Origin of the sequence: Pseudomonas sp. LRP2-20 (assembly GCF_024349685.1) — a bacterium.
GTDB lineage: Bacteria > Pseudomonadota > Gammaproteobacteria > Pseudomonadales > Pseudomonadaceae > Aquipseudomonas.
The window spans coordinates 5,450,712-5,679,652 of sequence record NZ_AP025944.1 but is presented as its reverse complement, the minus strand read 5'-3'; the positions used below and the strand labels follow the sequence as shown (position 1 = coordinate 5,679,652).

Genomic DNA, 228,941 nt, shown 5'->3' with positions numbered 1-228,941 from the left:
CGAGGACATGAAGCAGATCGCCGCCTACTACGACGCCACCGGCATGATCGACTTCATCGGCGTGGTCGGCTCGGGTTGCGACACCCACAACACCCTGGCCAACGTCATCCCCAACATGAGCTACCCGCCGGAGCCGTTCCTGCACCTGGCGGCCGGCATCAAGGAAGTGGTCAAGGTTCCGGTGCTGCACGCGCAGAACATCAAGGACCCGAACCAGGCTACGCGCATTCTGGAAGGCGGTTACGTGGACATGGTCGGCATGACCCGCGCGCACATCGCCGACCCGCACCTGATCGCCAAGATCAAGATGGGCCAGGTCGACCAGATCAAGCAGTGCGTTGGCGCCAACTACTGCATCGACCGCCAGTACCAGGGCCTGGATGTGCTGTGCATCCAGAACGCTGCGACCTCCCGTGAATACATGGGGGTGCCGCACATCATCGAGAAGACCACCGGGCCCAAGCGCAAGGTCGTCATCGTCGGTGCCGGCCCTGCCGGCATGGAAGCAGCCCGCGTGGCGGCCGAGCGCGGCCACGACGTGACCGTGTTCGAGAAGAAGGAGCAGATCGGCGGGCAGATCACCATCGCCGCCAAGGCGCCGCAGCGCGACCAGATCGCCGGTATCACCCGCTGGTACCAGCTGGAGTTCGCCCGCCTGAAGATCGACCTGCGCCTGGGCACCGCCGCTGACGTGGCGACCATCCAGGACCTGCGCCCGGACATCATCGTGCTGGCCGTGGGTGGGCATTCGTTCCTGGAGCAGAACGAGCACTGGGGCGCCGCCGAAGGGCTGGTGGTCAGCAGCTGGGATGTGCTCGACGGCAAGGTCGCGCCGGGCAAGAACGTGCTGGTGTACGACACCATCTGCGAATTCACCGGCATGTCGGTGGCCGACTTCATCGCCGACAAGGGCAGCCAGGTCGAGATCGTCACTGACGACATCAAGCCGGGCGTGGCCATGGGCGGTACCACCTTCCCGACCTACTACCGCAGCATGTACCCGAAAGAAGTGATCATGACCGGCGACATGATGCTGGAAAAGGTCTACCGCGAGGGCGACAAGCTGGTGGCGGTGCTCGAGAACGAGTACACCGGCGCCAAGGAAGAACGCGTGGTCGACCAGGTGGTGGTGGAAAACGGCGTGCGTCCTGACGAGCAGCTGTACTACGCGCTGAAGGAAGGTTCGCGCAACAAGGGCCAGATCGATGTGGAGGCGCTGTTCGCCATCAAGCCACAGCCGATCCTCAGCCAGCCGGGCGAGGGCTACCTGCTGTACCGCATCGGTGACTGCGTGGCCCAGCGCAACGTGCATGCGGCGATCTACGACGCCTTGCGCCTGTGCAAGGACTTCTGATCGGTCTGTCGGCACACACCGGCCCCTGTGGGAGCGGGCTTGCCCGCGAAAGCTTCAGCACGAACAACTTGGTTGTCTGACCTGACGCATTCGCGGGCGAGCCCGCTCCCACAGGGCCGGTGCAGGATTCCAGGGGCCTGAACCCCTAGCAACCGCTGTTGTGGGAGCCTCCCATGTTGAACACCCTTCTACCCATCCTGCTGTTCGCTGCCCTTGGCCTGGCAGTGCTCGGCGCCCTGCGCCGGGTGCGCATGTGGCGGCGTGGCCGGCCGTCCAAGGTCAACCTGATCGGCGGCCTGCTGGCCATGCCGCGGCGCTACCTGGTCGACCTGCACCACGTGGTCGAGCGCGACAAGTACATGTCCAAGACCCACGTGGCCACCGCTGGCGGCTTCGTGCTGTCGGCCGCGCTGGCGATCCTGGTGCACGGTTTCGGCTTGCAGAGCAAGATTCTCGGCTACGCACTGCTGGTCGCCACGGTGATCATGTTCACCGGGGCCATCTTTGTCTTCAAACGCCGCCTGAACCCGCCTTCGCGCCTGTCCAAGGGCCCTTGGATGCGCCTGCCGAAGAGCCTGCTGGTGTTCGCCGCCAGTTTCTTCATCGCCACTTTGCCGGTCGCTGGCATCCTGCCGGCCAACACGGGCGGCTGGGTGATGGTCGGCATTCTCGGCCTGGGTGTGCTGTGGGGCGTGTCGGAGCTGTTCTTCGGCATGACCTGGGGCGGCCCGATGAAACACGCCTTCGCCGGCGCCCTGCACCTGGCCTGGCACCGCCGCGCCGAACGCTTTGGCGGCGGCCGCTCCACCGGCCTCAAGCCGCTGGACCTGGAAGACCGTAACGCGCCATTGGGCGTGGAAAAACCGGTGGACTTCACCTGGAACCAGCTGCTCGGCTTTGACGCCTGCGTGCAGTGCGGTAAATGTGAAGCCATGTGCCCGGCATTCGCCGCGGGCCAGCCGCTGAACCCGAAAAAACTCATCCAGGACATGGTCATCGGCCTGGCCGGTGGCACCGATGCACAATTCGCTGGCAGCCCGTACCCGGGCAAACCGATCGGTGAACACGGCGGCAACCCGCACCAGCCGATCGTCAACGGCCTGGTCGATGCCGAGACGCTGTGGTCATGCACCACCTGCCGTGCCTGCGTCGAGGAGTGCCCGATGATGATCGAGCATGTCGATGCCATCGTCGACATGCGCCGCCACCTCACGCTGGAGAAGGGTGCGACCCCGAACAAGGGCGCCGAAGTACTGGAAAACCTGATCGCCACCGACAACCCGGGCGGCTTCGCCCCGGGCGGGCGGATGAACTGGGCGGCCGACCTCAGCCTCAAACTGCTGTCGGAGGTGAAAACCACCGAAGTGCTGTTCTGGGTCGGTGACGGTGCCTTCGACATGCGCAACCAGCGCACCCTGCGTTCGTTCGTCAAAGTGCTCAAGGCCTCCGGCGTGGACTTCGCCGTGCTCGGCCTCGAAGAGCGTGACAGCGGTGACGTGGCGCGCCGCCTGGGCGATGAAGCGACCTTCCAGCAACTGGCCAAGCGCAACATCCAGACCCTGGCCAAGTACAAGTTCCAGCGCATCGTCACCTGCGACCCGCACAGCTTCCATGTACTGAAGAACGAGTACGGAGCGCTGGGCGGCGACTATGAAGTGCTGCACCACAGCACCTACATTGCCGAACTGATCGAAGCGAAAAAGCTCAATCTTGGCCAGCACAAGGGCGGCAGCGTCACCTACCACGACCCGTGCTACCTGGGCCGCTACAACGGTGAGTACGAAGCCCCGCGTGCGGTGCTCAAGGCGCTGGGTATCGAAGTGCGCGAAATGGAGCGCTCGGGCTTCCGCTCCCGTTGCTGCGGTGGTGGTGGCGGTGCGCCGATCACCGACATCCCCGGCAAGCAGCGGATCCCGGACATGCGCATGGACGATATCCGCGAAACCAAGGCCGAGCTGGTGGCCGTGGGTTGCCCGCAGTGCACCGCGATGCTCGAAGGCGTGGTCGAACCGCGCCCACAGATCAAGGACCTCGCCGAGCTGGTGGCTGATGTGCTGATCGAAGAGGAAACTCCCGCGGCCCCAAAGTCGCCAACGGTTAAACGCGAACCTGCGGAGGTCCATTGATGAGCGATATTATCCGCCGCGATCCACGCGCCGAGTGGATCGCCCGTAACCGTCTGCATCCGCTGCACGCGGCGATGCAGACGCAACAGACCCGCTGGATGGGGCCCAACGGCCTGGTCCGCAAGAACCCCCATGCCATCGCCGCAGGCTTCATCGGCCCGGCCGGACTCAAGCGCATCGACCGCAGCGGCGCCCAGCAGGGCACCGGTGTCGGCGGGCGGCGTACGGCGGCGGCCGAAGTGCAGCTGCCGCTGCACCAGGTGCCAGCACCGGCGTTCTACATCGCTGTGGTACCGGACATGGTCGGCGGCCGCCTGAGCAGCCACGACCGCGACCTGCTGGGCCTGGCCCACGGCCTGGCCGGCAGCGACGGTGCAGTGCTGGCGGTGGTGTTCGGCGAACACAAGGAAAGCAACTTTTCCACTGCCGGTGTCGATCGCTTGCTGATCCTCGAAGGCGAGGAATTCGAAGGTTATGCACCGGAGCAACTGGTGCAGGGCCTGCGCGCTGTGGATAACCAGTTCACCCCACGCCACTGGCTGCTGCCAGACAGCCGAACCGGTGGCGGCGAACTGGGCCGTCGCCTCGGTGCGTCCCTCGGCGAACGCCCGGCGACACGGGTCTGGCAGGTCAAGGACGGCCAGTGCATCGGCCGCGCCGGTGCCGGCCAGCAAGACCTGCAACGCGCCGTGCCACGCCTGATCCTGGGTGCGGCGGAGTGTGCCGAGCCGGTCAGCGAAACCCGTCACGAAGCGCTGCCGGTGGAGTTGTCCACAAGCGTGGTGCGCAGCTTGTCGCGCATCGAGGACCTCGGTTCGGTGGCCGTCGACCCGGCAACCATCGCCATGGCCGAAGCCGAGTTCATCGTCTCTGGCGGTAACGGCGTCAAGGACTGGGACCTTTATCACCAGGCTACTGCTGCCCTCGGCGCCACCGAAGGCGCCTCGCGGGTGGCGGTGGACGACGGCTTCATGCCGCGCAACCGCCAGGTCGGTGCTACCGGTACCTGGGTCACGGCACGGGTCTACGTGGCTGTCGGTATCTCCGGCGCGATCCAGCACCTGCAGGGCATCGGCGCCTGCGACAAGGTGGTGGCGATCAACATGGACCCGGGCTGCGACATGATCAAACGGGCCGACCTGTCGGTGATTGGCGACAGTTCGGCGATTCTGAAGGCACTGATCGAGGCTGTGGACAACTTCCGCAGCGGCGGCCAGCGCGACGCGGCATAAGGGCACGAGCATGAGTACGAAAGTGATCAGCCTGGTTTCCATCGGTGCCCACCCCAGCTCTGGCCGCGCCCGCCGCGCCGAGCAGGATGCCCGCGCGGTGGAGTTGGGTTTGCAGCTGGCTGGGGATAACTTGCAGGTGGTGCATGCCGGCGACCCTCGGGAAGAAGCCTTGCGCGCCTACCTGGGCATGGGCCTGGACCATCTGGATGTACTTGAGCAGCCAGCTGGGGCCGATGTACTGGGTGTGCTGGGTGATTACCTGCGCGATGCTGGCGCCCAGTTGGTGCTGACTGGCAGCCAGGCTGAAACCGGTGAAGGGTCGGGCATGCTGCCATTCCTGCTGGCCGAGAAGCTCGGCTGGCCGTTGGTGGTGGGGCTGGCCGAAGTGGAGTCGATCGACAACGGTACTGCCCAGGTACTGCAAGCGCTGCCACGTGGTCAGCGGCGCCGGCTGAAGGTACGCCTGCCGCTGCTGGCGACTGTGGATAACGCCGCGCCAAAGCCGCGCCAGAGCGCATTTGGCCCGGCTCGCCGGGGTGTGCTGGCGGCGCGCAATGTGGCGATCGTCGAGGATGAACTGCTGGCGGATGCCGAGCTGCAGCCGGCACGGCCACGGCCCAAGCGGCTCAAGGTGATCAAGGCCAAAAGCGGTGCGGACCGGATGAAGGCGGCCACGGCCAAGGCCAGTGGCGGTGGTGGCAAGGTGCTGAAGGATGTTTCTCCACAGGAAGGCGCCGAAGCCATCCTGAAGCTGCTGGTGGAAGAGGGCGTACTGCGCTGAACCTTGTGCTCTTTGTGGAAGTGGCTTTGGGTCGCGAGAGGGCTGCACTGCAGCCCTGGGACTTTTGCCGATACGAGGGTGTCAGAAATTTTGTGTTCGGGCATAACATGAGTAAGAGGTGCATGTATGCCAACCAAAAAGAAACCCCTGCGTGACCTGCCCAAAATCCCCAAGGAGCTGCTGGAGCAGTTCGGTGAGGGCCTGATGACCGCAGAAGCTATCGAGGATGCCTCTGCGGCGTTCAAGAAGGCCTTGATCGAACGCGCTCTGCATGCCGAGCTTGGCCACCACCTGGGTTATCCGCCGGGCGCGCAGCGCCCGGAGGATGAAACCAACCAGCGCAACGGCAAAAGCGGCAAGACAGTGCTAACCGGCGATGGGCCTCTGCGCTTGGATATCCCTCGCGACCGTGACGGCAGCTTCTCGCCCATCCTGATCCCCAAACATGAGCGCCGTTACACTGGCTTCGACGACAAGATCATCGCCATGTACGCCCGTGGAATGACAGTCAGAGAGATCCGGGCCTTCCTGTCCGAGCAGTATGGAACCGACGTTTCACCCGACTTCATCAGCTCTGTGACAGACGAGGTCATGGACGAAATTGGCGCGTGGCAACAGCGGCCATTGGAGCCGATGTACCCGGTCATTTTCTTTGATGCGCTGCGGGTGAAGATTCGCGAAGAAGGCCTGGTGCGCAACAAGGCCATTTACTTGGCTTTGGGCGTTCTACCCGACGGGACGCGCGACATCCTGGGCATCTGGATCGAGAACACTGAGGGTGCGAAGTTCTGGATGAAGGTGTTCAACGATCTCAAGACACGTGGCGTCGAGGACGTGCTGATTGCCGTGACCGATGGCCTTAAAGGCATGCCAGAAGCCCTCAGCGCCGTGTTTCCAGAGACGACATTGCAGACGTGCATCGTGCATCTGATCCGCAACAGCCTGGACTACGCGGCCTGGGACAAACGGCGCGCACTGGCCAAGGAACTGAAACCGATTTACCAAGCCATCAATGCCGAAGCGGCTGAGCAAGCACTCGATGAGTTTGAGAGCGGGCCGTGGGGTGAGAAATATCCAACGGTGGTGGCTGCCTGGAGACGCGCCTGGGATCGCGTGATTCCATTCTTTGTCTTTCCGCCCGCCATCCGGAAGGTGATCTATACCACCAACGCGATCGAGAGCATCAACGCCCAGCTACGCAAGGTCATCAAGACCCGAGGGCATTTCCCGAATGATGACGCAGCGACCAAACTGATTTGGCTGGGATTGCGCAACATAACAGCCAATTGGGGAAAACCGGCCCATGATTGGAAAAGCGCGATGAATCAATTTGCGATTCTGTACGGAGATCGGTTCATCAGGCCAACCTGGTGAAGATCAGGGCCTGCCTGACGGCAGGCCGTTACCGGCCCGCACACAAAAAATCTGACACTTCCGCCGATACGCCCGATAACGCGATCACTGCGCGGGCTTATCGCGACGCAAGTCCGCTTCCACAAAAAAGCGCTATTGCCTGACCACGTTGAACGCCCAGTTTGCCAATCCTTTGGTGATCGGCTCGAACCACACCCGCTGCCCGGTCAAAAGTTCCCCATTCTGCGTGGCACAGCGCAATACCAGATAGTTCCAAGCCCGCCCCTCGGCCTTGATTACTCCCATCCCATGGCGATTATCAAACCACTTCACAGTCCCTGCGAGGCGGCTGTGCATAAGTCACTCCCGAATAATGGCCAAGTAGTAGCCCACACTGAATCACACGGGGCAATCGGGCGAAACTGGCAAAAATGATAGGTACTCCACTTTTTGCCCACGGAATCTGTTCGCGACTGTGTGGATAAAGTGTTTGCGCTTCGCTACAGGCCTTGTATTCCAAAGGCTGTGTCGGAATGCTCAATAAATGATCAGTGACATGAAGGTTGAAAGCGGGCTGCCGTCGGATGGGGGCGGCCACGTTTCCCACAATCACTGTTGGCGGCTCTGTGGATAAACTGTTTGGTAACCGCTGAAGGCCCCGAAATCATTGGGCTGCAATACATTGGTCAGTAAATGATCAAAGTCGTTTATTTACACCGGAAGCCAGCTTTTTCAGGCACTTGCGCTGCTTATCCACAGTAATTTTCGCGGCTGATGGGATCTGCACACAAAATCTGTTGGCGCTTCTGTGGACAAGGTGTTCGGGAGGGGCTGCAAGCCTTTAGATCAGAGGCTTTGAACATTTTGATCAATTATTGATCAGCAGCGGTCGGCGTGCTGGCTGCACGCTTTGCTGTCGGTATTCTCTAGAGGTTCAGGTAAACCTGTGGATAACATGTGATGAAGCTCTGGATCGTCATGTAAAACGCCACGGCGAGGGTAACCCGGCCGTGGCGTTCATTACTGCAGCGCCGTTACTGCGCCTTTACTTCCTTCAGGTAGGGCGCCGGCTCTGCGCCCAGGTTCTCCAGCACACGCTGGCTGTACCAGTCGATGAAGTTCACCACCCCGAACTCGTAGGTCTTGGAGTAAGGGCCTGGTTGATAGGCAGTGGAGTTGATCCCGCGCTGGTTCTCTTCGGCCAGGCGACGGTCCTGGTCGTTGGTGGCATCCCACACCTTGCGCATGTGCTCAGGGTTGTAGTCCACACCTTCCACGGCATCCTTGTGCACCAGCCATTTGGTGGTGACCATGGTCTCCTGGGCGCTGATCGGCCACACGGTGAACACGATCATGTGGTCGCCCATGCAGTGGTTCCACGAGTGCGGCAGGTGCAGGATGCGCATCGAGCCGAGGTCCGGGTTCTTGATGCGGCCCATCAGCTTCTGGCAGGCCTGCTTGCCGTCCATGGTCATCGACACGGTGCCCTTGAGCAGCGGCATGCGCACGATGCGGTTACGCAGGCCGTGGCTCTTGTGCAGGTACGGGATCTTCTCGGCTTCCCAGGCGGCAGCGGAGGCAGCCACGTGGTCCTTGAAGGCCTGGTCGGCGCGCGGGTCGTTGGTGTCGTCCCACTCCAGCAGGGTTTGCAGCAGTTCTGGGTGCGAACCGGAGCAGTGGTAGCACTCGCGGTTGTTTTCCAGTACCAGCTTCCAGTTGGCCTTTTCCATCAAGGTGGTCTGCACCGCCACCTTGGTGTTCTCCATGTCGTACGGTTCCATGTAGTGTTCCAGGGTGGCCAGGAACTCGTCGATGGCAGGTGGGTTTTCCGCCAGGCTGATGAAGATGTAGCCGCCGGCGACTTTCACGTTCACAGGCTTGAGGCCGTACTCCTTCATGTCGAAGTCGTCGCCCATTTCGGTGCCCGCGAACAGCAGGCGGCCGTCCAGCTCGTAGGTCCACTGGTGGTAGTGGCAGACCAGCTTGGCCACCTTGCCTTTATCGCTGACACACAGGCGCGAACCGCGGTGGCGGCAGACGTTGTGGAAGGCGTGCACCTTGCCTTCAGCGCCACGCACCACCAGGATCGGGTTCTTGCCGATCTGCAGGGTGATGTAGTTGCCCTTGGCCGGGATCTCGCAGGTCATGCCGGCGATCAGCCATTCCTTCTGGAAGATCTCCTCCATGTCGATCTGGAACAGACGCTCGTCGGTGTAGAACGGCTGGGGCAGCGAGTAGGTGCGCTCGCGGGTCTGCAGCATCTCGGCGGTGGCCTTGCGTGCAGGTTCCAGTGGATCGCCCAGGCTCAGGGTTGCGGTGACGTCCATCGTGTATTCCTCGGGGCCGTGTGCGGCCGGCAAAAGGTGGCTAATCGTTGTTGTGGTGCCGCAAGGCTGTCTGTCGCAAAACAGCAGGTTCTTTTGCCGTGGAGTGTGCGTCCGAAGACGCCATGAACCGTATCCATGGGCGACATGGCCGATTTGAATTACGACGCGCCAGCCCTTGTGGCGCGGGGCTGGTCGCGATAAGCACGCCGATGTCGCTGGCAGGAATGTACGTCGTCTTCAGCTTGCGCATTATCCAAGCCATAAAAAGGGCCATAGTCGGCCGCTGGAGATGAACATGTCCGATACCTTCCTCAATCCGGTCACCACCCAGACCTGGGCCAACGGCCGCCACATCGTGCGCTGCGTCAAGGTCATCCAGGAGACCTGGGACGTGCGCACCTTCTGCTTCATGGCTGACCAGCCGATCATGTTCTTCTTCAAGCCCGGGCAGTTCGTCACCCTGGAGCTGGAAATCGAAGGCAAGCCGGTGATGCGCTCTTACACCATCTCCAGTTCGCCGTCGGTGCCCTACAGCTTCTCGATCACGGTCAAGCGCGTTCCGGGCGGGCTGGTGTCCAACTTCCTCCACGACACCATGCACGAAGGCGCCGAGCTGCCGGTGCACGGGCCGGTGGGGCTGTTCAACGCCATCGATTTCCCGGCGCCGAAGGTGCTGTACCTTTCGGGCGGCGTAGGCATCACCCCAGTGATGTCGATGGCGCGCTGGTTCTACGACACCAACGCCAACGTCGACATGGTGTTCGTGCACAGTGCCCGCTCGCCGAAGGACATCATCTATCACCGCGAGCTGGAACAGATGGCCTCGCGCATTCCCAACTTCAGCCTGCACATCATCTGCGAGAAGCATGGGCTGGGTGAGCCTTGGGCGGGTTATCGCGGTTACCTGAACCAGCGCCTGATGGAGCTGATCGCGCCGGACTACATGGAACGCGTGGTGTTCTGCTGTGGCCCGACGCCGTACATGAGCGCGGTGAAGCGCATGCTCGAAGCGGTCGGCTTCGACATGAAGAACTACCACGAGGAATCGTTCGGCGCGACGCCGGCAGAGGCCAAGGCCGATGCGGTGGAGCATGCCGAGCAGGCGGCCGATGCACCGGAAGTGGATGCTTCGGACCTCAACCTGGTGGAATTCATCGGCAGCGAGCGGAGCATCCGCGTCGCTCCGGGCGAGACGGTGCATGCGGCGGCGGCGAAAGTTGGGCTGATGATCCCGAAAGCCTGCGGCATGGGTATCTGCGGGACCTGCAAGGTGCTCAAGCTGGGTGGCGAAGTGGAGATGGAGCACAACGGCGGGATTACCGAGGAAGACGAAGCCGAGGGCTACATCCTGTCGTGCTGCAGTGTGCCGAAAGGGGACGTGCGGATCGATTACTGATCCAGCGGCCAGTCTGGGTTTTTCGCGGGCAGGCCCGCTCCCACAGGTTCACCGCAGTCTTGAACAGAGCGGTGATCCTGTGGGAGCGGGCTTGCCTGCGAATGCTTTCAGGTGCGGAAGCGGGCGACCAGACTGTTAAGGTCCACCGCCAGGCGCGACAGCTCGGCACTCGCCGCGCTGGTCTGATGCGCCCCGGTAGCACTCTGCACCGACAGGTCATTGATGTTCACCAGGTTGCGGTCCACCTCCCGCGCCACCTGGGCCTGTTCTTCGGCCGCACTGGCAATCACCAGGTTACGCTCGTTGATCTGCGCCACGGCGGCAGCAATGGTGTCCAGCGCCATGCCGGCTCCCTTGGCGATGTTCAGCGTCGACTCGGCGCGCTCGGTGCTGGTGCGCATCGATTCCACCGCCTCTTCGGTACCGCCCTGGATGCTGCCGATCATGCGTTCGATCTCGCTGGTCGACTGCTGGGTGCGATGGGCCAGTGCCCGCACTTCATCCGCCACCACGGCAAAACCACGCCCGGCCTCACCGGCGCGTGCCGCTTCGATCGCAGCATTCAGCGCCAGCAGGTTGGTCTGGTCGGCCAGGCCGCGGATCACATCGAGCACCTTGCCGATGTCGCGCGATTGTTCGGCCAGGTGAGTGACCAGCTTGGCGGTGCCCTGCACGTCCGTGCTCATGCGCTCGATGGCGCCGACGGTTTCCATCACCAGGTCACGGCCGTCGCCGGCCGAGCGGCTGGCTTCGCTGGAGGCCTCCGAGGTGCTGACCGCATTGCGCGCGACTTCTTCCACGGCGCTGGTCATCTCGGTGACGGCGGTCGCCGCCTGTTCGATTTCATTGTTCTGCTGTTGCAGGCCGCGGGCGCTTTCGTCGGTGACGCAGTTCAGCTCCTCGGCCGCCGAGGCCAGCTGGGTGGCGGAACCGGCGATCAGTTGCAAGGTGTCGCGCAGCTTGTCCTGCATGCGGGCCATGGCGCGTTGCAGCCGGGCTGCTTCGTCGGTGCCTTCGGCGCGGATGACCTTGGTCAGGTCACCGTCGGCCACCTGTTCGGCGGCCTGCAGTGCTTCTTCGATCGGTTTGACGATGCTGCGGGTCAGCAGGAATGCGCAAAGGAAGGTCAGGGCAGTGGCGGCAACCAACAAGCCGATTACCAGGGCGAACGCGCTGTCGTACTGGTTGGCGGCGGTTTCATTGGTGGTGCGGGTCTGCTCGGTGTTGATCTGGACCAGGGTCTCCATGACCTTGTTGATCTGTTCGGAGTTGGCCAGCAGGTCGCGATTGAGCAGGTCACGCAGTTCGTCCAGGCGGTCGGCCTGGCTCAGGCTGCGCATGCGTGACTCGAGCTGGCGATACTGGTTGAGCAGTTGGGTGTACTGCTCGAAGGCAGCCCGCTCGTCGGCTGCCGTGATCATTGGCAGGTAGGCCTGGCGGGCACGTTCGATCTGGGCGTTGCGCTGGTCCAGCAGATTGAGGGTGTCGCGCTGGGTTTCCGGTTCGCGGTTGAGCAGCAGCCGGTAGGACAGTGTGCGCATGCGCAGGTTGAGCGCAGCCAGTTCATCGAGCGTCTTGATGCTGGGCACGCTGTTTACTTCGATGGTCACGCCGGCCTGTCGGATGTTGCCCATCTGCATGAGCGAGAAGATACCAAGGCCGAGCATGAGGGCGCCGATCAGAGCGAACCCGAGCAACGCGCGCGGGGCGATGTTCATGTTGCGTAGTGACATGGAGAGAGTCCAGGGAGGATGTGAGGAGGCGCGGTCCGTGCGACGGAATATGACCTACCTGTCTATCGGTCGTGACTGATCAGTCTTGAGGATGAACAGATGAAAGTTTTCAGCTCACTGTCCGGTTACCTGACCGGCGGTTGACCCAGGTCGGAACAAGGGGCCCGATACCCTGTCAATCTGCGGGGTAGAAACCTTAAGAATCCGATATTTAATGGCGGGGGCTCACGCTTTTCTTTATCGTGTGCGCCCTTTGCAACAACCCGAGATAGACCCATGCTGGAAGCCTCCCTGAATCAACTCGAGCAACTGGTCAGCGACCTGATGCAGAAAAACGCTCAACTCACCGAGCAGAACACCACCCTCGGCCAGGCACTGGCCCAGGCCAAGGAAGAGAACGAAACCCTGCAGCTGTCGCTGATGGAGCAGGAAGAGAAGCACGGCGCCACCGCTGCGCGTATCCAGGCGCTGGTCGAGCGCGCCAGTGCAGGCGTCGTCGGCGCATGAGACTGCAAGCGCAGCCGATCAATGTCGTATCGATCCTCGGCAGCGACTATTCGATCAAGGCGCCCGAAGGCCAGGAGGAAACCCTGGCGCAGGCGGTGCGGATGCTCAACACCGCCCTGGCCGAGACCAAGCGTTCGTACCCGACCCTGATCGGCGACAAGCTGCTGGTGCTGGCCGCGCTGAACCTGTGTTCCAAGCAGGTCGAACTGCAGAAGGAACACCAGCAGACCCTCGAGCGTACCCAGGCGCAGATCGACGCTACGGTGGACGCCATCGTCCGGACCATCGCCGAACAGTAAGTACGTGCTGGCCCTCTGTGGGAGCGGGCTTGCCCGCGAATACGATGGTGAATACGCCGTCGCATTCGCGGGCAAGCCCGCTCCCACATGAACGGCGTTGTTGTTCCAGATCACTGGATTAACTGAATACGCAAGTGTATACACTTCCCGCAAAACAATAATTGGCGGGGAGCATGGGCATGCGTATCTGGCGTAAGAGCATCCAGTGGCAATTGATCGCGAGCATGGGCGCCGCCCTGTTGGCGAGCATCCTGGTGGTGGTGGTCATCTTCACGGTGGCGCTCAACCGCCTGACCGAACGTTACCTGGTCGATACGGCCTTGCCGGCCAGCATCGAAGCGATCCGCAACGATATCGAGCGCATGCTCGGCCAGCCCCTGGTGGCCGCAGCCGACATCGCTGGCAACACCCTGCTGCGCGACTGGCTAGCGGCGGGTGAAAACCCCGCCGAGGCGGCTCGCTTCGTCGAATACCTGGAAGCCTCCCGGCAACGCAACCAGGCCTTCACCACCATGTTCGCCGCCACCAGTACCGGTCACTACTACAACGAAAAGGGGCTCGACCGCACCCTGAGCCGTACCAACCCCAAGGACGCCTGGTTCTACGGCTACATCGACAGCGGCGCCGAGCGCCTGGTCAATATCGATATCGACGGCTCCACCGGCGAGCTGGCGCTGTTCATCGACTATCGCGTGGAAAAGGCCGGCCAGCTGGTGGGTGTGGCCGGCATGGGCTTGCGCATGAGCGAGTTGTCGAAGCTGATCCACGACTTCAGCTTCGGCGAGCACGGCAAGGTGTTCCTGGTGCGCAACGACGGGCTGATTCAAGTGCACCCGGATAACGCCTTCAGCGGCAAGCGTCAGCTGGCCGAGCAGATTGGCGCCGAGGCGGCGAAAGCGGTTATGGCACAGGCAGGCACGTTGCAGAGCAGCCGCTTCAGCCGCGATGGCGAAACCTATGTTGCCCTTGGCCTGCCGCTGCGTGACCTCAACTGGACCTTGGTGGCCGAGGTGCCTGAATCGGACATCTACGCACCGATGCGCCACGCGGTGTGGCTGACCAGCCTGATCGGTGGCGCGGTGGCGTTGATCTCCTTGTTGCTGGTGGTGTGGCTGGCGCGCGGTCTGGTGCGCCCGATCCGCCGCGTCACCGCCGCGCTGGTACAGATCGGCAGTGGCGGTGGCGACCTCAGTCACCGTCTGGATGATGCCCGCCAGGATGAACTGGGCGATCTGGCCCGTGGTTTCAACCGCTTCCTCGACAGCCAGCGCAGCCTGATCGGCGAGGTGCTGCGCACCAGTGAGCGCCTGCATCAGGCCGTGGGGCAGGTGGCCCAGGTGGTGGATAACACCGCCGAACGCTCCGGGCGCCAGCAGGAAATGACCGAGATGGTCGCCACCGCTGTGCATGAGATGGGGCTGACCGTTCAGGACATCGCCCGCAATGCGGGTGACGCGGCCGAGGCTTCGCAGTCGGCCCGCGACGAAGCGTTGCAGGCCCGAGAGGTGGTGCGGCGCTCGATCCAGGGCATCGAAGGTATGTCGGGTGATATCGGCAAGGCAGCTGATGCGGTGAGCCAGCTGGCTGAAGAAGTTGCCTCGATCGATGAAGTACTGGCGGTGATACGCAGCATTTCCGAACAGACCAACCTGCTGGCGCTGAATGCCGCCATCGAAGCGGCGAGGGCGGGGGAGATGGGCCGTGGCTTTGCAGTGGTGGCCGATGAAGTACGAACCCTGGCACGGCGCACGCAGCTGTCCACCGATGAAGTGCAGCAAATGATCCAGCGCCTCAAGCAGGGCGCGGGCTCGGCGGTGAGTTCGATGCAGGCAGGGCAGCAGGCGACCGGCAGTGGTGTGGAGTCGAGCCAGCGCACCGGGGCCTCGTTGGGCGCGATTACCGATCAGGTCGAGCACATCAGCGACATGAACCATCAGGTGGCCACGGCAACTGAAGAACAATCGGCGGTGACCGAGGAAATCAACCGGACGGTGCAGGGCATTTCTGATCTGGCGCGGGAAACAGCGGCCGAGGTGCAGGGCTGCCGGGAGGAGTGCCAGGCGTTGCGCGGGCTGGCCGATGACCTGGCGCGGCAGATGGGTGGTTTCAAACTCTAGATAGGTGCTGGATGCTTCGCGGGCAAGCCCGCTCCCACAGGTACCGCGCCTACCTTGAAGTTGGCGCCTCAGCTGTGGGGCTTGCCCGCGAATGCGGCCGATCAGGCGCTGATGATGCTGCGGATATCCGCCGCCAGGTCCCGCACCCGCGCTTCTTCGGTATCCCACGAGCACATGAACCGCGCCCCGCCACTGCCGATGAAGGTATAAAACCGCCACCCCTTGCCGCGCAGTGCTTCTATCGCATGCTCCGGCATTTGCAGGAACACGCCGTTGGCCTCCACCGGGAACATCAGTTCCACCCCTGGCAGGTCACTCACCAACGAGGCCAGCAACTGCGCGCAACGGTTGGCATGATTGCCATGGCGCAACCAGGCGCCATCCTCCAGCAGCCCGACCCACGGCGCCGACAGGAAGCGCATTTTCGACGCCAGTTGCCCGGCCTGCTTGCAGCGGTAGTCGAAATCTTCGGCCAGCTGGCGGTTGAAGAACAGGATTGCCTCGCCCACCGCCATGCCGTTCTTGGTACCGCCAAAGCACAGTACATCGACGCCGGCCTTCCAGGTCAGCTCAGCCGGGCTGCAGCCGAGGAACGCGCAGGCATTGGTAAAGCGCGCGCCGTCCATGTGCAGGTTCAGGCCCAGCTCCTTGCAGGTGGCGCTGATCGCCTTGAGCTCGTCGGGGCGATAGACGGTACCGACCTCGGTGGCCTGGGTAATGGTGACCACCCGCGGCTTGGGGTAGTGGATGTCCTGGCGTTTGAGTGCCACTTCGCGGATCGATTGTGGTGTCAGCTTGCCGTTGACGCTGGGTGCAGTGAGTAGCTTGGAGCCGTTGGAGAAGAACTCCGGCGCGCCGCATTCGTCGGTTTCGACGTGGGCGGTCTCGGAGCAGATCACGCTGTGGTAGCTCTGGCACAGCGAGGCCAGGGCCAGGGAGTTGGCGGCGGTGCCGTTGAAGGCGAAGAACACCTCGCAGTCGGTTTCGAACAGGTTGCGGAAGTATTGCGAGGCGCGCTCGGTCCACTGGTCGTCGCCGTAGGCGCGGTCATGGCCGTGGTTGGCCTTCTCCATTGCCGCCCAGGCTTCGGGGCAGATACCGGAATAGTTGTCGCTGGCGAATTGTTGGCTCTTATCTGTCATGACACTGTCCTGTGAACGACGCAGAACAGCACTCTAAACCATCGTTTCAGCAGTTGCCTATACAAGCTGTGCATGGGCTTGTTTCCGTGTTCTCAGGACCGGCCTCTTCGCGGGCCAGCCCGCTCCCATAAGTATTGTGGCAGGCCCTTGCACAGGTGTTGGCCCAGACCTGCGCGGTCCTTGTGGGAGCGGGCTTGCCCGCGAAGGGGCCAACGCCGCAACGAATGTCGTAAACGCGCCATTGCAAGGCGTGCGCAGGCATCTGACCCGCCCCGGCCAGTCATAACATCGCCACAAAGGGCCACAGTGCCCCACGACAAAAAACGATCGCTGCCGGGAGATACACGATGTTCAGCAAGCAAGACCAGATCCAGGGTTATGACGATGCACTGCTGGCGGCGATGAATGCCGAAGAACAGCGTCAGGAAGATCACATCGAGCTGATCGCTTCCGAGAACTACACCAGCAAGCGCGTCATGCAGGCCCAGGGCAGCGGCCTGACCAACAAGTACGCCGAAGGCTACCCGGGCAAGCGCTACTACGGTGGCTGCGAGCACGTCGACAAGGTCGAGGCACTGGCTATTGAGCGCGCCAAGCAGCTGTTCGGTGCCGACTACGCCAACGTCCAGCCGCACTCCGGCTCTTCGGCCAACGGCGCCGTTTACCTGGCCCTGCTGCAGGCCGGTGACACCATTCTCGGCATGAGCCTGGCACACGGCGGCCACCTGACCCACGGCGCCAAGGTGTCGTCCTCGGGCAAGCTGTACAACGCGGTGCAATATGGCATCGACACCAACACCGGCCTGATCGACTACGACGAAGTCGAGCGCCTGGCCGTCGAGCACAAGCCAAAGATGATCGTTGCCGGTTTCTCGGCCTACTCCAAGACCCTCGACTTCCCACGCTTCCGCGCCATCGCCGACAAGGTCGGTGCGCTGCTGTTCGTCGACATGGCCCACGTGGCCGGCCTGGTTGCCGCTGGCCTGTACCCGAACCCGATCCCGTTCGCTGACGTGGTGACCACCACCACCCACAAGACCCTGCGCGGCCCACGTGGCGGCCTGATCCTGGCCAAGTCGAACGAAGAGATCGAGAAGAAGCTCAACGCCGCCGTATTCCCGGGCGCCCAGGGCGGCCCGCTGATGCACGTGATCGCCGCCAAGGCCGTGTGCTTCAAAGAGGCACTGGAGCCAGGCTTCAAGGCCTACCAGAAGCAGGTCATCGAAAACGCCCAGGCCATGGCCCAGGTGTTCATCGACCGCGGCTACGACGTGGTCTCCGGCGGCACCGACAACCACCTGTTCCTGGTCAGCCTGATCCGCCAGGGACTGACCGGCAAAGATGCCGACGCCGCCCTGGGCCGCGCGCACATCACCGTCAACAAGAACGCCGTACCGAACGACCCGCAGTCGCCGTTCGTCACATCGGGCCTGCGTATCGGCACCCCGGCCGTCACCACCCGCGGCTTCAAGGTCGCGCAGTGTGTAGCCCTGGCCGGCTGGATCTGCGACATCCTCGACAACCTCGGTGACGCAGACGTCGAAGCCGATGTGGCGAAGAACGTCGCGGCCCTGTGCGCTGACTTCCCTGTTTACCGCTGAGTGGAGTAAACGACCATGCAACGCTACTCGGGCTTCGGCCTTTTCAAGCACTCCCTCAGCCACCACGAGAACTGGCAGCGCATGTGGCGCACGCCGACCCCTAAAAAGGTCTATGACGTGGTCATCGTCGGCGGTGGCGGCCATGGCCTGGCCACGGCCTATTACCTGGCCAAAGAGCACGGCATCACCAACGTTGCCGTGATCGAGAAGGGCTACCTGGGCGGCGGCAACACCGCCCGTAACACCACCATCGTGCGTTCCAACTACCTGTGGGACGAGTCGGCGCACCTGTACGAGCACGCCATGAAGCTGTGGGAGGGCCTGTCCCAGGACCTCAACTACAACGTCATGTTCTCCCAGCGCGGCGTCTACAACCTGTGCCACACCCTGCAGGACATGCGTGACTCCGAGCGCCGTGTCAGTGCCAACCGCCTCAACGGCGTCGACGGCGAACTGCTGAACACTGCCCAGGTCGCGGCCGAAATCCCGTACCTGGATTGCTCCAAGAACACCCGCTACCCGATCCTCGGCGCGACCGTTCAGCGCCGTGGTGGCGTGGCCCGTCACGACGCCGTGGCCTGGGGCTTCGCCCGTGCCGCCGACGCCCTGGGCGTGGACCTGATCCAGCAGACCGAAGTGATCGGCTTCCGCAAGGAAAACGGCGCGGTCATCGGCGTGGAGACCAACAAAGGCTTCATCGGCGCCAAGCGCGTCGGCGTGGTCACCGCCGGTAACTCCGGGCACATGGCCAAGCTGGCCGGCTTCCGCCTGCCGCTGGAATCGCACCCGCTGCAAGCACTGGTATCCGAGCCGATCAAACCGATCATCGACTCGGTGATCATGTCCAACGCCGTGCACGGCTACATCAGCCAGTCCGACAAGGGCGACCTGGTGATCGGTGCCGGTATCGACGGCTGGGTCGGCTATGGCCAGCGCGGTTCGTACCCGGTGATCGAGCACACCCTGCAGGCCATCGTCGAAATGTTCCCGAACCTCTCGCGCGTGCGCATGAACCGCCAGTGGGGCGGCATCGTCGACACCTCGCCGGACGCTTGCCCGATCATCACCAAGACCCCGGTCAAGAACATGTTCTTCAACTGCGGTTGGGGTACTGGCGGCTTCAAGGCGACCCCGGGTTCGGGCAACGTCTTCGCCGCGAGCCTGGCCAAGGGCGAAATGCACCCACTGGCCGCGCCGTTCTCCATGGACCGTTTCTACAACGGCGCACTGATCGACGAACACGGCGCCGCCGCCGTCGCCCACTAACCGGAGACACCGTCATGTTGCATATTTTCTGTCCCCACTGCGGCGAGCTGCGCTCCGAAGAAGAGTTCCACGCCTCTGGCCAGGCGCACATCGCCCGCCCGCTGGACCCTAACGCCTGCTCCGACGAGGAGTGGGGTACCTACATGTTCTACCGTGACAACCCGCGCGGGATTCACCATGAACTGTGGGACCACGTTGCCGGCTGCCGCCAGTACTTCAACGTCACCCGCGACACCGTGACCTACGAAATTCTGGAAACCTACAAGATTGGCGAGAAGCCGCAAGTGACCGCCAACGGCAAAGCCGCCAGCGCAGCGTCGACCGTCAAAGGCCAAGGGGAAAAAGTATGAGCCAGACCTATCGCCTCGCCAGCGGCGGCCGTATCGACCGCAGCAAGGTCCTGAACTTCACCTTCAACGGCAAGACCTACCAGGGTTATGCCGGTGACAGCCTGGCCGCCGCGTTGCTGGCCAACGGCGTCGACATCGTCGGCCGCAGCTTCAAGTACTCGCGCCCACGCGGCATCATCGCTGCTGGTACCGAAGAGCCGAACGCCATCCTGCAGATCGGCTCCAGCGAAGCCACCCAGATCCCCAACGTGCGTGCCACCCAGCAGGCGCTGTACGCAGGCCTGGTCGCCACCAGCACCAACGGCTGGCCTAACGTCAACAACGACGTCATGGGCATCCTCGGCAAGGTCGGCGGCAGCATGATGCCGCCGGGCTTCTACTACAAAACCTTCATGTACCCGAAATCGTTCTGGATGACGTACGAGAAGTACATCCGCAAGGCTGCCGGCCTGGGCCGTGCGCCGCTGCAGAACGACCCGGACACCTATGACTACATGAACCAGCACTGTGACGTGCTGATCGTCGGCGCCGGCCCTGCTGGCCTGGCTGCCGCGCTGGCCGCTGCCCGCAGCGGTGCCCGCGTGATCCTGGCTGACGAACAGGAAGAGTTCGGCGGCAGCCTGCTCGACACCCGCGAAACCCTCGACGGCAAGCCTGCCGCCGACTGGGTCAACGCCGTGGTCAAAGAGCTGGAAAGCCTGCCGGAAGTGACCCTGCTGCCACGTGCCACGGTCAACGGCTACCACGACCATAACTTCCTGACCATCCACGAGCGCCTCACCGACCACCTCGGCGACCGCGCCCCGATCGGCCAGGTTCGCCACCGCGTGCATCGCGTGCGCGCCAAGCGCGTGGTCCTGGCTGCCGGCGCCCACGAGCGCCCGCTGGTGTACAGCAACAACGACCTGCCGGGCAACATGCTGGCCGGTGCCGTGTCCACCTACGTACGCCGTTACGGCGTGGCCCCGGGCCGCAAGCTGGTGCTGTCGACCAACAACGACCACGCCTACCGCGCCGCGCTCGACTGGCACGACGCTGGCCTGCAGGTGGTCGCGATTGCCGATGCCCGCCACAACCCACGGGGTTCGCTGGTTGAAGAAGCACGTGCCAAGGGCATCCGCATCCTCACCTCCAGCGCCGTGATCGAGGCCAAAGGCACCAAGCATGTCAGCGGCGCCCGTGTGGCCGCCATCGATGTGCAGGCGCACAAGGTCACCAGCCCGGGTGAAACCCTCGAATGCGACCTGATCGCCACCTCCGGCGGTTACAGCCCGATCGTACACCTGGCTTCGCACCTGGGCGGTCGCCCGGTCTGGCGTGAAGACATCCTCGGCTTCGTGCCGGGCGATGCCCCACAGAAACGCGAATGCGTGGGCGGCATCAACGGCGTCTACGCCCTGGGCGATGTGATTGCCGATGGCTTCGAAGGCGGCGTTCGCGCAGCCACTGAAGCGGGCTTCAAAGCCACCGTTGGCAGCCTGCCGAAAACCGTGGCGCGCAAGGAAGAGGCCACTGTGGCGCTGTTCCAGGTGCCGCACGACAAAGGCACTGCCCGCGCACCGAAGCAGTTCGTCGACCAGCAGAACGACGTCACCGCCGCGGCCATCGAACTGGCCACCCGCGAAGGCTTCGAGTCGGTCGAGCACGTGAAACGCTACACCGCACTGGGCTTCGGTACCGACCAGGGCAAACTGGGCAACATCAACGGCCTGGCCATCGCCGCCCGTTCGATCGGCATCACAATCCCGGAAATGGGCACCACCATGTTCCGCCCGAACTACACGCCGGTGACCTTCGGCGCGGTAGCCGGCCGTCACTGTGGCCACTTGTTCGAGCCTGTGCGCTTCACCGCCCTGCATGCCTGGCATGTGAAGAACGGCGCCGAGTTCGAAGACGTCGGCCAGTGGAAGCGCCCGTGGTACTTCCCGAAAGCCGGTGAAGACATCCATGCTGCCGTGGCCCGTGAATGCAAGGCCGTGCGCGACAGCGTGGGCCTGCTGGACGCTTCGACCCTGGGCAAGATCGACATCCAGGGCCCGGATGCCCGCGAGTTCCTCAACCGCATCTACACCAACGCCTGGACCAAGCTCGATGTGGGCAAGGCCCGCTACGGCCTGATGTGCAAGGAAGACGGCATGGTCTTCGACGACGGCGTGACCGCCTGCGTCGGCGACAACCACTTCATCATGACCACCACCACTGGTGGCGCTGCCCGCGTGCTGCAGTGGATGGAGCTGTACCACCAGACCGAATGGCCGGAGCTGAAGGTGTACTTCACCTCGGTCACCGACCACTGGGCGACCATGACCCTGTCCGGCCCCAACAGCCGCAAGCTGCTGAGCGAGCTGACCGACATCGACATGGACAAGGACGCGTTCCCGTTCATGACCTGGAAGGAAGGCAACGTCGGCGGCGTACCGGCCCGCGTGTTCCGTATCTCGTTCACCGGTGAGCTGTCGTACGAAGTCAACGTGCAGGCCAACTACGCCATGGGCGTGCTGGAACAGATCATCGAGGCGGGCAAGAAGTACAACCTGACCCCGTACGGCACCGAGACCATGCACGTACTGCGTGCCGAGAAGGGCTTCATCATCGTCGGCCAGGACACCGATGGCTCGATGACCCCGGACGACCTCAACATGAGCTGGTGCGTGGGCCGCAACAAGCCGTTCTCGTGGATCGGCCTGCGTGGCATGAACCGCGAAGACTGTGTGCGCGAGAACCGCAAGCAGCTGGTGGGCCTGAAGCCGATCGACCCGACCAAGTGGCTGCCGGAAGGCGCCCAGCTGGTGTTCGATCCGAAGCAGCCGATCCCGATGGACATGGTCGGCCACGTCACCTCCAGCTACGCCTCCAACTCCCTGGGTTATTCGTTCGCCATGGGTGTGGTCAAGGGCGGCCTCAAACGCATGGGCGAGCGTGTTTACTCACCACAGGCCGATGGCAGCGTGATCGAGGCGGAAATCGTGTCTTCGGTGTTCTTCGATCCGAAGGGTGAGCGGCAGAACGTTTGAGGCTTCACCGGTAGTACTGACTGGAATGCGGTCTCTGTGGGAGCGGGTTCACCCGCGAATGCGATGGTGGACTCACCGCCCTCTTCGCGGGTAAACCCGCTCCCACAGGATCTCCACAGCCAGTGCCAGCAGGTTCTACCTCAGGTCTTCGCGATCAACAGAATTCAAGGCAGGTAAGAAATGAGCGCTATCAACGTCTTCCAGCAAAACCCCGGTGCCGAGGCCAAGGCCCAGTCGCCACTGCACCATGCCGACCTGGCCAGTCTGGTTGGCAAAGGCCGCAAGAACGCAGGCGTGACCCTGCGTGAAAAGAAATTCCTCGGTCACCTCACTATCCGTGGCGATGGCCACAACCCGGAATTCGCAGCCGGCGTGCACAAGGCCCTGGGCCTGGAGCTGCCAGTGGCGCTGACCGTGGTCGCCAACAGCGAGATGTCGCTGCAGTGGATGGGCCCCGACGAGTGGCTGCTGATCGTCCCAGGTGGCCAGGAGGTCGCGGTCGAGCAAAAGCTGCGTGCCGCTCTTGAAGGCCAGCACATTCAGGTGGTCAACGTCAGCGGCGGGCAGAGCCTGCTGGAACTGCGCGGCCCGAACGTGCGCGAAGTGCTGATGAAATCCACCAGCTATGATGTTCACCCGAACAACTTCCCGGTCGGCAAGGCTGTCGGCACCGTGTTCGCCAAGTCGCAACTGGTGATCCGCCGTACCGCCGAAGACACTTGGGAACTGGTGATCCGCCGCAGCTTCGCCGATTACTGGTGGCTGTGGCTGCAGGACGCTTCGGCCGAATACGGCCTGAGTATCGAGGCATAAGGAGCAGAACATGAGTCGGGCACCGGATACCTGGATTCTCACCGCCGACTGCCCGAGCATGCTCGGCACCGTCGACGTGGTGACGCGTTACCTCTACGAGCAGCGCTGCTACGTGACGGAGCACCACTCCTTCGACGACCGGCTGTCGGGGCGTTTCTTCATTCGCGTGGAGTTCCGCCAGCCGGACGATTTCGACGAGGCGGGCTTCCGGGCCGGCCTCGCCGAGCGCAGCGAAGCGTTCGGCATGGCCTTCGAGCTGACCGCACCCAATCACCGCCCCAAGGTGGTGATCATGGTGTCCAAGGCCGACCATTGCCTGAACGACCTGCTGTATCGCCAGCGCATCGGCCAGCTGGCCATGGACGTGGTCGCGGTGGTGTCCAACCACCCGGACCTCGAGCCCCTGGCGCACTGGCACAAGATTCCTTACTACCACTTCGCCCTCGACCCCAAGGACAAGCCGGCGCAAGAGCGCAAGGTGATCCAGGTGATCGAAGAAACCGGTGCGGAGCTGGTGGTGCTTGCCCGCTACATGCAGGTGCTGTCGCCGGAACTGTGCCGGCGCCTGGACGGCTGGGCGATCAACATTCACCACTCGTTGCTGCCGGGCTTCAAGGGCGCCAAGCCTTATCACCAGGCGTACAACAAGGGCGTGAAGATGGTCGGTGCCACGGCGCACTACATCAACAACGACCTCGACGAAGGGCCGATCATCGCCCAGGGCGTCGAGGTGGTGGACCACAGCCATTACCCGGAAGACCTGATTGCCAAAGGGCGCGACATCGAGTGCCTGACCCTGGCGCGGGCGGTGGGCTACCACATCGAGCGGCGGGTGTTCCTCAACGCCAACCGGACTGTCGTTCTCTAACAGCCCGCACCGGCCATTCGCGGGCAAGCCCGCTCCCACAGGTTATTTGCAGCCTTCACGGCTGGCATTTTTCCTGTGGGAGCGGGCTTGCCCGCGAATGGGCCAACACAATTTCCACTGCCGTTAAAAGGCATCTCCCTGTCGTTTCCAGTCAGTGCAAAGCGCCGTATCAGGCCCACAATTCCCTGCATTCCAGTAACACATGCCGCCCATGGACGGCGGCGCTTTCCACCACCGCTGCATAAATAAAAATCAAGCGAGGTAAGAGCATGTCTGGCAATCGTGGAGTGGTGTATCTCGGCGCGGGCAAGGTCGAGGTGCAGAAGATCGACTACCCGAAAATGCAAGACCCACGCGGCAAGAAGATCGAGCACGGCGTGATCCTCAAGGTGGTTTCCACCAACATCTGCGGCTCCGACCAGCACATGGTCCGCGGCCGCACCACTGCCCAGGTCGGCCTGGTCCTGGGCCACGAAATCACCGGTGAAATCGTCGAGATGGGGCGTGACGTCGAACGCCTGAAGATCGGTGACCTGGTGTCGGTACCGTTCAACGTCGCCTGCGGCCGCTGCCGTTCCTGCAAAGAAATGCACACCGGTGTCTGCCTCACCGTCAACCCGGCGCGTGCCGGTGGTGCCTACGGCTATGTCGACATGGGCGACTGGACCGGTGGCCAGGCCGAGTATGTGCTGGTGCCGTACGCCGACTTCAACCTGCTGAAACTGCCGGATCGCGACAAGGCCATGGAGAAGATCCGTGACCTGACCTGCCTGTCCGACATCCTGCCGACCGGCTACCACGGCGCCGTCACCGCCGGCGTAGGCCCAGGCAGCACCGTCTACGTCGCCGGTGCCGGCCCGGTCGGCCTGGCCGCCGCTGCCTCGGCGCGCCTGCTCGGTGCGGCCTGCGTGATCGTCGGCGACCTCAACCCGGCCCGCCTGGCCCACGCCAAATCCCAGGGCTTCGAAGTGGTCGACCTGTCCAAGGACACCCCGCTGCACGAGCAGATCGTCGACATTCTTGGCGAGCCGGAAGTGGACTGCGCCGTCGATGCCGTTGGCTTCGAGGCCCGTGGCCATGGCCACGAGGGTGCCAAGCACGAAGCGCCGGCCACCGTGCTGAACTCGCTGATGCAGGTGACCCGCGTTGCCGGCAACATCGGTATCCCCGGCCTGTACGTGACCGAAGACCCGGGCGCGGTGGATGCCGCTGCCAAGATCGGCGCGCTGAGCATCCGCTTCGGCCTGGGCTGGGCCAAGTCGCACAGCTTCCACACCGGCCAGACCCCGACCATGAAGTACAACCGCCAGCTGATGCAGGCGATCATGTGGGACCGCATCAACATTGCCGAAGTGGTGGGCGTGCAGGTCATCAACCTCGACCAGGCGCCGGAAGGCTATGGCGAGTTCGATGCAGGCGTGCCGAAGAAGTTCGTGATCGACCCGCACAAGATGTGGGGCGCGGCCTAAGTGACAGACTCAACGCCCCCGCAAGGGGGCGTTGTACTTTCAGCAGGACGATGATCGGCCAGGAACAAAGTTCCGCGGCGCCAGTCCAATGCCTCGTTTCCCTGGCCATCCTGGCCGACGAGGTCCCTCCCGATGAAAGCATTCACCCTGGCAACCTTGATGACCCTGGCCGCAAGCCCGGTGTTCGCCTTCAACCTCAGCGACGCCGCCAACGCTGTCTCCGCCATGCAGAACCAGCAGCAACAAGGCCAGGTGCAGGCGCCTGCAGCCCAGGCCAATCTGCTCAACACCCTGGGCAGCCAGTTGAACATCACCCCCGAACAAGCCGTGGGTGGGGCCGGGGCCATGCTGGGGCTGGCGCGCAACAACCTGAGCAGTGACGACTATGGCCAGTTGACCAAGGCCGTGCCGGGACTGGACCTGCTGTCGGGGGCCAATGTCCTGGGCGGGCTGAGCGGGCTGGGTGAGTTGCTGGGCAGCGACAAGGGCAGCCAGTCGGCCCTGGACAAGGCGCTAGGCAACGATGTGGAGAACCGCGGCGACCTCGACAATGCATTCAAGGCACTGGGGATGGATACCGGCATGATCGGGCAGTTTGCGCCGTTGATTCTGCAGTACCTGGGGCAGCAGGGGATTGCCGGGTCGTTGTTGCAGAATCTGGGTAGCTTGTGGACCACCCCGGCGCCGTTGGCACAGCCCTCGGTCTGAAGGCCGGAGGAGGGCATTGTGGGAGCGGGCTTGCCCGCGAACACGGGCGAAGCCCGTGCCATACAACGCGGTGCTTGCTTCGCGGGCAAGTCGGATCGCCGCACCGCCGCTCCCACAGGTTCAGGCCGATTCCGAAAACGCCACTAACTGTACCGGGCGGCGGAAACCGGCGGTCAGTACCGCCAGGTATGCCAGGCCAAACGCAAACCAGCAGAGCCCAATCACCAACGTCAGCGCTGACAGGCTGGTCCACAGCCACAGGGTCAGCGCCAACCCCACCAGCGGCACCAGGCCGTAGCACAGCAGCCCCTTGAGGTTACGCTGGGCCCCGCCATCCATCAGGTGGGTCTTCACCACCGCCAGGTTTACCGCCGAGAACGCCACCAGCGCACCAAAGCTGATCAGCGAGGCGAGCGTGGCCAGGTCGATTACCAATGCCAGCAACGAGAACGCCGATACCAAGGCAATGGCGAACACCGGCGTACCAAAACGCGGCGACAGGTAACCGAAGCTACGCCGCGGCAGCACGTTGTCCCGCCCCATGGTGAACAGGATGCGCGACACCGCCGCCTGCGAGGCCAGCGCCGAGCCGAGGCTGCCGGCAACGTACGCGGCGGTGAAGAAGTTGGCCAGGAACTGCCCGCCCGCCTTGAGCATCACCTCGTTGGCCGCCGCATCGGCATTGGCGAAGGTGGTGCCCGGCATGACCAGCTGGCTGACGTAGGCCAGCACGGTGAACAGCACGCCGGCGAACAGGGTGGTGAGGATGATCGCCCGTGGCACGTCGCGGCGGGCATCGCGGCATTCTTCGGCCAGGGTCGAGACGGCGTCGAAGCCGAGGAACGACAGGCACAGCACGGCCGCACCGGCCATGATCGCGCCGAAACCAGGCTTGGAGCCATCGCCCAGCAACGGCGACAAGAGGTCGATCGGTTGGCCGGCCAGCGACTGGCACGACAGCGCGACGAACACCCCGATGAAGACGATCTGCGCACCGACGATCAGGTTGCTGGTCTTGGCTACCGAGTGGATGCCGATCACGTTCAGCACCGTCACCAGCACGATCGAGGCCAGCGCAATGGACCACGCCGGGATGGCCGGGAAGGCGATGTTGAGGAACAGGCCGATCAGCAGGTAGTTGATCATCGGCAGGAACAGGTAATCCAGCAGCAGCGACCAGCCGGCGAGGAAACCGACGTTGGGGCCGAAGGCCATGTTGGTGTAGGAGTACGCCGAGCCCGCGACCGGGAAGCGCTTGACCATGAAGCTATAGGACGCGGCGGTGAACAGCATGGCCACCAGGGTGACCATGTAGGCGCCGGCCGTGCGGCCACCGGTGAGTTCGGTGACGATGCCGTAGGTGGTGAAGATGGTCAGCGGGACCATGTACACCAGGCCGAAGAACACCAGGGCGGGGAGGCCGAGGACACGGCGCAGTTGGGCGGAGTTGGAGCTGGGTGGGTTGGCCATCGATCGATCCAGGCGTTTTTGTAGTTGTGCTTTGGTCGATTTTTATCCACTTGGGTGGGTGATGACAAAAAAGTATTACTTATTCTAATTATTAGCCTGGGTTTTAATCGGGGTTATGCGCAATCCTGTGCCGGCCTCTTCGCGGGTAAACCCGCTCCCACAGGTACAGCGCACAACTCAAGGCTTGTGCGATCCCTGTGGGAGCGGGTTTACCCGCGAAGAGGCCAGTACAGGCAATAAACTCAATTCATCTCAACGCGCAATTGCTCGATCCGCTGATCCTTCTCCAGCCACAGCTGATTAACCCAGGCCTGTACGGTCTGGCGGAAGGCGGGATCATTCTCGTAATCCCCATCCCACAATGCCGGGTCCAGTTCACGCACCTGAATGTCGATAATCACCCGACTGATGCTGCCATTGAGCAAGTCCCAGAACCCAGGCGCCTGCTTGCCGGGATAGACGATGGTCACGTCCAGCAGCGCGTCCAGCTGCTCGCCCAGCGCCGCCAGCACGAATGCCACGCCGCCAGCCTTGGGCTTGAGCAGGTAGCGATAGGGCGATTGCTGTTCGCGGTGCTTGGCCTCGGTGAAGCGGGTGCCTTCGAGGTAGTTGACCACCGTCACCGGCTGGCGCTTGAACAGCTCGCAGGCGGCCTTGGTGATTTCCAGGTCCTTGCCCTTGAGCTCTGGGTGCTTCTCGAGAAAGGCCTTGCTGTAGCGCTTCATGAACGGGTAATCCAGGCCCCACCAGGCCAGGCCCAGCAGCGGTACCCAGATCAGCTCCTTCTTGAGGAAGAACTTGAAGAACGGCGTACGGCGGTTGAGGCTTTCGATCAGTGCCGGGATGTCGACCCAGGTCTGGTGGTTGCTGACAGCCAGGTAGGAGGTGTCCTTGCGCAGGTTCTCGACGCCACGGATGTCCCATTGGGTGGGGATGCACAGTGCAAAGATGGCTTTGTCGATTTCCGACCAGGTTTCGGCGACCCACATCACTGCCCACGAGGCATAGTCACGGCCACGGCCTGGCAGCACCAGCTTGAGCAGGGCGAAGACCAGCAGCGGGCAGATCAACACCACAGTGTTGAGCAGCAGCAGGGTGGTCGTAAGAATGCCGGTAAACAGGCGACGCATAAGGAAACTCTTGTTGTGGGAAATTAGCAGGGCGCAATGATAAGCAGCGCCGTGGTCTACGCCAAATGTCCAATGCCCGACGGTGGGGACAAATGTTTCACAACATGTTGTTTAGGCTTGTGACAGCGAACCTATCCTGCCAGTGCAGTCTAAGCACTGACCCTTCTCAAGGAAGCCTGCCTGTGAAATCTCTGCTTGCCCTGTTGTCGCTGATGGCGTTGCCGGTGATGGCCGCCGAACCCACGCTCTACGGCCGTTACGAGAACATCAAGTTGCCGGAACTGGGTGGTGAAACCCTGAAGGCCAAGATGGACACCGGTGCCTTCACCGCGTCGCTGTCGGCCAAGGACATCGAGCTGTTCAACCGCGATGGCGAGGAATGGGTGCGCTTCCGCCTGGCGACCAAGGACGCCGACGGCAAGGTATACGAGCATAAGGTCTCGCGCATCAGCAAGATCAAGGGCCGTGCCGATGAAGAGGACGAGGGTGATGCACCGGAGGTTTCCAAGCGGCCGGTGGTCGACCTGGAGCTGTGCCTGGGTGATGTGAAGCGGACCGTGGAGGTTAACCTGGTGGACCGCAGCAACTTCAATTACCCGTTGCTGGTGGGCTCCAAGGCGCTGCGCGAGTTCAAGGCGGCGGTCAACCCGGCCAAGAAGTTTACCGCTGGCAAGCCTGACTGCTGATTTCGGCTGGCTTTACTGGCCCTTTCGCGGGCAAGCCCGCTCCCACAGGTATGGCGCAAGTCTAAGGCTGTGCGCCGTACCTGTGGGAGCGGGCTTGCCCGCGAAGAGGGCCTTCAGGCCACCGGAGCAGTGGCGACCATCGACGGTCGCTGGCTCACCTCGGCATACCAGGCCGCCAAGCCAGGCTGGCGCTCCCGCCAGCCAAATTCCGGCTGACGCAGGTCCAGATACCCTAGCGCACAAGCCACGCCAATCGCCGCCAGATCGAACCCGGACGCCAGCTCGGCCAGATGCTCCTGCTCAAGGTTGGCCAGGCTGCGGCGAATCTTCTCGGCTTGCGCTTCGAGCCAGCCCTCCCAGCGCTTCTCCTCGGGCCGCAAGAAACTCTCGTAACGGCTCGATACCGCCGCATCCAAGATCGCATCGGCCTGCGAAGCCAAGGTCATGCGCCGCCAGCGCGCAGAGCCCTCGCGTGGCAGTAGCGGCAGGCCGACATGCTGCAGGTCGAGGTACTCACAGATCACCCTGCTGTCGTGCAACACGGTGCCGTCCTCCAGTCGCAGGGCCGGGATCTTGCCGATCGGGTTGTCCTGATTGAGCTGCTCGTCGCCGCTTACCGGGCTGATGTTCACCGGTTGCAGGCTCACACGCTGCAGTTGGCCGGTCTCGTGCAGCACCACCATGACCTTGCGCACGAAGGGCGACAATGGCGAGTGGAACAGGGTCATCGTGCTCATGGTTCAGTTGCCCTGCAGGCTGGGTGGCAGGCACACGCCGGTACCGCCGATGCCGCAGTAGCCGTCCGGGTTCTTGGCCAGGTACTGCTGGTGGTAGGCCTCGGCGAAGTACACGGTCGGTGCCTGGTCGATTTCGGTGGTGATTTCGCCGAAGCCTGCCTTGCTCAGCTCGGCCTGGAAGGCGTCGCGACTGGCCTTTGCCTGTTCAAGCTGTTCAGGGCTGGTGCAGTAGATGGCCGAGCGGTACTGGGTGCCGACATCGTTGCCCTGGCGCATGCCCTGGGTCGGGTTGTGCAGTTCCCAGAACATCGCCAGCAGCTCGCGGTAGCTGACCTTGTCCTTGTCGAATACCACTAGCACCACTTCGGTGTGGCCGGTCAGGCCCGAGCAGACTTCTTCGTAGGTCGGGTGCGGGGTGAAGCCGCCGGCGTAGCCGACCACGGTGCTGACCACGCCTTCGCGCTGCCAGAAGCGGCGCTCGGCACCCCAGAAGCAGCCCAGGCCGAAGATGGCGAAGTCGATGGCGCCTTCGAAGAACGGGCCGAGCAGGGGGGTTTCTTTGAATACGTAATGAAACTCGGGCAGCTGCATGGGCGTTTCGCGGCCAGGCAGGGCTTGCTCCGCAGTGGGCATGACGTTTTTGTTCACCAGGATTTCCGAGCGCAGGACCATGGCTGTTCCTCTGTGTCTATTCAGTTGGATAGGTGTTGGGGCCTTCGCGGGCAAGCCCGCTCCCACGGGGATCGCCACAGGGCTGAGGGGGGAAGTACCTGTGGGAGCGGGCTTGCCCGCGAAAGGGCCCGAATGGGTTCTATAGTGCCCGAGCTTGGCGCCGCTGTCAGGCCATTGGGCCGCGCGGGTAGCGCTTGAGTTTTTCCTCGAGCTCGCGGCCCGGGATCGGCCGGTCGAACAGGTAACCCTGGCCGACGTCGCAGCGGTGCCGACGCAGGAACGCCAGCTGCTCTGGGGTCTCGATGCCCTCGGCCACCACCTTGAGCTTGAGGTTGTGGGCCATGGCCACCACCGCCGAGGTGATTTCCATGTCGTCCTGGTTGTCGGGGATCTCGTTGATGAAGCTGCGGTCGATCTTGATGATGTCGATCGGGAATTTCTTCAGGTAGCTCAACGACGAGTAGCCCGTGCCGAAGTCGTCCATGGCCAGGGTCAGGCCCAGGGCCTTGAGCTCGTCGAGCTGGCGGTGGGTATCTTCGGTGGCTTCCAGCAGCAGGCCTTCGGTCAGCTCCAGCTCCAGCAGGTGCGGGGGCAGGCCCTCTTCCTTGAGGATCGAGCCGATCGAGGCCACCAGGTCGGGGTCGGAGAACTGCTTGGGCGACAGGTTGATGGCCACGTGCAGGCAGCCCATGCCGGCTTGCTGCAGCTGTTGGCTCATGCGGCACGACTGGCGCACCACCCACTTGCCGATGGGGATGATCAGGCCGGTTTCTTCGGCCACGCTGATGAACTGGTCCGGGCGGATCATGCCGCGCTCGGGGTGGTTCCAGCGCAGCAACGCCTCAAGGCCGAGCAGGCGGCCGCTGCGCAGGCACAGCTTGGGCTGGTAGAACACCTCCAGCTCATTCTGGGTCAAGGCGCGGCGCAGGTTGTTCTCGACGAACAGCTTGTAGCTGGCCTCGGCGTTGAGCACTTCGGTAAACACCTGAACCTGGTGTTTGCCGTTGGCCTTGGCCTTGTGCAGGGCGAGGCCGGCGTTCTTCATCAGGGTGGTCGGGTCGCTACCGTGCAGCGGCGCGCAGGCCAGGCCCACCGAGGCGGTGACGTTGATCAGCTGGTTGTCGACGAACATTGGCTTGTCGAGGGTGCGCAGCAGCTGCAGGGCAACCCCCTGGCCGTCTTCCAGGCTGGTGTCGTCGAGCAGTACGGCAAATTCGTTGCTGGCAAAACGGGCCAGCACGCCATTGACGCTCAGGCTGTTGCGCAGGCGCCGGGCCAGGCTGATCAGCAGCTTGTCGCCGGTCTGGTGGCCGAGGCTGTCGTTGATCCGCTTGAAGTTGTCGATGTCCACCAGCAGCAGGCAGATCGGGTTCTCGCTGTCCCGGGCGAAGCGCTCGTCGAGCTTGCGGATGAACGCCGGGCGGTTGCCGAGGTTGGTCAGGTTGTCGGTGTAGGCCAGGCGCTCGATGCGCTGCTGGGCCAGCTTGGTCTGGGTGACGTCTTCGTAGATGCCGATGTAGTGGGTCAGCTCACGGTTGTCGCCGTACACCTTGGAAATCGACAGCTGGCCCCAGTAGGGTTCGAGGTTCTTGCGCCGGCTCTTGAATTCGCCTTGCCAGCTGTTGCCCATGGCCAGGCTCGACGGCGAGTCGAACAGCAGCTCGCTGAGGTTTTCCAAGGCTGGCAGCTCGGCCAGGTGGTGGCCCTGGACTTCCTCGGTGCTGTACTGGGTGATGGCCGTGAAGCTTGGGTTGACGTACTCCACCACACCGTCGCGGTTGACCAGCAGGAAGGCGCTGGCGCTCTGCTCCACGGCCCGCTGGAACAGGTGCAGGGCGCTGGCGGCGGTACGCCGGTTGTGGTTGGTGATGACCTGGGCGAACTGGTCGGCCAGCTCACCGGCAAAGGCGATTTCATCCGACTGCCAGGCGCGCGGCTGGCCGGTCTGCTCCAGGCACAGCACGCCCACCACTTGGCCATCGACGCGGATGCTGGCGTCGAGCATGGCGTTGTTGTCGGCGTACAGGCTCTCGGCCAGCTCACGGGTGCGCGGGTCGTGGTTTGCGTTGTGCGCGTCGATGGCGCGGCTGGCGTGCAGGGCTTCCAGGTAGTCGGGGAAGCGGCTGGCATCGATTGGCTCGGGCAGGCGGTGAACCTGGTCGTCGCGCAGCCAGGCACTGATCGGCTCCAGGCGCTGGTCTTCCAGGTGCCAGATGCTGGCGCTGTCGACCTTGTAGATTTCGCAGGCGCTGCGGGTGATCAGCTGGGCGGCTTCGAGCAGCGAGTTTTCCCCACTGTAGCGCTGGCGGGCGAGGCGCAGGATCAGGTCCTGCTGGGCACGCACGCGCTCCAGGTGCTCAAGCTGTTCCTGCTGGGCACGCTGATTGATCTGCAGGGCCAGTTGCAGGCGGTTGTTACGCGATTCCAGGTCGTTGGTGTCGAGCTCGCTGTCGTCTTCGTCATCGAGCACCGTCAGGAACCCGCGCAGCAACTGGCGGTTGTGCTGCTTGAACGCCTCGCCGGCTTCCAGCAGGCGCAGCGCGCGCAACTGGGTATGCAGGGTGTAGCGCACACGGTAATAGCCACGGTTGCTCAGTTGCAGCTGGATTTCATCGTGCAGCCGGTAGCGTGCCTCGGGCTCCATCAGGCTGGCATAGGGCGAGTCGATCAGCGCGCACAGCTCGGAAGCGGGCAGGCCGAACTGGCGATCGCAGGCTGGGTCCAGGTAGAGCATCGCCCAGTTGGCTTCGTTCAGCCTTTCGAAACGCAGCATGCCGAGCCGCGAGGGCACGGGAAGCTGCGTGACGACCTCGGCCGCCACACGGCTGGCGGCATCGGGTTGGCTTTTCATCGAAGACTCGCTTGAAGGGGGACGCGGCCTGGGCGGCGGCGCATCTGGCAAGGTTGCATCATGTCCCTGAGGCTGGCAAGCGGCCATGAGGGCTGTCATGTATATGTTTTCGGCCGCCGGGCTGAAATCCTTAGGCGCCTGTCGGTTTTTTGGGGGCAGGCGGGGGTTCGCCTTGATGGTTTTGCCGCCTGTGAGATCGAGCGCCGCCCGCGCGGCGCATCGCGAGCTGCGCTCGCTCCTACGTTTGTTTCTGGCCAGTAACGCCTGTGACAGGCGCGCGCGACCGCCTGGTTTGTACGACTCGATATCGAGTCAGGCGCCAAGGCGTTCGCGCGCATATCCCGCAGGAATAATTGGCCCGAAACAAACGTAGGAGCGAGCGCAGCTCGCGATGCGCCGCGCGGGCGGCGCTCGATCTCTCAGGCGCCAAAACGCTTAAAGGCGGACAAAAAAAAGCCCCGCCAACTGGCGGGGTTGAGGTACGAGCGTGGCAGCTCGAAAAGTGTACTGCCCCTCGCAAGGAGGGGCAGTGTGCCGCCTTACAGCAGCATGGTGCGGATATCGCCCAGCACGTCGCCCAGGCGCTTGGTGAAGCGCGCGGCGGCAGCGCCGTTGATCACACGGTGATCGTAGGACAGCGACAGTGGCAGCATCAGCTTCGGCTGGAAGGCCTTGCCATCCCAGACGGGCTGCATGGTCGCCTTGGAGACGCCCAGGATTGCCACTTCCGGTGCGTTGACGATCGGCGTGAAGCCGGTGCCGCCAATGTGACCGAGGCTGGAGATGGTGAAGCAGGCACCTTGCATCTCGTCGGCCGAGAGCTTCTTGGTGCGCGCCTTCTCGGCCAGCGCAGCGGCTTCGGCAGCCAGTTGCAGCAGGCTCTTCTGGTCGACGTTCTTGATCACAGGGACCAGCAGGCCGTCCGGGGTGTCCACGGCGAAGCCGATGTGCACGTACTTCTTGCGGATGATGGCCTTGCCGCTTGGCGCCAGCGAGCTGTTGAAGTCCGGCAGTTCCTTGAGCAGGAAGGCGCAGGCCTTGAGCAGCAGTGGCAGCACGGTCAGCTTGACGCCAGCCTTCTCGGCCACGGCCTTCTGCGCAACGCGGAAGGCTTCCAGCTCGGTGATGTCGGCGGAGTCGAACTGGGTCACGTGCGGCACGTTCAGCCAGCTGCGGTGCAGGTTGGCGGCACCGACCTGCATCAGGCGGGTCAGGGCCACTTCTTCCACTTCACCGAACTTGCTGAAGTCCACGGCAGGGATCGGCGGGATGCCAGCGCCACCGGTTGCGCCAGCGGCGGCTGGTGCGCCCGATGCTTTCTGCATCATCGCCTTGACGTAGACCTGCACGTCTTCTTTCAGGATGCGGCCGTGCGGACCGGTGGCGGCAACTGCGCCCAGGTCGACGCCGAATTCACGGGCCAGCTGGCGAACTGCCGGGCCGGCGTGAACCTTGGCGTTGCTGCCGGCAGCCGGTGCGGTAGCGACCGGAGCTGGAGCTGGAGCTGCAGCCGGGGCGGCAGCGGCAGGTGCGGCGGCCGGAGCAGCCTCAGCCTTGGCCGGGGCAGCAGCGGCAGGTGCCGGAGCGGCAGCAGGCGCAGCGCCAGCAACTTTCAGCTTGAAGATCAGGTCGCCAGTGCCGACTTCGTCTTCCAGCTTGCACAGGACTTCTTCGACCACGCCGGCAGCCGGCGACGGGATTTCCATGGAAGCCTTGTCGGACTCCAGGGTAATCAGCGACTGGTCGGCTTCGACGGTGTCGCCGACCTTGACCAGCACTTCGATGATCTTGGCCTTGCCCGACGAACCGATGTCCGGTACGTGGATGTCCTGCACGCTGGCGGCAGCCGGCGCTGCTGCCGGCGCAGGGGCTGCTTCGGCGGCAGGCGCTGGCGCAGCAGCTGGAGCCGGAGCGGCAGCCGGAGCCGGAGCCTCAGGGGCCGCAGCTGCGGCGCCCTCGGCTTCCAGGACCAGCAGCTCGTCGCCTTCTTTCAGGCGGTCGCCCAGCTTGACCTTCAGTTCCTTGATCACGCCGGCCTTGGGGGCCGGGATTTCCATGGAGGCCTTGTCGGACTCCAGGGTCAGCAGGCTCTGGTCAGCCTCGATACGATCACCGACCTTGACGAACAGCTCGATGATTTCACCTTCACCGCTGCCGATGTCAGGTACGCGAATGAGTTCGCTCACTTAAAAATACTCCTCAGCAGTCCAGTGGGTTGCGCTTGTCCGGGTCGATGCCGAACTTGACGATGGCGTCAGCCACAACCTTGGGTTCGATCTCGCCGCGGTCAGCCAGGGCTTCCAGGGCAGCCAGCACCACGAAGTGGCGGTCGACTTCGAAGAAGTGACGCAGCTTCTTGCGGCTGTCGCTGCGACCGTAACCGTCGGTACCCAGGACCTTGAACTCTTTGCTCGGTACCCACTGGCGAATCTGCTCTGCGAACAGCTTCATGTAGTCGGTAGAGGCGATGACCGGACCTTTGCGACCGTTCAGGCACTGCTCGACGTAAGTCTGCTGTGGCTTCTGGCCAGGCTTCAGGCGGTTGGCGCGCTCCACGGCCAGGCCGTCGCGACGCAGTTCGTTGAAGCTGGTGACGCTCCACACGTCGGCGCCGACGTTGAACTCTTCACGCAGGATCTTCGCCGCTTCGCGGACTTCACGCAGGATGGTGCCGGAGCCCATCAGCTGTACGTGGTGCGCGGCTTCGCGGGTGTCTTCTTCCAGCAGGTACATGCCCTTGATGATGCCTTCCTCGACACCGGCCGGCATGGCTGGCTGCTGGTAGGATTCGTTCATCACGGTGATGTAGTAGAAGATGTCCTGTTGCTCTTCGGTCATCTTCTTCATGCCGTCCTGGATGATCACCGCCAGCTCGTAGCCGTAGGTCGGATCGTAGGTGCGGCAGTTCGGGATGGTGCCCGCCATCATGTGGCTGTGACCGTCTTCGTGCTGCAGGCCTTCACCGTTGAGGGTGGTACGGCCGGCGGTACCGCCGATCAGGAAGCCACGGGTACGGCTGTCGCCGGCGGCCCAGGCCAGGTCGCCAATGCGCTGGAAGCCGAACATCGAGTAGAAGATGTAGAACGGCAGCATCGGCTGGTTGTGGCAGCTGTACGAGGTACCGGCAGCGATGAACGACGACATGGCGCCGGCTTCGTTGATGCCTTCCTCGAGGATCTGGCCCTTCTTGTCTTCGCGGTAGAACATCACCTGGTCTTTATCGACTGGCTCGTAGAGCTGGCCGACCGACGAGTAGATGCCCAGCTGACGGAACATGCCTTCCATACCGAAGGTACGGGCTTCGTCCGGAATGATCGGGACGATGCGCTGGCCGATGTCCTTGTCCTTGACCAGCTGCGCCAGGATGCGCACGAAGGCCATGGTGGTGGAGATTTCGCGGTCGCCCGAACCGTCCAGGATCGCTTTCAGCGTTTCCAGTGGCGGGGTCGGCACGCTGAAGCTCTTGGCACGGCGCTGAGGCACGAAGCCGCCCAGGGCAGCACGGCGCTCGGCCAGGTACTTGGCTTCGGCAGAACCTTCTTCCGGCTTGAAGAACGGCAGGTTCTCCAGGTCGGCATCCTTGACCGGGATGTCGAAGCGGTCACGGAAGTGGCGCAGGCTGTCGACGTCGACCTTCTTGGTGTTGTGCGCGGTGTTCTTGGCTTCGCCGGCACCGGTACCGTAACCCTTGATGGTCTTGGCCAGGATGACGGTCGGCTGGTCCTTGTGGTTCACAGCCTGGTGGTACGCCGCGTAGACCTTGTACGGGTCGTGGCCGCCACGGTTGAGCTTCCAGATCTCGTCGTCGGACAGGTCTTCGACCATGGCCTTGAGCTCTGGGGTGTTGAAGAAGTTCTCACGAACGTACGCGCCGTCTTTGGCTTTGTAGTTCTGGTACTCGCCGTCGATGACTTCGTCCATGCGGCGCTGCAGGGCACCGTTGGTGTCCTTGGCGAACAGTGGGTCCCAGAAGCGGCCCCAGACTACCTTGTTGACGTTCCAGCCACCGCCACGGAACACGCCTTCGAGTTCCTGGATGATCTTGCCGTTGCCGCGAACCGGGCCGTCGAGGCGCTGCAGGTTGCAGTTGATGACGAAGATCAGGTTGTCCAGCTTCTCGCGGCCAGCCAGGGCGATTGCACCCAGGGATTCCGGCTCGTCACACTCGCCGTCGCCCATGAAGCACCAGACCTTCTGCTTGCCGGCCGGGATGAAGCCACGGGCTTCCAGGTACTTCATGAAGCGTGCCTGGTAGATGGCCTGGATCGGGCCCAGACCCATCGAAACGGTCGGGAACTGCCAGAAGTCAGGCATCAGCCATGGGTGCGGGTACGAAGACAGGCCGTTGCCGTCCACTTCCTGGCGGAAGTTGTTCATCTGGTCTTCGTTGATGCGCCCTTCCATGAAGGCACGGGCGTAGACGCCTGGCGATGCGTGGCCCTGGAAGAAGATCAGGTCGCCACCATGTTCTTCGGTCGGTGCCTGGAAGAAGTAGTTGAAACCGATGTCGTACAGGGTGGCACTGGAAGCGAAGCTGGAGATGTGGCCGCCCAGGTCCGAGTCCTTCAGGTTGGTGCGCATCACCATGGCCAGCGCGTTCCAACGCACCATCGAGCGAATGCGGCGTTCCATGAACAGGTCGCCAGGCATGCGTGCTTCGTGGGTGACAGGGATGGTGTTGCGGTATGGCGTGGTGATTGCGTACGGCAGCTGAGAGCCACTGCGGGTGGCCAGCTCGCCCATGCGGGTCATCAGGTAATGAGCGCGGTCTTCGCCTTCTTTGTCGAGGACCGACTCCAGGGCATCCAGCCATTCCTGGGTTTCGATTGGATCGAGGTCTTGCATGGCTTGCTCCAGGGCGGAAAGGCCACCAGAATCGGGGGCCTGAGTTTGCGACTGGCCTTATGGGCAGACGTCGTGAATTCTTGGATTACCGGGGTGTCTCCCGGCGCCGTGTAGTTTTACTACATTTGCTTCGGCATTTCATGCTTTTGCACGTCATGGGTAGTAGTAAAACTACACAAATGCGACGTTTGGTCGCACCTTGGCTTGTGAGGAAAAACGTTCATGTTGGTTGGCGGTGTGCAGCGAACGGGTGGATCTTGATGTTTCTTGCCAATGATTCGTTTTTTTCAGCTATTTCCAACTTTTGTATGACAGTCCAACCGTGGTCCGGCTACCTCTTGGCCGCTTTTTCCCCTCCATTTCACGCCGATCAAGGATAGACCATGCGCCTACCTTTGCCGCTCGAACTGCCTGCTTCCCTGCAACCGCTGGTCGTTCGCAACCAGCAGTTTCTCAACGATGCCGTGGCAGGCCGCGCTGAGCTCGACCTGCAAACCTGGACCCCGCTGCACCGGCAACAGTTCGATCAGGTAGCCGCTGCCAGTGACTTCGTGCTTGGCCTGGCCCAGCGTGAGCCGGCCATGCTGTTTGCCCTGATCGCCAGTGGTGAACTGGACCGCCGTTACGCCCCGGGCGAGCTGCGCGGGCAAATCGCCGCCGCAGCCCAGGCCGCGCAGAGCGAGGACGAGCTGGCGCGCAACCTGCGCCGCGAGCGCAACCGCCAGCAACTGCGCATCATCTGGCGCGACATCACCCGTCAGGCCGAGCTGGGCGAGACCTGCCGCGACCTGTCCGACCTCGCTGATGCCGCCATCGATGAAGCCTACCAGTGGCTGTACCCGCGCCACTGCCAGCAGTTCGGCACGCCGATCGGCAACCGCAGCGGCCAGCCGCAGCACATGGTGGTGCTGGGCATGGGCAAGCTGGGCGCGGTGGAACTGAACCTGTCGTCGGACATCGACCTGATCTTTGCCTTTCCCGAAGGTGGCGAAACCGAAGGGGTCAAGCGCTCGCTGGAAAACCAGGAGTTCTTCACCCGCCTGGGCCAGCGCCTGATCAAGGCGCTGGACCCGGTCACCGTCGACGGCTTCGTGTTCCGCGTCGACATGCGCCTGCGCCCCTACGGCTCGGCCGGCGCCCTGGTGCTCAGCTTCAATGCGCTGGAGCAGTACTACCAGGACCAGGGCCGCGACTGGGAACGCTACGCGATGATCAAGGCGCGGGTAGTGGCCGGTGACCAGGCGGCGGGCGCGCAACTGCAGGAAATGCTGCGGCCGTTCGTATACCGGCGCTACCTGGACTTCTCGGCGATCGAAGCGCTGCGCACCATGAAGCAGCTGATCCAGCAGGAAGTGCGGCGCAAGGGCATGGCCGACAACATCAAGCTGGGTGCGGGGGGTATCCGTGAGGTCGAGTTCATCGCCCAGGCTTTCCAGCTGATCCACGGCGGGCGTGACCTGAGCCTGCAGCAGCGGCCGCTGCTCAAGGTGCTGGCGACCCTGGAAGGCCAGGGCTACCTGCCGCCGGCAGTGGTGGCAGAGTTGCGCGAAGGGTATGAGTTCCTGCGTTACACCGAGCACGCCATCCAGGCTATCGCCGACCGCCAGACGCAGATGCTGCCAGACAGCGAGCTCGACCGTGAGCGTGTCGCCTATATCCTCGGCTTTGCCGACTGGCAGAGCTTCCACGATCAACTGATGTACTGGCGCGGTCGGGTCGACTGGCACTTCCGCCAGGTTATCGCCGACCCGGATGAAGACGAAGGCGAAGGCGAGCTGGTGGTGGGCGGCGAGTGGTCGCCGCTGTGGGAACAGGCCCAGGATGAAGATGCAGCGGGTCGCCAGCTGCAAGAGGCCGGCTTCAAGCAGCCGGCCGAAGCCCTGCGCCGCCTGGCCGGGCTGCGCGCCAGCCCGCAGCTGCGCTCGATGCAGCGCATTGGCCGCGAGCGCCTTGACGCCTTTATTCCACGCTTGCTGGCCCAGGCCGTGGAGCACGACAACCCGGACCTGGTGCTGGAGCGCGTGCTACCGCTGGTCGAAGCCGTGGCGCGGCGTTCGGCCTATCTGGTGCTGCTCACCGAAAACCCAGGTGCCCTGCGGCGTTTGCTGACCCTGTGCGCGGCCAGCCCGTGGATCGCCGAGCAGATCGCCCGCTACCCGTTGCTGCTCGATGAGCTGCTCAACGAAGGGCGCCTGTTCAGCCCGCCGCTGGCGCCGGAGCTGGCCGCCGAATTGCGCGAGCGGCTGACGCGCATCCCCGAGGACGACCTGGAACAGCAGATGGAAGCGCTGCGCCACTTCAAGCTGGCCCACAGCCTGCGTGTGGCGGCGTCGGAAATCAGCGGCAACCTGCCGTTGATGAAAGTCAGCGACTACCTGACCTGGCTGGCCGAAGCCATTCTCGATCAGGTGCTGGCCCTGGCCTGGCGCCAGACCGTGGCCCGCCATGGCCAGCCCAAGCGCAGCGACGGCAGCCTGTGCGACCCGGGCTTCATCATCATCGGCTATGGCAAGGTCGGTGGTCTGGAGCTGGGCCATGGTTCGGACCTGGACCTGGTGTTCATTCATGATGGCGACCCGCAAGCGGAAACCGACGGCGCCAAGCCGATCGACAGTGCACAGTTCTTCACCCGCCTGGGCCAGCGCATCATCCACCTGCTGACCACCCAGACCAACTCCGGCCAGCTGTACGATGTCGACATGCGCCTGCGCCCGTCCGGCGCGGCGGGGCTGCTGGTCAGCTCGCTGGGGGCGTTCGAACGCTACCAGCAGAGCGAGGCCTGGACCTGGGAGCATCAGGCCCTGGTACGCGCCCGTGTGCTGGTGGGCTGCAAACAGGTGGCGAAGGCGTTCGAGGGCGTGCGGGCCAAGGTCCTGGGCCAGGCCCGCGACCTGGGCAAGTTGCGCAGCGAAGTGAGCGAGATGCGCGCCAAGATGCGCGACAACCTCGGCACCAAGGCCACGGCCGCCGGTACCGCAGCCAATGCCTTCGATGCCGGTGTGGCGTTCGATATCAAGCAGGATGCCGGCGGTATCGTCGATATCGAATTTATGGTGCAATACGCCGCTTTGGCCTGGTCTCACGAGCACCCGGCCATACTCCGATGGACCGATAACATCCGCATTCTGGAAGAGCTGGAGCAGGCAGGATTGATGCCGGCCAGTGACGCGGTGCTGTTGCGTGAAGTGTACAAGGCGTTCCGCTCGGCGTCGCACCGCCAGGCCCTGCAGAAGCAGGCCGGGGTGATCGATGCGGCGCAGTTTGCCGATGAGCGCCGCGAAGTGCGGCGGATCTGGGGTGAATTGGGCCTTACCTGAAGGCCCCGCCAACCCTGTGGGAGCGGGTTCACCCGCGAAGAAGGCCGCGCGGTGCTTGGCACCGGCTTCGCCGGTGTTCGCGGGTAAACCCGCTCCCACAGGGGCTGCAATCAGCGACGGATATGCCTGAGTGGTACACTGTCCGCCACATAGCCTGAATATAAAGAGGGGAGGCCAGGCTGTATGCAGCCTGTAGCCTCCCTGAGCGTTTCTGGACTAAGCATGAGAATACTGATCATTGGCCCCAGCTGGGTCGGCGACATGGTGATGGCGCAGACCCTGTTCCAGTGCCTGAAACAGCAGCACCCCGACTGCGTGATCGACGTGCTGGCGCCCGAGTGGAGCCGGCCGATCCTCGAACGCATGCCCGAAGTGCGCCAGGCCTTGAGCTTCCCGCTCGGCCACGGCGCGCTGGAGCTGGCCACGCGGCGGCGCATCGGCAAGTCCCTGGCCGGTCAGTACGACCAGGCCATTCTGCTGCCCAACTCGCTGAAGTCGGCGCTGGTGCCGTTCTTTGCCGGCATCCCCAAGCGCACCGGTTGGCGCGGCGAAATGCGTTTCGGCCTGCTCAACGACGTGCGCAAGCTGGACAAAGCCCGTTACCCGCTGATGATCGAGCGCTTCATGGCCCTGGCCTACGCGCCCGGTGCCGAGCTGCCGCAGCCGTATCCGCGGCCGAGCCTGCAGATCGAAGCGCACAGCCGTGAAGCCGCAATGGCCAAGTTTGGGCTGGCGCTGGACCGCCCGGTGCTGGCGTTGTGCCCAGGCGCCGAATTCGGCGAGGCCAAGCGCTGGCCGAGCGAGCACTATGCCGCCGTGGCCGATGCGATGATCCGCCAAGGCTGGCAGGTGTGGCTGTTCGGCTCGAAGAACGATCACCCGGTTGGCGAGCAGATCCGCGATCGCCTGATCCCGGGCTTGCGTGAAGAGTCGTACAACCTGGCGGGCGAAACCTCGCTGGCCGAGGCCATCGACCTGATGTCCTGCGCCGATGCCGTGGTCTCCAACGATTCCGGCCTGATGCACGTGGCTGCCGCGCTGAACCGCCCGCTGGTCGCGGTGTACGGCTCCACCTCGCCAGGCTTCACGCCGCCACTGGCCGAACAGGTGGAAGTGGTGCGCACCGGCATCGAGTGCAGCCCGTGTTTCGACCGCACCTGCCGCTTCGGCCATTACAACTGCCTGCGCCTGCTCGAGCCCGGCAAAGTCATCGCCGCCCTGCACAGCCTGGGTGGTCCGAACCTGATCGATACCGTGGCCGAGGTCGACTAAGTGCGGGTACTGATCATCAAGACCTCGTCGCTGGGTGACGTGATCCACACCCTGCCGGCGCTTACCGACGCCGCCCACGCCATCCCGGGCATCCGCTTCGACTGGGTGGTGGAAGAAGGCTTCGCCGAGATCCCCAGCTGGCACCCGGCGGTCGACCAGGTCATCCCGGTGGCGATCCGCCGCTGGCGCAAGAATATCTGGCAGACCATCAAGAGTGGCGAGTGGAAGGCGTTCAAGCAGCGCGTTCGCGAGCGCAAGTATGACCTGGTGATCGATGCCCAGGGCCTGGTCAAGTCGGCCTGGCTGACCCGCTATGTCAAGGCGCCGGTCGCCGGCCTGGACCGATACTCGGCCCGTGAAGGCTGGGCCAGCCGCTTCTATGACCGGCCGCTGTCGGTTGCCGTCGGCCAGCACGCCGTTGAACGTGTGCGCCAGCTGTTCGCCATGGCCCTGGCCTACGACCTGCCGGAAGGCATCGGCCACTACGGCCTCGACCTCGACCGCCTGCAACTGCCGCCGGCTGCGCCTTACGTGGTGTTCCTGCACGGCACGACCTGGGCGACCAAGCACTGGCCCGAAGCCTACTGGCGCGAACTGGCCGAGCGCCTGGGCCGGCGCAAGCTGCAGGTACGCCTGCCGTGGGGCAACCCGGCCGAGAAGGCTCGCGCCGAGCGCATCGCCCAGGGCTTGAACAACTGCCAGGTGCTCCCCAAATTGAACCTTGCCGGCGTCGCCCGTGTGCTGGCGGCGGCCAAGGCCTGTGTGGCGGTGGATACCGGCCTCGGCCACCTGGCTGCAGCGCTGGATGTGCCGACCATTTCGCTGTTCGGCCCGACCAACCCGGGCCTGACCGGTGCCTACGGCCGCGTGCAGGTCCATCAGGCCAGCGATTTCCCATGTGCACCGTGCCTGCAGAAGAAGTGCACCTACAAACCGAGCGCTGACGACCAGCGCCGGTTCGATCTGAAACGCGAGTGGCCGCTGTGCTTCACTCGCCTGAATCCCGAGCATGTAGCGAGCCGCCTGAGCGCGCTGCTGCTGGCTGAGGATGTTCGTTGATGCAACTGGCTTTCGTGCTTTACAAATACTTCCCCTTCGGCGGGCTGCAGCGCGATTTCATGCGCATTGCCCTGGAGTGCCAGAAGCGGGGCCACCAGATCCGCGTGTACACGCTGATCTGGGAGGGTGACATTCCGCCGGGCTTCGAGGTGCTGGTGGCGCCGGTCAAGGCGATCTTCAACCACCGGCGCAACGAGAAACTCAGCGCCTGGATGGAAGCGGACCTGGCCAAGCGCCCGGTCGACCGCCTGATCGGCTTCAACAAGATGCCGGGGCTGGACGTGTACTACGCCGCCGACGGCTGCTTCGAAGACAAGGCACAGACCCTGCGTGGCGGCCTGTACCGCCGCTGGGGCCGTTACCGGCACTTCGCCGAGTACGAGCGGGCCGTGTTCGCCAAGGACGCGCGCACCGAAGTACTGATGATTTCCGAAGTGCAGCAGCCGCTGTTCATCAAGCACTACGGCACCCCCGTGGAACGCTTCCACCTGCTGCCGCCAGGCATCTCCCAGGACCGCCGCGCGCCGGCCAATGCCGCCGAAATCCGCGCCGAGTTCCGCAAGGAATTCAACCTGGGCGATGACGACCTGCTGCTGGTGCAGATCGGTTCGGGCTTCAAGACCAAGGGCGTCGACCGCAGCCTCAAGGCGCTGGCCGCACTGCCTTCGGCGCTGCGCAAGCGCACGAAATTGATGGTCATCGGCCAGGACGACCCCAAGGTCTTCCAGCTGCAGAGCGCCACACTGGGCCTGGGCGAGCAGGTGCAGTTCCTCAAGGGCCGCAGCGACATCCCGCGGTTCCTGCTGGGCGCCGACCTGCTGATCCATCCGGCCTACAACGAGAACACTGGCACGGTGCTGCTCGAGGCATTGGTAGCCGGCCTGCCGGTGCTGGTGTCCAAGGTCTGTGGTTATGCCCATTACATCGCCGAGGCCGACAGCGGCCTGGTACTGGACGAGCCGTTCGAACAAGAACAGCTCAATGGCTACCTGCAGCGCATGCTCGAAGACCCGCAGGCCCGCGCCGACTGGTCGCGCAATGGCCTGGCCTTTGCCGACAGCGCCGACCTGTACAGCATGCCGCAGCGTGCTGCCGATGTGATCCTGGGGCAGGAGAACCCATGAAGCTGATATTGGCCGAGCCCTTCAAGCGCCTGTGGGCCGGGCGTGATGCCTTCGATGCCGTGGAAGCGCTGCAAGGCGAGGTCTATCGCGAGCTCGAAGGCCGCCGCACGCTGCGTACCGAGGTCGACGGCGAAGGCTTTTTCGTCAAGATCCACCGCGGCATCGGCTGGGGCGAGATCTTCAAGAACCTGCTCACCGCCAAACTGCCGGTACTCGGTGCCGGCCAGGAATGGCAGGCCATCCAGCGCCTGCATGAAGTGGGCGTGCCGACCATGACCGCCGTCGCCTATGGCGAGCGTGGCAGCAACCCGGCCAGCCAGCACTCGTTCATCATCACCGAAGAGCTGGCGCCGACCATCAGCCTGGAAGACTTCAGCATCGACTGGGTCAAGCATCCGCCCGAGCCACGCCTGAAGCACGCGCTGATCGCTGAAGTGGCGAAGATGACCGGCGGTATGCACCGCGCCGGGGTCAACCACCGCGACTGCTACATTTGCCATTTCCTGCTGCACACTGACCGGCCGGTGACGCCGGAAGACTTCAAACTGTCGGTGATTGACCTGCATCGCGCGCAGACCCGGGCGAAAATCAGCCGGCGCTGGCGCGACAAGGACCTGGCCGCGCTGTACTTCTCGGCGCTGGATATCGGCCTGACCCAACGCGACAAGCTGCGCTTCCTGCGCGGTTATTTCCAGCGCCCGTTGCGCCAGGTTCTGGTCGAGGAGGCCGCGCTGCTCGCCTGGCTCGAACGCAAGGCGCAGAAACTCTACGATCGCAAGCAACGCTATGGGGATGCACTCTGATGGCGGGTTGGACACTGGCGCCTGGCTACGAACATCTGGCGTCGGACTTCGGCAGCCTTGATGCGGTCTTTGCCCTCAAGGGCGAACGCCTCACGCGTGACCCGCTCAGCGAGGTCATCCGCATCGAGCGTGACGGAGTCAACTACTACGTCAAGCGCTACACCGGCGCCGGCAAGCACATGCGCCGCTACCTGGGCCGGCCACGCATCAAGGCCGAATGGCAGAACCTCAAGCAGTTCGCCAAGTGGGAAATTCCCACTGCCGAAGTGGTGGCCTGGGGCCTTGAGCGCAAAGGCCTGGCCTTTGGCCGAGGCGCGATGATCACCCGCGAACTGCCACGCACCGAAGACCTCTCGGCCTTGGCCGAGCGCAATGACCCGCGCCTGGCCGACCGCGCCTGGGTCGACAAGCTGAGCCGCCAGCTGGCGCGCCACACCCGGGTGATGCATGAACACCGTTTCGCTCACAACGACCTGAAGTGGCGCAACCTGCTGGTCGATGACATGGGCACGCTATTCTTCATCGACTGCCCGACCGGCGACTTCTGGCGCGGCTTCATGTGGCGCCACCGCATGATCAAAGACCTGGCATGCCTGGACAAGGTGGCCAAATATCACCTGTCGGCGACCCAGCGCCTGCGCTTCTACCTGCAGTACCGTGGGCGTCAGCGCCTGAATGTGCGCGACAAACGGCGCATTCGTCAGGTGCTGAGCTTCTTCGAGGGAAGGGAATGACCGATTACCTGGCCAGCGCGGACGTCGCGCTGCTCAAACGCCATGGCCTGAACGACTTCGAGGCGCTGTGGGCGCTGCAGCTCGACGCCGTGGACGAACCCAACACTGGCCGCGGCGGCTGGAGTAGCGTTTACCGCCTGGAACTTGAAGGCAAGGGCTATTACCTCAAGCGCCAGAGCGATTACCTGACCCGCACCTTGCACCGGCCGTTTGGCGAACCGACCTTCGCCCGCGAATTTCGCAATATCAGCCGCTACCAGAAGCTGCGCATCCCGGCCTTGCAGGCCGTGTTCTACGGCGAGCGCAAGCAGAACGGCCAGCACCGGGCGATCCTGATGACCCGTGCGCTGGACGAATGGAGCGACCTGGAGGGTCTGCTGGCCCAGTGGCCGCAGCTCGCCGATGACGCCCGGGCGGGCATCCTCAAGGCGTGCGGCCAGCTGGCGCGCACCCTGCACGCTGCCGGCCAGGTGCACGGCTGCTTCTATCCCAAACACATCTTCCTGCGCCAACGCCGCGAAGGCTGGGAAGCGCAGCTGATCGACCTGGAAAAGACCCGGCCGCTGCTGTTTGGCATGCGTGACCGCCTGCGCGATCTGGAGCCGCTGCTGCGCCGTGCCCGTGCCTGGAGCGAGGCGCAGGTGCGCCAGCTGCTGGCCGCCTACCTGCAGCAGCCTGCCAACAGCGCCCTGGTCGATACCTGGCTGCAACGCCTGACGCAACGCCGTCGTGAAAAAGAGGCCCGCTGATGCGTTTGTCCGAACTCAAAGACGCCGGGCGCAGCCCGTCTCTGCCATTGAGCATTACCTTGGCCGACGCCGCCGGCACGGCTGACCTGCAACTGCTCAGCCTGTTGCGGGTGCTGCCCGGCCAGCGTTATGTCGGCGCCGGCATCTGGCGCGGCACCCCGGTGCTGGCCAAGCTGCTCGTCGGCGCCAGCGCGGCACGGCATTTCCAGCGCGAACTGGATGGCGTGAAGCTGCTGGCCAAAGAAGGCCTGACCACGCCACAACTGCTCGCCGACGGCCTCAAGGAAGGCGAGGGCGGCTGGCTGCTGTTCGAATTCCTCGATGGCGCCGAAAGCCTGGCCGATGCCTGGGCTTCGGTAGAAAGCCTGCCGGTGCTGGCTGACGAGCAGCACCTGGTACTGGGTGAAGCACTCACCGCCGTGGCACAGATGCATGCGCATGGCCTGTGGCAGGAAGACCTGCACCTGGACAACCTGCTGCGCCATGGCGGCAAGCTGTACCTGATCGACGGTGCCGGCATCAAGGCCGAGACGCCCGGCCAGCAGTTGTCGCGGCCACGTGTGCTGGAAAACCTCGGGGTGTTCTTCGCCCAGTTGCCCAAGCGCCTGGAGCCGTTCATCGAAGAGCTGCTGGTGCACTACCTGCTGGCCAACGCCGAGCATGCGCTGCCGATGGAAGCGCTGCAGAAGCAGGTGGACAAGGTGCGCAGCTGGCGGCAGAAGGACTACCTGGAAAAGGCCGGTCGCGAGTGCAGCCTGTTCAGCGTCGAGCGCAGCCTGTCAGGCCTGCGCGCGATTCGCCGCAGTGAGGTGGGCGCCATGCTGCCGGTCCTGGAGCAAGCCGATACGCTGATCGACAAGGGCCACCTGTACAAGACCGGTGGCGCGGCCAGCGTGGCGCGCATCGAGGTGAACGGTCGCCAACTCGTGCTCAAGCGCTACAACATCAAGAACACTGCGCACTGGTTCAAGCGCTTCTGGCGCCCGAGCCGGGCCTGGCACTCCTGGATCGAAGGGCTGCGCCTGGAGTTTCTCGACATCGCCACGCCACGCCCGTTGGCGGTGCTGGAACAGCGAGTGATGGGCTTGCGCAGCCGTGCCTACCTGGTCACCGAGTTTGTCGATGGCCCGGACCTGACCGCCTGCTTCGCGCCCTACGTGGAGAACGGCGACGCACCGGAAGAACAGGTCGATGCCCTGGTCCACGTGATGCAGCAATTGATTCGCGAGCGCATCAGCCATGGCGACTTCAAGGGGCACAACCTGTTCTGGCACAACGGCCAGTGGTCGCTGATCGACCTCGATGCCATGTGCCAGCACGCCACCCAGCTCAGCTTCGCGCCGGCCTACGCGCGTGACCGGGCGCGGTTGCTGCGCAACTGGCCGAGTGGCAGCGCCCTGCATCAGCGCTTGGACAGGCTGTTGCCGCGGCTCGGCGAGTAATCCTCTGGCAGCGCCAGCCAGTCGCTGCCGCGACCGGGCTGGCGCACGCGGATCTGCCATGCGTCGTGTGCGCGGCGCAGCACTGCCCAGGCGGGTACCGTGCCGCTGAGCCCGGCGGGCAAGACCAGGTGGTAGTGCCCAGGCAGCAAGTGGCGGCGTACCGGCAACTGGTGGCTCAGCAGCTGCAGGTACAACGTGCTGCCATGGCTGAACAGATGGTTTTCGTGCTCATCGGCAACGCCATCCAGGCGCGGCTCCAGCCGGCATTGGCCAAGCAGCTGCGCAATATCGGGCAACCCCTCATGCCAATGCACAGCTGAATCGACGATCCAGCTGCCGTTCTGGCTGCGCGTGATCGGCAGCTTCAGATACGCATAAGGCTGGTCCGGATCGGTGGCGCGCCAGCGGCTGCCGTCAAAGCTCACATTGAAATAATGGCCCTGATTGTCGCGCACGAAGTACTGGCTCAGGCCCGGGTTGACCGACAACTGTTCATAGACTGCTTCGCCATGTACCGAGTCAATCCGGTAGCGTAGCCTGCCGACGTCGGGTACCACTTGGTAGCGCTGCGGCAGCGGTACCGGTGGTGGCTTCGGCAGCCCGCGCATTGCGCGGCGCATGAGGCTGGAACCCGCCATTTCGTTGAGGCCGGCGGAGGCATGGCCGAGGGCGGCCACGGCATGGTGCAGGGCACCGGCATGGTCGTCCTGATCGAACGCCTCGAAGCCATCCCAGATCGAGATCGCCATGCGGCCGAACGCCAGTGCGAGCAGTGCCCGCTGTGGCAGGACGAAGGTGACGAGGTCCAGCACCAGCCTGAGCACGTTGACCGAGAACTCACCCAGCAGTTCTTCATTGCTGCGGGTTGCGGTGTCGGTTTGCGCGATCAGGCTTTTGACTTCTGCCCGGTACAGCGCCTCGAACAGGTTGCCGGTGATGGTCTGACGCGTGACGATTGCGCCGATCCGGCCTTTTTTCAGGCGTGCGCCGAGCAGCTTGCCGCTGGCCTGAGGCAGCCGCCCGGTCAGGTAGTCCTGAAAGCTCGAGTCATTGCGGGCAGCGAGGATCAGCGCTTTGGTGTCGTGGTACTCGCGCCAGAAGCGGCGGTCCGGTACATCCGGGCAGTACAGCACGATGCGTTTCGAATTTTCGGGTGAAACCAGCAGCAACACGCCCAGCAGCGTATCCCCCTGTACCAGCAGCTGCTGCGCAATGACTTGCTGCTCGTTGTAGTGCGGGCGGTTATTGCTGTCGGGCGCGCTGATCACCGTGCTGGCCCAGCCATACCCTTGCTCGAACGTGTCAGGCAGGAAGTGCCTGGCATAGCGCGCCTTGACGGCTTCGGCATTCATGCGCGTGCGGGTGATCTGCCCATGCGCCGCTCGGCGCCAGCGGCCCTCAGGCGTATCCAGCAGTTGGGTGCGCAGGTAGGCCTGATAGCCACTGCCAGCATTCAGCCGCCGTACGATGTCCTTGACCCGTTGCGGTGTCAGGGCAGGTAGCGGTTGGTCACCGTGAAGGTAGACGCGGGCAGTCAGCCAGTAATCCACATCGAACCAGGCAATGTTCAGCAAGGCCAGCTCATCGAGCCTGTAGGTGTGGCGGATCACTTCGATAGTGTCACCGACCTGTGGCCTGCTGGCGACCGGCACGTAGCCGCTGGTACCGCTGATTGGCAGCGGGTTCACGATTGGACCTGTCTGGCGGGCAAGCGTGACGCTGATGGAGATGTCCCGTGGGTCGTAATCCAGGCCAGGGTCTCGTTGCAAGTATTCGCGCAGGCGCTCGTTGACCCAGTTCAGCAAGCTGTGCTGCTGGCGGAACTGCTCCAAGGTGAGAATGCCGGGTGCACTGGCCGCCTGAATGGCGACCACTTGTTCCTGCATGGCCTGCATGATGTGCGTGACGCCTTGGCGCGAGGTTGTGCGCAGCCAGTTTGGCAGGTGTTTTTCGAGTAGCAGCCCATAGCGATTGGCCATTGGGCCGCGGCTGCCAACGGTTTGCCTGATGTCCAGGGCTTTGGCCAGGGCCGAATCCAGCTGTTCGATACTGCGCTGTTGTCCATGTTCCCAGGCCTGTTGCCAGGCATGAGTCAGGTGGCTGGTTTGCGCATCGCGTATGGCGAAGGCCAGAAACTCGGCAGGGTCCTCGGTGTACCAGTCATAGCGCAGGCGTTCGGCCTGACGGGCCTGCTGCTGGTTGCCAGGCTCGACCATCATGGCCAGCAGATGCCCGCTTTGCAGCGGGTCCTCCAGGCGCTCGCAGACCTCTGCATGGAGTGCGGCAAGGCTGTCGAAGGCTTCTATGCCATGGGCGACACTGCACAGTAGCGCCAGGCCGACGGGCTCGTCGTGTTCCAGCAGTCGCCCTTCGGGCCCTTGTTCGGTGAGCACCAGAAAACCTGGCACATGGCAGCGCCAGTTGGGGGCGGTGCTGGCAAGCAGCAGGCGATAGGTTTGCGGCCGTGATGTGACGGGCAGATGCCGGCGCTGCCAGGGCCGCGGCAGCATCAGGCAGGTCCTGAGCAGCTGTGCATGCCCTGGCGACAGGGTCTGGTCGGTGCTGCGCAGGCGAATCTCCGCATCCAGCTGGTCCCGGTAATGGGAGGCCAGTCGAATCAGACGGGTCAGTCCTTTGCTGTCGCGCTCCAGCCAGTAGCTGGCCAGGCGGGCATGCAGGTCTTGGCGAATGGTCTTGCAGAAGCGGTCGATATGGCTGGCGAAATCTACGGGCAAATTGAGCACCGGATAGCTGGCATGGCGCGGCTGGCTACCGGTGGGCACGCGGAACGTGCCGCCGTCGAAGAGGTGGAAACCCACGAGCTGCAGCAGGTGATGCGTGCCGAAATACAGTGTGCGTGCAGTGATCGAGAGGTTCGGCCAAAGCTGTTCGACGACGATATCCAGGCTAGGTTCGACGCCGTCGATGGGGGGCAGAAGAGCTTCCAGTCTGCTGTCCAGGGTCTGGAAGCGGGTCTGTGCGGTCATGGTCCGTCTCCGGGTGTGAAGGCGGACGATGGTGCGGGTGCGAGCCCTTGTGGCTGTGTTAGCCGGTTACCTCAGCGTTGGCAAAGACCGCGTATCGACAGCCAGGCCGGGATACCCAGGCCCAGCCAGGAAAGCGCGTCCCACCCGCCATCGCCGAGCAACGCGGCGAACAGCCCCAGCGCGCCGAGCACGGCGATCAGCAGCGGCCAGGCAAAGACCCGCGCGGTGGCTTGCGACTTGTGGGTCATGGGCGTGCCTCCCGGTGCTTGCGCTGCTTGCCCCACCACAGGTAAAGGCCGCTGCCGAGCACGATGAGGGTCAGCACATCGAGTGCTGCCCAGAGGATCTGCATCGGCCGGCCGCCATAGTCACCGAAGTGCAGCGGTTGCGACAGGCCCATGGCGTCCATGTACCAGGGGCGTTCGCCCACGGCAGTCACCTCCAGTGTGCGGGCATCGACCAGCACGGGGGTCAACAGGTGCGAAGTCAGGTGCGTGGCGCCCTTCATGAACACGGCATAGTGGTGCTCACTGGAGAAGCGCGTGCCAGGGAAGGCAATGAAGTCCGGGCGCATGCCGGGCACTGCGCGTTCGGCGATCGTCAGCAGGTGGGTGGCGCTGGCGCGTTCGGTGAGAGGCGGGGCGTCGCGATAGGGGGCGACCATCGCCGCCAGGCTATCGTTGCGCCAGGCGGCGATGACCAGGTCGGAGAGCGCACTGATCACCCCGGTGACACCCACCGTCAGCGCCCAGGCCAGGGTGACCACGCCAATCAGGTTGTGCAGGTCGAGCCAGCGCAGGCGGCGGGACTTGTCGTGGCGCACGGTGGCGAAGCCCAGGCGGCGCATGAACGGTGCGTAGAGCACGGTACCGGAGACGATCGCGACGATGAACAGAACCCCCATGAACGCCAGCAGCAGCTTGCCGGGCAGGCCGGCGAACAGGTCCACGTGCAGGCGCAGCATGAGCATCATGAAGCCGCCGTTGGCGGCAGGCATGGCCACGGCTTCGCCGGTGCGAGCGTCGAGCATGAAGGTGTGTGACGAATTGGGCTCGGTGCCGGCAGTGGCGGCGGTGATTGCCAGCACGCCGTTGGGCTCGTCCTCGTCGAAGCCGAAGTACTGCACGACCTCGCCGGGGCGGTGTTGCTCGGCCTTGATGACCAGCTGCTGCAGGTCCAGTTGCGGGGTGCCGGCGGGCATCTCGCGCAGTTGCGGGGCATCGCCGAGCAGGTATTCGAGTTCGTGGTGGAAGATCAGCGGCAGGCCGGTCAGCGCCAGCAACAGCATGAACACCGTGCAGACCAGGCTGCTCCAGGTGTGGATCACCGACCAGCGGCGGATGGTTGGGCTTTTCATCACGGTACCGATTTTTGTCTGTTGGACCGTGGGGCCGCGACGCGGCCCCCGCTCACTCAGAACTTGTAGGAAGCGCTGGCAACGACGCTGCGCTCGTCGCCGTAGTAGCAGTAGTAACTGTCGCAGGTGGAGATGTAGTCCTTGTTGAACAGGTTGGTGGCATTGACCGCCACCGACGCGCCCTTGAGGCTGGTGCTCAGGCGACCGAGGTCGTAGTGCACCGAGGCATCGAATACGGTGTAGGCGTTGGCCTTGCCCAGGTAGGTGTTGGCCTGGTCGCCGTAAGTGTTGCCGGTATAGCGCGCGCCACCGCCGATGCCGAAGCCGTCGAGCACACCGCTGTGCCAGGTGTAGTCGGCCCACAGCGAGGCTTGCTGGTTGGGCATCAGCTGCAGCCGGTTGCCCTTGTACAGGCCGTCCTGCACTTCCGATTTGGCCAAGGTATAGGCGGCGGTCAGCTTGAGGTTGTCGGTGACGTCGGAGACTGCTTCCAGCTCAAGGCCATGGACTTTCACTTCGCCGGTCTGGCTGGTGACGGTCACACCGCCCACGTTGTTGGTGACCGAAACGTTTTTCTGCGTCAGGTCATACACGGCTGCCGACAGCAGGGTGTTGGAGCCCGGTGGCTGGTACTTGACGCCCAACTCCCACTGCTTGCCTTCGGTCGGCTTGAACGACTCCGTTGCAGACACGGCAGCATTGCTGGACGGTTGGAACGACTCGGCATACGACAAGTAAGGAACGAAGCCGGAGTCGAATACATAGCTGATGGCCGCGTTGCCGCTGAACTTCTTATCTCTTTCGGTATTGGTGGCATCGCCCTGGTTGAAGAACTTGGTGCCGGTGTGCACCCAGTCTTCGCGGCCACCCAGGGTCAGGCGCCAGTTGCCGAGGGCCATCTGGTCTTGAATGTAGACGCCGGTCTGACGGGTTTTCTGGTCGTAGTCGTAGAAGGCAGTGGAACGATCTGGGCGAGTGATCGGCAAGCCATACACCGGGTTGTTGACGTTGATGCTCGGCGCGGTTCCGAAGATCGCCAGGTAGTTGGTGTTGCTGCGCTGGTGATCAAGGCCGAGCAGCAGGGTGTGGCTGATGGCGCCGGTGTTGAAGTCACCCTGGAAGTTGTTGTCTACCGCGAACTGGCTGATGTCTTCATCGACGTTGGTGGTGCCACGCCCGATGTTACCGTCGGCATCCAGCTCGTAGCCTGGCAGGCCAGGGATGTAGCTGTTGACGGTGACTGCCTGGAAGGCCAGGTCCGACTTGGTGTAGCGCAGGTTCTGACGGAACTGCCAAACATCATTGATGCGGTGCTCGAAGGCATAGCCCAGCGCGTAGTAAGTACGGTCGTAGAACTCGTAGTTCGGATCGCCCAGGTTCTTGTGATGGGAGACTTTGCCTAACGGCGAGTCGAGCTTGGTGCCCTGAATCGGCCGGAACTGGCTGGTGATGCCGGTATCGTCGCGAGTGAACTGGGTCAGCAGGGTCAGCGAGGTATCTTCGTCGATGTTCCAGGTAAGGCTCGGGGCGATGTTGTAGCGCTTGTTGTCGACATGGTCGATCTGCGTCCCGCTGTCACGAATCACACCACTCACGCCGTACAGGAACCGGCCATCGTCATCGATCTTGCCGGTGCTGGCGAAGTTGATCTGGCGGTGGTTGTCGCTGCCGTACTGCACTTCGATCTCGTTAGCGCTTTCGGCCTGAGGGCGGCGGCTGACCATGTCCAGCAAACCGCCGGGCGGCGTCTGGCCATAGACTGAGGAAGCCGGGCCACGCAGCAGGGCCAGGCGGTCGAGGTTCCAGGTTTCGGCTTTGGGGTTGGCATACACGCCACGGGGCAGCGGCAGGCCGTCGAGGAACTGGGTCGGCTCGAAACCGCGTACGCGCATCCAGTCGTAGCGGGTGTCGCTGCCGAAACTGGCGGAGACGATGCCCGGCATATATTTCACGGCGTCGTCGAGGCTGTGCACGCCACGGTCGCTCATCTGCTGGCGGGTGGCCACGGAGATCGAGCGCGGGACTTCGACCAGCGCGGTGTCGGTCTTGGTGCCGGCAGCGGTGCGTTTGGCCAGGTAGCCATCGACCGGGCCCCAGGCGCTTTCGGCAGCGCTGGCGGCGTTCACGGTGGTTTCCGGCAGTGCCAGGGCGCCATCCGGCACGGCGACCAGGCTATAGCTGCCGACGCTGCTCTGTTGCAGTTGCAACCCGGTGCCCAGCAAGGCCGCCTGCAGGGCGCCGAGGCCGTTGTACTGGCCATTGACCGGGGCCGAGGTACGGCCGCTGACCAGCGCCGGATCGATGGCCAGGGCGATGCCCGACTGGCTGGCGATCTGGTTCAGGGTGGTGGCCAGAGGCGCGGCGGGCAGGTTGTAGGCGCGCGGTGCGGACTGTTCGGCAGCGAACAGGGCGGTGCTGGACAAGGGCATAGCCATGGCGATGGCCAGGGTCATCAGGCTGGGACGCAGGATACGATCAACGGCACGGGACATGCAGCGGTTCCTCGACGGATAAGTGCTAACTGCTTCCTTGCCGAGCGAGATGCCAGAAGTGACAGGGGGAATCGGAAAAAAGTGAGAATTATCTGGATCTGGCTTTTGCCTGCACCGGCCCTTTCGCGGGCAAGCCCGCTCCCACAGGTGCGCCGCAGATTTAAGGGCTGCGGAAATTCAGTGGGAGCGGGCTTGCCCGCGAAGAGGCCGGTACAGGTTTACTTGGGAACGACAGTCACCCACCACGGTGTATGCCGCTCGATCTTCACCGGCAGGGCCGGCACCAGCGAGGCCAGGGCCAGGTCGGTGTCGGTCAGCGGGAAGCTGCCGGTCACGCGCAGGTCGGCCACTTCATCGGCTACACCCAGGTGGCCGCTGCGGTAATGGCCCAGTTGCTTGAGCAGGTCAGCCAGGCGCACGTTGTCGACCACCAGCATGCCGCGAGTCCAGGCGTCGGCCCCGGCTTGCACCGGGCCTATGTGGCCCAGGCCATTGCTGTTCATCAGCACTTGCTGGCCTTCGCGCAGGACCTGTTCGTCACCGCTGTTGTGTGGCATGGCAGCGACCGACGATTGCAGCACTTCCAGGCGCGTGCCCTTGTCTTCGCGGCGTACCAGGAAGCGCGTGCCCAGTGGCCGCAGGCGGCCATCGTCGGTACGTACCAGCAGCGGGCGAGGGTCGTCATGGCCGGTCTCGACCGAGATTTCGCCCTGATGCAGCACGATCAGGCGCTGCTCGCCCTGGTAGTCGATGTCGACGGCAGTGTGGGTGTTCAGGCTCAGCAGCGTGCCGTCTTCCAGGCGCAGGGTGCGCAGTTCGCCCGTGGCGGTACGCTGATCGGCCAGCCAGTAGCTGGGCGCCAGTGACGGAGCACCGACCCAGGCCAGCAGCGAACCGAGCAGGAACATCCCGGCCAGCCCGCCACCCACTTTGCCGATGCGCCGTCGCAAACCTGCGCGCGATTGCAGCAGGGCCTGGCGAGCCGGGCCGGCCGCAGCGCTGACGCGTTGGTCGAGGGCGCCAAGCTGGCGCCAGGCGCGGGCATGTTCTTCGCTGGCGGCGTGCCAGCGCATGAATTCGGTGCGTTCGTCAGGCGTGCCACTGCCATCGTCCAGGCTCATTTTCCAGGCAATGGCGGCTTCCAGTACCTGCGACGAAACCGGTGTGTTGTTCACGTCGGCTCCCCGTACAGGGCCACGTAGCACTGGCGCATGCCCTGGGCGATGTACTGGCGCACGCGCGATACCGATACGCCCAGGCGTTCGGCGATTTCGGCGTGGCCCATGCCATCCAGGCGGTTGTGCAGGAATGCCGCGCGAGCCTTGCTCGACAGCTTGCCGAGCAGGCGGTCGATGGCCTTGAGGTCTTCGAGGATCAGGTGCTGGGTTTCCGGGGAGGGGTGTTCGGCTTCGGGGACCAACGCCAGCTCGGCCAGGTAGGCCTGTTCCAGCGCCGTGCGGCGGAAGTGGTCGAACATCAGGCCCTTGGCCACGGCGGCGAGGAAGGCGCGCGGTTCGCGTGGGGTGTCCAGCTGCTCGCGGCCGAGCAGGCGCACGAAGGTGTCCTGGCTCAGGTCTTCGGCACGCTGACGGCAGGCCATGCTGCGTTGCAGCCAGGCGAGCAGCCAGCCGCGATGGTCGCGGTACAGCGAACCGACCAATTCGGCGTGTGGGCTGTTGGCAGAAGACACGCAGCGTCCCCCCGGAACGAATGCATTAACTAACGATAATTATTCGCGATTGTTACAGAGGCTGAGGGTGAGGTGCAATGGACGCTTATCGGATGGCCATTATCTTGGGGTGGGGGCAGGGGTTTGGTCTTGCGGCGCCTGTGAGATCGAGCGCCGCCCGCGCGGCGCATCGCGAGCTGCGCTCGCTCCTACGTTTGTTTCCGGCCAGTCACGCCTGTTACAGGCGCGCGCGACCGCCTTGTTGGTACGACACGATATCGCGTCATGCGCCAAGGCGTCCGCGCGAAAATCCCACAGGAATAATTGGCCCGAAACAAACGTAGGAGCGAGCGCAGCTCGCGATGCGCCGCGCGGGCGGCGCTCGATTTCACAGGCGCAAAAACACTCAAGCCTTGAACCTCTAAAGCCCGTGGTGGTGCACTGCGCGCCTGCGCCACCCCCGCAGTCGTTGCTCCAACTGCAACGGGCTGTCGAGCTGCTGGCGCCGGGCCTGGCTGAACAGGATCAGCGCCAGCTCTGCCGTGACCTGTGCATCGGCGCTGGCATGGTGACGCTCATCCACCTGCAGGCCGAAGCGTGCCACCCAGTCGTCCAGCCCGGCCTCGCGCAACACGGTGTCGGGGTTGAGCATCGGCGCCAGTTCCGCCACGTCGAGGAAGGGCAGCTGCAAGCGATGGCCCAGGCTCTCCTTCAAGGCACGGGCAAGCATGCGCTGGTCGAACGGCGCATGGAACGCCAGCACCGGGCTGTCGCCGATGAATTCGAGCAGGTCGAGCAAGGCTTCGGCCGGGTCGCAGCCAGCAGCCAGGGCACTCGGCCCGAGGCCGTGGATCAGCACGCTGGCGTTGGTTTTCTGTTCAGGGCGGTGCAGGGTGCGCTCGAACTGCTGGGCAAAATCGATGGCACCGTCCTCGATGGCCACCGCGCCGATCGACAGCACCTGATCGCGATTGGGGTTCAGGCCGCTGGTTTCCAGGTCGAGCACCACCCAGCGTTGCTCGCGCAAGGGGCACACGGCCAATGGCTTGGCCTTGGGCAACCGCGCCAGGCGTTGGCGCAAGGCATCGTCCAGCAGCGGCGCAGCAGGGCGCAGCCAGGCGAACAGGCTCATAACTGATACCGCAGGGCCAGGCTGCTCTGCAGGCGCTGGGCCTGGCGCAGGGATTCGCGCAGGATGCGCCGGTCCAGATGGTTGAGGCTGTCCGGATCGAGGCGGTTGGAGTACGGCAGGTTGTCGCGGGTCTGGCGCTGGTGCTGCTGCATGCGGGTTTGCTGGATGAAGTGGTAGGCCTCTTCATAAGCGGCGCCGTCGAGCGCCTCGATGACCCCCTTGTCGACCAGCTGGCGCAGGCGCTCCAGGGTGTTGCAGGCGCCAATGCCATTGGCCAGTGCCAGCAGCCGGGCGCCATCGACGAAGGGCGTCAGGCCCTGGACCTTGAGGTCGAGGGTGGCGGCCTTGTCGTTGCCCTGGCGGGTCAGCACGAACTCGCGCAGGCGGCCCACCGGCGGGCGCTGGCGCAAGGCGTTGTCGGCCAGCATGCGCTGGAAGATGCGGTTGTCCGCCACCTGCTCCAGCAGCTGCCGGCGCAGTTGTTCACAGCCCTGTTCATCGCCCCAGACCACGCGCAGGTCGAAGTAGATGCTCGAACCCAGCAGGTTCTCCGGGCTGGCCTCGCGCACGAAACCGGCAAAGCGCCGTGCCCACTGTGCGCGTGACAGGCACAGCTCGGGGTTGCCGGCCATGACGTTGCCCTTGCACAGGGTGAAACCGCACTGGGCCAGGCACTGGTTGATGTACTGCGCCAAGGGCAGCAGGCGTGCGCGAATGGCCTCGGCTTCGGTGTCGTCGGCGGCTTCGAAGAGGATGCCGTTGTCCTGGTCGGTGTGCAGGGTCTGCTCGCGGCGCCCTTCGCTGCCGAAGCACAGCCAGCTGAAGGGCACGCCGGGGTCGCCACGTTCGGCAATCGCCAGCTCGATCACCCGGCACACCGTGTGGTCGTTGAGCAGGGTGATGATCTGGGTGATCTGCGTCGAGGAGGCGCCATGGGCGAGCATGCGCTCGACCAGTTGGCCGATCTCGCCACGCAGCTGCACCAGCGAATCGAGGCGTGGCGCATGGCGGATGGTACGCGCCAGGTGCACCAGGTCGACCCGCTGCAGGGAGAACAGGTCACGCTCGGACACCACGCCACACAGGCGCTGGTTGTCCACCAGGCAGACGTGGGCGATATGCCGTTCGGTCATCGCCATGGCCGCATCGAAGGCGCTGGCCTGTGGGCTGAGGTAGAACGGCCTGGCGGTCATGTGCAGTTCGATCGGTGCACCGAGGTCGGCATCGGCGGCGGCCACCACCTGGCGCAGGTCGCGCAGGGTGAAGATGCCCACCGGGTAGCGCTGCGGGTCGACCACGACGATGCTGCCGACCTGCTGTTCATGCATCAGCCGCACCGCCTCGCGCAAGGGTGTATCCGGCGCGCAGACCACCGGGTGACGCATGGCCAGTTCGCCCAGCGGGGTATTCAGCGAGTATTGGGTGCCGAGGGTTTCCACTGCACGTTGACGTACCTGCTGGTTGACTTGGTCGAGCAGGCTGCTGACCCCGCGCAGTGCAAAATCTCGAAACACTTCCGACATCGAGAACACGCGGATGAACGCAGTTTTGTTCAATTGCAGGCAAAAGGTGTCTTCACCGGCCAGATGTTCGGTGCGTGTCGCCCGCTCGCCGAGCAGCGCCGCCAGCGGGAAGCATTCGCCACCGGTGATTTCGAAGGTGGTTTCCACCCCAGGCTTGACCAGGTGCTGGCGCTCGCCGACCACACGGCCTTGCTTGACGATGTAGAAATGCTCGACCGGCCCGTCTGCGGGTTTGATGATGCTTTCGCCGCTGGCATAGAAGCGCAGCTGGCATTGTTCCACCAGGAAGGCCAGGTGGCTCTGCTCCATCTGGTTGAACGGCGGGAAACGCTGCAGGAACTGCAAGGTGCCCTGGATGTTCTGCAGTACTGCCGTTCTGCCCGCCTGACTGTAGGCGTCCTTTTTGCTCATGACACTGACCGTATCGCTACGCCGAACTATATATATCTATATATAGGATCGGCCTTGTTGTTCTCGGTCCCCATGGTCGGCTGGCAGCGGGGTGGTGCCCATTGGACGTAAGTCTAGTGAGCCCCCGCTGTCAAAGAGCCGACGAAAGGCGAGCCGGGTTACAGGGCTTTTGCGGTCCTAACCACTGAGCGGGATTTTTTTGACGAGAAGACCATGGCTGAGCATGACGACATCCTGAGTGACGCCGAACGCGAGGCATTGGCCGTGTTGAGTGCGCCCGTTGCGCCTAGTCCGGTGGTGTTGATCGTCGATGACAACCCGGTGAACAGTGAGGCACTCAAGCTGTACCTGAAGAGCAGGGGCATCGAGTGCATGACTGCTGATGGTGCGCAGGAGGCAATGTTCAAGCTGCATTACGAACCGCGCATCGCCCTGATGATTACTGACCTGCGCATGGAGCCCAAGGATGGCCTTGAACTGATCCGGCAGATTCGTGAGACGGAGCGGGCGGCGTTGTCGATCATCGTGGTGTCGGGCGACACCGATGTGAAGGAGGCGGTGGACGTGATGCACCTGGGGGTGGTGGATTTTCTGCTGAAACCGGTGGATCTGGGGAAACTGCTGGGGTTGGTGAAAAGAGAGTTACGGATCGAATAGCGGAGTAGGGCATTCGCGGGCAAGCCCGCTGCCACAGGTAATGCGCTGCCTTTGAGAGCTGCGGTGTACCTGTGGCAGCGGGCTTGCCCGCGAATCGGCCTTACAGCCCGTTACGCGCCTTGAACTCGCGGCGACGGCGGTGCAGCACTGGCTCGGTGTAGCCGTTCGGCTGCTTGGCACCTTCGATCACCAGTTCGATGGCCGCCTGGAACGCGACGTTGTCGTCGAAGTTCGGCGCCATCGGGCGGTACAGGGCGTCACCGGCGTTCTGCTGGTCGACCACCGCAGCCATGCGCTTGAGGCTTTCCAGCACCTGCTCCTGGGTAACCACGCCATGGCGCAGCCAATTGGCCAGCAGCTGGGCCGAGATGCGCAGGGTGGCGCGGTCTTCCATCAGGCCGACATTGTTGATGTCCGGCACCTTCGAGCAACCCACACCCTGGTCGATCCAGCGCACGACGTAGCCGAGGATGCCCTGGGCGTTGTTGTCCAGTTCGTTGCGGATCTCTTCGGCCGACCAGTTGGTGTCGGCCGCCAGCGGGATGGTCAGGATGTCATCGACCGAAGCCGGCGTGCGCGCAGCCAGCTCGCGCTGACGCGCCTGCACGTCGACCTTGTGGTAGTGCAGGGCGTGCAGCGTGGCGGCGGTCGGCGACGGTACCCAGGCGGTGTTGGCGCCGGCCAGCGGGTGAGCGATCTTCTGCTCGAGCATGGCGGCCATCAGGTCAGGCATGGCCCACATGCCCTTGCCGATCTGCGCGCGGCCTTGCAGGCCGGTGGCCAGGCCGACGTCGACGTTGTTGTTCTCGTAGGCGCCGATCCACTTTTCGTTCTTCATGGCGCCCTTGCGCACCACGGCGCCGGCTTCCATCGAAGTGTGGATTTCGTCACCGGTGCGGTCGAGGAAGCCGGTGTTGATGAACACCACGCGTTCGGCGGCCGCCTTGATGCAGGACTTCAGGTTGACCGTGGTACGCCGCTCCTCGTCCATGATGCCGACCTTGACGGTGTTGCGCGGCATGCCCAGCAGGTCTTCGACGCGGCTGAAGATCTCGGCGGCGAAGGCGACTTCTTCCGGGCCGTGCATCTTCGGCTTGACGATGTACACGCTGCCGCTGCGGGTGTTCTTGCGGCTGGTGTTGCCGTTGAGGTTGTGCAGGGCGATCAGGTTGGTGAACAGGCCGTCCTGGATGCCCTCAGGGATTTCATTGCCCTGGCCATCGAGAATCGCCGGGTTGGTCATCAGGTGACCCACGTTGCGCACGAACAGCAGCGAACGGCCGTGCAGGGTTACGCTGCCGCCGTTGGGCGCGGCGTATTCGCGGTCCGGGTTCATGGTGCGGGTGAAGGTCTTGCCGCCTTTGCTCACGCTTTCGGCCAGGTCGCCTTTCATCAGGCCCAGCCAGTTGCGGTAGACGATGACTTTGTCATCGGCATCGACCGCGGCGACCGAGTCCTCGCAGTCCATGATGGTGGTCAGTGCCGATTCCATCAGGATGTCTTTGACACCGGCGGCATCGGTGCTGCCGACCGGGGTGCTGGCGTCGACCTGGATTTCGAAGTGCAGGCCGTTGTGCTTGAGCAGTACGGCGGTCGGCGCCTTGGCGTCGCCATGGAAGCCGATCAGCTGGGCGTCATCACGCAGGCCGCTGTTGCTGCCGCCTTTCAGGGCGACGACCAGCTTGCCGCCTTCGATGCGGTAGCCGGTGGAGTCGACGTGGGAGCCGGCTGCCAGTGGTGCGGCTTCGTCGAGGAAGGCGCGGGCGAAGGCGATGACCTTGTCGCCACGGCGCTTGTTGTAACCCTGGCCTTTCTCGGCGCCGCCTTCATCGCTGATGGCGTCGGTGCCGTACAGTGCGTCGTACAGCGAACCCCAGCGGGCGTTGGCGGCGTTCAGGGCAAAGCGGGCGTTCATCACCGGGACGACCAGTTGCGGGCCGGCCATGTGGGCGATTTCTTCGTCCACGTTCTGGGTGGTGGCCTGGAAATCGTCGGCTTGTGGCAGCAGGTAGCCGATTTCCTGGAGGAATGCTTTGTAGGCTACGGCGTCGTGTGCCTGGCCTTTGCGTGCCTGGTGCCAGGCGTCGATCTTGGCTTGCAGCTCGTCGCGCTTGGCGAGCAGGGCTTTGTTCTTTGGAGCGAGGTCATTGATGATCTTCTCTGCACCGGCCCAGAACTGCTCGGCGACGATGCCGGTCCCTGGCATGGCTTCGTTGTTGACGAAGTCGTACAGGACCTTGGCGACCTGAAGGCCACCGACTTGAACGTATCCAGTCATTGCTTGCCTCACTCTGCTCAGCTATTTCGCTCTTCTGTATTAAGCCTGTAGCGCTTCTCTAAACACGTTCCAGTGCTTGCCCTCGTCGGATGCACGAGCGCGGCTGGGTGCGGCCTGCCAGACAGGCTGGCAGACAGTGTGCGTATTTTCACAGGCGCCTTGGCAGACATCCAAACGACGTTTTGTAGTCCGCGCCACGGGATACTACATGAAGCAGTAGGCGAGGCAAAATCAGACTAAAAGCGCCGTTATGCGACCGGTTGGTCGCGTATGGTCACGCTGGGAGAACGTATGTTCGCAAAAAACGGGTGGATTGTTCCAGATAAATCTTGAAACAGTACACGATTGTTTGTGCGGACTGCCCTGCGGCAGGTTGCCGCGCCTTGCCTATACTGAGTCGATCCCCCGTATTTACGCCGCCTCGGGCGGCCCGACGCAGAGGAAGGGCCTGTGGATCATCTTGTATTGACCGTGATTGCTCCGGACAAAGCCGGGCAGGTCGAGCGCATTGCCCAATGCATCGCCGATCATAACGGCAACTGGCTGGAGAGCCGCATGTCGCGGATGGCCGGGCAGTTCGCCGGGATCCTGCGGGTGGCGGTGCCGGCGGAAAACTACGACGAACTGGTGAAGTCGCTGCAGGCGCTGGGGAAGTACGATATTCGCGTGCTGATCGCCGAGAGCGGCATAGAACCGTCATGCACCTGGAAACCTATTGCCATGGAGCTGGTGGGTAACGACCGCCCAGGCATCGTGCGCGATATCACCCGCTTGCTGGCGGACCAGGGGGTGAACCTGGAGCGCTTCACTACCGAAGTGCGGCCGGCGCCGATGAGCAGTGAGCCACTGTTCCATGCCGATGCCTTACTGGCGTTGCCTTTGACGTTGTCGCTGGACCAATTGCAGAAGAAGCTGGAAAGCCTGGCGGACGATTTGATGGTGGAGTTGAAGTTGCGGCCGGAGGAATGATCTGGAAATGCCGGGACGCGAAGCGGCCCCTAGCGGTTATCCCGATTTCACGGGGACGGCCCTGTGGATAAGCTGGGGGTTCACCTCGCTAGCCCAGGTACGGCAAGCCCTCCCGAGGTTTGAGCAAAAAACGTACAGAAATCAGTTGCTTGTGCACAAAGCACGGGGACGAGGGTGTGGATAACCTTTGGAGATGTTGCTGCAGGCCACGAACTACGTGGCCTGCAAGGTTTTGATCGTTTTTTGATCAGGCGCGCTTGCGCAAATTCAGCCAGGCGTCGACGCTATAGACCGCCAACCCCGCCCAGATGAACAGGAACGCCATCAAGCTGCTCGACGACAGGTGCTCATCGAACAGCAGCACCGCCTGCAGCAGCACCAGGGTCGGCGCCAGGTACTGCAGGAAGCCCAGGGTGGTGTAGGGCAGGTGGCGTGCTGCCGCGTTGAAGCACACCAGCGGCACCAGTGTCACCGGCCCCGCCGCGATCAGCCATAGCGCTTCGCTGCTGCTGTAGAAGTCAGCTTGTGCGCTGATCGCCGCCGGATGCAGCAGCATCCAGCCCAACGCCAGCGGCACCAGCATCCAGGTTTCCACCACCAGGCCGGGCAGCGCCGCTACCGGTGCCTGTTTGCGGATAAGGCCATAGAAACCGAAGCTCAGGGCCAGTGCCAGCGACACCCACGGCAGGCTGCCCACCTGCCATACCTGCTGGGCGACGCCTATCGCCGCCATGGCCACAGCCAGCCACTGCAGGCGGCGCAGGCGCTCGCCAAGCAGCAGCATGCCCAGCAGCACATTGATCAATGGGTTGATGTAGTAGCCCAGGCTGGCTTCGAGCATGCGCCCGTTGTTCACCGCCCAGACATAGGTCAGCCAGTTGCCGGCGATCAGCGTACCGCTCAGGGCCAGGATCGCCAGCCGACGCGGGTTTTCACGCAGCTCGCGCCACCAGCCGGGGTGTTTCCACACCAGCAGCAACAGTGAACCGAACAACGCCGACCAGAGCACCCGGTGGACGATGATCTCCACCGCCGGAACGCTCTGGATAGCTTTGAAGTAGAGCGGGAACAAGCCCCAGATGATGTAGGCACCAAGGCCCAGAAGGTACCCGCGGCGCGGGTTTGCAGCGTGCATGGAGAGTCCTTGCTCAGTAAAGCGAGGCCTATTGTAGACAGAGGCGCGCTTGCTTCTAGAACAATTTCAGTGGTTGTTCATCCAGCGCTGCCAGTTGTTCGCGCAAGGCGAGGATCTGGTCACCCCAGTAACGCGGCTGACCGAACCACGGGAAGCTCGGCGGGAATGCCGGGTCGTCCCAGCGCCGCGCCAGCCAGGCGCTGTAATGCAGCTGGCGCAGGGCGCGCAACGGCTCGATGAGGGCCAGCTCGCGGGGGTCGAAGTCGTGGAACTCGTTGTAGCCGTCGACCAGTTCGGCCAGTTGCCCCAGGCGTTCCTCGCGGCTGCCAGCGAGCATCATCCACAGGTCCTGCACGGCCGGGCCCATGCGGCAGTCATCGAGGTCGACCACGTGATACACCTCGTCGCGGTGCATCAGGTTGCCCGGGTGTAGGTCGCCATGCAGGCGGATAACCTGATGCGGGGTGCGGGCGAAGGCATCCTCGACCCGCTCAAGCAGGTGGCGGGCCACGGACTCGAAGGCGGGCAGCAGGTCCTTGGGGACGAAGCCACCGTCGAGCAGGGTGTTCAGCGAGGCGTGGCCGAAGTTGTCCACAGCCAGTGCTTCACGATGTTCGAACGGCCGCGCGGCCCCCACGGCATGCAGGCGGCCGAGCAGCTGGCCGAGGCGGTAGAGTTGATCAAGGTTGCCGGGCTCCGGCGCGTGGCCGCCACGGCGCGGGAACAGGGTGAAGCGGAAGCCCTTGTGTTCGAACAGGGTCTGGCCGCCATGTTGCAACGGCGCGACCACGGGCACTTCGCAATCGGCGAGTTCGGCGGTGAACTGGTGCTCTTCGAGAATCGCCGCATCGCTCCAGCGGCCAGGGCGATAAAACTTGGCGATCACCGGTTGCGAATCTTCGATGCCCACCTGATAGACGCGGTTCTCGTAGCTGTTCAGCGCCAGGACCCGGGCATCGCTGAGAAAGCCCAGGCTTTCCACGGCGTCCAGGACCAGGTCTGGGGTGAGGGAGTCGAAGGGGTGGGACATGGGGGCTCCGGGGATGGGCGACATGTCGGCATGGTAACCCATTCCATGGCCGGCACAGGTTAAACGGGTACTCCGAGCAGCACATAGGAAGGATGAAACTGCACACGGACCTTGCTTGCTTGCTTGACCGACCGTTCATCCAACCAACCCGCCTCGGCAATCGCACACAATGTCTGCCCGTTGCCCAGCGCCAAGCGTACCTCGCTGTCGCCCTGTGGATCTGCCAGCACCTCTTCGACGGTGGCGTTCAGCACATTGCTGCCTGCCTCGGCCTCATCATCCGCCGCCAGCAACTGCACCCACCCGGCTTTGAGCAGCGCCATCACCGTGCTCCCCAGTGTCAGCTCCAGTCGCGCCGTGCTGTCATGGGTGATCAATGCGTCGATCTCCAGCCCGCCACCCAAGGCCAGGCTGACCCGATCATGTCGGCCCTCCCGGCGCAGCCCGCTGACCTGCCCCTGCAACTGATTGCGCGCACTGGTGCGCAACATCAGGCGGCCCAGCAGGTCGAGGTCGCTGGACTCTTCCGCCGCTTCGAGAATCTGCGCCTGCAGTACCTGCAGTTTCTGGTACAGGCGCAGCACGCGCTCACCCTCTACCGAAAGCCTTGCGCCACCACCGCCACGCCCGCCCGTGCTGCGTTCGACCAAGGGCTGGCTGGCCAGGTTGTTGAGTTCATCGATTGCATCCCAGGCCGCCTTGTAGCTGATGCCGGCAGCCTTGGCCGCGCGGGTGATCGAACCCTGTTCGGCAATGTGCTGGAGCAGGGCGATACGCTGCGGGCGACGGGCGATGTGCTGGGTGAGGAGAGCGGGCAGGGACATGGTGGCGCCTATCTGAAACTGACTCGTCAAGCTTGCCCCGGTTTTGCCGTGCGTGCCAGGCAATACACATCGATCCTGCGTGCACCGGCGTGACGCAGCAATTGCGCGATAGCCTGCGCGGTGGCCCCGGTGGTCAGCACGTCATCGATCACGGCGACGTGCCTGCCCTTGAGCGATGCCTCGCTGGCAAGCGCGAACGCCTGGCGCAGATTGCGCTGGCGTCCCCGGGCATCCAGGCGTTGTTGGGCCGGTGTTTCGCGTGTTCGCAGCAACAACCGCTCATCGCATTCGATAGCCAGTGCTTTCGACAACCAGCGCCCGAGCATGCCGGCCTGGTTGAAGCCCCGCTGGCGCAGTCGACGCCGCGCCAGCGGTACAGGCAACAGCAGGTCTGGTGTGGGCAGGCCTTCCTGAAAGCGGTGGCGCAGGTTCAGGCACAGCATTTCGGCCATCAGCCGACCCAACGGCCATTGGCTATTGTGCTTGAAGCGACTGATCAGCGTGTCCAGCGGAAACCCATAGTGCCAAGGCGCAATCACCTGATCGAACGCTGGCGGGCGGCGGCTGCACTGGGCGCAGATCAGGCCGGCCATCGGCAAAGGCAGCGCGCAGCGCAGGCAATACTCATCGAGCCAGGGCAGTTCCTGCTCGCAGGCGGCACACAACGGGTAGCGTTGTTCGGCGGCGTCGCTGCATAGCAAACAGGCGTGGTTAATATTTATACACTTGTAAACCAGTGCTTTTAACCAAGGTTGACAGTTCATAGGCCTTCCATGACTATGCGAGCTATCCGTGATGCGCTGGCGGGCAGTTCTGCCTCGGCGCCAGTAACAGCCTAAACAAGGAAACGCCGATGAGCGCCAGCACAACTGCAACAACACGTCACGACTGGTCCCTGCCTGAGGTCAAGGCACTGTTCCAGCAGCCTTTCAATGACCTGCTGTTCCAGGCGCAGACTGTGCACCGCGCGCACTTCGACCCAAACCGCGTACAGGTTTCGACGCTGCTGTCGATCAAGACCGGCGCCTGCCCCGAAGATTGCAAATATTGTCCGCAGTCCGGTCACTACAACACCGGGCTGGAAAAACAGAAACTGATGGAAGTGCAGAAGGTGCTGGAAGAGGCCGCGCGCGCCAAAGCCATCGGCTCCACCCGCTTTTGCATGGGTGCGGCCTGGAAGCACCCTTCGGCCAAGGACATGCCCTACGTGCTGGAGATGGTCAAAGGTGTGAAGGCCATGGGCCTGGAAACCTGCATGACCCTCGGCAAGCTCGACCAGGAGCAGACCGTGGCCCTGGCCCAGGCTGGCCTGGACTACTACAACCACAACCTCGACACCTCGCCGGAGTTCTACGGCAGCATCATCACCACCCGTACCTACAGCGAGCGCCTGCAGACCCTGGCCTACGTGCGTGATGCCGGGATGAAGATCTGCTCCGGCGGTATCCTTGGCATGGGCGAGTCGCTGGACGACCGCGCTGGCCTGTTGATCCAGCTGGCCAACCTGCCCGAGCACCCGGAGTCGGTACCGATCAACATGCTGGTCAAGGTTGCCGGCACCCCGTTGGCCGAGGAAGAAGACGTCGACCCGTTCGACTTCATCCGCATGCTGGCGGTCGCCCGTATCCTCATGCCCAAGTCGCACGTACGCCTGTCCGCCGGCCGCGAGCAGATGAACGAGCAGATGCAGGCATTGGCCTTCATGGCCGGCGCCAACTCGATCTTCTACGGCGAGAAACTGCTGACCACCGCCAACCCGCAGGCCGACAAGGACATGCAGCTGTTCGCCCGCTTGGGCATCAAGCCTGAAGTGCGCGAAGAGCATGCCGACGAAGTGCATCAGGCGGCCATCGAGCAGGCCCTGGTCGAGCAACGCAGCAGCGAGCTGTTCTACGACGCCGCGTCGGCCTGAGATGGCCTTCGACCTGGCGGCGCGCCTGGCCGAACGGCGAGCCGCAGACCTGTATCGGCAGCGGCCATTGCTGGAAAGCCCGCAGGGGCCTGAGGTAGTGGTCGATGGCCAGCGCTTGCTGGCCTTCTGCAGCAACGACTACCTGGGGCTGGCCAACCACCCTGAAGTGATCGCCGCCTGGCAGGCTGGCGCCGAACGCTGGGGGGTCGGTGGCGGTGCCTCGCACCTGGTGATCGGCCACAGCGCGCCGCATCATGCCGTCGAAGAGGCACTGGCCGAACTGACCGGCCGCCCGCGCGCGCTGCTGTTTTCCACAGGCTACATGGCCAACCTTGGCGCCATCACCGCACTGGTGGGGCAGGGCGACACCGTGTTGCAGGACCGCCTCAACCACGCGTCGCTGCTCGATGGCGGGTTGCTCAGCGGTGCCCGTTTCAGCCGCTACCTGCACAACGACGCTGCCAGCCTGGCCAATCGCCTGGGCAAGGCCACCGGCAACACGCTGGTGGTGACTGACGGCGTGTTCAGCATGGATGGCGACCTCGCCGATCTGCCCGCGCTGGCCAGCGTCGCCCGCGCACGGGGTGCCTGGCTGATGGTCGACGACGCCCATGGTCTGGGCACCTTGGGCAATCAAGGTGGCGGCATCGTCGAGCACTTCGGTCTGGGTATCGACGATGTGCCGGTGCTGATCGGCACCTTGGGCAAGGCCTGTGGCACCGCCGGTGCATTCGTCGCCGGCAGTGAAGAGCTGATAGACGCACTGGTGCAGTTCGCCCGGCCATACATCTACACCACCAGCCAGCCCCCGGCGCTGGCCTGCGCCACGCTCAAGAGCCTGGAGCTGCTGCGCCGCGAAACCTGGCGCCGCGAGCACCTGGCCGCGCTGGTTCGCCAGTTCCGTGAGGGGGCCGAGCAAATCGGCTTGCAGCTGATGGACAGCCCGACGCCGATCCAGCCGATCCTGATCGGCGACAGTGCCCAGGCCCTCAAGCTGTCACGCATGCTGCGCGACCGTGGCCTGCTGGTGACCGCCATCCGCCCGCCCACCGTGCCTGCCGGCAGTGCCCGCCTGCGGGTCACCCTGAGCGCGGCGCACAGCGAGGCGCAGGTGCAGCTATTGTTGAATGCATTGGCCGAGTGTTATCCACAGCTGGAGGCCGCCGATGCGTAACCGTTTGATTCTTCTTCCTGGCTGGGGGTTGGGGACCGCCGCCCTCGAGCCCCTCGCCGCCAGCCTGCGGGCCCAGGATGCGCGCCTGCAGGTCGAACTGGCGCCGCTGCCGGAACTGGCCGATGCCGATGTGCAGGCCTGGGTGGACTACCTTGACCGCAAATTGCCCAGCGATACCTGGCTGGGCGGCTGGTCGTTTGGCGGCATGCTCGCCAGCGAGCTGGCGCGCAAGCGCGGCGATCATTGCTGCGGCTTGCTGACCCTGGCCAGCAACCCCAGTTTCGTGGCCCGCGCCGACTGGCCACACGGCATGGCTAACGACACCTTCGGCACCTTCCTTGACGGTTGCCGCAGCCACACCTCGGTGACCCTCAAGCGTTTCCGCACACTGTGTAGCGATGGCGCCCTGCAACCGCGCACGTTGCTGCGTCAGCTGGGTGTCGGTGTGCCCGACACCGATCCGCTGTACCTGGCCAGCGGCCTTGAAGTGCTGGCGCGGCTCGATACCCGTGAGGCCCTGCAGGCCTATGGCGGCCCGCAGTTGCACCTGTTCGCCGGCAGCGATGCGCTGGTGCCGGCGGAGGCGGCCAAGGCGCTGAGCGAGCTGCTGCCCGATGTGGAAGTCGGCCTGGTCGAAGACAGTTCCCACGCCTTCCTGCTGGAATATCCGCAGGAGCTGGCGGCGGGCATCAAGAGTTTCCTGCATGAGAGTGGCGATGACTGACCTTTCCCGTCCAACCCTGCCCGGCGCGTTGCCGGACAAGCGCCAGGTAGCCGCCTCGTTCTCCCGTGCGGCGGCCAGCTACGACAGCGTCGCGGCACTGCAGCGCGCAGTAGGCGTGAGCTTGCTGGAGCAGTTGCCGGATGACCTGGCGCCGACACGCTGGCTGGACCTTGGCAGTGGCACCGGGCATTTCAGCCGGGTACTCGGCGAACGCTTCGAACAGGCTACCGGTGTGGCCGTGGATATTGCCGAAGGCATGTTGCGCCATGCCCGTGGCGAGCGCGGCGGGGCGCACTACCATGTGGCCGGTGATGCCGAGCGTCTGCCGCTGGGCGATGCCTGTGTCGACCTGGTGTTCACCAGCCTGGCGGTGCAGTGGTGTGGTCAGTTCGCCAGTGTGCTGTCCGAAGCCCGGCGCGTACTGCGCCCGGGTGGCGTGCTGGCCTTCAGCAGCCTGTGCGTCGGTACCCTCGATGAGTTGCGCGCCAGCTGGCAGGCGGTGGATGGCATGGTGCATGTCAATCGCTTCCGCAGGTTCGAAGACTACCAGCGCCTGTGTGCTGCCAGTGGGCTCGAACAGCTCAGCCTGCAGCGCCAGCCCCATGTGCTGCACTACCCCGATGTGCGTAGCCTGACCCATGAACTCAAGGCCCTGGGTGCCCACAACCTCAACCCCGGGCGGCCCTCTGGCCTGACCGGTCGGGCACGCATGCAAGGCTTGTTGCAGGCCTACGAAGCGTTTCGCCAGCCCCAGGGGCTGCCTGCCACCTATCAGGTGGTCTATGGTGTGTTGCGCAAGCCACAGGCATGAGAGGAGCGAGATGAGCCAGGCCTATTTCATCGCCGGTACCGACACTGATGTCGGCAAGACCACCATCGCCGCCGGGCTGCTGCATGCGGCGCGCTTGCAAGGGCTGAGTACCCTTGGCGCGAAGCCGGTGGCTTCGGGTTGCACCCTGACGCCCAAGGGCCTGCGCAACAGCGATGCCCAGGCGCTGATCGACGAAAGCTCGGTCAAACTCGCTTACGAAGAGGTCAACCCGTTTGCCTTCGAACCGGCCATTGCGCCGCACGTGGCGGCCCGGGAGGCGGGCGTTGCGCTGGAAGTTGCCGTGTTGGCCAAGGCCATGCGCCATGTGCTGGACCAGGGGGCAGACTTCACCCTGGTCGAAGGTGCGGGTGGTTGGCGAGTGCCACTGTCCAACCACGCCAACCTGTCGGACCTGGCTATCGCCCTCAAGCTGCCGGTGATCCTGGTGGTCGGGGTGCGCCTGGGCTGCATCAACCATGCCTTGCTCAGTGCCGAGGCGATTGCCCGGGACGGGCTGCAGCTGGCCGGCTGGGTGGCGAATATCATCGAACCGCGGACTTCGCGCCTGGAAGAAAACCTGGCCAGCCTGGCAGAGCGCTTGCCAGCGCCTTGCCTGGGGCGGGTGCCGAAGCTCAAGCTGGCTACCGCGGATGCAGTGGCGGAGCACCTGCAGCTCGACCTGCTGGATTGAGCCTTTGCAGGTATGCCCGTGGCCTATCAGGTAGCACGGGGCCATTAGGGATTTAAACGGGCCTTTTCGTGCCGGGCCTGCTTTAATTGGCCCTGTTCATATCCAGCGTCATTGGAGTTCTGACATGGAAATCACCGGCAGCACCGCGTACTACGCGGGCCTCAACGCCATCTACAACGGCCAGAACCGTGTCGATCAGGCCGCTGGCCAGATCGCCAACGCCTCGGTCGAGCGCGCCGCCACCAGCCAGTCCAGCGACTTCCAGGCCGAGCGCCTGCGTGGGGTCGATCGCAGCCAGCAGATGGACCTGGCAACCAGCACCGTGCAATTGGCCCTGGGCAAGACCGAGGTCGAACTCGGTGCAAAGGTAGCCAAGGCGTCCGACGAAATGCTCGGGCGGTTCATCGACACCTACGCCTGATTCTTGCCCCCTCGGCGATCCCTGTGGGAGCGGGTTTACCCGCGAATGCGTCCGCGCAGACACCTCTCTTGTCTGTGCTGGCCCTTTCGCGGGTAAACCCGCTCCCACACTCGTTTTGCCTGCGATTTCATGCAATGGCATAAACGCCATCTTTCGCGGCGCAAATGGCACTATAGTCCCTTCTTGACATCAGGCGGTCCTAAACGTAAGTTTCAAACAACTGTTTGATCGAAAGCCGACAAGAGCTGGTCGGTATCAGCGGTCCCCTACCGAACTCATCACAGAGGTTCATCGCAATGCCTGATTACAAAGCCCCCTTGCGTGATATTCGTTTCGTCCGCGACGAGCTGCTCGGCTACGAGGCGCACTATCAGAGCCTGCCGGGTTGCCAGGACGCCACCCCTGACATGGTCGACGCGATCCTGGAAGAAGGCGCGAAGTTCTGTGAGCAGGTGCTGTCGCCGCTGAACCGTGTCGGTGACCAGGAAGGCTGCACCTGGAGCGAGTCGGGGGTGAAGACCCCGACCGGTTTCAAGGAGGCCTACCAGCAGTTCGTGGAAGGCGGCTGGCCGAGCCTGGCGCATGACGTCGAGCACGGTGGCCAGGGCCTGCCTGAGTCGCTGGGCCTGGCCCTGAGCGAAATGGTCGGTGGTTCGAACTGGTCGTGGGGCATGTACCCGGGCCTGTCCCATGGCGCGATGAACACCATCTCCGCACACGGTACTGCCGAGCAGCAACACACCTACCTGACCAAGCTGGTGTCCGGCGAGTGGACTGGCACCATGTGCCTGACCGAGCCACATTGCGGCACCGACCTGGGCATGCTGCGCACCAAGGCCGAACCACAGGCCGACGGTAGCTACAAGGTCTCCGGCACCAAGATCTTCATCTCGGCCGGCGAACACGACATGGCCGACAACATCGTCCACATCGTGCTGGCCCGTCTGCCGGACGCTCCGGCGGGCACCAAAGGTATCTCGCTGTTCATCGTGCCGAAGTTCCTGCCAAATGCAGAAGGCGGCGTGGGTGAGCGCAACGGCGTGAGCTGTGGCTCGATCGAGCACAAGATGGGCATCCACGGCAACGCCACCTGCGTGATGAACTTCGACGGTGCCACCGGTTACCTGATCGGCCCGGCCAACAAAGGCCTGAACTGCATGTTCACCTTCATGAACACCGCACGCCTGGGTACCGCGCTGCAAGGCCTGGCCCACGCCGAAGTGGCGTTCCAGGGCGGCCTGAAGTACGCCCGCGAGCGCCTGCAGATGCGTTCCCTGACCGGCCCGAAAGCACCGGACAAAGCGGCTGACCCGATCATCGTCCACCCGGACGTGCGTCGCATGCTGCTGACCATGAAGGCCTTCGCCGAAGGCAACCGCGCGATGGTCTACTTCACTGCCAAGCAGGTGGACATCGTCAAGTACAGCCAGGATGAGGAAGAGCGCAAGAAGGCCGACGCCCTGCTGGCCTTCCTGACTCCGATCGCCAAGGCATTCATGACCGAAGTCGGCTTCGAAGCCGCCAACCACGGTGTGCAGATCTACGGCGGCCACGGTTTCATCGCCGAGTGGGGCATGGAGCAGAACGTGCGCGACAGCCGTATCTCCATGCTGTACGAAGGCACCACCGGCATCCAGGCACTCGACCTGCTCGGCCGCAAGGTACTGATGACCCAGGGCGAAGCGCTCAAGGGCTTCACCAAGATCGTGCACAAGTTCTGCCAGGCGCAGGAAGGCAACGAAGCGGTCAAGGAGTTCGTCGCGCCATTGGCTGCGCTGAACAAGGAGTGGGGCGAGCTGACCATGAAAGTGGGCATGGCCGCGATGAAGGACCGCGAGGAAGTCGGCGCTGCTTCGGTGGATTACCTGATGTACTCCGGTTACGCGTGCCTGGCCTACTTCTGGGCTGACATTGCCCGCCTGGCTGCGGAAAAACTGGCTGCCGGCACCAGCGAAGAAGCCTTCTACACCGCCAAGCTGCAGACTGCGCGCTTCTACTTCCAGCGCATCCTGCCGCGTACCCGCACGCACGTGGCCACCATGCTGTCGGGCGCCAACAACCTGATGGACATGAAGGAAGAAGACTTCTCTCTGGGTTATTAAGCCTTAGTGAGCCACTGAAAAAACGCCGCTCCTCGTGAGCGGCTTTTTTTTGGGGGGGCTCTAAGTTTATTTAGCCTGCTTGCTCCGATATTTTTAATTAGGCATAGCTGACGCAGCACAACTTTCGTGCGCGCGCAGCTTTCATTTTTTTTAGGGATTCGTTGGTTTTTATTTCAGGCTTCTCCAACTATTGGTTGCCCGTTCAGTATGAGGTAGCAAATACATTGCCAGGTTTGCCTGTTCGCATTCACGGCTCGGCTAGCCCATGGGCTATGGCTTGCGTGGGTTTTGTGAATGTTTCGTAAAGTAACTTTGGGGGATGCCACCCACTAGTGGGGCGCGCTTTCACCAGAACTGAGGAAGTTTTGGGTTAAGTATTTATCGGTATGAATGCCTAAATAAACCGGTATAAAAAATCTTTGAATGTTTCAAGCTGAAATACTTTGTTACAGCTATGTTGGCATTAAGCGCACTTGTTGCGTGAACGATCAGCCTGATAAATCTGCGCCGTCGGGAAGTCCATCATGGTCGACTATCTGAGTAATGTGCGAATCCCCCGCCTGGCCTGTGCGATAGCGATGACGTTCGCCGCCGGCCTTTCTTTTACCAGTGCCCGGGCTGCGGACCCGGCCGGAACCGCTCCGGTCGTGCCGGACGTGCCCAGCCTGCAATCACTGCGTGGCATGACGCCGCCGGACCCTTCCGGTACCGAGGGTGGCCGCAAGGTCGACCTGATGTCCGACTATGTGATCAATCGCGGAGCGGTGGTGCTGTTGGGCAAGGCCCTGTTCTGGGACATGGCCGTTGGCAGTGACGGCGCCACCGCCTGCGCTTCCTGCCATTACCACGCCGGTGTCGATCACCGGGTCACCAACCAGATCAACCCCGGCCAGGCCAATACCAACGCCAACGTCGCGTCGATCTTCAACAAACCGTTCACGGCCGCTGATATTCCCGGCGACGTGCCGAGCTACACCACGCGCTCCGGTGGCAAGGGCGGCCCGAACTACACGTTGAAAAAAGGCGACTTCCCGACCCACGTGCTGGCCAACCCCCTGGATCGCAACTCGGCAATTGTCTATTCGAGCGATGACGTGATCGGTTCGCAAGGGGTGTTCGACGCCAACTTCGTCAAACCCCGTCAATCGCGCTTCGACAAATGCACCCAGCAACCGGACGGCATTTTCCAGGTGGGCGGCATCAACGTGCGCCGCAGTACCGGGCGCAATGCACCGTCGGTGATCAACGCGGCCTTCAACGTGCGCAACTTCTGGGATGGTCGGGCCAACAATGTGTTCAACGGCTTCTCGCCGTTCGGTAACCGCGACCCTGACGCGGGGATCTTCGTGACCAAGGATGCCAGTGGTGTGGCGGTCAAGGTGCGCCTGGCCCTCAAGGATGCCTCCGCCGCCTCGCAAGCCGTCGGCCCACCCGGCAGCGCGGTGGAAATGTCGTGTGGCGGGCGTACCTTCGCCGACATTGGCCGGCGCATGCTCGACACCATGATGCTCAAGGGGCAGAAGATCGCGCCCACCGACTCGGTACTTGGGCCTGTCTCCAGTGCCCGCCGGCCGACCTATCGCGAGCTGATCAAGAATGCCTTCCAGCCGCGCCTGTGGAATGCCACGCAACAGGTCTTGCTGGGCGGTGAGCCCTACACCCAGATGGAGGCGAACTTCCCGCTGTTCTTCGGGCTGGCGATCCAGATGTACGAGTCCACGCTGATCTCCGACCAGGCGCCACTGGATGCCTATCTGCAGGGCGATCACACCGCCATGAATGCTCAGCAGGTGCAAGGCATGAATCTGTTCCTGGGCAAGGGCAAGTGCGTTGCCTGCCACGGTGGCGCGGAGTTGACCAACGCCGGCAGCCGCCTGCTGTTCCAGCCGCGTGAGCGCATCGAGCGCATGGTCATGGCGGACGGCCTGACCACGCTCTATGACAACGGCTTCTACAACACTGGTGTCCGTCCGACCTCCGAGGACCTGGCGCTGGGCGGCTCGGACGCCTGGGGCAACCCTCTGTCCTTCACCCGGCAGTACAACACCCAACTGCAAGGCGGGAATATTCCTGACCCACTGGATGTCGATGTGTGCACCTTCGAGGTGCCGCTGAGCGCAGCGATCCCTTGCGATCCGACACTCAAGCCCAATGTCGGTTTCCGTGACTCGGTCGATGGCGCCTTCAAGACCCCGACCCTGCGCAACATCGCCTTGACCGGGCCGTACTTCCACAATGGCAGCCGGGCAACGCTGCAACAGGTGATGGAGTTCTACAACCGCGGCGGCGACCGGCGTGGTGAAGACGCCAGCAACACCAGTGGCTTCGAGCACCCTGCCGTCAATCAGCACAACGGCTCCAACCTCGATCCGGACATGACCGCGCTGAACCTGACCCCGGATGAAGTGGATGCACTGGTGAAGTTCATGGAAGTTGGCTTGACCGACCCGCGCGTCGCCTGGGAACGGGCGCCGTTCGATCACCCTTCACTGGTGCTGCCACAGGGTGAGAAGGGCGATGAAAACTCGGTCGGACAAAAACCGGCCAGCGCGCAGATCACGTCTCGGCAAGCCCAGGACGCCGACTTCCAGCTCAATGCCGTCGGTGCTTCAGGTCGCTCCACCGCGCAGGGTCCACTGCTGCCATTCAACAACGACTTGTAACGCTCTCTAGGCGTGCGCTGTACTTGTGGGAGCCGCGCTTGCCGGCGAAGGGCCGCAAAGCGGCCCCACGATTTCAAAGTTGTTGCATGAATTGCCGGGGCCGCTTCGCGGCCCATCGCCGGCAAGCGCGGCTCCCACAGGGGCCGCGCCAGCTTACAGTCCAGTTACAAGAAAAACTCAAGCCCTCGGCCCACGCTGCCGTTAACCCACCGGTGTACTCATCTATTCACGTGTGCTGCCGATGAAGTAAAGGCACAATGCTATTATTGATCTGCCGGGTCGGAGATTGCCCTTGTTTCGTCTAAACGCTGTTCGCGCGAGCCATTTCCTGCCTTCGCTGTTTCTGTTGCTGGCTGGGCTTGCGGCGGCTTATGTAAGAGACCTCAGCGTCTTCTTCACCTCACTGTTCAACGTCCTTCCCACCCTGGTCCTGCTGCTGGGCGGCGCCTACTGCGCCGTGTATCGCCGCCAGCGTGAGCTGTTCCTGATGGTCACGGTGTACATCGCCTATTTCCTGCTCGACACGCAGACCGACTACTACCGCGACAATGGCCGCGTGCGCGAGGATGCAGCGGTGATCTTCCACCTGGTGTGCCTGTTGCTGCCGGCCCTGTACGGCTTGTTCGGTGCATGGCAGGAGCGCACTCACCTGGCCCAGGACCTGCTGGCCCGCTTCGCTGTGCTGTTCGCCGTCGGCAGCGTGGCGGTGGCACTCGAGCAAAGTTTCCCGCAAGCGCTGCTGAGCTGGCTGGCGGAGATCCGCTGGCCGTCGCTGCATGGCCAGTGGATGAGCCTAATCCAGATGGTCTACCCGGTATTCCTGGTGGTTTTCGCCCTGCTGGTGGTGCAGTACCTGCGCGAGCCGCGGCCTTTGCATGCGGCGCAGCTGATTGGCCTGATCGGTATCTTCTGGATGCTGCCCAAGACCTTCATCCTGCCCTTCACCCTGAACATCATGTGCAGCCAGGTGATGCTGATGATTGCCGCTGCGGTATCGCACGAGGCCTACCAGATGGCCTTCCGTGACGAACTTACCGGGTTGCCTGGGCGCCGCGCGTTGAACGAGCGCATGCAGCGCCTGGGTCGCAACTACGTGATCGCCATGACCGACGTCGACCACTTCAAGAAATTCAACGACACCCACGGCCACGATGTCGGTGACCAGGTGCTGCGCCTGGTCGCCAGCCGCTTGTCCAAGGTCACCGGCGGTGGCCGCGCCTATCGCTACGGAGGCGAGGAATTCGCCCTGGTGTTCGCCGGCAAGACCGCCGAAGAGTGCGTGCCGCACGTGGAGGCGGTGCGCGAGATGATCGCCAACTACACCATGCACCTGCGTGACCAGAACAGCCGCCCGCAGGACGATTCGACCGGGCGTCAGCGCCGCAGTGGCAGCGCTGGCGGCACGGTCTCGGTGACCATCAGCATCGGCGTGGCCGAGCGGCTGGTCGACCATCGCAACCCGGAAGAAGTGCTCAAGTCCGCCGACCAGGCGCTTTACAGCGCCAAGGGGGCCGGGCGCAACTGTGTCATGGTCTATGGTCAACAATCCCAGCGCGGGGCCGTGCGGATGGCGTGACCAAAATAGACTGCATGGTCGCATGATGACCCTATGTCTCGCAAAAGTTGTTCGGTTACACTGGATTCAACCCCAGGTTGCTTTTATTTACGAACCCCGTGCCGCGGTCCGTGTGACCGCCCCGACCCGACCAGCGAGAGGTTGTCATGGCTGACTATAAAGCGCCCCTGCGCGACATGCGCTTCGTATTGAATGAAGTCTTCAACGTGGCCGAGTTGTGGTCGCAACTGCCCGAACTGGCCGAGGCGGTCGACGCGGACACCGCCATGGCTGTGCTGGAAGAAGCCGGCAAGGTCACCAGCAAGAGCATCGCCCCGCTCAGTCGTGCCGCCGATGAAGAAGGCTGCCACTGGGACAACGGTGCCGTGCGTACACCCGCCGGCTTCATCGAGGCCTACAACACCTACGCCGAGGGCGGTTGGGTGGGCGTGGGCGGTGACCCGCAGTTCGGTGGCATGGGCATGCCCAAGGCGGTCTCGGCCCAGGTCGAGGAAATGGTCAATGCTTCGAGCCTGGCCTTCGGCCTGTACCCGATGCTGACCGCTGGCGCCTGCCTGTCGATCAACGCCCATGCCAGCGATGCGCTGAAAGAAACGTACCTGCCGAACATGTACGCCGGTGTCTGGGCCGGCTCCATGTGCCTGACCGAGCCGCATGCCGGTACCGACCTGGGCATCATCCGCACCAAGGCCGAGCCCCAGGCCGATGGCAGCTACAAGATCAGCGGCACCAAGATCTTCATTACCGGCGGCGAGCATGACCTGACCGAGAACATCATCCACCTGGTGCTGGCCAAGCTGCCGGACGCGCCGGCGGGCCCCAAGGGCATCTCGCTGTTCCTGGTGCCGAAATTCCTGGTCAATGCCGACGGCAGCCTCGGTGCGCGCAACCCGGCCACCTGCGGCTCGATCGAACACAAGATGGGCATCCAGGCTTCGGCTACCTGCGTGATGAACTTCGACGAGGCGGTCGGCTACATCGTCGGCGAGCCGAACAAGGGCCTGGCGGCCATGTTCACCATGATGAACTACGAACGCCTGGGCGTAGGTATCCAGGGCCTGGCGTCGGCCGAGCGTTCCTACCAGAACGCTGTGGAATACGCCCGTGATCGCCTGCAGAGCCGCGCGCCGACTGGGCCGCAGGCCAAGGACAAGGCCGCTGACCCGATCATCGTTCACCCTGATGTTCGGCGCATGCTGCTGACCATGAAGGCGCTGATCGAGGGCGGTCGTGCCTTCTCCACCTACGTGGCGATGCAACTCGACAGCGCCAAGTACAGCGAAGACCCGGCTACGCGCAAACGCAGCGAAGAGCTGGTGGCGCTGCTGACCCCGGTGGCCAAGGCGTTCCTCACCGACCTTGGCCTCGAGTGCACGGTGCATGGCCAGCAGGTATTCGGTGGTCATGGCTACATTCGCGAGTGGGGCCAGGAGCAACTGGTGCGCGATGTGCGTATCACCCAGATCTACGAAGGCACCAATGGCATCCAGGCGCTGGATCTCATGGGGCGCAAGGTGGTGGCCAGTGGTGGGGCGTACTACAAACTGTTCTCTGCCGAGATTCGCCAGTTCATTGCCAGCGCGGGCAGCGAGCTGGAGGAGTTTGCCAAGCCGCTTGGCGCCTGTCTCGATCAGCTCGATGGGCTGACCGAGTGGGTGCTGGAGCAGGCCAAGGGTAACCCGAATGAAATCGGTGCCGCGTCGGTCGAGTACCTGCATGCCTTTGGCTATGTGGCCTATGCCTACATGTGGGCATTGATGGCGCGTGCAGCCCAGGCGGCTGAAGGCGACGAGGCGTTCTATTCGGCCAAGCTGGGCACCGCACGGTTCTACTTCGCCCGGTTGCTGCCGCGGGTGAATTCGCTGGTGGCCTCGGTGAAGGCGGGCAGCGAGTCGTTGTACCTGCTGGATGCCGAGCAGTTCTGAACGATCGCGTAAGGCTCTTCGCGGGTAAACCCGCTCCCACAGGGATATCACCGCTATGAGGGCGGCGCAATACCTGTGGGAGCGGGTTTACCCGCGAATGGGCCCAAGCCGATCTATCTGGGAATGACTACTTCTTGTAAGCCTTTTCCTACATTACGCGGTGACTTTTCGCCACTGGCATCAGATTGGATCCACGGTTAATCTTTCCACATGGACGTTGCGCAGGAAGCGCAAAGGACAGAACAGGGACAACGAAGGATTACCTGCCAGGATGGCGGGGCGATAGGGATGTCACAGGGAAACAGTCTAGAGAACCCCGCTTCGGCGGGGTTTTCTTCGTCTGGGTGTTTTTCAGCCAAGCACATCCAGCGGCGGGGCGCCCAGTTGCCGCGAATCGGTCTCTTCCTCCAGCAACGTGCGCAGCAGCTCCACCGACGCCTGCTGGCGTTGGGCATCACGGAACACCAGGCCAACCTTGAGCGGCACGCGCGGCTCACTCAGCGGCTTCCACAGCAACCCCTGGTCATCCTCTGCGGCATCCTTGGCCCGCCCCGGCAGTATGGTCGCCAGCGCCGTGTGCGCCAGGCTGTCGAGAATCCCCGCCATGTTGTTCATCTCTGCTTGTACCTGTGGCCTGCGGCCCTGGGCAGCGAGCTGTTCCTTCCAGATCTGGCGGATCTGGAATTCCTCACCGAGCATCAGCATCGGTAATTCGGCGGCCTGCTTGATGGAGACTTTCTTGAAGTCCTTCAGAGGGTGGGTGGCCGGGATCACCACCTGCAACTCGTCTTCGTACAGCAGCGAGCCGTGTAGCCCAGGCTGGCGCGGTGGCAGGTAGCTGATGCCGATGTCCAGGTTGCCATTGAGCAGCCGCCGTTCGATCTCCAGCCCCGACAGTTCGTAGATCTGCACCACCAGGTGCGGCTGGGCCTTGCGCACACGCTCCAGCAACTGCGGCACCAGGCTTGGCCGCACGGTCTGCAGCACGCCGATGGCCAGCGTGCGCAGCGACTGGCCCTTGAAGTTGCGCATGGCTTCATGGGCCCGTTGCAGGCCATCCAGCAGCGGCACGGCATGGTTGTACAGGGTGTGCGCAGCCAGGGTCGGCAGCAGGCGCTTGTTGCTGCGCTCGAACAGGCTCAGGTCGAGGCTGTGCTCAAGCTGGCGAATCTGCTGTGACAGTGCCGGTTGCGACAGCGACAGGCGTTCGGCGGCGCGGCCGACATGGCCTTCTTCATACACCGCGACGAAATAACGCAGTTGGCGAAAATCCATAAGTAACACTTATCGAAAAAGCTGGGAAAACGAAATGGCCGCAAACGCTGCCGAAGCCTAGTCTATCGCCGTATTCCAACGGGTTACAGCGATCCAGCAGCTCATTGTTACCGCAGTTGAAAAACACTTTTGATAGGCAAGGCAAAATTATTCTGTGCCGGCAGCAAGACCGGACCCTGGCCGCCCTTTACCGTGATTGGTTGGAGCCCCGATGAACCTGTTCAACCTGCGCCGTTCGGCCCCTGCCGCGGTTGCCGAGCCCAAGCGTGCGCCGGTGATCGTGGCGGATGCGCCGCAGTTGTCCCGCGAGCGCCTGATGCCGAGTACCGAGCGTGCGGCGCAAGTGTTCGTGCGTGGTCAGGGCTCCTGGCTGTGGGACAACGAAGGGCATGCCTACCTGGACTTCACCCAAGGCGGCGCGGTCAACAGCCTCGGGCACAGCCCGACGGCGCTGGTCAAGGCGCTGGGCAACCAGGCCCAGGCGCTGATCAACCCAGGGGCGGGTTACCACAGCCGTGGCCTGCTGGCGCTGGTCAACCGCCTGTGCCAGAGCACCGGCAGCGACCAGGCCTATCTACTCAACAGCGGTGCCGAGGCCTGTGAAGGGGCGATCAAGCTGGCGCGCAAGTGGGGCCAGCTGCACCGCAACGGCGCCTACCACATCATCACTGCCAGCCAGGCCTGCCATGGCCGCAGCCTGGGCGCGCTGTCGGCCTCCGACCCGCTGCCGTGCAACCGTTGCGAGCCGGGCCTGCCGGGGTTCAGCAAGGTGCCGTTCAACGACCTGGCGGCGCTGCATGCCGAGGTCGATTCGCGCACCGTGGCGATCATGCTCGAACCGGTACAGGGCGAGGCGGGGGTGATCCCGGCTACACGCGAGTATCTGCAAGGCGTGGAAAAGCTCTGCCGGGAACTGGGCATCCTGCTGATTCTCGACGAAGTGCAGACCGGCATTGGTCGCTGTGGGGCATTGCTGGCGGAACAGACCTACGGCGTGCGCGCCGACATCATCACCCTCGGCAAGGGCCTGGGCGGTGGTGTGCCTCTGGCCGCCCTGCTGGCTCGCGGGACCGCATGCTGTGCCGAACCGGGCGAACTGGAGGGCAGCCATCACGGCAATGCGCTGATGAGCGCCGCTGGCCTGGCCGTGCTGGATACCGTGCTGGAGCCGGGCTTTTTCGAGCAGGTGCAGGACAGTGGTCGTCATCTGCGCGATGGCCTGAGCCGCCTGGCAGGCCGTTATGGCCAGGGCGAAGTGCGTGGCCAGGGGCTGTTGTGGGCCTTGCAGTTGCAGGAAAACCTGGCAAAGGGCTTGGTCGACGCCGCCCTGCACGAAGGCTTGCTGCTGAATGCCCCGCAGCCCGATGTGGTGCGCTTCTCGCCGGCACTGACCGTGAGCAAGGGCAACATCGATGAAATGCTGCTGCGCCTGGCCCGGGCCTTTGCCCGCCTGCATGCGCAACAACAGGCCCGCCGCGAGATGCCGGCCTGATCACGAATTCAACGAACCGTCTAGCGTTTCTGCGCATCGCCCCGTGCCTGTTTCATTTGGCCCGGGGCGTTTTTTTTGCCTGTGGAACCTCTGCGATGCGCGGCTAGTCTCTGATGTAACCCCTTCAGGAGAGACCCGCATGGACTTCATTCGCATCATCATCGCCATCATCCTGCCGCCGCTGGGCGTGTTTCTGCAGGTCGGGTTTGGCGGGGCGTTCTGGCTCAACATTCTGCTGACCCTGCTGGGCTACATCCCGGGGATCGTGCACGCGGTGTACATCATCGCCAAGCGCTGAGGATGCCGGGGCCGCAGAGCGGCCCCAGGGTGTTATCCGGCCAGCACCCGGCAATAGAACTTCCATTCTTCTTCGAGTGCATGGGCCTGGTTCTCGGCCTTACGCAAACCATGCCGTTCCCCGGCATAGAAATGGCCTTCGGCGGCGATGCCGTTGGCCTGCAACGCCGCCAACATCGAGCGCGTCTGTTCCGGAACCACCACCGCATCCAGCTCGCCCTGGAAGAAGATCACCGGCACCTTGATCCGTGAGGCATTCAGCAGCGGGGTGCGCTGGCGGTAGCGCTCGGCATCCTGTTGCGGGTCGCCGATCAGCCAGTCCAGGTAATCGCCTTCGAACTTGTGCGTGGCCCGGCCCAGGGCGACCGGGTCACTGACCCCGTAAAGGCTGGCACCGGCGCGGAACACGTTGTGGAAAGCCAGGGCGCACAGCGTGGTGTAGCCACCGGCACTGCCACCGCGAACAAAGGCCTTGCCGGGGTCGATCAACCCTAGCCCGGCCAGATGTTCGACGGCGGCGCAGGCATCCTGCACATCGCTTTCGCCCCAGCGCAGGTGCAGCGCCTGTCGGTACGCCCGGCCATAGCCGGTGCTGCCCCGGTAGTTCAGGTCGGCCACGGCGAACCCGCGCTGGGTCCAGTACTGGATGCGTGGGTCGAGCACCGGGTAGCAGGCCGAAGTCGGGCCGCCGTGGATAAATACCAGCAGGGGCGCGGGGCCACTGGTGCCGGTTGCCGGATAGAAAAAGCCATGGGCAGACGTGCCGCCGCTGCCGTAATGGATCGACTGCGGCAGGCTGATTTGCGCTGCAGGCAACACTTCGGCGCCGCCGGCCAGTACGCTGACCTCATGGCTGGCGCGGGCAATGGCGATCACCGCCGGCGGGCTGATCGGCGAGGCTGCGACGGCATAGAGGTGTTCGGCGTCCATGGCCAGGTTGCGGAACCGGGTGTAGGCGCTGGCAAAGCGTTCCATACGGCCATTCTCATCGCGCAGGCCCAGTTGCCCGATACCGCCTTCGAACCAGGTGGCCAGATAGTGCTGCGGACTTATTGGCAGCCACGTGCTGCTGCCCAGTTGCCAGGGGGCGGCGGCATGGTCGGCCGGCTCAGCCGGTAGCGCTTGCCAATGGCCGTCGACCTCGCCCCACGGCTGCCAGAAGCCATTACGGTCAGAAAGGCAGTACAAGCGGCCTTCGGCATCGAAGCGCGGCTGTTGCAGCGACTCGTCCTCGGCGGCGATGCAGCGCGCAGGCCCCCAGTCACCGTTGGCAGCGCGGGTTCGGCAGATCAGCCGGGTAACGGTCCAGGGTTGTGCCGGCCGGTCCCACTCGACCCAGGCCAGGCGTTGGCCGTCAGCGCTGACCGTTGGCGAGGCATAGAAGTCGGCACCCTCGGCGAGCACTTCGCGGGTGGTTTCATCCAGGGCCACCAGGCGATGCTCGACGCTTTCGCCATGGCGCTCTTCGACGGCCAGCACCTTGCCGGCATGCCACTGCACATCGCCGTAGCGGCACTCGGTTTCGGCGGTCAGGGCTCGTGGTGCAGCGCCTGTGAGGCTCTGGGTGTAGACCTGCTGGTCCGTTTCGTTGACGAACAGCAGCCCGTCACCACCCAGGCAAAAGCTGCCGCCACCATACTCGTATACCCGGCTGCGCACGCTGAAACCATCGGGCGTGAGGCAACGCGCCTGGTGGTCACGCCAATGCCAGATGCGGCAGGCGCCATCGGCCGGGCGGAACTCGTTCCAGAACAGCCCCTCGGCACTGACCTTGAGTTCGGCGAAGTCGGTGCCGGCGGCGACGGCCTGGGCGGCGCTGAAGTCAGCCGCGGACGATGACACGGGAGTTGCGCTCATTGCGGAAGGTCAGCTCTTCGATGGCGAGTTGGGCGGTTTCTGCCTCCTCGCGGGCCTTGAGGATGATGCCGTGGTCGGCCGACTTGGCGCACACCGGGTCGGCCTTGCTGGCATCGCCGGTCAGCATGAAGGCCTGGCAACGGCAGCCGCCGAAGTCTTTCTCCTTCTCGTCGCACGAACGGCATGGCTCGGGCATCCAGTCGTAGCCACGGAAGCGGTTGAAGCCGAACGAGTCGTACCAGATGTGGTGCAGGTCATGGTCGCGTACGTTGGGGAACTGCACCGGCAGTTGCCGTGCGCCGTGGCAGGGCAGGGCGGTGCCGTCCGGGGTGATGGTCAGGAACAGGCTGCCCCAGCCGTTCATGCAAGCCTTGGGGCGCTCCTCGTAGTAGTCCGGGGTGACGAAGATCAGCTTGCATGGGCTGCCCTGGGCCTTGAGCTTTTCCCGGTACTCGTTGGTGATGCGCTCGGCGCGTTCGAGTTGTGCGCGGGTCGGCAGCAGGCCCAGGCGGTTGAGGTGCGCCCAGCCGTAGAACTGGCAGGTGGCAAGCTCGACGAAGTCCGCCTCGAGGGCAATGCACAGCTCGATGATGCGGTCGATCTTGTCGATGTTGTGCCGATGGGTGACGAAGTTGAGCACCATCGGGTAGCCGTGGGCCTTCACCGCGCGGGCCATCTCCAGCTTCTGCGCGAAGGCCTTCTTGGAGCCGGCCAGCAGGTTGTTGACCTGCTCGTCACTGGCCTGGAAGCTGATCTGGATGTGGTCCAGCCCGGCCTCCTTGAAGGCGGCGATGCGTGCTTCGGTCAGGCCGATGCCGGAGGTGATCAGGTTGGTGTAGTAGCCCAGCCGGCGGGCCTCGCCGATCAGCTCGGCAAGGTCCTGGCGCACCAGCGGCTCACCACCGGAAAAGCCGATCTGTGCGGCGCCCATCTCGCGGGCTTCGGCCATCACCTTGAACCACTGCGCAGTGCTCAGTTCCTGGCCCTGGGCGGCAAAGTCCAGCGGGTTGGAGCAGTACGGGCACTGCAGCGGGCAGCGGTAGGTCAGCTCGGCCAGCAGCCACAGCGGCAGGCCGACCGGCACCTCAGGCGAGGGTGATCCAGTGTTCGGCACGGGCCACCTCCATGAATTGCTCGATGTCATCGGCGACTTCAGGCACACCAGGGAATTGCTGTTCAAGTTCGGCGATGATCGCCGCCACATCGCGCTTGCCATCGATCAGCCCGCCGATCAGGCCGGCGCTGTCGTTGAGCTTGATCATGCCCTCAGGGTACAGCAGCACATGGCCCTTCTGCGCTGGCTCGTACTGGAAGCGGTAGCCGGGGCGCCAGTTCGGCGTTTGCTTGCGGTCGAAACTCATAGGGCGATCCCCTTGTGCCATACCCGTTGCTGGGTGACGGTGTGGTAAGGCGGGCGGTTCAGCTCGTAGGCCATGCTCATGGCGTCGAGCATGCTCCAGAGGATATCCAGCTTGAATTGCAGGATTTCCAGCATACGCTCCTGGCCCGCGCGGGTGGTGTAGTGCTGCAAGGTGATCGCCAGGCCATGCTCGACGTCGCGCCGGGCCTGGCCCAGGCGGGTGCGGAAGTATTCGTAGCCGGCAGGGTCGATCCACGGGTAGTGCTGCGGCCAGCTGTCCAGGCGCGACTGGTGGATCTGCGGGGCGAACAGCTCGGTCAGCGAGCTGCTGGCCGCTTCCTGCCAGCTGGCACGGCGGGCGAAGTTGACGTAGGCGTCCACGGCAAAGCGCACGCCGGGCAGTACCAGCTCCTGGGAGCGCAGCTGGTCGGGGTCGAGGCCGACCGCCTGGCCCAGGCGCAACCAGGCCTCGATGCCGCCGTCCTCGCCGGGCGCGCCGTCATGGTCGAGCAGGCGCTGGATCCACTCACGGCGCACTTCGCGGTCCGGGCAGTTGGCCAAGATCGCGGCATCCTTCATCGGGATGTTGACCTGGTAGTAGAAACGGTTGGCCACCCAGCCCTGGATCTGTTCGCGGCTGGCGCGGCCTTCGTACATCGCCACGTGATAAGGGTGGTGGATGTGGTAGTAGGCGCCCTTGGCGCGCAAGGCCTGCTCGAATTCGGCAGGGGTCATTGGCAGTGCGTCGCTCACGGGGCCTCCTTACAACTCGATGCTCATGCCGTCGAAGGCGACTTCGACGCCACGGCGCTGGACTTCGGCGCGCTCGGGGGAGTCTTCATCGAGGATCGGGTTGGTGTTGTTGATGTGGATGAGCACCTTGCGCTGGCGCGGGAAACCGTCGAGCACTTCGAGCATGCCGCCGGGGCCGTTCTGTGCCAGGTGGCCCATCTCGCGGCCGGTACGGGTGCCGACACCACGGCGCTGCATTTCATCATCCTCCCACAGCGTGCCGTCGACCAGCAGGCAGTCAGCGCCGTGCATCATCTGCAGCAACTGGTCGTCGACCTGGCCGAGGCCAGGGGCGTAGAACAGCTTGCCGCCGGTGCGGGTGTCCTCGACCAGCAGGCCGAGGTTGTCGCCGGGGTGCGGGTCGAAGCGGTGCGGTGAGTAGGGCGGCGCGGCGCTGCGCAGCGGGAAAGGCGTGAACCTGAGGTCAGGGCAGGCTTCGATGACGAAACTGCCTTCGAGTTCGATGCGGTTCCACTGCAGGCCACCGTTCCAGTGGCTGAGCATGTTGAACAGCGGGAAGCCGGTGGTCAGGTCCTGGTGGACCATGTCGGTGCACCAGACCTGGTGCGGGCAGCCCTCGCGCAGGCTGAGCAGGCCGGTGGTGTGGTCGATCTGGCTGTCGAGCAGGACGATGGCGTTGATGCCGGTGTCGCGCAGGGCACGCGCCGGCTGCATTGGCGCGAAGGCCTGGAGCTGGGCGCGGATGTCGGGCGAGGCATTGCACAGGATCCAGTGCTCACCGTCGTCGGACAGGGCGATCGACGACTGGGTGCGTGCCGTGGCGCGCAGGCTGCCGTCGCGATAGCCCTTGCAGTTGACGCAGTTGCAGTTCCACTGCGGGAAACCACCACCGGCGGCGGAACCGAGAATCTGGATGTACATGGCCACTCCTTCTGCGAAAAGCCGTATCGGAAAAACGACGACGCCCCGGCAGGCCGAGGCGTCATGCCGCAAAGCAGGGCTTAGCGGTTGGCGAAGTACATGGTCACTTCGAAGCCGATACGCAGGTCAGTGTATGCAGGTTTGGTCCACATGGGCGTTCTCCTTCCGGATGGGGTTGGGGTACTTCAGCTACTAGTTGGGTTCCGCCTCGAGCAGGAGGTTCCGTTGGCTGAGATAGCGTTATCTTACAAGAAAACTTTGTACCGAAAGGTTAATTCTTTGATAAGCGCCCTTGCAGCAAACGTAACAATCCCCGCAGGATCAGTGCCAGGACGCATCTGGCGCGGCGCTGTTGGCCAGGCATAGCCAGGCGCAATCGGTGCCGAGCAGGTCGCGTAACAGGCCATCCAGATCCGCTTGTTGCGTCATCAGAATAGACCGCTGCAGCGCAAGCAGGTCGCCGGGTTGTGTGGCCAGGTGTGTCTGCCATGCCCATTCGGCGACATCGGCGTTGGCCATGGCTGCCTCGTCGAACTGTTCGGCCAGTGCTTGTCGGGCGCCGGTGTCGAGTGTGACGCCTTGGCTCAGAAGCGCGCGCAGGTGCTCGAGGATCTCGGCCTGACTGACATGCGGCGACTGCACGCCGAACAGCAAGCCACCGATGCCTTCGACCTGACGGAAGGTACTGAACACCGCGTAGCCGAGTTGCAGTTCGACCCGCAGGCGTTGATACACGGGGCCTTGCAGCAGCTGCGCCAGCAGGCGACCACAGGCTTGTTGCCCGGTAGGCACTGGGCAGAACAGCAGCAGGGCATTCTCACTGCCCGCCACCTTGGCATGCTGCCAGCGACGGCCCGCCCAGAGGGGGGCTGGCGTGGGCGTAGCGCCTTGCCCTGGGCAGCCCCGCAGTATCGCGCCCAGCGCCTGCGCGGCGCGGGTATCAAAGCCTACAGCCAAGCCATGCCAGAGGCTCTGTTGCCAGGCGCCATCGAGCAGTGCCTGGTCGAGGGTGCAAGACCCAGGTGTTTCGGGCCAAGTGCCGAGCACGCTGTCCGGTAGTTGATTGATCAGCGCCCTGATCGGAATCAGGGCGAGCGCTTCAGGTGGCGTTGGTTGCCAGATGGAAGGCGCCTGCAGAAGCGCCAGGGCTTGGCCTGTGGCGCGTATCACGGCTGCAGGGTGGCCAGCGCAGCGCAACTGCCAGTATTCGCCTGACGCACTGAACTGCAATTGCACCGAGGCACGCTCGCAACGTGCTTGCAGGGGCTGCAAAGCGCGCACGAGCAGGCCATGCAGGCGCTGGCGCAATGCCGATGGCACGTGCCAGCGTAGATAGAGTGCGGCGTATTGCCTGGCTGGCGGAAGCAGGTCGCAGAGGCCCAGCGCAGGTGGCAGTTCTGCAGCTGGAAGAGTGGGCAGCTCATCGAGCAACAACGGCTCGGCCGCAGGCAGCTGCCATGCCCCGTATGCGCAACGCGGCAGCTGTTCAAGCAATGCTTCGAGCGCGGCCCGCGCGTGTGAATCCAGCGCGGCAAACGGCTGCCCGGCGCTGTCGCGACGGGCCAGTTCCAGCGCGCTGGCACTACGTTCGCGACGTTGTTGCAACAGGTCGAACGCGTTGTTGAGTGGCGCGCAGGCGGCCTGGAGGACGAAGTCGAACCAACCGTGCAGCAGCTTCAGTGCCTCATCGCTGTCGGCATCCGGGGCAAGCTTCAGGTCGATGTGCCAGAGCAGTTGCCCGGCGAAGGCATACAACTTCTCGACCTTGAACCCTTTGAGCCAGCCGCGTCGCTCCAATGCATCCAGCCAACTGCCGGGGCCGTTGTCAGCGAGGTTGGCCATCAGCAGCTCCAGCGCCTGTTCTGCACCTGCGGGCAGCCCCTGGTGGGCGAACAGCAACGGCCTGTTGGCGGCCAGGGCGGGAGGCAAGGTCTGTGGCACAAGGGCACCCGCTTCGAAGATGCCGGCGTATTGCCTGCCAAGTTGTTCCAGTTCATCCAACGGCTGCGGGCCGCAGAGGCTCAGGGTGATCTGGCCTCCTTGGTAGAAGCGCTGGTGAAAGCCCGTGAGCGCTTGCTGGAAGGCAATATTGCGCAAAACGAGGGAATAGCGGTTGCCTGCATGAAAACCGATTAGCGGATGATCGCCAGCCACAGATTGCAACAAGGCGAACTGCTGCTGCGCCTGCGGGTTACGCGACCAGGCGATGAACTCGGCATGGATGACTTCCCGCTCACGGTGCTGGCGTTCGATGCCCAGGTCCGGTTCGGCAAGCATCTGGCACAGGCGCTCCAGGCCTCCGGCCAATGCCGCGGGTGGCACTTCGAAGAAAAAATCGGTGGTGCGCTCGCGTGTGCTGGCGTTGACCTGGCCGCCCAAGGCCTGGACGTAGCGCATCAGGCCGTCTTGCAGTGGGAAGCGCGCGGTGCCGAGGAAGAACAGGTGTTCAAGGAAGTGGGCCAGGCCCGGCCACTGACGCGGTGCATCGTGGCTGCCCGCGTGTACGCGCAGGGCTGCAGCCGAGCGCTTCAGGCGCGGGGCGTGGCGCAGGGTCAGCTGTAGGCCGTTGGCGAGTGTGAGGTGGCGGGTGGCGTCAGGCATGGGAACTCCGGGGCAGGTGTTCATGCTAACCCATTTGCAACGCAGCTCTGGCCCATTCGCGGGTAAACCCGCTCCCACAGGGACCGTGTGAGTGGGCGGTCGAGGCTATTCGTGTGGCAGCGGGTTTACCCGCGAATGGGCCGCGAAGCGGCCCCTGTTAGCCTTGGCGCAGATGCAATTCCTGACGCAGATCGGTCAGATAAGGGAACGACTCACGCCCCTGTATCACCCGCTCATGCTCAAGCTCCGCCAGCAGCAGGCACTCTTCGCGCCCAGCCATGGCCAGCAGGCTGCCGTCGGGGCCGATGATGCTGCTCTGCCCGCAGTACTGGATCTCGTCCTCGGCGCCACAGTAGTTGGCATACACCAGGTAGCACTGGTTCTCCTGCGCCCGCGAGCGCACGGTCACCTGGCAGACGAAATCGTAAGGTGTCATGTTCGCCGTCGGCACCAGGATCAGCTCGGCACCGGCCAGCGCCAGGCGCCGGGCGTTCTCCGGGAACTCGATGTCGTAGCAGATCAGCATGCCGACCTTCCAGCCCTCCAGCTCGACTACCGGGAAATGGTCGGCACCCGGGCTGAACATCGCCCGGTCCAGCTCGCCGAACAGGTGAGTCTTGCGGTAATTGCACAGGCTGCGGCCGTGGGCGTCGATCAATTGCACGCTGTTGTAGATCGCCCCGTCATCGGCGCGCTCCGGGTAGCCGTAGACGATGGCGATTCGGTGCGCCTGGGCGATCTCCACCACCTCCATGGCCGAGGGGCCATCGTCGGCTTCGGCCAACCGTTCGACCTGGTCCAGGCCGATGTTGTAGCCGCTCAGGAACATCTCCGGGCACACCAGCAGCTGCGCGCCACGCTCGGCCGCCCGTTGCGCCTGGTGGCGCAGCCGTTGCAGGTTGCCGGGCACGTCCAGCGGGTTGGGTGCGCCCTGGAACAGAGCGATGCGCATGCTGCCTCCTTGGTTTCAGTCAGCCAGGGCGATGGGGCCGATCTCGTCGAACACGTCGCCTGGGCCTGGGTTGTCCGCGTGAGTACGGCCACCGAAGTGGTTCATGATACCCCACACTGCATTGAGCGACGTCTGCACCGCGCCTTCGACCCAGGCAGGGGTCCACGACACGTCGTCGCCGGCGATGAACATGCCGCGTTGCTCGGCAGGCATGTCCTGCTGCATGAAGTGCGCATACATGCGCTGGTTGTAGCGGTAGTGGCCCGGCAGCGCGCCCTTGAAGGCACCGAGGAAGTGCGGGTCGGCCTCCCAGGAAATGGTGATCGGGTCGCCGATGATATGGCCGGCGATGTCGGTCTTGGGGTAGATCTTCTTCAGCGCATCCAAGGCGAGCTGCACGCGCTTTTCCACCGGGTGCGGCAGCATCTTCAGGGCGTCGCTCATCCAGGCGTAGGACAGGCAGATCACCCCTGGTTTATCGTCGCCGTTGTCGAACAGGTAGGTACCGCGGGTAAGGCGATCGGTGAGGGTCATGCTCATCAAGTCGCGGCCAGTCTGTGGGTCCTTGTCCTTCCAGAACGGCCGGTCGACCATGACGAAGGTTTTCGACGACTGCATGTAGCGGGTGCGGTCCAGGGCCATCCACATCTTTTGCGAGAACAGCGACTCTTCGCAGTCGATCTGGGTGGTCAGCAGCCAGCTCTGGCAGGTGGCGAGCACCGCGCCGTAGTAGCGGGTGTCGCCCCAGTTGTCGGTGACTGCCAGGCGCCCGTCGGCGGCGCGCGCAATGCGTTTGACCCCGGTGCGAGGGGCGCCGCCATGCAGCGAACTGAGGCTGGTGCCTTCCGGCCAGTGGGCACAGCGTTCCGGCACATGGCGCCAGATGCCTTGGGGGACTTGCTCCACGCCTCCGACGATCAGGTGCTGGTGGTCGTCGCAGTTGGTCATCACCACGCGGAAGATTTCCAGCATCGAGTTGGGGAAGTCCGAGTCCCAGCCACCGGTGCCGAAACCGACCTGGCCGAACACTTCGCGGTGCTGGAAGCTCAGCTGGGCGAACGAGCGCGAGGTGGCGACGAAATCATAGAAGGTGCGGTCGTCCCACAGGGGCACCAGCTTGTTCCACAGTGCTTTCAGCCGAGGTACGTCTCGGTCACGGATCGCCTGCTGGATGTCGGCGAACTGTGCACCGCTTTCCAGCGCATCGGCCCAGGCGTCGGCCACTTCATGGAACAGCTGGGGCAGGTCGCTGGCCTTTTCGGCGTAGTAGGTCTGGCCTTCGAGGTCGATCACCGTGCTGCCCGAGGCACAGGTCAGCGGGTTGGGGAAAGGCTTGGTTTCCAGGCCCAGCTTGTCGACGTAATGGTAGAAGGCGGTGGAGGACACCGGGAAGCGCATGCCGCCGAGTTCGGCGATGATGCCGTCGGTGCCGTTGAAGGCTTGCGAACGCAAGCGTCCGCCGAGTTTCGAGGCCTCGTACACCACAGGTTTGAGGCCCAGCTTCATCAATTCGTAGGCCGCGACCAGTCCGGCGATGCCGGCGCCAACGATGGCGACCTCCTCACCATGGCGCTCGGCCGGGATGCTGCCCAGGCCGGCCGGGTGTTCCAGCCAGTCGTCGAAGGCGAAGGGGAAATCCGGGCCGAAGATGGTGATGGGTTGTTTGCCGTCGGCGGGGTGGCGGTTTTTCTTGTTCATGAAGTGACCTTGCCAGAGCGGCTGCGCGGGGGGCGGAGCCTGAGTATAGGAGATGGCTGTGAGTCATTTTATGAAGCGGGGTGTTCGTAATTAAGATGCAGAATGATGTCGTAATGTGCGTTGGATGGTCATATCGACCGACCATCTGGTCATTCTGATGATAAACAGGCAGCGCATTGCTGTGGGCGCGGTTTTAGAGCGGCTGCCCGCGATCGACCTTGCTGCTGAGGATGATCGACGTGGTGGTCTTCTCCACCCCTTCGACACTGCCAATCTGGTCCAGCAACTGGTCGAGTTGCTCCGGCGAATCGCTGCGCAGCCAGGCCACGTAATCGAACTCGCCACTCACCGCGCACAGCTGTTGTACCTGCCCCATGGCACTCAGGCGCCGTACCACTTCCTTGCCGGAGCGTGGCTGCACCTTGATCCCGACATAAGCCTGCAGCCCACCACCAATCAGGCGCTGGCCGAGGCGTACGCCATAGCCGGTGATGACCTTGTTCTTCTCCAGCCGCTCCAGGCGCGAGTTGACCGTGGTACGGGCGATACCCAGCTGGCGGGCGAGGGTAGCGACGCTTTCGCGGGCGTTGATCTGCAGCAGGGCGAGCAGCTGGCGGTCGATTTCATCGAGGGTGATGGGGCGGGCGTCCGACATTGTGAGTCTCTACGGTGGGTCCGCTAGCCTAGCCAGCCGAAGATGAGCAGGGCAAGCCCCTAATCGTTGGCACCCAGCGGGCACAAAAAAGCCGCGCTGATGCGCGGCTTCTTCATGTCTGGTGGGCCCACACGGACTCGAACCGTGGACCAAAGGATTATGAGTCCTCTGCTCTAACCGACTGAGCTATAGGCCCTCAGTAAGTGCCCGGATTATAACGAGGGTTTTGAAAGCGTGCCATCCGAAAGATCAGACAGTGCTATACGAAGAAACGACGCCGCGAATTCATCCGGTGGCAACGGCAGGCTGACGATGTAACCCTGAATCTGCTCGCACCCTTCAGCCGCCAGGAAGCGTTGCTGCGCCTGGTTCTCCACGCCCTCGGCAATGATCGTCAACTGCATGCTGCGCCCCAGCGCAATGATGGCGCGGGCGATGGCGGCGTCGTGGGGGTCGTCCGGCAGGCCACGGATGAACGACTTGTCGATCTTGAGAATGTCCAGCGGCAGGCGCTTGAGGTAACTCAACGACGAATAGCCGGTGCCAAAGTCATCGATTGCCAGCTGCACACCCAGTTTCTTGAGCTGGTGCAGCACGGTCAGGGCCTCTTCGGCCTGGCTCATGATGAAGTTTTCGGTGATCTCCAGCTGCAGGTCGCCTGCTTTGAGCTGGTAGACCTTCAACAGATGCTCGATGCGCTTGGCGAGGTTGGGATGGCGTAGCTGCGCGCCCGCCAGGTTGATCGACAGGGGGCCAAAGGCCTGGTAGGCCTTCTTCCAGCGATGCATCTGCTGGCAAGCCTGCTCCAGCACCCAGTCGCCCAGCTGCAGAATGGTGCCGTTCTCTTCGGCCAGGTGAATGAAATGCTCGGGCGGTACCTCGCCGAACGTCGGGTGGCTCCAGCGAATCAGCGCTTCGGCGCCGACCAGGGTTTGGGTCTTGAGGCTCAGTTTCGGCTGGAAGCTCAGGCTCATCTCGTTACGTTCGATGGCGCGCCGCAGTTCATGCTCCATGGCGATGCGTTCGCTGGCCTGCACGGTCAGGTCACGGGTGTAGGCTTCCACGCGGTTGCGACCTTTGGCCTTGGAACGGTACATGGCGGCGTCGGCGTTGCGAATCAGCGTGGCGACGTCGGTGCCATCCTGCGGGTAGAGGCTGATGCCGATGCTGGCGCTGGTGAAGAACTCGTGCTCGCCGGCCTGGAACGGTGCGGCGAAGCAGGCCAGCAATTTGTTGGCGATGGCATGGGCATCGCTGGGCTTGTGCAGGCCGGGCAGCAGGATGATGAACTCGTCGCCACCCAGGCGGGCCACGGTGTCGACGTCGCGCACTTGCTCCTTGAGGCGCTGGGCGATGCCCTTGAGCAGCAGGTCGCCGACCGGGTGGCCGAGGCTGTCGTTGATGTGCTTGAAGCGGTCCAGGTCGAGGAACAGCACGGCGCCCTGGCGGTTGGACACCTGCGCGCAGGTCAGCACGGCCTGCAGCCGGTTTTCGAAGAGGGCGCGGTTGGGCAGGCCGGTCAGCGGGTCGTGGTGGGCCTGGTAGTCGAGTTTGGCCTGGGCGTGCTTGAGGCTGGAGATGTCGGCGAATACGGCGACGAAGTGCGTAATATCGCGCTCGCTGTTGCGTACGGCGCTGATGGTCAGCCAGCCGGGATACAGCTCGCCGTTCTTGCGCTTGTTGTAGATCTCGCCCTGCCAGTGGCCTTCAGCGGTGAGCTGGTGCCACATGGCGGCATAGAAGGCGCTGTCATGCTGACCGGAGGCGAGCAGGCGCGGGGTCTGGCCCAGGGCTTCGATTTCGCTGTAGCCGGTGATCTCGCTGAAGGCGCGGTTGACCGCACTGATGCGTTGGTCGGTGTCGGTGATCAATACGCCTTCGGCGGTATTTTCGAACACGGTGGCAGCCAGTTGCAGTTTTTCCTGCATCAGGTGGCGTTCGGTGATGTCGCGGGCGATGGTCAGCATGCAGTCGACCCCGCCGATCGGCAACGGCCGTGCCGACAGCTCGCAGAGGCGAATCTGCCCGTCACTGCGGCGCAGGTGGCAGCTGAAGTCTCGCACGAAGCCATCGCGGCCGAGCTGGTCGATCAAGCGCTTGCGCTCGTTGAGATCGACCCAGATCCCCAGGTCGAAGGAGGTCTGATCGATAGGCGGGTTGAACTCGTAGCCCGTCAGGCGGCAGAAGCCCTCGTTGACCTCCAGCAGCAGGCCATCGCTCTGGCGTGACAGCAGCAGGCCGTCAGGCGAGGCGTGAAAGGCCTTGGCGAACTTTTCCTCGGAGGTTTGCAACTGCTGCTGGGTTTGCTTGAGCTGGCTGATGTCGCGAACTGCCACCACCAGCGCCGGGGTGCCGTCGAGCTCGAAGCTTTCGGCTGAGGTCAGGCCGGTGAACATCTGGCCGTTGCTGCGGCGGAAGGTCATTTCCAGGTTGCGGATGCCGCCTTGGTGCAGGCGTTCGAGCAGCTTCGGGCCCATGCCTTCGATGCCCCACAAGTTGAGCTCGGTGGCGGTGCGGCCGATCACCTCGCCGGGTGTCAGGCCGATCTGTTCTTCGAAGGCTTCGTTGACTTCGAGCAGCACGCCATCGCTGTGCCGTGCAATCAGCAGAATGTCCGGGCACTGCTCGAACACCGAGGCGAATTTCTGTTCCGAAAGGCGCAGGGCGTCTTCGGTACGCTTGGTCTCGCTGATGTCGATCATCAGGCCGCGCATCAAGGGCCGGTGGCCGTGTTCGATCATGCTGACGATGTTGCGCACCCACAGAGGCTGGCCATCGGCGCGCATCACCCGGTAATCGAGGCTGTGATCACGCCCGGCGGCGGTTTCACTTTCGCAGAATGCCTGGGCCCAGAGCGCATCGTCGGGGTGCAGAATGCTGCGCCAGAAGCCGGGTTTGAGCCAGTCGTGCAGCGGGTAGCCCAGCAGGTCTTCGGCGTGCGGCGAGACGTAGCTGTAGGTGAAGTCGTTGGCGTCGGCCTCCCAGGCGATTGCCGACAGGCTTTCGATCAGGCCGCGGTAGTGGTATTCGCTGCTGCGCAGTTCCTGCTCCAGGGCGATGCGCCGGGAGATTTCCGAACTGAGCCGGCGATTGATGCGGATGACCACGGCGAGAATGGCGATCAGCAGCAGGACGGCGGGCAGGCCATAGATGAGTGTGTCATGCCAGAAGCTGCGCTGGTCGACCACATTGCCGACCCAGCGTTGCTGGATATGGCTGATTTCATCGCTGGACATGTCAGCCATCACCTTGTCGAGGATACCGATCAGTACCTGCTGGTCACGGGGCGCGGCCATTGCCAGTTGATAGCGATAGGGGGTGTCGCCGCTGACATACAGGCCTTCGAGCTTGAGTTGGCGCAGGCTCCAGATGCTCGAGGCGAGGTCACCGACCACGGCATCCACCGCATCGGTGGCCAGTGCCTGCAGGGTCGAGCTGACATTGGGCATTGCCACCAGGTTGAGGTCCGGGTGGTGGGTGCGTAGCAGTTCATGGGGGGCGTAGTTCTCCACCACGGCCACCTTCAGCCCATACAAGTCCTTGAGCGTGCGCGGTTGCGGACCGCCTTCATGGGCCAGGATGACGATGGGGAAATCGAGGTAGGGGCGGGTGAATGCCAGGTAGCCCTGGCGTTCCGGCGTCGACATGATGCCGGGCAGCAAATCGATGCGGCCTTCGCGCGCCTGCTGCAGCACTTCGGTCCAGCTGCTGGGCTCGACCGGTTTCAGTGCTACCTCCAGGCGATCCTGGAGCAAGGCGATGTAATCGGCGGCCAATCCCTGGTACCGGCCCTCTTGGTCACGAAATTCGAATGGTGGCCAGGAGGCGTCGACGCCCAGCCTCAGCTGCGGGTGGGCAGTGAGCCAGGTTTTTTCCTCGTCTGTCAGGGTCAGGGCGCCGGCCGTTGTGTTCCAAAGGATCAGGAGCAGCAACAGAATGGCCGGCATCGGCAGCATAGCGGCCTCGCATTCAGTTGGTCTGAAGTCGAGTGTAGACGGGCATTCAGCCAGCCGGCCAGCTGGACACAACTATTTGTCGGATAAGAAAAACCCCGGCCTGGGCCGGGGTTTGTCATCACTCGTCGAGGAAGGAGCGCAAGTGCTCGCTGCGAGTCGGGTGGCGCAGTTTGCGCAACGCCTTCGCTTCGATCTGACGGATCCGCTCACGGGTCACGTCGAACTGCTTGCCCACCTCTTCGAGGGTGTGGTCGGTGTTCATGTCGATGCCGAAACGCATGCGCAGCACCTTGGCTTCGCGTGCGGTCAGGCCCGAGAGCACGTCACGGGTCGCTTCCTTGAGGCTTTCGACCGTGGCCACGTCGATCGGGGACTGCATGGTCGAGTCCTCGATGAAGTCGCCCAGATGCGAGTCTTCGTCGTCACCAATCGGGGTTTCCATGGAGATCGGCTCTTTGGCGATCTTCAGTACCTTGCGGATCTTGTCCTCAGGCATTTCCATGCGCTCACCCAGCTCTTCCGGGGTCGGTTCACGGCCCATTTCCTGCAGCATCTGGCGGGAAATACGGTTGAGCTTGTTGATCGTCTCGATCATGTGCACCGGAATACGGATGGTGCGCGCCTGGTCGGCGATCGAGCGGGTGATCGCCTGGCGAATCCACCAGGTGGCGTAGGTCGAGAACTTGTAGCCGCGACGGTATTCGAACTTGTCCACCGCCTTCATCAGGCCGATGTTGCCTTCCTGGATCAGGTCGAGGAACTGCAGGCCACGGTTGGTGTACTTCTTGGCGATGGAGATCACCAGACGCAGGTTCGCCTCGACCATTTCTTTCTTGGCGCGGCGGGCTTTCGCCTCACCGATGGACATGCGACGGTTGATTTCCTTGATCTCGGCGACAGTCAGGCCGGTCTCGGTCTCGAGGTCGATCAGCTTCTGCTGGCAGGCGACGATGGCGGCGTCCTTTTCACCCAGGGCGGCAGCCCACTTGGTGCTGCGCTTGGCCAGGTCACCGGACCAGGTCTGGTCGGTTTCGTTGCCCGGGAACAGACGCAGGAAGTCGGCACGCGGCATGCGGGCGTCACGCACGCACAGCTGCATGATCGCACGCTCTTGCTGACGCAGGCGGTTCAGGGCATCGCGCACGCGCTCGACCAGGACGTCGAACTGCTTCGGCACCAGCTTGATCGGCATGAACAGGTCAGCCAGGGCCTGCAGGGCCTCGATGCTTTCCTTGACGTCACGGCCGTTCTTCTTCAGGACCTTGGAGGTGGCCTGGAGCTGATCGGCAACGGCGCCGAAGCGCTGAGCTGCAACGACCGGATCAGGACCGCTTTCGGCCTCTTCCTCGTCGTCACCGCCTTCACTTTCTTCGTCTTCGTCGTCCGACTCTTCCTTGGCCGCAGGTGCCTTGGCACCCGGTACCGGCACTTCGTCGGTGGGTGCGGCAATGTTGTCGTCAGGGTCGATGTAACCGCTGAGGACGTCGGACAGGCGGCCGCCTTCGGCGGTGACGCGGTCGTATTCGCCGAGAATGTAGTCGACAGTACCCGGGAAGTGAGCGATGGCGCCCATGACTTCACGGATGCCTTCCTCGATCCGCTTGGCGATTTCGATCTCGCCTTCACGGGTCAGCAGTTCGACGGTACCCATTTCGCGCATGTACATGCGCACCGGGTCGGTCGTGCGGCCGATATCGGTTTCAACTGCCGCCAACGCAGCAGCGGCTTCTTCGGCCGCGGCTTCGTCGGTGTCGGCTTCCGCCAACAGAAGGGCATCCGCATCCGGAGCACTCTCGAATACGTTGATCCCCATGTCGTTGATCATGCGGATGATGTCTTCCACCTGTTCCGGATCTGAAATATCCTCAGGCAGGTGGTCGTTGACCTCCGCGTAAGTCAGGTAGCCCTGCTCACGACCGCGGGTGATCAACTCTTTGATACGAGACTGCTGTTGCGCTTTTCCGGACATAACACCCTATCCACTGAAGGTCTTGGCGGGCAAAAAACAAGCCGAGGATTATACCCGAGCATGGGCCTCACGCGCCAGATGAGGTCGGCGTTTGTGCGGGAACATTCCGGCTCAGCAGGGCGAGGAGCTGTGATTTTTCCTCGCTGGTCAATTCGCTTTGACGTGATTTCCTGAGCAGTTGTTCCAGGCTGCGCTCGCGTTGGCGGGCGGACAAGCTAGTTATAGTGTCGAAAAACTGTTGTTCAAGGTTGTCGGCCACGATCAACCATTCCTTTTCTGCCAGGGCCCGCAGCAGGCGGCCTTGTTCAGTGCCGTGCCAACGTGCGATCAGCTGCATAGAGCTTAGCCCAGGATTCTTCTGCGCCGCTTCGATCAGCGCCACCAGCAGCTGGCTGTACAGGTGCTCTTCGTCGGCGAAGTGGCTGGCATCCTCGACCTTGCCGGCCAGCAGCGGGTGGTGCAGCAAGGTGCGCAGAGCGGCCAGGGTTGGTGGTTCGACTGGTGCCGGCACGCGTGGCGGCGCTTCGTCGCGTTGCTGCCATGGCTTGCCGCCCTTGCGGTTCTTGTCCCAGGGCTTGTCGCTCCACTGCTTTTTGCCCCCGCCCTTGTGCGGCTTCCACTCCTGTTCCTGATGAACGGGCGCGTAGTCGTGCTGCGGCATGTCGCCGTAGTCGGGGGTGTAGCTGGCCATGGCATCGTAGTCGTAGCCAGGGTCGTAGTCCGGCACATTGCTGGCCGCTGGCGCCTGCTGTGCCAGTTGCTCGACCTGCTGCGGATCGAGGCCGGTGATTTCCTTCAGGCGGTTGCGCATCAACTGGCGCAGGTTGGCACCGGGGATCTTTTCGATCAACGGTGCGGCCAGGGTCGCCATGTGTGCCTTGCCTTCCAGCGAACGCGGGTCGGCTTCGTTGCTCAACTGCTCGAAGAAGTAATCGGCCAGCGGTTGTGCGTGCTGGTTGATGCGGGCCATGAAGGCGTCGGTGCCTTCGGCGCGAACCAGGCTGTCCGGGTCTTCGCCCTCGGGCAGGAACAGGAAGCGCGCCCGGCGGCCGTCCTGCAGCGCCGAGAGGGTCGACTCCAGTGCGCGCCAGGCGGCCTTGCGCCCGGCCTGGTCGCCATCGAAGCAGAACAGCACGCTGGGCACCACGCGGAACAGGCGCTTGAGGTGCTCCTCGCTGGTGGCGGTGCCGAGGGTGGCCACGGCATTGCGCAGGCCCTGCTGGGCCAGGGCGATCACGTCCATGTAGCCCTCGACGACGATGATCTCGTCGAGGTTGCGGTTGTGCTTGCGTGCCTCGTACAGCCCGTAGAGTTCCTGGCCCTTGTGGAATACCGGGGTTTCCGGGGAGTTGAGGTACTTGGGCTTGTCATCGCCCAGGACCCGGCCGCCGAAGGCGATGATACGCCCGCGGCTGTCACGGATCGGGAACATCACCCGGTCGCGGAAGCGGTCATAGCGTTTGCCGCTTTCGGCGTTCTCGATCAGCAGGCCGGCGTCGATCATCACCTTCTGTTGCAGGGTGTCGGCGCCCAGGTGCTTGAGCAGGTTGTCCCAGCCCGGCGGTGCGAAGCCCAGGCCGAAGTCCCGGGCGATTTCGCCCGACAAGCCGCGGCCCTTGAGGTAGTCCACCGCCGCCTTGCGGGTCGGATGGCTGCGCAGGGCCTGGCGATAGAACTCCGAGGCGGCGTCCAGCAATGGGTACAGCGGTGAATCGGTCGGCTGGCGCGGTTTGTTGTCGCGACGGCCTTGCTCCCTGGGCACTTCCATGCCGGCAGCGCGGGCCAGTTCTTCGACAGCCTGGGGGAAGTCCAGGTTGTCATGGTCCATGACGAAGCCAAGGGCGTTGCCGCCAGCGCCGCAGCCGAAGCAGTAGTAGAACTGCTTGTCGGGGCTGACCGTGAAGGAAGGGGTCTTTTCCTTGTGGAACGGGCAGCAGGCGGAATAGTTCTTGCCGGTCTTTTTCAGCTGAACGCGCGAACTTACCACGTCGACAATGTCGAGGCGGTTGATCAGGTCGTCGATGAAGCTCTGGGGAATTAGCCCGGCCATGGCAGTCTCGTCATCTGGCAACTGGCAAGTCTAAACGCTTACGGGGCAAGTGGTGCTAGGGGAAATGCGAGGGGGTGTGTGCTCGTCGCCAGCCTCCAGCTTAACTGGGGGCTCGTCAGTCAGGACGTGCACGCCTGGCCGAAACCAGATCTGACGTTTTGCAACCATTTGCCCGCTGCGCGTGGCGACAGGCTCCTTGGGCTAGCTGCTCAAGGTCAAGCAAACCGCTGCCATCGGCCCGGCGGTGAGCCGGGCAGGGCAGAAGCTCTAGCGAAGAACGTCTGTATTAGTACAGACGAACGGCGCGGCGCTGTTCGCGCTGAACTTTCTTGGCGTGACGCTTAACAGCAGCAGCTGCTTTGCGCTTACGCTCGGCGGTCGGCTTCTCGTAAAACTCGCGGCTACGAACTTCAGCCAGTACACCGGCTTTTTCGCAGGAGCGCTTGAAACGACGCAGAGCTACGTCGAAGGGTTCGTTCTCTTTAACTTTGACGGCTGGCATCCAGGGCTACCTTAATTCATTACCGGGGTAGACGTGCTCCTGGCAAAACAAAAGGTGTGCTGGAGAACGTCGGTTTTCAAGGGTTGCGGATGTTAACCCTTAGTACGCCGGAATGCAAAGCCTCTGATCGAAAACCGCTGGTCGGCACCCGGCACGGGGACTATCATGCGCGGCTTCGAATTCAGCCCCCACAAGGGACGAACCCATGCTAGTACTGGGATTGGAAACATCCTGCGACGAAACCGGCGTCGCATTATACGACAGCGAACGCGGTTTGTTAGCCGACGCGCTGTTCAGTCAGATCGACCTGCACCGCGTATTCGGTGGCGTGGTGCCCGAGCTCGCCTCGCGTGACCACGTCAAGCGCATGCTGCCGCTCATCCGCCAGGTGCTGGAGGAGGCCGGCTGCGTGGCCACCGAGATCGATGCCATCGCCTACACGGCGGGCCCTGGCCTGGTCGGTGCGCTTTTGGTCGGTGCCTCGTGCGCCCAGGCCCTGGCTTTCGCCTGGGATATTCCGGCGATCGGTGTGCACCATATGGAAGGCCACCTGCTGGCACCGATGCTGGAGGAAAACCCGCCCGAGTTCCCGTTCGTCGCTTTGTTGGTTTCCGGCGGCCATACCCAGCTGGTGCGGGTAGATGGCATCGGCCAATACGAGCTGTTGGGCGAGAGCCTCGACGATGCTGCCGGCGAAGCGTTCGACAAGACCGCCAAACTTATCGGCCTCAATTACCCAGGTGGCCCGGAAATCGCGCGCCTGGCCGAGCAGGGTGTGCCTGGGCGGTTCGTCTTCCCGCGGCCGATGACTGATCGGCCGGGTCTGGAGTTCAGCTTCAGCGGCCTCAAGACCTTCGCCCTGAATACCTGGCAGCAATGCAAGAATGCTGGCGACGACAGCGAGCAAACCCGTTGCGACCTGTCGCTGGCATTCCAGCAGGCGGTGGTGGAGACTCTGACCATCAAATGCAAGCGGGCCCTCAAGCAGACCGGCCTCAAGCGCCTGGTCATCGCCGGTGGCGTGAGTGCCAACAAGGCGTTGCGTGCCTCGCTGGAAGACATGCTGGCCGGTCTCAAGGGTAACGTGTACTACGCGCGTCCGCAGTTCTGCACTGACAACGGCGCGATGATCGCCTATGCCGGTTGCCAGCGCCTGTTGGCCGGGCAGCAGCAGGACCTGGCGATCAGCGTGCAGGCACGCTGGCCGATGGAGCAGTTGCCGCCGGTGTGAATGCCTGCGGGCGCGTCAGAAATGCCTTTCGCGCCCGGCAAACAAATCGCGCAGATTGTTGCGGTGGCGCCAGACGATCATCACCGTGAGCACGGCGATTGGCAGCAGCGCCTCCGGCTCGCGCCAGGCCAGCAATGGCAAGGTCAGCGGGGTCGCGACAAGCGCCGCCAGGGAGCTGGTGCGGGTGAGGTAGAAAGTCAGTAGCCAGGCGCCGAGGGCCAGCAATGCGGCCGGGAAATACAGGCCCATGAGCATGCCGGCGGCGGTGGCGACACCCTTGCCGCCGCGAAAGCGGAAATACAGCGGGAACAGGTGACCGAGCACTGCGCACACGCCGACCCAGGCCTGCTCCTGCAGACCAAGGCCGGCAGCACGGGCGAGCAAAACCGGCAACAGGCCCTTGCACAGGTCGCCCAGCAGGGTCAGGATCGCCAGTTTACGGCCCGCCAGGCGTAGCATGTTGGTGGCGCCAGCATTGCCCGAACCGCTGGAACGCGGGTCCGGGCTGCCTGAAAGGCGGCTGAGGACGATGGCGAAGGACAGCGAGCCGAGCAGGTAGGCGAGCAGCGCCAATAACCAAAACATGCTAACTATTCCGGGCGAGGACGCCCTGATTCTAACGGCGCCCGTCGCCCTTGTCGTGCTGTGGAGAGAAGTGCTTGGACAGAGTGTTCATCGAAGGCCTGGAAGTCGATACCGTCATCGGTGCCTATGACTGGGAACGGGATATTCGCCAGTGCCTGCGCCTGGACCTGAGTTTCGCCTGGGACAACCGCCCGGCGGCGGCCGGCGATGATCTGAACCTGGCGCTGGACTATGCCAGTGTTTCGGCGCGGGTCCAGGCCTTTGCCGAGCAGGCGCGCTTCGAACTGGTGGAAACCTTTGCCGAGCGCCTGGTGGCGACCTTGATGGAAGAATTCCACATTCCCTGGGTGCGGCTGAAGCTGACCAAGCCGGGCGCCGTTCCTGCCGCGCGTGGCGGTGTTGGCGTGGAGATCGAGCGCGGATGTCTCTGAGCACGGTTTATCTGGGCCTTGGCAGCAACATCGATCGCCACCAGCACCTGTGTGCGGGGCTTGATGCATTGGCGGCCATTCTCAGCGACATGCAATGTTCACCGGCGTTCGAGAGCCAGGCGGTGGGGATCAAGAGTGGGCCGTTCATCAACTTCGTGGTCACCGGCAAGACCGATCTGCCACTGATGGAGCTGGATCGCCGGCTCAAGTTCATCGAGGCCGACAATGGCCGCTATGCACCGGATCGCAAGGGCTTGCCGCTGGATATCGATGTACTCATGTATGACGATCTGCACGGCACGTTCGATGGGCTGGTGCTGCCGCGGGCGGAGATCCTGAAGAATGCCTTCGTGCTGTGGCCGTTGTCGCTGCTGGCGCCGGAGCTGATCCACCCAGGGGCGGAGAAAAGCATGGCGCAGTTGTGGCAGGAGGCGCAGATCGACCAGGTTCTGGCGCCGGTCGCATTCCAATGGCGTGGGTTGCAGCTGACTCCGGCGTAAGCCTGTACCGGCCCTTTCGCGGCTAAAGCCGCTCCCACAGGGACCGCATATGGTTTGGCATGATGCGGTCCCTGTGGGAGCGGCTTTAGCCGCGAAAGGGCCGGTGTGGTCAGCCCAGCTTGTAAGCCTCTAGTGCTTTGAGTCGCTCACCCTTGAGCGCCTCGCCCAGACCTTGCCCGGTCAAACCCGCTTCCACCAGTGGCTTCACATCCACCGCCCGGGCTGCCGCCGCAGCTCCACGCAGATAATCGCCCTGTGGATAACTTTCACAGGCGGCCATCTCACACGTCGCAATGAAATCCTCGAAGCGCTGCGGTCGCCGATAGACGTCGAATTTCTGCAGCATTTCCAGCAATTTTCCCGGCGTTAGTTGCAAAGCGTCATCGGCTTGCCCGGCAAATTCACCCACCAGCACGGCCAGTTCCTGGCATTCACGCGGTGCCTTGAAGCGCTGATTGAGCGCTTTGATCGCCGCCGGCTCCAGCCCGCGCAACAAGCACGCCCAGCGTACTGCCAGTGGTTGCTGGTGCTCCGCTGCCCGCTGCAGTGCCTCCAGCGTAATCACGCCATGCTCCAGCTCCGGCATTAGCTCCGTCAGGGCGTCAGCTTCGCGCAGCACCTGGATGAACACCTGCGGCTGGCTTTCCATCAGCGCCCGCTCGATCTCCTTCCAACTGCGCTCGGCGGTCAGCGCCTGCAGTTCGCCCGATTTGGCGATCTGGCGCATCAGCGTCATTGTTTCATCGGCAACCTGGAACCCGAGGGGGGCATAGCGCGCAGCAAAACGGGCAACGCGCAGTACACGCAGGGGATCTTCGGCGAACGCCGGGGAAACATGGCGCAGGATGCGTTGTTCAAGATCGGCCTGGCCGTGGTAGGGGTCATGGACTGTGCCCTGTTCGTCCTCGGCCATGGCATTGATGGTCAGGTCGCGGCGGATCAGGTCTTGTTCCAGCGTTACGTCGGGGCTTGCGTGAAAGGTGAACCCGCCATAACCGCGTCCACTCTTGCGCTCGGTGCGCGCCAGGGCATATTCCTCGCCCGTCTTCGGGTGCAGGAAAACCGGAAAATCAGCGCCGACCGGGCGATAGCCCTGGGCGTGCATGTCTTCGACCGTGGCGCCGACCACCAGCCAGTCGATATCGCTGACCGGGCGCCCGAGCAGACGGTCGCGTACCGCGCCGCCGACTTTGTAGATGTGCATGTGCAGCCTCCATTACTGCCCACAGGATACCCTGTCGGCAGTAATGGCGGTGCATCAGAGGTGGTGGATGACGGCGAGGTCCATGCGCCCGTAGTCGCCGCTCTCGGCATGCTCCCCACGCGGCGGCATGTGATGGGTCTTGACCACCTGGTCGCCCTGTACGGTCTCCAGGTGGATATCGAAGCCCCACAGGCGGTGCAGGTGCTTGAGCACTTCCTCGGTGGAGTCGCCCAGCGGTTTGCGGTTGTGCTGCTGGTGACGCAGGGTCAGCGAGCGGTCACCACGGCGGTCGATGCTCCAGATCTGCACGTTGGGTTCGCGGTTGCCGAGGTTGTACTGGGCAGCCAGTTGTTCACGAATGATCCGGTAACCGGCCTCGTCATGGATGGCCGGTACCAGCAGGTCGTCGCGCTGGTCGTCATCGAGGATGCTGAACAGCTTCAGGTCACGGATCACCTTGGGTGACAGGTACTGCAGGATGAAACTCTCGTCCTTGAAGCTGCTCATGGCGAACTTGATGGTAGAAAGCCAGTCGCTGCCAGCAATGTCGGGGAACCAGCGGCGATCCTCCTCGGTAGGGTTTTCGCACATGCGGCGGATGTCGGTGTACATGGCAAAGCCCAGCGCGTACGGGTTGATGCCGCTGTAGTACGGGCTGTCGAAACCGGGCTGGAATACCACGCTGGTGTGCGACTGCAGGAACTCCATCATGAAGCCTTCAGTGATCAGGCCTTCGTCGTACAGGTCGTTCATCAGGGTGTAGTGCCAGAAGGTCGCCCAACCTTCGTTCATCACCTGGGTCTGGCGTTGTGGGTAGAAGTACTGGGCGATCTTGCGCACGATGCGCACGACTTCGCGCTGCCAGGGTTCGAGCAGCGGGGCATTCTTCTCGATGAAGTAAAGGATGTTTTCCTGCGGCTCGGAAGGGAAGCGCGCATCGTCGCGCTCACCACCTTTATCGGCACTCTTGGGAATGGTGCGCCACAGGTCGTTGATCTGCCGCTGCAGGTGCTCTTCGCGGTCCTTCTGGCGCCGCCGTTCTTCTTCGGCAGAGATCGGATAGGGGCGCTTGTAGCGATCGACGCCGTAGTTCATCAGCGCGTGGCAGGAGTCGATCAGGTCTTCCACGGCATCGATGCCGTGGCGCTCCTCGCACTGGGCGATGTACTGCTTGGCGAAAACCAGGTAGTCGATGATCGACGTGGCGTCGGTCCAGGTGCGGAACAGGTAGTTGCCCTTGAAGAAGCTGTTGTGGCCATAGCAGGCATGGGCGATCACCAGTGCCTGCATGCACATGGTGTTCTCTTCCATCAGGTAGGCGATGCACGGGTCGGAGTTGATCACGATCTCGTAGGCAAGGCCCATCTGCCCCCGGCTGTAGGACTTCTCGGTGCTGAGGAACTGCTTGCCGTAGGACCAGTGGTGATAGCCCAACGGCATGCCGACGGAGGCGTAGGCATCCATCATCTGCTCGGCGGTGATCACCTCGATCTGGTTGGGGTAGGTGTCCAGGGCGTAACGCTCGGCCAGCCGGCTGATTTCCCGGTCGTAGGTCTGGATCAGCTCGAACGTCCACTCGGACCCGGTGGAAATGGGTTGGCGTCTCTGTGCTCTGGCGGTCATGTGGCTAACCTGCGCTGGAAGAGTTCACGGAAGACCGGGTAGATATCGCCGGCCGATACCAACTGCTGCTGGGCGAATGTGTCGGGGAAGGCCTCGCCGATTCGCTCATACTCGTACCACAACGCCTGGTGCTCACGCGGGGTGATCTCAACGTAAGTGTAGTACTGCACATGCGGCATGATCTGCTTGGACAGGATCTCGCGGCAGATCGGCGAGTCGTCGTTCCAGTTGTCGCCGTCGGAGGCCTGGGCGGCATAGATGTTCCAGTCCGCGGCAGGGTAACGTTCGGCCATGATCTCCTGCATCATCTTCAGTGCGCTGGAGACGATGGTGCCGCCGGTTTCCCGGGAGTAGAAGAACTCTTCCTCGTCGACTTCACGGGCGCTGGTGTGGTGGCGGATGAACACCACCTCGATGCGGTCGTAGTTACGCTTGAGGAACAGGTAAAGCAGGATGAAGAAGCGTTTGGCGATATCCTTGGTGGCCTGGGTCATCGAGCCGGACACGTCCATCAGGCAGAACATCACGGCCTTGGAACTGGGGTTGGGCTGCTTGACCAACAGGTTGTACTTGAGGTCGAAGGTGTCGAGGAAGGGCAGGCGGTTGATGCGTGCCTTGAGCCGTTCGATTTCCTGTTCGACTTCCTGGATGTCGGTGAAGTTGTCGGGTTCCTCGACTTTCAGCCGGCCCAGTTCCTTCTGAGCTTCGCGCAGCAGCGCACGGCTGCTGCCGGTCAGGGCGATGCGCCGGGCATGGGCCGAACGCAGGGTGCGGACAATGTTGATGCGTGACGGGTTGCCTTCGTTGGCGATACCGGCTCGCACGGTCTTGAAGGTGTCGGCGCCAGTCAGGTGGCGTTTGACCAGGTTGGGCAGTTCGAGGTCTTCGAACATGAATTCGAGGAACTCTTCCTGGGTGATCTGGAAGACGAAGTCGTCCATGCCCTCGCCGGAGTTACCGGCCTTGCCGCGGCCGCTGCCACCCCCGCCGCCCTGGGGCCGAGGGATATGCTCGCCGGCGGTGAATTCCTTGTTGCCTGGGTGCACGATGGTCTGCTTGCCGCCACGACCATGGTGCAGCACCGGTTCATCGATGTCTCGCCCCGGAATGCTGATCTGTTCGCCGTGTTCCATGTCCATGATGGAGCGGCGGCTCACGGCCTCTTCGACGGCCTTCTTGATGTGTTCACGGTAACGCCGCAGGAAGCGCTGGCGGTTGACCGTGCTCTTGTTCTTGCCGTTCAGGCGTCGGTCGATAACGTAGCTCATGGTCCCTCCGGTGACTGGATGCAGCTGCAAGCCACAAGCTTCAAGCTGCAAGTAAGAGCAGCCACCGCTGCTGCAAGCTGCGGCGCAGGCCGGAGCACTGACGCCGAGCAGCTTGCAGCTTGCGGCTAGAAGCTTGCCGCTTTATTGCGATTTCCTGACCCGCAGGTACCATTCCGACAGCAGGCGTACCTGTTTGTCGGTATAGCCACGCTCCACCATCCGCGTGACGAAGTCGTTGTGCTTCTGTTGATCCTCCTTGCTGGCCTTGGCGTTGAAGCTGATGACCGGCAGCAGGTCCTCGGTGTTGGAGAACATTTTCTTCTCGATCACCACCCGCAGCTTCTCGTAGCTGAGCCAGCTCGGGTTCTTGCCGTTGTTGTTGGCCCGGGCACGCAGCACGAAGTTGACGATTTCGTTGCGGAAATCCTTCGGATTGCTGATGCCTGCCGGTTTCTCGATCTTTTCCAGCTCTTCGTTGAGGGCGATGCGGTTGAGGATTTCGCCGGTTTCCGGATCGCGGTACTCCTGATCCTGGATCCAGAAGTCGGCGTACAGCACGTAGCGGTCGAAGATGTTCTGACCGTACTCGCTGTAGGACTCCAGGTAGGCGGTCTGGATTTCCTTGCCGATGAACTCGATGTAACGCGGTGCCAGGTACTCCTTCAGGTAGCGCAGGTAGCGCTCGCGTACTTCAGCCGGGAACTGTTCCTGCTCGATCTGCTGTTCCAGCACATACAGCAGGTGCACCGGGTTGGCCGCCACTTCATGCGGGTCGAAGTTGAACACCTTGGAGAGAATCTTGAAGGCGAAGCGGGTCGACAGGCCATTCATGCCTTCGTCCACGCCTGCAGCATCGCGGTACTCCTGGATCGACTTGGCTTTCGGGTCGGTGTCCTTGAGGTTCTCGCCGTCGTAGACGCGCATCTTCGAGTAGATGTTGGAGTTTTCCGGCTCCTTGAGGCGTGAGAGCACGGTGAACTGGGCAAGCATCTTCAGCGTGTCTGGCGCGCAATGGGCCTTGGCCAGCGAGCTGTTGACCAGCAGCTTGTCGTAGATCTTGATCTCGTCGCTGACGCGCAGGCAGTACGGCACCTTGACGATGTAGATCCGGTCGATGAACGCCTCGTTGTTCTTGTTGTTGCGGAAGGTGTGCCACTCCGATTCGTTGGAGTGGGCCAGCAGGATACCGGTGTAGGGAATGGCCCCAAGGCCTTCGGTACTGTTGTAGTTGCCTTCCTGGGTGGCGGTGAGCAAGGGGTGCAGGACCTTGATCGGCGCCTTGAACATTTCGACGAATTCCATCAGGCCCTGGTTGGCCCGGCACAGTGCGCCCGAGTAGCTGTAGGCATCGGCGTCGTTCTGCGGGAATTCCTCGAGTTTGCGGATATCCACCTTGCCGACCAGGGCAGAGATGTCCTGGTTGTTTTCGTCACCCGGTTCGGTCTTGGCGATGGCGATCTGGTTGAGGATCGAGGGGTACAGCTTCACCACCCTGAACTTGCTGATATCACCGCCGAATTCCTGCAGGCGCTTGGTGGCCCAGGGCGACATGATGGTGTTCAGGTAGCGCCGCGAGATGCCGTACTCTTCTTCGAGAATGGCCCCGTCTTCGGTGGCGTTGAACAGGCCAAGGGGGGACTCGAATACTGGCGAGCCCTTGATTGCGTAGAAGGGCACCTTCTCCATCAGCTGCTTGAGCTTTTCGGCCAGCGACGATTTGCCGCCACCTACCGGGCCCAGCAGATAGAGGATCTGTTTCTTCTCTTCCAGGCCTTGGGCGGCGTGGCGGAAGTACGAAACGATCTGGTCGATGCACTCTTCCATGCCATGGAAGTCGGCAAAGGCCGGATACCGGCGAATAACCTTGTTGGAGAAGATTCGCGACAGCCTGGAGTTGCTAGAGGTGTCGATCAGTTCTGGCTCCCCGATGGCCAGCAACAGCCGTTCAGCCGCCGATGCGTAAGCACTGCGATCCTCTTTGCACAGCTCGAGGTACTCCTGCAGCGAGAGTTCTTCCTGGCGCGTAGACTCGAAGCGTTGTTGGAAGTGGCTAAAAATACTCATGACGTCACCTCGCTCGATACGTGGAGACGACGCCGGATCAGTCAGCTGATGCTGGCATGCAACCGGGTTCGCCGATTGCTGTATACCCCCCAGAACACCCTGAAACGCTACCGATGACCCGCACGCCGGTGTACCGGCTCTCCCCTTTTTTTGGATGGCCTGCGCTTAAGAATAGTTGGTTATCCGCAAGGTCAAGGGCGAGCGGTGGAGAAGTTGCGAACGACCGTTCGTCAGGTGGGCTGCAAGCCCGCGTGGGGCGCGGGCTGCAGTAAAAATGAAAAATTATTCGGCAGTGCCTTGGGCGGTCTCGGCCGGGTAGGTGGTGCGCCACAGTTCGAAGCCGCCATCGACGCTGTACACGTCGGAGAAGCCCTGGCCTACCAGGTAGGCGGCTGCACTCTGGCTGGAGTTGCCGTGGTAGCAGACCACGAGGGTCGGGGCATCCAGGTCGGCATTGCGGATGAACTCGGCGACCGAATGGTTATCCAGGTGCCGGGCGCCAGTGATGTGGCCGGCGGCAAAGGCTTGCGGGTCGCGAATGTCGACGACTACCGCACCTTGCGCGCGCAGGGCCAGGGCCTGCTCGGGAGGGATGCGCTTGAATTCGCTCATGGGTACGGCTTCCTTCAGGGGTGGTCGATAAGTGTAGGTGGTCAGGCGGGGAGGCGTAAGTTACCGTCGTCGGCGCAGTCACAGCGGTGGTATTCGCCGCTGTCGACGTTGTACAGGGTCATGGCGCCGCCCCACACGCAGCCGGTGTCGAGGGCGATGATACCGGGCACGTCGACCTGGCCCTGGAGTGCTGCCCAGTGGCCGAAGATGATCTTCACGTGGCGCGAGCGGCGCTCCTTGTGCGCAAACCAGGGCTTGTAGCCTTTGGGCGCAGTGTCCAGGCCTTCCTTGCTCTTGAGGTCAAGCTTGCCTGCCGCGGTGCAGAAGCGCATGCGCGTGAGGTAGTTGGTGATGACCCGCAGGCGCTCGACGCCGGTGAGGCTCTTGCTCCACTTGTTCGGCTCGTTGCCGTACATGCCGTCCAGGTATGGCTGCAGGCGGTTGTCGTCGCGCAGCACTTGCTCGACTTCTCCTGCCAGTTGCAGCGCCTGGCCGAGTGTCCACTGCGGTGGGATGCCGGCATGCACCAGGGCGATGCCGCGGGGCTCGTCGTAATGCAGCAGTTTCTGCTGGCGTAGCCAGTCGAACAGCCGGTCGGCATCCGGTGCCTCGATGATCTCGCGCAGGGTATCGCTTTTTTTCAGACGCTCGACGTTGTGCCAGGCGGCCAGCAGGTGCAGGTCATGGTTGCCCAGCACGCACACCAGCGACTGGCGGATCGAATAGAGATAACGCAGGGTTTCCAGTGACTCGGGGCCACGGTTGACCAGGTCGCCGACCAGCCACAGGCGGTCGACCGCCGGGTTGAAGTTGACCCTCGCGAGCAGGCATTTGAGCGGTTCCAGGCAGCCTTGCAGGTCTCCGACGGCGTAGGTGGCCATCAGTGCAGCGCCCCCGGGACCGCAAGGCGGAACGGCGCGATGTCGGCTTCGAAGCGCTTGCCGTCTTCGGCGAACATCTCGTAACTGCCCTGCATGGTGCCGACGCGCGTGCTGATCACCGCGCCACTGCTGTAGGTATGGCTCTGGCCGGGTTCGATGGTCGGCTGCTGGCCGACAACGCCGGCGCCGCGTACTTCCTCGACCTCGCCGTCACCGTTGGTGATCAGCCAGTGGCGCGACAGCAGCTTGGCCTTGACCGAGCCGTTGTTTTGCACGGTGATGGTGTAGGCGAAGGCGAAGCGACTGCTTTCGGGGTCGGATTGTTCTTTCAGGTAACGGGTCACGACGCTGACGTCGATCTGATAGCGAGGGTCGGACATGCAAGGGCCTTGGGCGAACTGACGCAATAATGCAGTCTAGGCCATTGGCGGGGGGGAGGGCCAGCGGTGTGGGGCATTGAGCCTGTGTTGTCTGTGCCGGCCCTTTCGCGGGTAAACCCGCTCCCACAGGGGCAGCACAGATTTCGAATTCTATGGGGACCTTGTGGGAACGGTTTTACCCGCGAAGGGGCCGGTGCAGGCTGAATCAGGCTTGCTGAGCAGCCAGCTGGTCGGCCAGGCGCACGAAGGCTGCGAGGTCGAGCTGTTCAGGGCGCAGGCTGCCATCCACGCCAGCGGCTTCGATGGCGGCACTGTCGAGCAGACCTTTCATCGTGTTGCGCAGGGTCTTGCGACGCTGGTTGAACGCTTCGCGCACCACCTGCTCCAGCAACCGTGCATCCTTGGCCGGATGCGGCAGCACTTCATGCGGCACCAGGCGCACGATAGCCGAATCGACCTTCGGCGGCGGGTTGAACGCGCCAGGGCCAACGTTGAACAGGTGCTCCACGCGGCAGTGGTATTGCACCATGATCGACAGGCGGCCCCAATCGCCACCGCCTGGGCCGGCAGCCATGCGCTCGACCACTTCCTTCTGCAACATGAAGTGCATGTCACGGATCAGCCCGGCGTGGCTGAGCAGGTGGAAGATCAGCGGAGTGGAGATGTTGTAGGGCAGGTTGCCGACCACCTTGAGGCTGCGTGGCGGCACGCCCAGCTGGTTGAAGTCGAACTTCAGGGCGTCACCCTGGTGCAGGCGGAAATTGCTGCGGCCGGCAAACTTGTGCTGCAGGATCGGCACCAGGTCTTTGTCCAGCTCCACCACGTCCAGCTGGGCACCACTGCCCAGCAGGCCTTCGGTCAGGGCGCCCTGGCCCGGGCCGATTTCCAGCAGGTGTTCGCCAGCCTTGGCGTTGATGGCGCGCAGGATGCGGTCGATGATGCCCGCATCGTGCAGGAAGTTCTGGCCGAAGCGCTTGCGCGCCCGGTGTTGGTATTGCTCGTTCATGGTCGGTTCTCGGCCATCTGGTAGGCGGTTTCCAGGGCGACGCGCAGGCTGCCGGTGTCGACCTTGCCGCTGCCGGCGAGGTCCAGGGCGGTACCGTGGTCGACCGATGTGCGGATGATCGGCAGGCCCAGGGTCACGTTGACGGCAGCGCCGAAGCCCTTGTACTTGAGCACGGGCAGGCCTTGGTCATGGTACATCGCCAGCACCGCATCGCAGTGCTCCAGATATTTGGGGGTAAACAGGGTATCGGCCGGCAGCGGGCCGCGCAGGTCCATGCCTTCGGTACGCAGGCGGGCCAGCGTCGGCTCGATGATGTCGATTTCTTCGCGGCCAAGATGGCCGCCTTCTCCGGCGTGCGGGTTGAGGCCGCAGACCAGGATGCGCGGGTTGGCAATGCCGAACTTGTCGCGCATGTCGGCGTGCAGGATGCGGGTGACCCGTTCCACGCGTTCGGCAGTGATGGCGTCGGCAATATCCCGCAGCGGCAGGTGCGTGGTCACCAGGGCTACACGCAAGCCGCGGGTGGCCAGCATCATCACCACCTGGGCGGTGTGGGTCAGGTCGGCAAGGAACTCGGTATGGCCGGAGAAGGCGATACCGCTTTCATTGATCACGCCCTTGTGCACGGGCGCGGTGATCATCCCGGCGAATTGCCCGTCAAGGCAACCTTGGCCGGCACGGGTCAGCGTCTCCAGTACGAATGCTGCGTTGGCTTGGTCCAGCTGGCCTGGCACCACTGGCGCGGCCAACGGTGTGTCCCACACGTACAGGCTGCCAGCTGGTGCAGGCTGGTCAGGCCATTGACCAGGCGTTACCGGCAGCAGGCTGACAGCCAGCCCCAGCTGCGTGGCCCGCTCGACGAGCAGGTCACGGCTGGTGATGGCAATCAGAGGGTGGGGCTGGGCGTCGGCGGCGAGCAGCAGGCACAGGTCGGGGCCTATGCCGGCTGGTTCGCCGGGGGTGACGGCGAAGCGCAGGGGCTTCACTGTGCGGCCTGGTCGGCGCCAGGCAGCTTGATTTCAACGTAGGCTTCGTCGCGGATCTGACGTAGCCAGGTCTGCAGCTCTTCGTCGTACTTGCGGTTGCGCAGCACGTTCATGGCCTGTTGCTCACGCGCCTGCTCGGTGCTGTCGGTGGCGCGGCGGCCCAGCACTTCCAGGACGTGCCAGCCGTACTGGGTCTTGAACGGTTTGGTCACCACACCTTGCTGGGCGTTGGCCATCTGCTCGCGGAACTCCGGTACCAGGCTGTTCGGGTCGACCCAGTTGAGGTCGCCGCCGTTGAGTGCGGAGCCTGGGTCTTCCGAGAAGCTCTTGGCCAGCTCGCCGAAGTCTTCGCCGTTCTGGATGCGCTCGTACAGGCGCTCGGCCAGTTGCTTGGTGGCCGCCTCGCTGCGAATCTCACTCGGCTTGATCAGGATGTGGCGGACATGCACTTCGTCACGCAGCACGTTCTCGCCGCCACCGCGCTTCTCCTCCAGCTTGAGGAGGATGAAACCGTTGGGGATGCGGATTGGCTGGGTGATGTCGCCGACCGCCATGCTGCTGAGCATCTTGGCGAAGTCCGGTGGCAGCTGGGCAGCTTTACGCCAGCCCATTTCACCACCCTCGAGGGCGTTTTCGCTGGCCGAGTTGGCAATCGCCACCTGGCCGAAGTCCGCGCCCTGACGCAGTTGCTGGTACAGGTCACCGACCTTGCGCGCCGCTTTCTGGATGTCGTCCGAGTTGGCGGCTTCCGGGGTCGGGATGAGGATGTTGGCCAGGCGGTACTCTTCCGACATCTGCATCTTGCCCATGTCTGAGGCGAGGAAGTTCTTAACTTCCTGCTCGGAAACCTGGATGCGCTCGGCAACCCGGCGCTGACGCACGCGACTGATGATCATCTCGCGCTTGACCTGCTCACGGGCGTCGTCGAACGACAGACCGTCATGGGCAAGGGCGGCGCGGAACTGCTCCAGCGACATGCCATTGCGCTGGGCAATGGTGCCGATGGCCTGGTTCAGCTCTTCGTCGGTGATGCGGATGCCCGAACGTTCGCCAATCTGCAGCTGCAGGTTCTCGACGATCAGGCGTTCCAGTACCTGCTGCTCCAGTGCGCCGGTCGGTGGCACACCGCCGCCACGCTTGGCAATGGTCTGCTGAACCTCGTGGACGCGCTGGTCCAGTTGGCTCTGCATGACCACGTCGTTGTCGACGATGGCCACCACGCGGTCCAGAGGTTGTACCGCGGCATGTACCGCGCCACTCAGCAATGCAGCGCCCAGCAACACCGGGCGCAGTCGATCAATAAGCTTGGTCTTCACGTGTACGGTAACCTTGAATGCCTTGGTCGAGGAACGATTCCACCTTGTTGCCCACTACGCCGCCGAGGCCTTTCAGGACGATTTGCAGGAAGATGCCGTGGTCGCCTTTTTCGTTGGCTGGCGTGGCCTGACTGAAGTCGTCGTAGTCGACCCAGTAACGGTTGATCAGGCGCAGCTTCCAGCAGCAGTTGTCGTACTCGAAACCGCCCATGGCTTCCAGGGTGCGGTTGCGGTTGTAGTCATGCTGCCAGCGGGCGATTACGCTCCATTGCGGTACGACCGGCCAGATGACCGAGAAGTCGTGTTGCTGGATCTTGTAGTAATCCTTGATGTAGTTCGGATCACCCGGGGTGCCGTAGTCGCCACCACCCACCTTCCAGGTACCGGTGGTGGAGTCGAAGGCGATGGTGTCGTTGCGGTAGCGATAACCGACGTTGACGATCTTGTTCGGGTTGTCTTCAGGCTGGTAGTGGAACATCGCGCTGCCCGAGCGGGTGCTGCGGCTGTCCGGATCCCAGTTGAAGTCCGAGTTGAAGCGCCAGTCGCGGTTGAAGAAGTAGTTGTACACCAGCGCGTATGGCGATACGTCGGACTGCGAGTCCTTGCGGGTGCGATAGTCGATACCCGGCAGCTGGACTTTACGATCCTTGAAGTAGTACGCCTGGCCGATACTGAAGTTCTGGCGCTCGAAGCCATTGTCCTCGATCCAGCGGGTGGTCACGCCCAGCGACAGCTTGTTCTCGTCGCCGATGCGGTCGGTGCCGGAGAAGCGGTTGTCACGGAACAGCGAGTCGTAGCTGAACAGGGTTTCGCCCGAGTCGAACAGCGGGATGTCCTTCTGGTCCTTGTACGGGACGTAGAGGTAGTACAGGCGCGGTTCGAGGGTCTGACGGTAATTGGTGCCGAACAGCGAGGTGTTGCGGTCGAAGTACAGGCCGCTATCGACAGAGGCGATCGGAATGTCGCGGTTCAGCGTGCTGTTGTAGCTGCCGTATGCCGGATTGGCCGACTGTGCGATCGCTTGCGCCTGGCCTTGGCTGTCCAGGTCGAGGTCATAGTGCGTGTATGCATACTTCAGTTTGGGCGTGATGTAGCCATAGCTGGCTTGCATCGGCAGGCTGATCGACGGCGCAACATTCAAGCGCGTACCGTTGGCCCGTGCAATGCCACTGATGTTCTGATCCAGGCGGCGGCCATCGGCGCCAGCGGTGGTGTCCAGATTGCCATCCTTGTCGAACACCGTGTCGTTCTTCAGATCGCGGTCGAAGCGCACTGCTTCGGTCTCGTAGCCAATGTTCAAGCCGCCTGGCTGGAATGGCAACATACCGTTGAGGGTGAGCTGCGGCAGCTTGTTGTACGGCGTGATCTGCGACAGGGTCGCCATCTCGTAGGCTTGCGCGTTCAGGCGAGCGGTGTAGCTGTCGCCACGCCAGGTGAGGGCACCCTGCTGATTGACCACGTCATTGCTCTTGACGCCGATCTGGTCGGTTTCCAGGTCCTGGAAGTAGAACGGGTCGCTGATGTCGGTGTAGTCAACTTCAGTCATCAGGCGCTCGTCCAGGCCACCTTTGTGCTGCCAGTTGATCATCCAGCGTTCTTTCTTGTAGTCCGTCTGCAGCTTGCGATCGTCATCCTCGTCGTTGAGGTAGCCGCCGCCGAACTGGCCTTCGCTGGACTTGGTCAGGTAGCGGAACTCGCCTTCCATCAGCAGGCCGCGCTTGGTCATGTAGCGCGGGTACAACGTGGCGTCATAGTTGGGCGCCAGGTTGAAGTAGTAAGGCGTGACCAGCATGAAGCCGGTGTCGCTGGTGCTGCTGAACGACGGTGGCAGGAAGCCGGACTGGCGACGGTCGTCGATCGGGAAGTAGATGTACGGTGTGTAGAACACCGGGAAATCCTTGACCCGCAGGGTGACGTTGGTCGCGGTACCGAAACCGGTTGCCGGGTTCAGGGTGATGTTGTTGCCCTTCAGCTGCCAGGCATTGCTACCCGGTTCGCAGGTGGTGTACGTACCGTCCTTGAGGCGGATGATGGCGTTTTCGCCACGCTTGGCGTACAGGGCGTTGCCGCGGATGTGCGACTTGTGCATCACGTATTCGGCGTTGTCGACCTGGGCTTCGCCGGTGTCGAGCTGGATCTGCGCCTGGTCGCCGACGACCAGCGAGCCATTGTCGCGAATCTTGACGTTGCCCTTGAGCTCGCCACGGTTCTCGGCCTGGTACAGGTTGGCTTCGTCGGCTTCGGCCTGCATGCTGCCCTGGCGCATGACCACGTCACCGGCCAGGGTAGCGATCTGCTGCTCCTGCTGGTACTTGGATACCTTGGCATTGATGTAGGTCGGCGACTCGTCCTTTGGCGTGGAGTCAGCCATGCCTGGGCGGGTAGGCTCGATGTAGGCGCCACCGCAATACGGGCCGGTCTCGGCCAGCTGGGCGGCAGTGAGCTTCTCGCGCGGCACCCAGTCGAGGTGGCTGTAGTCTTCGCTGCGCGACTTCAGGCCGCGGCCCTTGGCCTCGGTGACCAGCATCGGCTTGTCGGCGCTCTCGGCCTCGGCCGACTCCGTCCCGGTACCGGACGTGAGTGCGGCGCCTTCATGCACCGGGCGCGGAGGCAGGTTGTTGACTGGGGTCTTGGGCTTGCAGTCCCAACCACCGGAGGCGGACACTTGGCAGTCGAACTGCTCGGCTGCCACCACATAAGAGGTGGCCAGAGGTTGCATGGCCAGCAGACCGCCGGTTACCAGCAACGGAAACTTTCTACGAAACGCGGGGGATTTCAATGCCATCTTATTAGTCCGGGCTTCCTGCGTGCCATCTGCCCGCGTGTGGGGCCGCACGCCTCTCGATGGTCTGAAAAAGATGCTGGATAATAAAGCATGACCCGCTTGACGGCTAGGGCCGTCGGAGACCCTTGTAATGCCTGAACACGATGTACGCCTGCAACAACTGACTGTCTGGCTCCATGAGCAGCTCGATCAACTTTTCCGCAAGAACGCCTGGGGCGAGGTGCCCGAGGGCAGCCTGACCGCCGCCAGCAGCGATGCCAGCTTCCGCCGTTACTTCCGCTGGCAGGGTGCAGGCCACAGCTTCGTGATCATGGACGCGCCGCCGCCTCAGGAAAACTGCCGACCATTCGTCGCCATCGACCACCTGCTGGCCGGCGCCGGCGTGCATGTGCCGCAGATTCATGGTCAGGACCTGGAGCGCGGCTTCCTGCTGCTGGGTGACCTGGGTCGCCAGACTTACCTGGACATCATCAATGCCGAAAACGCCGACGCATTGTTCGCCGACGCCATCGATGCGCTGCTGGCCTTACAGCGCCTGCCGATGGACGTGCCATTGCCCAGCTACGATGACGCCTTGCTGCGCCGCGAAGTCGAACTGTTCCCGCAATGGTACGTAGGCCGTGAGCTGGGCCTGGCCTTCAGCGACGCGCAGAAGGCCAGCTGGCAACGTATCAGCCAGCTGCTGATCGACAGCGCCCTGGCTCAGCCCAAGGTGCTGGTGCACCGTGACTACATGCCGCGCAACCTGATGCAGAGCAGCCCCAACCCAGGCGTGCTGGACTTCCAGGACGCGGTCTACGGCCCGGTCACCTACGACATCACCTGCCTGTTCAAGGACGCTTTCCTCAGTTGGCCGCAGGCGCGGGTCGAGGGCTGGCTGCGCAGCTACTGGGAGCAGGCGCAAGTCGCCGGTATTCCAGTGCAGCCGGCGTTCGAAGATTTCCAGCGTGCCAGTGACCTGATGGGCGTGCAGCGCCACCTCAAGGTGATCGGTATCTTCGCGCGAATCTGCCATCGTGACGGAAAACCGCGTTATCTGGCCGACGTCCCGCGATTCTTCGCCTATATAGATGAAGTGGTCAGCCGTCGCCCGGAGCTTGCCGAACTGGGCCAGCTGATCGCCGATTTGCAAGCCGGAGCGCGTGCATGAAGGCAATGATTCTTGCGGCAGGCAAAGGCGAGCGCATGCGCCCGCTGACCCTGCATACCCCCAAACCGCTGGTGCCAGTCGCGGGTCAGCCACTGATCGAGTATCACCTGCGCGCACTGGCGGCGGCCGGGTTTACCGAGGTGGTGATCAACCACGCCTGGCTTGGCCAGCAGATTGAAGACCATCTTGGCGATGGCAGCCGGTTCGGCCTGCGCATCCGTTACTCGGCCGAAGGTGAGCCGCTGGAAACCGGCGGCGGAATCTTCAAGGCCTTGCCATTGCTGGGAAATGAGCCGTTCGCCCTGATCAACGGCGATGTCTGGACCGACTATGACCTGGCTCGCCTGCGCACGCCGTTGCACGGCCTGGCGCATCTGGTGCTGGTCGACAACCCGGGCCATCACGGGCGTGGTGACTTCCGCCTGAAGGGCGAACAGGTGGTCGATGGTGACGACGCCCCCGGCACGCTGACCTTCAGCGGCCTCTCGGTATTGCACCCGGCGTTGTTCGAAGGCTGCCAGGCGGGCGCCTTCAAACTGGCGCCGTTACTGCGCCAGGCGATGGCCGCAGGCCAGGTGAGTGGCGAGCACTACCGTGGCCACTGGGTGGATGTCGGCACCCTCGAGCGCCTGGCTGAAGCCGAGCGCTTGATCGGCGAGCGCGCCTGACATGTGGTGGCCAGGCACGCTAATCGGACTGGGCGCAGGCTTTGCGGTCGCCAGTATTCCCGGTGCGTTGCTCGGTGCCTTGCTGGGCCAGGCGATGGACCGGCGCATCCGCTTGCAGGGCTGGGAAGACATGCGCGAGCGCCTGGGCGGTCGCCCGGCCTTGCAAGACGATGAGTTGCTGTTCGTGCTGCTCGGGCGCCTGGCCAAGAGCGATGGCCGTGTGGCCGAACAGCACATTCAGCAGGCACGGCAGGAAATGGTCCGCCTGGACATGGCTGAGGCCGCGCGTTTGCGGGCGATAGCCGCGTTCAACCGGGGCAAGGCAGGCAAAGACAGGCTGACTGGCCACCTGCGCCGCATCCGGCTGCAACCGCATGCTGCCGAAGGCACCTTGCGCGCTTGCTGGCGCATGGCCTGGGCCGACGGCAAGGCCGGGCGGCGCGAGCGCGAACTGCTACTGGATTGGGGGCAGAAGCTGGGCCTGAGCCGGCGTCAGGTGCAGGCAATGTCGCTTGAGTACGAACCGCGCAAGGCGCCGGTGTCTGGTGGCGTGATGAACTATGCGGCAGCGCTGCGCCTGCTGGGCATCGAGGACGATACCGAAGGCGACCAGGTCAAGCAGGCTTACCGGCGCCTGGTCAGCAGGCATCATCCGGACAAGCTGGCGGGCAGCGGAGCGAGCGAGGCACAAGTGCGCGAAGCGACCGAGCGGACCCGCGAACTGCACCAAGCCTACGCCATCGTTCGCAAGCGGCGCGGGTTCTAGAAGGGGGCGCTCTGCGCCCCTGGCATTCCCGGCTATTGTTGCGGGCTCATCCAGCCCCGAACCCTGCGGAACAGCTGCTCCTGCTCACCGTCCTTGTTGGCTGGCATGGCGATCAGCGACAGCTGTTTATACTGGCTGTCCTTCTGCCGCTTGCTGGCCTGCAAGCGCTGCGCTGCAGCATTGCGCTCGCCAGTGCGGGTGGCGAAATAGAGATCGGCCGTCGGCACCTTGAGGGTGGGCGTCAGGCTTTCCAGGCCATGCTCGACCCGCGCCGGTGTCTGCGCAGCAACCATCACCAGCTTCTGCACCTGCGGCGGTTGCTGCTCGCTCAGGTAGCGTGCGGCCCAATAGGCGCCGCTGCCGTGGCCGATCAGTACGATGCTGCGCGAGTTGTGCTGCTGAGCGTAGGCCACGGCGGCGTCCAGGCGGGCGAAGATGCGTTCGGCGTCGGCCGCGTCGTTCTGCTCGCCAGCTTGCTCGGCGTCGGTGCTTTCTGCGGTATCGGCGTCGGCGGCGGTGGCCTGGGCGACGTTGGCGTTGGCGTCGGCGGGTGTGTCCTTGGCCGGGGCGCTTTCGCCCGCTTTTTTCTCAGGCTCTGCCGCTGGTTTGGCCTCGACCCGTGCCTGCGGGGCGTCGGCGAGCAGGTCGGGCAGGCTCACGCTCAGGCTGTGCCAGCCGATGTCCGGGAACTTGCGCCGCAGCGGGCCGACCACGTTGGGCCAGTCGGCATTTTCGCCAGCGCCAGGGACGATGATCACGGCACCCTGCGGATCGCTGTCGTTGGCCGGCTTCCACAGGGCCAGGAAGCTGTCCGCTCCAGCCTGCAGGGTCTGCTGTTCGGCCTTCGGCACCAGGCGCTCCAGGGCTTGTGCATCCTCCTGGCTGCGTTCCAGCAGGGGCGGGCGTGGCGCCGGGGCGGCGGGGGCCTCGGCTGCAGCCTCCGGCTTTGTGGCATCAGCGGCCAGGGCGCCGAGTGGTAGGAGCGAGGCCAGGCAGCACATTGCCAGCGTCGTGCGATAAAGTGTGGACATGAATCAACCCAAGGCCAGAATGATACCGGCAGCCTAATAGTATTTGCCCGCGGCGGCCATGCTGCATGGCCGCCCTTGCCAAGACGAGCGTGTAGATGAAGCGATTGCGTCGCCTGTTGGTTATCGGCGGTTTATGCCTGCCCTTGATCGCCTTGGCACGGCCGGACGTGCCGCCGACGGTGGTGCTGGAGCCTGCCCAGCAGCAATGGCTCGATAGCCATCGCAGCCTGCGGGTCGGCCTGGTGCTGCAAGCGCCCTACGCGCAGTTCGACCGCCGTCTGCAGCAGCTTTACGGCGCCAACGTCGAGTTGGTGAACAGCTTGGGGCAGGCATTGGGCCTTGACCTGACCTGGCGCAATTTCGCCGACCAGGCCAGCCTTGAACATGCCCTGCAGGCGGGTGAGATCGATTTTGCCCCCGGTCTGACGCAAACGCCGGCCAGCCTGCGCCTGTGGCTGTTCAGCGACCCTTACATGCGGGTACCGCAGCTGGTGGTAGGGCAACGCACCGGGGCGATGGCCGTGGAGCTGGAAAAGCTCGATGCACAAACCCGCGTCGCGGTGCGCATGCCCAGCGTCCTGGCCGACTACCTGCGCGGCAATTACAGCGGCCTCAACCTGCAGGGCGTGCCCAGCGAACGCGAGGCTTTGCAACTGGTGGTCGGTGGCCAGGCCAGTTATGCCGTGCTCGATGAGGCACAGCTGAGTCGGCTATCACGGGAAAGCGAGTTCGCCGAGCTGGTGGTGGTGGGTGATATCGGCTTGCCGCAATTGCTCCGGGTGGGCTCGCGACGCGACTGGCCGGTGCTTGCCGATGTGCTCGAGCGCGGGTTGCAGGCAATGCCGGCCAAGGAGCTGGAGCAACTTCACCAGCGTTGGTTGCAACCCAAATACCCGCGCTTGAGCGAGTCGCCTGGCTTCTGGCAGAACCTGGCCCTGCTGTTCGGCCTGTTGCTGCTGTGCGCCCTGGCCACGCTGGTGTGGCAGCGTCGCCAGCAACGCCAGCTGGAGCGCAGCCTGCTGGCCACGCGGGAAAGCCTGACCGAGCGGCAAGGGCGGGAGGAGGCACTGCGCCTGAGCCAGTTTGCCATCGATCAGAGCACGGTGGGCATTCTCTGGGTCAACTGGGACAGCCATGTGCGCTACGCCAACCATGCAGTGGAGGACATGCTCGGCTATGCCGAGGCCGAACTGCTGGAACGCCCGCTGAGCGATTTCGAGCCCAACCTGACCATGGATCGCTGGCTCGAACTGTGGAAGGGGGCCCGTGCCGGCGATGGCGGTGCCCGGCAGTTCGAAACCCAGTGCCGGCGGGCCGATGGCAGCTTGCTGCCGGTAGAACTGTCGCTCAGTTTCCTGCGTTTTCGCGATGCTGAATACCTGGTGGTGTACCTCGCCGATGTCACCGAGCGCCATCGCGCCCTGGCGGCATTGCGCGAAAGCGAGGCGCGGCTCAAGGGCATTGCGGGCAACGTTCCAGGCCTGGTGTTCCGCCTCGAGCCCGCGCCTGCCGAAGGTGAACCGGAGTTTCCTTACATCAGCGAGGGCAGCGAGGCACTGGTCGGCTACACACCTGCGCAGATCCAGCACCCGCTGATGGGGCTGCGCAATCTCGTTCATCCAGACGATCGGGCCGACTATCACCAGGTACAGGATCTGGCCATCGCCAGCGATAAGGACTGGTCGTGGCAAGGGCGCATCCTCACCCGCCAGGGTGAGCAACGCTGGGCCGACATCAAGGCCAGTGCCCGCCGTTTGTCCAATGGCCGGGTGGCCTGGGACGGTGTTGTCTGGGACATCACCCAAGGCAAGCGTGCCGAACTGGCGCTGGCCCAGTCACAGGAGCAGTTGCGCGAGCTGTCGGCGCATCTGGAAAGCGTGCGCGAGGAAGAAAAGGCCCGCATCGCCCGTGAAGTGCATGATGAGCTGGGCCAGATGCTGACCGTGCTCAAGCTGGAAGTGTCGATGTGCGAGCTGGCCTTCGGCGAACTCGACCCTGGGTTGCATGAGCGCCTGGGCAGCATGAAGCGCCTGATCGCCCAGCTGTTCCAGCTGGTGCGCGACGTCGCCACCGCGTTGCGCCCGCCGATTCTCGATGCGGGCATCGCCTCGGCCATCGAATGGCAGGCGCGGCGCTTCGAAGCGCGCACGCAGATACCCTGCCTGGTGCAGGTACCGGATAATCTGCCCGCATTGAGCGATGCCAAGGCCACCGGTTTGTTCCGTATCCTGCAGGAGGCGCTGACCAACGTGATGCGACACGCCCAGGCGCACAGTGTGGAGATCGAGCTGGTGCGTGAAGACGGGCAACTGCGCATGACCGTCAGCGACGATGGCACCGGGTTCTGCCGGGACCAGCCCAGGCCCACATCGTTCGGCCTGGTCGGCGTGCGTGAACGGGTGCTGATGCTTGGTGGCAGCATGGCATTGGACAGTGAACCAGGCGAGGGCACCAGCCTGAGCGTGGCCATTCCCTTGGAGTAGGAGAGCGAGCGTGATTCGAGTGCTGGTGGCCGAAGACCACACCATTGTCCGGGAAGGCATCAAACAGTTGATCGGCCTGGCCAAGGACATGCAGGTGGCAGGGGAGGCCGGGAATGGCGAGCAGTTGCTCGAGACCTTGCGCCACACGCCCTGCGAGGTGGTGTTGCTGGACATTTCCATGCCGGGGGTGAGCGGCCTGGAGGCGATCCCGCGTATCCGTGCGCTGCACGATGCCCCGGCAATCCTGATGCTGTCGATGCATGATGAGGCGCAGATGGCCGCCCGTGCGCTGAAGGCCGGCGCCGCTGGCTATGCGACCAAGGACAGCGACCCGGCCCTGCTGCTGACGGCCATTCGCCGGGTGGCGAGCGGCGGGCGTTACATCGACCCGGCGCTGGCTGACCGCATGGTCTTCGAGGTGGGGCTGACCGAAACCCGGCCGCTGCACACGCTGCTCTCCGAGCGCGAATTTTCGGTGTTCGAGCGCCTGGCCCAGGGTGCCAACGTCAACGACATCGCCCAACAGCTGGCGCTGTCGAGCAAGACCATCAGCACCCACAAGGCCAGGCTGATGCAGAAGCTCAAGGTCAATTCGCTGGCGGAGCTGGTGAAGTACGCCATGGAGCACAAACTGGTCTGAGTGTTCTGATTGCGACAGCTGCCATATCCGACACAGTGGCGAACCCTGTGGGAGCAACTGTCTTGCTCAATGTCTAGAATCTGGCGCTCAGATCCCTGTGGGAGCGGGCTTGCCCGCGAACACGGGCGAAGCCCGTGCCATTCACCACGGTGTCGGCTTCGCGGGCCAGTGCGCTCCCACAGGGAGTTGTCTCTGTGCTGAAAGCGCCGTTCTTGTAGGGCAATCCCTACAGCAAAACTTCCAGCCGGATGATCGCATTCTCTCAGCACCGCCGATTTTCGGGCGCCTGCGGCTCTTCTACTCTTTTGCCTACGCAGTCATTCCAACAAGAAGGTGCAGGCATGAGCGAGGCGAATTCGAACGCTGCCACCGGCGAGACGCTGGTCAGCTTCCGTGGTGTGCAGAAGAGCTACGACGGCGAATCGCTGATCGTCAAAAACCTCAACCTGGACATTCGCAAGGGTGAATTCCTTACCCTGCTCGGCCCCTCGGGTTCGGGCAAGACCACCAGCCTGATGATGCTGGCCGGTTTCGAAACCCCCACCGCCGGTGAGATCCAGCTTGCCGGGCGTTCGATCAACAACGTGCCGCCGCACAAGCGTGACATCGGCATGGTGTTCCAGAACTACGCCTTGTTCCCGCACATGACCGTGGCCGAGAACCTGGCCTTCCCGCTGACGGTGCGCGGCCTGAGCAAGACCGACATCAGCGAGCGGGTCAAGCGTGTGCTGAACATGGTCCAGCTCGATGCCTTCGCCAAGCGCTACCCCGGGCAGCTGTCCGGTGGCCAGCAGCAGCGCGTGGCGCTGGCCCGGGCGCTGGTGTTCGAACCTCAGCTGGTGCTGATGGACGAACCGCTGGGTGCCCTCGACAAGCAACTGCGTGAACACATGCAGATGGAGATCAAGCACATTCACCAGCGCCTGGGCGTGACCGTGGTCTACGTGACCCACGACCAGGGCGAGGCGCTGACCATGTCCGACCGCGTGGCAGTGTTCCACCAGGGCGAGATCCAGCAGATCGCCGACCCGCGCACCCTCTATGAAGAGCCCTGCAACACCTTCGTCGCCAACTTCATCGGCGAGAACAACCGCATCAACGGCACCCTGCTGGCCAGCGATGGCAAGCGTTGCCAGGTGCAGTTGGCCCGCGGCGAACGGGTCGAGGCGCTGGCGGTGAATGTCGGCCAGGCCGGCGAGCCGGTGACCCTGTCGGTACGCCCCGAGCGTGTGCGCCTCAACGGCCACAGCGAAAGCTGCGTCAACCGCTTCTCCGGCCGAGTGGCCGAGTTCATCTACCTGGGCGACCACGTACGGGTGCGCCTGGAAGTCTGCGGCAAGGCCGACTTCTTCGTGAAGCAGCCGATCGCCGAGCTCGACCCGGCGCTGGCCGTGGGCGATGTGGTACCGCTGGGCTGGGAGGTGGAGCACGCCCGCGCGCTCGATCCGATTGCCGAAGCCCACTGATGGATTGCTTCACCAACCCTGTACTGTGGAGAGAATAATAATGCGCAAGCAGTTGAAACTGACCGCCCTGGCCCTCGGCCTGTGCGCCGCCGGCCAGAGCATGGCGGCGGACCTGACCGTGGTTTCCTTCGGCGGTGCCAACAAGGCGGCCCAGGTCAAGGCGTTCTACGAGCCATGGGAGAAGGCCGGCAAGGGCAAGATCGTCGCAGGCGAGTACAACGGTGAAATGGCCAAGGTCAAAGCCATGGTCGACACCAACAGCGTGTCGTGGAACCTGGTGGAGGTTGAGTCGCCAGAGTTGGCCCGTGGTTGCGACGAAGGCATGTTCGAAGAACTCGACCCGGCACTGTTCGGCAACGAGTCCGACTATGTGAAGGGCGCCATCCAGCCGTGCGGCGTGGGCTTCTTCGTCTGGTCGACGGTGCTGGCCTACAACGCCGACAAGCTCAAGACCGCCCCGACCAGCTGGGCCGACTTCTGGGACACCAAGAAATTCCCGGGCAAGCGTGGCCTGCGCAAGGGTGCCAAGTACACCCTCGAGTTCGCCCTGATGGCCGACGGCGTGGCGCCGAAGGACGTGTATCAGGTGCTGGGCACCAAGGAAGGCGTGGATCGCGCGTTCAAGAAGCTCGACGAACTCAAGCCGAGCATCCAGTGGTGGGAAGCGGGCGCCCAGCCGCCACAGTACCTGGCCTCGGGTGACGTGGTCATGAGCTCGGCCTACAACGGCCGTATCGCCGCCGTGCAGAAAGAGAGCAACCTCAAGGTGGTGTGGAACGGCGGCATCTACGATTTCGACGCCTGGGCGATCCCGAAAGGCGCCAAGGATGTGGAAGAGGCCAAGAAGTTCATCGCCTACACCGTGCAGCCGGAGCAGCAGAAGACCTACTCCGAGAACATCGCCTACGGGCCGGCCAACTCCAAGGCCGTACCGCTGCTGGCCGATGCGGTGAAGAAAGACATGCCGACCACGCCTGAGAACATTGCCAACCAGGTGCAGATCGACGTGGCCTTCTGGGCCGACAACAGCGAGCAGCTGGAGCAACGCTTCAACGCCTGGGCGGCGAAGAAGTAAGAAACCGGGAAGCGGGGCCGCTGTGCGGCCCATCGCTGGCAAGCCAGCTCCTGCAGGGGCCACGCCATTTCCGAGGTCGGTGTGGCAACTGAGGAGAGATTCCACAGGGATCAGCAGCTTCCAAGCCAGTGCAGTACCTGTGGGAGCCGGGCTTGCCGGCGATGGGCTGCGCAGCAGCCCCAATTTCAGCCTGTATCGCGGAGTTCGCCATGGCCATTGCAGTGCCCCTCAACGAAGGCGCAGGTCCAAGCCTCAAGCAGCGCCTCAAGCATGCCGAGCGGGTCAACCGCTGGAAAGCGCAGGCGTTGATCGCGCCGCTGGCGCTGTTTCTCCTGCTGGTGTTCCTGGTGCCGATCGCGGCGCTGCTGTACAAGAGCGTCGGCAACCCGGAAGTGGTGGGCGGCCTGCCACGCACGGTTGAAGTGATCAGCCAGTGGGACGGCAAGAGCCTGCCCGGTGAAGACGTCTACAAGGCGCTGAGCCAGGACCTGGCCGAATCACGCAAGAACCAGACCCTGGGCGACCTTTCCAAACGCCTGAACATGGAGCTGGCCGGCTACCGCAGCCTGCTGGCCAAGACTGCACGGGCGCTGCCATTCAAGGCCGAGCCTGCTTCTTATAAAGATGCCTTGCAGGCGCTCGACGAACGTTGGGGCGACCCGGCCTACTGGCAGGCGATCCGCCGCAATACCAGTTCGGTGACCTCGTTCTACCTGCTGGCTTCGCTCGACCACCGTATCGATGACCTCGGCGAGCTGGCCAAGGCCACGCCCGACCAGGCCATTTACCTGGATATCTTTGCCCGCACCCTGTGGATGGGTGTGGTGATCACCGCCATCTGCCTGGTGCTGGCCTATCCGCTGGCCTACCTGCTGGCCAACCTGCCAACCCGACAGAGCAACTTGCTGATGATTCTGGTGCTGCTGCCATTCTGGACTTCGATCCTGGTGCGGGTGGCCGCGTGGATCGTGCTGCTGCAGTCCGGCGGTTTGATCAACAGCGCGCTGATGGCGATGGGCATCATCGACCAGCCGCTGGAACTGGTGTTCAACCGCACCGGCGTGTACATCTCGATGGTGCACATTCTGCTGCCGTTCATGATCCTGCCGCTGTACAGCGTGATGAAGGGGATTTCGCCGAGTTACATGCGCGCGGCGATTTCGCTGGGCTGCCACCCGTTCGCCAGCTTCTGGCGGGTGTACTTCCCGCAGACCTACGCCGGGGTAGGTGCCGGTTGCTTGCTGGTGTTCATCCTGGCCATCGGTTACTACATCACCCCGGCGCTGCTCGGCAGCCCGAACGACCAGATGGTCAGCTACTTCGTCGCCTTCTACACCAACACCAGCATCAACTGGGGCATGGCCACCGCCCTGGGTGGGTTGCTGCTGCTGGCGACCGTGTTGTTGTACCTGATCTATAGCTGGCTGGTCGGCGCCAGCCGCCTGCGCCTGAGCTGAGGAGCCTTGAGATGCTGAGCCCCTACATGTCGCCCGTCGAACGGGTGTGGTTCTACACCCTGCGCACCCTTTGCGGCCTGATCCTGCTGTTCCTGGTGCTGCCGGTGCTGGTGATCGTGCCGCTGTCCTTCAACAGTGGCAGCTTCCTGGTGTACCCGCTGCAGGGCTTCTCGCTGCAGTGGTACCACGACTTCTTCGCCTCGGCCGAGTGGATGCGGGCGCTGAAGAACAGCATCATCGTCGCGCCGGCGGCCACCGTGTTGGCGATGGTCTTCGGCACCTTGGCATCGATCGGCCTGACCCGTGGCGATTTCCCCGGCAAGTCGCTGGTGATGGCGCTGGTGATTTCGCCGATGGTGGTGCCGGTGGTGATCATCGGCGTGGCCAGCTACCTGTTCTTTGCCCCCTTGGGCATGGGCAACAGCTTCATCTCGCTGATCCTGGTGCACGCGGTGCTGGGTGTGCCGTTCGTCATCATCACCGTGTCGGCGACCTTGCAGGGCTTCAACTACAACCTGGTACGTGCTGCGGCCAGCCTGGGCGCGTCGCCGTTGCTGACCTTCCGTCGGGTGACCTTGCCGCTGATTGCCCCTGGGGTGATCTCGGGTGCGCTGTTCGCCTTTGCCACGTCGTTCGATGAAGTGGTGGTCACGTTGTTCCTTGCCGGGCCGGAGCAGGCGACCCTGCCACGGCAGATGTTCAGCGGCATTCGCGAGAACCTCAGCCCGACCATCGCGGCGGCGGCGACCTTGCTGATCGCTTTCTCGGTGGTGCTGTTGCTGACCCTGGAGTGGTTGCGCGGGCGTAGCGAGAAGCTCAGGACGCAACAACCCGCCTGATGATGGCTGCCTGTACCGGCCTCTTCGCGGCTAAAGCCGCTCCCACAGGGATTGCGCAGGTCGTCAGATGTGCACAGAACCTGTGGGAGCGGCTTTAGCCGCGAAGAGGCCGGTACAGGTTGATGCTAATCAGCGCTCATCCGCTTCCCTGAGTTACAATGCGCGCCACCGTGATTCTGCCAACAGGTGCGCCATGCAGCCCTACGCTATTGCCCCCTCCATTCTCTCTGCCGATTTCGCCCGTCTGGGCGAGGACGTCGACAAGGTTCTGGCCGCGGGTGCCGACATCGTCCATTTCGATGTCATGGACAACCACTACGTACCCAACCTGACCATCGGCCCGATGGTCTGCACCGCGCTGCGCAAGTACGGCGTGACCGCGCCGATCGATGTGCACCTGATGGTCAGCCCGGTTGACCGCATCATCGGCGACTTCATCGAGGCCGGCGCCACCTACATCACCTTCCACCCGGAAGCCTCGCAGCACATCGACCGTTCGCTGCAGTTGATCAAGGACGGCGGTTGCAAGGCCGGCCTGGTGTTCAACCCGGCCACCAGCCTGGATGCACTGAAGTATGTGATGGACAAGGTCGACATGGTCCTGCTGATGAGCGTCAACCCAGGCTTCGGCGGGCAGAAGTTCATCCCCGGCACCCTCGACAAGCTGCGCGAAGCCCGCGCGCTGATCGACGCCAGCGGTCGTGACATCCGCCTGGAAATCGACGGTGGCGTCAACGTCAACAACATCCGCGAGATCGCTGCCGCTGGCGCCGACACCTTCGTGGCCGGTTCCGCGATCTTCAACGCCCCGGACTACCAGGAAGTCATCGCCAAGATGCGCGCCGAACTGGCCCAGGCCCGCCCATGAGTGGCTTCGAGCAGCTGTTCCCGGGGACGCTGCCCAGGCTGGTGATGTTCGATCTGGACGGTACCCTGATCGACTCGGTCCCCGACCTGGCTGCCGCCGTCGACCGCATGCTGCTCGAACTGGGGCGCCCGCCCGCGGGTCTTGAGGCGGTGCGCCACTGGGTTGGCAACGGCGCCCAGGTCCTGGTGCGCCGCGCACTGGCAGGTGGCATCGAGCATGATGCCGTGGACGATGCGCTGGCCGAAAAAGGCCTGGCGCTGTTCATGGAGGCCTATGCCGAAAGCCATGAGCTCACCGTGCTCTACCCCGGTGTGAAGGACACCCTGCGCTGGCTGCAGAAGCAGGGGGTGGAAATGGCGCTGATCACCAACAAGCCGGAGCGTTTCGTCGCGCCGTTGCTGGACCAGATGAAGATCGGCCGCTATTTCCGCTGGATCATCGGCGGCGATACCTTGCCGCAGAAAAAGCCCGACCCGGCAGCGCTGCTGTTCGTCATGCAGATGGCCGGTGTCAGCCCGCAGCAGTCGCTGTTCGTCGGTGATTCGCGCAGCGATGTGCTGGCGGCCAAGGCGGCCGGGGTGCAATGTGTAGGCCTCACCTACGGCTACAACCATGGCCGGCCAATCACCGAGGAATCCCCCAGCCTGGTGGTCGACGACCTGCGCGCACTGCTGCCCGGTTGCGCAGACCCGGCCACTGGGATAACGTTGGCGGACCTTCAAGCCTCCCAAGACAGAGAGTCCACCGTGGCGGTCACTGGCAAATTCTGGATGAAAGTCATCAAGGCCCTGGCCCGTTGGCGCTGGCGCGCCTGACTCCTGCCCGCCGGCGCCTGCCGGCCCGTCCGCTTGCCCGACCCTATTGCTGCTTGCCACGAGGCTACCCATGACCCGCGAAGAATTCCTGCGCCTGGCCGCTACCGGCTATAACCGCATCCCTTTGGCCTGTGAAACCCTGGCCGACTTCGACACGCCGCTGTCGATCTACCTGAAACTGGCTGATCAGCCCAACTCCTACCTGCTCGAATCGGTGCAGGGCGGCGAGAAGTGGGGCCGTTACTCGATGATCGGCCTGCCGTCGCGCACCGTGATGCGCGTGCATGGCTACCACGTGAGCATCCTGCAGGATGGTGTCGAGGTGGAAAGCCACGACGTCGAGGACCCGCTGGCCTTCGTCGAAAGTTTCAAGGACCGTTACAAGGTCGCTGACATCCCAGGCCTGCCACGTTTCAACGGTGGCCTGGTCGGTTACTTCGGCTACGACTGCGTGCGGTATGTGGAAAAGCGCCTGGGTGCAAGCCCGAATCCGGATCCGCTGGGCGTGCCGGATATCCTGCTGATGGTCTCCGATGCGGTGGTGGTGTTCGACAACCTGGCGGGCAAGATGCACGCCATCGTGTTGGTCGACCCGGCTGATGAGCAGGCTTTCGAGCAAGGTCAGGCCCGCCTGCAAGGCCTGCTGGAAAAACTGCGCCAGCCCATTACCCCACGCCGAGGCCTGGACCTGAGCGGGCCGATGGCGGCCGAACCGGAGTTCCGTTCCAGCTACACCCGTGACGATTACGAGAATGCGGTGGGTCGTATCAAGGAATACATCCTGGCCGGCGACTGCATGCAGGTTGTGCCGTCGCAGCGCATGTCGATCGACTTCAAGGCTGCTCCGATCGACCTGTATCGCGCGCTGCGCTGCTTCAACCCGACGCCGTACATGTACTTCTTCAACTTCGGCGACTTCCATGTGGTCGGCAGTTCGCCGGAAGTGCTGGTGCGGGTGGAAGACAACCTGGTCACCGTACGGCCGATTGCCGGTACCCGCCCGCGTGGGGCTACCGAGGAAGCCGACCGGGCGCTGGAAGACGACCTGCTGTCGGACGAAAAAGAGATCGCCGAGCACTTGATGCTGATCGACCTGGGCCGCAACGACGTGGGCCGGGTGTCGTCGACCGGCAGTGTGCGCCTGACCGAGAAGATGGTGATCGAGCGCTACTCCAACGTAATGCATATCGTGTCCAACGTGACCGGGCAGCTGCGCGAAGGCCTGACGGCGATGGATGCGCTGCGGGCGATCCTGCCGGCGGGCACCTTGTCGGGCGCGCCGAAGATCCGTGCGATGGAGATCATCGACGAGCTGGAGCCGGTCAAGCGTGGCGTCTATGGTGGTGCGGTCGGCTACTTTGCCTGGAATGGCAACATGGATACCGCAATTGCTATCCGCACTGCGGTGATCAAGAACGGCGAACTGCATGTGCAGGCCGGTGGCGGTATTGTCGCCGATTCGGTGCCGGCGCTGGAATGGGAAGAGACCATCAACAAGCGCCGGGCGATGTTCCGTGCGGTGGCCTTGGCCGAGCAGACTTCCGTCAAGTAAACCGATTGGGGCTGCTGCGCAGCCCTTTCGCGGCTAAAGCCGCTGCTACAGGCATGTGTGGCTCCTGTAGGATCGGCTTCAGCCGCGAAAGGGCCACAAAGTGGCCCCGGCGATTCAGAAGTCGACACTGACGCCCAGGCTCACCCCCTGCTGCGTCAGCTCATCACTCTTGCGCCAGTTGTAGTTCCCGCGCAGATGCACCCCCGCCACCAGCTCATGGCTTACCCCCAGACTCGCCCGAGTCAAATCACTGTGCGGCGTATACCCGGTCAAGGTGAAGTCATTGGCTGGCAATGTCTTCAAGTGCAGGGTCACGTCCTGCTGGTCATCCTCGAACTCATGTTCCTGCGCCACCTCGGCGAACAGCCTGGTGCTCGGCAGTACCTGCACGCTGCCTAGCAGCCCGACGCCCAGGCGCCGCGACGTCCGTTCCTGATCATCGAAGCTCAGCGCCGTCGAACGCCCGCTCTTCTCGTCATAGCCATCGACCTTCACCCGCGCGTAGTCGGCACTGATGAAGGGGGCCAGTTGCCAGCGGCTTTTCTCGGCCGCCAGGTTGTAGCCCAGCCGGGCAGTCACGGCCCAGGCCTCGCCATCGGTGTCGCCCTTCTCGCTGCGGTCGTTGACGCCAAGTGCGAAGGTGCGCTTGAGGTCGTGGTAATCAAGATGGCCGGCGCTCAGCGCGGCATCGGCCCACCAGCGGTCCTGACGGAATTGGGCGAAGGCGCTGGCCAGGTAGCTGTCGAGCTTGTAGTCCGAATCCTGTTCACCGGCTTCCAGCTTCTGCCGGTACACGCCACCGGCCAGGCCGAGGCGCCAGGCGTCGTTCAGTCGGTAACTGCCACCGAGGGTCAGGTTGTAGCCGCGACCGTCAGCACTGGCGACGCTGCGCTGATTGTCGAAGTCCAGGTCCTGGGCGCCGGTGCTGACGAAGGCTTGCCATTGGCCAACTGCCTGCCAGGGCGCTTGCCACTGGTTGCGCAGTTCGTCCTGGTGCGCGCGCAGGCTGGCGTGGGCCATTTCCGGGAGCAAGGTCAGCTCCCAGGGGGCAGAGATGATCGAATAGGCGTAATCGGCAATCAGTTGCTGGCCGGCGATAGTCGGGTGTACGGAGTCGTTGAACAGCAGTTTGGTCGGGTCTGGCGAAAGGCCGTTGATGCCATGGATCGGGTTTTCCACGCACCCTTCTCCGCTGTAGCAGGTACCCACCAGATTCTGGCCGGTGGCCAGGCCGAACTGACTGGGGCTGGCCAAAGCCTCGCTCAGCAGCACCGGGATGTTCAGCGGGATGATTTCGGCATCAATCTGCCCCAGCTGGCTGAGCAGCGACTGATTGAATGCACCGGACAGCAGTGACAGCGGGTTTTGCTGTGGTGTGCCGCTGAAGTTCGGCGTCAGCCCGAGGTCGGGCAGCAGCCAGACCACGATGTAGCGGGCGCCACCTTGCTGCAGGGCCTGGGCACTGGCGGCCAGGCGGGCACCGGCGGCCACGGCGTCGGCCGGGCTGTTTATCAGGCCTTGCAGGAAGTCATTACCGCCGCCGGTCAGGTAGTACAGCGCGTTTGGGTCGGCGCGCAGGCCGTTGGCCAGGTAGCCTGGCTTTTCACGCAGCACTTGCCCAGCGCCCGGTCGCCCGGGTGGGATGACCGTTTCGGACGTGCTGAGGATCGAGTCCAGGATCTGTTGTGTGGTATAGCCGCCAACCGCCCAGTTGTTGCCGTCGGGAAGCCCCAGCGCCGGGTTGAGCGCAGAGGTGGATGGGCCCAGCTCTGCCGGGTCTACACCCAGCCGCCCGCCGAGGATCATCGGCGACACCGGGGCATAGTTGCCATTGGCATCACGGTTGGTGAAACGCACCCCGCCAAACTGCCCAGCGTCGCTGAGGCTGTCGCCAAACACGATCAGGCTGGAGTAAGGCGAGGGCGCAGCGATGGCCTGGCTGCAGGCCAGGGCTAATGTGGCGAGGGTGAAACGCAGCAGTGGAGCTTTTCGCATCAGAGAACATCCTTTTCTTTGTTTTTATGATGGCAACCCGATCGACCTTAGCAAATCGCTGTGCATCGCTTCCAAGTCCATTCGTTTCCCCGTGTTTACGGGCATATTGCGCCCGCCGCCCCGGTAGGCTACTGTGCGTGCAAGTATGAGCGAGACTTATCCTGTGTTGATCGTCAGCAAACTCTTGATGCGCGTTATCAAGGCCCACGCCCGTTGGCGTTGGCGCGCCTGACTTTATCTCCTGCCGGCCTGTCCGGCCCGTCCCCGTTTGCCTTCCTGTTCGTTTAGCGACCGCCCTTCGTGGCAAAGCCGTGTCTGTATCTGATGTAGGAAGGTTCGTTTTTTAAAGTCAGTAGATTCAAGAGGTTTAGCCCGATGTTACTGATGATCGACAATTACGACTCATTCACTTACAACGTCGTTCAGTACCTTGGCGAGCTGGGTGCCGAGGTCAAGGTCATTCGCAATGACGAAATGACCATCGCCGAGATCGAAGCCCTCAACCCTGAGCGCATCGTCGTTTCCCCCGGGCCGTGCACGCCAAGCGAAGCCGGCGTGTCCATCGAAGCCATCCTGCACTTTGCCGGCAAGCTGCCGATCCTCGGCGTATGCCTGGGCCACCAGTCCATCGGCCAGGCCTTCGGCGGTGATGTGGTGCGTGCCCGTCAGGTCATGCACGGCAAGACCAGCCCGGTGCACCACCGCGACCTCGGCGTGTTCGCCGAGCTCAACAACCCGCTCACGGTGACCCGCTACCACTCCCTGGTGGTCAAGCGCGAAACCCTGCCGGATTGCCTGGAAGTCACCGCCTGGACTGCTCATGAAGACGGTTCGGTCGACGAGATCATGGGCCTGCGCCACAAGACCCTGAACATCGAAGGGGTACAGTTCCACCCCGAGTCCATCCTCACCGAGCAGGGCCACGAGCTGTTCGCCAACTTCCTCAAGCAGACCGGCGGCCGCCGCTAAGGATCGATCATGGATATCAAGAGCGCGTTGAGCCGCATCGTCGGCCACCTGGACCTCAGCACCGATGAAATGCGCGATGTCATGCGCCAGATCATGACGGGGCAGTGCAGCGAAGCGCAGATCGGTGCCTTCCTGATGGGCATGCGCATGAAGAGCGAGAGCATCGACGAGATCGTCGGTGCGGTCTCGGTGATGCGCGAGCTGGCTGACAAGGTCGAGCTGAAAAGCCTCGATGGCGTGGTCGACATCGTCGGTACCGGCGGTGATGGTGCCAACATCTTCAATGTTTCCACCGCGTCGGCGTTCGTCCTCGCCGCCGCCGGCTGCACCGTGGCCAAGCACGGCAACCGTGCGGTATCTGGCAAGAGCGGCAGTGCCGACCTGCTGGAAGCCGCTGGCATCTACCTGAACCTGACCCCGACCCAGGTCGCCCGCTGCATCGACAGCTTGGGGATAGGTTTCATGTTCGCGCAAAGCCATCACACCGCCATGAAGTATGCCGCTGGCCCGCGTCGCGATCTGGGGCTGCGTACCCTGTTCAACATGCTCGGCCCGCTTACGAATCCGGCCGGAGTGAAGCACCAGGTGGTCGGCGTGTTCACCCAGGCGCTGTGCCGTCCGCTGGCCGAGGTGCTGCAGCGCCTGGGCAGCAAGCATGTGCTGGTGGTGCATTCGAAGGATGGCCTGGACGAGTTCAGCCTGGCTGCGCCAACCTTCGTCGCCGAGCTGAAGAACGGCGAGATCAGTGAGTATTGGGTCGAACCCGAAGACCTCGGCATGAAGAGCCAGAGCCTGCATGGCCTGGCCGTCGAGACGCCACAGGCCTCGCTGGAGCTGATCCGCGATGCCCTGGGCCGGCGCAAGACCGAAAACGGTCAGAAGGCTGCCGAAATGATCGTGCTCAATGCTGGCGCGGCGCTGTATGCCGCTGACCATGCCATGAGTTTGAAGGGGGGCGTGGAACTGGCCCACGACGTACTGCACACCGGGTTGGCCTGGGAGAAGCTGCAGGAACTGGGCGCCTTTACTGCAGTATTCAAAGTGGAGAACGAAGCATGAGTGTGCCGACGGTGCTGGAAAGGATCATCGCCCGCAAGTTCCAGGAAGTGGCCGAGCGCAGCGCGCGCGTAAGCCTCGCTGAACTGGAGCGCCTGGCCAAGGCTGCCGATGCCCCGCGCGGCTTTGCCAATGCGCTGATCGAGCAGGCCAAACGCAAGCAACCGGCGGTGATTGCCGAAATCAAGAAGGCTTCGCCGAGCAAAGGCGTGATCCGCGAGAACTTCGTGCCGGCCGATATTGCCGTCAGCTATGAGAAGGGTGGGGCGACTTGCCTGTCGGTGCTGACCGATGTGGATTACTTTCAGGGTGCAGACGAGTACCTGCAACAGGCCCGCGCCGCTGTTTCGCTGCCGGTGATCCGCAAGGATTTCATGGTCGACCCGTACCAGATCGTCGAAGCTCGTGCCCTGGGCGCTGACTGCGTGTTGCTGATCGTGTCGGCGCTGGATGACGTGAAGTTGGCCGAGCTGGGTTCGGTGGCCAAGGATTTCGGCCTCGACGTGCTGGTAGAAGTGCATGACAGCGATGAGCTGGAGCGTGCGCTGAAGATCCTCGATACGCCGTTGGTTGGAGTGAACAATCGTAACCTGCATACCTTCGAGCTCAGCCTGGAAACCACACTCGACCTGCTGCCACGCATTCCACGTGACCGCCTGGCAGTTACCGAGAGCGGTATTCTCAACCGTGCCGATGTCGAGTTGATGGAAATCAACGAGGTCTACTCGTTCCTGGTCGGTGAAGCATTCATGCGCGCCGCGCAGCCGGGGCTGGAATTGCAGCGGTTGTTCTTCCCTGATCAGGTTAAGAAGACTGTTCAGTCTCTGGACTGATCGATACGAAGCCGGCTTTATGCCGGCTTTTTTGTATGCCTGTTCTGGCCTTTTCGCGGGCAAGCCCGCTCCCACAGGTACTGTGTACGCCCGAGGGCGATAGAAATCCTGTGGGAGCGGGCTTGCCCGCGAAGAGGCCGGTAAACCCAACATCAAAGGTGGATCAATGACCGATCAACCCCTGGCGCTCACTGTTGAGCAAGGTTTGCATGCCGAGCAGGAGCTGTTGGCCGCCGTCTGCCGCGGCGAGCGCGATGCCGGTGTTTTGTTCTGGCGGCCAACCGACCACGCACTGGTCATGCCCCGGCGCATGAGCCGCCTGGAAAACTTCGAAGCCGCCTGCGCGGAACTGGCGATTGCCGGCTGGCCGGTGCTGTTGCGTGAGACCGGGGGCGAGCCTGTGCCACAGTCGCACGCGACGGTGAACATTGCGCTGGTCTACGTGGCCCCGCGCAGCGAAGGTGATCATGGCCGCATCGAAAGCGCCTATGAGCGCCTGTGCCTGCCATTGTGTGAGGTGCTGCGCGAGTGGGGCGGTGTGGCTTCGGTGGGCGAGATCGACGGTGCCTTCTGCGATGGCCGTTACAACGTCAACCTCAATGGTCGCAAGCTGGTCGGTACGGCCCAGCGCTGGCGCCAGGGGCTGGGCGGCAAGCGCCCGGTGGTGCTGGTGCACGGTGCGCTGCTGCTGGACAACGAGCGCGAGTCGATGGTCGCCGCGGTAAACCGCTTCAATGAATGCTGTGACCTGGAGCAGCGCTGCCGTGCCGACAGCCATATCGCCTTGCACGAAGTGGCGCCTGAGGCGCCCTGGTTAGAGCGCCTGTCCCTTGCCTATCGCGACGTGCTGGCAGCCCTGCCGAAGGATTAACGGGTGCCGTAGACCACCATGGTCTTGCCCTTGACCTGCACCAGGCTGCGTTCCTCGAGGTCCTTGAGGACGCGGCCGACCATTTCCCGCGAGCAACCGACGATACGGCCGATTTCCTGGCGGGTGATCTTGATCTGCATGCCGTCCGGGTGGGTCATGGCATCCGGTTGCTTGCACAGGTCGAGCAGGCAACGGGCCACGCGGCCGGTGACATCGAAGAAGGCCAGGTCGCCGACCTTGCGCGTGGTGTTGCGCAGGCGCTGGGCCATCTGGCTGCCCAGAGCGTAGAGAATCTCCGGGTCCTGGCGAGCCAGTTCGCGGAACTTGTCGTAGCTGATCTCTGCCACTTCGCACTCGGTCTTGGCGCGCACCCAGGCGCTCCGCTGCTGCTCGCTGCCAGCCGGTTCGAACAGCCCCAGTTCGCCGAAGAAGTCGCCATTGTTGAGGTAGGCGATGATCATCTCGTGACCTTCGTCGTCTTCGATCAGGATGGTGACCGAGCCCTTGATGATGAACGACAGCGTTTCGGCACGATCACCGGCGCAGATGATGTTGCTTTTGGCGGTGTAGCGGCGGCGCTGGCAGTGAACCAACAGCTTGTCGATATTCTTGATCTTGGCAGGTAGGGCTGAGGCAACCATCACGAAATCCTGTTCGATGCGAGGCATAGGCGCTTGTTAGAGCTTGTCTGACGCGACGCGCCAGTCAATTGGCGCCAGCTTATCAGACAGCGCTGGAAGTTTTGGCACTAAAGCGACTCGCATTGAGCTTTTCCGACAGGCATACAAGGCTTAAGCTGACACCCTTTTGCGAAATCCAGGAGTACGGACAGATGAAGGCACGCATCCAGTGGGCCGGTGAGGCGATGTTCCTCGGTGAATCGGGCAGCGGCCACGTAGTAGTGATGGACGGCCCCCCCGAGGCCGGTGGCCGCAACCTGGGCGTGCGCCCGATGGAAATGCTCCTGCTCGGCCTTGGTGGCTGCAGCAGTTTCGACGTGGTGAGCATCCTTAAGAAGTCGCGCCAGGCGGTGGAAAGCTGCGAAGCGTTCCTGGAAGCCGAGCGCGCCAGTGAAGACCCGAAGGTATTCACCAAGATCCACATGAACTTCGTGGTGAAAGGGCGTGGGTTGAAAGAGGCCCAGGTCAAGCGTGCGGTGGAATTGTCGGCCGAGAAATACTGCTCGGCGTCGATCATGCTCGAGCGTGCTGGTGTTGAAATCACCCATGGTTACGAGATCGTAGAGCTGGGCTGAGTACCGGACATTGGGGCCGCAAGGCGGCCCCGGCAATCTTCAGTCAGTCGCGCAGGGCCGGAAGGGCAGTGAGCAACCATTCCGGCAAGCTGCTTCTGACCGCCTGGCTCAACTGCTCTCGCCGCTTCTGATACCCCAGCCCCAAACCGATCACCCCCAACCCGATCAAGGTCAGCACCACGGGGAACAGCAGTGATTCGGCAAACACCTCGTAAGACAGGTAGCCCAGATAAGCCGCTACCCCCAGCGCCCCGAAGACCATGAACACCGGGCGGCGCAACAGCACCGCCATGCCCATCAACCCCAGGTTGATCAGGCAGTACAGCGCCTTGCCCAGTTCACTGTCGCTCTCCATCATCGTCAGCCCGCCCCAGAACGCCGCCAGGCCGGCCAGGTAGCCCCAATGGGCATAGTCCTCGCGGGTACGCCCGTCGACGACCAGGAACACCAGCAGCAAGCCGAGCCCGAACCAGAGTGACACCGTGCGCCGCTGTTCCCAGGAAAAGGGCGAGCCATACACCCATTCGCTCAGGTCCATCGACATGAACCACAGCGCTACGGCAATCGGCATCACCACGAAGGGGTAGGGAATCAGGCGCAGCATCAGCAGCCCGGCAACCACGGTGGCGGCCTCCATCAGCAACCACCCGCCCTGCACGTAGGTGTAGTACTGGTGAAAGTCCGCTTGCGCATCATCCAGTGGCCACCAGCCCGTCAGGCGTTCGATGGCAAACACGACCAATGGCACGATGCTGACTGCGACGGCGGCCAGCACACCGGCGGCAACGGCTTGCTTGCGCCGCTGCAGGGTCAGGGCGAAAGAAGTGAGAAGAACTATATAAAGGATGGCGACGGCCAGCAAAGCCCCGTCGCCAATGGTCATCCAGGCTTCGGTGAGCAGCCAGCCCATCGCCCCCATGATCAGCAGGGCGCCAAAGTAGAAAGCGACATGGGCAAGCTGGAAACTGCCCCGGGCTGGTGGTTGCTGGCGCAGAAACGCCAGCAGGGCCTGGTCCTGGCCTGGCTGGAGAATGCCGGCTTGCACGGCGCGCGCCAGGTCCTTGGCGTCGATACGGTCCGTCATGGGTGCGCCCTTCAGATGCGGTAGGTGCTCTTGGTCATGACCTTGGCCAGCAGGCTCATGCCGAAACGCACCGGCAACGGGAAGCGATAGCCGCCAGCTTCGAGTGCGGACTCGGCATGCTGCTCTTCATCCACGCGCATCTGTTCAAGGATGGCGCGGGACTTTTCGTCCTGCTGGGGGAGCTGCTCCAGGTGTTCGTCCAGGTGCTTGCATACCTGATGCTCGGTGGCGGCGACGAAACCGAGGCTGACCTTGTCGCTGACCAGGCCGGCGAGGGCGCCGATGCCGAACGACATGCCGTAGAACAGCGGGTTGAGCACGCTTGGGTGGCTGCCCAGCTGGCGGATGCGTTGTTCGCACCAGGCCAGATGGTCGATTTCTTCTTCGGCTGCCTGTTCCATGGCCTTGCGTACTTCCGGCAGCTTGGCGGTCAACGCCTGGCCCTGATACAGCGCCTGCGCGCAGACTTCGCCGGTGTGGTTGATGCGCATGAGCCCGGCGATGTGGCGGGTCTGGTTGTCGTCCAGTTCGGTATCCGGCTGGATGATCGCCGGCGACGGGCGGGATGGTTGGCCGCTGAAGGGCAGCAAGGTGCGCATGGCGGTATCGGCCTGCAGCAACAAGCGGTCGAGCGGCGAGTAGTGACGTTCGGTGGCCATCGGGCACCTCCGCTGAAGTGATGCCCGACAGTTTACCTCAATCGCCCGGAGGGGGCTTGCCTTGGGTCAGCCCGGCGGCCAGTTCATCTGGCGCTGGCCAAGCACGTGCATGTGGATGTGATACACGGTCTGGCCGCCTTGCTCGTTGCAGTTCATGACCACCCGGAAGCCTTCCTCGCAGCCCAGTTCTTTCGCCAGGCGCTGGGCGGTGAACAGGATGTGACCGGCCAGGCCCTTGTCCTCTTCGGTCAGGTCGTTGAGGGTGCGGATGTGCTTCTTCGGGATGACCAGAAAATGCACCGGCGCCTGCGGCGCGATGTCGTGGAACGCCAGAACCTGGTCGTCCTCGTAAATGATCTTCGCCGGGATCTCCCGGTTGATGATCTTGATGAATAAATCTTCCACAGCACTTGCTCCATGGTGAGTGTCGGCCGAGTGTACTCAGCCGGGCGCCACTCGCCCAGAGGCTATTCCATGCCGACCGGGCAGTAGCGGCGGTGGATGAAGCCGGCCAGCTTGCGCGCCAGCCAGCGTGGCAGCAGGCGCGGAGCGAAGGCCAGCCAGCGATTGCGCCGTACTGGCATGATCACTGCGCGATTCCTGGCCAGGGCGCGCACGGTGAACAACGCCACTTCTTCAGGGCTCAGGCAACGGCTGTTGCCTTCAAGCCTGGGGATGCGCCGGCGCGACGAGCGTACCGGGCCGGGGCAAAGTACCGATACCTTGATGCCGGTAGGCTTGAGCTCTTCGCGCAGCGCTTCGCTGAAGCTCATCACATAGGCCTTGCTGGCGGCATAGGTGGCCATGCCCGGGCCTGGCGCGACGGCGGCCAGGCCGGCGACGTTGAGAATCTGCCCGCCGCCTTGCACCGCCATCAGGTTGCCAATGGCATGGCACAGGCGGCTCAGGGCAAGGATATTGACCTCCAGCAGGTCCTGCTCGTCGGCCCATTCGTGGGCCAGGAAAGGGCCGTAGGTACGTTGGCCGGCGCAGTTGACCAGCAGGTCGATACGTCGCTCGCCTTCTTCCAGTTCCAGTACGAAACCCGACAGGCGCAGGGGCTGGCTGAGGTCGCAGGCGCGCAGCAGCACTTCGACGCCGAAGCGCTGGGCCAGTTCGAGTGCGACCGGCTCCAGCGTTTCTCGATGGCGTGCTACCAGGATCAGGTTACGCCCGCGCCGTGCCAGGGCTTCCGCCAGGGCCAGGCCCAGGCCGCTGGAAGCACCGGTGATCATGGCGTAACGGGTCATGCAAGGCTCCTGGGGGCTGAAGAGGGCGCCTAGTGTACAGCCTGGCCAGGCGAGTTGTTGCCTTTTGCTACACGGTCTTGGCGCGCAATGCCTGGGAACGCTAGGGCGTCGCGGTACTCGCCGCGCAGGCGCTCGATCAGTGTGGCGGCTGCGGGCAGGTCATGGATCTCGCCTACGCCCTGGCCGGCGGACCAGACGGTTTTCCAGGCCTTGGCTTCGTCGTCGATCGGCTTGAGCTTGCCTTGCTCGTGCCCGGACTTCAGTGCCGCCATGTCATAGCCGGCCTGTTCCAGGCTGGGGCGCAGGAAGCTGGCCGGGATACCGGACACGGCAGGCGTGTGGATGATGTCGGCAGCCTGGGCATCGAGCAGCATCTGCTTGTAACCGTTCTGGGCATGGCTTTCCTGGGTGGCGATGAAGCGTGTACCCATGTAGGCCAGATCGGCACCGAGCAACTGTGCGGCAAGAACCTCGTGGCCGTGGTTGATGCAGCCGGCCAGCAGCAAGGTCTTGTCGAAGAACTGGCGAATTTCGGCCACCAGGGCGAACGGGCTCCAGGTTCCAGCATGCCCGCCGGCGCCCGCTGCCACGGCGATCAGGCCATCGACGCCAGCCTCGGCGGCTTTTTCGGCGTGCCGGCGGGTGGTTACGTCGTGAAACACCAGGCCGCCGTAGCCATGCACCGCATCCACCACTTCCTTCACGGCGCCAAGACTGGTGATGACGATGGGCACGCGATGCTCGACGCACAGTGCCAGGTCGGCCTGCAAGCGTGGGTTGGTCGGGTGCACGATCAGGTTTACCGCATAGGGCGCTGGCGCCTGCAACTGCGCCAGGCCTGCCTCGATTTCCTCCAGCCAGGCCTTGAAGCCGGCGCTGTCACGCTGGTTCAGTGCCGGAAAGCTGCCGACCACGCCGCTGCCGCAGCAGGCCAGTACCAACTGAGGGTTGGAAATCAGGAACATCGGCGCTGCGACCACAGGCAGGCGCAAGCGTTGTTCGAGCGAAGCAGGCAGGGGCATGGGCGAGGCTCCATCGTTGTATGTCAGAACGGTTTGACCACCACGAGAATCACGATGCCCAGCAGGAACAGCACCGGTACTTCGTTGAACCAGCGGTAGTACACGTGACTACGGGTGTTGGTGCCAGCGGCGAAGCGTTTACGCTGGGCACCACAGATGTGATGGTAGCCGGTCAGCAGAATCACCAGGGTGAGCTTGGCATGTAGCCAGCCTTGGCTCAGCCAGCCAGGGGTGAGGTAGAGCATCCAGGCGCCGAACACGTAAGTGGCGATCATTGCCGGGTTCATGATCCCGCGGTACAGCTTGCGCTCCATGGTGACAAAGCGTTCCTGGCTGATGCTGTCCTGGCTCTGGGCGTGGTAGACGAACAGCCTGGGCAGGTAGAACAGGCCGGCGAACCAGCAGACCACGCTGACGATATGCAGCGCTTTGATCCATAGGTAAAGCATGGAGGGAGTTCCTTCAGGTAATCACGGTCGTCAGATAGTAGAGCGCAAGCGCCCGAAGGGGCACCCCAAGAGTTGTTACAGGCGCTTTGCGCCCCTATCATCGTGCGCTTTCCAGACGGCTCGTTGAGAAGGGGCAAGCGTTATGATCAAGGTCGGTATCGTCGGCGGCACGGGTTACACCGGCGTCGAACTGTTGCGTCTGCTGGCACAGCATCCACAGGCCGAAGTGGCGGTCATCACTTCGCGCTCCGAGGCGGGCGTGGCGGTCGCCGACATGTATCCGAACCTGCGCGGCCACTACGACGGCCTGGCTTTCAGCGTGCCGGACAGCAAGACCCTGGCCGCTTGCGACGTGGTGTTCTTCGCCACCCCGCACGGTGTCGCCCACGCCCTGGCTGGCGAACTTTTGGCCGCCGGGACCAAGGTCATCGACCTGTCGGCGGACTTCCGCCTGCAGGACGCGACCGAATGGGGCAAGTGGTATGGTCAGCCGCATGGTGCTCCTGAGCTGCTCAAGGACGCCGTCTACGGCCTGCCTGAAGTCAACCGTGAAAAGATCCGCCAGGCGCGCTTGATTGCCGTGCCAGGCTGCTATCCGACTGCCACCCAGTTGGGTTTCCTGCCGTTGCTCGAAGCCGGTCTGGCCGACCCGTCGCGGCTGATTGCCGACTGCAAGTCGGGCGTCAGTGGCGCGGGCCGTGGCGCCGCGGTCGGTTCGCTGTTCTGTGAAGCAGGCGAAAGCATGAAGGCCTACGCGGTCAAGGGGCACCGCCATTTGCCTGAAATCAGCCAGGGCCTGCGCCTGGCTGCCGGCAAGGACATCGGCCTGACCTTCGTGCCGCACCTGACGCCAATGATCCGCGGTATCCACGCCACCCTGTACGCGACCGTCGCGGATACGTCGGTCGACCTGCAGGCGCTGTTCGAGAAGCGCTACGCCGATGAGCCGTTCGTCGACGTGATGCCGGCCGGCAGCCACCCGGAAACCCGTAGCGTGCGTGGTGCCAACGTCTGCCGCATTGCCGTTCATCGCCCGCAGGGTGGTGACCTGGTGGTGGTGTTGTCGGTGATCGACAACCTGGTCAAGGGCGCGTCGGGCCAGGCGGTGCAGAACCTCAACATCCTGTTCGGCCTGGATGAGCGCATGGGCCTGTCCCACGCCGGCCTGCTGCCATAAGTGTTTGTCGCTTGAAAGGGCCCGCACTGTGCGGGCCTTTTTGTTTGTCGCGACTAAAGCCGCACAATTCTTGACCAATTTTCTCGGAGAAGCGGATAATGCGCGTCATCGAGTTTTATGGCGGCTACAACGCCGGGAGAATCAACATGAGCGTCGAAACCTTCACCCCTACGGCTTTGGAATTCACCCATGGCGCCGCGCAAAAGGTGAAGAACCTGGTTTCCGAGGAAGGCAATGACCGCCTGAAGCTGCGCGTGTTCGTCACCGGTGGCGGCTGCTCGGGCTTCCAGTATGGTTTCACCTTCGATGAAGACGTGGCCGAAGATGACACCATTGTCGAACGTGAGGGTGTTTCGCTGGTAGTCGACCCGATGAGCTTCCAGTACCTGGCCGGTGCCGAAGTGGACTACCAGGAAGGCCTGGAAGGTTCGCGTTTCGTGATCAAGAACCCGAATGCCGCGACGACCTGCGGTTGCGGTTCTTCGTTCTCGATCTGAACCAGGCTGTACGAAAACGCCGCGCACTTGCGCGGCGTTTTGCATTCTGACTTAGGATCAGGCTGGGTAGATCGCGCCGAGCACGCGTGGGCCCTTGGCCGCAGTCACGCTTGGGCGATTGGCGGCAATGCCCTCGAGGCAGCAGTGGGCGAGCCAGGCAAAGGCCATGGCCTCGACCCAGTCCGGGTCCACGCCCTGTGCGCCGGTGCTGGTGACCCGGGTCTGTGGCAACAGTTCGGCAAGGCGAGCCATCAGGGCCCCATTGCGAGCGCCGCCGCCGCATACCAGCAGCGCCTCGGTGCCTTGCTGGGCGTTCAGTAGCGATTCGATGATGCTGCGCGCGGTCAGCTCCAGGAGCGTGGCCTGGACATCTGCTTCACGGTAGGCCGGCAGACGCGTCAAGTGGCTATCCAGCCAGGGCAGGTTGAACACCTCGCGGCCGGTGCTTTTCGGGCCGCTGCCTGCGAAGAACGGGTCACTCAGCAGGCTGCTCAGCAAATCGTCTTGCACGTTGCCACTGGCAGCCCAGGCGCCATTGGCATCATAGGCCTGGCCACGCTTGCGCTCGATCCAGGCATCCATCAGCACGTTGCCTGGCCCGCAGTCGAAGCCATGCACGGGCTTGTCGCGCTCGATCAGGCTCAGGTTGCTGAAACCACCCACATTGAGAATCGCCAGGCGCTGGCCAAGGTGGCTGAACAGGGCTTCATGGAAGGCCGGCACCAGTGGTGCGCCCTGGCCGCCCGCCGCCACATCGCGACGACGGAAGTCGGCGACCACGCTGATACCGGTGAGTTCGGCCAGCAGCGCCGGGTTGCCGATCTGCACGGTGAAACCGCGAGCCGGCTCATGACGGATGGTCTGGCCGTGGCTGCCGATGGCTCGGATGGCCTCGGCCTGCAGCCCTTGCTGGCCGAGCAATTGCCGTACACCTTCAGCTGCCAGGCTGGCCCAGCAGTTTTCTGCCAGGGCGGCGCGGGCAATCTCGTCTGGGCCGCTGCTGCACAGGCTGAGCAGATCCTGACGCAGGTCGTCCGGCATCGGCAGGTAATGAGTGGCGAGCAGTTGCAGCTGCTCGCCTTGTTCGATCAGGGCGATGTCCAGGCCGTCGAGGCTGGTACCGGACATTACCCCCAGGTAAAGCGCCATGAGTCAGCGCTTGTTCGCCGCGAGCATGGTGGCCTTTTCCTGGTCCATGCGGGCGATCAGTGGCTGGCTTTGCTGCAGGAAACGCTGGCGTTCATTCTTGGCGATCGGGTCTGCCATCGGCACCTTCTGGCTCAGCGGGTCGACGTGCACGCCGTTGACCTGGAACTCGTAGTGCAGGTGCGGGCCGGTCGACAGGCCAGTGGTGCCGATGTAACCGATGATCTGGCCCTGTTTAACGTTGCTGCCGGTCTTGATGCCCTTGGCAAAGCCCTGCATGTGACCGTAAAGGGTCTTGTAGCTGTTGCCGTGGGCAATGATCACGGTGTTGCCGTAACCGCCGCGGCGCCCAGCCAGCTCGATGCGGCCATCGCCCGCTGCCTTGATGGGGGTGCCCCGCGGGGCGGCGTAGTCCACGCCCTTGTGCGCACGGATCTTGTTCAGGATGGGGTGTTTGCGGCCGGCGGAGAAGCGCGAGCTGATGCGGGCGAAGTCGACCGGGGTACGGATGAACGCCTTGCGCAGGCTGTTGCCGTCGGCGGTGTAGTAGCTGGTGTTGCCCTGTTTGTTGGTGTAGCGCACGGCGGTGTAGGTCTTGCCGCGGTTGGTGAAGCGCGCGGACAGGATGCTGCCGGTGCCAACCACCTTGCCATCCATCACCTTCTGCTCGTAGACCACGTCGAACTCGTCGCCAGGACGGATATCCTGGGCGAAATCAATGTCGTAACCCAAGACCTTGGCCATGTCCATGGTCATGCTGTGGGACAGGCCGGCGCGCTGGGCCGAAGCCGACAGCGAACTCTTGATGACGCCGTGAGCGTAGGCGGTACGGACCACTGGTTTGCTGATCTCGCGATCGAAGGTGTAACCCTTGGCGGTCTTGGTCAGGCGGATGGTTTCAAGGTTGCTGACCTTGCTGTGCAGGCTGGCCAGTTGGCCATCCTTGTCGAGTTCGAACTGCAGCACCTGGCCATGCTTGAGCTGGCTGAACTGCTTGGCTTGCTTGTTGCTGGCCAGCAGGTCGTGCACTGCGTTGGTTGGCAGGCCGACCTTGGCGAACAAGGTGGACAGTGTATCGCCGCGGGCTACGGTCACTTCGCGGTGACCAGGTTCTTTGACTTCAGGCTTTTTCTCGGTGGCAGGCGCCTCTTTTGCGGCCTGCTCGGTGTTGGTTTGAGCCTCGTCGATCTGCGCGAAGGGAGACCCCTGATCGCCTTGAGTCTGTACCAGCGGGGCAGCGCTGGATTCGTCCTTCAGCTGTTCGGCCGGGCTTTCCAGCTCCAGGCTGAGGGTGGTCTTCTTGGCTTCGACTTCGCTGGAGGGGAATACCAGCAGTGCCAGGCTGAGCAGGGCGGCGATGCCGCTGGCGGCCAACAGATGGCTTTTCGGATAAAGCGGGGGCGCTTTAGGCGTTTCGTTGGTCATAGGTAAGGTGACTTTGAAGAAAAATGAATATGGAAAAGATGAATGACATGATGAAGATGAAATAACTGTATAAAATATAACCAAATCTAGTTTCGCGCAAGGGCGCGTAGACGCCGTGACGCGTCGGTCGGGTCACATTTCATTTCGAAACTTGTAATTGATGGCCGATCTTGTATGGTTGGCTCCCTTTGAATCTGAGCCTTGCGGGTCTGTCTATGAAGTCGGTTGAAGAGCAGCTGGCGCTTATCAAGCGCGGTGCGGAAGAGGTGTTGGTCGAGTCGGAACTGGTCGAGAAGCTCAAGCGCGGCCAGCCACTGCGTATCAAGGCAGGCTTCGACCCGACTGCACCTGACCTTCATTTGGGGCACACAGTACTGATCAACAAGCTGCGCCAGTTCCAGGAGCTGGGGCATCAGGTCATCTTCCTGATCGGTGACTTCACCGGCATGATCGGTGATCCGAGCGGCAAGAGCGCCACGCGTCCGCCGCTGACCCGCGAGCAGGTGCTGGAAAACGCCGAGACCTACAAGCAGCAGGTGTTCAAGATTCTCGACCCGGCCAAGACCGAGGTTGCGTTCAACTCCACCTGGATGGACCGGCTGACCCCGGCCGACTTCATTCGTCTGGCATCGCAGTACACCGTTGCGCGCATGCTCGAGCGTGATGACTTCGACAAGCGCTACACCACCAACCAGCCGATCGCCATCCACGAGTTCCTCTACCCGCTGGTGCAGGGTTATGACTCCGTGGCGCTGAAGGCTGATGTGGAGCTGGGCGGTACCGACCAGAAGTTCAACCTGCTGATGGGGCGCGAGTTGCAGCGCGCTTATGGTCAGGAAGCACAGAACATCGTGACCATGCCATTGCTCGAAGGGCTTGATGGCGTGAAGAAGATGTCCAAGTCGCTGGGCAACTATGTCGGCATTCAGGAAGCGCCGGGCGTGATGTACAGCAAGCTGGTGTCGATCCCGGATACCCTGATGTGGCGTTACTTCGAGCTGCTGAGCTTCCGTTCGATGCAAGAGATCGATCAGTTCCGGGCCGACGTTGCCAATGGCGCCAACCCGCGTGACATCAAGATCAAGCTGGCTGAAGAGATCGTTGCGCGCTTCCATGGTGAAGAGGCGGCGGCTAACGCTCACCGTGCTGCGGGTAACCGTATGAAGGAAGGTGAGCTGCCGGAAGATCTGCCGGAAATCGAAGTGGCTGCTGCTGAAGATTTGCCAATCGCCGCCGTGCTGAATCGCGCGGGCCTGGTGAAGAACTCGGCACAGGCGCGTGACCTGCTCAGTGGTGGTGCGGTGAAGGTCGATGGTGCGGTGGTCGACAAGGACTTCATCTTTGTCCTTGGTGCGACGCATGTGTGCCAGGCAGGCAAGAAGTCGTTTGGCCGGGTTACCCTGAAGGCTGAGTGATCGCCAGATGGTGTAGCTATATAGAAGCGGGGAGGCCGACAGGCCTCCCCGCTTTGCTTTTCAGCGATATTGAAGTTTCTTGAAATTAAGGGTTGACGCCCTTCCGAATCCCCTTATAATGCGCCCCACTTCCAGCGACAACGGAACGACAAACTCCTTGAAATTCAACGAGTTAGGCGATTCGGAAGGTGCTGAAAGGGCTTCGATCAAATGATCGATAGCGGTTGAGATGAAGGTTGACAGCGGTTTTAAACGCTGTATTATTCGCCTCCCGCTACGAGTGATCGCAGCGAGTCAAGTGTTTGAAGCTAAACGAGTTTCTCGCAAAAAACTTCAAAATAAACGCTTGACAGCAAATGAGGAAGGCGTAGAATGCGCGCCTCGGTTGAGACGAAAAGCTCTTAACCAAACGCTCTTTAACAAATCGAATCAAGCAATTCGTGTGGGTGCTTGTGAGTACGGACTGATAGTCACAAAGATTATCAGCATCACAAGTGGCCATGCGAGAAATCACATAGTCATTTGAGATTGCTGAGCCAAGTTTAGGGTTTCTTAAAAACCCAATCAGTATTGAACTGAAGAGTTTGATCATGGCTCAGATTGAACGCTGGCGGCAGGCCTAACACATGCAAGTCGAGCGGATGACGGGAGCTTGCTCCTTGATTCAGCGGCGGACGGGTGAGTAATGCCTAGGAATCTGCCTGGTAGTGGGGGACAACGTTTCGAAAGGAACGCTAATACCGCATACGTCCTACGGGAGAAAGCAGGGGACCTTCAGGCCTTGCGCTATCAGATGAGCCTAGGTCGGATTAGCTAGTTGGTGGGGTAATGGCTCACCAAGGCGACGATCCGTAACTGGTCTGAGAGGATGATCAGTCACACTGGAACTGAGACACGGTCCAGACTCCTACGGGAGGCAGCAGTGGGGAATATTGGACAATGGGCGAAAGCCTGATCCAGCCATGCCGCGTGTGTGAAGAAGGTCTTCGGATTGTAAAGCACTTTAAGTTGGGAGGAAGGGCAGTAAGCTAATACCTTGCTGTTTTGACGTTACCGACAGAATAAGCACCGGCTAACTCTGTGCCAGCAGCCGCGGTAATACAGAGGGTGCAAGCGTTAATCGGAATTACTGGGCGTAAAGCGCGCGTAGGTGGTTTGTTAAGTTGGATGTGAAAGCCCCGGGCTCAACCTGGGAACTGCATCCAAAACTGGCAAGCTAGAGTACGGTAGAGGGTGGTGGAATTTCCTGTGTAGCGGTGAAATGCGTAGATATAGGAAGGAACACCAGTGGCGAAGGCGACCACCTGGACTGATACTGACACTGAGGTGCGAAAGCGTGGGGAGCAAACAGGATTAGATACCCTGGTAGTCCACGCCGTAAACGATGTCAACTAGCCGTTGGAATCCTTGAGATTTTAGTGGCGCAGCTAACGCATTAAGTTGACCGCCTGGGGAGTACGGCCGCAAGGTTAAAACTCAAATGAATTGACGGGGGCCCGCACAAGCGGTGGAGCATGTGGTTTAATTCGAAGCAACGCGAAGAACCTTACCAGGCCTTGACATGCAGAGAACTTTCCAGAGATGGATTGGTGCCTTCGGGAACTCTGACACAGGTGCTGCATGGCTGTCGTCAGCTCGTGTCGTGAGATGTTGGGTTAAGTCCCGTAACGAGCGCAACCCTTGTCCTTAGTTACCAGCACGTTATGGTGGGCACTCTAAGGAGACTGCCGGTGACAAACCGGAGGAAGGTGGGGATGACGTCAAGTCATCATGGCCCTTACGGCCTGGGCTACACACGTGCTACAATGGTCGGTACAGAGGGTTGCCAAGCCGCGAGGTGGAGCTAATCTCACAAAACCGATCGTAGTCCGGATCGCAGTCTGCAACTCGACTGCGTGAAGTCGGAATCGCTAGTAATCGCGAATCAGAATGTCGCGGTGAATACGTTCCCGGGCCTTGTACACACCGCCCGTCACACCATGGGAGTGGGTTGCACCAGAAGTAGCTAGTCTAACCTTCGGGAGGACGGTTACCACGGTGTGATTCATGACTGGGGTGAAGTCGTAACAAGGTAGCCGTAGGGGAACCTGCGGCTGGATCACCTCCTTAATCGACGACATCAGCCTGCTGATGAGCTCCCACACGAATTGCTTGATTCATTGTAAAAGACGATGCTGTAACGCGACCCTGTTATAGGTCTGTAGCTCAGTTGGTTAGAGCGCACCCCTGATAAGGGTGAGGTCGGCAGTTCAAATCTGCCCAGACCTACCATTACATGGTTCAGCCGTAGAATACGGGGCCATAGCTCAGCTGGGAGAGCGCCTGCCTTGCACGCAGGAGGTCAGCGGTTCGATCCCGCTTGGCTCCACCACTTTCGCGGTACGCAGTCACTGCTCAGAACTTAGAAATGAACATTCAGTTCGAATGTTGATTTCTGACTTTTGTCAGATCGTTCTTTAAAAATTCGGATATGTGATAGATATAGACTGAACACCAGTTTCACTGCTGGTGGATCAGGCTAAGGTAAAATTTGTGAGTTCTGCTCAGCAATGAGCAACATGCGAATTTTCGGCGAATGTCGTCTTCACAGTATAACCAGATTGCTTGGGGTTATATGGTCAAGTGAAGAAGCGCATACGGTGGATGCCTTGGCAGTCAGAGGCGATGAAAGACGTGGTAGCCTGCGATAAGCTTTGGGGAGTCGGCAAACAGACTGTGATCCAGAGATCTCTGAATGGGGGAACCCACTCAGCATAAGCTGAGTATCTTGTACTGAATACATAGGTGCAAGAGGCGAACCAGGGGAACTGAAACATCTAAGTACCCTGAGGAAAAGAAATCAACCGAGATTCCCTTAGTAGTGGCGAGCGAACGGGGACCAGCCCTTAAGTTGATTTGAGATTAGTGGAACGCTCTGGAAAGTGCGGCCATAGTGGGTGATAGCCCCGTACACGAAAATCTCTTGTCAATGAAATCGAGTAGGACGGAGCACGAGAAACTTTGTCTGAACATGGGGGGACCATCCTCCAAGGCTAAATACTACTGACTGACCGATAGTGAACCAGTACCGTGAGGGAAAGGCGAAAAGAACCCCGGAGAGGGGAGTGAAATAGAACCTGAAACCGTATGCGTACAAGCAGTGGGAGCCTACTTTGTTAGGTGACTGCGTACCTTTTGTATAATGGGTCAGCGACTTATATTCAGTGGCGAGCTTAACCGAATAGGGGAGGCGTAGCGAAAGCGAGTCTTAATAGGGCGTTTAGTCGCTGGGTATAGACCCGAAACCGGGCGATCTATCCATGGGCAGGTTGAAGGTTAGGTAACACTGACTGGAGGACCGAACCGACTACCGTTGAAAAGTTAGCGGATGACCTGTGGATCGGAGTGAAAGGCTAATCAAGCTCGGAGATAGCTGGTTCTCCTCGAAAGCTATTTAGGTAGCGCCTCATGTATCACTGTAGGGGGTAGAGCACTGTTTCGGCTAGGGGGTCATCCCGACTTACCAAACCGATGCAAACTCCGAATACCTACAAGTGCCGAGCATGGGAGACACACGGCGGGTGCTAACGTCCGTCGTGAAAAGGGAAACAACCCAGACCGTCAGCTAAGGTCCCAAAGTCATGGTTAAGTGGGAAACGATGTGGGAAGGCTTAGACAGCTAGGAGGTTGGCTTAGAAGCAGCCATCCTTTAAAGAAAGCGTAATAGCTCACTAGTCGAGTCGGCCTGCGCGGAAGATGTAACGGGGCTCAAACCATGCACCGAAGCTACGGGTATCACCTTTGGTGATGCGGTAGAGGAGCGTTCTGTAAGCCTGTGAAGGTGAGTTGAGAAGCTTGCTGGAGGTATCAGAAGTGCGAATGCTGACATGAGTAACGACAATGCGAGTGAAAAACTCGCACGCCGAAAGACCAAGGTTTCCTGCGCAACGTTAATCGACGCAGGGTTAGTCGGTCCCTAAGGCGAGGCTGAAAAGCGTAGTCGATGGAAAACAGGTTAATATTCCTGTACTTCCAGTTATTGCGATGGAGGGACGGAGAAGGCTAGGCCAGCTTGGCGTTGGTTGTCCAAGTTTAAGGTGGTAGGCTGAGATCTTAGGCAAATCCGGGATCTCAAGGCCGAGAGCTGATGACGAGTGCTCTTTAGAGCGCGAAGTGGTTGATGCCATGCTTCCAAGAAAAGCTCCTAAGCTTCAGATAACTGGGAACCGTACCCCAAACCGACACAGGTGGTTAGGTAGAGAATACCAAGGCGCTTGAGAGAACTCGGGTGAAGGAACTAGGCAAAATGGCACCGTAACTTCGGGAGAAGGTGCGCCGGCGAGGGTGAAGGACTTGCTCCGTAAGCCCATGCCGGTCGAAGATACCAGGCCGCTGCGACTGTTTATTAAAAACACAGCACTCTGCAAACACGAAAGTGGACGTATAGGGTGTGACGCCTGCCCGGTGCCGGAAGGTTAATTGATGGGGTTAGCGCAAGCGAAGCTCTTGATCGAAGCCCCGGTAAACGGCGGCCGTAACTATAACGGTCCTAAGGTAGCGAAATTCCTTGTCGGGTAAGTTCCGACCTGCACGAATGGCGTAACGATGGCGGCGCTGTCTCCACCCGAGACTCAGTGAAATTGAAATCGCTGTGAAGATGCAGTGTATCCGCGGCTAGACGGAAAGACCCCGTGAACCTTTACTATAGCTTTGCACTGGACTTTGAATTTGCTTGTGTAGGATAGGTGGGAGGCTTTGAAGTGGGGACGCCAGTTCTCATGGAGCCATCCTTGAAATACCACCCTGGCAACTTTGAGGTTCTAACTCAGGTCCGTTATCCGGATCGAGGACAGTGTATGGTGGGTAGTTTGACTGGGGCGGTCTCCTCCCAAAGAGTAACGGAGGAGTACGAAGGTGCGCTCAGACCGGTCGGAAATCGGTCGTAGAGTATAAAGGCAAAAGCGCGCTTGACTGCGAGACAAACACGTCGAGCAGGTACGAAAGTAGGTCTTAGTGATCCGGTGGTTCTGTATGGAAGGGCCATCGCTCAACGGATAAAAGGTACTCCGGGGATAACAGGCTGATACCGCCCAAGAGTTCATATCGACGGCGGTGTTTGGCACCTCGATGTCGGCTCATCACATCCTGGGGCTGAAGCCGGTCCCAAGGGTATGGCTGTTCGCCATTTAAAGTGGTACGCGAGCTGGGTTTAGAACGTCGTGAGACAGTTCGGTCCCTATCTGCCGTGGACGTTTGAGATTTGAGAGGGGCTGCTCCTAGTACGAGAGGACCGGAGTGGACGAACCTCTGGTGTTCCGGTTGTCACGCCAGTGGCATTGCCGGGTAGCTATGTTCGGAAGAGATAACCGCTGAAAGCATCTAAGCGGGAAACTTGCCTCAAGATGAGATCTCACTGGGATCTTGAATCCCCTAAAGGGCCGTCGAAGACTACGACGTTGATAGGTTGGGTGTGTAAGCGCTGTGAGGCGTTGAGCTAACCAATACTAATTGCCCGTGAGGCTTGACCATATAACACCCAAGCAATTTGCTAGCGCAGATTGCGGTGGTGAAGACGAAACGAACCGAAAGTTCGCAGCAACATCACAAATATCGCATATCCGAATTCGCTGGGCTGTCCAACAGGACATTCTGGCAACAGAATTTCTTGACGACCATAGAGCATTGGAACCACCTGATCCCATCCCGAACTCAGTAGTGAAACGATGCATCGCCGATGGTAGTGTGGGGTTTCCCCATGTGAGAGTAGGTCATCGTCAAGATTCATTTCGCAAAACCCCTATCTGCGCATGCAGGTAGGGGTTTTGTCTTTTCCGGCCTGCATACTCGGTGTTTCTGGCGGTTACCCGCAGCCCTTTTCCTATGCAAGTCAACGACCCCTAGCTATCATGCCAGCCTTATTCCAAGTCGAGACTGGCATGCTGAAGTTGTTGAATCTCCTCAAGGATGGCCGGTTCCATTCCGGAGAAGCCTTGGGGGCAGCCCTCGGGGTGAGTCGCAGCGCCGTTTGGAAGCAGCTGCAACACCTGGAAAGTGAGCTGAACCTCACCATTCATAAAGTCCGTGGGCGTGGCTACCAGCTGGCCGTACCGCTGAGCTTGCTCGATACGCAGGCGATCGCTGAGTTCACCGAAGGCGATCGCTGGCCTGTTTTCATCCACGAGACCATCGATTCGACCAATGCCGAAGGCTTGCGTCTTGCCAGCGAAGGGCAACCGGCTCCATTCCTGGTCCTGGCAGAGCGTCAGAGTGCCGGGCGTGGTCGCCGCGGTCGCATGTGGATAAGTCCATTCGCAGAAAATCTCTACTACAGCCTGGTTTTGCGCGTCGATGGCGGAATGCGCCAGCTGGAAGGTCTCAGCCTGGTGGTCGGGCTGGCCGTGATGCGCACGCTCCAGGGGTTTGGCGTGAAGGACGTGGGGTTGAAATGGCCCAACGATGTTCTGGTCCGTGGGCAGAAGATCACCGGTATTCTCCTGGAGCTTGTGGGTGACCCCGCAGACGTCTGCCATGTCGTGCTTGGCATTGGCATTAATGTGAACATGCAGGCCAATGAGCAGGTCGATCAGCAGTGGACCTCGATGCGGCGTGAAGTCGGCGCGACAATAGATCGCAATCGTCTGGTCGCCATGCTCAGTCAGCAGTTGCAACATGAGTTGGCCCGTCATCGGCGCTACGGCTTTGCGGCGTTCCAGGAAGAGTGGGAGCAGGCGCATCTGTGGCAGGGGCGTAATGTGTCTCTCATTGCGGGTACCACCCGTATCGATGGTGTCGTGCTGGGGGTGGACGGACAGGGTGGATTGCGCCTCGAGGTCGACGGTGTGGAAAAGAGCTTCAGTGGTGGTGAGCTCAGTTTGAGGTTGCGTGATGATTCTTGAGCTCGATTGCGGTAACAGTTTTATCAAGTGGCGTGTCATTCACGCTGCTGACGCCACCATTGTAGGTGGTGGGATTGTTGATTCCGATCAGGCGCTGGTTGACGAGGTCGCGGCTCTTGCGTCATTGCGACTGACAGGTTGCCGAATTGTCAGTGTGCGCAGCGAGGATGAAACCGCTGCCCTCTGTGCGCTGATCTCCAAGGCTTTTGCGGTCGTTGCGCGTGTTGCCGAGCCTGCACAGGAAATGGCAGGTGTACGCAATGGTTATGATGATTACCAGCGCCTGGGCATGGACCGCTGGCTGGCAGCGTTGGGGGCCTTCCATCTCGCCAAGGGGGCCTGCCTGGTCATTGATCTGGGCACTGCGGCCAAGGCCGATTTCGTCTCGGCGGATGGCGAGCACCTGGGAGGCTACATATGCCCAGGCATGCCGTTGATGCGCAGCCAGTTGCGTACGCATACCCGCCGTATTCGCTATGACGATGCATCGGCCGAACGTGCCTTGAGCAGCCTTGCGCCAGGGCGTTCCACTGTAGAAGCGGTAGAGCGCGGTTGTGTATTGATGCTGCAGGGCTTTGCCCGTACCCAGCTCGAGCAGGCGCGGGCCTTGTGGGGTGAAGAATTCACTGTATTCCTGACGGGTGGGGATGCGCCGCTGGTGCGCGAGGCGGCGCCACAGGCCAGAGTAGTTCCCGACCTGGTATTTGTCGGCCTGGCGATGGCCTGTCCACTGGACTGAGGTGCTTATGCGTTGGTTGTTTCTGCTGTTGCTGGTGCTCAACGTCTTCTATTACGTCTGGCACCAACAGGAAGCCCCGCTGAAGGCGAAGGATGTCGCCCCGTTGTCGTTGTACAAAGGTAACCAGCAAGAGATTCGCCTGCTCAAGGAAACGGGCGCATCTGCGCCGGCCCGGCGCCGTGACGAATGCCTTGTAGTCGGCGGCCTGTCGGTTCGCGAGCAGCTCGATGCGCTGCGACAGCGCTTGTTGAGCCTGGATATCAATGCGGCACCGGTGTCCGGTCAGCTACCTGGAGCCGAGGGGTTGTGGCTCAAGATTTCCCCGGAAAGCGAGCGTTTGCTGGATCAAACAGTGCTGGAGAGTCTTTCCAACGATTTCAAAGACTTAAAACACAAAATTATTTTCTGCCAGGGTATTGCAACTGGCGAATAGCTTGATAGAATGGCGCCCGCTTCACAGGGAACACCACTTAGGTGGCAGAACTGGAAGTCGGTGTCAAAGCAGCTAAGTTTCAGATTTGATTGAAAAAATTTGAAAAAAAGCTTGACACTAGGACGGCAGACACATAGAATGCCGGCCACATCTGGAGGGATTCCCGAGCGGTCAAAGGGGACGGACTGTAAATCCGTTGCGAGAGCTTCGAAGGTTCGAATCCTTCTCCCTCCACCAGTTTTAGCGAGAGCCGCAAGCTCCGCGGGTATAGTTTAGTGGTAGAACCTCAGCCTTCCAAGCTGATGATGCGGGTTCGATTCCCGCTACCCGCTCCAAGTTTGCTGGATTTTGCGCAAAGTGTTTCGCTCTTGTAGCTCAGTTGGTAGAGCACACCCTTGGTAAGGGTGAGGTCAGCGGTTCAAGTCCGCTCAAGAGCTCCATATAAACAAGGCAGATATGAAAATATCTGCCTTTGTTTTATCAGCGTAAGACTATTTTCTTCTGCGGAGGATTGTATCGATGGCTAAGGAAAAGTTTGATCGTTCCCTTCCCCACGTTAACGTCGGCACTATCGGCCACGTTGACCACGGTAAGACCACTCTGACCGCAGCTCTGACTCGCGTCTGCTCCGAAGTTTTCGGTTCGGCCGTCGTTGAGTTCGACAAAATCGACTCGGCTCCAGAAGAAAAAGCGCGCGGTATCACCATCAACACCGCTCACGTCGAGTACAACTCGAACATTCGTCACTACGCTCACGTTGACTGCCCAGGTCACGCTGACTACGTGAAGAACATGATCACCGGTGCTGCCCAGATGGACGGCGCAATCCTGGTTTGCTCGGCCGCCGATGGTCCGATGCCACAAACCCGTGAGCACATCCTGCTGTCCCGTCAGGTTGGCGTTCCGTACATCGTGGTCTTCCTGAACAAGGCTGACCTGGTAGACGACGCTGAGCTGCTGGAACTGGTCGAGATGGAAGTTCGCGACCTGCTGTCCACCTACGACTTCCCAGGCGACGACACTCCGATCATCATCGGTTCGGCTCGTATGGCGCTGGAAGGCAAAGACGACAACGAAATGGGTACTACCGCTGTCAAGAAGCTGGTAGAGACTCTGGATGCCTACATCCCTGAGCCAGTTCGTGCCATCGACCAGCCGTTCCTGATGCCAATCGAAGACGTATTCTCGATCTCGGGTCGTGGTACCGTTGTTACCGGCCGTATCGAGCGTGGTATCGTCCGCGTTCAGGATCCGCTGGAAATCGTTGGTCTGCGTGACACCACCACCACCACCTGCACCGGTGTTGAGATGTTCCGCAAGCTGCTGGACGAAGGCCGTGCTGGCGAGAACTGCGGCGTTCTGCTGCGTGGTACCAAGCGTGACGACGTTGAGCGTGGCCAGGTTCTGGTCAAGCCGGGTTCGGTCAAGCCGCACACCAAGTTCACCGCAGAAGTCTACGTTCTGTCGAAGGAAGAAGGCGGTCGTCACACTCCGTTCTTCAAAGGCTACCGTCCTCAGTTCTACTTCCGTACCACTGACGTGACCGGTAACTGCGAACTGCCGGAAGGCGTTGAAATGGTAATGCCAGGTGACAACATTCAGATGACTGTTACCCTGATCAAGACCATCGCAATGGAAGACGGTCTGCGCTTCGCTATCCGTGAAGGCGGTCGTACCGTCGGCGCCGGCGTCGTAGCAAAAATTATTGAATAAGTAGTTGATTTACTTGATCAGGCCGGTATAATGGCCGGCCTGATACAGCGTTACAGGTCAGTAGCTCAATTGGCAGAGCGACGGTCTCCAAAACCGTAGGTTGGGGGTTCGATTCCCTCCTGACCTGCCATTTCACCTCGGTGTGATGGCTTTCTTCTTACAGGATCCTCCTCGATGACCCCCAAAACTGAAGCCCAAGAATCGCGTTTTGATCTGTTCAAGTGGCTGGCTGTAGTGGCTTTGGTGGTTGTTGGCGTAGTGGGTAATCAGTATTACTCCGCCTCTCCGATTCTGTATCGCGTCCTTGCACTTCTCGCCCTGGCTGCTGTCGCAGGCTTTGTAGCTCTGCAGACTGCGAAGGGTAAGTCGTTCTTTGCGCTGGCGAAGGAAGCTCGTACCGAGATCCGTAAAGTCGTGTGGCCGACCCGCCAGGAAACCACCCAGACCACGCTGATTGTCGTGGCTGTCGTGCTGGTTATGGCACTGCTGCTGTGGGGTCTTGATTCCCTGCTCGGCTGGGCGGTCTCCCTGATCGTTGGCTAAAGGTGTCCCGTGGCTAAGCGTTGGTATGTTGTGCATGCTTACTCGGGTTACGAGAAGCATGTAATGCGCTCCCTGATCGAGCGCGTGAAGCTGGCTGGCATGGAAGACGGTTTCGGCGAGATCCTGGTCCCGACCGAAGAAGTCGTTGAAATGCGCAACGGCCAGAAGCGCAAGAGTGAGCGTAAATTCTTCCCTGGCTACGTGTTGGTCCAGATGGAGATGAACGAAGGGACTTGGCACTTGGTCAAGGACACCCCTCGTGTGATGGGCTTTATCGGTGGTACTGCAGACAAGCCTGCGCCGATTACCGATAAAGAAGCCGAGGCTATCCTGCGTCGCGTTGCCGATGGTAGTGATAAGCCGAAGCCGAAGACGCTGTTCGAGCCGGGTGAAGTGGTTCGAGTCATTGACGGTCCGTTCGCTGACTTCAATGGTAGTGTCGAAGAGGTTAACTACGAGAAGAGCCGCCTGCAGGTTGCAGTGCTCATTTTCGGTCGCTCTACTCCGGTGGAGCTCGAGTTCAGCCAGGTCGAGAAGGTCTAGGCGGACGAAGCATCCCATACCCCGCAGCCCTGTGTGCTGCGGGGTTTTGTCGTCACTGGGATAAAACGCAAGTCATCCGGGGAGCCATCAGGCGTTCGTACCCGATTTTGGAGTAGCTCATGGCTAAGAAGATTCAGGCTTACATCAAGCTGCAAGTTAAGGCCGGCCAGGCCAACCCAAGCCCACCCGTCGGTCCAGCTCTGGGCCAACACGGTGTGAACATCATGGAGTTCTGCAAGGCCTTCAACGCCCGTACCCAGGGTCAAGAAGCCGGTCTGCCGACTCCAGTAATCATCACTGTCTACAGCGACCGTAGCTTCACCTTCGAGACCAAGAGCACCCCTGCCTCGGTTCTGCTGAAGAAAGCTGCTGGCCTGACCAGTGGTTCGGCTCGCCCGAACACCGTTAAAGTCGGTACCGTTACCCGTGCTCAGCTGGAAGACATCGCCAAAGCTAAACAGGCTGATCTGACCGCCGCTGACCTGGACGCAGCTGTACGCACCATCGCTGGCTCTGCCCGCAGCATGGGCCTGAACGTGGAGGGTGTGTAATGGCTAAGCTGACCAAGCGCCAAAAGGCAATCGCCGAGAAAATCGAAGCAGGCAAGGCCTACAACTTCGAAGAAGCCGCAACTCTGCTCGCTTCGCTGCCGGCTGCCAAGTTCGTAGAGTCCTACGACATCGCCGTTAACCTCGGTGTTGACCCGCGTAAATCCGACCAGGTCGTTCGTAGCGCTACCGTGCTGCCACACGGCACTGGCAAGACCGTACGTGTTGCCGTCTTCACCCAGGGTCCAGCTGCTGAGGCCGCTCTGGCTGCCGGCGCTGACCGCGTAGGTATGGACGATCTGGCTGCCGAAATGAAAGGCGGCGACCTGAACTATGACGTCGTCATCGCATCGCCTGATGCCATGCGCGTTGTAGGTCAGCTGGGTCAGGTTCTGGGTCCTCGCGGCCTGATGCCTAACCCGAAAGTGGGTACCGTGACTCCAGACGTAGCCGGCGCTGTCAAAAACGCCAAGGCTGGTCAGGTTCGCTACCGTACCGACAAAAACGGTATCATCCACACCTCCGTTGGCAAAATCGGCTTCGAAGCTGACAAGCTGAAGGAAAACGTTGAAGCCCTGATCGCTGACCTGAAGCGTATCAAGCCTGCTTCTTCGAAAGGTATCTACGTCAAGCGCGTTACCCTGAGCACCACCATGGGCCCAGGTCTGATCATCGATCAGAGCTCGCTGAACGTGTAAGAACACGGTGGCGCGACTTGTCGCGCCACCTGCAAAAATTGGGGTCCCTGCCTGGCGGGGGCTATCCAAGACCGTAGGCGGCGCAAGCCTTAAAACACCAGCCCACGCAGATGGTGCTCCCGATTCGTTACCGAATCAGACACCAAAACGACATCCGGCTTCGGCCAGATGAAACGGTAAAAACCAGGAGTAAACCCGTGGCAATTAAACTCGAAGACAAGAAGGCCATCGTCGCTGAAGTCAACGAGGCTGCCAAAGTCGCTCTGTCCGCTGTCGTGGCCGATGCCCGTGGTGTGACTGTAGGCGCAATGACCGGACTCCGTAAAGAGGCCCGCGAAGCTGGCGTATACGTACGTGTCGTACGTAACACCCTGCTCAAGCGCGCTGTTGAAGGCACCGAATTCTCGATCCTCAACGACGCGTTCAAAGGCCCGACCCTGATTGCTTTCTCCAACGAACACCCGGGCGCTGCTGCCCGTCTGTTCAAAGAGTTCGCCAAGGGTCAGGACAAGTTCGAGATCAAGGCAGCTGCGTTTGACGGCAAGTTCCTTGCCGCTAACCAGATCGACGTGCTGGCAACTCTGCCAACTCGCGACGAGGCTATCGCACAGCTGATGAGCGTAATCCAAGGTGCAACCAGCAAGCTGGCTCGTACCCTGGCAGCTCTGCGCGACCAGAAAGAAGCTGCTGCTGCCTAAGGCACGCGCAACTCTTTCAAAATCATACGTTTAATTTGATGGCTGCGTAGGCTGTCACCCCAATACAGGATTTAAGTCATGTCTCTGACTAACGAGCAAATCATCGAAGCGATCGGCCAGAAAACTGTTCTGGAAATTGTTGAACTGATCAAAGCGATGGAAGAAACCTTCGGCGTTACCGCTGCTGCCGCTGTTGCCGCTGGCCCAGCTGCTGCTGCCGCCGCTGTTGAAGAGCAGACCGAGTTCAACGTTGTTCTGGTTGAAGCCGGCGACAAGAAAGTGAACGTGATCAAAGCCGTTCGCGAACTGACCGGTCTGGGCCTGAAAGAAGCCAAAGAGAAAGTCGATGGCGCTCCTCAGGTTGTAGCTGAAGGCGTTTCGAAAGAAGCCGCTGAAGACGCTAAGAAGAAGCTGGAAGAAGCAGGCGCTAAAGTCGAGCTGAAGTAATTTCGACTTTGCGATGCCAGCCTGAGCGTTGAGCGAAAGGCTGATGGCTGGTGGCTTATGCCACCGGCCTTTTTCCGTTATTGGTGGCTGGTCAAGCCGGCCCCGATAACACGCTGCAAGACACCCATGTGGGTGCGCAAACCAAGGGGTTTGCACGATTTTCTGGCTGCTCCCGCCGGGAGAAGCCAAACAAGCAGGTGACCAAGCTGGGGAACGCTGATGGCTTACTCATACACTGAGAAAAAACGTATCCGCAAGGACTTTAGCAAGTTGCCGGACGTCATGGATGTGCCATATCTTCTGGCCATCCAGCTGGATTCGTATCGCGAATTCCTGCAAGCGGGAGCATCCAAGGATCAGTTCCGTGACGTCGGCCTGCACGCGGCCTTCAAGTCGGTATTCCCGATCATCAGCTACTCCGGCAATGCTGCCCTGGAGTACGTAGGCTACCGCCTGGGCGATCCCGCCTTCGATGTGAAGGAATGTGTCCTGCGTGGCGTGACCTTCGCGGTCCCACTGCGGGTCAAGGTGCGCCTGATCATCTTCGACAAGGAATCGTCGAACAAAGCGATCAAGGACATCAAAGAGCAAGAAGTCTACATGGGTGAAATCCCCCTGATGACTGAGAACGGTACCTTCGTTATCAACGGTACCGAACGAGTAATCGTTTCCCAGCTGCACCGTTCGCCTGGTGTGTTCTTCGACCACGACCGTGGCAAGACGCACAGCTCCGGCAAGCTGCTGTACTCCGCTCGCATCATCCCTTACCGCGGTTCGTGGCTGGACTTCGAGTTCGACCCGAAAGACTGCGTGTTCGTGCGTATCGACCGTCGCCGCAAGCTGCCGGCCTCGGTGCTGCTGCGCGCGCTGGGTTACAGCACGGAAGAAGTGCTCAACACCTTCTACACCACCAACGTCTTCCATATTTCCGGCGAGAAGCTCAGCCTGGAACTGGTACCTCAGCGTCTGCGTGGTGAAGTTGCGGTCATGGACATCCATGACGGCGCTGGCAAGGTCATTGTCGAGCAGGGCCGCCGCATCACTGCGCGCCACGTCAATCAGCTCGAGAAGGCCGGTGTCAACCAGCTGGACGTGCCGATGGAATACGTCCTCGGTCGCACCACTGCCAAGGCCATCGTTCACCCGGCCACCGGCGAGATCCTGGCCGAGTGCAACACCGAGCTGACCACCGAGCTGCTGATCAAGATCGCCAAGGCTCAGGTCGTCCGCATCGAGACCCTGTACACCAACGACATCGACTGCGGTCCGTTCATCTCGGATACCCTGAAGATCGACACCACCAGCAACCAGCTGGAAGCCCTGGTCGAGATCTACCGCATGATGCGTCCAGGCGAGCCGCCGACCAAGGATGCTGCCGAGACCCTGTTCAACAACCTGTTCTTCAGCGCCGAGCGTTACGACCTGTCCGCCGTAGGCCGCATGAAGTTCAACCGTCGTATCGGTCGTACCGAGATCGAAGGTTCGGGCGTGCTGAGCAAGGAAGACATCGTCGAGGTTCTGAAGACCCTGGTCGATATCCGTAACGGCAAAGGCATCGTCGACGACATCGACCACCTGGGTAACCGTCGCGTTCGTTGCGTCGGCGAGATGGCCGAGAACCAGTTCCGTGTTGGCCTGGTACGTGTTGAACGTGCGGTCAAGGAACGTCTGTCGATGGCCGAAAGCGAAGGCCTGATGCCGCAAGATCTGATCAACGCCAAGCCGGTTGCGGCGGCGGTGAAAGAGTTCTTCGGTTCCAGCCAGCTCTCGCAGTTCATGGACCAGAACAACCCGCTCTCCGAGATCACCCACAAGCGCCGTGTCTCCGCACTCGGCCCTGGCGGTCTGACCCGTGAGCGCGCCGGCTTCGAAGTCCGTGACGTACACCCGACCCACTACGGCCGCGTGTGCCCGATCGAGACCCCTGAAGGTCCGAACATCGGTCTGATCAACTCCCTGGCAGCCTATGCCCGCACCAACCAGTACGGCTTCCTGGAAAGCCCGTACCGCGTGGTGAAGGAAGGCGTGGTCAGCGACGACATCGTGTTCCTGTCGGCCATCGAAGAAGCGGATCACGTGATCGCTCAGGCTTCGGCCGCGATGAACGAGAAGAAGCAGCTGATCGATGAGCTGGTAGCGGTTCGTCACCTGAACGAATTCACCGTCAAGGCGCCGGAAGACGTCACCCTGATGGACGTTTCGCCGAAGCAGGTTGTTTCCGTCGCAGCATCGCTGATTCCGTTCCTCGAGCACGACGACGCCAACCGTGCATTGATGGGTTCGAACATGCAGCGTCAGGCTGTACCTACCCTGCGTGCAGACAAGCCGCTGGTCGGTACCGGCATGGAGCGCAACGTTGCCCGTGACTCCGGTGTCTGCGTGGTTGCTCGCCGCGGTGGTGTGATCGACTCGGTCGACGCCAGCCGTATCGTCGTTCGCGTTGCCGATGACGAAGTCGAGACCGGTGAAGCCGGTGTGGATATCTACAACCTGACCAAGTACACCCGTTCTAACCAGAACACCTGCATCAACCAGCGTCCGCTGGTAAGCAAGGGTGACAAGGTTCAGCGTGGCGACATCATGGCCGACGGCCCGTCCACCGACATGGGTGAACTGGCACTGGGTCAGAACATGCGCATCGCGTTCATGGCGTGGAACGGCTTCAACTTCGAAGACTCCATCTGCCTGTCCGAGCGTGTGGTTCAGGAAGACCGCTTCACCACCATCCACATCCAGGAACTGACCTGTGTGGCGCGTGACACCAAGCTTGGCCCAGAGGAAATCACTGCGGACATCCCGAACGTGGGTGAAGCCGCACTGAACAAGCTGGACGAAGCCGGTATCGTCTACGTGGGTGCCGAAGTCGGCGCTGGCGACATCCTGGTCGGCAAGGTTACGCCAAAAGGCGAAACCCAGCTGACTCCGGAAGAAAAACTGCTGCGCGCAATCTTCGGTGAGAAGGCCAGCGACGTTAAGGACACCTCCCTGCGCGTGCCGACCGGCACCAAGGGTACCGTCATCGACGTACAGGTCTTCACCCGTGATGGCGTCGAGCGCGACAGCCGCGCCCTGTCCATCGAGAAGATGCAGCTGGACGAGATTCGCAAGGACCTCAACGAAGAGTTCCGCATCGTCGAAGGTGCAACCTTCGAACGTCTGCGTGCTGCCCTGAACGGCCAGGTGGTCGACGGTGGCGCGGGCCTGAAGAAAGGCACCGTGATCACTGACGAAGTGCTGGACGGTCTGGAGCACGGCCAGTGGTTCAAACTGCGCATGGCCGAAGATGCACTGAACGAGCAGCTGGAAAAGGCTCAGCAGTACATCGTCGATCGCCGTCGCCTGCTGGACGACAAGTTCGAAGACAAGAAGCGCAAGCTGCAGCAGGGCGATGACCTGGCTCCGGGCGTACTGAAGATCGTCAAGGTCTACCTGGCAATCCGCCGTCGCATCCAGCCGGGTGACAAGATGGCCGGTCGTCACGGTAACAAGGGTGTCGTCTCGGTAATCATGCCGGTAGAAGACATGCCGCACGATGCCAACGGTACTCCGGTCGACGTCGTACTGAACCCGCTGGGCGTACCTTCGCGTATGAACGTCGGTCAGATCCTCGAAACCCACCTGGGCCTCGCGGCCAAAGGCCTGGGCGAGAAGATCGACCGCATGATCGAAGAGCAGCGTAAAGCCGCTGAACTGCGTACCTTCCTCACCGAGATCTACAACGAGATCGGTGGTCGTCAGGAGAACCTGGAAGAGTTCACCGACGAAGAGATCATCGCCCTGGCGAACAACCTGAAGAAAGGCGTGCCAATGGCCACCCCAGTCTTCGACGGTGCCAAGGAGCGTGAGATCAAGGCCATGCTGAAACTGGCAGACCTGCCAGAAAGCGGCCAGATGGTGCTGTTCGACGGCCGTACCGGCAACAAGTTCGAGCGTCCTGTGACCGTTGGTTACATGTACATGCTCAAGCTGAACCACTTGGTGGACGACAAGATGCACGCGCGTTCCACTGGTTCCTACAGCCTGGTTACCCAGCAGCCGCTGGGTGGTAAGGCGCAGTTCGGTGGTCAGCGTTTCGGGGAGATGGAAGTGTGGGCGCTGGAAGCATACGGCGCGGCATACACCCTGCAAGAAATGCTCACAGTGAAGTCGGACGACGTGAACGGCCGTACCAAGATGTACAAGAACATCGTGGATGGCGATCACCGTATGGAGCCGGGCATGCCCGAGTCCTTCAACGTGTTGATCAAAGAGATCCGTTCGCTCGGTATCGATATCGATCTGGAAACCGAATAACACGTGACGCGAAGGGGAGTGGGGCAGGTAATGCCCGCTCCCTGCTCCGCCAGGAGGAAAGGCCTTGAAAGACCTACTGAATTTGCTGAAAAACCAGGGTCAAGTCGAAGAGTTCGACGCCATCCGCATCGGTCTGGCGTCGCCTGAAATGATCCGTTCGTGGTCGTTCGGTGAAGTTAAGAAGCCGGAAACCATCAACTACCGTACGTTCAAGCCTGAGCGTGACGGCCTGTTCTGCGCCAAGATCTTTGGCCCAGTCAAGGACTACGAGTGCCTGTGCGGCAAGTACAAGCGCCTCAAGCACCGCGGCGTGATCTGCGAGAAGTGCGGCGTTGAAGTTGCCCTGGCCAAGGTTCGTCGTGAGCGCATGGCGCACATCGAACTGGCCTCGCCGGTTGCCCATATCTGGTTCCTGAAGTCGCTGCCGTCCCGTATCGGCCTGCTGATGGACATGACCCTGCGTGACATCGAGCGCGTGCTCTACTTCGAAAGCTACGTCGTGATCGACCCGGGCATGACCACCCTCGAGAAGGGTCAGCTGCTGAACGACGAGCAGTACTTCGAAGCGCTGGAAGAGTTCGGTGACGACTTCGACGCCCGCATGGGTGCCGAGGCTGTCCGCGAGCTGCTGCACGCTATCGACCTGGAACACGAGATCGGCCGCCTGCGCGAAGAGATTCCGCAGACCAACTCGGAAACCAAGATCAAGAAGCTGTCCAAGCGCCTGAAGCTGATGGAAGCTTTCCAGGGCTCGGGCAACCTGCCTGAGTGGATGGTCCTGACCGTCCTGCCAGTACTGCCGCCGGACCTGCGTCCGCTGGTGCCGCTGGATGGTGGCCGCTTCGCGACCTCCGACCTGAACGACCTGTATCGTCGGGTGATCAACCGTAACAACCGTCTGAAGCGCCTGCTCGATCTGTCGGCGCCGGACATCATCGTGCGCAACGAAAAGCGCATGCTGCAGGAAGCGGTCGACGCCCTGCTGGACAACGGCCGTCGCGGTCGCGCCATCACTGGCTCGAACAAGCGTCCGCTGAAGTCCCTGGCCGACATGATCAAAGGTAAGCAAGGTCGCTTCCGTCAGAACCTGCTCGGTAAGCGTGTGGACTACTCCGGCCGTTCGGTAATTACCGTAGGCCCGACCCTGCGTCTGCACCAGTGCGGTCTGCCGAAGAAGATGGCCCTCGAGCTGTTCAAGCCGTTCATTTTCGGCAAGCTGGAAATGCGTGGTCTGGCGACCACCATCAAGGCTGCCAAGAAGATGGTCGAGCGTGAGCTGCCAGAGGTGTGGGACGTGCTCGCCGAGGTGATCCGCGAACACCCCGTACTGCTCAACCGTGCGCCGACCCTGCACCGTCTGGGTATCCAGGCCTTTGAACCGGTTCTGATCGAAGGTAAGGCTATCCAGCTGCACCCGCTGGTCTGTGCCGCGTACAACGCCGACTTCGACGGTGACCAGATGGCCGTTCACGTGCCGCTGACGCTGGAAGCCCAGCTCGAAGCGCGCGCGCTGATGATGTCGACCAACAACATCCTGTCGCCAGCCAACGGTGAGCCAATCATCGTTCCGTCGCAGGACGTTGTACTGGGTCTGTACTACATGACCCGTGAAGCCATCAACGCCAAGGGCGAAGGTCGCGTATTCGCCGACCTGCAGGAAGTCGACCGCGTATTCCGCGCCGGCGAAGCTGCCCTGCACGCGAAAATCAAGGTTCGTATCAACGAAACCGTGAAAGAGCGTGACGGTTCGGTGGTCAAGAATACCCGCATCGTCGACACCACCGTCGGCCGTGCGCTGCTGTTCCAGGTAGTACCGGCAGGCCTGCCGTACGATGTGGTCAACCAGCCGATGAAGAAGAAGGCGATCTCCAAGCTGATCAACCAGTGCTACCGCGTGGTTGGTCTGAAAGAGACCGTTATCTTCGCTGACCAGCTGATGTACACCGGTTTCGCTTACTCGACCATTTCCGGCGTTTCCATCGGTGTTAACGACTTCGTTATCCCGGACGAGAAAGCCCGCATCATCGGTAACGCTACCGATGAAGTGAAGGAAATCGAGAGCCAGTATGCGTCCGGCCTGGTAACCCAGGGCGAGAAGTACAACAAGGTCATCGACTTGTGGTCGAAGGCGAACGACGAAGTGTCCAAGGCGATGATGGCCAACCTCTCGAAAGAGAAGGTCATCGACCGCGATGGCAACGAAGTCGATCAAGAGTCCTTCAACTCGATGTACATGATGGCTGACTCGGGTGCGCGGGGTTCCGCAGCCCAGATCCGTCAGCTGGCCGGTATGCGTGGCCTGATGGCCAAGCCGGACGGCTCGATCATCGAGACGCCGATCACCGCGAACTTCCGTGAAGGTCTGAGCGTACTCCAGTACTTCATCTCGACTCACGGTGCTCGTAAGGGTCTGGCGGATACCGCACTGAAGACTGCGAACTCCGGTTACCTGACTCGTCGTCTGGTAGACGTTGCCCAGGATCTGGTGGTTACCGAGATCGACTGCGGTACCGACCAGGGCCTGCTGATGACCCCGCACATCGAAGGCGGCGACGTTGTAGAGCCGCTGGGTGAGCGCGTACTGGGCCGTGTCATTGCCCGTGACGTGTTCAAGCCAGGCACCGAGGACGTCATCGTTCCCGCCGGTACTCTGGTCGACGAGCAGTGGGTAGAGTTCATCGAGCTGAACAGCATCGACGAAGTGATCGTGCGTTCGCCGATCAACTGCGAAACCCGCTTCGGTATCTGCGCCAAGTGCTACGGTCGTGACCTGGCTCGTGGTCACCAGGTGAACATCGGTGAAGCTGTCGGCGTTATCGCTGCACAGTCGATCGGTGAGCCGGGTACCCAGCTGACCATGCGTACGTTCCACATCGGTGGTGCTGCAAGCCGTACCTCGGCTGCCGACAGCGTCCAGGTGAAGAACGGCGGTATGGTGCGTCTGCACAACCTGAAACAGGTTGAGCGTGCCGATGGTAACCTGGTTGCCGTATCGCGTTCCGGCGAGCTGGCCATTGCCGACGAATTCGGTCGTGAGCGTGAGCGTTACAAGCTGCCTTACGGTGCGGTGATTTCGGTCAAGGAAGGTGACAAGGTCGAAGCTGGCGCCATCGTCGCCAAGTGGGACCCGCACACCCACCCGATCGTTACCGAACTGAAAGGTACCGTGACCTTCGTGGGCATGGAAGAAAACATCACCATCAAGCGTCAGACCGATGAACTGACCGGCTTGACCAACATTGAAGTGCTGGACGTCAAGGATCGCCCTGCCGCAGGCAAGGAAATCCGTCCGGCAATCAAGATGGTCGACGCCGCTGGCAAGGACCTGTACCTGCCAGGTACCGACGTACCTGCCCAGTACTTCCTGCCGGCCAACGCCCTCGTTGGTGTGGCTGACGGTGCCCAGATCGGTGTTGGTGACGTTATCGCGCGTATCCCGCAAGAAACGTCGAAGACCCGTGACATCACCGGTGGTCTGCCGCGCGTTGCCGACCTGTTCGAAGCGCGCCGTCCGAAAGAAGCCTCGATTCTGGCTGAAGTCAGCGGCACCATCGCGTTCGGTAAAGAGACCAAGGGCAAGCGTCGTCTGGTCATCACTCCGACCGACGGTAGCGATCCGTACGAAGAGCTGATTCCGAAGTGGCGCCACCTGAACGTCTTCGAAGGCGAACAGGTAAACCGCGGCGAAGTTATCTCCGACGGCCCGAGCGATCCGCACGACATCCTGCGTCTGCTGGGTGTGAGCGCGCTGGCGAAGTACATCGTCAACGAGATCCAGGACGTTTACCGTCTGCAAGGCGTTAAGATCAACGACAAGCACATCGAGACCATCCTGCGTCAGATGCTGCGCAAGGTCGAGATCGCCGAGTCGGGTGATTCCAGCTTCATCAAGGGCGACCAGATGGAACTGACCCAGGTGCTGATGGAAAACGAGCGCCTGGCAGCGGAAGACAAGTTCATCTCCAAGTACACCCGTGTACTGCTGGGTATCACCAAGGCCTCGCTGTCGACCGAGTCGTTCATCTCCGCGGCTTCCTTCCAGGAAACCACCCGGGTACTGACCGAAGCGGCGGTAACCGGCAAGCGCGATTACCTGCGCGGCCTGAAAGAGAACGTGGTCGTGGGTCGTCTGATCCCGGCGGGTACCGGTCTGGCCTACCACAGCGAGCGCAAGCGCCGCCGTGATGCCGACAAACCGCTGCGTGTGAGCGCCAGTGAGGTGGAAGCCGCACTGACCGAAGCGCTGAACTCCAGCGGCAACTAAGTACAGGGCAGGGCCCCGGCAAGCTTCGAGCGGCCATCGGTGACATCAAATGTTGCCGATGATCGGGCGAGGAGGGCCGGGGCCTCGTCTTGACTGGGTGCAAGATCCTCCGTAGACTTTTGTACCCTTAAATTTGGTGAGGCTCCGTCTCGCCAATTTTTGGCTTTCTTGCAAGACAATAGAGTCGCAAGACAATCAGTGGAGCTAGTAGATGGCAACTATCAACCAGCTGGTACGTCAGCCGCGTAAGCGTTCGGTCGAGAAGTCCGACGTTCCTGCGCTGCAGAACTGCCCGCAGCGTCGTGGCGTGTGCACCCGCGTGTACACCACCACGCCGAAAAAACCTAACTCGGCACTGCGTAAAGTATGCCGTGTGCGTCTGACCAACGGTTTCGAGGTTTCCTCGTACATCGGTGGTGAAGGCCACAACCTGCAAGAGCACAGCGTCGTCCTGATCCGTGGCGGCCGTGTAAAAGACTTGCCAGGTGTTCGTTACCACACCGTTCGCGGCTCTCTGGATACTTCGGGCGTTAAAGGCCGTAACCAGGGTCGTTCGAAATACGGTACCAAGCGTCCGAAGTAATCGGCCGTTTGCAGACATCCATTTTTTTGAGTCGATAAGAGTAAGGTCGGGCAGGGGTCGCAGACCCACGTCCCGGGCTAACCTGAAGACCGTTTGAGGGCTTATCATGCCAAGACGTCGTGTAGCAGCAAAACGTGAGATCCTTGACGATCCGAAGTACGGATCGCAGATCCTCGCCAAGTTCATGAACCACGTGATGGAAAGCGGCAAGAAGGCTGTAGCCGAGCGCATCGTTTACGGTGCACTGGATACCGTCAAAGCACGCAAGAACAGCGACCCCCTGGAAATCTTCGAGAAAGCTCTCGACGCCATCGCTCCGCTGGTCGAAGTAAAGTCCCGCCGTGTCGGCGGTGCCACTTACCAGGTTCCGGTTGAAGTTCGTCCATCCCGTCGTAACGCTCTGGCAATGCGCTGGCTCGTAGACTACGCCCGCAAGCGCGGCGAGAAGTCGATGGCTCTGCGTCTGGCCGGCGAGCTGCTGGATGCTGCCGAAGGCAAAGGTGCTGCAGTCAAGAAGCGTGAAGACGTGCACCGTATGGCTGAAGCCAACAAAGCGTTCTCGCACTACCGCTTCTAATTCAAGCATCAATCATTTTGCGAGGGCTTTATGGCTCGTACTACAGCAATTAACCGCTACCGTAACATCGGTATCTGCGCCCACGTTGACGCGGGCAAGACTACCACTACCGAGCGGATCCTGTTCTACACAGGTCTGAGCCACAAGATGGGCGAGGTGCATGACGGCGCCGCGACCACCGACTGGATGGTGCAGGAGCAGGAGCGCGGTATCACCATTACCTCCGCTGCCGTTACCACCTTCTGGAAAGGTTCCCGTGGTCAGTACGACAACTACCGCGTAAACGTCATCGATACCCCCGGCCACGTTGACTTCACCATTGAAGTAGAGCGTTCGCTGCGTGTACTCGACGGCGCGGTCGTTGTGTTCTGCGGTACTTCCGGCGTTGAGCCACAGTCCGAAACCGTATGGCGTCAGGCCAACAAGTACGGCGTTCCACGTGTTGTCTACGTGAACAAGATGGACCGTGCTGGTGCCAACTTCCTGCGCGTTGTCGGCCAGATCAAGAACCGCCTGGGTCACACCCCGGTTCCGATCCAGCTGGCTATCGGTGCTGAAGACGACTTCCAGGGTCAGGTCGACCTGATCAAGATGAAAGCCATCTACTGGAACGAAGACGACAAAGGTACCACCTACCGCGAGGAAGAGATTCCTGCGGAGCTGGTCGACCTGGCTAACGAATGGCGCAACAACATGGTTGAAGCCGCCGCCGAAGCCAGCGAAGAGCTGATGAACAAGTACCTTGAAGAAGGTGAGCTGACCGTCGAAGAGATCAAGGCAGGCCTGCGCGCGCGCACCCTGGCCAGCGAAATCGTTCCGGCTGTCTGCGGTTCGTCGTTCAAGAACAAGGGCGTTCCCCTGGTTCTCGACGCCGTCATCGACTTCCTGCCTGCTCCGACTGAAATTCCTGCGATCAAGGGTATCCACCCTGATCTGGCCGAAGTGCCGAAGGATGAAGTCACTGCAGAGCAGTACGACGAGCGTCACGCTAGCGACGACGAGCCGTTCTCGGCTCTGGCGTTCAAGATTGCCACCGACCCGTTCGTTGGTACTCTGACCTTCGTCCGCGTTTACTCGGGCTTCCTGACCTCCGGTGACTCCGTCATCAACTCGGTCAAGGGCAAGAAAGAGCGCGTTGGTCGTATGGTGCAGATGCACGCCAACCAGCGTGAAGAAATCAAGGAAGTACGTGCAGGCGACATCGCTGCTCTGATCGGCATGAAGGACGTCACCACCGGTGACACCCTGTGCAACGCCGACAAGCCGATCATCCTCGAGCGTATGGACTTCCCTGAGCCGGTAATTTCGCTCTCCGTAGAGCCGAAAACCAAGGCTGACCAGGAGAAGATGGGTATCGCACTGGGCAAACTGGCCCAGGAAGACCCGTCGTTCCGCGTCAAGACCGACGAAGAAACCGGCCAGACCATCATCTCCGGTATGGGCGAGCTGCACCTGGACATCCTCGTTGACCGCATGAAGCGCGAGTTCAACGTCGAAGCCAACATCGGTAAGCCGCAGGTTTCGTACCGCGAGAAGATCACCAAGTCCAACGTCGAGATCGAAGGCAAGTTCGTTCGTCAGTCGGGCGGCCGTGGTCAGTTCGGTCACTGCTGGATCCGTTTCTCGGAGCCGGATCAGGACGACAAGGGCAACATCACCGAAGGTCTGGTGTTCGCCAACGAAGTCGTTGGTGGTGTGATTCCGAAGGAATACATCCCTGCGATCCAGAAGGGTATCGAAGAGCAGATGAAAAACGGCGTTGTTGCCGGTTATCCTCTGATCGGTCTGAAGGCCGCGGTATTCGATGGTTCGTACCACGACGTCGACTCCAACGAAATGGCGTTCAAGATCGCCGCTTCGATGGCAACCAAGCAGCTGGCCCAGAAGGGCGGCGGCGTGGTTCTCGAGCCGATCATGAAGGTCGAAGTTGTAACCCCGGAAGACTACCTGGGTGACGTGATGGGTGACCTGAACCGTCGTCGTGGTCTGGTACAAGGTATGGATGAGTCGGTCTCCGGCCGCGTCGTCCGCGCTGAAGTTCCGCTCGGAGAAATGTTCGGTTACGCAACCGACGTTCGTTCCATGTCTCAGGGTCGCGCAAGCTACTCCATGGAATTCTCCAAATACGCCGAAGCTCCGTCGAACATCGTCGAAGCACTCGTTAAAAAACAAGGCTAATCCCCTTTAGGCAAGAGGTTCACTGTCGTGGCTAAAGAAAAATTTGATCGTTCCCTTCCCCACGTTAACGTCGGCACCATCGGCCACGTTGACCACGGTAAGACCACTCTGACCGCAGCTCTGACTCGCGTCTGCTCCGAAGTTTTCGGTTCGGCCGTCGTTGAGTTCGACAAGATCGACTCGGCTCCGGAAGAAAAAGCGCGCGGTATCACCATCAACACCGCTCACGTCGAGTACAACTCGAACATTCGTCACTACGCTCACGTTGACTGCCCAGGTCACGCTGACTACGTGAAGAACATGATCACCGGTGCTGCCCAGATGGACGGCGCAATCCTGGTTTGCTCGGCCGCCGATGGTCCGATGCCACAAACCCGTGAGCACATCCTGCTGTCCCGTCAGGTTGGCGTTCCGTACATCGTGGTCTTCCTGAACAAGGCTGACCTGGTAGACGACGCTGAGCTGCTGGAACTGGTCGAGATGGAAGTTCGCGACCTGCTGTCCACCTACGACTTCCCAGGCGACGACACTCCGATCATCATCGGTTCGGCTCGTATGGCGCTGGAAGGCAAAGACGACAACGAAATGGGTACTACCGCTGTCAAGAAGCTGGTAGAGACTCTGGATGCCTACATCCCTGAGCCAGTTCGTGCCATCGACCAGCCATTCCTGATGCCAATCGAAGACGTATTCTCGATCTCGGGTCGTGGTACCGTTGTTACCGGCCGTATCGAGCGTGGTATCGTCCGCGTTCAGGATCCGCTGGAAATCGTTGGTCTGCGTGACACCAGCACCACCACCTGCACCGGTGTTGAGATGTTCCGCAAGCTGCTGGACGAAGGCCGTGCTGGCGAGAACTGCGGTGTTCTGCTGCGTGGTACCAAGCGTGACGACGTTGAGCGTGGCCAGGTTCTGGTCAAGCCAGGTTCGGTCAAGCCGCACACCAAGTTCACCGCAGAAGTCTACGTTCTGTCGAAGGAAGAAGGCGGTCGTCACACTCCGTTCTTCAAAGGCTACCGTCCTCAGTTCTACTTCCGTACCACTGACGTGACCGGTAACTGCGAACTGCCGGAAGGCGTTGAAATGGTAATGCCAGGTGACAACATTCAGATGACTGTTACCCTGATCAAGACCATCGCAATGGAAGACGGTCTGCGCTTCGCTATCCGTGAAGGCGGTCGTACCGTCGGCGCCGGCGTCGTAGCCAAAATCATCGAGTAATCACTCGACCGATTGAAAAAACCCCCGCTCAGCGGGGGTTTTTTTTATTGGGTTGACACTAAATGGGGGCGTCTATAGAATCACGCCTCCTTTTAGCGGGCGTAGTGCGTCCGTTGGGAACAGCCTGGAGTCTGAAATCCAATGCAAAATCAGCAAATCCGTATCAGGTTGAAGGCTTTCGACCATCGCCTGATCGACCAATCCACCCAGGAAATCGTGGAAACCGCGAAACGTACTGGTGCACAAGTGCGTGGTCCTATTCCACTGCCTACCCGCAAAGAGCGTTTCACCGTTCTGGTCTCCCCGCACGTCAACAAAGACGCGCGTGACCAGTACGAGATCCGCACTCATAAGCGTGTTCTGGACATCGTCCAGCCAACGGATAAAACCGTTGATGCGCTGATGAAGCTTGATCTGGCGGCAGGTGTGGAAGTACAGATCAGCCTCGGCTAAGACTTCGGTCTAGTCGTGTAACGCTCTGAAATGGGCGGCCATAGCGGGTGAAAGCCCCGTACACTCATGAGGTTTACAACATGACTATTGGTGTAATCGGTCGCAAGTGCGGTATGACCCGCATTTTCACCGAAGAAGGTGTCTCCATTCCGGTCACGGTCATTGAGATCGAGCCGAATCGTGTCACCCAGTTCAAAACTGAAGAAACCGATGGCTACCGTGCAGTGCAAGTCACTGTCGGCGAGCGTCGTGCTTCGCGTGTGACTGCCGCTCAGGCAGGCCACTTCGCCAAGGCCAACGTTGCCGCTGGTCGCGGTGTCTGGGAGTTCCGTCTTGAAGAAGGCGATTTCCAGGCTGGCGATCTGATCAAAGCTGAACTCTTCACTGCAGGCCAGCTGGTAGACGTTACTGGTCAGTCCAAAGGTAAAGGCTTCGCCGGTACCATCAAGCGCTGGAACTTCCGTGGCCAGGACAACACCCACGGTAACTCCGTGTCGCACCGTGTCCCAGGTTCCATCGGCCAGTGCCAGACTCCTGGTCGTGTGTTCAAGGGCAAGAAAATGTCCGGTCACATGGGCGCCGAGCGCGTGACTGTTCAGTCCCTGGAAGTAGTTCGCGTAGACGCTGAGCGCAACCTGCTGCTCGTCAAGGGTGCCGTTCCTGGCGCTACTGGCGGCGACGTGGTTGTACGTCCAGCTGTCAAGGCTCGCGGTTAAGGGGATACTGACATGCAACTTAATGTAAATGACGCTCAGGCGATCGAAGTTTCCGAACTGGCTTTCGGTGGCGAATTCAACGAGACGCTGGTACACCAAGCAGTCGTGGCCTACATGGCCGGCGGCCGTCAGGGCACCAAGCAGCAAAAGACCCGTTCCGACGTGGCTGGTGGCGGTAAGCGCCCATGGCGTCAGAAGGGTACTGGCCGTGCTCGTGCTGGTACCACCCGTGGTCCGATCTGGCGTGGCGGTGGTGTAACCTTCGCAGCTCGTCCTCAAGATCACTCGCAGAAGCTCAACAAGAAGATGTACCGCGCAGCCCTGCGCTCCATCCTCGCTGAGCTGGTGCGTAGCGACCGTCTGGTCGTGGTTCAGGACTTCGCTGTTGAAGCGCCGAAAACCAAAGATCTGCTGAACAAGCTGAACGGCATGGGTCTGAACGACGTACTGATCGTTTCCGACGCTGTTGATCAGAACCTGTACCTGGCTGCTCGCAACCTGCCGCACGTCGACGTACGTGACGTTCAAGGTTCCGACCCGGTCAGTCTGATCGCATACGAGAAGGTGTTGATCACCGTCTCGGCCGTGAAGAAATTCGAGGAGCTGCTGGGATGAACCAGGAACGCGTATTCAAAGTCCTCCTTGGCCCGCACGTTTCCGAGAAGGCTACCGTTCTGGCTGAGAAAAAAGGCCAGTTCGTATTCAAGGTTGCTACCGATGCAACCAAGCTGGAAATCAAGAAAGCTGTCGAAGGCCTGTTCAACGTAAAAGTTGAAAACGTGTCGACTGTTAACGTTCTGGGTAAAACCAAGCGTACCGCACGTGGTCTGGGCAAGCGTAATGACTGGAAGAAGGCAATTGTCTCCCTTCAGCCAGGCCAAGATCTCGATTTCAGCAGCAGTGCTGAGTAAGGAAGGGGTGCATCATGGCAATCGTTAAATGCAAACCGACTTCCCCTGGCCGCCGTTTCGTGGTCAAGGTGGTCAACAAGGAGCTGCACAAAGGCGCTCCTCACGCACCGCTGATCGAGAAAAAATCGAAGTCTGGTGGTCGTAACAACAATGGCCGCATTACCACTCGTCACGTTGGTGGTGGTCACAAGCAGCATTACCGTCTGGTCGACTTCCGTCGCAACGACAAAGATGGCATTCCAGCCACTGTCGAGCGTATCGAATACGATCCAAACCGTACTGCTCACATCGCCCTGCTGTGCTACGCAGACGGTGAGCGTCGCTACATCATCGCCCCTAAAGGCGTGAGCGCTGGCGACCAGCTGATCGCAGGTGCCCTGGCCCCAATCAAGGCCGGTAACTCCCTGCAGCTGCGCAACATTCCAGTAGGTAGCACCATTCACGGCATCGAACTGAAGCCGGGTAAAGGTGCTCAGATCGCACGTTCCGCTGGTGCTTCGGCTCAGCTGATCGCTCGTGAAGGTGTCTACGTGACCCTGCGTCTGCGCTCTGGTGAAATGCGTAAAGTCCTGGCTGAGTGCCGTGCGACCCTGGGCGAAGTCTCGAACTCCGAGCACAGCCTGCGTTCGCTGGGTAAAGCTGGTGCCAAACGCTGGCGCGGCGTTCGCCCAACCGTTCGTGGCGTTGCCATGAACCCGGTTGACCACCCACATGGTGGTGGTGAAGGTCGTACCTCCGGTGGTCGTCATCCGGTATCGCCATGGGGCTTCCCAACCAAGGGTGCGAAGACCCGCGGTAATAAGCGTACCGACAACATGATCGTCCGTCGTCGCAAGTAACTAGAGGGATACGACAGTGCCACGTTCTCTGAAAAAAGGTCCTTTTATCGATCTTCACCTGTTGAAGAAGGTCGAAGTGGCGGTGGAGAAGAACGATCGCAAGCCAGTTAAAACCTGGTCGCGCCGTTCGATGATCCTGCCACAAATGGTCGGTCTGACCATCGCGGTACACAACGGTCGTCAACATGTCCCAGTTCTCGTGAACGAAGACATGGTCGGCCACAAACTGGGCGAGTTCGCCGGTACCCGCACCTACCGCGGGCACGTGGCTGACAAGAAAGCCAAGCGTTAAGGGGTAAGGAAATGGAAGTAGCCGCTAAGTTGTCGGGCGCTCGCATCTCCGCCCAGAAAGCCCGCTTGGTCGCCGACCAGATCCGCGGGAAGAAGGTGGGCGAAGCGCTCAACCTGTTGGCCTTCAGCAGCAAAAAAGCCGCTGAAATCATGAAGAAAGTCCTCGAGTCGGCCGTAGCCAACGCCGAACACAACGAAGGCGCAGACGTTGATGACCTGAAGGTCTCCACCGTCTTCGTCAACGAAGGGCGTTCGCTGAAGCGCATCATGCCACGTGCCAAAGGCCGTGCTGATCGCATCGTCAAGCGGTCTTGCCATATCACTGTCAAGGTTGCGGACAAGTAACGGAGTCGATCAGATGGGTCAGAAAGTACATCCCACTGGCATTCGCCTGGGAATCGTCAAGGAGCACACCTCCGTCTGGTACGCAGACGGTGCTACTTACGCAGATTACCTGTTGAAGGATCTGAAAACGCGTGAGTACCTCCAAGACAAACTAAAAAGCGCGTCCGTAAGCCGTATCGATATTCATCGTCCGGCTCAAACTGCACGCATCACCATCCACACCGCTCGTCCAGGTATCGTTATCGGGAAGAAAGGTGAAGATGTCGAGAAGCTGCGTCAGGACCTGACCAAGCAGATGGGTGTGCCTGTGCACATCAACATCGAAGAGATCCGCAAGCCGGAACTCGACGCTATGCTGGTTGCGCAGAGCGTAGCTCAGCAGCTGGAACGCCGCGTAATGTTCCGTCGCGCCATGAAGCGCGCCGTACAGAACGCCATGCGTATTGGTGCCAAGGGCATCAAGATCCAGGTGAGCGGTCGTCTCGGCGGTGCTGAGATTGCTCGTACCGAGTGGTATCGCGAAGGTCGTGTGCCGCTGCACACCCTGCGTGCCGATATCGACTACAACACCTACGAAGCTCACACCACTTACGGTGTGATCGGTGTGAAGGTTTGGATCTTCAAAGGCGAAGTTATTGGTGGTCGCCAAGAAGAACTGAAACCACAAGCACCAGCGCCTCGTAAAAAAGCTGCTAAGTAAGGGGTACGCCAAATGTTGCAACCAAAGCGTACAAAATTCCGCAAGCAGATGACCGGCCACAACCGTGGTCTGGCACTGCGCGGTAGCAAAGTCAGCTTCGGCGAATTCGCCCTGAAAGCTGTTGCTCGCGGTCGCCTCACCGCCCGCCAGATCGAGTCCGCACGTCGTGCGCTGACCCGTCACGTTAAGCGTGGCGGTAAGATCTGGATCCGTGTGTTCCCGGACAAGCCGATCTCCAAGAAGCCTCTCGAGGTTCGTATGGGTAAAGGTAAGGGTTCCGTGGAATACTGGGTTGCCCAGATCCAGCCAGGCAAAGTCCTGTACGAGATCGAGGGTGTTTCTGAAGAGCTGGCGCGCGAAGCTTTCGCCCTGGCTGCTGCAAAGCTGCCTCTCGCCACCTCCTTTGTTAAGCGGACGGTGATGTGATGAAAGCGAATGAACTTCGTGAAAAATCTGCACAGCAACTGAATGAGCAACTGCTCGGCTTGCTGCGCGACCAGTTCAATCTGCGTATGCAGAAAGCAACTGGCCAGTTGGGGCAGTCGCACCTGCTCTCGCAAGTTAAGCGTGACATCGCTCGCGTGAAAACTGTGCTTAACCAGCAGGCAGGTAAGTGATCATGGCTGAAGCTGAAAAAACCGTCCGTACGCTGACTGGCCGTGTCGTCAGCGACAAAATGGACAAGACCATCACCGTTCTGATCGAGCGTCGCGTCAAGCACCCGATCTACGGTAAATACGTTAAGCGTTCGACTAAGCTGCACGCGCACGACGAATCCAACCAGTGCAAGATCGGCGACAAGGTTTCCATCCGCGAAACCCGTCCGCTGGCCAAGACCAAGTCCTGGGCACTGGTTGAAGTCCTCGAACGCGCTGTTGAAGTCTAAGGGCTAAGGGTCGGAGAAATTTTATGATTCAGACTCAATCCATGCTCGATGTGGCCGATAACAGCGGCGCTCGTCGCGTCATGTGCATCAAGGTGCTCGGCGGTTCGCACCGCCGTTACGCCGGTATCGGTGACATCATCAAAGTAACCGTCAAGGAAGCAATTCCGCGCGGTAAGGTCAAAAAAGGCCAGGTGATGACTGCTGTTGTCGTCCGTACCCGTCACGGTGTACGTCGCGCTGACGGTTCCATCATTCGTTTCGACGGCAACGCTGCTGTTCTGCTGAACACCAAGCAAGAGCCGATCGGCACTCGCATCTTCGGGCCAGTGACCCGTGAACTTCGTACTGAGAAGTTCATGAAGATCGTCTCGCTCGCCCCTGAAGTGCTGTAAGGAGATCCGACATGCAAAAGATTCGTCGTGACGACGAGATCATCGTGATCGCCGGCAAAGACAAAGGTAAGCGCGGTAAGGTGCTGAAGGTTCTGGCTGATGACCGTCTGGTCGTTGGTGGTGTGAACCTGGTCAAGCGTCATACCAAGCCTAACCCGATGGCGGGCGTTCAGGGCGGTATCGTCGAAAAAGAAGCGCCTCTGCACGCTTCCAACGTTGCCATCTTCAATGGCGAAACCAACAAGGCTGACCGCGTTGGTTTCAAAGTAGAAGACGGTAAAAAAATTCGTGTCTTCAAGTCGACCCAAAAAGCGGTTGATGCTTGAACACTGCTAGGTAGAAGACCATGGCACGACTGAAAGAGATTTACCGGAACGAAATCGCTCCCAAGCTTAAGGAAGAACTTAAGCTGTCGAACGTGATGGAAGTTCCGCGCGTTACCAAGATCACCCTGAACATGGGTCTGGGCGAAGCAATCGGTGACAAGAAAGTCATCGAGCACGCTGTTGCCGACCTGGAAAAGATCACTGGTCAAAAGCCGGTTGTGACTTTCGCTCGTAAATCCATCGCGGGCTTCAAAGTCCGTGAAGGCTGGCCGATCGGTGTCAAGGTGACCCTGCGTCGCGAAAAAATGTACGAATTCCTGGACCGCCTGCTGGCGATCTCCCTGCCTCGGGTCCGCGACTTCCGCGGCCTGAATGCCAAGTCCTTCGATGGCCGTGGCAACTACAGCATGGGCGTGAAAGAGCAGATCATCTTCCCGGAAATCGACTACGACAAGATCGATGCTCTGCGCGGTTTGGACATCACCCTGACCACCACTGCTCGTTCGGATGACGAAGGCCGCGCTCTGCTGCGTGCATTCAAATTCCCGTTCCGCAACTGATTGGAGTAGGAAAATGGCCAAGAAGAGCATGAAGAACCGCGAGCTGAAGCGTCAGCTCACGGTAGCCAAGTTCGCCAAGAAGCGTGCTGAGCTGAAAGCGACCATCGTCAACCTGAACGCCTCTCCAGAAGAGCGTTTCGCTGCCGTTGTCGCTCTGCAGAAGCAGCCACGTGACGCGAGCGCTTCGCGCCTGCGCAACCGTTGCCGCCTGACCGGTCGTCCTCACGGTGTATACCGTAAGTTCGGCCTGGGCCGTAACATGCTGCGTCAAGCTGCAATGCGCGGTGACGTACCAGGCCTGGTCAAAGCCTCCTGGTAATCGCTGCAGGCAGGGTCCCGGCGGAAGGGGAGCAATCTTCCGACCGCCGGTGATCTCGTCTACAAACAAGCCCCCTCGTGGGGCTTGTTTCGTTTCTGCCTTGTGTCTAGAATGACCGGCTCACCCGAGCCTGGGTTTTTTACCCTGCCCGCTCGAGTGGTTGTGATAGCCGCAAGGCTAATATTTCTTGTATCAGGAGCATCTAGCCCATGAGTATGCAGGACCCGTTAGCGGACATGCTAACTCGCATCCGTAATGCCCAGATGGCTGAAAAGTCCGTCGTAAGCATGCCTTCCTCTACCCTGAAGGTCGCGGTTGCCAAAGTTCTGAAGGACGAAGGTTACATCGCTGGCTACCAGGTATCTGGTGAGGCCAAGCCTTCCCTGTCGATCGAACTGAAGTACTTCGAAGGCCGTCCGGTCATCGAGGAACTGAAGCGCTCCAGCCGTCCAGGCCTGCGCCAGTACAAGTCCGTCGCAGATCTGCCAAAAGTACGTGGCGGCCTGGGCGTGTCTATCGTCTCCACCAACAAAGGTGTGATGACTGACCGCGCTGCGCGCGCTGCCGGTGTCGGCGGCGAAGTTCTGTGCACAGTGTTCTAAGGGGAGATAGGCATGTCTCGCGTCGCTAAGAACCCCGTTAAGCTGCCTGCTGGCGTCGAAGTCAAGTTCGCCGGCCAACAGCTTTCGGTTAAGGGTGCCAAGGGCACTCTCGAACTGAACGTTCACTCGTCTGTTGAAGTTACCGAAGAGTCTGGTGAGCTGCGTTTCGTCGCTCGCAATGGTGACCAGCAAGCTCGCGCCATGGCCGGTACTACCCGTGCCCTGGTCAACAACATGGTCCAAGGCGTAAGCCAAGGCTTCGAGCGCAAGCTCCAGCTGGTCGGTGTTGGTTACAAGGCACAGGCCAAAGGCACCGTCCTGAACCTGGCCCTGGGCTTCTCTCACCCAGTGGACTACGAACTGCCAGCCGGTATCACCGCTGAAACCCCTAGCCAGACCGACATCCTGATCAAGGGTATCGACAAGCAACTGGTAGGTCAGGTGGCCGCTGAAATCCGCGGGTTCCGTCCGCCAGAGCCTTACAAGGGCAAGGGTGTACGTTACGCGGACGAAGTAGTCCGTCGTAAAGAAGCCAAGAAGAAGTAGGGCCTAGCAAATGACCGACAAAAAAGTTACTCGACTGCGTCGCGCTCGCAAAGCACGCCTCAAGATGCACGAACTCGAAGTCGTGCGCCTGTGCGTGTTCCGCTCCTCGCAGCACATCTACGCCCAGGTCATTTCGGCCGACGGCAGCAAGGTTCTGGCAAGCGCCTCGACCTTGGACAAAGACCTGCGTGATGGCGCCACTGGCAACATCGACGCGGCCACTAAGGTTGGCAAGCTGGTAGCTGAGCGTGCGAAAGCCGCCGGTGTATCTCAAGTTGCCTTTGACCGTTCCGGCTTCAAGTACCATGGCCGCGTCAAAGCGCTGGCTGATGCTGCTCGTGAAGGCGGGCTGGAGTTCTAAGTTATGGCAAATAACGATCAAAAGCGCGACGAAGGCTACATCGAGAAGCTGGTTCAAGTTAACCGCGTAGCTAAAACCGTTAAAGGCGGCCGTATCTTCACCTTCACCGCGCTGACCGTGGTAGGTGATGGCAAGGGTCGCGTTGGTTTCGGCCGTGGCAAGTCGCGCGAAGTACCTGCCGCGATCCAGAAAGCCATGGAAGCTGCTCGTCGCAACATGATCCAGGTTGACCTGAAGGGCACCACCCTGCAGTACGCCACCAAGGCCGCCCACGGCGCCTCGAAGGTTTACATGCAGCCTGCCTCGGAAGGTACCGGTATCATCGCCGGCGGCGCCATGCGTGCCGTCCTGGAAGTTGCTGGTGTTCAGAACGTCCTGGCCAAGTGCTACGGTTCGACCAACCCAGTGAACGTGGTTTACGCCACCTTCAAGGGTCTGAAAGCCATGCAATCTCCTGAGTCCATTGCTGCCAAGCGCGGCAAGAGCGTTGAGGAGATCATCTAATCATGGCAACCGTAAAAGTTACGCTGATCAAGAGCGTCTCGGGCCGCCTGCCTAACCACAAACTGTGCGTTAAAGGTCTGGGTCTGCGTCGCATCGGTCACACTGTAGAAGTCCAGGATACTCCCGAAAACCGCGGGATGATCAACAAGGCTTACTACATGCTGAAGGTCGAGGGTTAATCGATGAAACTCAATGATCTGAGTCCAGCGCCGGGTTCCCGTCGCGAGAAGCATCGTCCAGGTCGTGGTATCGGTAGCGGTCTGGGTAAGACCGGCGGCCGTGGCCACAAAGGTCAGACCTCCCGTTCCGGTGGTTCGATCGCTCCTGGCTTCGAAGGCGGTCAACAGCCGCTGCACCGTCGTCTGCCGAAGTTCGGCTTCGTTTCCCTGAAAGCCATGGACCGCGCTGAAGTGCGTCTGTCCGAGCTGGCCAAGGTGGAAGGCGACGTGGTATCCGTGCAATCCCTGAAGGATGCCAACGTGATCGGCCAGAACGTACAGCGTGTGAAAATCATGCTGTCTGGCGAAGTCACTCGCGCAGTCACCATCAAGGGTATCGCAGCCACCAAGGGTGCGCGTGCGGCTATCGAAGCAGCTGGCGGCAAGTTCGAGGAATAAATGGCTAAGCAAGGTGCTCTCTCTTCGCTCGGTAAGGGCGGGATGTCGGAACTCTGGGCTCGTCTGCGCTTTCTGTTCATGGCGATCATCGTCTATCGGATAGGTGCGCATATCCCGGTTCCTGGCATCAATCCAGACCGTCTGGCGGATCTGTTTCGGCAGAATGAGGGGACCATTCTTAGCTTGTTCAACATGTTTTCCGGTGGCGCGCTCGAGCGCATGAGCATCTTTGCACTGGGGATCATGCCGTACATCTCGGCATCGATCATCATGCAGCTGATGACTGCGGTCAGCCCGCAACTGGAACAGTTGAAGAAGGAAGGTGAAGCTGGCCGTCGCAAGATCAGCCAGTACACCCGCTACGGCACCGTTATCCTGGCACTGGTTCAAGCCATTGGCATGTCCATTGGCCTGGCCAACCAGGGCGTGGCGTTTTCTGTAGGCCTCGGCTTCTATGTCGTCGCTGTCTCCACCTTCGTGGCAGGCGCGATGTTCATGATGTGGCTGGGTGAGCAGATCACCGAGCGCGGTGTGGGCAACGGTATCTCGATGTTGATCTTCGCAGGTATCGTTGCCGGTCTTCCGAGAGCAATCGGGCAGTCTTTCGAGTCTGCACGCACAGGCGATATCAATATTTTCGCCCTGGTCGCAATCGGTTTGCTTGCAGTAGCGATCATCGGTTTCGTGGTGTTCATTGAGCGTGGTCAGCGTCGTATCGCTGTTCACTACGCCAAGCGTCAGCAGGGCCGCAAGGTCTTCGCCGCGCAGACCAGCCACTTGCCGCTGAAGGTGAACATGGCGGGGGTTATCCCGGCCATTTTCGCGAGCAGCATTCTGCTGTTCCCGGCTTCGCTGGGTGCCTGGTTCGGTCAGTCCGAAGGTATGGGCTGGCTGCAGGACATCTCGCAGTCGATCGCTCCTGGTCAGCCGTTGAACATTCTGCTGTTTAGTGCAGGGATCATTTTCTTCTGCTTCTTCTACACAGCGTTGATGTTCAACCCGAAAGACGTAGCGGAAAACCTGAAGAAGTCCGGTGCCTTTATTCCGGGTATCCGTCCTGGTGAGCAGTCCGCACGCTACATTGATGGCGTTCTGACTCGTCTGACCATGTTCGGTGCTCTTTACATGATGGCCGTCTGCCTTCTGCCCCAGTTCCTGGTGGTGGCAGCAAATGTGCCGTTCTACCTTGGCGGGACCTCGTTGCTGATTGTGGTAGTGGTTGTGATGGACTTCATGTCCCAAGTACAATCGCACCTCGTTTCGCACCAGTACGAATCCCTGATGAAGAAAGCCAACCTGAAAGGCTACGGTGGCAGCGGTCTGCTGCGCTGATACGCCCCTAAGGTTCGAGGAGTCGGTAATGAAAGTTCGTGCATCGGTGAAAAAGCTGTGCCGTAACTGCAAGATCATCCGTCGCGAAGGCGTCGTACGAGTGATCTGCAGCGCGGAACCGCGTCACAAACAGCGCCAAGGCTGAGTGTGATCTGCGCTTCAAACCCAGCAGCTAGTGTGCTGCTGGGTTGATTATTCGTTTCTACAGCGATATTATCTCGCGCCCTATTTCTTGGCTTCCGGGGCGTAGGTAGCTGTCAATTGGAGTCCCACTGAATGGCCCGTATTGCAGGCGTCAACATTCCAGATAACAAGCATACTGTTATCTCGCTGACCTACATCTATGGTGTCGGTCGCACTACTGCACAGAAGATCTGTGCAGACGCTGGTGTCAACCCAGCCGCTAAGATCAAGGATCTGAGCGACGAGCAAATCGAAACCCTGCGTGGCGAAGTCGCGAAGTTCACCACCGAAGGTGACCTGCGTCGTGACATCAACATGAAGATCAAGCGCTTGATGGACCTGGGTTGCTACCGCGGCCTGCGTCATCGTAAAGGTCTGCCGGTTCGCGGTCAGCGCACCAAGACCAACGCACGCACCCGTAAGGGCCCGCGTAAGCCGATCCGCAAGTAATCGCCCAGGAATATAGACATGGCAAAACCTGCTGCTCGTCCTCGTAAGAAAGTCAAAAAGACAGTGGTTGATGGCATCGCCCACATCCACGCTTCTTTCAACAACACCATCGTGACCATCACCGACCGTCAGGGCAACGCACTGTCCTGGGCTACTTCCGGTGGTTCGGGTTTCCGTGGTTCGCGCAAATCCACCCCGTTCGCAGCCCAGATTGCTGCTGAGCGTGCTGGTCAAGCTGCGCTGGAATATGGTCTGAAGAACCTCGACGTCAACGTCAAGGGCCCAGGTCCAGGTCGTGAATCCGCCGTTCGTGCATTGAACAGCTGCGGCTACAAGATCGCCAGCATCACCGACGTGACGCCTATCCCGCACAACGGGTGCCGTCCGCCGAAGAAGCGTCGCGTGTAATCAGGAGACAGAAGAATGGCACGTTACATTGGTCCAAAATGCAAACTGTCTCGTCGTGAAGGCACCGACCTGTTCCTGAAGAGCGGCGTTCGCGCTCTGGAATCGAAGTGCAACATCGAAGCAGCCCCAGGTATCCACGGCCAGCGCCGTGGCCGTCAGTCCGACTACGGTACCCAGCTGCGCGAGAAACAAAAAGTTCGTCGTATCTACGGTGTTCTGGAGCGTCAGTTCCGCGGTTACTACCAAGCTGCTGCCTCGAAAAAAGGCGCAACCGGTGAGAACCTGCTGCAGCTGCTCGAGTGCCGTCTGGATAACGTCGTTTACCGTATGGGCTTCGGCTCGACTCGTTCCGAGTCCCGTCAGCTGGTTTCGCACAAAGCGATCAGCGTCAACGGTAAAACTGTAAACATTCCATCCTACCAAGTTCGTCCGGGTGACGTGGTCGCGGTTCGCGAGAAGTCGCTGAACCAGCTGCGCATTGTTCAAGCCCTTGAACTGTGCGCCCAGCGTGGCCGCGTTGAGTGGGTAGACGTAGATTCCGCTAAGAAGTCGGGCGTTTTCAAGAACGTTCCTGCTCGCGGCGACCTGTCTGCCGACATCAACGAAAACCTGATTGTCGAGCTCTACTCCAAGTAAGGGCTAGAAAATAGGTGCATCCATGCAGATTTCGGTAAATGAGTTCCTGACTCCCCGCCATATTGATGTGCAGGTAGTCAGTCCGACCCGCGCCAAGATTACGCTCGAGCCTCTCGAGCGTGGTTTCGGCCATACCCTGGGCAACGCGCTGCGCCGCATCCTGTTGTCCTCCATGCCTGGCTGTGCAGTAGTCGAGGCCGAGATCGATGGCGTACTCCACGAGTACTCCGCGATCGAAGGTGTTCAGGAAGACGTAATTGAAATCCTGTTGAACCTGAAAGGCCTGGCTATCAAACTGCACGGTCGTGACGAAGTTACGCTGACCTTGTCGAAAAAGGGTTCGGGGGTGGTTACCGCTGCCGATATTCAGCTGGATCACGATGTCGAGATCGTCAACCCCGATCACGTAATCGCGAACCTGGCGTCCAACGGCGCCCTGAACATGAAGCTCACTGTAGCTCGTGGTCGCGGTTACGAGCCGGCTGACTCCCGTCAAACCGACGAAGACGAAAGCCGTAGCATTGGCCGTCTGCAGCTGGACGCTTCGTTCAGCCCGGTGCGTCGTATCGCCTATGTGGTCGAGAACGCCCGTGTTGAACAGCGTACCAACCTGGACAAGCTGGTCATTGATCTGGAAACCAACGGCACCCTGGATCCTGAAGAGGCTATCCGCCGCGCCGCGACCATCCTGCAACAGCAGCTGGCCGCGTTCGTCGACCTCAAAGGTGACAGTGAGCCTGTCGTAGTCGAGCAGGAAGACGAGATCGATCCGATCCTGCTGCGCCCGGTTGACGACCTGGAACTGACTGTACGTTCGGCCAACTGCCTCAAGGCGGAGAACATCTACTACATCGGCGACCTGATTCAGCGTACCGAAGTAGAGCTGTTGAAGACTCCTAACCTGGGTAAGAAGTCCCTGACTGAAATCAAGGACGTCCTGGCCTCTCGTGGTCTGTCTCTCGGCATGCGCCTCGACAACTGGCCGCCTGCAAGTCTTAAGAAAGACGACAAGGCGACCGCCTGATCGTCGTAATCACCGAACGTAGTGTTTGGTAAGGAATGAATCATGCGTCATCGTAAAAGTGGACGTCACCTGAGCCGTACCAGCTCTCACCGCAAGGCTATGTTCCAGAACATGGCAGTGTCGCTGATCGAGCACGAGCTGATCAAAACCACCCTGCCGAAAGCCAAGGAACTGCGCCGCGTTGCCGAGCCGCTGATCACCCTGGCCAAGGAAGACAGCGTTGCTAACCGCCGTCTGGCCTTCGACCGTACCCGTTCGAAGTCCGCTGTTGGCAAACTGTTCAACGACCTGGGCAAGCGTTACGCCACCCGTCAGGGCGGCTACCTGCGCATCCTGAAGTGCGGTTTCCGCGCTGGCGACAACGCGCCTATGGCGTACGTCGAGCTGGTTGATCGTCCGGTCGGCGGTGCTGTAGAAGCTGCTGAGTAAGACGTTCTGTCTGCTACAAAGAACCGGGCCTAGTGCCCGGTTTTTTGTATTCGTAGGTATTGTTTATTTCTATTGATACAAGTCAGGTAATTAATTTGTCCTGAGATGACCGCTCGTCGATACTCCTTCTCAAGCCGTTTAGCCGGCACTCGAAGACCGATAAGGAGAGCCCATGAGCAAGATTCTCACCACCGCCAGCGGTGCACCTGTAGCCGACAACCAGAATTCCCGCTCCGCCGGCCCACGCGGCCCGCTGCTGCTCGATGACTTCCACCTGATCGAGAAGCTCGCCCACTTCAATCGCGAGAACATCCCTGAGCGCCGGGTTCACGCCAAGGGTTCGGGTGCCTACGGCACATTCACCGTTACCCGCGACATCACCTCATATACCAGCGCCAAGCTGTTCGAGCAGATCGGCAAGCAGACCGAGACGTTCTTGCGATTCTCGACAGTCGGCGGCGAGCGCGGCTCAGCGGATACCGAGCGCGATCCACGTGGCTTTGCGGTGAAGTTCTACACCGAGGAAGGCAACTGGGACATCGTTGGCAACAATACGCCCGTGTTCTTCATCCGTGACCCGCTCAAGTTCCCGGATTTTATCCACACCCAGAAGCGCCACCCGCAAACCAACCTGAAGAACGCCCAGATGATGTGGGACTTCTGGTCGCACTCGCCCGAGGCCCTGCACCAGGTCACCATCCTGTTCTCCGACCGTGGTATCCCGGACGGTTACCGGCACATGCACGGCTTCGGTAGCCACACCTACAGCCTGATCAATGCCCAAGGCCAGCGCACCTGGGTCAAATGGCACTTCAAGACCCAACAAGGCATCAAGAACCTCGCCCCGGCCGATGCAGCACGGCTGGCCGGTACCGACCCGGATTACGCCCAGCGTGACCTGTTCGAGGCCATCGAGCGTGGTGATTTCCCGCGCTGGACCGTGTGCATCCAGGCGATGAGTGAGGCCGAGGCGGCCAGCCGCGACGAGAACCCGTTCGACGTGACCAAGACCTGGTCGCAGAAAGACTTCCCGCTGATCGAAGTCGGCGTACTGGAACTCAACCGCAACCCGCTCAACTACTTCGCCGAAGTGGAACAGGCGACGTTCGGCCCGAGCAACATGGTCCCGGGTGTCGGCCTGTCGCCTGACCGCATGCTGCAGGGCCGCGTATTCGCTTACGCCGATGCGCACCGCTACCGTGTGGGTACCAATCACCAGCAACTGCCGGTGAACGCCCCGCGCAGTCCGGTTAACAGCTACCAGCGTGACGGTTCAATGGCCATGGGTAGCTACGGCAGCGCGCCGAACTATGAGCCCAACAGCTACAGCGATGCGCCGAAGCAGTCGCCACGCCACGCGGAACCTGCACTGGCCCTGAGCGGCGCCGCAGATCGCCACGATCACCGCGAGGACAATGACTATTACAGCCACGCCGGTGCGCTGTTCCGCCTGATGAGCGATGAACAGAAGGCACTGTTGATCAGCAACATCGCCGGCACCATGGCCGGTGTCAGCCAGGACGTGATTCAGCGCCAGTTGCAGTACTTCTTCAAGGCCGACCCGGCCTACGGCGAAGGCATCGCCAAAGCGTTGGGCGTGAATCTCGCCTAAGTCGAAGTGATAAGGAGAACCGCCCTCATTTGGGTGGTTTTTTAATGAATATCACTACTGTTTAACCGATTTTTTGCTTCTAATTGCGCGTTTCTCAGTGACCGCGCGCAAAAGCTGGTTCACACTATGTGCATTAGTCGTTTTCACAGGGAGAAGCAGGGCGATGCAAGGTCACCCGGACGTAATCAACTACCTCGTCACGTTGCTGAAGGGCGAACTGGCCGCACGCGACCAGTACTTCATTCACTCGCGCATGTACGAAGACTGGGGCTTGTCCAAGCTCTACGAGCGTATCAACCACGAGATGGAAGAAGAGACGCAGCACGCCGATGCCCTGATGCGCCGTATCCTCATGCTCGAAGGCACTCCCGACATGCGTGCGGACGACCTGGAAGTGGGCAGCACCGTGCCAGAAATGATCGAAGCCGATTTGAAGCTCGAGTACAAGGTGCGTGGTGCACTGTGCAAAGGCATCGAGCTGTGCGAACTGCACAAGGACTACATCAGCCGCGACATCCTGCGCGCGCAGCTGGCCGATACCGAAGAAGATCACACCTACTGGCTGGAAAAGCAGCAGGGCCTGATCAAGGCCATTGGCCTGGAGAACTACCTGCAATCGCAGATGTAAGTTATCCACAGGTTCACAAAAAAGCCCCTGGCACCAACGGTACCAGGGGCTTTTTCATGCCATCGACGGTTCTCAGGCCCGGTCACGCTCCAGCAGTGGCTTGAGGTAGTGCCCGGTATACGACTGTTTCATCTTGCTGAGTTCTTCCGGGGTACCGCAGGCGATGATCTGCCCACCCTTGGAACCACCCTCCGGGCCCAGGTCCACCAGCCAGTCTGCAGTCTTGATCACATCCAGGTTGTGTTCGATCACCACGACGGTGTTGCCGTGGTCGCGCAGGCGATGCAGTACATCCAGCAACTGCTGGATGTCGGCAAAGTGCAGGCCGGTGGTTGGCTCATCGAGAATGTACAAGGTCTTGCCGGTATCACGCTTGGACAACTCACGCGACAGCTTCACCCGTTGCGCCTCGCCACCGGACAAGGTGGTCGCCGACTGGCCCAGCTTGATGTACGACAGGCCCACGTCCATCAACGTCTGCAGCTTGCGCGCCAGCGCCGGCACCGCATCGAAGAACTCGCGGGCATCCTCGATGGTCATTTCCAGCACCTCGTGGATGTTCTTGCCCTTGTACTTGATCTCCAGGGTTTCGCGGTTGTAGCGCTTGCTCTTGCACACGTCGCAGGGCACGTAGATATCCGGCAGGAAGTGCATCTCCACCTTGATCAAGCCATCGCCCTGGCAGGCCTCGCAACGGCCACCCTTGACGTTGAACGAAAAACGCCCCGGGCCGTAGCCGCGCGAGCGCGATTCCGGCACGCCGGAGAACAGCTCGCGGATCGGCGTGAAGATGCCGGTGTAGGTCGCCGGGTTCGAGCGCGGTGTACGGCCGATCGGGCTCTGGTCGATGTCCACCACCTTGTCCAGGTGCTGCAGGCCGTCCATGCTGCTGTGCGGCGCGGCTTCCAGGCTGGTCGCACCATTGAGGGCGGTGGCGGCGAGGGGGAACAGGGTATTGTTGATCAGCGTCGACTTGCCCGAGCCGGACACGCCGGTCACACAGGTCAGCAGGCCGATCGGCACTTCCAGGTCGACGTTCTGCAGGTTGTTGCCACGCGCGCCCTTGAGCTTGAGCTGCAACTTCTTGTTGCGCGGGGTGCGCTGGGCCGGCACGACGATCTTCTTGCGCCCGGACAGGTACTTGCCGGTCAATGAGTCAGGGTGGTCCATGACCTCCTGCGGCGTACCCTCGGCGACGATCTGGCCACCGTGCACCCCGGCACCCGGGCCGATGTCGACCACGTAGTCGGCGAGGCGAATGGCGTCCTCGTCGTGTTCCACCACGATCACGGTGTTGCCCAGGTCGCGCAGGTGGTTGAGGGTGGCCAGCAGGCGGTCGTTGTCGCGTTGATGAAGACCGATGGACGGTTCATCGAGGATATACATCACCCCGACCAGGCCGGCGCCGATCTGGCTGGCCAGGCGAATACGCTGGGCTTCGCCACCCGACAGCGTATCGGCGCTGCGGTCCAGGGTCAGGTAGTCCAGGCCCACATTGACCAGGAACTGCAGGCGCTCGCAGATTTCCTTGAGGATCTTTGCCGCGATCTCGCCACGGCGGCCGGTCAGGGTCAGTTCGCCGAAGTAGTGGCTGGCTTCGCCGATCGGCAGGTTGGTCACCGCCGGCAGGGTCTTCTCGCCAACCCATACATGGCGCGCCTCGCGGCGCAGGCGGGTGCCGCGGCAATCCGGGCAGGGCTGGGTGCCGAGGAACTTGGCCAGCTCTTCACGCACGGTAGCCGATTCGGTCTCGCGGTAGCGGCGCTCCAGGTTCGGCACGATGCCTTCGAACGGGTGCGAGCGCTTGACGATGTCGCCGCGGTCGTTGAGGTACTTGAAGTCGACGCTCTGCTTGCCGCTGCCCTGGAGGATGACTTTCTGATGCTCGGCCGACAGTTCGCCGAACGGCTCCTCCAGGCTGAAGCCGTAATGCGCGGCCAGCGAGCCGAGCATCTGGAAGTAGTACACATTGCGCCGGTCCCAGCCGCGAATCGCGCCTTCGGCCAAGGTCAGCTCGCTGTTGACCAGGCGCTTGGTGTCGAAGAACTGCTTCACTCCCAGGCCGTCGCAGGTCGGGCAGGCACCAGCCGGGTTGTTGAAGGAGAACAGCTTCGGCTCCAGCTCGCTGATCGCATGGCCGCACACCGGGCAGGCGAAGCGAGCGGAGAAGATCATCTCTTCGCCGGGTTCTTCGTCCATGGGCGCCACCAGGGCGATGCCGTCGGCCAGCTTCAGTGCGGTCTCGAATGACTCGGCCAGGCGCTGCTGGAGGTCGGCACGGACCTTGAAACGGTCCACCACCACGTCGATGCTGTGTTTCTTCTGCTTGTCCAGCTTGGGCAGTTCGTCGAGCTCATAGAGCTTGCCGTTGACCCGTGCACGGACGAAGCCCTGGGCGCGCAGCTCGTCGAACACCGCCAGGTGCTCGCCCTTGCGCTCGCGCACTACCGGCGCCAGCAGCATCAGCTTGCTGCCTTCCGGGCGCTCCAGCACCAGGTCGACCATCTGGCTGATCGTTTGCGCTTCCAGCGGAATGTCGTGGTCCGGGCAGCGCGGCGTTCCGACGCGGGCATACAGCAGGCGCAGGTAGTCGTAGATCTCGGTGATGGTGCCGACCGTGGAGCGCGGGTTGTGCGAGGTTGACTTCTGTTCGATGGAAATGGCCGGCGAAAGGCCTTCGATGGTGTCGACATCGGGCTTTTCCATCATCGACAGAAACTGCCGGGCATAGGCCGACAGCGACTCCACGTAACGGCGCTGGCCTTCGGCATAGAGGGTGTCGAACGCCAGGGACGACTTGCCGGATCCGGACAGGCCGGTGATCACGATCAGCTTGTCCCGCGGCAGGGTCAGGTCGATGTTCTTCAGGTTGTGGGTACGCGCCCCACGAATCAGGATCTTGTCCACTGCGGCCTCGCTCGGCGGGCATAAACAAGGAAGTATACGGCGCGCTGCCAGTACGCGGCAAAGCGTCGCGTAGATGCCGTCAAGCTGTCGGACTGATAGAATCGCCGCCGGTTCACACGAGGTTTATCCATGCACGACACCCTCAACGAGCGCATGAGCAGCGGCGAAACCCGCGCTGCTGGCGGCCTGGCCCTGGTCTTTGCCTTTCGTATGCTGGGCATGTTCATGGTCTTGCCGGTGCTGGCCACCTACGGCATGGACCTGGCCGGCGCCACGCCCGCGCTGATCGGCCTTGCCATTGGCGCCTATGGCCTGACCCAGGCAGTATTGCAGATCCCGTTCGGGATGATTTCCGACCGCATTGGCCGCCGCCCGGTGATTTACCTGGGGCTGGTGGTCTTTGCCCTGGGCAGCCTACTGGCGGCCCAGGCCGACTCCATCTGGGGCGTGATCGCCGGGCGAATCCTGCAGGGCGCCGGGGCGATTTCCGCGGCGGTCATGGCACTGCTGTCCGACCTGACCCGCGAGCAACACCGGACCAAGGCCATGGCCATGATCGGCATGAGCATCGGTTTGTCGTTCGCCGTTGCCATGGTCGTAGGCCCATTGCTGACAAGTGCCTTTGGTTTGTCAGGATTGTTCCTGGCCACTGCGGGACTTGCCCTGGTCGGTATCCTGCTGATCGCCTTTGTCGTGCCCAACACCCACAGCATCCTGCAGCACCGCGAATCCGGTGTGGCGCGCCAGGCCATCGGCCCGACCCTGCGCCATCCGGACCTTCTGCGCCTGGACGTGGGTATCTTCATCCTCCACGCCATCCTCATGGCCAGCTTCGTCGCACTGCCGCTGGCCTTCGTCGAGCGCGGCGGCCTGCCGAAAGAGCAGCACTGGTGGGTGTACCTGACCGCCTTGTTCATCTCATTTTTTGCAATGGTCCCGTTCATCATCTACGGCGAAAAAAAGCGCAAGATGAAACGTGTCCTGGCTGGTGCGGTCAGTGTCCTGCTGCTGACGGAAGTGTTCTTCTGGCAGTGGGCTGACGGTTTGCGCGGACTGGTGATTGGCACCGTGGTATTCTTTACCGCATTCAACCTGCTGGAGGCCTCGTTGCCTTCGCTGGTGAGCAAGGTGTCGCCTGCCGGTGGCAAGGGGACGGCGATGGGGGTGTACTCCACCAGCCAGTTCCTCGGTGCCGCCCTGGGAGGAATCCTGGGTGGCTGGCTGTTCCAGCACGGCGGGCTGAACATGGTGTTCCTCGGCTGCGCAATCTTGTGTGCCATCTGGTTGGTCGTCGCCTTGCGCATGAACGAGCCACCCTATGTGACCAGCCTGCGCATGCCGCTGACGCCAGAGGCAGTTCGGGAAGCCGGCTTGACCGAGCGCCTGATGGCCGTGCCGGGTGTGACCGACGCTGTGGTGGTGGCAGATGAAGCCGCCATCTATATCAAACTGGATACGAAAATTTTGGACCGTGCGACCCTCGAGCGACTGGTGAATCCAGCCTCTTCGGCGTGCGAAGCCTAGGAGAACGTTATGGCCCGTGGGGTTAACAAAGTCATTCTGGTCGGCACCTGTGGCCAGGATCCCGAAGTCCGCTACCTGCCCAACGGTAACGCCGTGACCAACCTGAGCCTGGCCACCAGCGAGCAGTGGACCGACAAGCAGTCGGGCCAGAAGGTCGAGCGTACCGAGTGGCACCGTGTGTCGCTGTTCGGCAAGGTTGCCGAAATCGCCGGCGAGTACCTGCGCAAGGGTTCGCAGTGCTACATCGAGGGCAAGCTGCAGACCCGCGAGTGGGAAAAGGACGGCATCAAGCGTTACACCACCGAGATCATCGTCGACATCAACGGCACCATGCAGCTGCTCGGCGGCCGCCCGCAGGGCCAGCAAGGCGGCGGCGACCAGTACAACCAGGGTGGCGGCAACTACGGTGGCGGCCAGCAGCAACAGTACAACCAGGCTCCGCCACGCCAGCAGGCCCAGCGCCCGCAGCAGCAACAGCGCCCGGCGCCGCAGCAGCCTGCGCCGCAGCCGGCGGCTGACTTTGACAGCTTTGATGACGATATTCCGTTCTGATTGAGCGGTTAGGCGTCTAGCTAGACCAGAAACCCAGGGCAGTTGCTCTGGGTTTTTTTATGGCTGGCATGCATGCCAGTAGAGAAGGTGAGGGCTGCCAGGTGCTCGCCACAACATGTTTGGCGCCTATGAGATCGAGCGCCGCCCGCGCGGCGCATCGCGAGCTGCGCTCGCTCCTACGTTTGTTTCGGGCCAATTAATCCTGTGGGATTTGCGCGCGAACGCCTTGGCGCATGGCGCGATATCGCGTCGTACCAACAAGGCGGTCGCGTGCGCCTGCCACAGGCGTTACTGGCCAGAAACAAACGTAGGAGCGAGCGCAGCTCGCGATGCGCCGCGCGGGCGGCGCTCGGTCTCACAGGCGCCTTAGAACTCAAGGCATGCACCCGGCAGCCCCAACGCAACCCCCAGACACAATCAATCCTCACACCTCCTGATCCATGTCATCGCACCTTCTCGTTTCTTGACTAGTCTTACCTATCGGCAGCCATCAAAAAGCCGCCACCGTGACTACCAAGAGGCGCCGGCCATGTTCCGTGCGTCCACCACCTGATCAGGAGTGCACGATGGATCTCAACCGTCGGCAGTTCTTCAAGGTCGCCGCCGTCGGCCTTGGAGGTTCGAGCCTGGCGGCGTTGGGCATGGCCCCGACGCCGGCCTTCGCCGAGCAGGTGCGTCACTTCAAGCTGGCGCACACCAAAGAAACCCGCAACACCTGCCCCTACTGCTCGGTCGGCTGCGGCCTGATCATGTACAGCCAGGGTGATGCGGGCAAAAACGTCAAACAGAACATCATCCACATCGAAGGCGACGCCGATCACCCGGTCAACCGCGGCACCCTGTGCCCGAAAGGTGCCGGCCTGCTCGACTTTATCCACAGCCCCAGCCGTCTCAAGTACCCAGAGATGCGCAAGCCGGGCAGCAATGAGTGGGTGCGGGTCAGCTGGGATGAAGCACTGGACCGCGTCGCCGACTTGATGAAAAAGGACCGCGACGCCAACTTCATCGAGAAGAACGCCCAGGGGCAAACCGTCAACCGCTGGCTTACCACCGGTTTCCTCGCTGCCTCCGCCGCCTCCAGCGAGGCCGGCTACCTGACCCACAAGGTCGTCCGCGCAACAGGCATGCTGGGGTTCGACAACCAGGCACGTGTCTGACATGGCCCGACGGTGGCAAGTCTTGCCCCGACGTACGGCCGTGGCGCCATGACCAACCACTGGTCCGATATCGCCAACGCGAATCTGGTCCTGGTGATGGGTGGCAACGCAGCAGAAGCGCACCCGTGCGGCTTCAAATGGGTGACCGAAGCCAAGGCGCACAACCAGGCGCGGCTGATCGTGGTCGACCCGCGGTTTACCCGTACCGCTTCGGTGGCGGACTTCTACGCGCCGATCCGTACCGGTACCGACATCGCCTTCATGGGCGGGCTGATCAATTACCTGCTGAGCAACGACAAGATCCAGCACGAGTACGTGCGCAACTACACCGACGTGTCGTTCATCGTCAAAGAGAACTATGGCTTCGAGGACGGGCTGTTCAGCGGCTACGACGAGGCCAAGCGCGTGTATGCGGATAAGTCCGGCTGGGGTTACGAGCTGGGCGAGGACGGCTTCGCCAAGGTTGACCCGACCCTGCAGCACCCGCGCTGCGTGTTCCAGTTGATGAAGCAGCACTACAGCCGCTATACGCCGGAACTGGCGAGCATGACCTGCGGCATGCCGCAGGACGCCATGATGAAGGTCTGGGAAGAGATCGCCACTTGCTCGGTACCGGGCAAGACCATGACGATCCTCTATGCACTGGGCTGGACGCAGCATTCCATCGGCGCGCAGATCATCCGCAGTGCGGCCATGGTCCAGCTGCTGCTGGGCAACGTCGGTATGCCGGGCGGCGGGGTCAACGCCTTGCGCGGGCACTCCAACATCCAGGGCCTGACCGACCTCGGCCTGCTGTCCAACTCGCTGCCGGGCTACCTGACCCTGGCCGGCGACGCCGAGCAGGACTACGCGGCCTACATCGACAAGCGTGCGTCGAAGCCGCTGCGTCCAGGGCAACTGTCGTACTGGCAGAACTACGGCAAGTTCCACGTCAGCCTCATGAAGGCCTGGTACGGGCCAAACGCAACAGCAGAAAACAACTGGGGCTATGACTGGCTGCCCAAGCTCGACGTGCCGGCCTACGACGTGCTGCGCATGTTCGAGATGATGGGCCAGGGCAAGGTCAATGGCTACATGTGCCAGGGCTTCAACCCGATCGCCGCGCTGCCGGACAAGAACCGCGTCACGGCGGCCCTCGGCAAGCTCAAGTGGCTGGTGATCATGGACCCGCTGGCCACCGAAACCTCGGAGTTCTGGCGCAATGCCGGGCCGTTCAACGACGTCGACACGGCCAATATCCAGACCGAGGTGATCCGCCTGCCCACCACCTGTTTCGCCGAGGAGGACGGTTCGCTGGTCAACAGTAGCCGCTGGCTGCAGTGGCACTGGAAGGGCGCTGACGGCCCGGGCGAGACCCGTACCGACGTGCAGATCATGAGCGAGTTGTTCATTCGCCTGCGCAAGCGCTACCAGGCCGAGGGCGGCGCCTATCCCGACGCCATGATGAACATCCACTGGCCGTACAAGATCCCTGAAGAGCCATCGCCTGAGGAGCTGGCCAAGGAGATGAACGGCTGGGCAGTCACCGACCTCACCGACGCTACCGGTGCCACGCTCAAGGCCGGCCAGCAACTGTCGGGCTTCGGTCAGCTGAAGGACGACGGCAGTACCGCGTCCGGCTGCTGGATCTTCGCCGGCTGCTGGACCGAGCAGGGCAACCAGATGGCCCGCCGTGACAACAGCGACCCGTACGGCATGCACCAGGTGCAGAACTGGGCGTGGGCCTGGCCGGCCAACCGCCGCATTCTCTACAATCGTGCTTCCAGCGACCCGCAAGGCAAACCGTGGGACCCGGAGAAGAAGCGCCTGGTGTGGTGGAACGGCAAGGCCTGGACCGGCACCGACGTGCCCGACTTCAAGGTCGACTCGCCGCCCGAGGCAGGGATGAACCCGTTCATCATGAACCCCGAAGGCGTGGCGCGCTTCTTCGCCATCGACAAGATGGCCGAAGGCCCGTTCCCCGAGCACTACGAGCCGTTCGAGACGCCGATTGGCATCAACCCGCTGCACCCGCAGAACAAGAAGGCCACCAGCAACCCGGCCGGGCGGATCTTCGATTCGGTGTGGGACACCCTCGGCAAGCACGACGAGTTCCCCTATGCGGCGACCACCTACCGGCTGACCGAGCACTTCCACTTCTGGAGCAAGCACTGCCGCCTCAACGCCATCGCCCAGCCCGAGCAGTTCGTCGAGATCGGCGAGGTGCTGGCCAACGAGAAAGGCATCAAGGCCGGTGACCGGGTGCGGGTGTCGAGCAAGCGCGGGCACATCGATGCGGTGGCCGTGGTGACCAAGCGGATTCGCCCGCTGCAGGTCAACAACCAGACCGTCCACCAGATCGGCATCCCGCTGCACTGGGGCTTCACCGGGACCACGCGGCATGGCTACCTGACCAACACCCTGGTGCCGTTCCTCGGTGACGGTAATACCCAGACGCCGGAGTCCAAGTCGTTCCTCGTCAAAGTGGAGAAACTCTGATGGCCAGCCAAGACATCATCGCCCGCTCGGCCACCACCACCGTTCCGCCCTCGGTACGCCAGCTGGAGGAGGTTGCCAAGCTGATCGACACCACCAAGTGCATCGGCTGCAAGGCCTGCCAGGTGGCGTGTTCCGAGTGGAACGAGCTGCGTGACGAGGTCGGCCACAACCACGGCACCTACGACAACCCCCAGGACCTCACCGCCGAGACCTGGACCCTGATGCGCTTCACCGAGCACGAGCGCGACGACGGCAACCTGGAGTGGCTGATCCGCAAGGACGGTTGCATGCACTGCGCCGACCCAGGTTGCCTGAAGGCCTGCCCGAGCCCGGGGGCGATCATCAAGCACGCCAACGGTATCGTCGACTTCAACCAGGACCACTGCATCGGTTGCGGCTACTGCATCACCGGCTGCCCGTTCAACATTCCGCGCATCTCGCAGAAGGACCACAAGGCGTACAAGTGCACCCTGTGTTCCGATCGCGTGAGCGTGGGCCTGGAGCCGGCCTGCGTGAAAACCTGCCCGACCGGGGCGATCGTGTTCGGCAGCAAGGATGAGATGAAAGTGCATGCCGCCGAGCGCATCGTCGACCTCAAATCGCGTGGTTACGACAAGGCCGGGCTGTACGACCCGGACGGCGTCGGCGGCACCCACGTGATGTATGTGCTGCACCATGCCGACACGCCCAAGCTGTACGCCGGCCTGCCTGACCAGCCGGTGATCAGCCCGCTGGTGGGGCTGTGGAAAGGCTTCACCAAACCGCTGGCGCTGTTGGCCATGGGCGCGGCGGTGCTGGCCGGGTTCTTCCACTACGTGCGGGTGGGGCCACAGCGGGTGGAAGAGGACGAGCACCCCACACCGCCGGACGACAGCGTGCATCAGGTGGACCCGTCGGTGCATGTCTATGATCCGACCAAGCCCGGTGGGCAAGGGGAGCAGCGGCCATGAACGACAACAAACCCATCCTGCGCTACAACGCCAACGAGCGGACCAACCACTGGATCGTCGCGATCCTGTTCATGACGGCGGGGCTCTCCGGGCTGGCGCTGTTCCACCCGGCGCTGTTCTGGCTCAGCCATCTGTTCGGTGGCGGGCCATGGACGCGCATCCTGCACCCGTTCCTGGGGGTGGCGATGTTCGTGTTCTTCCTCGGCTTGGTGTTCCGTTTCTGGCGCGCCAACTTCATCACCGCCAACGACCGCCTGTGGCTGCGCCGCGTGGACCGGGTGATGCTCAACAAGGAGGAGGGCGTACCGCCGATCGGCAAGTACAACGCCGGGCAGAAGCTGCTGTTCTGGACCCTGCTGGCGTGCATGCTGGTGCTGCTGCTCAGCGGCGTGGTGATCTGGCGTGCGTATTTCAGCCACCTGTTCGGCATCGAGGTCATTCGCCTGTCGGCGCTGGCCCATGCCCTGGCGGCGTTCGTGCTGATCCTCAGCATCATCGTGCACATCTACGCCGGTATCTGGATCAAGGGCTCGATCGGCGCCATGCTGCATGGCTGGGTCAGCCGCGCCTGGGCGCGCAAGCACCATGAGCTGTGGTACCGCGAAGTGACCGGTGACAAGACCCCAGGCAACCATGGACGCAAAGAAGGATGAGCGCTTGAGCACGATACTCGAACCTGGGCAGATCGAAGCGTCGGCAGTGATGCCGCCGTTTCTGCATCTGCCACCTGCCAACCTGTTTGCACTGCGCGCCGCGCGCCTTGAGCACCTGGCCGAGGGCAGCGCACTGGCTGATTACCTGCGGCTGATCGCAAAACTGTGCCGCGTCCAGCAGCAGCTTGTGGATAAGCCTCCCAGCGAGTTGCCTGTGGCCGAGGAGCGTCAGCGCCTGTGTATAAGTCATGGTCTGCCACCGCTGGCAGCCGATAGCCTGGTGCGCGAAGGCCAGTGGCTGGTGTGGTTGGAGACCTTGCTCATGCACTTCGACAGCGAGGCCAGTGGCCCGCTGGGCGAGGCGCTGCAAGCCCTTCGCGACAGTGACGGTAGTCAGCGCAAGGGCTGGGGCATCGCCTTGCTCGGCGGGCAATACGATGCGCTGCCGGCGGCGCTGGTGCCGTTCATTGGCGCCGCGTTGCAGGCCGCCTGGTCGAGCTGGTTGCTGGCGCTGCCAGCCCCCGAACTCAAGCCCGCCGGCAGCCTGGCCCAGTGCCCGGCTTGCGGTTCGCCAGCGATGGCCGGCGTGGTGCGTAACCGTGGCAAGCACAACGGGTTGCGTTACCTGGCCTGTTCGCTGTGTGCCTGCGAGTGGCATGTGGTGCGGGTCAAGTGTGTGTATTGCGAGTCGAGCAAGGATTTGCGTTACACCAGCCTCGAAGACGATCGATATGCGCCGGGCAAGGCGCCGCTACGGGCCGAATGTTGCCCGGGGTGCGAGAGCTACCTGAAGCAGAATTATCTGGAAAACGATGCGGCGGCCGAGCCGCTGGCCGACGACCTGGCCAGCCTGGCGCTGGATATCCGCCTGGACGAGGAGGGCCTCCATCGCCTGGCACCGAACCTGATGTTCGCGCCTGGGTAGTAGGTGAGTGTCTACACTGTAATACCGAGTCGCCTGCTTCGCGGGTAAACCCGCTCCCACAAACAACTGCGCAGGCTCCCAGACCTGTGGAGAACCCTGTGGGAGCGGGCTTGCCCGCGAAAAGGGCAGAACAGACAACGGATCAGTCCAAGGTAGTACTGCATGTCTTCCAGCCTCGCCAGCGACACCCCACGCCTGCCCTCCATCGACACGCTTCTGCGCCACCCGGCATGCCTGCCGCTGGTCGACCGCCATGGCCGCGACGCCGTACTGGCCACCCTCAGGCAGTTGCTCGACGACCTGCGCGCCCCGGCCCTAAGCGGCGAACTCGGCAGTGCCGAGCTGGCCCCGGAAATCCTCCTCGGCCGTACCGGCGAACGCCTTGCCATCCAGCAACGCAGCCAGGTCCGCCGCGTGTTCAACCTCACCGGCACCGTGCTGCACACCAACCTGGGCCGCGCGCTGCTGCCCGAAGAGGCCGTCGAGGCCATGCAGACTGCCGCCCGCTACCCGCTCAACCTGGAATTCGACCTGGCCACCGGCAAGCGCGGCGACCGTGACGACCTGATCGAAGGCCTGATCCGTGAGCTGACCGGCGCCGAAGCCGTCACCGTGGTCAACAACAACGCGGCTGCCGTGCTGCTGGCGCTCAACAGCCTGGGCGCGCGCAAGGAGGGCATCATCAGCCGCGGCGAACTGATCGAGATCGGCGGCGCCTTTCGCATCCCCGACATCATGGCCCGCGCCGGGGTGAAGTTGCATGAGATCGGCACCACCAACCGTACCCACGCCCGTGACTATGAAGCCGCCATCGGCCCGCGCACCGGCCTGCTGATGCGTGTGCATTGCAGCAACTACAGCATTCAGGGCTTCACCCACCAGGTACCGACTGCCGACCTGGCGCGTATCGCCCACCAGCATGAACTGCCACTGCTCGAAGACCTCGGCAGCGGCAGCCTGCTCGATCTCACCCGCTGGGGCCTGCCCGCCGAACCGACGGTGCGCCAGGCATTGGTCGATGGCGCCGATATTGTCACCTTCAGCGGCGACAAGCTGTTGGGTGGCCCCCAGGCCGGGATCATCGTCGGTCGCAAGGAACTGATCGCCAGGATCAAGAAAAACCCGCTCAAGCGCGCATTGCGCGTCGACAAGATCACCCTCGCCGCACTCGAGGCGGTGCTGGCGCTGTACCGAAACCCCGACCGCCTGGCCGAGCGCCTGCCGAGCTTGCGCCTGCTCACCCGCAGCCAGGCTGAGATCCAGGCCCAGGCCGAGCGCCTGGCTCCCGCACTCAAGGCGCACCTGGGTGAGCAATGGCTGGTCAGTGTCGAGCCGGCGCTGGGCATGATCGGCAGTGGCAGCCAACCGGTGGCCCGCCTGCCGAGTGCAGCGTTGTGCTTGCGCCCACAGGTGTCGAAGAAGCTGCGCGGGCGCAGCCTGCATGTGCTGGAGCGTGCCCTGCGCGACTTGCCGGTGCCGGTGCTCGGGCGCATCGATGACGATGCCTTGTGGCTTGATCTGCGCCAGCTCGACGATGAGCCCCAGTGGCTGGCGCAGCTGCCGGTCTTGCAACTGGGGCCAGTGCGGTGATCGTCGGCACCGCCGGCCACATCGACCACGGCAAGACCGCGCTGCTTCAGGCCCTCACCGGCCAGGCCGGTGACCAGCGCCAGGAAGAGCGGGCCCGCGGCATGACCATCGACCTCGGCTACCGCTATGCGGCGCTGGCCGAAGGGGCGGCGTTGACCGGGTTCATCGATGTACCGGGCCATGAGCGGTTTATCCACAACATGCTGGCTGGCGCCCATGGCATCGACTTGGTGCTGCTGGTGGTGGCCGCCGATGACGGGGTGATGCCGCAGACCCGCGAGCACCTGGCGATCATCGAGTTGTTGGGTATACCCCAGGCGCTGGTGGCGATCAGCAAATGCGATCGGGTCGAGCCGGCGCGTCTGGCAGAGGTGCAAGCGCAGGTCAAAGCGTTGCTGGCTGAGGGGCCCTATGCCAAGGCACGGCAATTCCCCGTGTCGAGCATCACCGGGCAAGGTATCGACGTGTTGCGCCGGGCCTTGCTGGAAGCCGAGGTGCGGGTACGCCAGCGCAGCGTGCGCGGTGGCTTTCGTCTGGCGGTCGATCGCGCCTTCGCCGTGACCGGCGCCGGGGTGGTCGTGACTGGCACGGCGCTGGCCGGGCGCGTCAGTGCGGGTGATACGTTGTTGCTGGGCAAGGCCGGCAAGCCGGTGCGCGTGCGTGGCCTGCACGCACAGAACCAGGTGGCCCTGGTGGCCGAGGCCGGCCAGCGGGTGGCGCTGAACATCGCCGCCGAACGCCTGACGGTAGAGCAGGTGCACCGCGGCGACTGGCTGGTGCCCGAATGGCTGCATGCACCCAGCGTGCGGGTGGATATCGAACTCTGCCTGCTACCCGGTGAAACCCGCGTTTTCGAACATTTCAGCGCCGTTCACGTGCACCTCGGTACCCAGGATGTGACCGCCCGGGTGGCCTTGCTCGAGGGCGAAACCCTGGCTGCCGGCCAGCGCATGTTTGCCCAGTTGCTGCTCAACGCGCCGTTGCAGGCGGTTCACGGTGACCGTCTGGTGCTGCGAGACCAGCGTGCCCAGCGTACTCTCGGCGGTGGCAAGGTGCTCGACCCGTTCGCGCCGAGTCGCCAGCGCCGCAGTGCCGAACGCCTGCGCCAGTTGCAGGTGCTGCGCGATGCAGATGGCCTGGAGGAGGCACTGCAAGCGTTGCTCGCCAGTGCGCTTGGGGGGCTCGACCCGCAGCGCCTGGAGCGCCAGTTCAATCGCCAGCGCGAAACCTGGTTAGTGCCCAATGATGTGCTGGTAGTGGCCACGCGCCAGGGGCCGCTGCTGTTTGCCAGAAGCCAGTGGCAGGCACTGCGGGATCAGGTGCTGGAGCAGCTGGCGCGGTTCCACGAACAGGAGCCTGACCAGCTCGGCCCGGACCGCGACCGCTTGCGCCGCTTCGCCGCCTTGCCGCTGGAGCGCCCGGCATTTGTCAGCCTGCTCGATGAGCTGCTCAATGACCAGTTGGTAGTCAGCAGTGGGCCGTGGCTGCATTTGCCTGATCACAAGGTGCAGTTGAGCGCCGCCGACAGCGCGCTGTGGGCGCGGCTACAGCCGAAGTTGCTGGCAGGGCAATATGATCCGCCCTGGGTCAGGACCTTGGCCGCAGAAGAAAACTGCGCGGAGGCGGAGGTGCGCTTGCTGCTGCGCAAGCTGGCCCGGTTGGGCCTGGTGCATCAGGTGGTGCGCGACCTGTTCTACCCTGAAGTGACGCTACGGCGCATGGCAGAGCTGCTGCTGGGGCAGGCCAACGAGACGCCGATAGTGCAGGTTGCCGCATTTCGCGATATGTTGGGCATCGGTCGCAAGCGCAGTGTGCAGATTCTGGAGTATTTCGACCGCCTTGGCCTGACCCGGAGGGTGGCCGACCAGCGTTACATCCGCGCCGACAGCGCCCTGGCGCAGCAACAGGCCAGGCACTGAGTTCAAGGAAGGCAATCGCGCCCGGTGGCGCGGCCGGGCTTCAAACCCGGTTGGGGACGGCAGCCGTTCCCGGGCAGGTTCGACTCCCGCTGCCTTCCGCCACTTTTACTGCCCTGCAGGGCCTTTGTGGGAGCGGGTTCATCGGGGCGCCGAACCGCCGCGAAGAGGCCCTGACAGGCGATAGTCAGGCTCGTTCTCCGCACAGGTCCAGAGCAAACCAATGCTCTGCTTCATTTACATCCATCCCTGCGCCCAACAGCGCAAACATCTTGCCCAGCGCCGCCTCGCGGGTCATGCCGCCACCACTCACCAACCCGGCGCCGCGCAAGCGGTTACCTGCCGCATAGGTATCGAACACCACCGACCCTTCCGGGCACTGGCTGATGGCAGCCAGCAGCACACCGCGCTGGCGCGCTGCACGCAGTACTTCCAGCAATGCCTGGTCATCGGACGGCCCGGTACCACTGCCATAGCACTCCAGCAGCAGCCCTTGCACACCGCTGTCGAGCAGTGCCTTGAGGTGGCTGGCTTGCAGGCCCGGGAACACCGGCATCACCGCCAGGTTGACCGGCTGGCACTGCTGGCGATAGCCCAGGGCAGCAGGCAACTCGGCGGCGCGCTCGCCTTCACGATGGCGCGGCAACGCGGCGAAGGCGTCGAAAGCCTCGCTGCGCAGCTTTGACGTCCGGCAGCCATGCAGCAGCTGGCCATGGAAGTACAGCTGCACGCCATCTTCCAGGCCTTGCTCGACCTGGCGCAGGGCCCCGCACAGGTTGTCCCAGGCATCGCTGCCCGGCGCACCGGCCGGCAGCATCGAGCCGGTCAGCAGCACCGGCACCGCCAGGCCCAGCAACAGGAACGACAGCGCCGCAGCGCTGTAGGCCAGGCTGTCGGTGCCATGCAGCACCAGCACGCCGTCATGGCCGGCGTCCACCGCCGCGACGATGGCATCGCGCATCGCCAGCCAGTTGTGCTGCTGCATGTTGGCGCTATCGAGCAGCGGGTTCATTTCCTGCAGCGTCCACTGCACCTGGGGTGCATCGGTCAGTTCGGCGAGGTGTGCGCGCATCCGAGCATCGAAACCACCGGCCGGCGCCAGGCCTTCGGCGGTTTCGAGCATGCCGATGGTGCCACCGGTGTAGAGGACGAGGAGATTCTTGACTGCACGCATGGAAAGCATCCGTAGCGGTGAGCGGAGGTAGAGCAGCCGCCCGCGGACGGGGCGGCTGGGCAGGGCAGGATATCAGCGCTGCGGCTGAACTTGGCCGACTGCTTTGTCAGTGGCTGTTTCCACCTGTGGATTGGCAGGCCAGGCGTTGCGGTCCAGGTCCAGGTCGGCAAACTTCGACGAGTCGAACACCGGCTGCTGGATGCCTGCCTTGCGCTGGTCATCGTAGTCGCGCATCACCCGCAGGCCGACCTTGAACAGCAGGGCCAGGGCCACCAGGTTGACGAAGGCCAGGCAGGTCATGGTGATGTCGGCGAAGGCGAACACGGTCGACAGGTCCTGCATCGAACCCCACACCACCAGCGCCAGTACCAGAGCACGGAAGCCCAGCAGCACGATGCGGTTGCGGCTGAGGAACTGCAGGCTGTTCTCGCCCAGGTAGTAGTTGTAGAGGATGCAGGTGAACACGAACAGCGACAGTGCCACGCTGACGAACAGGCGGCCCCAGTCACCGACCACGGCGGCCAGCGAGTTCTGGGTCAGGACGATGCCGTCACCTTCGAAGCCTGGGGTGTAGAAGCCCGACAGCAGGATCAGCAGCGCGGTGCAGGTGCAGATCACGAAGGTGTCGAGGAACACGCTGAAGGCCTGGACTACGCCCTGGGCGCCCGGGTGCTTCACCGCAGCCACGGCAGCCACGTTCGGTGCGCTGCCCAGGCCCGCTTCGTTGGCGAACACGCCACGCTTCACGCCCATGACGATGGCGCTGCCGAGCAGGCCGCCGAATGCCGGGTCGAGGCCGAAGGCGCTCTTGAAGATGGTTTCCAGCATGGCCGGCACGTGTTCGATCTGGGTGCCGATCACGTACAGGGTCACGCCGATGTAGGCCAGGGTCTTGATCGGTACCAGCAGGTCCGACACTGCAGCGATGCGCTTGATGCCACCGATGAAGGTGATGGCAAGCAGCACGGCCAGGACGATGCCGGTGTGGCGCGGGTCGAAGGCAAAGGCGTTCTGCAGCGAGTGGGTCACGGTGTACGACTGCAGGCCGATGAAGGCGAAGCCGTAGGTGACCAGCAGCAGGATCGAGAACACGATGGCCATGCTTTTACGCTTCAGGCCGTGCTGAATGTAGTAGGCCGGGCCGCCACGGTAGAGGCCGTCGCCGTCGGCGCGCTTGTAGACCTGGGCCAGGGTGCATTCGAAGAAGCTGCTGGCCATGCCGACCAGAGCAGTGACCCACATCCAGAACACCGCGCCTGGGCCACCCAGGGTCACGGCGATACCGACACCGGCGATGTTACCGGCGCCAACACGGCCGGCGAGGCTCAGCATCAGGGCCTGGAAGGAGCTCAGCTGGCCTGCCTGGCCACGCAGCGATTCCTTGAAGACGGCGAACATGTGGCCGAAGTGGCGGAACTGAACGAACCGCGAACGGATGGTGAAGTAACCGCCGAGACCGACGATCAGCACGATGAGGAGTTTCCCGGAAAGGAAATCGTTGAGTGCTTCGAGCATTGGAAAATGACCTCGATTCTTATTCTTCGCATGGAATGAAGAGCGGACGGCAGGCGCACCGCTATTCGTTGGGGCGCATGGTTGGCCATGACAAGAGTGGTTACAATTTCGCGGGTTGCTCTGATTTGGTGCGACTTGATGCTAGAATGGCGTCATTCGCTTCACCTGAGTTCCCTGTCATGAGCGATCATTTCGCTATCAACCTCAAACTGGCTTGCAGCCACTACCGCTCTATCTCGGAAGTTTGCCGCCAGCTTTCGATCAACCGTGCGCAGTTCAACAAGTACCTGAGCGGCCAGAGCCGTCCGACGCCTTTCAACCTCAAGCGCATCGGTGATTTCTTTGGTGTCGAGGATTACGAGCTGAACCTGCCGGCCGAACAGTTCGCCCGCTTGATCGGCGCGCGCGTATCGACCGTCACCGACCAGCCCGGCGATCCGATCAGCGAACTGTTCCGCCCGCTGCACGACCACGCTGGCAACCTGTCGCGCTATTGCGGTTATTACTTCGAGTATTCCAACTGCATGTCGGTACCGGGCACCATCCTGGTGTCGCTGGTGCACCTGTGGGAGGAGCGCGGCCGCTTCCTGTTCGAGCGCCAGGAACGCCAGGAGCGCTCCAGCGCTACCGACCAGCATGCCGAGGTGCGCTGCCGCTACCTGGGCGCAGCGTTCCAGTTGCAGGACCGGATGTTCCTCATCGACTACGAGTCGCTTACCTTCAACGAGATGAGCCAGACCATTCTCATCCCCAGCTTCAAGAGCCGCATCACCCGCCTGAACGGCCTGAAGGCCGGGGTGTCCAGCGGCGACCGGCGCAACCCGGCCTGCACCCGCGTGGTGTGGGAATACCTGGGCGAGGAGATCAACCGCATCAATGCCTATCGCCAGGTCAGGTTGTACCGGCCGGACGATCCACGGATCGATGACGATGTGCGCGAACGGCTGAGCGTGCGGCCGCTGAGCAACGGGCTCTTCGAAATCGAGTGATGCCTGACGGGTCAAGAGCCGTCGAGGATGAATGCCTCCACGGCGTTGGCAACCTGGTCAGCAATTGCCGGAGCTGTACGCAGGTGAGCGGCGATGCCATGGTCGCAGTCCGTTAGAAACAGGCATTGCAGGCGCTCCGCTGAAACGGCTCGCATCAGGGCCTGGGTGACTTCTTCGGGGATCGGGCTGTAACGGTCCCTACCGGCCAGCCGCAGGTTGCCCGCGCTGGTGCCCGGCGCTTTGCCGAATCGTTGTGAGTTGAGCCCGTCGAACTCACCGATCACCATCAGCACTCTGCCTCGGAACTGTTGGAGGAAGGCGTAACTGTCGCTGTTCATAAACCCATAGGGCTTGCTGATGGCCGCCGTAAATGCCGGGCCGAACGGCGCCTGGTGAGCTTCGTCTGGATAGACTGCCGGGCAGATCAGCACGATGTTTTCAACCTGCGGCAAGCGCGCCGCAAGCTTCAGGGCGATGGCGGCGCCCAGGCTATGGCCAATGAGCGTGCGGCATCGGTTTGCGATATGGGCGTGAAAGCGCTGGGCCTCTTCAAGGTTGATAGCCAATGACGGTGCCACTGCCCCTGGTTCGCTGGCATGGCTGTGCCCGGACAGGTTGCCTGTCAGCGAGCCGATCCCGGCGGCTTGCAGTCGATAGATCAGAGGGTTGAGCCGGGTGTAGTCCGAGCGTGCGCCACCCAGTACGAATACTGGAGGTGCGCGCTCGATATCAGGCACCAGCAAGCGGGCTTGCTGGCGGTAGTTTTCAAACAGTTCGTCGATGAACAGCTCCCGTCCCGGAGCGGGTTCGTCGAACTGCCATTTCGAACGCTGCTGAGTGCCCGTTTGCAAGTGCATGGTGCTCGTTAGAAGAACATGTTGTGTAACCATTCGCCCAGTGGATTGCCGCTATCGAACAGCAGTTTGAACGCCATGATGCAACACACACAGACCAAAAGCGGTTTGATCAGCCGTGGGCCAAAGTGTACTGCGCAGCGTGCGCCCAACTGTGCGCCCGCGAACGCGGCCAATGCCATTGCCAGCGCCAGTGGCCAGATGATCGCTCCGCTGAATGTGAACACTGACAAGGCGCCCAGATTGCAGGCCGCGTTCAACAGTTTGCTGTTGCACACCGCTTGTATCAGGTGCTGACCGAGCAGCGTCACGCAGGCCAGCATGAAGAACGAGCCAACCCCGGGGCCGAAAATTCCGTCATAAAAACCAATGATCGGAGCCACTGCCACGCAGAAGAGGCTAGTCGATATCTTTGCCTTGCGTGCTTGTTCATTGGGTTTTGGGCTGAACGCGAAATAGGCGGCTACCGCTATCAGCAGGAACGGGATGCAGGCCTGGAGAATGCTCTTAGGTACATAACTTACCGACAAGGCCCCTGTGGCCCCGCCAATAAATGACATGATTGCCATCGGACTGCTGCGCCTCCAGTCAATCATGCCTTTGCGGGCAAAGGCGCATGTAGCGGAGACGGTAGCCGACGCCGCCTGGAATTTATTGGTGGCAATTGCCGCCAAGGGCTCAATGCCAGCAACAAACATTACCGGAAGGGTAATCAGGCCTCCGCCCCCGGCAATGGCATCGAAAAACCCAGCCATCAGTGCAACCAGGGCGAGTGTCATGACAAGTGTCAGGTCGAGTTCGATCATGGGATGTCCTCCTTCACTCAGCCACGAACAAGCAGCGGGTCGGCAACCCGTACCAACGGTGTTGCGTGACGGGAGTATCCGAACTGGCGAATCAGCAGCCGGCGGTTGTCCTGGACGATATCGCGGCCGTGCAGGGCTTGGCTGTTGTTGATCATCAGTGCAGTGTCAGGTTGGAGGACGAACCTCAGTGGCTGTGCGACGCTCAGCAGTTTTTGAAAGCGCTCGAAAGCGGCCGCGACAGCACTGCAGGCACGCGCATTCAACGAAAAGCGGTAGCTGTTGTAACGGAGTGAAAATCCGCCATGGGCCTCGAACTGCAGTATGGAAATGCCTTCTCCAGCATTGCCTTGTCCGTGAGCGAAGCAGTCACTGCGGGTGAAGTCGAAGGACGCTGAAGTGAGCGCGAGCGCTTCCAGTCCGTCCAAGCGTCTGATGATGTCCCTGAGCGGGAATACATGTGTGGGTTCATTGGCGGGATTCCAGCGTGCAGTCAGGATCAGCGCTGAAGGGGCGGGGGAGTGATCATGGCTGGCGATCGTCGAGCAATTGTAAGGCGCTTCGGTGTGAGGCCCCAGACGCAGGCCTGCGTGCGAGCTGGTTTCAACATTTGCGCTGGTATCTTCGCCGAAACGCGGGACGCGGCCGCCGCCCTTGAAGTTGCCGACCAAACGTACTTGTTTGCCTTCGTTGTCAATATCGAAGGCAAAGTTTCGATGGCGTGCCAGTTCCAACAGCAATTGGTTGCGCGACGCGAGGTATTGGCAGCGAGGATCGTGCGCCAGGGTGAAAATATCGGGTAGCTGCTCGGGCATCGGATCGTCAGCACATGGCATCTGCCGGTAAATCAATGCGCAAAGTTGCCCTTCGCTGAAGCGCTGCAACATGGCACGCTGTTCATCGCTCAAGACTGTTTCGATTTCCTGAGCGAATGCGCGAGCCTTGAGTGCGACGCCTTTGGCTTCTGGTCCGCCCGATGCAGCCATGGCAAGGCTTGCCCAGGATATGGCTTGGTTTTGTTCATGGTTGAAATCCAGGTAGGCGATTTCCTGATGAGGCATTGAACGTTCCTTGTAGTTGTTCTTATGAGCCCCCACTTGGCAAGTGGGGAAGTCGGCTATTCAATGGAGGTAGGTCGCCAGATGGAAATCAGCTGTTTCTCGAGGTGGTGTAGGAAACTTCCTCCGACGTGGAGCTGAGCGTCTGAAGTTCGACGCCCTGACCGTCCTTGGGCGTTGCCAGGCCCTGTGTTGGACTTCCCGGCCAGGAAACCGCAAAATGGCCCTCTCCCTCAATCAACCTGTTCGGATCTGCTGACTCTATGCGTATGCGCCTGATGCTGTTGGGTGGTGGCAATGCCCTCGGGCAAGCGCTGATTCGTCTCGGGGCCGAGGAGGACATCGCATTCCTGGCACCGCGCCCGCCGGAGAACGGCTGGGCCCCGGCCAGCCTCACTCAGCTGCTTGATGATCATCGCCCCGATGCCTTGGTCAACCTGGCCTACTACTTCGACTGGTTCCAGGCCGAGTCGGTCAGCGACCAGCGCCTGGCCCTGCAGGAGCGTGCTGTGGAGCGATTGGCCGAGTTGTGCCAGCACCACCAGATCACCCTGGTACAGCCTTCCAGCTACCGGGTGTTCGACGGTTCGCGGGCCACGGCCTACAGCGAAAAAGACGAACCGGTACCGCTGGGCCAGCGTGGCCAGGCCCTGTGGCGTATCGAGCAAAGCGTGCGCGCGGCATGCCCGCAGCATGTGCTGCTGCGCTTCGGCTGGTTGCTGGACGAGAGCATCGACGGTGCCCTGGGCCGCTTCCTGACCCGTGCCGAGCAACCCCAGGAGCTGCTGCTGGCCGACGACCGCCGTGGCAACCCGACGCCGGTCGATGACGCCGCGCGGGTGATCCTGTCGGTGCTCAAGCAGCTTGATTGCAGTGCGCCGCTGTGGGGCACCTACCATTACGCCGGCAACGAGGCGACCACGCCGCTGGCGCTGGGCCAGGCGATTCTCAGCGAGGCCGGCCAGTACCGTCAGCTGGCCGTGCAGGCGCCGACCCCTCAGGCCCATGCTGCGCGGCCGGATGCCAGCGAGGAGCCGCAGCACGCGGTACTGGCCTGCAAGAAAATTCTTCACACTTTCGGTATCAAGCCGCGTGCCTGGCGCGCGGGCTTGCCACCTCTACTGGATCGATTCTACCGCCATGGCTGATGCCCCCATCCTGATCACCGGCGGCGCCGGCTTTATCGGCTCCCACCTGTGCGATGCGTTGCTGGCCAAGGGCTATGCGGTACGTATTCTCGACGACCTTTCCACCGGCAAGCGCGACAACCTGCAACTGGGCAACCCAAACCTCGAGCTGATCGAAGGCGATGTCGCCGATGCCAAGCTGGTTGAGCGCGCCGCCGCCGGTTGCCGTGCTGTGGTTCACCTGGCTGCGGTGGCGTCGGTGCAGGCGTCGGTCGAAGACCCGGTGAAGACCCACCAGAGCAACTTCATCGGTACCCTCAACGTGGCCGAGGCCATGCGCGTGCATGGCGTGCGCCGCGTGCTCTTTGCATCGAGCGCAGCGGTGTACGGCAACAACGGTGAAGGTGAGTCGATTGCCGAGGATACGCCCAAGGCGCCGCTGACGCCCTATGCGGTGGACAAGCTGGCCAGCGAGCAGTACCTGGACTTCTACCGCCGCCAGCATGGCCTGGAGCCGGTGATATTCCGCTTCTTCAACATCTTCGGCCCACGCCAGGACCCTTCCTCGCCGTACTCCGGGGTGATCAGCATCTTCAGCGAGCGGGCGGCCCAAGGCTTGCCGATCACCGTGTTTGGTGATGGCGAGCAGACCCGCGACTTCCTCTACGTCGGCGACCTGGTGCAGGTGATGGTGCAGGCACTGGAGCAACCGCAGGTGGAAGAGGGCGCGGTGAACGTCGGCCTGAACCAGGCGACTTCGCTGAACCAGATGCTCAAGGCACTGGAGCAGGTGGTGGGCAGCTTGCCGGCAATCAGCTACGGGCAGGTGCGCTCGGGTGACATTCGCCATTCCCGGGCGGATAACCAGCGGTTGCTGGCGCGTTTCGACTTCCCGCAGCCGACCCCGATGGTCGAGGGTTTGGCCAAGCTGCTCGGCAAGGCTTGAGATAGCTGGGGCGTGCGCTGTACTTGTGGGAGCCGCGCTTGCCGGCGAAGGGCCGCGAAGCGGCCCCACGATTTCAAGCTTGTTGCATAAATTGCCGGGGCCGCTTTGCGGCCCATCGCCGGCAAGCGCGGCTCCCACAGGGTTCACGTATGCCGCACAACCTTGCGCAGGCAATCCTCCGCCGCCAGCAGCCGGCCATCCTCGGCCCGCACCTGCAGAATCCCGACTGGCCGCCCCTTGGCGCTGTCCACCAACTCCGACCGCGCTTCCCCCGCCTCGAACAAAAACCGCTCCCCCCACTGGCGCAACCCAACCACGATCGGAAATACCGAGCGCCCTTTTTCGGTCAGCACATATTCCTTGTAGGCACTGCCATCCGACGCCGGCTGCAACGCCAGCAAGCCACTCTCCACCAGCAACTTCAGCCGCGACGCCAGAATGTTCTTCGCCAGCCCCAGGTTCTTCTGGAACTCGCTGAAACGGCGCAAGCCATCAAAGGCATCGCGCAGGATCATCAGCGCCCAACGGTCACCCAGTACTTCCAGCGCCCGGGCTATGGGGCATTGAGCGTTCACTTCATCGAGCATTGGCAGCACCTGCGTGGTTCATCTGGTTGCAGATTAAAACCACATTTGCTAAATATCCATCATGTGGTTTCAAATTGAAACCAGGCGCGAAGGAGTCAGCCCGATGAATCGCTGGATAACCCTGCTGCTTGCCGCCACCTGCGCCATGGCCGTGGCCACGGTCTATTTCGCTCAACCTTTGCTCGAGTCGATGGCCCGCGACCTGGGCGTGGCACAGCAGCAGACCGGCTGGGTGGTTGGCGCGACGCAGGCCGGTTATGCCCTTGGGTTGATCCTGATCGTGCCCCTGGGCGATCTGATCGAGCGCAAGCGCATGCTGCTGGTGCAGCTGTTGGTTGCCGCCCTGGCCTTGGTCGGTGTTGGCCTGGCTCAGCAATGGCTGGTTGTGCTGGCAGCGCTGGCCCTGGTCGGGCTGATGGCGGTCATGGTGCAGGTGATGGTCGCCCACGCCGCAACCCTCGCCACTCCGGCCAGCCAGGGCCAAGTGGTGGGCACGGTCACCAGCGGGGTGGTACTGGGTATCTTGCTGGCGCGTCTGGTCTCAGGGGCGCTCGCCGACCTGGCGGGATGGCGCAGTGTCTACTTCGTGGCGGCGGCACTGCTCACGCTCATGGCTATGGTGCTCTGGCGCTGGCTACCCCAGAGCCAGTTACCCGCACAACGACCTGGCTACTGGCAATTGATCGGCGCTTTGTTCACGTTGTACCGGCACGACAGCCTGCTGCGCCGACGAGGGTTGTTCGGGCTGCTGATCTTCGCTGCGTTCAGCGTACTGTGGAGTGCCATGGTGCTGCCCTTGAGTGCGCCACCGCTGGCGCTCAGCCATACCGAGATCGGCCTGTTCGGCCTGGCGGGTATCGCCGGCACCCTGGCCGCGTCGCGGGCCGGTCGGCTGGCTGATCGAGGGCTGGGCGAGCGCACCACCGGTCTGGCGCTGGCCTTGTTGACGCTGTCATGGTTACCGACAGCCTGGGTCGGGCACTCGCTGACTGCGTTCGTGCTGGGCGTGCTGATGCTGGATTTTGCCGTGCAGGCGGTGCATGTCACCAATCAGAGCCTGTTGCTGGCGGGGCGTGGCGCGATGGCCAGCCGTTTGATTGGCGCCTACATGTGTTGCTACTCGATCGGCAGCGGCCTGGGGGCCGTGCTGGCCAGTTGGGTGTATGCGCGCTGGGGGTGGGTTGCGGTATGCGGGCTGGGCATGGTGATCAGTGCGCTGGCACTTGGGTGTTGGTCATGGGGGCAACGAGCAAGGGCGACCGAAGCCGCCCTGCCGTGTTCAGGTCAGAACTTGTAGCCAAGGCCGACCATGTACACCCACGGGTCGACATCGACGTCGACCTTGGTCTTGCTGTAGCCCAGTGCGGTCGGGCCGTTGACGCTGGCCTTGGTATCGATGTCGACGTACCAGACCGAGGCGTTCACCAGCAGGTTGTCGGTGATCATGTAGTCCATGCCCAACTGGCCGGCGATACCCACCGAATCCTGCAGCTTGAGGTTGCTGAAGCCTTGTTGCTTGCGCGCGCTGGTCAGGTCTTCGTCGAAGAACAGGGTGTAGTTGATGCCGACGCCGGCATAGGGCTGGAACTTGGAGTTCGGCTCCATCGGGTAGTACTGCACGGACAGGGTCGGTGGCAGCTGTTTGATGTCGGCCAGCTTGCCGTCCAGCCCGCCACCGAGGCCTTTGACGCCGACGCTGTGCTTGAACGGCGTCGCAGCCAGCAGTTCCAGGCCGACGTGGTCGGTGAGCATGTAGGCGAAGGTCAGGCCCAGCTGGGTGTCGCTGTCCAGGGTCGCCTTGGTGCCCGATACCTTGTTGCCGTCGAATTTCAGGTCGCCGCTGTTTTCGTTCGGGGCAGTGGTGATGGCACCGGCGCGGACGATGACATCACCCGCCTGGTGGGCGTGGGCAACAGGGGCGGCGAGCGCAAGGGCCACAAGCGAGGCACCGAGCAAGGACTTGTTCATGGAAGCTCCCAAAGGACGTGAGTAATCGAGTAGTCCAATGGTACGGATGCGTCTGAACCGAAAGTTTGACCCAGCTCAAAGAAGCGTCGTCATGAATTCGAAACAGTTCTCACTTGAGAACATAAGCGTATATTTTCTCTGCTTCCATCTGGTATCCGGCGTCGGCCAACTCGCTGCTGGAGGCTCTAACCTGCATCTTTCCCTCGATCCAGTAGGGCTGGTAGAGGTCCTCCACGCGCACACCCATTTCACTGAAGATATGCACGATCTGGTTCGACGGCGGAGGGGGCACATGGATGCAGGCGCCGTAATACGGCACCAGCAGAAACTCCGTGGTACGGCCTTCTTCACTTACCTCCAGCGGCACGATATAGCCCGGTATCTTGACCTGCTGGCCGTCCAGGCTTTTCACCACCGGGGCATCGGGCGCCTGCTGGCGTGCCGGAGGGGCCGACTCGGCCGACAGCGCATTGCTCAGCTGCGACATGTCGTGCAGCGGCGCCAGTTGTGGCGGGATGACCGGCGCGCCTTCGGGGATGAGTGCAGGCCAGTCCAGCTCGCGGGGCTCCGAGGCCCAGGCTGGTAGTGCCAGCGAGAGCAGCACTACCAGCAAAAGTTGGGCTGCCTGTCCCGGCCCTTTCGCGGGCGAGCCCGCTCCCACAGGGTTCGACGTGCTCCTTGTGGGAGCGGGCTTGCCCGCGAAAATGGCGGTGAGGTCTCGGATCATTGCAAAGCTCTCAGAGATGAATGGACAGGCCGTCGGCCAGCGACTGCCGATAGGCGCGCCAGGCCGGCACGCTGCCCATCAGCAGCGCCGCGCCAAGGATGATTGCAAGCAGCGTCCATTCATGGGGGCTGGGCAAGGCCAGGGGCAGGTACAGACCGTAGTTGGCCTGAACGTAGCCTTGGGCCAGGGCGATGCCCGCGTACAGCAACCCAAGCCCCGCCGCGATGCCCGTCAGCGCCAGCGCCAGCGCTTCGAGCACCAGCAGCCCGGCGATATGCCACGGCCGCGCGCCCACCGAGCGCAGGATCGCCATCTCCCGGCGGCGTTCGTTGAGGCTGGTGAGGATCGCCGTGAGCATGCCGATCAAGCCGGTCAGTACCACGAACAACGACACCACGAACAACGCCTGTTCGGCGGTGCCCATCAGGCTCCACAGTTCCTGCAGGGCAACCCCAGGCAGGATCGCCAGCAACGGCTCGCTGCGGTACTCGTTGATCTCGCGCTGCAGGCTGAAGGTGGCGATCTTGTTGTTCAGGCCAAGCATGAACGCGGTGATCGCTGCCGGCTGCAGGTCCATGGTCCGCGCCTGCTCGGCGCTGATGCGCCCGGCACCACGGGCCGGCACGCCGTTGTGCCAGTCGATGTGAATGGCCTCCATGCCGCCGAGGCTGATGTGCAGGGTGCGGTCGACCGGCGTGCCGGTGCGCTTGAGCACGCCGACCACGGTGAACGGCTTGTCGTCATGCTTGACCAGGCTGATCGCGGCGACACCGTGCGCCAGGACCAGCTTGTCGCCCAGCTTGTAGTGCAGAGCGTCGGCCACTTCGGCACCGAGCACCACTTCGAACGGGTCACTGGCGAATTCACGGCCCTGGCTCAGCTCCAGATGCTGTTTGCGGCCGTACTGGTAATGGCTGAAGTAGTCGGTGGTGGTCCCCATCACCCGGTAGCCACGATGCGAGTCACCCAGCGATATCGGGATCGCCCACTTGACCCTTGGGTCCTGGGCATAGTGCTGGAAGCTGTCCCAGCGGATGTTGTTGGTGGCGTTGCCAATGCGAAAGACCGAGTACAGCAGCAGGTTCACCGAGCCCGAGCGGGCGCCGACGATCAGGTCGGTACCGCTGATGGTACTGGCGAAGCTGGCGCGCGCTTCGGTGCGCACGCGTTCGACGGCCAGCAGCAGGCACACCGACAGGGCGATGGCGAAGGCCGTGAGAAAGGCGGTGAAACGGCGGTTGGCCAGGCTGGCCAGGGCAAGGCGAAGCAGGTACATCAGGCCTCCCGGGGCTTGGCGGCGCGGTTGAGTTCAGCCAGGGACAGGTGCCGATCGAACAGCGGCGCCAGGCTCTGGTCATGGCTGACGAACAGCAGGCTGGAACCGGCCGCACGGCATTCGTCGAACAGCAGGCGGATGAAGACTTCGCGGCTGTCGGCATCCAGCGCCGAGGTCGGCTCGTCGGCAATCACCAGCTCGGGCTGGCCGATCAATGCGCGTGCGGCAGCGACGCGCTGCTGCTGGCCGATCGACAGGCTGTCGGCACGCCGTGCGAGCAGCGCCGGGTCCCCCAGGCCCAGGTGCGCCAGCAGCTCGCTGGCGGCCTGGTCGATGCTGCCGTGGCGCTGACTGGCACGTTCGGCGCGGCTGCGTGAAAAGCGGCACGGCAGCTCGACGTTCTCGCGCACCGAAAGAAACGGCAGCAAGTTGAACTGCTGGAAGATGTAGCCGGTGTGGTCGACCCGGAAGCGGTCTCGCGCGCCTTGGCCAAGCAGGGCGAGGTCCTGCCCCAGCAGTTGGATACGCCCCTGGCCCGGCCGGTTGACCCCACCGAGCAGGCCCAGCAGGGTGGTCTTGCCACTGCCGCTGGGGCCTTTGAGGAACAGTGCTTCACCGGCTTCCAGACGGAATGCCGGGATATCCAGCAGTGGCGCCTGGCCGGGCCAGGCGAACACCAGGTCTCGCAGTTCAATCAACGGCTGGCGCATTTCAGAACGTGACCACGGCCTTGGCGGGCGAGGTCTCGACGCCTTTCTGGCCATTCGGGCCGATCAGTTGCACGTTGATCTTCTGGGTGGCCGGGAAGGCCTTGTACAGCGGGGTGAGATCGATCTGGGTGAGTTTGTCCGGGGTGGCGCAGGTCAGCTGGTAGTGGGCATTGATGTCGCTGTGCGCGTGGCCTTTTTCATGCTCGTCACCGTCGTCGTCAGCCTTGGCCGGGTCGCCGAACAGCGGGCTTTCCAGCTCTTGCTGATCATCCTTGCAGCCTGCGGCCGAGGCCAGGGCGAACAGCTTCAGCGGTTGTTCGAGCTGCTGGCGTACGGCGGCAACCTTGGCCTTGTCGGCATCGCTGCTGGCGGCATGTTCGAAGCCGACCAGGTTCATCGCCGGGCTGTCCAGCTCCAACTCCAGGGTGTTGCCATCGAGCACCGCGTTGAGCTTGGCCACGCCATGCTCGTGGGCGGCGAGGGTGCCGTGGGCGTGATCATGGTCATGTTCGTCGTGGGCATGGGCCACGGCCAGGGGCAGCAGGGCGAAGGGCAGGGCGAGCAGCAGGCGACGCATGGACGACTCCGGGACGGGCTGAAAGATTCGGTTATGTTATAACAACTTTTCTTTGCGCCGCCAGCCTGCGTGGCGCAGGTTTCATGTTGCGGTAGCATGGCTGCATTGACCTGAGCTCAAGGAACGCATCGTGAGAATTCGTGGACAGATTGGTGACTGGCCGGTGGACCTGACCATCGAGCTGGAGCCGCAGGAGTGGGCGCAGCTTGGGCGGCAGATCGAGGTGCCGGTGGCGGAGCCGGTAGCCGCAGCAGCGGCTGCGCGCCAGGACGATGGGCAGTGGCATGCCGCGCGTGAGGTGCTGCGCCTGGCAGGGCAGATGAGCGGGCCGGAGTTGTTGGACCGGCTGGAAGGGCTGGCCGGGAGTACCGCAGCGGGCAAGCGGTTGCTGGTGCGCTTGCGCCACAGCAGTGAAGTGAAAGTGGAAAGTGGCGTGGATGCGCCGGTGTATCACTGGGTGGGGTGAGGTTGCCTATGCGGGCCTCTTCGCGGGCAAGCCCGCTCCCACAGGTACTGCACAGCTCTCAAGCCTTGCGCGATCCCTGTGGGAGCGGGCGCGCCCGCGAACGAGGGCGAAGCCCTCGCAACGGGCTTCAGGTCAGAACATGGCCGAAGACAGGCGGCGGCGGTAAACGCTCACCAGCGGATGGTCGCTGCCCAGCAGCTCGAACACCTGCAGCATCGCCTTCTGCGGCAGACCGTTCTCATACCCGCGATTACGCTGGAACAGTTTCAGCAACCCTTCCAGTGCCGCTTCATACTGCTGGCGCGCCAGCTGCTGGATACTCAGCTGGTAAGCCGCCTCATCATCCTGCGGGTTCTGCGCCAGGCGGCTCTTCAGGTCGGCGACTTCTGGCAGGCTGGCGGCCTGGCGCAGGAAGGTCAGCTGCGCTTTGGCGCCAGCCAGCGCGGCCTTGTGCTCGTCGGTCTTGACCGCGTCCAGCACCACCTGGGCTTCACCCAGCTCGCCACGCTCGGCCAGGCAACGGGCATACAGGATCAATGCCTCGGCATTGCTGTTGTCTTCACCCAACAGTGCTTTGAGCGCTGCCTCTGCCTCGGCGAAACGGCTTTCGGCAAACAGCGCCTTGGCTTGTTCAAGTGGCGAAGCGGTTGGCGCGGCCGGCAGTTGAACATGCGGTTCGAGCATGGCGCGGATCGCCGACTCCGGCTGCGCACCGGCAAAGCCGTCAACCGGCTGGCCATCCTTGAACAGCACCACGGTTGGCAGGCTGCGGATACCGAACTGGGCCACCACCTGTTGCTCGACGTCGCAGTTGATCTTGGCCAGCAGCAGCTCGCCCTGGTAACCCTCGGCGATCTTCGCCAGCAGCGGCATCAGCGCCTTGCACGGCGCGCACCACTCGGCCCAGAAGTCCACCAGTACCGGCTTGTGGAAGGAATTCTCGATCACCAGCTGCTGGAAGGTGGCATCGGTGGCATCGAAGATGTAGGGCAGATCATTACTAGGAGCTAGGCTCATCGCGACTCTCGCAAATCCGTGAATGGCACCACTATAAAGGCTCGCGGCTGGCGTGGTACAGGCTGACCCGGCGGAATTCGTGCGGCTCGGCCAGGTCCGGCAGGGTCAGGGCTTCGAGCACGCCAAGCTGCCGGTACAGCGGGTGGCTGAAATCACGCACGCGCGAGTCGGCCACCAGTGCCTGGCGGCCGCGACCAAGGAAGGCATCGAGCAGCGGCAGGTTGGCGCGGTCATAGAGCACGTCGGCGACCAGGATCAGGTCGAAGCGGTCGGCCTCGGCGAAGAAGTCGCTGCTGTAGCCCAGCTCGACAGCATTGAGCTGTGCGTTGGCGCGGCAGGCTTGCAGGGCCAGCGGGTCGAGGTCACAGGCGACCACTTCCAGCGCCCCGGCGCGGGCCGCCGCGATTGCGGCGATGCCGGAACCGGCGCCAAAGTCCAGCACGCGCTTGCCGGCGACCCATTCGGGGTGCGCGGCCAGGTAGCGGGCCATGGCCAGGCCGCTGGCCCAGCAGAAGCTCCAGTATGGCGGTTCCTCGAGGATGCGCCGGGTTTCTTCGCTGCTGAAGGCGCGGTCCATGTTCTGATCATCGATCAGCCATAGCTTCAGTTCGCACTCGGGCAGCTCGCTGACCACCAGGCGCGCTTCGCCGATCAGGCCGCTAAGGGCCTGTTGCAGGGCAAGCGGCGCCACTTACGGCGCCTTCTCGAAACGCAGCGGGCCGGTGGCCTGGGTCTGGGCCTGGATGATACGCACGGGTGGCAGGTGCATGATCAGCTGGCCGGAACTACTGGCACGGCCGCGCAGCTCGACGCGGGCACCGGCCGGGAAGGCCTCGGGGTTGAAACGCAGGTGATAGGGCAGGGCCTGGCCGGTGCCGGTCAGGGTGCTGCTGGCCAGCAGCTGTTGCGGGCGGTCACGGTCGTCGATGACCAGCAGCGCCAGCTCCACGTCGGCGCCGGCGGGGATCTCCAGCAAGGTGCCGCTCAGTTCACGCTGATAGGCCGGCAGCGGGCCAAGCGGTTCGGCGTTTTTCGCCACCTTGGCCACTGCTGGCGCGGGGACTGCTTCGGTCTTGGGGCGGTCACTGCCGCAGGCGGCGAGCAGAGAAGCGCAGCACAGCACGACGAGCGCACGAAGATGCATGGGTGGGTCCTTCAGGGGCAGAATTGTATGGATGTTAACCCCTTTGGCTTGTCTTGCCAGTGCAATGCGCTACCATGGCCCTCCCTTTTTTTGTTGCCTGCCACCATGCACTGTCCCTTTTGCGGTGCCAACGACACCAAGGTCATCGACTCGCGTCTGGTCGCCGAGGGCGAACAGGTGCGCCGCCGCCGTGAATGCGTCGCCTGCGGCGAGCGTTTCACCACCTTCGAAACCGCCGAGCTGGTGCTGCCGCGGCTGATCAAGCAGGACGGCACACGCCAGCCCTTCGACGAAGACAAGCTGCGCGCCGGCATGCAGCGTGCGCTGGAGAAGCGCCCGGTCAGCGTCGAGCGCCTGGAAGCGGCACTGGCGCATATCAAGAGCCGCCTGCGCGCCACCGGCGAGCGCGAGGTCAAGTCGCTGGTGGTGGGCGAAATGGTCATGGCCGAGCTGCGCAAGCTCGACGAAGTGGCTTACATCCGCTTCGCCTCTGTGTACCGGCGCTTCCAGGACCTCGACGAATTCCGCGAAGAAATCGACCGCCTGGCCCGCGAGCCGGCTAAAGAGTGAGCATGCCCAGCCAGACCGCGATTCTCGATGCCCATTACATGGCCCGCGCGCTGGAGCTGGCGCGCAAGGGCGTGTACACCACCCACCCCAACCCCCGCGTGGGCTGCGTGATCGTTCGTGATGGCCAGGTGGTCGGTGAAGGCTGGCACGTGCGCGCCGGCGAGCCGCATGCCGAGGTGCATGCCCTGCGCCAGGCCGGCGAGCTGGCCCGCGGCGCCTGCGCCTACGTGACCCTGGAGCCGTGCAGCCACCATGGCCGCACGCCGCCGTGCGCCGAGGCGCTGGTCAACGCCGGTGTGGCCCGGGTGGTCGCCGCCATGCAGGACCCCAACCCGCAAGTCGCAGGCCAAGGCCTGCGGCGCCTGGCCGAGGCCGGCATCGAGGTGGCCAGTGGCGTGCTCGAAGCCGAAGCCCGTGCCCTCAACCCAGGCTTTCTCAAGCGCATGGAGCACGGCCTGCCGTTCGTGCGCGCCAAGCTGGCGATGAGCCTGGACGGGCGCACCGCCATGGCCAGTGGCGAAAGCCAGTGGATCACCGGCCCCGCTGCCCGCTCGGCGGTACAGCGCCTGCGCGCCCGTTCCAGCGTGGTGCTGACCAGTGCAGCCAGCGTGCTCGCCGATAACGCGCGGATGACCGTGCGTGGTACCGAGCTGGGCCTGGACGCCGAAACCACCGCGTTGGCCTTGAGCCGCACGCCGCTGCGCGTGCTGATCGACGGCCGCCTGCGCCTGCCGCTGGATGCGCCGTTCTTCAAGGCTGGCCCGGCGCTGGTGGTCACCGCCGTCGCAGATGACCCAGGCTATGCCGCTGCCGGCCATGAACTGCTCAGCCTGCCCGGCGACAATGGCCAGGTAGACCTGGCGGCCCTGCTGCGGGCGCTGGCCGCACGTGGGGTCAACGAAATCCTGCTGGAAGCCGGCGCCGGTCTGGTCGGCGCCTTTGCCAGCCAGGGCCTGATCGACGAGTACCAGCTTTTCGTTGCCGGCACTTTCCTCGGCTCCCAGGCCCGGCCATTGCTGGACTGGCCGCTGGACAGGATGAGCCAGGCGCCGCGGCTGAAAATCACCGAAATGCGCGCAGTGGGCGATGACTGGCGGGTCACGGCCATCCCTCTGCCGGCACCCGGCGTATAATGCCGGGCTTGCCCCGCGCAACCCGTTTTTGAGGAAGTCCCCATGTTCACCGGCATCATCGAATCCATCGGCACCATCCGCAGCCTGACCCCCAAGGGCGGTGACGTGCGCGTCTACGTCGAAACCGGCAAGCTCGACCTGGGTGACGTCAAGCTCGGCGACAGCATCGCCGTCAACGGCGTCTGCCTGACCGCCGTCGAGCTGCCGGGCAACGGGTTCTGGGCCGACGTCAGCGTCGAGACCCTCAAGCGCACCGCGTTCATCGACCTCAAGAGCGGCAGCAAGGTCAACC

General features: G+C 62.3%; 201 protein-coding genes, 8 tRNA genes, 3 rRNA genes and 3 pseudogenes (2 of these 215 cut by a window edge). 136 read left to right on the top strand and 79 right to left on the bottom strand.

Going from position 1 to position 228,941, the window contains the following annotated elements; all coding sequences use genetic code 11:
* The 5 genes from dgcA to OCX61_RS25525 form a co-directional block, all read left to right on the top strand.
* Nucleotides 1–1,354 carry the 3' portion of a dimethylglycine demethylation protein DgcA gene (dgcA, locus tag OCX61_RS25545; protein WP_261941876.1) on the top strand. It extends 707 nt beyond the left edge of the window, so the window shows 1,354 of its 2,061 coding nt (coding positions 708–2,061); its start codon lies beyond the left edge, outside the window; its stop codon occupies nt 1,352–1,354.
* 173 nt (nt 1,355–1,527) lie between these two features.
* A complete protein-coding gene (gene dgcB / locus OCX61_RS25540) occupies nt 1,528–3,480 on the top strand; it encodes a dimethylglycine demethylation protein DgcB (RefSeq protein ID WP_261941875.1) in 1,953 nt (650 codons plus the stop codon).
* The gene (gene etfA, locus OCX61_RS25535; RefSeq protein ID WP_261941874.1) at nt 3,480–4,712 is read left to right on the top strand and encodes an electron transfer flavoprotein subunit alpha; all 1,233 of its coding nucleotides are present in this window, start codon (nt 3,480–3,482) and stop codon (nt 4,710–4,712) included. Before dgcB ends, etfA begins: the two co-directional genes overlap by 1 nt.
* A gap of 10 nt (nt 4,713–4,722) precedes the next feature.
* Nucleotides 4,723–5,493 (top strand): electron transfer flavoprotein subunit beta, encoded by a 771-nt coding sequence (gene etfB, locus OCX61_RS25530; protein ID WP_085676312.1) that lies wholly within the window; start codon nt 4,723–4,725, stop codon nt 5,491–5,493.
* A gap of 126 nt (nt 5,494–5,619) precedes the next feature.
* The gene (locus OCX61_RS25525) at nt 5,620–6,867 is read left to right on the top strand and encodes an IS256 family transposase (protein ID WP_261940477.1); all 1,248 of its coding nucleotides are present in this window, start codon (nt 5,620–5,622) and stop codon (nt 6,865–6,867) included.
* 132 nt (nt 6,868–6,999) lie between these two features.
* On the opposite strand, the gene OCX61_RS25520 is transcribed toward OCX61_RS25525, so the two are convergent.
* Both OCX61_RS25520 and gbca read right to left on the bottom strand, forming a co-directional pair.
* Nucleotides 7,000–7,203 (bottom strand): S1 domain-containing protein, encoded by a 204-nt coding sequence (locus OCX61_RS25520; RefSeq protein WP_261941873.1) that lies wholly within the window; start codon nt 7,201–7,203, stop codon nt 7,000–7,002.
* Nucleotides 7,204–7,880: 677 nt separating this feature from the next.
* Complete coding sequence (gene gbca, locus OCX61_RS25515; protein ID WP_261941872.1) at nt 7,881–9,173, bottom strand: glycine betaine monooxygenase oxygenase subunit; 1,293 nt, start codon at nt 9,171–9,173, stop codon at nt 7,881–7,883.
* Nucleotides 9,174–9,468: 295 nt separating this feature from the next.
* Here gbca and gbcB point away from each other — a divergent pair, with 295 nt between their 5' ends.
* Entirely contained in the window at nt 9,469–10,569 is a 1,101-nt protein-coding gene (gene gbcB / locus OCX61_RS25510; RefSeq protein ID WP_261941871.1) for a glycine betaine monooxygenase reductase subunit, read from the top strand.
* A gap of 107 nt (nt 10,570–10,676) precedes the next feature.
* Here gbcB and OCX61_RS27450 read toward each other — a convergent pair.
* A pseudogene (locus tag OCX61_RS27450) lies at nt 10,677–11,273 on the bottom strand (methyl-accepting chemotaxis protein); the annotation flags it as partial.
* Between the two features lie 306 nt (nt 11,274–11,579).
* A pseudogene (locus tag OCX61_RS27445) lies at nt 11,580–12,236 on the bottom strand (MCP four helix bundle domain-containing protein); the annotation flags it as partial.
* 342 nt (nt 12,237–12,578) lie between these two features.
* On the opposite strand from OCX61_RS27445, the gene OCX61_RS25500 reads away from it, so the two are divergent.
* The 4 genes and pseudogenes from OCX61_RS25500 (at nt 12,579) to OCX61_RS27480 (ending at nt 15,225) form a co-directional block, all read left to right on the top strand.
* Nucleotides 12,579–12,809: a hypothetical protein gene (locus tag OCX61_RS25500; protein WP_261941869.1), complete on the top strand. Its 231-nt coding sequence runs from the start codon at nt 12,579–12,581 to the stop codon at nt 12,807–12,809.
* Nucleotides 12,806–13,108: a cell division protein ZapA gene (locus OCX61_RS25495; RefSeq protein ID WP_054903630.1), complete on the top strand. Its 303-nt coding sequence runs from the start codon at nt 12,806–12,808 to the stop codon at nt 13,106–13,108. The genes OCX61_RS25500 and OCX61_RS25495 overlap by 4 nt, the downstream gene beginning before the upstream one ends.
* A gap of 173 nt (nt 13,109–13,281) precedes the next feature.
* Nucleotides 13,282–14,313: pseudogene (locus tag OCX61_RS27485) on the top strand (cache domain-containing protein); the annotation flags it as partial.
* Between the two features lie 174 nt (nt 14,314–14,487).
* Entirely contained in the window at nt 14,488–15,225 is a 738-nt protein-coding gene (locus OCX61_RS27480; protein WP_522731682.1) for a methyl-accepting chemotaxis protein, read from the top strand.
* A gap of 101 nt (nt 15,226–15,326) precedes the next feature.
* Here OCX61_RS27480 and OCX61_RS25485 read toward each other — a convergent pair whose 3' ends face one another.
* Complete coding sequence (locus OCX61_RS25485) at nt 15,327–16,367, bottom strand: threonine aldolase family protein (protein ID WP_261941867.1); 1,041 nt, start codon at nt 16,365–16,367, stop codon at nt 15,327–15,329.
* A 347-nt stretch (nt 16,368–16,714) separates the two neighbouring features.
* Here OCX61_RS25485 and OCX61_RS25480 point away from each other — a divergent pair, with 347 nt between their 5' ends.
* The 8 genes from OCX61_RS25480 to OCX61_RS25445 all read left to right on the top strand — a co-directional run bounded on the left by OCX61_RS25480 (nt 16,715) and on the right by OCX61_RS25445 (nt 26,456).
* Nucleotides 16,715–17,968 carry a serine hydroxymethyltransferase gene (locus OCX61_RS25480; protein WP_261941866.1) on the top strand — a complete coding sequence of 418 codons (1,254 nt, stop codon included), beginning with the start codon at nt 16,715–16,717 and terminating at the stop codon, nt 17,966–17,968.
* A 15-nt stretch (nt 17,969–17,983) separates the two neighbouring features.
* Nucleotides 17,984–19,234 carry a sarcosine oxidase subunit beta family protein gene (locus OCX61_RS25475; protein ID WP_003255680.1) on the top strand — a complete coding sequence of 417 codons (1,251 nt, stop codon included), beginning with the start codon at nt 17,984–17,986 and terminating at the stop codon, nt 19,232–19,234.
* Between the two features lie 14 nt (nt 19,235–19,248).
* The gene (locus OCX61_RS25470) at nt 19,249–19,584 is read left to right on the top strand and encodes a sarcosine oxidase subunit delta (RefSeq protein ID WP_019436925.1); all 336 of its coding nucleotides are present in this window, start codon (nt 19,249–19,251) and stop codon (nt 19,582–19,584) included.
* The gene (locus OCX61_RS25465; RefSeq protein WP_261941865.1) at nt 19,581–22,598 is read left to right on the top strand and encodes a sarcosine oxidase subunit alpha; all 3,018 of its coding nucleotides are present in this window, start codon (nt 19,581–19,583) and stop codon (nt 22,596–22,598) included. Before OCX61_RS25470 ends, OCX61_RS25465 begins: the two co-directional genes overlap by 4 nt.
* A 180-nt stretch (nt 22,599–22,778) precedes the next feature.
* Complete coding sequence (locus OCX61_RS25460; RefSeq protein WP_085676302.1) at nt 22,779–23,411, top strand: sarcosine oxidase subunit gamma; 633 nt, start codon at nt 22,779–22,781, stop codon at nt 23,409–23,411.
* A 10-nt stretch (nt 23,412–23,421) separates the two neighbouring features.
* The gene (purU, locus tag OCX61_RS25455; RefSeq protein ID WP_060512211.1) at nt 23,422–24,279 is read left to right on the top strand and encodes a formyltetrahydrofolate deformylase; all 858 of its coding nucleotides are present in this window, start codon (nt 23,422–23,424) and stop codon (nt 24,277–24,279) included.
* A gap of 269 nt (nt 24,280–24,548) precedes the next feature.
* Nucleotides 24,549–25,748 carry a formaldehyde dehydrogenase, glutathione-independent gene (fdhA, locus tag OCX61_RS25450; protein WP_060480490.1) on the top strand — a complete coding sequence of 400 codons (1,200 nt, stop codon included), beginning with the start codon at nt 24,549–24,551 and terminating at the stop codon, nt 25,746–25,748.
* 132 nt (nt 25,749–25,880) lie between these two features.
* Nucleotides 25,881–26,456 carry a DUF2780 domain-containing protein gene (locus OCX61_RS25445; RefSeq protein ID WP_261941864.1) on the top strand — a complete coding sequence of 192 codons (576 nt, stop codon included), beginning with the start codon at nt 25,881–25,883 and terminating at the stop codon, nt 26,454–26,456.
* A 120-nt stretch (nt 26,457–26,576) separates the two neighbouring features.
* On the opposite strand, the gene OCX61_RS25440 is transcribed toward OCX61_RS25445, so the two are convergent.
* Together OCX61_RS25440 and yihG are read right to left on the bottom strand one after the other, a co-directional pair.
* Nucleotides 26,577–27,926: an APC family permease gene (locus OCX61_RS25440; RefSeq protein WP_261941863.1), complete on the bottom strand. Its 1,350-nt coding sequence runs from the start codon at nt 27,924–27,926 to the stop codon at nt 26,577–26,579.
* A 242-nt stretch (nt 27,927–28,168) separates the two neighbouring features.
* Nucleotides 28,169–29,056 (bottom strand): 1-acylglycerol-3-phosphate O-acyltransferase, YihG family, encoded by an 888-nt coding sequence (gene yihG, locus OCX61_RS25435; protein WP_261941862.1) that lies wholly within the window; start codon nt 29,054–29,056, stop codon nt 28,169–28,171.
* 182 nt (nt 29,057–29,238) lie between these two features.
* Here yihG and rloA2 point away from each other — a divergent pair, with 182 nt between their 5' ends.
* The gene (gene rloA2 / locus OCX61_RS25430; protein ID WP_261941861.1) at nt 29,239–29,742 is read left to right on the top strand and encodes a retropepsin-like aspartic peptidase RloA2; all 504 of its coding nucleotides are present in this window, start codon (nt 29,239–29,241) and stop codon (nt 29,740–29,742) included.
* 113 nt (nt 29,743–29,855) lie between these two features.
* Here rloA2 and OCX61_RS25425 read toward each other — a convergent pair whose 3' ends face one another.
* The 5 genes from OCX61_RS25425 to aceE all read right to left on the bottom strand — a co-directional run bounded on the left by OCX61_RS25425 (nt 29,856) and on the right by aceE (nt 38,847).
* On the bottom strand, nt 29,856–30,479 hold the full coding sequence (locus OCX61_RS25425) for a glutathione S-transferase (RefSeq protein ID WP_261941860.1): 624 nt from the start codon (nt 30,477–30,479) through the stop codon (nt 29,856–29,858).
* Nucleotides 30,480–30,482: 3 nt separating this feature from the next.
* Nucleotides 30,483–31,151 (bottom strand): peptide-methionine (S)-S-oxide reductase MsrA, encoded by a 669-nt coding sequence (msrA, locus tag OCX61_RS25420; protein WP_261941859.1) that lies wholly within the window; start codon nt 31,149–31,151, stop codon nt 30,483–30,485.
* Nucleotides 31,152–31,317: 166 nt separating this feature from the next.
* Nucleotides 31,318–34,002, bottom strand: a complete 2,685-nt coding sequence (locus tag OCX61_RS25415; RefSeq protein ID WP_261941858.1) for a putative bifunctional diguanylate cyclase/phosphodiesterase — start codon at nt 34,000–34,002, stop codon at nt 31,318–31,320.
* A 539-nt stretch (nt 34,003–34,541) separates the two neighbouring features.
* Nucleotides 34,542–36,188: a dihydrolipoyllysine-residue acetyltransferase gene (gene aceF, locus OCX61_RS25410; protein ID WP_261941857.1), complete on the bottom strand. Its 1,647-nt coding sequence runs from the start codon at nt 36,186–36,188 to the stop codon at nt 34,542–34,544.
* Nucleotides 36,189–36,201: 13 nt separating this feature from the next.
* A complete protein-coding gene (gene aceE / locus OCX61_RS25405) occupies nt 36,202–38,847 on the bottom strand; it encodes a pyruvate dehydrogenase (acetyl-transferring), homodimeric type (protein ID WP_261941856.1) in 2,646 nt (881 codons plus the stop codon).
* A gap of 383 nt (nt 38,848–39,230) precedes the next feature.
* Here aceE and glnE point away from each other — a divergent pair, with 383 nt between their 5' ends.
* The 8 genes from glnE (at nt 39,231) to OCX61_RS25365 (ending at nt 49,347) form a co-directional block, all read left to right on the top strand.
* Entirely contained in the window at nt 39,231–42,164 is a 2,934-nt protein-coding gene (glnE, locus tag OCX61_RS25400; RefSeq protein ID WP_261941855.1) for a bifunctional [glutamate--ammonia ligase]-adenylyl-L-tyrosine phosphorylase/[glutamate--ammonia-ligase] adenylyltransferase, read from the top strand.
* 222 nt (nt 42,165–42,386) lie between these two features.
* Nucleotides 42,387–43,436 carry a lipopolysaccharide heptosyltransferase II gene (gene waaF, locus OCX61_RS25395; RefSeq protein ID WP_085676287.1) on the top strand — a complete coding sequence of 350 codons (1,050 nt, stop codon included), beginning with the start codon at nt 42,387–42,389 and terminating at the stop codon, nt 43,434–43,436.
* Nucleotides 43,437–44,495 (top strand): lipopolysaccharide heptosyltransferase I, encoded by a 1,059-nt coding sequence (gene waaC, locus OCX61_RS25390; RefSeq protein ID WP_261941854.1) that lies wholly within the window; start codon nt 43,437–43,439, stop codon nt 44,493–44,495.
* Nucleotides 44,495–45,619, top strand: a complete 1,125-nt coding sequence (locus tag OCX61_RS25385; protein WP_261941853.1) for a glycosyltransferase family 4 protein — start codon at nt 44,495–44,497, stop codon at nt 45,617–45,619. The genes waaC and OCX61_RS25385 overlap by 1 nt, the downstream gene beginning before the upstream one ends.
* Entirely contained in the window at nt 45,616–46,422 is an 807-nt protein-coding gene (gene rfaP / locus OCX61_RS25380) for a lipopolysaccharide core heptose(I) kinase RfaP (RefSeq protein WP_261941852.1), read from the top strand. The genes OCX61_RS25385 and rfaP overlap by 4 nt, the downstream gene beginning before the upstream one ends.
* Nucleotides 46,422–47,156 (top strand): lipopolysaccharide kinase InaA family protein, encoded by a 735-nt coding sequence (locus OCX61_RS25375; protein WP_261941851.1) that lies wholly within the window; start codon nt 46,422–46,424, stop codon nt 47,154–47,156. The genes rfaP and OCX61_RS25375 overlap by 1 nt, the downstream gene beginning before the upstream one ends.
* On the top strand, nt 47,153–47,905 hold the full coding sequence (locus tag OCX61_RS25370) for a lipopolysaccharide kinase InaA family protein (RefSeq protein ID WP_261941850.1): 753 nt from the start codon (nt 47,153–47,155) through the stop codon (nt 47,903–47,905). The genes OCX61_RS25375 and OCX61_RS25370 overlap by 4 nt, the downstream gene beginning before the upstream one ends.
* Entirely contained in the window at nt 47,905–49,347 is a 1,443-nt protein-coding gene (locus tag OCX61_RS25365) for a lipopolysaccharide kinase InaA family protein (RefSeq protein ID WP_261941849.1), read from the top strand. Before OCX61_RS25370 ends, OCX61_RS25365 begins: the two co-directional genes overlap by 1 nt.
* Here the strand turns inward: OCX61_RS25365 and OCX61_RS25360 are convergent.
* The 8 genes from OCX61_RS25360 to OCX61_RS25325 all read right to left on the bottom strand — a co-directional run bounded on the left by OCX61_RS25360 (nt 49,308) and on the right by OCX61_RS25325 (nt 60,918).
* Nucleotides 49,308–52,334 carry a dermonecrotic toxin domain-containing protein gene (locus tag OCX61_RS25360; RefSeq protein ID WP_261941848.1) on the bottom strand — a complete coding sequence of 1,009 codons (3,027 nt, stop codon included), beginning with the start codon at nt 52,332–52,334 and terminating at the stop codon, nt 49,308–49,310. The genes OCX61_RS25365 and OCX61_RS25360 overlap by 40 nt on opposite strands.
* Before the next feature lie 71 nt (nt 52,335–52,405).
* A complete protein-coding gene (locus tag OCX61_RS25355; RefSeq protein WP_261941847.1) occupies nt 52,406–52,582 on the bottom strand; it encodes a hypothetical protein in 177 nt (58 codons plus the stop codon).
* Nucleotides 52,579–53,691 carry a PepSY-associated TM helix domain-containing protein gene (locus OCX61_RS25350; protein WP_261941846.1) on the bottom strand — a complete coding sequence of 371 codons (1,113 nt, stop codon included), beginning with the start codon at nt 53,689–53,691 and terminating at the stop codon, nt 52,579–52,581. Before OCX61_RS25350 ends, OCX61_RS25355 begins: the two co-directional genes overlap by 4 nt.
* Before the next feature lie 56 nt (nt 53,692–53,747).
* Nucleotides 53,748–56,183 carry a TonB-dependent siderophore receptor gene (locus tag OCX61_RS25345; RefSeq protein ID WP_261941845.1) on the bottom strand — a complete coding sequence of 812 codons (2,436 nt, stop codon included), beginning with the start codon at nt 56,181–56,183 and terminating at the stop codon, nt 53,748–53,750.
* A 218-nt stretch (nt 56,184–56,401) separates the two neighbouring features.
* Nucleotides 56,402–57,358 carry a FecR domain-containing protein gene (locus tag OCX61_RS25340; RefSeq protein WP_261941844.1) on the bottom strand — a complete coding sequence of 319 codons (957 nt, stop codon included), beginning with the start codon at nt 57,356–57,358 and terminating at the stop codon, nt 56,402–56,404.
* Nucleotides 57,355–57,873: an RNA polymerase sigma factor gene (locus tag OCX61_RS25335; RefSeq protein ID WP_261941843.1), complete on the bottom strand. Its 519-nt coding sequence runs from the start codon at nt 57,871–57,873 to the stop codon at nt 57,355–57,357. The genes OCX61_RS25340 and OCX61_RS25335 overlap by 4 nt, the downstream gene beginning before the upstream one ends.
* Nucleotides 57,874–58,273: 400 nt before the next feature.
* Entirely contained in the window at nt 58,274–58,984 is a 711-nt protein-coding gene (locus OCX61_RS25330; protein ID WP_261941842.1) for a 3'-5' exonuclease, read from the bottom strand.
* Nucleotides 58,981–60,918, bottom strand: coding sequence for a DUF294 nucleotidyltransferase-like domain-containing protein (locus tag OCX61_RS25325; RefSeq protein WP_261941841.1), 1,938 nt, complete (start codon nt 60,916–60,918; stop codon nt 58,981–58,983). The genes OCX61_RS25330 and OCX61_RS25325 overlap by 4 nt, the downstream gene beginning before the upstream one ends.
* Before the next feature lie 213 nt (nt 60,919–61,131).
* Here OCX61_RS25325 and OCX61_RS25320 point away from each other — a divergent pair, with 213 nt between their 5' ends.
* Nucleotides 61,132–61,575: a response regulator gene (locus OCX61_RS25320; protein ID WP_261941840.1), complete on the top strand. Its 444-nt coding sequence runs from the start codon at nt 61,132–61,134 to the stop codon at nt 61,573–61,575.
* Between the two features lie 100 nt (nt 61,576–61,675).
* Here the strand turns inward: OCX61_RS25320 and OCX61_RS25315 are convergent, their stop codons facing one another.
* Nucleotides 61,676–63,853: a malate synthase G gene (locus tag OCX61_RS25315; RefSeq protein WP_261941839.1), complete on the bottom strand. Its 2,178-nt coding sequence runs from the start codon at nt 63,851–63,853 to the stop codon at nt 61,676–61,678.
* A 450-nt stretch (nt 63,854–64,303) separates the two neighbouring features.
* On the opposite strand from OCX61_RS25315, the gene OCX61_RS25310 reads away from it, so the two are divergent.
* On the top strand, nt 64,304–64,822 hold the full coding sequence (locus OCX61_RS25310) for a glycine cleavage system transcriptional repressor (RefSeq protein WP_261941838.1): 519 nt from the start codon (nt 64,304–64,306) through the stop codon (nt 64,820–64,822).
* A 247-nt stretch (nt 64,823–65,069) separates the two neighbouring features.
* On the opposite strand, the gene rarD is transcribed toward OCX61_RS25310, so the two are convergent.
* Genes rarD through OCX61_RS25290 form a run of 4 tightly spaced genes read right to left on the bottom strand, consistent with a single transcriptional unit; the run spans nt 65,070 to nt 68,575 of the window.
* Nucleotides 65,070–65,957, bottom strand: coding sequence for an EamA family transporter RarD (gene rarD / locus OCX61_RS25305; protein ID WP_261941837.1), 888 nt, complete (start codon nt 65,955–65,957; stop codon nt 65,070–65,072).
* 55 nt (nt 65,958–66,012) lie between these two features.
* Nucleotides 66,013–66,987, bottom strand: a complete 975-nt coding sequence (gene srkA, locus OCX61_RS25300) for an SrkA family protein kinase (RefSeq protein WP_261941836.1) — start codon at nt 66,985–66,987, stop codon at nt 66,013–66,015.
* A 59-nt stretch (nt 66,988–67,046) separates the two neighbouring features.
* Nucleotides 67,047–67,811, bottom strand: a complete 765-nt coding sequence (gene modE, locus OCX61_RS25295) for a molybdenum-dependent transcriptional regulator ModE (protein ID WP_261941835.1) — start codon at nt 67,809–67,811, stop codon at nt 67,047–67,049.
* Between the two features lie 26 nt (nt 67,812–67,837).
* A complete protein-coding gene (locus OCX61_RS25290; RefSeq protein WP_261944363.1) occupies nt 67,838–68,575 on the bottom strand; it encodes a ComFC family protein in 738 nt (245 codons plus the stop codon).
* An 89-nt stretch (nt 68,576–68,664) separates the two neighbouring features.
* Here OCX61_RS25290 and bioB point away from each other — a divergent pair, with 89 nt between their 5' ends.
* From bioB to OCX61_RS25240, 10 genes are all read left to right on the top strand, one after another.
* A complete protein-coding gene (gene bioB / locus OCX61_RS25285; RefSeq protein ID WP_261941834.1) occupies nt 68,665–69,723 on the top strand; it encodes a biotin synthase BioB in 1,059 nt (352 codons plus the stop codon).
* Nucleotide 69,724: 1 nt separating this feature from the next.
* Nucleotides 69,725–70,897, top strand: coding sequence for an 8-amino-7-oxononanoate synthase (bioF, locus tag OCX61_RS25280; protein WP_261941833.1), 1,173 nt, complete (start codon nt 69,725–69,727; stop codon nt 70,895–70,897).
* Nucleotides 70,890–71,621: an alpha/beta fold hydrolase gene (locus tag OCX61_RS25275; RefSeq protein WP_261941832.1), complete on the top strand. Its 732-nt coding sequence runs from the start codon at nt 70,890–70,892 to the stop codon at nt 71,619–71,621. The genes bioF and OCX61_RS25275 overlap by 8 nt, the downstream gene beginning before the upstream one ends.
* The gene (bioC, locus tag OCX61_RS25270; RefSeq protein WP_261941831.1) at nt 71,614–72,432 is read left to right on the top strand and encodes a malonyl-ACP O-methyltransferase BioC; all 819 of its coding nucleotides are present in this window, start codon (nt 71,614–71,616) and stop codon (nt 72,430–72,432) included. The genes OCX61_RS25275 and bioC overlap by 8 nt, the downstream gene beginning before the upstream one ends.
* Before the next feature lie 10 nt (nt 72,433–72,442).
* Nucleotides 72,443–73,123, top strand: coding sequence for a dethiobiotin synthase (gene bioD, locus OCX61_RS25265; protein ID WP_261941830.1), 681 nt, complete (start codon nt 72,443–72,445; stop codon nt 73,121–73,123).
* Between the two features lie 124 nt (nt 73,124–73,247).
* Nucleotides 73,248–73,544 (top strand): hypothetical protein, encoded by a 297-nt coding sequence (locus tag OCX61_RS25260; protein WP_060512164.1) that lies wholly within the window; start codon nt 73,248–73,250, stop codon nt 73,542–73,544.
* A 296-nt stretch (nt 73,545–73,840) separates the two neighbouring features.
* A complete protein-coding gene (locus tag OCX61_RS25255; protein ID WP_261941829.1) occupies nt 73,841–75,646 on the top strand; it encodes a phenylacyl-CoA dehydrogenase in 1,806 nt (601 codons plus the stop codon).
* 524 nt (nt 75,647–76,170) lie between these two features.
* Nucleotides 76,171–78,309 carry a cytochrome-c peroxidase gene (locus OCX61_RS25250; protein ID WP_261941828.1) on the top strand — a complete coding sequence of 713 codons (2,139 nt, stop codon included), beginning with the start codon at nt 76,171–76,173 and terminating at the stop codon, nt 78,307–78,309.
* A 292-nt stretch (nt 78,310–78,601) separates the two neighbouring features.
* Entirely contained in the window at nt 78,602–79,885 is a 1,284-nt protein-coding gene (locus tag OCX61_RS25245; RefSeq protein WP_261941827.1) for a GGDEF domain-containing protein, read from the top strand.
* Nucleotides 79,886–80,031: 146 nt separating this feature from the next.
* Entirely contained in the window at nt 80,032–81,810 is a 1,779-nt protein-coding gene (locus tag OCX61_RS25240) for an acyl-CoA dehydrogenase C-terminal domain-containing protein (RefSeq protein WP_261941826.1), read from the top strand.
* 351 nt (nt 81,811–82,161) lie between these two features.
* Here the strand turns inward: OCX61_RS25240 and OCX61_RS25235 are convergent, their stop codons facing one another.
* On the bottom strand, nt 82,162–83,085 hold the full coding sequence (locus tag OCX61_RS25235) for a LysR family transcriptional regulator (protein ID WP_261941825.1): 924 nt from the start codon (nt 83,083–83,085) through the stop codon (nt 82,162–82,164).
* Nucleotides 83,086–83,296: 211 nt separating this feature from the next.
* On the opposite strand from OCX61_RS25235, the gene OCX61_RS25230 reads away from it, so the two are divergent.
* The gene (locus tag OCX61_RS25230) at nt 83,297–84,577 is read left to right on the top strand and encodes an aspartate aminotransferase family protein (protein ID WP_261941824.1); all 1,281 of its coding nucleotides are present in this window, start codon (nt 83,297–83,299) and stop codon (nt 84,575–84,577) included.
* Nucleotides 84,578–84,716: 139 nt separating this feature from the next.
* On the top strand, nt 84,717–84,875 hold the full coding sequence (locus OCX61_RS25225; protein WP_009681539.1) for a YqaE/Pmp3 family membrane protein: 159 nt from the start codon (nt 84,717–84,719) through the stop codon (nt 84,873–84,875).
* A 32-nt stretch (nt 84,876–84,907) separates the two neighbouring features.
* Here OCX61_RS25225 and OCX61_RS25220 read toward each other — a convergent pair whose 3' ends face one another.
* The 15 genes from OCX61_RS25220 to rpsU all read right to left on the bottom strand — a co-directional run bounded on the left by OCX61_RS25220 (nt 84,908) and on the right by rpsU (nt 104,148).
* Nucleotides 84,908–86,731, bottom strand: a complete 1,824-nt coding sequence (locus tag OCX61_RS25220; RefSeq protein WP_261941823.1) for a S9 family peptidase — start codon at nt 86,729–86,731, stop codon at nt 84,908–84,910.
* Entirely contained in the window at nt 86,697–87,845 is a 1,149-nt protein-coding gene (pqqE, locus tag OCX61_RS25215) for a pyrroloquinoline quinone biosynthesis protein PqqE (protein ID WP_261941822.1), read from the bottom strand. Before pqqE ends, OCX61_RS25220 begins: the two co-directional genes overlap by 35 nt.
* Nucleotides 87,817–88,092, bottom strand: a complete 276-nt coding sequence (gene pqqD / locus OCX61_RS25210; RefSeq protein ID WP_261941821.1) for a pyrroloquinoline quinone biosynthesis peptide chaperone PqqD — start codon at nt 88,090–88,092, stop codon at nt 87,817–87,819. Before pqqD ends, pqqE begins: the two co-directional genes overlap by 29 nt.
* Entirely contained in the window at nt 88,089–88,826 is a 738-nt protein-coding gene (gene pqqC / locus OCX61_RS25205) for a pyrroloquinoline-quinone synthase PqqC (protein ID WP_176247323.1), read from the bottom strand. The genes pqqD and pqqC overlap by 4 nt, the downstream gene beginning before the upstream one ends.
* A gap of 27 nt (nt 88,827–88,853) precedes the next feature.
* A complete protein-coding gene (gene pqqB / locus OCX61_RS25200; RefSeq protein WP_261941820.1) occupies nt 88,854–89,765 on the bottom strand; it encodes a pyrroloquinoline quinone biosynthesis protein PqqB in 912 nt (303 codons plus the stop codon).
* Nucleotides 89,766–89,845: 80 nt separating this feature from the next.
* Complete coding sequence (gene pqqA / locus OCX61_RS25195; RefSeq protein ID WP_003243383.1) at nt 89,846–89,917, bottom strand: pyrroloquinoline quinone precursor peptide PqqA; 72 nt, start codon at nt 89,915–89,917, stop codon at nt 89,846–89,848.
* A gap of 169 nt (nt 89,918–90,086) precedes the next feature.
* A complete protein-coding gene (pqqF, locus tag OCX61_RS25190; RefSeq protein WP_261941819.1) occupies nt 90,087–92,366 on the bottom strand; it encodes a pyrroloquinoline quinone biosynthesis protein PqqF in 2,280 nt (759 codons plus the stop codon).
* A 157-nt stretch (nt 92,367–92,523) separates the two neighbouring features.
* Complete coding sequence (locus OCX61_RS25185; RefSeq protein ID WP_261941818.1) at nt 92,524–93,318, bottom strand: carbon-nitrogen hydrolase family protein; 795 nt, start codon at nt 93,316–93,318, stop codon at nt 92,524–92,526.
* Nucleotides 93,319–93,333: 15 nt separating this feature from the next.
* Nucleotides 93,334–95,016, bottom strand: coding sequence for a flavin monoamine oxidase family protein (locus OCX61_RS25180; RefSeq protein ID WP_261941817.1), 1,683 nt, complete (start codon nt 95,014–95,016; stop codon nt 93,334–93,336).
* 193 nt (nt 95,017–95,209) lie between these two features.
* On the bottom strand, nt 95,210–95,671 hold the full coding sequence (locus OCX61_RS25175) for an Lrp/AsnC family transcriptional regulator (protein WP_261941816.1): 462 nt from the start codon (nt 95,669–95,671) through the stop codon (nt 95,210–95,212).
* A gap of 119 nt (nt 95,672–95,790) precedes the next feature.
* A tRNA-Ile gene (locus OCX61_RS25170) sits at nt 95,791–95,867 on the bottom strand.
* 16 nt (nt 95,868–95,883) lie between these two features.
* The gene (locus OCX61_RS25165; RefSeq protein ID WP_261941815.1) at nt 95,884–99,627 is read right to left on the bottom strand and encodes a bifunctional diguanylate cyclase/phosphodiesterase; all 3,744 of its coding nucleotides are present in this window, start codon (nt 99,625–99,627) and stop codon (nt 95,884–95,886) included.
* A 118-nt stretch (nt 99,628–99,745) separates the two neighbouring features.
* Nucleotides 99,746–101,596, bottom strand: coding sequence for an RNA polymerase sigma factor RpoD (gene rpoD / locus OCX61_RS25160; protein WP_261941814.1), 1,851 nt, complete (start codon nt 101,594–101,596; stop codon nt 99,746–99,748).
* Nucleotides 101,597–101,663: 67 nt separating this feature from the next.
* Nucleotides 101,664–103,646, bottom strand: a complete 1,983-nt coding sequence (gene dnaG / locus OCX61_RS25155; RefSeq protein WP_261941813.1) for a DNA primase — start codon at nt 103,644–103,646, stop codon at nt 101,664–101,666.
* 286 nt (nt 103,647–103,932) lie between these two features.
* Entirely contained in the window at nt 103,933–104,148 is a 216-nt protein-coding gene (gene rpsU / locus OCX61_RS25150; RefSeq protein ID WP_003255575.1) for a 30S ribosomal protein S21, read from the bottom strand.
* A 205-nt stretch (nt 104,149–104,353) separates the two neighbouring features.
* On the opposite strand from rpsU, the gene tsaD reads away from it, so the two are divergent.
* Complete coding sequence (gene tsaD, locus OCX61_RS25145; protein WP_261941812.1) at nt 104,354–105,379, top strand: tRNA (adenosine(37)-N6)-threonylcarbamoyltransferase complex transferase subunit TsaD; 1,026 nt, start codon at nt 104,354–104,356, stop codon at nt 105,377–105,379.
* Nucleotides 105,380–105,394: 15 nt separating this feature from the next.
* Here the strand turns inward: tsaD and plsY are convergent, their stop codons facing one another.
* The gene (gene plsY, locus OCX61_RS25140) at nt 105,395–105,964 is read right to left on the bottom strand and encodes a glycerol-3-phosphate 1-O-acyltransferase PlsY (RefSeq protein ID WP_261941811.1); all 570 of its coding nucleotides are present in this window, start codon (nt 105,962–105,964) and stop codon (nt 105,395–105,397) included.
* A gap of 74 nt (nt 105,965–106,038) precedes the next feature.
* Here plsY and folB point away from each other — a divergent pair, with 74 nt between their 5' ends.
* Nucleotides 106,039–106,395, top strand: a complete 357-nt coding sequence (gene folB / locus OCX61_RS25135; protein WP_027917471.1) for a dihydroneopterin aldolase — start codon at nt 106,039–106,041, stop codon at nt 106,393–106,395.
* The gene (gene folK / locus OCX61_RS25130; protein WP_261941810.1) at nt 106,386–106,895 is read left to right on the top strand and encodes a 2-amino-4-hydroxy-6-hydroxymethyldihydropteridine diphosphokinase; all 510 of its coding nucleotides are present in this window, start codon (nt 106,386–106,388) and stop codon (nt 106,893–106,895) included. Before folB ends, folK begins: the two co-directional genes overlap by 10 nt.
* A gap of 109 nt (nt 106,896–107,004) precedes the next feature.
* Here the strand turns inward: folK and OCX61_RS25125 are convergent, their stop codons facing one another.
* The 11 genes from OCX61_RS25125 to OCX61_RS25075 form a co-directional block, all read right to left on the bottom strand.
* The gene (locus OCX61_RS25125) at nt 107,005–108,099 is read right to left on the bottom strand and encodes a multifunctional CCA addition/repair protein (protein WP_261941809.1); all 1,095 of its coding nucleotides are present in this window, start codon (nt 108,097–108,099) and stop codon (nt 107,005–107,007) included.
* Between the two features lie 54 nt (nt 108,100–108,153).
* Nucleotides 108,154–109,722, bottom strand: a complete 1,569-nt coding sequence (locus tag OCX61_RS25120) for a SpoVR family protein (RefSeq protein WP_261941808.1) — start codon at nt 109,720–109,722, stop codon at nt 108,154–108,156.
* A complete protein-coding gene (locus tag OCX61_RS25115) occupies nt 109,719–110,990 on the bottom strand; it encodes a YeaH/YhbH family protein (protein ID WP_261941807.1) in 1,272 nt (423 codons plus the stop codon). Before OCX61_RS25115 ends, OCX61_RS25120 begins: the two co-directional genes overlap by 4 nt.
* 141 nt (nt 110,991–111,131) lie before the next feature.
* Entirely contained in the window at nt 111,132–113,054 is a 1,923-nt protein-coding gene (locus OCX61_RS25110) for a PrkA family serine protein kinase (RefSeq protein WP_060484777.1), read from the bottom strand.
* Nucleotides 113,055–113,336: 282 nt separating this feature from the next.
* The gene (gene glpE, locus OCX61_RS25105) at nt 113,337–113,666 is read right to left on the bottom strand and encodes a thiosulfate sulfurtransferase GlpE (RefSeq protein WP_261941806.1); all 330 of its coding nucleotides are present in this window, start codon (nt 113,664–113,666) and stop codon (nt 113,337–113,339) included.
* 41 nt (nt 113,667–113,707) lie between these two features.
* Nucleotides 113,708–114,547: a symmetrical bis(5'-nucleosyl)-tetraphosphatase gene (locus tag OCX61_RS25100; protein WP_261941805.1), complete on the bottom strand. Its 840-nt coding sequence runs from the start codon at nt 114,545–114,547 to the stop codon at nt 113,708–113,710.
* Nucleotides 114,547–114,927 carry a Co2+/Mg2+ efflux facilitator ApaG/CorD gene (gene apaG / locus OCX61_RS25095; protein WP_261941804.1) on the bottom strand — a complete coding sequence of 127 codons (381 nt, stop codon included), beginning with the start codon at nt 114,925–114,927 and terminating at the stop codon, nt 114,547–114,549. The genes OCX61_RS25100 and apaG overlap by 1 nt, the downstream gene beginning before the upstream one ends.
* A 205-nt stretch (nt 114,928–115,132) precedes the next feature.
* Nucleotides 115,133–115,933, bottom strand: coding sequence for a 16S rRNA (adenine(1518)-N(6)/adenine(1519)-N(6))-dimethyltransferase RsmA (gene rsmA, locus OCX61_RS25090; protein WP_261941803.1), 801 nt, complete (start codon nt 115,931–115,933; stop codon nt 115,133–115,135).
* A complete protein-coding gene (gene pdxA, locus OCX61_RS25085; protein WP_261941802.1) occupies nt 115,930–116,919 on the bottom strand; it encodes a 4-hydroxythreonine-4-phosphate dehydrogenase PdxA in 990 nt (329 codons plus the stop codon). The genes rsmA and pdxA overlap by 4 nt, the downstream gene beginning before the upstream one ends.
* Nucleotides 116,916–118,235: a peptidylprolyl isomerase gene (locus OCX61_RS25080; protein ID WP_261941801.1), complete on the bottom strand. Its 1,320-nt coding sequence runs from the start codon at nt 118,233–118,235 to the stop codon at nt 116,916–116,918. The genes pdxA and OCX61_RS25080 overlap by 4 nt, the downstream gene beginning before the upstream one ends.
* On the bottom strand, nt 118,216–121,020 hold the full coding sequence (locus OCX61_RS25075) for an LPS-assembly protein LptD (RefSeq protein WP_261941800.1): 2,805 nt from the start codon (nt 121,018–121,020) through the stop codon (nt 118,216–118,218). Before OCX61_RS25075 ends, OCX61_RS25080 begins: the two co-directional genes overlap by 20 nt.
* A gap of 130 nt (nt 121,021–121,150) precedes the next feature.
* On the opposite strand from OCX61_RS25075, the gene OCX61_RS25070 reads away from it, so the two are divergent.
* The 3 genes from OCX61_RS25070 to OCX61_RS25060 are packed head-to-tail and all read left to right on the top strand — an operon-like array spanning nt 121,151 to nt 123,604.
* Nucleotides 121,151–122,170 (top strand): aminoglycoside phosphotransferase family protein, encoded by a 1,020-nt coding sequence (locus tag OCX61_RS25070; RefSeq protein WP_261941799.1) that lies wholly within the window; start codon nt 121,151–121,153, stop codon nt 122,168–122,170.
* A complete protein-coding gene (gene murU, locus OCX61_RS25065; protein WP_261941798.1) occupies nt 122,167–122,838 on the top strand; it encodes an N-acetylmuramate alpha-1-phosphate uridylyltransferase MurU in 672 nt (223 codons plus the stop codon). The genes OCX61_RS25070 and murU overlap by 4 nt, the downstream gene beginning before the upstream one ends.
* Before the next feature lies 1 nt (nt 122,839).
* The gene (locus OCX61_RS25060) at nt 122,840–123,604 is read left to right on the top strand and encodes a TerB family tellurite resistance protein (protein WP_261941797.1); all 765 of its coding nucleotides are present in this window, start codon (nt 122,840–122,842) and stop codon (nt 123,602–123,604) included.
* 32 nt (nt 123,605–123,636) lie between these two features.
* Here the strand turns inward: OCX61_RS25060 and OCX61_RS25055 are convergent, their stop codons facing one another.
* Nucleotides 123,637–124,635: an alpha/beta hydrolase family protein gene (locus OCX61_RS25055; RefSeq protein WP_261941796.1), complete on the bottom strand. Its 999-nt coding sequence runs from the start codon at nt 124,633–124,635 to the stop codon at nt 123,637–123,639.
* A 95-nt stretch (nt 124,636–124,730) separates the two neighbouring features.
* Between OCX61_RS25055 and OCX61_RS25050 the strand changes: the two genes are divergently transcribed.
* The 9 genes from OCX61_RS25050 (at nt 124,731) to trpE (ending at nt 135,830) form a co-directional block, all read left to right on the top strand.
* Nucleotides 124,731–127,118, top strand: coding sequence for a PAS domain-containing sensor histidine kinase (locus OCX61_RS25050; protein ID WP_261941795.1), 2,388 nt, complete (start codon nt 124,731–124,733; stop codon nt 127,116–127,118).
* Nucleotides 127,119–127,128: 10 nt separating this feature from the next.
* Nucleotides 127,129–127,758 (top strand): response regulator, encoded by a 630-nt coding sequence (locus OCX61_RS25045; RefSeq protein WP_027917453.1) that lies wholly within the window; start codon nt 127,129–127,131, stop codon nt 127,756–127,758.
* Nucleotides 127,759–128,099: 341 nt separating this feature from the next.
* Entirely contained in the window at nt 128,100–129,224 is a 1,125-nt protein-coding gene (locus tag OCX61_RS25040) for an ABC transporter ATP-binding protein (protein WP_085676222.1), read from the top strand.
* Nucleotides 129,225–129,264: 40 nt separating this feature from the next.
* Nucleotides 129,265–130,299 carry an ABC transporter substrate-binding protein gene (locus tag OCX61_RS25035; RefSeq protein WP_054885207.1) on the top strand — a complete coding sequence of 345 codons (1,035 nt, stop codon included), beginning with the start codon at nt 129,265–129,267 and terminating at the stop codon, nt 130,297–130,299.
* 209 nt (nt 130,300–130,508) lie between these two features.
* Entirely contained in the window at nt 130,509–131,756 is a 1,248-nt protein-coding gene (locus OCX61_RS25030; RefSeq protein ID WP_103448737.1) for an ABC transporter permease, read from the top strand.
* Nucleotides 131,757–131,767: 11 nt separating this feature from the next.
* Nucleotides 131,768–132,595, top strand: a complete 828-nt coding sequence (locus tag OCX61_RS25025) for an ABC transporter permease (RefSeq protein WP_261941794.1) — start codon at nt 131,768–131,770, stop codon at nt 132,593–132,595.
* Nucleotides 132,596–132,788: 193 nt separating this feature from the next.
* Nucleotides 132,789–133,463 (top strand): ribulose-phosphate 3-epimerase, encoded by a 675-nt coding sequence (rpe, locus tag OCX61_RS25020; protein ID WP_027917448.1) that lies wholly within the window; start codon nt 132,789–132,791, stop codon nt 133,461–133,463.
* Nucleotides 133,460–134,278 carry a phosphoglycolate phosphatase gene (locus OCX61_RS25015; protein ID WP_261941793.1) on the top strand — a complete coding sequence of 273 codons (819 nt, stop codon included), beginning with the start codon at nt 133,460–133,462 and terminating at the stop codon, nt 134,276–134,278. The genes rpe and OCX61_RS25015 overlap by 4 nt, the downstream gene beginning before the upstream one ends.
* A gap of 70 nt (nt 134,279–134,348) precedes the next feature.
* On the top strand, nt 134,349–135,830 hold the full coding sequence (gene trpE, locus OCX61_RS25010; RefSeq protein WP_261941792.1) for an anthranilate synthase component I: 1,482 nt from the start codon (nt 134,349–134,351) through the stop codon (nt 135,828–135,830).
* A 114-nt stretch (nt 135,831–135,944) separates the two neighbouring features.
* Here the strand turns inward: trpE and estP are convergent, their stop codons facing one another.
* On the bottom strand, nt 135,945–137,825 hold the full coding sequence (estP, locus tag OCX61_RS25005; RefSeq protein ID WP_261941791.1) for an esterase EstP: 1,881 nt from the start codon (nt 137,823–137,825) through the stop codon (nt 135,945–135,947).
* Nucleotides 137,826–138,200: 375 nt separating this feature from the next.
* On the opposite strand from estP, the gene OCX61_RS25000 reads away from it, so the two are divergent.
* From OCX61_RS25000 to OCX61_RS24985, 4 genes are all read left to right on the top strand, one after another.
* Entirely contained in the window at nt 138,201–138,794 is a 594-nt protein-coding gene (locus OCX61_RS25000) for an aminodeoxychorismate/anthranilate synthase component II (RefSeq protein WP_054885201.1), read from the top strand.
* A gap of 9 nt (nt 138,795–138,803) precedes the next feature.
* The gene (trpD, locus tag OCX61_RS24995; RefSeq protein WP_261941790.1) at nt 138,804–139,853 is read left to right on the top strand and encodes an anthranilate phosphoribosyltransferase; all 1,050 of its coding nucleotides are present in this window, start codon (nt 138,804–138,806) and stop codon (nt 139,851–139,853) included.
* Nucleotides 139,850–140,683 (top strand): indole-3-glycerol phosphate synthase TrpC, encoded by an 834-nt coding sequence (gene trpC / locus OCX61_RS24990; protein ID WP_261941789.1) that lies wholly within the window; start codon nt 139,850–139,852, stop codon nt 140,681–140,683. The genes trpD and trpC overlap by 4 nt, the downstream gene beginning before the upstream one ends.
* 166 nt (nt 140,684–140,849) lie before the next feature.
* Nucleotides 140,850–141,554, top strand: coding sequence for a lipoate--protein ligase family protein (locus tag OCX61_RS24985; RefSeq protein WP_261941788.1), 705 nt, complete (start codon nt 140,850–140,852; stop codon nt 141,552–141,554).
* Here OCX61_RS24985 and crp read toward each other — a convergent pair.
* The gene (gene crp / locus OCX61_RS24980; RefSeq protein WP_085676439.1) at nt 141,551–142,195 is read right to left on the bottom strand and encodes a cAMP-activated global transcriptional regulator CRP; all 645 of its coding nucleotides are present in this window, start codon (nt 142,193–142,195) and stop codon (nt 141,551–141,553) included. The two genes, OCX61_RS24985 and crp, sit on opposite strands and share 4 nt — an antisense overlap.
* A gap of 191 nt (nt 142,196–142,386) precedes the next feature.
* Here crp and OCX61_RS24975 point away from each other — a divergent pair, with 191 nt between their 5' ends.
* Entirely contained in the window at nt 142,387–142,809 is a 423-nt protein-coding gene (locus OCX61_RS24975; protein WP_004376171.1) for an OsmC family protein, read from the top strand.
* A gap of 43 nt (nt 142,810–142,852) precedes the next feature.
* Here OCX61_RS24975 and OCX61_RS24970 read toward each other — a convergent pair whose 3' ends face one another.
* The 6 genes from OCX61_RS24970 to hemJ all read right to left on the bottom strand — a co-directional run bounded on the left by OCX61_RS24970 (nt 142,853) and on the right by hemJ (nt 147,273).
* Nucleotides 142,853–143,893 carry a DUF2157 domain-containing protein gene (locus tag OCX61_RS24970; protein WP_261941787.1) on the bottom strand — a complete coding sequence of 347 codons (1,041 nt, stop codon included), beginning with the start codon at nt 143,891–143,893 and terminating at the stop codon, nt 142,853–142,855.
* Nucleotides 143,894–143,904: 11 nt separating this feature from the next.
* Nucleotides 143,905–144,552 carry a 2-polyprenyl-3-methyl-6-methoxy-1,4-benzoquinone monooxygenase gene (gene coq7 / locus OCX61_RS24965; RefSeq protein WP_261941786.1) on the bottom strand — a complete coding sequence of 216 codons (648 nt, stop codon included), beginning with the start codon at nt 144,550–144,552 and terminating at the stop codon, nt 143,905–143,907.
* A gap of 66 nt (nt 144,553–144,618) precedes the next feature.
* Nucleotides 144,619–144,957, bottom strand: a complete 339-nt coding sequence (locus OCX61_RS24960; RefSeq protein ID WP_261941785.1) for a histidine triad nucleotide-binding protein — start codon at nt 144,955–144,957, stop codon at nt 144,619–144,621.
* A gap of 62 nt (nt 144,958–145,019) precedes the next feature.
* Complete coding sequence (locus tag OCX61_RS24955; protein ID WP_261941784.1) at nt 145,020–145,802, bottom strand: SDR family NAD(P)-dependent oxidoreductase; 783 nt, start codon at nt 145,800–145,802, stop codon at nt 145,020–145,022.
* A gap of 29 nt (nt 145,803–145,831) precedes the next feature.
* On the bottom strand, nt 145,832–146,824 hold the full coding sequence (locus OCX61_RS24950; RefSeq protein WP_261941783.1) for an NAD(P)H-dependent flavin oxidoreductase: 993 nt from the start codon (nt 146,822–146,824) through the stop codon (nt 145,832–145,834).
* Nucleotides 146,825–146,847: 23 nt separating this feature from the next.
* Complete coding sequence (gene hemJ, locus OCX61_RS24945; protein ID WP_261941782.1) at nt 146,848–147,273, bottom strand: protoporphyrinogen oxidase HemJ; 426 nt, start codon at nt 147,271–147,273, stop codon at nt 146,848–146,850.
* Nucleotides 147,274–147,415: 142 nt separating this feature from the next.
* Here hemJ and argC point away from each other — a divergent pair, with 142 nt between their 5' ends.
* Together argC and erpA are read left to right on the top strand one after the other, a co-directional pair.
* Complete coding sequence (argC, locus tag OCX61_RS24940; protein ID WP_261941781.1) at nt 147,416–148,450, top strand: N-acetyl-gamma-glutamyl-phosphate reductase; 1,035 nt, start codon at nt 147,416–147,418, stop codon at nt 148,448–148,450.
* A 146-nt stretch (nt 148,451–148,596) separates the two neighbouring features.
* On the top strand, nt 148,597–148,947 hold the full coding sequence (erpA, locus tag OCX61_RS24935; protein WP_015268740.1) for an iron-sulfur cluster insertion protein ErpA: 351 nt from the start codon (nt 148,597–148,599) through the stop codon (nt 148,945–148,947).
* Between the two features lie 57 nt (nt 148,948–149,004).
* Here the strand turns inward: erpA and OCX61_RS24930 are convergent, their stop codons facing one another.
* Nucleotides 149,005–150,096, bottom strand: coding sequence for an anhydro-N-acetylmuramic acid kinase (locus OCX61_RS24930; protein WP_261941780.1), 1,092 nt, complete (start codon nt 150,094–150,096; stop codon nt 149,005–149,007).
* Between the two features lie 3 nt (nt 150,097–150,099).
* On the bottom strand, nt 150,100–151,518 hold the full coding sequence (locus tag OCX61_RS24925; RefSeq protein WP_261941779.1) for a peptidoglycan DD-metalloendopeptidase family protein: 1,419 nt from the start codon (nt 151,516–151,518) through the stop codon (nt 150,100–150,102).
* A 215-nt stretch (nt 151,519–151,733) separates the two neighbouring features.
* Here OCX61_RS24925 and tyrS point away from each other — a divergent pair, with 215 nt between their 5' ends.
* The 56 genes from tyrS (at nt 151,734) to bfr (ending at nt 195,356) form a co-directional block, all read left to right on the top strand.
* The gene (tyrS, locus tag OCX61_RS24920) at nt 151,734–152,933 is read left to right on the top strand and encodes a tyrosine--tRNA ligase (protein WP_261941778.1); all 1,200 of its coding nucleotides are present in this window, start codon (nt 151,734–151,736) and stop codon (nt 152,931–152,933) included.
* Between the two features lie 572 nt (nt 152,934–153,505).
* A 16S ribosomal RNA gene (locus OCX61_RS24915) occupies nt 153,506–155,042 on the top strand.
* An 85-nt stretch (nt 155,043–155,127) separates the two neighbouring features.
* Nucleotides 155,128–155,204, top strand: a tRNA-Ile gene (locus OCX61_RS24910).
* 24 nt (nt 155,205–155,228) lie between these two features.
* Nucleotides 155,229–155,304, top strand: a tRNA-Ala gene (locus OCX61_RS24905).
* Nucleotides 155,305–155,549: 245 nt separating this feature from the next.
* Nucleotides 155,550–158,441 (top strand): 23S ribosomal RNA (locus OCX61_RS24900).
* Nucleotides 158,442–158,576: 135 nt separating this feature from the next.
* Nucleotides 158,577–158,692, top strand: a 5S ribosomal RNA gene (rrf, locus tag OCX61_RS24895).
* The 16S, 23S and 5S rRNA genes sit together here with 2 tRNA genes alongside, the layout of an rRNA operon.
* A gap of 156 nt (nt 158,693–158,848) precedes the next feature.
* Entirely contained in the window at nt 158,849–159,808 is a 960-nt protein-coding gene (gene birA / locus OCX61_RS24890) for a bifunctional biotin--[acetyl-CoA-carboxylase] ligase/biotin operon repressor BirA (RefSeq protein ID WP_261941777.1), read from the top strand.
* Entirely contained in the window at nt 159,798–160,547 is a 750-nt protein-coding gene (locus OCX61_RS24885; protein WP_261941776.1) for a pantothenate kinase, read from the top strand. Before birA ends, OCX61_RS24885 begins: the two co-directional genes overlap by 11 nt.
* 7 nt (nt 160,548–160,554) lie before the next feature.
* On the top strand, nt 160,555–160,980 hold the full coding sequence (locus tag OCX61_RS24880; protein WP_261941775.1) for a hypothetical protein: 426 nt from the start codon (nt 160,555–160,557) through the stop codon (nt 160,978–160,980).
* A 153-nt stretch (nt 160,981–161,133) separates the two neighbouring features.
* Nucleotides 161,134–161,217, top strand: a tRNA-Tyr gene (locus OCX61_RS24875).
* A gap of 24 nt (nt 161,218–161,241) precedes the next feature.
* Nucleotides 161,242–161,315, top strand: a tRNA-Gly gene (locus OCX61_RS24870).
* 29 nt (nt 161,316–161,344) lie between these two features.
* Nucleotides 161,345–161,420, top strand: a tRNA-Thr gene (locus OCX61_RS24865).
* A gap of 79 nt (nt 161,421–161,499) precedes the next feature.
* The gene (gene tuf / locus OCX61_RS24860) at nt 161,500–162,693 is read left to right on the top strand and encodes an elongation factor Tu (RefSeq protein WP_010951775.1); all 1,194 of its coding nucleotides are present in this window, start codon (nt 161,500–161,502) and stop codon (nt 162,691–162,693) included.
* Nucleotides 162,694–162,747: 54 nt separating this feature from the next.
* Nucleotides 162,748–162,823: transfer RNA gene (locus OCX61_RS24855), tRNA-Trp, on the top strand.
* 44 nt (nt 162,824–162,867) lie between these two features.
* Nucleotides 162,868–163,236, top strand: coding sequence for a preprotein translocase subunit SecE (gene secE / locus OCX61_RS24850; RefSeq protein WP_008089117.1), 369 nt, complete (start codon nt 162,868–162,870; stop codon nt 163,234–163,236).
* 9 nt (nt 163,237–163,245) lie between these two features.
* Entirely contained in the window at nt 163,246–163,779 is a 534-nt protein-coding gene (nusG, locus tag OCX61_RS24845; RefSeq protein ID WP_003255501.1) for a transcription termination/antitermination protein NusG, read from the top strand.
* Nucleotides 163,780–163,898: 119 nt separating this feature from the next.
* A complete protein-coding gene (gene rplK, locus OCX61_RS24840; RefSeq protein ID WP_003255500.1) occupies nt 163,899–164,330 on the top strand; it encodes a 50S ribosomal protein L11 in 432 nt (143 codons plus the stop codon).
* Complete coding sequence (rplA, locus tag OCX61_RS24835) at nt 164,330–165,025, top strand: 50S ribosomal protein L1 (RefSeq protein WP_027919361.1); 696 nt, start codon at nt 164,330–164,332, stop codon at nt 165,023–165,025. The genes rplK and rplA overlap by 1 nt, the downstream gene beginning before the upstream one ends.
* Nucleotides 165,026–165,222: 197 nt before the next feature.
* A complete protein-coding gene (gene rplJ, locus OCX61_RS24830) occupies nt 165,223–165,723 on the top strand; it encodes a 50S ribosomal protein L10 (RefSeq protein WP_003257082.1) in 501 nt (166 codons plus the stop codon).
* 78 nt (nt 165,724–165,801) lie between these two features.
* Nucleotides 165,802–166,170: a 50S ribosomal protein L7/L12 gene (gene rplL, locus OCX61_RS24825; RefSeq protein WP_060480382.1), complete on the top strand. Its 369-nt coding sequence runs from the start codon at nt 165,802–165,804 to the stop codon at nt 166,168–166,170.
* Between the two features lie 219 nt (nt 166,171–166,389).
* A complete protein-coding gene (rpoB, locus tag OCX61_RS24820) occupies nt 166,390–170,463 on the top strand; it encodes a DNA-directed RNA polymerase subunit beta (RefSeq protein ID WP_261941774.1) in 4,074 nt (1,357 codons plus the stop codon).
* 64 nt (nt 170,464–170,527) lie between these two features.
* Nucleotides 170,528–174,727 (top strand): DNA-directed RNA polymerase subunit beta', encoded by a 4,200-nt coding sequence (rpoC, locus tag OCX61_RS24815; protein WP_261941773.1) that lies wholly within the window; start codon nt 170,528–170,530, stop codon nt 174,725–174,727.
* A gap of 211 nt (nt 174,728–174,938) precedes the next feature.
* Nucleotides 174,939–175,310 carry a 30S ribosomal protein S12 gene (gene rpsL / locus OCX61_RS24810; RefSeq protein ID WP_003255492.1) on the top strand — a complete coding sequence of 124 codons (372 nt, stop codon included), beginning with the start codon at nt 174,939–174,941 and terminating at the stop codon, nt 175,308–175,310.
* 106 nt (nt 175,311–175,416) lie between these two features.
* Nucleotides 175,417–175,887, top strand: a complete 471-nt coding sequence (gene rpsG / locus OCX61_RS24805) for a 30S ribosomal protein S7 (RefSeq protein WP_003246741.1) — start codon at nt 175,417–175,419, stop codon at nt 175,885–175,887.
* Between the two features lie 30 nt (nt 175,888–175,917).
* Nucleotides 175,918–178,065, top strand: coding sequence for an elongation factor G (fusA, locus tag OCX61_RS24800; protein ID WP_261941772.1), 2,148 nt, complete (start codon nt 175,918–175,920; stop codon nt 178,063–178,065).
* A gap of 27 nt (nt 178,066–178,092) precedes the next feature.
* The gene (gene tuf, locus OCX61_RS24795) at nt 178,093–179,286 is read left to right on the top strand and encodes an elongation factor Tu (RefSeq protein WP_054881963.1); all 1,194 of its coding nucleotides are present in this window, start codon (nt 178,093–178,095) and stop codon (nt 179,284–179,286) included.
* A gap of 141 nt (nt 179,287–179,427) precedes the next feature.
* The gene (gene rpsJ, locus OCX61_RS24790; RefSeq protein WP_003186070.1) at nt 179,428–179,739 is read left to right on the top strand and encodes a 30S ribosomal protein S10; all 312 of its coding nucleotides are present in this window, start codon (nt 179,428–179,430) and stop codon (nt 179,737–179,739) included.
* An 80-nt stretch (nt 179,740–179,819) separates the two neighbouring features.
* Nucleotides 179,820–180,455: a 50S ribosomal protein L3 gene (gene rplC / locus OCX61_RS24785; protein ID WP_003257089.1), complete on the top strand. Its 636-nt coding sequence runs from the start codon at nt 179,820–179,822 to the stop codon at nt 180,453–180,455.
* A gap of 12 nt (nt 180,456–180,467) precedes the next feature.
* Nucleotides 180,468–181,070, top strand: coding sequence for a 50S ribosomal protein L4 (gene rplD / locus OCX61_RS24780; RefSeq protein WP_027917846.1), 603 nt, complete (start codon nt 180,468–180,470; stop codon nt 181,068–181,070).
* Nucleotides 181,067–181,366: a 50S ribosomal protein L23 gene (gene rplW / locus OCX61_RS24775; RefSeq protein ID WP_003255484.1), complete on the top strand. Its 300-nt coding sequence runs from the start codon at nt 181,067–181,069 to the stop codon at nt 181,364–181,366. Before rplD ends, rplW begins: the two co-directional genes overlap by 4 nt.
* Before the next feature lie 14 nt (nt 181,367–181,380).
* Nucleotides 181,381–182,205: a 50S ribosomal protein L2 gene (rplB, locus tag OCX61_RS24770; protein ID WP_003255483.1), complete on the top strand. Its 825-nt coding sequence runs from the start codon at nt 181,381–181,383 to the stop codon at nt 182,203–182,205.
* Between the two features lie 16 nt (nt 182,206–182,221).
* Nucleotides 182,222–182,497, top strand: coding sequence for a 30S ribosomal protein S19 (gene rpsS, locus OCX61_RS24765; RefSeq protein ID WP_003255482.1), 276 nt, complete (start codon nt 182,222–182,224; stop codon nt 182,495–182,497).
* A gap of 11 nt (nt 182,498–182,508) precedes the next feature.
* Entirely contained in the window at nt 182,509–182,841 is a 333-nt protein-coding gene (rplV, locus tag OCX61_RS24760) for a 50S ribosomal protein L22 (RefSeq protein WP_003103908.1), read from the top strand.
* A gap of 13 nt (nt 182,842–182,854) precedes the next feature.
* Complete coding sequence (rpsC, locus tag OCX61_RS24755) at nt 182,855–183,541, top strand: 30S ribosomal protein S3 (protein ID WP_003255481.1); 687 nt, start codon at nt 182,855–182,857, stop codon at nt 183,539–183,541.
* A gap of 12 nt (nt 183,542–183,553) precedes the next feature.
* Nucleotides 183,554–183,967 (top strand): 50S ribosomal protein L16, encoded by a 414-nt coding sequence (gene rplP, locus OCX61_RS24750; protein WP_003255479.1) that lies wholly within the window; start codon nt 183,554–183,556, stop codon nt 183,965–183,967.
* Nucleotides 183,967–184,158, top strand: a complete 192-nt coding sequence (gene rpmC / locus OCX61_RS24745; protein WP_002555481.1) for a 50S ribosomal protein L29 — start codon at nt 183,967–183,969, stop codon at nt 184,156–184,158. Before rplP ends, rpmC begins: the two co-directional genes overlap by 1 nt.
* A gap of 2 nt (nt 184,159–184,160) precedes the next feature.
* Nucleotides 184,161–184,427, top strand: coding sequence for a 30S ribosomal protein S17 (gene rpsQ, locus OCX61_RS24740; RefSeq protein WP_008089812.1), 267 nt, complete (start codon nt 184,161–184,163; stop codon nt 184,425–184,427).
* A gap of 23 nt (nt 184,428–184,450) precedes the next feature.
* On the top strand, nt 184,451–184,819 hold the full coding sequence (rplN, locus tag OCX61_RS24735; RefSeq protein ID WP_008089810.1) for a 50S ribosomal protein L14: 369 nt from the start codon (nt 184,451–184,453) through the stop codon (nt 184,817–184,819).
* Nucleotides 184,820–184,830: 11 nt separating this feature from the next.
* Entirely contained in the window at nt 184,831–185,145 is a 315-nt protein-coding gene (gene rplX, locus OCX61_RS24730; protein ID WP_016715319.1) for a 50S ribosomal protein L24, read from the top strand.
* 20 nt (nt 185,146–185,165) lie between these two features.
* Entirely contained in the window at nt 185,166–185,705 is a 540-nt protein-coding gene (gene rplE / locus OCX61_RS24725) for a 50S ribosomal protein L5 (RefSeq protein WP_012316517.1), read from the top strand.
* 13 nt (nt 185,706–185,718) lie between these two features.
* Complete coding sequence (gene rpsN, locus OCX61_RS24720) at nt 185,719–186,024, top strand: 30S ribosomal protein S14 (RefSeq protein ID WP_003255472.1); 306 nt, start codon at nt 185,719–185,721, stop codon at nt 186,022–186,024.
* A gap of 209 nt (nt 186,025–186,233) precedes the next feature.
* Nucleotides 186,234–186,626 (top strand): 30S ribosomal protein S8, encoded by a 393-nt coding sequence (gene rpsH, locus OCX61_RS24715; RefSeq protein WP_084857318.1) that lies wholly within the window; start codon nt 186,234–186,236, stop codon nt 186,624–186,626.
* Between the two features lie 12 nt (nt 186,627–186,638).
* Complete coding sequence (gene rplF / locus OCX61_RS24710; RefSeq protein WP_261941771.1) at nt 186,639–187,172, top strand: 50S ribosomal protein L6; 534 nt, start codon at nt 186,639–186,641, stop codon at nt 187,170–187,172.
* A gap of 10 nt (nt 187,173–187,182) precedes the next feature.
* Nucleotides 187,183–187,533: a 50S ribosomal protein L18 gene (gene rplR, locus OCX61_RS24705; RefSeq protein ID WP_008089801.1), complete on the top strand. Its 351-nt coding sequence runs from the start codon at nt 187,183–187,185 to the stop codon at nt 187,531–187,533.
* 3 nt (nt 187,534–187,536) lie between these two features.
* Nucleotides 187,537–188,037 (top strand): 30S ribosomal protein S5, encoded by a 501-nt coding sequence (gene rpsE, locus OCX61_RS24700; RefSeq protein WP_023382626.1) that lies wholly within the window; start codon nt 187,537–187,539, stop codon nt 188,035–188,037.
* A 2-nt stretch (nt 188,038–188,039) separates the two neighbouring features.
* Nucleotides 188,040–188,216, top strand: coding sequence for a 50S ribosomal protein L30 (gene rpmD / locus OCX61_RS24695; RefSeq protein WP_003255463.1), 177 nt, complete (start codon nt 188,040–188,042; stop codon nt 188,214–188,216).
* A 3-nt stretch (nt 188,217–188,219) separates the two neighbouring features.
* Complete coding sequence (gene rplO / locus OCX61_RS24690; protein ID WP_023382625.1) at nt 188,220–188,654, top strand: 50S ribosomal protein L15; 435 nt, start codon at nt 188,220–188,222, stop codon at nt 188,652–188,654.
* Nucleotides 188,655–189,986 carry a preprotein translocase subunit SecY gene (gene secY, locus OCX61_RS24685; RefSeq protein WP_016393394.1) on the top strand — a complete coding sequence of 444 codons (1,332 nt, stop codon included), beginning with the start codon at nt 188,655–188,657 and terminating at the stop codon, nt 189,984–189,986.
* Between the two features lie 28 nt (nt 189,987–190,014).
* Entirely contained in the window at nt 190,015–190,131 is a 117-nt protein-coding gene (gene rpmJ, locus OCX61_RS24680; protein WP_002555468.1) for a 50S ribosomal protein L36, read from the top strand.
* A 131-nt stretch (nt 190,132–190,262) separates the two neighbouring features.
* Nucleotides 190,263–190,619: a 30S ribosomal protein S13 gene (rpsM, locus tag OCX61_RS24675; RefSeq protein ID WP_003255457.1), complete on the top strand. Its 357-nt coding sequence runs from the start codon at nt 190,263–190,265 to the stop codon at nt 190,617–190,619.
* Between the two features lie 18 nt (nt 190,620–190,637).
* Nucleotides 190,638–191,027 (top strand): 30S ribosomal protein S11, encoded by a 390-nt coding sequence (rpsK, locus tag OCX61_RS24670; RefSeq protein ID WP_003255454.1) that lies wholly within the window; start codon nt 190,638–190,640, stop codon nt 191,025–191,027.
* A gap of 15 nt (nt 191,028–191,042) precedes the next feature.
* Nucleotides 191,043–191,663, top strand: a complete 621-nt coding sequence (gene rpsD / locus OCX61_RS24665) for a 30S ribosomal protein S4 (RefSeq protein WP_027917844.1) — start codon at nt 191,043–191,045, stop codon at nt 191,661–191,663.
* Nucleotides 191,664–191,685: 22 nt separating this feature from the next.
* A complete protein-coding gene (locus tag OCX61_RS24660) occupies nt 191,686–192,687 on the top strand; it encodes a DNA-directed RNA polymerase subunit alpha (protein WP_003255452.1) in 1,002 nt (333 codons plus the stop codon).
* A gap of 42 nt (nt 192,688–192,729) precedes the next feature.
* Entirely contained in the window at nt 192,730–193,116 is a 387-nt protein-coding gene (gene rplQ, locus OCX61_RS24655) for a 50S ribosomal protein L17 (RefSeq protein WP_003255451.1), read from the top strand.
* Nucleotides 193,117–193,288: 172 nt separating this feature from the next.
* On the top strand, nt 193,289–194,728 hold the full coding sequence (locus OCX61_RS24650; protein ID WP_261941770.1) for a catalase: 1,440 nt from the start codon (nt 193,289–193,291) through the stop codon (nt 194,726–194,728).
* 163 nt (nt 194,729–194,891) lie between these two features.
* Entirely contained in the window at nt 194,892–195,356 is a 465-nt protein-coding gene (gene bfr, locus OCX61_RS24645; protein ID WP_003257116.1) for a bacterioferritin, read from the top strand.
* Nucleotides 195,357–195,428: 72 nt separating this feature from the next.
* On the opposite strand, the gene uvrA is transcribed toward bfr, so the two are convergent.
* Nucleotides 195,429–198,263 (bottom strand): excinuclease ABC subunit UvrA, encoded by a 2,835-nt coding sequence (gene uvrA, locus OCX61_RS24640; protein ID WP_261941769.1) that lies wholly within the window; start codon nt 198,261–198,263, stop codon nt 195,429–195,431.
* Nucleotides 198,264–198,392: 129 nt separating this feature from the next.
* Between uvrA and OCX61_RS24635 the strand changes: the two genes are divergently transcribed.
* The 9 genes from OCX61_RS24635 (at nt 198,393) to OCX61_RS24595 (ending at nt 210,113) form a co-directional block, all read left to right on the top strand.
* The gene (locus tag OCX61_RS24635) at nt 198,393–199,787 is read left to right on the top strand and encodes an MFS transporter (RefSeq protein WP_261941768.1); all 1,395 of its coding nucleotides are present in this window, start codon (nt 198,393–198,395) and stop codon (nt 199,785–199,787) included.
* A 9-nt stretch (nt 199,788–199,796) separates the two neighbouring features.
* Nucleotides 199,797–200,339, top strand: coding sequence for a single-stranded DNA-binding protein (locus OCX61_RS24630; protein ID WP_027917840.1), 543 nt, complete (start codon nt 199,797–199,799; stop codon nt 200,337–200,339).
* A gap of 566 nt (nt 200,340–200,905) precedes the next feature.
* Nucleotides 200,906–203,974 (top strand): formate dehydrogenase-N subunit alpha, encoded by a 3,069-nt coding sequence (gene fdnG, locus OCX61_RS24625; RefSeq protein ID WP_261941767.1) that lies wholly within the window; start codon nt 200,906–200,908, stop codon nt 203,972–203,974.
* Nucleotides 203,974–204,924 carry a formate dehydrogenase subunit beta gene (gene fdxH, locus OCX61_RS24620; RefSeq protein ID WP_261941766.1) on the top strand — a complete coding sequence of 317 codons (951 nt, stop codon included), beginning with the start codon at nt 203,974–203,976 and terminating at the stop codon, nt 204,922–204,924. The genes fdnG and fdxH overlap by 1 nt, the downstream gene beginning before the upstream one ends.
* Nucleotides 204,921–205,577, top strand: coding sequence for a formate dehydrogenase subunit gamma (locus OCX61_RS24615; protein ID WP_110637807.1), 657 nt, complete (start codon nt 204,921–204,923; stop codon nt 205,575–205,577). The genes fdxH and OCX61_RS24615 overlap by 4 nt, the downstream gene beginning before the upstream one ends.
* 4 nt (nt 205,578–205,581) lie before the next feature.
* A complete protein-coding gene (fdhE, locus tag OCX61_RS24610) occupies nt 205,582–206,502 on the top strand; it encodes a formate dehydrogenase accessory protein FdhE (RefSeq protein WP_261941765.1) in 921 nt (306 codons plus the stop codon).
* Nucleotides 206,503–206,664: 162 nt separating this feature from the next.
* Nucleotides 206,665–208,092, top strand: coding sequence for an L-seryl-tRNA(Sec) selenium transferase (selA, locus tag OCX61_RS24605; RefSeq protein ID WP_261941764.1), 1,428 nt, complete (start codon nt 206,665–206,667; stop codon nt 208,090–208,092).
* The gene (gene selB, locus OCX61_RS24600) at nt 208,089–210,011 is read left to right on the top strand and encodes a selenocysteine-specific translation elongation factor (protein ID WP_261944362.1); all 1,923 of its coding nucleotides are present in this window, start codon (nt 208,089–208,091) and stop codon (nt 210,009–210,011) included. The genes selA and selB overlap by 4 nt, the downstream gene beginning before the upstream one ends.
* 6 nt (nt 210,012–210,017) lie before the next feature.
* Nucleotides 210,018–210,113 (top strand) — tRNA-Sec (locus tag OCX61_RS24595).
* Nucleotides 210,114–210,195: 82 nt separating this feature from the next.
* Here OCX61_RS24595 and OCX61_RS24590 read toward each other — a convergent pair.
* Together OCX61_RS24590 and OCX61_RS24585 are read right to left on the bottom strand one after the other, a co-directional pair.
* A complete protein-coding gene (locus OCX61_RS24590; protein WP_261941763.1) occupies nt 210,196–211,182 on the bottom strand; it encodes an asparaginase in 987 nt (328 codons plus the stop codon).
* Between the two features lie 72 nt (nt 211,183–211,254).
* Entirely contained in the window at nt 211,255–212,697 is a 1,443-nt protein-coding gene (locus OCX61_RS24585; protein WP_261941762.1) for an alanine/glycine:cation symporter family protein, read from the bottom strand.
* A gap of 179 nt (nt 212,698–212,876) precedes the next feature.
* Between OCX61_RS24585 and OCX61_RS24580 the strand changes: the two genes are divergently transcribed.
* Nucleotides 212,877–213,686, top strand: coding sequence for a helix-turn-helix domain-containing protein (locus OCX61_RS24580; protein WP_261941761.1), 810 nt, complete (start codon nt 212,877–212,879; stop codon nt 213,684–213,686).
* An 11-nt stretch (nt 213,687–213,697) separates the two neighbouring features.
* On the opposite strand, the gene OCX61_RS24575 is transcribed toward OCX61_RS24580, so the two are convergent.
* Genes OCX61_RS24575 through OCX61_RS24565 form a run of 3 tightly spaced genes read right to left on the bottom strand, consistent with a single transcriptional unit; the run spans nt 213,698 to nt 216,404 of the window.
* Nucleotides 213,698–214,543 (bottom strand): alpha/beta hydrolase, encoded by an 846-nt coding sequence (locus OCX61_RS24575; RefSeq protein ID WP_261941760.1) that lies wholly within the window; start codon nt 214,541–214,543, stop codon nt 213,698–213,700.
* Nucleotides 214,544–214,551: 8 nt separating this feature from the next.
* Entirely contained in the window at nt 214,552–215,346 is a 795-nt protein-coding gene (locus OCX61_RS24570) for a TSUP family transporter (RefSeq protein WP_261941759.1), read from the bottom strand.
* Nucleotides 215,347–215,363: 17 nt separating this feature from the next.
* Entirely contained in the window at nt 215,364–216,404 is a 1,041-nt protein-coding gene (locus OCX61_RS24565) for a hypothetical protein (RefSeq protein WP_261941758.1), read from the bottom strand.
* Nucleotides 216,405–216,664: 260 nt separating this feature from the next.
* Here OCX61_RS24565 and OCX61_RS24560 point away from each other — a divergent pair, with 260 nt between their 5' ends.
* Nucleotides 216,665–217,549, top strand: coding sequence for a sugar nucleotide-binding protein (locus OCX61_RS24560; protein WP_261941757.1), 885 nt, complete (start codon nt 216,665–216,667; stop codon nt 217,547–217,549).
* On the top strand, nt 217,542–218,474 hold the full coding sequence (pgnE, locus tag OCX61_RS24555) for a UDP-N-acetylglucosamine epimerase PgnE (RefSeq protein ID WP_261941756.1): 933 nt from the start codon (nt 217,542–217,544) through the stop codon (nt 218,472–218,474). Before OCX61_RS24560 ends, pgnE begins: the two co-directional genes overlap by 8 nt.
* Nucleotides 218,475–218,617: 143 nt before the next feature.
* On the opposite strand, the gene OCX61_RS24550 is transcribed toward pgnE, so the two are convergent.
* Complete coding sequence (locus tag OCX61_RS24550; RefSeq protein WP_261941755.1) at nt 218,618–219,061, bottom strand: winged helix-turn-helix transcriptional regulator; 444 nt, start codon at nt 219,059–219,061, stop codon at nt 218,618–218,620.
* A 103-nt stretch (nt 219,062–219,164) separates the two neighbouring features.
* Between OCX61_RS24550 and OCX61_RS24545 the strand changes: the two genes are divergently transcribed.
* Complete coding sequence (locus tag OCX61_RS24545; RefSeq protein WP_261941754.1) at nt 219,165–220,358, top strand: MFS transporter; 1,194 nt, start codon at nt 219,165–219,167, stop codon at nt 220,356–220,358.
* Here the strand turns inward: OCX61_RS24545 and OCX61_RS24540 are convergent.
* The 5 genes from OCX61_RS24540 to OCX61_RS24520 form a co-directional block, all read right to left on the bottom strand.
* On the bottom strand, nt 220,346–221,029 hold the full coding sequence (locus OCX61_RS24540) for an OmpW/AlkL family protein (RefSeq protein ID WP_261941753.1): 684 nt from the start codon (nt 221,027–221,029) through the stop codon (nt 220,346–220,348). The genes OCX61_RS24545 and OCX61_RS24540 overlap by 13 nt on opposite strands.
* A gap of 109 nt (nt 221,030–221,138) precedes the next feature.
* Nucleotides 221,139–221,756 carry a DUF3299 domain-containing protein gene (locus tag OCX61_RS24535; protein WP_261941752.1) on the bottom strand — a complete coding sequence of 206 codons (618 nt, stop codon included), beginning with the start codon at nt 221,754–221,756 and terminating at the stop codon, nt 221,139–221,141.
* A gap of 10 nt (nt 221,757–221,766) precedes the next feature.
* On the bottom strand, nt 221,767–223,032 hold the full coding sequence (locus OCX61_RS24530) for an ABC transporter permease (RefSeq protein WP_261941751.1): 1,266 nt from the start codon (nt 223,030–223,032) through the stop codon (nt 221,767–221,769).
* Complete coding sequence (locus OCX61_RS24525; protein ID WP_261941750.1) at nt 223,032–223,742, bottom strand: ABC transporter ATP-binding protein; 711 nt, start codon at nt 223,740–223,742, stop codon at nt 223,032–223,034. Before OCX61_RS24525 ends, OCX61_RS24530 begins: the two co-directional genes overlap by 1 nt.
* Nucleotide 223,743: 1 nt before the next feature.
* Nucleotides 223,744–224,319, bottom strand: a complete 576-nt coding sequence (locus OCX61_RS24520) for a DUF2796 domain-containing protein (protein WP_261941749.1) — start codon at nt 224,317–224,319, stop codon at nt 223,744–223,746.
* A 130-nt stretch (nt 224,320–224,449) separates the two neighbouring features.
* Between OCX61_RS24520 and OCX61_RS24515 the strand changes: the two genes are divergently transcribed.
* The gene (locus OCX61_RS24515; protein WP_261941748.1) at nt 224,450–224,785 is read left to right on the top strand and encodes a hypothetical protein; all 336 of its coding nucleotides are present in this window, start codon (nt 224,450–224,452) and stop codon (nt 224,783–224,785) included.
* 132 nt (nt 224,786–224,917) lie between these two features.
* Here the strand turns inward: OCX61_RS24515 and trxA are convergent, their stop codons facing one another.
* Genes trxA through OCX61_RS24500 form a run of 3 tightly spaced genes read right to left on the bottom strand, consistent with a single transcriptional unit; the run spans nt 224,918 to nt 226,946 of the window.
* The gene (trxA, locus tag OCX61_RS24510; RefSeq protein WP_261941747.1) at nt 224,918–225,802 is read right to left on the bottom strand and encodes a thioredoxin; all 885 of its coding nucleotides are present in this window, start codon (nt 225,800–225,802) and stop codon (nt 224,918–224,920) included.
* Between the two features lie 31 nt (nt 225,803–225,833).
* A complete protein-coding gene (locus OCX61_RS24505) occupies nt 225,834–226,493 on the bottom strand; it encodes a class I SAM-dependent methyltransferase (protein WP_261941746.1) in 660 nt (219 codons plus the stop codon).
* Nucleotides 226,494–226,946 (bottom strand): YbaY family lipoprotein, encoded by a 453-nt coding sequence (locus tag OCX61_RS24500; protein ID WP_261941745.1) that lies wholly within the window; start codon nt 226,944–226,946, stop codon nt 226,494–226,496.
* Between the two features lie 105 nt (nt 226,947–227,051).
* Between OCX61_RS24500 and nrdR the strand changes: the two genes are divergently transcribed.
* The 3 genes in view from nrdR to OCX61_RS24485 are tightly spaced (at most 42 nt apart) and all read left to right on the top strand, a layout consistent with a single transcriptional unit that may run on beyond the window.
* Nucleotides 227,052–227,516, top strand: coding sequence for a transcriptional regulator NrdR (gene nrdR, locus OCX61_RS24495; protein ID WP_009685710.1), 465 nt, complete (start codon nt 227,052–227,054; stop codon nt 227,514–227,516).
* 2 nt (nt 227,517–227,518) lie between these two features.
* The gene (gene ribD, locus OCX61_RS24490; protein WP_261941744.1) at nt 227,519–228,649 is read left to right on the top strand and encodes a bifunctional diaminohydroxyphosphoribosylaminopyrimidine deaminase/5-amino-6-(5-phosphoribosylamino)uracil reductase RibD; all 1,131 of its coding nucleotides are present in this window, start codon (nt 227,519–227,521) and stop codon (nt 228,647–228,649) included.
* 42 nt (nt 228,650–228,691) lie between these two features.
* Nucleotides 228,692–228,941, top strand: partial view of a riboflavin synthase gene (locus OCX61_RS24485; RefSeq protein ID WP_016497780.1) — the 5' end (the start) only. Its footprint extends 416 nt past the window's final position; only the first 250 of its 666 coding nucleotides appear in the window; it begins with the start codon at nt 228,692–228,694; its stop codon lies off the right edge, out of view.

Bases quoted from the DNA above. Each gene is read 5' to 3' on its own strand.
- OCX61_RS25035 (WP_054885207.1), top strand. From the start codon at position 129,265: ATGCGCAAGCAGTTGAAACTGACCGCCCTGGCCCTCGGCCTGTGCGCC.
- OCX61_RS25040 (WP_085676222.1), top strand. From the start codon at position 128,100: ATGAGCGAGGCGAATTCGAACGCTGCCACCGGCGAGACGCTGGTCAGC.
- OCX61_RS25460 (WP_085676302.1), top strand. From the start codon at position 22,779: ATGAGCGCTATCAACGTCTTCCAGCAAAACCCCGGTGCCGAGGCCAAG.
- rpoD (WP_261941814.1), bottom strand. From the start codon at position 101,596: ATGTCCGGAAAAGCGCAACAGCAGTCTCGTATCAAAGAGTTGATCACC.
- rplR (WP_008089801.1), top strand. From the start codon at position 187,183: ATGACCGACAAAAAAGTTACTCGACTGCGTCGCGCTCGCAAAGCACGC.
- rsmA (WP_261941803.1), bottom strand. From the start codon at position 115,933: ATGAACGAGCAATACCAACACCGGGCGCGCAAGCGCTTCGGCCAGAAC.
- OCX61_RS24635 (WP_261941768.1), top strand. From the start codon at position 198,393: ATGCACGACACCCTCAACGAGCGCATGAGCAGCGGCGAAACCCGCGCT.
- OCX61_RS25120 (WP_261941808.1), bottom strand. From the start codon at position 109,722: ATGACCGCCAGAGCACAGAGACGCCAACCCATTTCCACCGGGTCCGAG.
- rplB (WP_003255483.1), top strand. From the start codon at position 181,381: ATGGCAATCGTTAAATGCAAACCGACTTCCCCTGGCCGCCGTTTCGTG.
- glnE (WP_261941855.1), top strand. From the start codon at position 39,231: ATGCGCCTACCTTTGCCGCTCGAACTGCCTGCTTCCCTGCAACCGCTG.
- rpe (WP_027917448.1), top strand. From the start codon at position 132,789: ATGCAGCCCTACGCTATTGCCCCCTCCATTCTCTCTGCCGATTTCGCC.
- dnaG (WP_261941813.1), bottom strand. From the start codon at position 103,646: ATGGCCGGGCTAATTCCCCAGAGCTTCATCGACGACCTGATCAACCGC.
- OCX61_RS24950 (WP_261941783.1), bottom strand. From the start codon at position 146,824: ATGCCCCTGCCTGCTTCGCTCGAACAACGCTTGCGCCTGCCTGTGGTC.
- pqqF (WP_261941819.1), bottom strand. From the start codon at position 92,366: ATGCCTGACGCCACCCGCCACCTCACACTCGCCAACGGCCTACAGCTG.
- bioC (WP_261941831.1), top strand. From the start codon at position 71,614: ATGACTGACCTTTCCCGTCCAACCCTGCCCGGCGCGTTGCCGGACAAG.
- rpmC (WP_002555481.1), top strand. From the start codon at position 183,967: ATGAAAGCGAATGAACTTCGTGAAAAATCTGCACAGCAACTGAATGAG.
- OCX61_RS25320 (WP_261941840.1), top strand. From the start codon at position 61,132: ATGGCTGAGCATGACGACATCCTGAGTGACGCCGAACGCGAGGCATTG.
- OCX61_RS25495 (WP_054903630.1), top strand. From the start codon at position 12,806: ATGAGACTGCAAGCGCAGCCGATCAATGTCGTATCGATCCTCGGCAGC.
- OCX61_RS25100 (WP_261941805.1), bottom strand. From the start codon at position 114,547: ATGGCCACCTACGCCGTCGGAGACCTGCAAGGCTGCCTGGAACCGCTC.
- glpE (WP_261941806.1), bottom strand. From the start codon at position 113,666: ATGAGCGAATTCAAGCGCATCCCTCCCGAGCAGGCCCTGGCCCTGCGC.
- OCX61_RS24885 (WP_261941776.1), top strand. From the start codon at position 159,798: ATGATTCTTGAGCTCGATTGCGGTAACAGTTTTATCAAGTGGCGTGTC.
- OCX61_RS24650 (WP_261941770.1), top strand. From the start codon at position 193,289: ATGAGCAAGATTCTCACCACCGCCAGCGGTGCACCTGTAGCCGACAAC.
- modE (WP_261941835.1), bottom strand. From the start codon at position 67,811: ATGTCCCTGCCCGCTCTCCTCACCCAGCACATCGCCCGTCGCCCGCAG.
- OCX61_RS25525 (WP_261940477.1), top strand. From the start codon at position 5,620: ATGCCAACCAAAAAGAAACCCCTGCGTGACCTGCCCAAAATCCCCAAG.
- OCX61_RS25115 (WP_261941807.1), bottom strand. From the start codon at position 110,990: ATGAGCTACGTTATCGACCGACGCCTGAACGGCAAGAACAAGAGCACG.
- OCX61_RS25230 (WP_261941824.1), top strand. From the start codon at position 83,297: ATGAACCTGTTCAACCTGCGCCGTTCGGCCCCTGCCGCGGTTGCCGAG.
- crp (WP_085676439.1), bottom strand. From the start codon at position 142,195: ATGGTTGCCTCAGCCCTACCTGCCAAGATCAAGAATATCGACAAGCTG.
- rplK (WP_003255500.1), top strand. From the start codon at position 163,899: ATGGCTAAGAAGATTCAGGCTTACATCAAGCTGCAAGTTAAGGCCGGC.
- OCX61_RS25075 (WP_261941800.1), bottom strand. From the start codon at position 121,020: ATGGCATTGAAATCCCCCGCGTTTCGTAGAAAGTTTCCGTTGCTGGTA.
- tsaD (WP_261941812.1), top strand. From the start codon at position 104,354: ATGCTAGTACTGGGATTGGAAACATCCTGCGACGAAACCGGCGTCGCA.
- OCX61_RS25050 (WP_261941795.1), top strand. From the start codon at position 124,731: ATGAAGCGATTGCGTCGCCTGTTGGTTATCGGCGGTTTATGCCTGCCC.
- OCX61_RS25485 (WP_261941867.1), bottom strand. From the start codon at position 16,367: ATGACAGATAAGAGCCAACAATTCGCCAGCGACAACTATTCCGGTATC.
- OCX61_RS27480 (WP_522731682.1), top strand. From the start codon at position 14,488: ATGACCGAGATGGTCGCCACCGCTGTGCATGAGATGGGGCTGACCGTT.
- purU (WP_060512211.1), top strand. From the start codon at position 23,422: ATGAGTCGGGCACCGGATACCTGGATTCTCACCGCCGACTGCCCGAGC.
- bfr (WP_003257116.1), top strand. From the start codon at position 194,892: ATGCAAGGTCACCCGGACGTAATCAACTACCTCGTCACGTTGCTGAAG.
- tyrS (WP_261941778.1), top strand. From the start codon at position 151,734: ATGAAGTCGGTTGAAGAGCAGCTGGCGCTTATCAAGCGCGGTGCGGAA.
- rplA (WP_027919361.1), top strand. From the start codon at position 164,330: ATGGCTAAGCTGACCAAGCGCCAAAAGGCAATCGCCGAGAAAATCGAA.
- OCX61_RS24585 (WP_261941762.1), bottom strand. From the start codon at position 212,697: ATGCTCGAAGCACTCAACGATTTCCTTTCCGGGAAACTCCTCATCGTG.
- rplQ (WP_003255451.1), top strand. From the start codon at position 192,730: ATGCGTCATCGTAAAAGTGGACGTCACCTGAGCCGTACCAGCTCTCAC.
- folK (WP_261941810.1), top strand. From the start codon at position 106,386: ATGTCTCTGAGCACGGTTTATCTGGGCCTTGGCAGCAACATCGATCGC.
- rpmJ (WP_002555468.1), top strand. From the start codon at position 190,015: ATGAAAGTTCGTGCATCGGTGAAAAAGCTGTGCCGTAACTGCAAGATC.
- secE (WP_008089117.1), top strand. From the start codon at position 162,868: ATGACCCCCAAAACTGAAGCCCAAGAATCGCGTTTTGATCTGTTCAAG.
- msrA (WP_261941859.1), bottom strand. From the start codon at position 31,151: ATGGTCCTGCGCTCGGAAATCCTGGTGAACAAAAACGTCATGCCCACT.
- OCX61_RS24925 (WP_261941779.1), bottom strand. From the start codon at position 151,518: ATGACCAACGAAACGCCTAAAGCGCCCCCGCTTTATCCGAAAAGCCAT.
- rplX (WP_016715319.1), top strand. From the start codon at position 184,831: ATGCAAAAGATTCGTCGTGACGACGAGATCATCGTGATCGCCGGCAAA.
- etfA (WP_261941874.1), top strand. From the start codon at position 3,480: ATGAGCGATATTATCCGCCGCGATCCACGCGCCGAGTGGATCGCCCGT.
- fusA (WP_261941772.1), top strand. From the start codon at position 175,918: ATGGCTCGTACTACAGCAATTAACCGCTACCGTAACATCGGTATCTGC.
- rarD (WP_261941837.1), bottom strand. From the start codon at position 65,957: ATGCACGCTGCAAACCCGCGCCGCGGGTACCTTCTGGGCCTTGGTGCC.
- OCX61_RS24975 (WP_004376171.1), top strand. From the start codon at position 142,387: ATGAAGGCACGCATCCAGTGGGCCGGTGAGGCGATGTTCCTCGGTGAA.
- tuf (WP_010951775.1), top strand. From the start codon at position 161,500: ATGGCTAAGGAAAAGTTTGATCGTTCCCTTCCCCACGTTAACGTCGGC.
- OCX61_RS25240 (WP_261941826.1), top strand. From the start codon at position 80,032: ATGGCTGACTATAAAGCGCCCCTGCGCGACATGCGCTTCGTATTGAAT.
- yihG (WP_261941862.1), bottom strand. From the start codon at position 29,056: ATGCGTCGCCTGTTTACCGGCATTCTTACGACCACCCTGCTGCTGCTC.
- fdxH (WP_261941766.1), top strand. From the start codon at position 203,974: ATGGCCAGCCAAGACATCATCGCCCGCTCGGCCACCACCACCGTTCCG.
- OCX61_RS25290 (WP_261944363.1), bottom strand. From the start codon at position 68,575: ATGAACTGTCAACCTTGGTTAAAAGCACTGGTTTACAAGTGTATAAAT.
- secY (WP_016393394.1), top strand. From the start codon at position 188,655: ATGGCTAAGCAAGGTGCTCTCTCTTCGCTCGGTAAGGGCGGGATGTCG.
- rpsU (WP_003255575.1), bottom strand. From the start codon at position 104,148: ATGCCAGCCGTCAAAGTTAAAGAGAACGAACCCTTCGACGTAGCTCTG.
- OCX61_RS25110 (WP_060484777.1), bottom strand. From the start codon at position 113,054: ATGAGTATTTTTAGCCACTTCCAACAACGCTTCGAGTCTACGCGCCAG.
- OCX61_RS25235 (WP_261941825.1), bottom strand. From the start codon at position 83,085: ATGGATTTTCGCCAACTGCGTTATTTCGTCGCGGTGTATGAAGAAGGC.
- rplP (WP_003255479.1), top strand. From the start codon at position 183,554: ATGTTGCAACCAAAGCGTACAAAATTCCGCAAGCAGATGACCGGCCAC.
- bioD (WP_261941830.1), top strand. From the start codon at position 72,443: ATGAGCCAGGCCTATTTCATCGCCGGTACCGACACTGATGTCGGCAAG.
- murU (WP_261941798.1), top strand. From the start codon at position 122,167: ATGAAGGCAATGATTCTTGCGGCAGGCAAAGGCGAGCGCATGCGCCCG.
- aceE (WP_261941856.1), bottom strand. From the start codon at position 38,847: ATGCAAGACCTCGATCCAATCGAAACCCAGGAATGGCTGGATGCCCTG.
- rpsK (WP_003255454.1), top strand. From the start codon at position 190,638: ATGGCAAAACCTGCTGCTCGTCCTCGTAAGAAAGTCAAAAAGACAGTG.
- OCX61_RS25345 (WP_261941845.1), bottom strand. From the start codon at position 56,183: ATGTCCCGTGCCGTTGATCGTATCCTGCGTCCCAGCCTGATGACCCTG.
- OCX61_RS25025 (WP_261941794.1), top strand. From the start codon at position 131,768: ATGCTGAGCCCCTACATGTCGCCCGTCGAACGGGTGTGGTTCTACACC.
- plsY (WP_261941811.1), bottom strand. From the start codon at position 105,964: ATGTTTTGGTTATTGGCGCTGCTCGCCTACCTGCTCGGCTCGCTGTCC.
- OCX61_RS25180 (WP_261941817.1), bottom strand. From the start codon at position 95,016: ATGAACAAGAAAAACCGCCACCCCGCCGACGGCAAACAACCCATCACC.
- gbca (WP_261941872.1), bottom strand. From the start codon at position 9,173: ATGGACGTCACCGCAACCCTGAGCCTGGGCGATCCACTGGAACCTGCA.
- rpsC (WP_003255481.1), top strand. From the start codon at position 182,855: ATGGGTCAGAAAGTACATCCCACTGGCATTCGCCTGGGAATCGTCAAG.
- OCX61_RS24550 (WP_261941755.1), bottom strand. From the start codon at position 219,061: ATGCTCGATGAAGTGAACGCTCAATGCCCCATAGCCCGGGCGCTGGAA.
- erpA (WP_015268740.1), top strand. From the start codon at position 148,597: ATGAGCGTCGAAACCTTCACCCCTACGGCTTTGGAATTCACCCATGGC.
- OCX61_RS25375 (WP_261941851.1), top strand. From the start codon at position 46,422: ATGGCGGGTTGGACACTGGCGCCTGGCTACGAACATCTGGCGTCGGAC.
- OCX61_RS25425 (WP_261941860.1), bottom strand. From the start codon at position 30,479: ATGAGCACGATGACCCTGTTCCACTCGCCATTGTCGCCCTTCGTGCGC.
- OCX61_RS25055 (WP_261941796.1), bottom strand. From the start codon at position 124,635: ATGTCCACACTTTATCGCACGACGCTGGCAATGTGCTGCCTGGCCTCG.
- srkA (WP_261941836.1), bottom strand. From the start codon at position 66,987: ATGTCCCACCCCTTCGACTCCCTCACCCCAGACCTGGTCCTGGACGCC.
- OCX61_RS25370 (WP_261941850.1), top strand. From the start codon at position 47,153: ATGACCGATTACCTGGCCAGCGCGGACGTCGCGCTGCTCAAACGCCAT.
- OCX61_RS25365 (WP_261941849.1), top strand. From the start codon at position 47,905: ATGCGTTTGTCCGAACTCAAAGACGCCGGGCGCAGCCCGTCTCTGCCA.
- OCX61_RS25260 (WP_060512164.1), top strand. From the start codon at position 73,248: ATGGAAATCACCGGCAGCACCGCGTACTACGCGGGCCTCAACGCCATC.
- OCX61_RS25330 (WP_261941842.1), bottom strand. From the start codon at position 58,984: ATGAGCCTGTTCGCCTGGCTGCGCCCTGCTGCGCCGCTGCTGGACGAT.
- rplW (WP_003255484.1), top strand. From the start codon at position 181,067: ATGAACCAGGAACGCGTATTCAAAGTCCTCCTTGGCCCGCACGTTTCC.
- OCX61_RS24970 (WP_261941787.1), bottom strand. From the start codon at position 143,893: ATGACGGACCGTATCGACGCCAAGGACCTGGCGCGCGCCGTGCAAGCC.
- pqqC (WP_176247323.1), bottom strand. From the start codon at position 88,826: ATGACCCCTGCCGAATTCGAGCAGGCCTTGCGCGCCAAGGGCGCCTAC.
- OCX61_RS24660 (WP_003255452.1), top strand. From the start codon at position 191,686: ATGCAGATTTCGGTAAATGAGTTCCTGACTCCCCGCCATATTGATGTG.
- OCX61_RS25315 (WP_261941839.1), bottom strand. From the start codon at position 63,853: ATGACTGGATACGTTCAAGTCGGTGGCCTTCAGGTCGCCAAGGTCCTG.
- OCX61_RS25125 (WP_261941809.1), bottom strand. From the start codon at position 108,099: ATGCACATCTACAAAGTCGGCGGCGCGGTACGCGACCGTCTGCTCGGG.
- OCX61_RS24540 (WP_261941753.1), bottom strand. From the start codon at position 221,029: ATGAACAAGTCCTTGCTCGGTGCCTCGCTTGTGGCCCTTGCGCTCGCC.
- rplO (WP_023382625.1), top strand. From the start codon at position 188,220: ATGAAACTCAATGATCTGAGTCCAGCGCCGGGTTCCCGTCGCGAGAAG.
- OCX61_RS25185 (WP_261941818.1), bottom strand. From the start codon at position 93,318: ATGCGCATCGCTCTGTTCCAGGGCGCACCCAACCCGCTGGACGTGCCC.
- OCX61_RS25015 (WP_261941793.1), top strand. From the start codon at position 133,460: ATGAGTGGCTTCGAGCAGCTGTTCCCGGGGACGCTGCCCAGGCTGGTG.
- bioB (WP_261941834.1), top strand. From the start codon at position 68,665: ATGAGCGCCAGCACAACTGCAACAACACGTCACGACTGGTCCCTGCCT.
- OCX61_RS24545 (WP_261941754.1), top strand. From the start codon at position 219,165: ATGAATCGCTGGATAACCCTGCTGCTTGCCGCCACCTGCGCCATGGCC.
- rpsM (WP_003255457.1), top strand. From the start codon at position 190,263: ATGGCCCGTATTGCAGGCGTCAACATTCCAGATAACAAGCATACTGTT.
- etfB (WP_085676312.1), top strand. From the start codon at position 4,723: ATGAGTACGAAAGTGATCAGCCTGGTTTCCATCGGTGCCCACCCCAGC.
- OCX61_RS24565 (WP_261941758.1), bottom strand. From the start codon at position 216,404: ATGCCTCATCAGGAAATCGCCTACCTGGATTTCAACCATGAACAAAAC.
- OCX61_RS24615 (WP_110637807.1), top strand. From the start codon at position 204,921: ATGAACGACAACAAACCCATCCTGCGCTACAACGCCAACGAGCGGACC.
- OCX61_RS24520 (WP_261941749.1), bottom strand. From the start codon at position 224,319: ATGCGTCGCCTGCTGCTCGCCCTGCCCTTCGCCCTGCTGCCCCTGGCC.
- selA (WP_261941764.1), top strand. From the start codon at position 206,665: ATGTCTTCCAGCCTCGCCAGCGACACCCCACGCCTGCCCTCCATCGAC.
- coq7 (WP_261941786.1), bottom strand. From the start codon at position 144,552: ATGGCCACCGAACGTCACTACTCGCCGCTCGACCGCTTGTTGCTGCAG.
- trxA (WP_261941747.1), bottom strand. From the start codon at position 225,802: ATGAGCCTAGCTCCTAGTAATGATCTGCCCTACATCTTCGATGCCACC.
- OCX61_RS25070 (WP_261941799.1), top strand. From the start codon at position 121,151: ATGCCTGAACACGATGTACGCCTGCAACAACTGACTGTCTGGCTCCAT.
- pqqB (WP_261941820.1), bottom strand. From the start codon at position 89,765: ATGTACATCCAGATTCTCGGTTCCGCCGCCGGTGGTGGTTTCCCGCAG.
- argC (WP_261941781.1), top strand. From the start codon at position 147,416: ATGATCAAGGTCGGTATCGTCGGCGGCACGGGTTACACCGGCGTCGAA.
- fdhA (WP_060480490.1), top strand. From the start codon at position 24,549: ATGTCTGGCAATCGTGGAGTGGTGTATCTCGGCGCGGGCAAGGTCGAG.
- gbcB (WP_261941871.1), top strand. From the start codon at position 9,469: ATGTCCGATACCTTCCTCAATCCGGTCACCACCCAGACCTGGGCCAAC.
- OCX61_RS24535 (WP_261941752.1), bottom strand. From the start codon at position 221,756: ATGATCCGAGACCTCACCGCCATTTTCGCGGGCAAGCCCGCTCCCACA.
- OCX61_RS25325 (WP_261941841.1), bottom strand. From the start codon at position 60,918: ATGAGCAAAAAGGACGCCTACAGTCAGGCGGGCAGAACGGCAGTACTG.
- estP (WP_261941791.1), bottom strand. From the start codon at position 137,825: ATGCGAAAAGCTCCACTGCTGCGTTTCACCCTCGCCACATTAGCCCTG.
- rplL (WP_060480382.1), top strand. From the start codon at position 165,802: ATGTCTCTGACTAACGAGCAAATCATCGAAGCGATCGGCCAGAAAACT.
- rfaP (WP_261941852.1), top strand. From the start codon at position 45,616: ATGAAGCTGATATTGGCCGAGCCCTTCAAGCGCCTGTGGGCCGGGCGT.
- OCX61_RS25520 (WP_261941873.1), bottom strand. From the start codon at position 7,203: ATGCACAGCCGCCTCGCAGGGACTGTGAAGTGGTTTGATAATCGCCAT.
- OCX61_RS25445 (WP_261941864.1), top strand. From the start codon at position 25,881: ATGAAAGCATTCACCCTGGCAACCTTGATGACCCTGGCCGCAAGCCCG.
- OCX61_RS25350 (WP_261941846.1), bottom strand. From the start codon at position 53,691: ATGAAAAGCCCAACCATCCGCCGCTGGTCGGTGATCCACACCTGGAGC.
- OCX61_RS25060 (WP_261941797.1), top strand. From the start codon at position 122,840: ATGTGGTGGCCAGGCACGCTAATCGGACTGGGCGCAGGCTTTGCGGTC.
- OCX61_RS24575 (WP_261941760.1), bottom strand. From the start codon at position 214,543: ATGCACTTGCAAACGGGCACTCAGCAGCGTTCGAAATGGCAGTTCGAC.
- OCX61_RS24955 (WP_261941784.1), bottom strand. From the start codon at position 145,802: ATGACCCGTTACGCCATGATCACCGGTGCTTCCAGCGGCCTGGGCCTG.
- OCX61_RS25220 (WP_261941823.1), bottom strand. From the start codon at position 86,731: ATGAGCGCAACTCCCGTGTCATCGTCCGCGGCTGACTTCAGCGCCGCC.
- rpsN (WP_003255472.1), top strand. From the start codon at position 185,719: ATGGCCAAGAAGAGCATGAAGAACCGCGAGCTGAAGCGTCAGCTCACG.
- OCX61_RS24590 (WP_261941763.1), bottom strand. From the start codon at position 211,182: ATGCGTGCAGTCAAGAATCTCCTCGTCCTCTACACCGGTGGCACCATC.
- OCX61_RS25440 (WP_261941863.1), bottom strand. From the start codon at position 27,926: ATGGCCAACCCACCCAGCTCCAACTCCGCCCAACTGCGCCGTGTCCTC.
- hemJ (WP_261941782.1), bottom strand. From the start codon at position 147,273: ATGCTTTACCTATGGATCAAAGCGCTGCATATCGTCAGCGTGGTCTGC.
- rplE (WP_012316517.1), top strand. From the start codon at position 185,166: ATGGCACGACTGAAAGAGATTTACCGGAACGAAATCGCTCCCAAGCTT.
- rpoB (WP_261941774.1), top strand. From the start codon at position 166,390: ATGGCTTACTCATACACTGAGAAAAAACGTATCCGCAAGGACTTTAGC.
- trpD (WP_261941790.1), top strand. From the start codon at position 138,804: ATGGATATCAAGAGCGCGTTGAGCCGCATCGTCGGCCACCTGGACCTC.
- ribD (WP_261941744.1), top strand. From the start codon at position 227,519: ATGCCCAGCCAGACCGCGATTCTCGATGCCCATTACATGGCCCGCGCG.
- bioF (WP_261941833.1), top strand. From the start codon at position 69,725: ATGGCCTTCGACCTGGCGGCGCGCCTGGCCGAACGGCGAGCCGCAGAC.
- OCX61_RS25175 (WP_261941816.1), bottom strand. From the start codon at position 95,671: ATGTCGGACGCCCGCCCCATCACCCTCGATGAAATCGACCGCCAGCTG.
- pgnE (WP_261941756.1), top strand. From the start codon at position 217,542: ATGGCTGATGCCCCCATCCTGATCACCGGCGGCGCCGGCTTTATCGGC.
- OCX61_RS24560 (WP_261941757.1), top strand. From the start codon at position 216,665: ATGCGTATGCGCCTGATGCTGTTGGGTGGTGGCAATGCCCTCGGGCAA.
- apaG (WP_261941804.1), bottom strand. From the start codon at position 114,927: ATGTCCGACCCTCGCTATCAGATCGACGTCAGCGTCGTGACCCGTTAC.
- OCX61_RS25000 (WP_054885201.1), top strand. From the start codon at position 138,201: ATGTTACTGATGATCGACAATTACGACTCATTCACTTACAACGTCGTT.
- OCX61_RS24580 (WP_261941761.1), top strand. From the start codon at position 212,877: ATGAGCGATCATTTCGCTATCAACCTCAAACTGGCTTGCAGCCACTAC.
- OCX61_RS24630 (WP_027917840.1), top strand. From the start codon at position 199,797: ATGGCCCGTGGGGTTAACAAAGTCATTCTGGTCGGCACCTGTGGCCAG.
- rpsG (WP_003246741.1), top strand. From the start codon at position 175,417: ATGCCAAGACGTCGTGTAGCAGCAAAACGTGAGATCCTTGACGATCCG.
- OCX61_RS25225 (WP_009681539.1), top strand. From the start codon at position 84,717: ATGGACTTCATTCGCATCATCATCGCCATCATCCTGCCGCCGCTGGGC.
- OCX61_RS24880 (WP_261941775.1), top strand. From the start codon at position 160,555: ATGCGTTGGTTGTTTCTGCTGTTGCTGGTGCTCAACGTCTTCTATTAC.
- rplV (WP_003103908.1), top strand. From the start codon at position 182,509: ATGGAAGTAGCCGCTAAGTTGTCGGGCGCTCGCATCTCCGCCCAGAAA.
- OCX61_RS24570 (WP_261941759.1), bottom strand. From the start codon at position 215,346: ATGATCGAACTCGACCTGACACTTGTCATGACACTCGCCCTGGTTGCA.
- rpsL (WP_003255492.1), top strand. From the start codon at position 174,939: ATGGCAACTATCAACCAGCTGGTACGTCAGCCGCGTAAGCGTTCGGTC.
- rplC (WP_003257089.1), top strand. From the start codon at position 179,820: ATGACTATTGGTGTAATCGGTCGCAAGTGCGGTATGACCCGCATTTTC.
- OCX61_RS25475 (WP_003255680.1), top strand. From the start codon at position 17,984: ATGCAACGCTACTCGGGCTTCGGCCTTTTCAAGCACTCCCTCAGCCAC.
- OCX61_RS25415 (WP_261941858.1), bottom strand. From the start codon at position 34,002: ATGAAAAGCCAACCCGATGCCGCCAGCCGTGTGGCGGCCGAGGTCGTC.
- rpsQ (WP_008089812.1), top strand. From the start codon at position 184,161: ATGGCTGAAGCTGAAAAAACCGTCCGTACGCTGACTGGCCGTGTCGTC.
- dgcB (WP_261941875.1), top strand. From the start codon at position 1,528: ATGTTGAACACCCTTCTACCCATCCTGCTGTTCGCTGCCCTTGGCCTG.
- rplN (WP_008089810.1), top strand. From the start codon at position 184,451: ATGATTCAGACTCAATCCATGCTCGATGTGGCCGATAACAGCGGCGCT.
- OCX61_RS24985 (WP_261941788.1), top strand. From the start codon at position 140,850: ATGACCGATCAACCCCTGGCGCTCACTGTTGAGCAAGGTTTGCATGCC.
- OCX61_RS25465 (WP_261941865.1), top strand. From the start codon at position 19,581: ATGAGCCAGACCTATCGCCTCGCCAGCGGCGGCCGTATCGACCGCAGC.
- OCX61_RS25275 (WP_261941832.1), top strand. From the start codon at position 70,890: ATGCGTAACCGTTTGATTCTTCTTCCTGGCTGGGGGTTGGGGACCGCC.
- rplD (WP_027917846.1), top strand. From the start codon at position 180,468: ATGCAACTTAATGTAAATGACGCTCAGGCGATCGAAGTTTCCGAACTG.
- birA (WP_261941777.1), top strand. From the start codon at position 158,849: ATGCTGAAGTTGTTGAATCTCCTCAAGGATGGCCGGTTCCATTCCGGA.
- OCX61_RS24930 (WP_261941780.1), bottom strand. From the start codon at position 150,096: ATGGCGCTTTACCTGGGGGTAATGTCCGGTACCAGCCTCGACGGCCTG.
- OCX61_RS25250 (WP_261941828.1), top strand. From the start codon at position 76,171: ATGGTCGACTATCTGAGTAATGTGCGAATCCCCCGCCTGGCCTGTGCG.
- rpsJ (WP_003186070.1), top strand. From the start codon at position 179,428: ATGCAAAATCAGCAAATCCGTATCAGGTTGAAGGCTTTCGACCATCGC.
- OCX61_RS25165 (WP_261941815.1), bottom strand. From the start codon at position 99,627: ATGCTGCCGATGCCGGCCATTCTGTTGCTGCTCCTGATCCTTTGGAAC.
- OCX61_RS25030 (WP_103448737.1), top strand. From the start codon at position 130,509: ATGGCCATTGCAGTGCCCCTCAACGAAGGCGCAGGTCCAAGCCTCAAG.
- OCX61_RS25360 (WP_261941848.1), bottom strand. From the start codon at position 52,334: ATGACCGCACAGACCCGCTTCCAGACCCTGGACAGCAGACTGGAAGCT.
- OCX61_RS25480 (WP_261941866.1), top strand. From the start codon at position 16,715: ATGTTCAGCAAGCAAGACCAGATCCAGGGTTATGACGATGCACTGCTG.
- OCX61_RS25470 (WP_019436925.1), top strand. From the start codon at position 19,249: ATGTTGCATATTTTCTGTCCCCACTGCGGCGAGCTGCGCTCCGAAGAA.
- OCX61_RS24500 (WP_261941745.1), bottom strand. From the start codon at position 226,946: ATGCATCTTCGTGCGCTCGTCGTGCTGTGCTGCGCTTCTCTGCTCGCC.
- rpsD (WP_027917844.1), top strand. From the start codon at position 191,043: ATGGCACGTTACATTGGTCCAAAATGCAAACTGTCTCGTCGTGAAGGC.
- rpsE (WP_023382626.1), top strand. From the start codon at position 187,537: ATGGCAAATAACGATCAAAAGCGCGACGAAGGCTACATCGAGAAGCTG.
- OCX61_RS24530 (WP_261941751.1), bottom strand. From the start codon at position 223,032: ATGTACCTGCTTCGCCTTGCCCTGGCCAGCCTGGCCAACCGCCGTTTC.
- OCX61_RS25355 (WP_261941847.1), bottom strand. From the start codon at position 52,582: ATGACCCACAAGTCGCAAGCCACCGCGCGGGTCTTTGCCTGGCCGCTG.
- rplF (WP_261941771.1), top strand. From the start codon at position 186,639: ATGTCTCGCGTCGCTAAGAACCCCGTTAAGCTGCCTGCTGGCGTCGAA.
- rpmD (WP_003255463.1), top strand. From the start codon at position 188,040: ATGGCAACCGTAAAAGTTACGCTGATCAAGAGCGTCTCGGGCCGCCTG.
- trpC (WP_261941789.1), top strand. From the start codon at position 139,850: ATGAGTGTGCCGACGGTGCTGGAAAGGATCATCGCCCGCAAGTTCCAG.
- waaF (WP_085676287.1), top strand. From the start codon at position 42,387: ATGAGAATACTGATCATTGGCCCCAGCTGGGTCGGCGACATGGTGATG.
- trpE (WP_261941792.1), top strand. From the start codon at position 134,349: ATGACCCGCGAAGAATTCCTGCGCCTGGCCGCTACCGGCTATAACCGC.
- rpsH (WP_084857318.1), top strand. From the start codon at position 186,234: ATGAGTATGCAGGACCCGTTAGCGGACATGCTAACTCGCATCCGTAAT.
- OCX61_RS25500 (WP_261941869.1), top strand. From the start codon at position 12,579: ATGCTGGAAGCCTCCCTGAATCAACTCGAGCAACTGGTCAGCGACCTG.
- OCX61_RS25385 (WP_261941853.1), top strand. From the start codon at position 44,495: ATGCAACTGGCTTTCGTGCTTTACAAATACTTCCCCTTCGGCGGGCTG.
- pqqD (WP_261941821.1), bottom strand. From the start codon at position 88,092: ATGAGTTTCGACCGCAAGCAAACGCCGAACTGGCGCCCCGGCTACCGC.
- OCX61_RS25255 (WP_261941829.1), top strand. From the start codon at position 73,841: ATGCCTGATTACAAAGCCCCCTTGCGTGATATTCGTTTCGTCCGCGAC.
- nrdR (WP_009685710.1), top strand. From the start codon at position 227,052: ATGCACTGTCCCTTTTGCGGTGCCAACGACACCAAGGTCATCGACTCG.
- OCX61_RS24525 (WP_261941750.1), bottom strand. From the start codon at position 223,742: ATGCGCCAGCCGTTGATTGAACTGCGAGACCTGGTGTTCGCCTGGCCC.